The sequence below is a fragment of the Kitasatospora herbaricolor genome (assembly GCF_030813695.1).
GTDB lineage: Bacteria > Actinomycetota > Actinomycetes > Streptomycetales > Streptomycetaceae > Kitasatospora > Kitasatospora herbaricolor.
The window spans coordinates 628,397-854,154 of sequence record NZ_JAUSVA010000002.1 but is presented as its reverse complement, the minus strand read 5'-3'; the positions used below and the strand labels follow the sequence as shown (position 1 = coordinate 854,154).

Annotated in this window: 209 protein-coding genes and 6 pseudogenes (1 of these 215 cut by a window edge); 113 read left to right on the top strand and 102 right to left on the bottom strand. The window is 73.1% G+C overall.

Annotated elements, in window-relative coordinates; all coding sequences use genetic code 11:
• Positions 1–225 precede the first annotated feature (225 nt).
• The gene (locus J2S46_RS04240) at positions 226–1,500 is read left to right on the top strand and encodes a GntR family transcriptional regulator (protein WP_191293564.1); all 1,275 of its coding nucleotides are present in this window, start codon (positions 226–228) and stop codon (positions 1,498–1,500) included.
• A 271-nt stretch (positions 1,501–1,771) separates the two neighbouring features.
• Complete coding sequence (nhaA, locus tag J2S46_RS04235; RefSeq protein WP_191293562.1) at positions 1,772–3,679, top strand: Na+/H+ antiporter NhaA; 1,908 nt, start codon at positions 1,772–1,774, stop codon at positions 3,677–3,679.
• Between the two features lie 99 nt (positions 3,680–3,778).
• Here nhaA and J2S46_RS04230 read toward each other — a convergent pair whose 3' ends face one another.
• Positions 3,779–3,952, bottom strand: coding sequence for a CsbD family protein (locus tag J2S46_RS04230; protein ID WP_191293561.1), 174 nt, complete (start codon positions 3,950–3,952; stop codon positions 3,779–3,781).
• Between the two features lie 165 nt (positions 3,953–4,117).
• Positions 4,118–4,261 (bottom strand): hypothetical protein, encoded by a 144-nt coding sequence (locus J2S46_RS04225; RefSeq protein ID WP_191293559.1) that lies wholly within the window; start codon positions 4,259–4,261, stop codon positions 4,118–4,120.
• Positions 4,262–4,520: 259 nt separating this feature from the next.
• On the opposite strand from J2S46_RS04225, the gene J2S46_RS04220 reads away from it, so the two are divergent.
• Both J2S46_RS04220 and J2S46_RS04215 read left to right on the top strand, forming a co-directional pair.
• Positions 4,521–5,333, top strand: coding sequence for an alpha/beta fold hydrolase (locus tag J2S46_RS04220; RefSeq protein WP_191293558.1), 813 nt, complete (start codon positions 4,521–4,523; stop codon positions 5,331–5,333).
• Positions 5,334–5,511: 178 nt separating this feature from the next.
• A complete protein-coding gene (locus tag J2S46_RS04215) occupies positions 5,512–6,717 on the top strand; it encodes a mechanosensitive ion channel family protein (RefSeq protein ID WP_229913256.1) in 1,206 nt (401 codons plus the stop codon).
• Between the two features lie 57 nt (positions 6,718–6,774).
• Here the strand turns inward: J2S46_RS04215 and J2S46_RS04210 are convergent, their stop codons facing one another.
• Positions 6,775–7,362: a dihydrofolate reductase family protein gene (locus J2S46_RS04210; protein WP_191293556.1), complete on the bottom strand. Its 588-nt coding sequence runs from the start codon at positions 7,360–7,362 to the stop codon at positions 6,775–6,777.
• Positions 7,363–7,432: 70 nt separating this feature from the next.
• Here J2S46_RS04210 and J2S46_RS04205 point away from each other — a divergent pair, with 70 nt between their 5' ends.
• The 3 genes from J2S46_RS04205 (at position 7,433) to J2S46_RS04195 (ending at position 11,040) form a co-directional block, all read left to right on the top strand.
• Positions 7,433–8,008: a TetR/AcrR family transcriptional regulator gene (locus tag J2S46_RS04205; RefSeq protein ID WP_191293555.1), complete on the top strand. Its 576-nt coding sequence runs from the start codon at positions 7,433–7,435 to the stop codon at positions 8,006–8,008.
• Positions 8,009–8,185: 177 nt separating this feature from the next.
• Positions 8,186–8,536, top strand: coding sequence for a DUF6296 family protein (locus tag J2S46_RS04200; RefSeq protein ID WP_307348726.1), 351 nt, complete (start codon positions 8,186–8,188; stop codon positions 8,534–8,536).
• 152 nt (positions 8,537–8,688) lie between these two features.
• The gene (locus J2S46_RS04195) at positions 8,689–11,040 is read left to right on the top strand and encodes a SpoIIE family protein phosphatase (protein WP_307348723.1); all 2,352 of its coding nucleotides are present in this window, start codon (positions 8,689–8,691) and stop codon (positions 11,038–11,040) included.
• A gap of 53 nt (positions 11,041–11,093) precedes the next feature.
• Here J2S46_RS04195 and J2S46_RS04190 read toward each other — a convergent pair whose 3' ends face one another.
• The 4 genes from J2S46_RS04190 to J2S46_RS04175 all read right to left on the bottom strand — a co-directional run bounded on the left by J2S46_RS04190 (position 11,094) and on the right by J2S46_RS04175 (position 14,463).
• On the bottom strand, positions 11,094–12,584 hold the full coding sequence (locus J2S46_RS04190; RefSeq protein WP_191293553.1) for a bifunctional phosphatase PAP2/diacylglycerol kinase family protein: 1,491 nt from the start codon (positions 12,582–12,584) through the stop codon (positions 11,094–11,096).
• Positions 12,585–12,654: 70 nt separating this feature from the next.
• Complete coding sequence (locus tag J2S46_RS04185) at positions 12,655–13,371, bottom strand: LppU/SCO3897 family protein (protein WP_191293551.1); 717 nt, start codon at positions 13,369–13,371, stop codon at positions 12,655–12,657.
• A 228-nt stretch (positions 13,372–13,599) separates the two neighbouring features.
• On the bottom strand, positions 13,600–13,983 hold the full coding sequence (locus tag J2S46_RS04180; protein ID WP_307348718.1) for an MmcQ/YjbR family DNA-binding protein: 384 nt from the start codon (positions 13,981–13,983) through the stop codon (positions 13,600–13,602).
• 48 nt (positions 13,984–14,031) lie between these two features.
• Positions 14,032–14,463 carry a VOC family protein gene (locus J2S46_RS04175; RefSeq protein WP_191293550.1) on the bottom strand — a complete coding sequence of 144 codons (432 nt, stop codon included), beginning with the start codon at positions 14,461–14,463 and terminating at the stop codon, positions 14,032–14,034.
• A 386-nt stretch (positions 14,464–14,849) separates the two neighbouring features.
• Between J2S46_RS04175 and J2S46_RS04170 the strand changes: the two genes are divergently transcribed.
• The 5 genes from J2S46_RS04170 to J2S46_RS04150 all read left to right on the top strand — a co-directional run bounded on the left by J2S46_RS04170 (position 14,850) and on the right by J2S46_RS04150 (position 20,699).
• On the top strand, positions 14,850–15,641 hold the full coding sequence (locus J2S46_RS04170) for a thioesterase II family protein (protein WP_191293548.1): 792 nt from the start codon (positions 14,850–14,852) through the stop codon (positions 15,639–15,641).
• Positions 15,642–15,757: 116 nt separating this feature from the next.
• Positions 15,758–16,306, top strand: a complete 549-nt coding sequence (locus J2S46_RS04165; RefSeq protein WP_191293546.1) for a GNAT family N-acetyltransferase — start codon at positions 15,758–15,760, stop codon at positions 16,304–16,306.
• 15 nt (positions 16,307–16,321) lie between these two features.
• Positions 16,322–17,302 (top strand): ribokinase, encoded by a 981-nt coding sequence (locus J2S46_RS04160; RefSeq protein WP_191293544.1) that lies wholly within the window; start codon positions 16,322–16,324, stop codon positions 17,300–17,302.
• A 112-nt stretch (positions 17,303–17,414) separates the two neighbouring features.
• Positions 17,415–18,155, top strand: a complete 741-nt coding sequence (locus J2S46_RS04155) for an alpha/beta fold hydrolase (protein WP_191293542.1) — start codon at positions 17,415–17,417, stop codon at positions 18,153–18,155.
• A 282-nt stretch (positions 18,156–18,437) separates the two neighbouring features.
• Entirely contained in the window at positions 18,438–20,699 is a 2,262-nt protein-coding gene (locus J2S46_RS04150; RefSeq protein WP_191293540.1) for an MMPL family transporter, read from the top strand.
• A gap of 237 nt (positions 20,700–20,936) precedes the next feature.
• Here the strand turns inward: J2S46_RS04150 and J2S46_RS04145 are convergent, their stop codons facing one another.
• Entirely contained in the window at positions 20,937–22,019 is a 1,083-nt protein-coding gene (locus tag J2S46_RS04145) for an aldose epimerase family protein (RefSeq protein WP_307348710.1), read from the bottom strand.
• A gap of 199 nt (positions 22,020–22,218) precedes the next feature.
• Positions 22,219–23,313, bottom strand: coding sequence for an ABC transporter substrate-binding protein (locus tag J2S46_RS04140; RefSeq protein ID WP_307348705.1), 1,095 nt, complete (start codon positions 23,311–23,313; stop codon positions 22,219–22,221).
• Positions 23,314–23,889: 576 nt separating this feature from the next.
• Here J2S46_RS04140 and J2S46_RS04135 point away from each other — a divergent pair.
• A pseudogene (locus J2S46_RS04135) lies at positions 23,890–26,374 on the top strand (RICIN domain-containing protein).
• A 143-nt stretch (positions 26,375–26,517) separates the two neighbouring features.
• Positions 26,518–28,863, top strand: a complete 2,346-nt coding sequence (locus J2S46_RS04130) for an AbfB domain-containing protein (RefSeq protein ID WP_191293887.1) — start codon at positions 26,518–26,520, stop codon at positions 28,861–28,863.
• Positions 28,864–28,989: 126 nt separating this feature from the next.
• On the opposite strand, the gene J2S46_RS04125 is transcribed toward J2S46_RS04130, so the two are convergent.
• Positions 28,990–31,215 (bottom strand): RICIN domain-containing protein, encoded by a 2,226-nt coding sequence (locus tag J2S46_RS04125; RefSeq protein ID WP_191293886.1) that lies wholly within the window; start codon positions 31,213–31,215, stop codon positions 28,990–28,992.
• Positions 31,216–31,712: 497 nt separating this feature from the next.
• Between J2S46_RS04125 and J2S46_RS04120 the strand changes: the two genes are divergently transcribed.
• Positions 31,713–32,360 (top strand): TetR/AcrR family transcriptional regulator, encoded by a 648-nt coding sequence (locus J2S46_RS04120; RefSeq protein ID WP_191293885.1) that lies wholly within the window; start codon positions 31,713–31,715, stop codon positions 32,358–32,360.
• A gap of 260 nt (positions 32,361–32,620) precedes the next feature.
• Complete coding sequence (locus J2S46_RS04115; RefSeq protein WP_191293884.1) at positions 32,621–34,204, top strand: FAD-dependent monooxygenase; 1,584 nt, start codon at positions 32,621–32,623, stop codon at positions 34,202–34,204.
• A gap of 109 nt (positions 34,205–34,313) precedes the next feature.
• Here J2S46_RS04115 and J2S46_RS04110 read toward each other — a convergent pair whose 3' ends face one another.
• From J2S46_RS04110 to J2S46_RS04075, 8 genes are all read right to left on the bottom strand, one after another.
• On the bottom strand, positions 34,314–35,531 hold the full coding sequence (locus tag J2S46_RS04110) for a chitinase (protein ID WP_191293890.1): 1,218 nt from the start codon (positions 35,529–35,531) through the stop codon (positions 34,314–34,316).
• Positions 35,532–35,955: 424 nt separating this feature from the next.
• Complete coding sequence (locus J2S46_RS04105; protein WP_191293883.1) at positions 35,956–36,768, bottom strand: VOC family protein; 813 nt, start codon at positions 36,766–36,768, stop codon at positions 35,956–35,958.
• Positions 36,769–36,903: 135 nt separating this feature from the next.
• Positions 36,904–37,962 carry a phosphatidylinositol-specific phospholipase C domain-containing protein gene (locus J2S46_RS04100; protein ID WP_191293882.1) on the bottom strand — a complete coding sequence of 353 codons (1,059 nt, stop codon included), beginning with the start codon at positions 37,960–37,962 and terminating at the stop codon, positions 36,904–36,906.
• Between the two features lie 565 nt (positions 37,963–38,527).
• Positions 38,528–40,612, bottom strand: a complete 2,085-nt coding sequence (locus J2S46_RS04095) for a discoidin domain-containing protein (protein WP_191293889.1) — start codon at positions 40,610–40,612, stop codon at positions 38,528–38,530.
• A gap of 392 nt (positions 40,613–41,004) precedes the next feature.
• Positions 41,005–42,453, bottom strand: coding sequence for a glycoside hydrolase family 10 protein (locus J2S46_RS04090; protein WP_191293888.1), 1,449 nt, complete (start codon positions 42,451–42,453; stop codon positions 41,005–41,007).
• 254 nt (positions 42,454–42,707) lie between these two features.
• Positions 42,708–42,914, bottom strand: a complete 207-nt coding sequence (locus tag J2S46_RS04085; protein ID WP_307348699.1) for a cellulose binding domain-containing protein — start codon at positions 42,912–42,914, stop codon at positions 42,708–42,710.
• Between the two features lie 36 nt (positions 42,915–42,950).
• The gene (locus J2S46_RS04080; RefSeq protein ID WP_229913300.1) at positions 42,951–44,774 is read right to left on the bottom strand and encodes a cellulase family glycosylhydrolase; all 1,824 of its coding nucleotides are present in this window, start codon (positions 44,772–44,774) and stop codon (positions 42,951–42,953) included.
• Between the two features lie 432 nt (positions 44,775–45,206).
• On the bottom strand, positions 45,207–46,973 hold the full coding sequence (locus J2S46_RS04075; RefSeq protein WP_191293880.1) for an ABC transporter ATP-binding protein: 1,767 nt from the start codon (positions 46,971–46,973) through the stop codon (positions 45,207–45,209).
• A gap of 298 nt (positions 46,974–47,271) precedes the next feature.
• Here J2S46_RS04075 and J2S46_RS04070 point away from each other — a divergent pair, with 298 nt between their 5' ends.
• Positions 47,272–47,793: a histidine kinase gene (locus J2S46_RS04070; RefSeq protein ID WP_191293879.1), complete on the top strand. Its 522-nt coding sequence runs from the start codon at positions 47,272–47,274 to the stop codon at positions 47,791–47,793.
• A gap of 32 nt (positions 47,794–47,825) precedes the next feature.
• On the opposite strand, the gene J2S46_RS04065 is transcribed toward J2S46_RS04070, so the two are convergent.
• Positions 47,826–48,323, bottom strand: a complete 498-nt coding sequence (locus tag J2S46_RS04065) for a hypothetical protein (RefSeq protein ID WP_191293878.1) — start codon at positions 48,321–48,323, stop codon at positions 47,826–47,828.
• Positions 48,324–48,570: 247 nt separating this feature from the next.
• Between J2S46_RS04065 and J2S46_RS04060 the strand changes: the two genes are divergently transcribed.
• Positions 48,571–48,723 (top strand): hypothetical protein, encoded by a 153-nt coding sequence (locus J2S46_RS04060; RefSeq protein ID WP_191293877.1) that lies wholly within the window; start codon positions 48,571–48,573, stop codon positions 48,721–48,723.
• Positions 48,724–49,070: 347 nt separating this feature from the next.
• Positions 49,071–49,493: a hypothetical protein gene (locus J2S46_RS04055; protein ID WP_191293876.1), complete on the top strand. Its 423-nt coding sequence runs from the start codon at positions 49,071–49,073 to the stop codon at positions 49,491–49,493.
• Between the two features lie 77 nt (positions 49,494–49,570).
• Here the strand turns inward: J2S46_RS04055 and J2S46_RS04050 are convergent, their stop codons facing one another.
• Positions 49,571–50,512, bottom strand: a complete 942-nt coding sequence (locus J2S46_RS04050; RefSeq protein ID WP_191293875.1) for an NADP-dependent oxidoreductase — start codon at positions 50,510–50,512, stop codon at positions 49,571–49,573.
• Positions 50,513–50,701: 189 nt separating this feature from the next.
• The gene (locus J2S46_RS04045; protein ID WP_191293874.1) at positions 50,702–51,622 is read right to left on the bottom strand and encodes a phosphatidylinositol-specific phospholipase C; all 921 of its coding nucleotides are present in this window, start codon (positions 51,620–51,622) and stop codon (positions 50,702–50,704) included.
• Positions 51,623–51,999: 377 nt separating this feature from the next.
• Between J2S46_RS04045 and J2S46_RS04040 the strand changes: the two genes are divergently transcribed.
• Positions 52,000–53,499 (top strand): DUF2252 domain-containing protein, encoded by a 1,500-nt coding sequence (locus J2S46_RS04040; protein WP_191293873.1) that lies wholly within the window; start codon positions 52,000–52,002, stop codon positions 53,497–53,499.
• Positions 53,500–53,541: 42 nt separating this feature from the next.
• Here the strand turns inward: J2S46_RS04040 and J2S46_RS04035 are convergent, their stop codons facing one another.
• From J2S46_RS04035 to J2S46_RS04015, 5 genes are all read right to left on the bottom strand, one after another.
• Positions 53,542–55,302 (bottom strand): ABC transporter ATP-binding protein, encoded by a 1,761-nt coding sequence (locus J2S46_RS04035; RefSeq protein ID WP_191293872.1) that lies wholly within the window; start codon positions 55,300–55,302, stop codon positions 53,542–53,544.
• A gap of 207 nt (positions 55,303–55,509) precedes the next feature.
• The gene (locus J2S46_RS04030; RefSeq protein WP_107452462.1) at positions 55,510–55,647 is read right to left on the bottom strand and encodes a SapB/AmfS family lanthipeptide; all 138 of its coding nucleotides are present in this window, start codon (positions 55,645–55,647) and stop codon (positions 55,510–55,512) included.
• A gap of 99 nt (positions 55,648–55,746) precedes the next feature.
• Complete coding sequence (lanKC, locus tag J2S46_RS04025) at positions 55,747–58,416, bottom strand: class III lanthionine synthetase LanKC (RefSeq protein ID WP_191293871.1); 2,670 nt, start codon at positions 58,414–58,416, stop codon at positions 55,747–55,749.
• Between the two features lie 735 nt (positions 58,417–59,151).
• Entirely contained in the window at positions 59,152–60,336 is a 1,185-nt protein-coding gene (locus tag J2S46_RS04020) for an alginate lyase family protein (RefSeq protein WP_191293870.1), read from the bottom strand.
• 32 nt (positions 60,337–60,368) lie between these two features.
• Complete coding sequence (locus tag J2S46_RS04015; RefSeq protein WP_307348690.1) at positions 60,369–61,781, bottom strand: ricin-type beta-trefoil lectin domain protein; 1,413 nt, start codon at positions 61,779–61,781, stop codon at positions 60,369–60,371.
• 458 nt (positions 61,782–62,239) lie between these two features.
• On the opposite strand from J2S46_RS04015, the gene J2S46_RS04010 reads away from it, so the two are divergent.
• Both J2S46_RS04010 and J2S46_RS04005 read left to right on the top strand, forming a co-directional pair.
• On the top strand, positions 62,240–64,135 hold the full coding sequence (locus tag J2S46_RS04010; protein WP_191293868.1) for an RICIN domain-containing protein: 1,896 nt from the start codon (positions 62,240–62,242) through the stop codon (positions 64,133–64,135).
• 110 nt (positions 64,136–64,245) lie between these two features.
• On the top strand, positions 64,246–64,761 hold the full coding sequence (locus tag J2S46_RS04005; RefSeq protein ID WP_191293867.1) for a hemerythrin domain-containing protein: 516 nt from the start codon (positions 64,246–64,248) through the stop codon (positions 64,759–64,761).
• 57 nt (positions 64,762–64,818) lie between these two features.
• On the opposite strand, the gene J2S46_RS04000 is transcribed toward J2S46_RS04005, so the two are convergent.
• Entirely contained in the window at positions 64,819–65,904 is a 1,086-nt protein-coding gene (locus tag J2S46_RS04000; protein ID WP_229913299.1) for an AI-2E family transporter, read from the bottom strand.
• Positions 65,905–66,274: 370 nt separating this feature from the next.
• Entirely contained in the window at positions 66,275–67,174 is a 900-nt protein-coding gene (locus J2S46_RS03995) for a UbiA family prenyltransferase (RefSeq protein WP_191293865.1), read from the bottom strand.
• Positions 67,175–67,250: 76 nt separating this feature from the next.
• Here J2S46_RS03995 and J2S46_RS03990 point away from each other — a divergent pair, with 76 nt between their 5' ends.
• The 5 genes from J2S46_RS03990 to J2S46_RS03970 all read left to right on the top strand — a co-directional run bounded on the left by J2S46_RS03990 (position 67,251) and on the right by J2S46_RS03970 (position 71,851).
• Positions 67,251–68,312: a type III polyketide synthase gene (locus J2S46_RS03990; RefSeq protein ID WP_191293864.1), complete on the top strand. Its 1,062-nt coding sequence runs from the start codon at positions 67,251–67,253 to the stop codon at positions 68,310–68,312.
• A gap of 7 nt (positions 68,313–68,319) precedes the next feature.
• Positions 68,320–68,856, top strand: coding sequence for an isoprenylcysteine carboxyl methyltransferase family protein (locus J2S46_RS03985; RefSeq protein ID WP_191293863.1), 537 nt, complete (start codon positions 68,320–68,322; stop codon positions 68,854–68,856).
• A gap of 11 nt (positions 68,857–68,867) precedes the next feature.
• A complete protein-coding gene (locus tag J2S46_RS03980; RefSeq protein ID WP_191293862.1) occupies positions 68,868–69,887 on the top strand; it encodes an NAD(P)/FAD-dependent oxidoreductase in 1,020 nt (339 codons plus the stop codon).
• A gap of 583 nt (positions 69,888–70,470) precedes the next feature.
• The gene (locus tag J2S46_RS03975) at positions 70,471–71,019 is read left to right on the top strand and encodes an alpha/beta hydrolase (RefSeq protein WP_307352717.1); all 549 of its coding nucleotides are present in this window, start codon (positions 70,471–70,473) and stop codon (positions 71,017–71,019) included.
• Positions 71,020–71,062: 43 nt separating this feature from the next.
• A complete protein-coding gene (locus J2S46_RS03970) occupies positions 71,063–71,851 on the top strand; it encodes an SDR family NAD(P)-dependent oxidoreductase (protein WP_191293861.1) in 789 nt (262 codons plus the stop codon).
• 166 nt (positions 71,852–72,017) lie between these two features.
• Here J2S46_RS03970 and J2S46_RS03965 read toward each other — a convergent pair whose 3' ends face one another.
• From J2S46_RS03965 to J2S46_RS03950, 4 genes are all read right to left on the bottom strand, one after another.
• A complete protein-coding gene (locus J2S46_RS03965; RefSeq protein WP_191293860.1) occupies positions 72,018–72,680 on the bottom strand; it encodes an NADPH-dependent F420 reductase in 663 nt (220 codons plus the stop codon).
• Positions 72,681–72,853: 173 nt separating this feature from the next.
• Positions 72,854–73,045: a hypothetical protein gene (locus J2S46_RS03960; RefSeq protein WP_191293859.1), complete on the bottom strand. Its 192-nt coding sequence runs from the start codon at positions 73,043–73,045 to the stop codon at positions 72,854–72,856.
• 272 nt (positions 73,046–73,317) lie between these two features.
• Positions 73,318–74,154 (bottom strand): alpha/beta fold hydrolase, encoded by an 837-nt coding sequence (locus J2S46_RS03955; RefSeq protein ID WP_191293858.1) that lies wholly within the window; start codon positions 74,152–74,154, stop codon positions 73,318–73,320.
• A 222-nt stretch (positions 74,155–74,376) separates the two neighbouring features.
• The gene (locus J2S46_RS03950; protein ID WP_191293857.1) at positions 74,377–75,225 is read right to left on the bottom strand and encodes an alpha/beta fold hydrolase; all 849 of its coding nucleotides are present in this window, start codon (positions 75,223–75,225) and stop codon (positions 74,377–74,379) included.
• A 669-nt stretch (positions 75,226–75,894) separates the two neighbouring features.
• Between J2S46_RS03950 and J2S46_RS03945 the strand changes: the two genes are divergently transcribed.
• Both J2S46_RS03945 and J2S46_RS03940 read left to right on the top strand, forming a co-directional pair.
• Positions 75,895–76,764, top strand: coding sequence for a Bax inhibitor-1/YccA family protein (locus J2S46_RS03945; RefSeq protein ID WP_191293856.1), 870 nt, complete (start codon positions 75,895–75,897; stop codon positions 76,762–76,764).
• 574 nt (positions 76,765–77,338) lie between these two features.
• Positions 77,339–77,767 (top strand): SRPBCC family protein, encoded by a 429-nt coding sequence (locus J2S46_RS03940; protein WP_191293854.1) that lies wholly within the window; start codon positions 77,339–77,341, stop codon positions 77,765–77,767.
• 250 nt (positions 77,768–78,017) lie between these two features.
• On the opposite strand, the gene J2S46_RS03935 is transcribed toward J2S46_RS03940, so the two are convergent.
• Positions 78,018–78,578: a hypothetical protein gene (locus tag J2S46_RS03935; protein WP_191293853.1), complete on the bottom strand. Its 561-nt coding sequence runs from the start codon at positions 78,576–78,578 to the stop codon at positions 78,018–78,020.
• 363 nt (positions 78,579–78,941) lie between these two features.
• On the opposite strand from J2S46_RS03935, the gene J2S46_RS03930 reads away from it, so the two are divergent.
• Positions 78,942–79,112, top strand: coding sequence for a hypothetical protein (locus tag J2S46_RS03930; protein WP_191293852.1), 171 nt, complete (start codon positions 78,942–78,944; stop codon positions 79,110–79,112).
• Between the two features lie 368 nt (positions 79,113–79,480).
• A complete protein-coding gene (locus tag J2S46_RS03925; protein ID WP_307348669.1) occupies positions 79,481–81,091 on the top strand; it encodes a DUF6351 family protein in 1,611 nt (536 codons plus the stop codon).
• 315 nt (positions 81,092–81,406) lie between these two features.
• Here the strand turns inward: J2S46_RS03925 and J2S46_RS03920 are convergent, their stop codons facing one another.
• Positions 81,407–81,871, bottom strand: coding sequence for an SsgA family sporulation/cell division regulator (locus J2S46_RS03920; RefSeq protein ID WP_191293759.1), 465 nt, complete (start codon positions 81,869–81,871; stop codon positions 81,407–81,409).
• Positions 81,872–82,200: 329 nt separating this feature from the next.
• Here J2S46_RS03920 and J2S46_RS03915 point away from each other — a divergent pair, with 329 nt between their 5' ends.
• The gene (locus J2S46_RS03915) at positions 82,201–82,995 is read left to right on the top strand and encodes an alpha/beta hydrolase (RefSeq protein WP_191293758.1); all 795 of its coding nucleotides are present in this window, start codon (positions 82,201–82,203) and stop codon (positions 82,993–82,995) included.
• Between the two features lie 63 nt (positions 82,996–83,058).
• On the opposite strand, the gene J2S46_RS03910 is transcribed toward J2S46_RS03915, so the two are convergent.
• From J2S46_RS03910 to J2S46_RS03900, 3 genes are all read right to left on the bottom strand, one after another.
• On the bottom strand, positions 83,059–83,466 hold the full coding sequence (locus J2S46_RS03910) for a hypothetical protein (RefSeq protein WP_191293757.1): 408 nt from the start codon (positions 83,464–83,466) through the stop codon (positions 83,059–83,061).
• Positions 83,467–83,670: 204 nt separating this feature from the next.
• Positions 83,671–84,159 carry a TetR family transcriptional regulator gene (locus J2S46_RS03905; protein WP_191293770.1) on the bottom strand — a complete coding sequence of 163 codons (489 nt, stop codon included), beginning with the start codon at positions 84,157–84,159 and terminating at the stop codon, positions 83,671–83,673.
• A 345-nt stretch (positions 84,160–84,504) separates the two neighbouring features.
• A complete protein-coding gene (locus tag J2S46_RS03900; protein WP_191293756.1) occupies positions 84,505–85,566 on the bottom strand; it encodes an alpha/beta fold hydrolase in 1,062 nt (353 codons plus the stop codon).
• A gap of 441 nt (positions 85,567–86,007) precedes the next feature.
• On the opposite strand from J2S46_RS03900, the gene J2S46_RS03895 reads away from it, so the two are divergent.
• Positions 86,008–86,487: an SsgA family sporulation/cell division regulator gene (locus J2S46_RS03895; protein WP_191293755.1), complete on the top strand. Its 480-nt coding sequence runs from the start codon at positions 86,008–86,010 to the stop codon at positions 86,485–86,487.
• Positions 86,488–86,777: 290 nt separating this feature from the next.
• Here the strand turns inward: J2S46_RS03895 and J2S46_RS03890 are convergent, their stop codons facing one another.
• A complete protein-coding gene (locus J2S46_RS03890) occupies positions 86,778–87,044 on the bottom strand; it encodes an RNA polymerase sigma factor (protein WP_191293754.1) in 267 nt (88 codons plus the stop codon).
• Positions 87,045–87,290: 246 nt separating this feature from the next.
• On the opposite strand from J2S46_RS03890, the gene J2S46_RS03885 reads away from it, so the two are divergent.
• Positions 87,291–88,733 carry an aldehyde dehydrogenase gene (locus J2S46_RS03885; protein WP_191293753.1) on the top strand — a complete coding sequence of 481 codons (1,443 nt, stop codon included), beginning with the start codon at positions 87,291–87,293 and terminating at the stop codon, positions 88,731–88,733.
• Between the two features lie 125 nt (positions 88,734–88,858).
• Complete coding sequence (locus J2S46_RS03880; RefSeq protein ID WP_229913285.1) at positions 88,859–90,400, top strand: MDR family MFS transporter; 1,542 nt, start codon at positions 88,859–88,861, stop codon at positions 90,398–90,400.
• A 710-nt stretch (positions 90,401–91,110) separates the two neighbouring features.
• Here the strand turns inward: J2S46_RS03880 and J2S46_RS03875 are convergent.
• From J2S46_RS03875 to J2S46_RS03855, 5 genes are all read right to left on the bottom strand, one after another.
• Complete coding sequence (locus J2S46_RS03875) at positions 91,111–91,359, bottom strand: WhiB family transcriptional regulator (RefSeq protein WP_307348661.1); 249 nt, start codon at positions 91,357–91,359, stop codon at positions 91,111–91,113.
• A gap of 407 nt (positions 91,360–91,766) precedes the next feature.
• Complete coding sequence (locus J2S46_RS03870; protein WP_191293752.1) at positions 91,767–92,573, bottom strand: tyrosine-protein phosphatase; 807 nt, start codon at positions 92,571–92,573, stop codon at positions 91,767–91,769.
• Between the two features lie 190 nt (positions 92,574–92,763).
• The gene (locus J2S46_RS03865) at positions 92,764–93,048 is read right to left on the bottom strand and encodes a hypothetical protein (protein ID WP_229913283.1); all 285 of its coding nucleotides are present in this window, start codon (positions 93,046–93,048) and stop codon (positions 92,764–92,766) included.
• Positions 93,049–93,273: 225 nt separating this feature from the next.
• Positions 93,274–93,576: a DUF3040 domain-containing protein gene (locus J2S46_RS03860; protein WP_191293751.1), complete on the bottom strand. Its 303-nt coding sequence runs from the start codon at positions 93,574–93,576 to the stop codon at positions 93,274–93,276.
• Between the two features lie 145 nt (positions 93,577–93,721).
• A complete protein-coding gene (locus tag J2S46_RS03855; RefSeq protein ID WP_191293750.1) occupies positions 93,722–95,077 on the bottom strand; it encodes a glycosyltransferase in 1,356 nt (451 codons plus the stop codon).
• 212 nt (positions 95,078–95,289) lie between these two features.
• Here J2S46_RS03855 and J2S46_RS03850 point away from each other — a divergent pair, with 212 nt between their 5' ends.
• Positions 95,290–97,374: a glycosyltransferase gene (locus J2S46_RS03850; protein ID WP_191293749.1), complete on the top strand. Its 2,085-nt coding sequence runs from the start codon at positions 95,290–95,292 to the stop codon at positions 97,372–97,374.
• A 57-nt stretch (positions 97,375–97,431) separates the two neighbouring features.
• On the opposite strand, the gene J2S46_RS03845 is transcribed toward J2S46_RS03850, so the two are convergent.
• Both J2S46_RS03845 and J2S46_RS03840 read right to left on the bottom strand, forming a co-directional pair.
• Positions 97,432–98,946 carry a cryptochrome/photolyase family protein gene (locus J2S46_RS03845; protein ID WP_191293748.1) on the bottom strand — a complete coding sequence of 505 codons (1,515 nt, stop codon included), beginning with the start codon at positions 98,944–98,946 and terminating at the stop codon, positions 97,432–97,434.
• Positions 98,943–99,494 carry a DUF4383 domain-containing protein gene (locus tag J2S46_RS03840; protein WP_191293747.1) on the bottom strand — a complete coding sequence of 184 codons (552 nt, stop codon included), beginning with the start codon at positions 99,492–99,494 and terminating at the stop codon, positions 98,943–98,945. The genes J2S46_RS03845 and J2S46_RS03840 overlap by 4 nt, the downstream gene beginning before the upstream one ends.
• A 299-nt stretch (positions 99,495–99,793) precedes the next feature.
• On the opposite strand from J2S46_RS03840, the gene J2S46_RS03835 reads away from it, so the two are divergent.
• The 5 genes from J2S46_RS03835 to J2S46_RS03815 all read left to right on the top strand — a co-directional run bounded on the left by J2S46_RS03835 (position 99,794) and on the right by J2S46_RS03815 (position 105,126).
• A complete protein-coding gene (locus tag J2S46_RS03835; protein WP_191293746.1) occupies positions 99,794–100,279 on the top strand; it encodes a DUF427 domain-containing protein in 486 nt (161 codons plus the stop codon).
• 272 nt (positions 100,280–100,551) lie between these two features.
• Positions 100,552–100,770 carry a hypothetical protein gene (locus J2S46_RS03830; protein WP_191293745.1) on the top strand — a complete coding sequence of 73 codons (219 nt, stop codon included), beginning with the start codon at positions 100,552–100,554 and terminating at the stop codon, positions 100,768–100,770.
• On the top strand, positions 100,764–101,816 hold the full coding sequence (locus tag J2S46_RS03825) for a MerR family transcriptional regulator (RefSeq protein WP_191293744.1): 1,053 nt from the start codon (positions 100,764–100,766) through the stop codon (positions 101,814–101,816). Before J2S46_RS03830 ends, J2S46_RS03825 begins: the two co-directional genes overlap by 7 nt.
• Before the next feature lie 816 nt (positions 101,817–102,632).
• Positions 102,633–103,427, top strand: coding sequence for an SGNH/GDSL hydrolase family protein (locus J2S46_RS03820; protein WP_191293743.1), 795 nt, complete (start codon positions 102,633–102,635; stop codon positions 103,425–103,427).
• 319 nt (positions 103,428–103,746) lie between these two features.
• Positions 103,747–105,126 (top strand): alpha-amylase, encoded by a 1,380-nt coding sequence (locus tag J2S46_RS03815; protein ID WP_191293768.1) that lies wholly within the window; start codon positions 103,747–103,749, stop codon positions 105,124–105,126.
• Between the two features lie 109 nt (positions 105,127–105,235).
• Here J2S46_RS03815 and J2S46_RS03810 read toward each other — a convergent pair whose 3' ends face one another.
• Positions 105,236–105,883 carry a TetR/AcrR family transcriptional regulator gene (locus J2S46_RS03810; RefSeq protein WP_229913282.1) on the bottom strand — a complete coding sequence of 216 codons (648 nt, stop codon included), beginning with the start codon at positions 105,881–105,883 and terminating at the stop codon, positions 105,236–105,238.
• Between the two features lie 106 nt (positions 105,884–105,989).
• On the opposite strand from J2S46_RS03810, the gene J2S46_RS03805 reads away from it, so the two are divergent.
• Entirely contained in the window at positions 105,990–107,693 is a 1,704-nt protein-coding gene (locus J2S46_RS03805; protein WP_191293741.1) for an MFS transporter, read from the top strand.
• Positions 107,694–107,807: 114 nt separating this feature from the next.
• Here the strand turns inward: J2S46_RS03805 and J2S46_RS03800 are convergent, their stop codons facing one another.
• Both J2S46_RS03800 and J2S46_RS03795 read right to left on the bottom strand, forming a co-directional pair.
• The gene (locus J2S46_RS03800) at positions 107,808–108,635 is read right to left on the bottom strand and encodes an LURP-one-related family protein (RefSeq protein WP_370882298.1); all 828 of its coding nucleotides are present in this window, start codon (positions 108,633–108,635) and stop codon (positions 107,808–107,810) included.
• 254 nt (positions 108,636–108,889) lie between these two features.
• Entirely contained in the window at positions 108,890–110,176 is a 1,287-nt protein-coding gene (locus J2S46_RS03795) for a cyanophycinase (protein WP_191293739.1), read from the bottom strand.
• Between the two features lie 339 nt (positions 110,177–110,515).
• Here J2S46_RS03795 and J2S46_RS03790 point away from each other — a divergent pair, with 339 nt between their 5' ends.
• The 7 genes from J2S46_RS03790 to J2S46_RS03760 all read left to right on the top strand — a co-directional run bounded on the left by J2S46_RS03790 (position 110,516) and on the right by J2S46_RS03760 (position 117,704).
• The gene (locus J2S46_RS03790; RefSeq protein ID WP_229913281.1) at positions 110,516–111,478 is read left to right on the top strand and encodes an ABC transporter substrate-binding protein; all 963 of its coding nucleotides are present in this window, start codon (positions 110,516–110,518) and stop codon (positions 111,476–111,478) included.
• 1 nt (position 111,479) lies between these two features.
• Positions 111,480–112,439: an amino acid ABC transporter permease gene (locus tag J2S46_RS03785; protein ID WP_191293738.1), complete on the top strand. Its 960-nt coding sequence runs from the start codon at positions 111,480–111,482 to the stop codon at positions 112,437–112,439.
• 16 nt (positions 112,440–112,455) lie between these two features.
• The gene (locus J2S46_RS03780) at positions 112,456–113,208 is read left to right on the top strand and encodes an amino acid ABC transporter ATP-binding protein (protein WP_191293766.1); all 753 of its coding nucleotides are present in this window, start codon (positions 112,456–112,458) and stop codon (positions 113,206–113,208) included.
• Positions 113,205–114,413, top strand: coding sequence for a M20/M25/M40 family metallo-hydrolase (locus J2S46_RS03775; RefSeq protein ID WP_191293737.1), 1,209 nt, complete (start codon positions 113,205–113,207; stop codon positions 114,411–114,413). The genes J2S46_RS03780 and J2S46_RS03775 overlap by 4 nt, the downstream gene beginning before the upstream one ends.
• Positions 114,414–114,610: 197 nt before the next feature.
• On the top strand, positions 114,611–115,894 hold the full coding sequence (locus tag J2S46_RS03770) for a cyanophycinase (protein ID WP_191293736.1): 1,284 nt from the start codon (positions 114,611–114,613) through the stop codon (positions 115,892–115,894).
• A 115-nt stretch (positions 115,895–116,009) separates the two neighbouring features.
• Positions 116,010–116,897 carry a MurR/RpiR family transcriptional regulator gene (locus J2S46_RS03765; RefSeq protein ID WP_191293735.1) on the top strand — a complete coding sequence of 296 codons (888 nt, stop codon included), beginning with the start codon at positions 116,010–116,012 and terminating at the stop codon, positions 116,895–116,897.
• 222 nt (positions 116,898–117,119) lie between these two features.
• A complete protein-coding gene (locus tag J2S46_RS03760) occupies positions 117,120–117,704 on the top strand; it encodes a hypothetical protein (RefSeq protein WP_191293734.1) in 585 nt (194 codons plus the stop codon).
• 160 nt (positions 117,705–117,864) lie between these two features.
• On the opposite strand, the gene J2S46_RS03755 is transcribed toward J2S46_RS03760, so the two are convergent.
• Entirely contained in the window at positions 117,865–118,332 is a 468-nt protein-coding gene (locus J2S46_RS03755) for a GNAT family N-acetyltransferase (protein WP_191293733.1), read from the bottom strand.
• A gap of 320 nt (positions 118,333–118,652) precedes the next feature.
• Between J2S46_RS03755 and J2S46_RS03750 the strand changes: the two genes are divergently transcribed.
• Both J2S46_RS03750 and J2S46_RS03745 read left to right on the top strand, forming a co-directional pair.
• Positions 118,653–120,290, top strand: a complete 1,638-nt coding sequence (locus J2S46_RS03750; protein ID WP_191293732.1) for an alpha/beta hydrolase — start codon at positions 118,653–118,655, stop codon at positions 120,288–120,290.
• Between the two features lie 219 nt (positions 120,291–120,509).
• Positions 120,510–120,848: an RNA polymerase-binding protein RbpA gene (locus J2S46_RS03745; RefSeq protein WP_268255735.1), complete on the top strand. Its 339-nt coding sequence runs from the start codon at positions 120,510–120,512 to the stop codon at positions 120,846–120,848.
• A gap of 119 nt (positions 120,849–120,967) precedes the next feature.
• Here the strand turns inward: J2S46_RS03745 and J2S46_RS03740 are convergent, their stop codons facing one another.
• Entirely contained in the window at positions 120,968–121,891 is a 924-nt protein-coding gene (locus tag J2S46_RS03740; RefSeq protein WP_191293731.1) for a LysR family transcriptional regulator, read from the bottom strand.
• A 129-nt stretch (positions 121,892–122,020) separates the two neighbouring features.
• Between J2S46_RS03740 and J2S46_RS03735 the strand changes: the two genes are divergently transcribed.
• Complete coding sequence (locus J2S46_RS03735) at positions 122,021–122,929, top strand: DMT family transporter (RefSeq protein ID WP_191293764.1); 909 nt, start codon at positions 122,021–122,023, stop codon at positions 122,927–122,929.
• Positions 122,930–123,101: 172 nt separating this feature from the next.
• On the opposite strand, the gene J2S46_RS03730 is transcribed toward J2S46_RS03735, so the two are convergent.
• The gene (locus J2S46_RS03730) at positions 123,102–123,932 is read right to left on the bottom strand and encodes a hypothetical protein (protein WP_191293730.1); all 831 of its coding nucleotides are present in this window, start codon (positions 123,930–123,932) and stop codon (positions 123,102–123,104) included.
• A 135-nt stretch (positions 123,933–124,067) separates the two neighbouring features.
• Between J2S46_RS03730 and J2S46_RS03725 the strand changes: the two genes are divergently transcribed.
• The 3 genes from J2S46_RS03725 to J2S46_RS03715 all read left to right on the top strand — a co-directional run bounded on the left by J2S46_RS03725 (position 124,068) and on the right by J2S46_RS03715 (position 127,148).
• Positions 124,068–124,934: a hypothetical protein gene (locus J2S46_RS03725; protein WP_191293729.1), complete on the top strand. Its 867-nt coding sequence runs from the start codon at positions 124,068–124,070 to the stop codon at positions 124,932–124,934.
• Between the two features lie 388 nt (positions 124,935–125,322).
• Positions 125,323–126,588: a ThuA domain-containing protein gene (locus tag J2S46_RS03720; protein ID WP_191293728.1), complete on the top strand. Its 1,266-nt coding sequence runs from the start codon at positions 125,323–125,325 to the stop codon at positions 126,586–126,588.
• Positions 126,589–126,746: 158 nt separating this feature from the next.
• Positions 126,747–127,148: a hypothetical protein gene (locus J2S46_RS03715; RefSeq protein WP_191293727.1), complete on the top strand. Its 402-nt coding sequence runs from the start codon at positions 126,747–126,749 to the stop codon at positions 127,146–127,148.
• Between the two features lie 67 nt (positions 127,149–127,215).
• On the opposite strand, the gene J2S46_RS03710 is transcribed toward J2S46_RS03715, so the two are convergent.
• Both J2S46_RS03710 and J2S46_RS03705 read right to left on the bottom strand, forming a co-directional pair.
• A complete protein-coding gene (locus tag J2S46_RS03710) occupies positions 127,216–128,619 on the bottom strand; it encodes a nucleobase:cation symporter-2 family protein (protein ID WP_191293726.1) in 1,404 nt (467 codons plus the stop codon).
• Positions 128,620–129,153: 534 nt separating this feature from the next.
• Positions 129,154–129,609, bottom strand: a complete 456-nt coding sequence (locus tag J2S46_RS03705; RefSeq protein ID WP_191293725.1) for a MarR family winged helix-turn-helix transcriptional regulator — start codon at positions 129,607–129,609, stop codon at positions 129,154–129,156.
• Positions 129,610–129,693: 84 nt separating this feature from the next.
• Here J2S46_RS03705 and J2S46_RS03700 point away from each other — a divergent pair, with 84 nt between their 5' ends.
• Both J2S46_RS03700 and J2S46_RS03695 read left to right on the top strand, forming a co-directional pair.
• Positions 129,694–130,623, top strand: coding sequence for a quinone oxidoreductase family protein (locus J2S46_RS03700; protein ID WP_191293724.1), 930 nt, complete (start codon positions 129,694–129,696; stop codon positions 130,621–130,623).
• Positions 130,624–131,382: 759 nt separating this feature from the next.
• The gene (locus J2S46_RS03695) at positions 131,383–132,636 is read left to right on the top strand and encodes a phospholipase D-like domain-containing protein (protein ID WP_191293763.1); all 1,254 of its coding nucleotides are present in this window, start codon (positions 131,383–131,385) and stop codon (positions 132,634–132,636) included.
• Between the two features lie 257 nt (positions 132,637–132,893).
• Here the strand turns inward: J2S46_RS03695 and J2S46_RS03690 are convergent, their stop codons facing one another.
• Positions 132,894–134,051: an AI-2E family transporter gene (locus J2S46_RS03690; protein ID WP_307348637.1), complete on the bottom strand. Its 1,158-nt coding sequence runs from the start codon at positions 134,049–134,051 to the stop codon at positions 132,894–132,896.
• Between the two features lie 221 nt (positions 134,052–134,272).
• Positions 134,273–134,443: a hydrophobic protein gene (locus J2S46_RS03685; RefSeq protein WP_191293723.1), complete on the bottom strand. Its 171-nt coding sequence runs from the start codon at positions 134,441–134,443 to the stop codon at positions 134,273–134,275.
• Between the two features lie 134 nt (positions 134,444–134,577).
• Here J2S46_RS03685 and J2S46_RS03680 point away from each other — a divergent pair, with 134 nt between their 5' ends.
• Positions 134,578–134,751: a CsbD family protein gene (locus tag J2S46_RS03680; RefSeq protein WP_191293722.1), complete on the top strand. Its 174-nt coding sequence runs from the start codon at positions 134,578–134,580 to the stop codon at positions 134,749–134,751.
• A gap of 538 nt (positions 134,752–135,289) precedes the next feature.
• A complete protein-coding gene (locus J2S46_RS03675) occupies positions 135,290–137,371 on the top strand; it encodes a HelD family protein (RefSeq protein ID WP_503129179.1) in 2,082 nt (693 codons plus the stop codon).
• 352 nt (positions 137,372–137,723) lie between these two features.
• Here the strand turns inward: J2S46_RS03675 and J2S46_RS03670 are convergent, their stop codons facing one another.
• Both J2S46_RS03670 and J2S46_RS03665 read right to left on the bottom strand, forming a co-directional pair.
• On the bottom strand, positions 137,724–137,879 hold the full coding sequence (locus J2S46_RS03670; protein ID WP_191293720.1) for a DUF6131 family protein: 156 nt from the start codon (positions 137,877–137,879) through the stop codon (positions 137,724–137,726).
• A 144-nt stretch (positions 137,880–138,023) separates the two neighbouring features.
• Positions 138,024–138,755, bottom strand: coding sequence for a TetR/AcrR family transcriptional regulator C-terminal domain-containing protein (locus J2S46_RS03665; protein WP_191293719.1), 732 nt, complete (start codon positions 138,753–138,755; stop codon positions 138,024–138,026).
• A gap of 126 nt (positions 138,756–138,881) precedes the next feature.
• Here J2S46_RS03665 and J2S46_RS03660 point away from each other — a divergent pair, with 126 nt between their 5' ends.
• From J2S46_RS03660 to J2S46_RS03645, 5 genes are all read left to right on the top strand, one after another.
• Entirely contained in the window at positions 138,882–139,055 is a 174-nt protein-coding gene (locus J2S46_RS03660) for a hypothetical protein (protein WP_191293718.1), read from the top strand.
• Positions 139,056–139,220: 165 nt separating this feature from the next.
• Positions 139,221–139,319 (top strand): hypothetical protein, encoded by a 99-nt coding sequence (locus J2S46_RS40780; protein ID WP_370882162.1) that lies wholly within the window; start codon positions 139,221–139,223, stop codon positions 139,317–139,319.
• A gap of 82 nt (positions 139,320–139,401) precedes the next feature.
• Complete coding sequence (locus tag J2S46_RS03655) at positions 139,402–139,545, top strand: hypothetical protein (protein ID WP_229913279.1); 144 nt, start codon at positions 139,402–139,404, stop codon at positions 139,543–139,545.
• A complete protein-coding gene (locus tag J2S46_RS03650; protein WP_191293717.1) occupies positions 139,542–140,015 on the top strand; it encodes a hypothetical protein in 474 nt (157 codons plus the stop codon). Before J2S46_RS03655 ends, J2S46_RS03650 begins: the two co-directional genes overlap by 4 nt.
• On the top strand, positions 140,012–140,278 hold the full coding sequence (locus J2S46_RS03645) for a DUF4235 domain-containing protein (protein ID WP_191293716.1): 267 nt from the start codon (positions 140,012–140,014) through the stop codon (positions 140,276–140,278). Before J2S46_RS03650 ends, J2S46_RS03645 begins: the two co-directional genes overlap by 4 nt.
• 422 nt (positions 140,279–140,700) lie before the next feature.
• Here J2S46_RS03645 and J2S46_RS03640 read toward each other — a convergent pair whose 3' ends face one another.
• Entirely contained in the window at positions 140,701–140,874 is a 174-nt protein-coding gene (locus tag J2S46_RS03640; RefSeq protein ID WP_191293761.1) for a CsbD family protein, read from the bottom strand.
• A 144-nt stretch (positions 140,875–141,018) separates the two neighbouring features.
• Here J2S46_RS03640 and J2S46_RS03635 point away from each other — a divergent pair, with 144 nt between their 5' ends.
• Positions 141,019–141,189, top strand: coding sequence for a hydrophobic protein (locus J2S46_RS03635; RefSeq protein ID WP_191293715.1), 171 nt, complete (start codon positions 141,019–141,021; stop codon positions 141,187–141,189).
• A 73-nt stretch (positions 141,190–141,262) separates the two neighbouring features.
• Here the strand turns inward: J2S46_RS03635 and J2S46_RS41090 are convergent, their stop codons facing one another.
• Together J2S46_RS41090 and J2S46_RS03630 are read right to left on the bottom strand one after the other, a co-directional pair.
• On the bottom strand, positions 141,263–141,760 hold the full coding sequence (locus J2S46_RS41090; RefSeq protein ID WP_503129178.1) for a hypothetical protein: 498 nt from the start codon (positions 141,758–141,760) through the stop codon (positions 141,263–141,265).
• Between the two features lie 235 nt (positions 141,761–141,995).
• Positions 141,996–142,367, bottom strand: a complete 372-nt coding sequence (locus J2S46_RS03630) for a winged helix-turn-helix transcriptional regulator (RefSeq protein WP_191293713.1) — start codon at positions 142,365–142,367, stop codon at positions 141,996–141,998.
• Between the two features lie 93 nt (positions 142,368–142,460).
• On the opposite strand from J2S46_RS03630, the gene J2S46_RS03625 reads away from it, so the two are divergent.
• The gene (locus tag J2S46_RS03625; RefSeq protein ID WP_191293712.1) at positions 142,461–143,300 is read left to right on the top strand and encodes an SDR family oxidoreductase; all 840 of its coding nucleotides are present in this window, start codon (positions 142,461–142,463) and stop codon (positions 143,298–143,300) included.
• A gap of 479 nt (positions 143,301–143,779) precedes the next feature.
• Positions 143,780–144,160 carry an STAS domain-containing protein gene (locus J2S46_RS03620; protein WP_307348627.1) on the top strand — a complete coding sequence of 127 codons (381 nt, stop codon included), beginning with the start codon at positions 143,780–143,782 and terminating at the stop codon, positions 144,158–144,160.
• A gap of 244 nt (positions 144,161–144,404) precedes the next feature.
• Here J2S46_RS03620 and J2S46_RS03615 read toward each other — a convergent pair whose 3' ends face one another.
• Both J2S46_RS03615 and J2S46_RS03610 read right to left on the bottom strand, forming a co-directional pair.
• Entirely contained in the window at positions 144,405–144,689 is a 285-nt protein-coding gene (locus J2S46_RS03615) for a hypothetical protein (RefSeq protein ID WP_307348625.1), read from the bottom strand.
• Positions 144,664–145,347: a type III effector protein gene (locus J2S46_RS03610; RefSeq protein WP_307348623.1), complete on the bottom strand. Its 684-nt coding sequence runs from the start codon at positions 145,345–145,347 to the stop codon at positions 144,664–144,666. Before J2S46_RS03610 ends, J2S46_RS03615 begins: the two co-directional genes overlap by 26 nt.
• A gap of 114 nt (positions 145,348–145,461) precedes the next feature.
• Between J2S46_RS03610 and J2S46_RS03605 the strand changes: the two genes are divergently transcribed.
• The 4 genes and pseudogenes from J2S46_RS03605 to J2S46_RS03595 all read left to right on the top strand — a co-directional run bounded on the left by J2S46_RS03605 (position 145,462) and on the right by J2S46_RS03595 (position 147,289).
• The gene (locus tag J2S46_RS03605; RefSeq protein ID WP_190215551.1) at positions 145,462–145,896 is read left to right on the top strand and encodes an Hsp20/alpha crystallin family protein; all 435 of its coding nucleotides are present in this window, start codon (positions 145,462–145,464) and stop codon (positions 145,894–145,896) included.
• A pseudogene (locus J2S46_RS40775) lies at positions 145,868–146,209 on the top strand (STAS domain-containing protein); the annotation flags it as partial. The gene J2S46_RS03605 and the pseudogene J2S46_RS40775, both read left to right, overlap by 29 nt.
• Before the next feature lie 226 nt (positions 146,210–146,435).
• Positions 146,436–146,822 (top strand): annotated as a pseudogene (locus tag J2S46_RS03600) (DUF2267 domain-containing protein); the annotation flags it as partial.
• A gap of 71 nt (positions 146,823–146,893) precedes the next feature.
• Positions 146,894–147,289, top strand: coding sequence for a DUF2267 domain-containing protein (locus J2S46_RS03595; RefSeq protein ID WP_191294951.1), 396 nt, complete (start codon positions 146,894–146,896; stop codon positions 147,287–147,289).
• Between the two features lie 983 nt (positions 147,290–148,272).
• Here the strand turns inward: J2S46_RS03595 and J2S46_RS03590 are convergent.
• On the bottom strand, positions 148,273–148,950 hold the full coding sequence (locus J2S46_RS03590; protein WP_191294804.1) for an RNA polymerase sigma factor: 678 nt from the start codon (positions 148,948–148,950) through the stop codon (positions 148,273–148,275).
• 158 nt (positions 148,951–149,108) lie between these two features.
• Here J2S46_RS03590 and J2S46_RS03585 point away from each other — a divergent pair, with 158 nt between their 5' ends.
• From J2S46_RS03585 to J2S46_RS03555, 7 genes are all read left to right on the top strand, one after another.
• Positions 149,109–149,579 carry an Asp23/Gls24 family envelope stress response protein gene (locus J2S46_RS03585; RefSeq protein ID WP_191294803.1) on the top strand — a complete coding sequence of 157 codons (471 nt, stop codon included), beginning with the start codon at positions 149,109–149,111 and terminating at the stop codon, positions 149,577–149,579.
• Positions 149,580–149,666: 87 nt separating this feature from the next.
• Positions 149,667–149,855 (top strand): hypothetical protein, encoded by a 189-nt coding sequence (locus J2S46_RS03580; protein ID WP_190208866.1) that lies wholly within the window; start codon positions 149,667–149,669, stop codon positions 149,853–149,855.
• Complete coding sequence (locus tag J2S46_RS03575; RefSeq protein WP_191294802.1) at positions 149,852–150,202, top strand: Asp23/Gls24 family envelope stress response protein; 351 nt, start codon at positions 149,852–149,854, stop codon at positions 150,200–150,202. The genes J2S46_RS03580 and J2S46_RS03575 overlap by 4 nt, the downstream gene beginning before the upstream one ends.
• Positions 150,203–150,316: 114 nt before the next feature.
• Positions 150,317–150,988 carry a DUF6286 domain-containing protein gene (locus J2S46_RS03570; RefSeq protein ID WP_191294801.1) on the top strand — a complete coding sequence of 224 codons (672 nt, stop codon included), beginning with the start codon at positions 150,317–150,319 and terminating at the stop codon, positions 150,986–150,988.
• A gap of 54 nt (positions 150,989–151,042) precedes the next feature.
• Complete coding sequence (locus J2S46_RS03565) at positions 151,043–151,642, top strand: alkaline shock response membrane anchor protein AmaP (protein ID WP_191294800.1); 600 nt, start codon at positions 151,043–151,045, stop codon at positions 151,640–151,642.
• 467 nt (positions 151,643–152,109) lie between these two features.
• On the top strand, positions 152,110–152,469 hold the full coding sequence (locus tag J2S46_RS03560; RefSeq protein ID WP_191294805.1) for a hypothetical protein: 360 nt from the start codon (positions 152,110–152,112) through the stop codon (positions 152,467–152,469).
• Between the two features lie 425 nt (positions 152,470–152,894).
• On the top strand, positions 152,895–153,581 hold the full coding sequence (locus J2S46_RS03555) for a histone protein (protein WP_191294799.1): 687 nt from the start codon (positions 152,895–152,897) through the stop codon (positions 153,579–153,581).
• 41 nt (positions 153,582–153,622) lie between these two features.
• On the opposite strand, the pseudogene J2S46_RS03550 reads toward J2S46_RS03555, so the two are convergent.
• Positions 153,623–153,802 (bottom strand): annotated as a pseudogene (locus J2S46_RS03550) (transposase); the annotation flags it as partial.
• Between the two features lie 243 nt (positions 153,803–154,045).
• Here J2S46_RS03550 and J2S46_RS03545 point away from each other — a divergent pair.
• Positions 154,046–154,921: a SigB/SigF/SigG family RNA polymerase sigma factor gene (locus J2S46_RS03545; RefSeq protein ID WP_307348613.1), complete on the top strand. Its 876-nt coding sequence runs from the start codon at positions 154,046–154,048 to the stop codon at positions 154,919–154,921.
• Positions 154,922–154,940: 19 nt separating this feature from the next.
• On the opposite strand, the gene J2S46_RS03540 is transcribed toward J2S46_RS03545, so the two are convergent.
• The 5 genes from J2S46_RS03540 to J2S46_RS03520 form a co-directional block, all read right to left on the bottom strand.
• The gene (locus J2S46_RS03540) at positions 154,941–155,351 is read right to left on the bottom strand and encodes an ATP-binding protein (protein WP_229913422.1); all 411 of its coding nucleotides are present in this window, start codon (positions 155,349–155,351) and stop codon (positions 154,941–154,943) included.
• 361 nt (positions 155,352–155,712) lie between these two features.
• Positions 155,713–156,087 (bottom strand): STAS domain-containing protein, encoded by a 375-nt coding sequence (locus J2S46_RS03535; RefSeq protein WP_191294621.1) that lies wholly within the window; start codon positions 156,085–156,087, stop codon positions 155,713–155,715.
• The gene (locus J2S46_RS03530; RefSeq protein ID WP_191294620.1) at positions 156,084–157,172 is read right to left on the bottom strand and encodes a cobalamin B12-binding domain-containing protein; all 1,089 of its coding nucleotides are present in this window, start codon (positions 157,170–157,172) and stop codon (positions 156,084–156,086) included. Before J2S46_RS03530 ends, J2S46_RS03535 begins: the two co-directional genes overlap by 4 nt.
• Positions 157,169–158,734 carry a PP2C family protein-serine/threonine phosphatase gene (locus tag J2S46_RS03525; RefSeq protein ID WP_229913423.1) on the bottom strand — a complete coding sequence of 522 codons (1,566 nt, stop codon included), beginning with the start codon at positions 158,732–158,734 and terminating at the stop codon, positions 157,169–157,171. Before J2S46_RS03525 ends, J2S46_RS03530 begins: the two co-directional genes overlap by 4 nt.
• Before the next feature lie 606 nt (positions 158,735–159,340).
• Positions 159,341–159,820, bottom strand: coding sequence for a MarR family winged helix-turn-helix transcriptional regulator (locus J2S46_RS03520; protein WP_191294618.1), 480 nt, complete (start codon positions 159,818–159,820; stop codon positions 159,341–159,343).
• An 85-nt stretch (positions 159,821–159,905) separates the two neighbouring features.
• Between J2S46_RS03520 and J2S46_RS03515 the strand changes: the two genes are divergently transcribed.
• Positions 159,906–161,096 carry a PP2C family protein-serine/threonine phosphatase gene (locus tag J2S46_RS03515; RefSeq protein WP_229913421.1) on the top strand — a complete coding sequence of 397 codons (1,191 nt, stop codon included), beginning with the start codon at positions 159,906–159,908 and terminating at the stop codon, positions 161,094–161,096.
• 90 nt (positions 161,097–161,186) lie between these two features.
• Here the strand turns inward: J2S46_RS03515 and J2S46_RS03510 are convergent, their stop codons facing one another.
• Complete coding sequence (locus J2S46_RS03510; RefSeq protein WP_191294616.1) at positions 161,187–162,134, bottom strand: helix-turn-helix transcriptional regulator; 948 nt, start codon at positions 162,132–162,134, stop codon at positions 161,187–161,189.
• 62 nt (positions 162,135–162,196) lie between these two features.
• Here J2S46_RS03510 and J2S46_RS03505 point away from each other — a divergent pair, with 62 nt between their 5' ends.
• Positions 162,197–163,153, top strand: coding sequence for an alpha/beta fold hydrolase (locus J2S46_RS03505; RefSeq protein ID WP_191294615.1), 957 nt, complete (start codon positions 162,197–162,199; stop codon positions 163,151–163,153).
• Positions 163,154–163,259: 106 nt separating this feature from the next.
• Entirely contained in the window at positions 163,260–164,141 is an 882-nt protein-coding gene (locus tag J2S46_RS03500) for an IS5 family transposase (RefSeq protein ID WP_191294614.1), read from the top strand.
• Here the strand turns inward: J2S46_RS03500 and J2S46_RS03495 are convergent, their stop codons facing one another.
• Both J2S46_RS03495 and J2S46_RS03490 read right to left on the bottom strand, forming a co-directional pair.
• On the bottom strand, positions 164,142–164,486 hold the full coding sequence (locus J2S46_RS03495; protein ID WP_191294613.1) for a hypothetical protein: 345 nt from the start codon (positions 164,484–164,486) through the stop codon (positions 164,142–164,144).
• Positions 164,487–164,920: 434 nt separating this feature from the next.
• The gene (locus tag J2S46_RS03490) at positions 164,921–165,535 is read right to left on the bottom strand and encodes a DUF6328 family protein (protein ID WP_307348605.1); all 615 of its coding nucleotides are present in this window, start codon (positions 165,533–165,535) and stop codon (positions 164,921–164,923) included.
• A gap of 838 nt (positions 165,536–166,373) precedes the next feature.
• On the opposite strand from J2S46_RS03490, the gene J2S46_RS03485 reads away from it, so the two are divergent.
• Positions 166,374–166,958: an SRPBCC family protein gene (locus tag J2S46_RS03485; protein ID WP_191294612.1), complete on the top strand. Its 585-nt coding sequence runs from the start codon at positions 166,374–166,376 to the stop codon at positions 166,956–166,958.
• 98 nt (positions 166,959–167,056) lie between these two features.
• Here J2S46_RS03485 and J2S46_RS03480 read toward each other — a convergent pair whose 3' ends face one another.
• Entirely contained in the window at positions 167,057–167,740 is a 684-nt protein-coding gene (locus tag J2S46_RS03480) for an HAD family hydrolase (RefSeq protein ID WP_191294611.1), read from the bottom strand.
• Between the two features lie 486 nt (positions 167,741–168,226).
• On the opposite strand from J2S46_RS03480, the gene J2S46_RS03475 reads away from it, so the two are divergent.
• Positions 168,227–168,628 carry a hypothetical protein gene (locus tag J2S46_RS03475; protein ID WP_191294610.1) on the top strand — a complete coding sequence of 134 codons (402 nt, stop codon included), beginning with the start codon at positions 168,227–168,229 and terminating at the stop codon, positions 168,626–168,628.
• 291 nt (positions 168,629–168,919) lie between these two features.
• Here the strand turns inward: J2S46_RS03475 and J2S46_RS03470 are convergent, their stop codons facing one another.
• From J2S46_RS03470 to J2S46_RS03460, 3 genes are all read right to left on the bottom strand, one after another.
• A complete protein-coding gene (locus tag J2S46_RS03470) occupies positions 168,920–169,267 on the bottom strand; it encodes a hypothetical protein (RefSeq protein ID WP_191294609.1) in 348 nt (115 codons plus the stop codon).
• A gap of 2,086 nt (positions 169,268–171,353) precedes the next feature.
• Positions 171,354–173,816 carry a SpoIIE family protein phosphatase gene (locus tag J2S46_RS03465; RefSeq protein ID WP_191294608.1) on the bottom strand — a complete coding sequence of 821 codons (2,463 nt, stop codon included), beginning with the start codon at positions 173,814–173,816 and terminating at the stop codon, positions 171,354–171,356.
• A gap of 46 nt (positions 173,817–173,862) precedes the next feature.
• A complete protein-coding gene (locus J2S46_RS03460) occupies positions 173,863–178,506 on the bottom strand; it encodes a HAMP domain-containing protein (protein ID WP_442358316.1) in 4,644 nt (1,547 codons plus the stop codon).
• Positions 178,507–178,845: 339 nt separating this feature from the next.
• Between J2S46_RS03460 and J2S46_RS03455 the strand changes: the two genes are divergently transcribed.
• The 3 genes from J2S46_RS03455 to J2S46_RS03445 all read left to right on the top strand — a co-directional run bounded on the left by J2S46_RS03455 (position 178,846) and on the right by J2S46_RS03445 (position 181,449).
• On the top strand, positions 178,846–179,865 hold the full coding sequence (locus J2S46_RS03455) for an acyl-CoA desaturase (protein ID WP_191294792.1): 1,020 nt from the start codon (positions 178,846–178,848) through the stop codon (positions 179,863–179,865).
• Between the two features lie 145 nt (positions 179,866–180,010).
• Positions 180,011–180,712: a GAF and ANTAR domain-containing protein gene (locus J2S46_RS03450; protein ID WP_191294793.1), complete on the top strand. Its 702-nt coding sequence runs from the start codon at positions 180,011–180,013 to the stop codon at positions 180,710–180,712.
• Between the two features lie 23 nt (positions 180,713–180,735).
• Positions 180,736–181,449 carry a GAF domain-containing protein gene (locus tag J2S46_RS03445; protein WP_229913449.1) on the top strand — a complete coding sequence of 238 codons (714 nt, stop codon included), beginning with the start codon at positions 180,736–180,738 and terminating at the stop codon, positions 181,447–181,449.
• A 175-nt stretch (positions 181,450–181,624) separates the two neighbouring features.
• On the opposite strand, the gene J2S46_RS03440 is transcribed toward J2S46_RS03445, so the two are convergent.
• The 3 genes from J2S46_RS03440 to J2S46_RS03430 form a co-directional block, all read right to left on the bottom strand.
• Positions 181,625–182,530 (bottom strand): iron-containing redox enzyme family protein, encoded by a 906-nt coding sequence (locus tag J2S46_RS03440; protein ID WP_307348596.1) that lies wholly within the window; start codon positions 182,528–182,530, stop codon positions 181,625–181,627.
• Between the two features lie 149 nt (positions 182,531–182,679).
• Positions 182,680–182,916 carry a CDGSH iron-sulfur domain-containing protein gene (locus J2S46_RS03435; protein WP_191294795.1) on the bottom strand — a complete coding sequence of 79 codons (237 nt, stop codon included), beginning with the start codon at positions 182,914–182,916 and terminating at the stop codon, positions 182,680–182,682.
• 25 nt (positions 182,917–182,941) lie between these two features.
• Positions 182,942–183,595 (bottom strand): HemK2/MTQ2 family protein methyltransferase, encoded by a 654-nt coding sequence (locus J2S46_RS03430; RefSeq protein WP_191294796.1) that lies wholly within the window; start codon positions 183,593–183,595, stop codon positions 182,942–182,944.
• A gap of 437 nt (positions 183,596–184,032) precedes the next feature.
• Between J2S46_RS03430 and J2S46_RS03425 the strand changes: the two genes are divergently transcribed.
• Positions 184,033–185,283 (top strand): serine/threonine-protein kinase, encoded by a 1,251-nt coding sequence (locus J2S46_RS03425; RefSeq protein WP_229913450.1) that lies wholly within the window; start codon positions 184,033–184,035, stop codon positions 185,281–185,283.
• A 305-nt stretch (positions 185,284–185,588) separates the two neighbouring features.
• On the opposite strand, the gene J2S46_RS03420 is transcribed toward J2S46_RS03425, so the two are convergent.
• From J2S46_RS03420 to J2S46_RS03400, 5 genes are all read right to left on the bottom strand, one after another.
• Positions 185,589–185,852 carry a GlsB/YeaQ/YmgE family stress response membrane protein gene (locus J2S46_RS03420; RefSeq protein WP_190214600.1) on the bottom strand — a complete coding sequence of 88 codons (264 nt, stop codon included), beginning with the start codon at positions 185,850–185,852 and terminating at the stop codon, positions 185,589–185,591.
• Between the two features lie 198 nt (positions 185,853–186,050).
• Positions 186,051–186,551 (bottom strand): hemerythrin domain-containing protein, encoded by a 501-nt coding sequence (locus J2S46_RS03415; RefSeq protein WP_191294749.1) that lies wholly within the window; start codon positions 186,549–186,551, stop codon positions 186,051–186,053.
• Between the two features lie 149 nt (positions 186,552–186,700).
• Positions 186,701–186,874: a CsbD family protein gene (locus J2S46_RS03410; protein WP_191294748.1), complete on the bottom strand. Its 174-nt coding sequence runs from the start codon at positions 186,872–186,874 to the stop codon at positions 186,701–186,703.
• Between the two features lie 190 nt (positions 186,875–187,064).
• Complete coding sequence (locus J2S46_RS03405) at positions 187,065–188,129, bottom strand: SRPBCC family protein (RefSeq protein ID WP_191294747.1); 1,065 nt, start codon at positions 188,127–188,129, stop codon at positions 187,065–187,067.
• Between the two features lie 3 nt (positions 188,130–188,132).
• Positions 188,133–189,020, bottom strand: a complete 888-nt coding sequence (locus J2S46_RS03400) for a histone protein (protein WP_191294746.1) — start codon at positions 189,018–189,020, stop codon at positions 188,133–188,135.
• Positions 189,021–189,530: 510 nt separating this feature from the next.
• Here J2S46_RS03400 and J2S46_RS03395 point away from each other — a divergent pair.
• The 8 genes from J2S46_RS03395 (at position 189,531) to J2S46_RS03360 (ending at position 193,334) form a co-directional block, all read left to right on the top strand.
• Positions 189,531–189,920 (top strand): gas vesicle protein GvpO, encoded by a 390-nt coding sequence (locus J2S46_RS03395; protein WP_191294745.1) that lies wholly within the window; start codon positions 189,531–189,533, stop codon positions 189,918–189,920.
• Positions 189,921–189,992: 72 nt separating this feature from the next.
• Positions 189,993–190,442, top strand: coding sequence for a gas vesicle structural protein GvpA (locus tag J2S46_RS03390; RefSeq protein ID WP_191294744.1), 450 nt, complete (start codon positions 189,993–189,995; stop codon positions 190,440–190,442).
• A gap of 1 nt (position 190,443) precedes the next feature.
• The gene (locus J2S46_RS03385) at positions 190,444–191,157 is read left to right on the top strand and encodes a GvpL/GvpF family gas vesicle protein (RefSeq protein ID WP_191294743.1); all 714 of its coding nucleotides are present in this window, start codon (positions 190,444–190,446) and stop codon (positions 191,155–191,157) included.
• Positions 191,158–191,170: 13 nt separating this feature from the next.
• Positions 191,171–191,419: a gas vesicle protein GvpG gene (locus J2S46_RS03380; protein WP_191294742.1), complete on the top strand. Its 249-nt coding sequence runs from the start codon at positions 191,171–191,173 to the stop codon at positions 191,417–191,419.
• 31 nt (positions 191,420–191,450) lie between these two features.
• On the top strand, positions 191,451–191,885 hold the full coding sequence (locus tag J2S46_RS03375; RefSeq protein ID WP_191294741.1) for a gas vesicle protein: 435 nt from the start codon (positions 191,451–191,453) through the stop codon (positions 191,883–191,885).
• The gene (locus J2S46_RS03370) at positions 191,882–192,688 is read left to right on the top strand and encodes a GvpL/GvpF family gas vesicle protein (protein ID WP_191294740.1); all 807 of its coding nucleotides are present in this window, start codon (positions 191,882–191,884) and stop codon (positions 192,686–192,688) included. Before J2S46_RS03375 ends, J2S46_RS03370 begins: the two co-directional genes overlap by 4 nt.
• A complete protein-coding gene (locus tag J2S46_RS03365; protein WP_191294739.1) occupies positions 192,685–192,930 on the top strand; it encodes a gas vesicle protein in 246 nt (81 codons plus the stop codon). The genes J2S46_RS03370 and J2S46_RS03365 overlap by 4 nt, the downstream gene beginning before the upstream one ends.
• Positions 192,927–193,334 carry a gas vesicle protein K gene (locus J2S46_RS03360; RefSeq protein WP_191294738.1) on the top strand — a complete coding sequence of 136 codons (408 nt, stop codon included), beginning with the start codon at positions 192,927–192,929 and terminating at the stop codon, positions 193,332–193,334. The genes J2S46_RS03365 and J2S46_RS03360 overlap by 4 nt, the downstream gene beginning before the upstream one ends.
• Before the next feature lie 185 nt (positions 193,335–193,519).
• On the opposite strand, the gene J2S46_RS03355 is transcribed toward J2S46_RS03360, so the two are convergent.
• A complete protein-coding gene (locus tag J2S46_RS03355) occupies positions 193,520–193,906 on the bottom strand; it encodes a helix-turn-helix transcriptional regulator (protein ID WP_191294737.1) in 387 nt (128 codons plus the stop codon).
• Positions 193,907–194,035: 129 nt separating this feature from the next.
• Here J2S46_RS03355 and J2S46_RS03350 point away from each other — a divergent pair, with 129 nt between their 5' ends.
• From J2S46_RS03350 to J2S46_RS03335, 4 genes and pseudogenes are all read left to right on the top strand, one after another.
• Positions 194,036–194,482: an STAS domain-containing protein gene (locus tag J2S46_RS03350; protein WP_191294736.1), complete on the top strand. Its 447-nt coding sequence runs from the start codon at positions 194,036–194,038 to the stop codon at positions 194,480–194,482.
• A 213-nt stretch (positions 194,483–194,695) separates the two neighbouring features.
• On the top strand, positions 194,696–194,932 hold the full coding sequence (locus tag J2S46_RS03345; RefSeq protein WP_194506035.1) for a DUF6296 family protein: 237 nt from the start codon (positions 194,696–194,698) through the stop codon (positions 194,930–194,932).
• A gap of 721 nt (positions 194,933–195,653) precedes the next feature.
• Positions 195,654–196,619 carry an LLM class F420-dependent oxidoreductase gene (locus J2S46_RS03340; RefSeq protein ID WP_191294734.1) on the top strand — a complete coding sequence of 322 codons (966 nt, stop codon included), beginning with the start codon at positions 195,654–195,656 and terminating at the stop codon, positions 196,617–196,619.
• A 12-nt stretch (positions 196,620–196,631) separates the two neighbouring features.
• Positions 196,632–197,032 (top strand): annotated as a pseudogene (locus J2S46_RS03335) (SDR family oxidoreductase); the annotation flags it as partial.
• Between the two features lie 215 nt (positions 197,033–197,247).
• Here J2S46_RS03335 and J2S46_RS03330 read toward each other — a convergent pair.
• The gene (locus J2S46_RS03330) at positions 197,248–197,886 is read right to left on the bottom strand and encodes an endonuclease (protein ID WP_191294733.1); all 639 of its coding nucleotides are present in this window, start codon (positions 197,884–197,886) and stop codon (positions 197,248–197,250) included.
• A 464-nt stretch (positions 197,887–198,350) separates the two neighbouring features.
• On the opposite strand from J2S46_RS03330, the gene J2S46_RS03325 reads away from it, so the two are divergent.
• From J2S46_RS03325 to J2S46_RS03315, 3 genes are read left to right on the top strand one after another with little or no spacing between them, the layout of a single operon-like run.
• On the top strand, positions 198,351–199,232 hold the full coding sequence (locus tag J2S46_RS03325; RefSeq protein WP_307348580.1) for a SigB/SigF/SigG family RNA polymerase sigma factor: 882 nt from the start codon (positions 198,351–198,353) through the stop codon (positions 199,230–199,232).
• Complete coding sequence (locus J2S46_RS03320) at positions 199,229–199,462, top strand: hypothetical protein (RefSeq protein WP_191291335.1); 234 nt, start codon at positions 199,229–199,231, stop codon at positions 199,460–199,462. Before J2S46_RS03325 ends, J2S46_RS03320 begins: the two co-directional genes overlap by 4 nt.
• Positions 199,462–199,893, top strand: coding sequence for an ATP-binding protein (locus J2S46_RS03315; RefSeq protein ID WP_191291336.1), 432 nt, complete (start codon positions 199,462–199,464; stop codon positions 199,891–199,893). Before J2S46_RS03320 ends, J2S46_RS03315 begins: the two co-directional genes overlap by 1 nt.
• Before the next feature lie 108 nt (positions 199,894–200,001).
• Here the strand turns inward: J2S46_RS03315 and J2S46_RS03310 are convergent, their stop codons facing one another.
• Positions 200,002–200,235, bottom strand: a complete 234-nt coding sequence (locus tag J2S46_RS03310; RefSeq protein ID WP_191291337.1) for a DUF6213 family protein — start codon at positions 200,233–200,235, stop codon at positions 200,002–200,004.
• Positions 200,236–200,561: 326 nt separating this feature from the next.
• Between J2S46_RS03310 and J2S46_RS03305 the strand changes: the two genes are divergently transcribed.
• Genes J2S46_RS03305 through J2S46_RS03290 form a run of 4 tightly spaced genes read left to right on the top strand, consistent with a single transcriptional unit; the run spans position 200,562 to position 204,841 of the window.
• Complete coding sequence (locus tag J2S46_RS03305) at positions 200,562–201,839, top strand: ABC transporter substrate-binding protein (protein ID WP_191291338.1); 1,278 nt, start codon at positions 200,562–200,564, stop codon at positions 201,837–201,839.
• Positions 201,836–202,789: a carbohydrate ABC transporter permease gene (locus J2S46_RS03300; protein WP_370882160.1), complete on the top strand. Its 954-nt coding sequence runs from the start codon at positions 201,836–201,838 to the stop codon at positions 202,787–202,789. Before J2S46_RS03305 ends, J2S46_RS03300 begins: the two co-directional genes overlap by 4 nt.
• Positions 202,786–203,619, top strand: coding sequence for a carbohydrate ABC transporter permease (locus J2S46_RS03295; protein ID WP_073922408.1), 834 nt, complete (start codon positions 202,786–202,788; stop codon positions 203,617–203,619). Before J2S46_RS03300 ends, J2S46_RS03295 begins: the two co-directional genes overlap by 4 nt.
• Before the next feature lie 34 nt (positions 203,620–203,653).
• On the top strand, positions 203,654–204,841 hold the full coding sequence (locus J2S46_RS03290) for an ABC transporter ATP-binding protein (RefSeq protein WP_191291339.1): 1,188 nt from the start codon (positions 203,654–203,656) through the stop codon (positions 204,839–204,841).
• A gap of 109 nt (positions 204,842–204,950) precedes the next feature.
• Here the strand turns inward: J2S46_RS03290 and J2S46_RS03285 are convergent, their stop codons facing one another.
• Positions 204,951–205,211 (bottom strand): hypothetical protein, encoded by a 261-nt coding sequence (locus J2S46_RS03285; protein ID WP_191291340.1) that lies wholly within the window; start codon positions 205,209–205,211, stop codon positions 204,951–204,953.
• Between the two features lie 412 nt (positions 205,212–205,623).
• On the opposite strand from J2S46_RS03285, the gene J2S46_RS03280 reads away from it, so the two are divergent.
• Positions 205,624–206,742, top strand: coding sequence for a carboxylate-amine ligase (locus J2S46_RS03280; protein WP_191291341.1), 1,119 nt, complete (start codon positions 205,624–205,626; stop codon positions 206,740–206,742).
• A 146-nt stretch (positions 206,743–206,888) separates the two neighbouring features.
• Here J2S46_RS03280 and J2S46_RS03275 read toward each other — a convergent pair whose 3' ends face one another.
• From J2S46_RS03275 to J2S46_RS03255, 5 genes are all read right to left on the bottom strand, one after another.
• Positions 206,889–207,962: a YihY/virulence factor BrkB family protein gene (locus J2S46_RS03275; RefSeq protein ID WP_191291342.1), complete on the bottom strand. Its 1,074-nt coding sequence runs from the start codon at positions 207,960–207,962 to the stop codon at positions 206,889–206,891.
• A gap of 449 nt (positions 207,963–208,411) precedes the next feature.
• The gene (locus J2S46_RS03270) at positions 208,412–209,062 is read right to left on the bottom strand and encodes a DUF4232 domain-containing protein (protein ID WP_191291343.1); all 651 of its coding nucleotides are present in this window, start codon (positions 209,060–209,062) and stop codon (positions 208,412–208,414) included.
• 354 nt (positions 209,063–209,416) lie between these two features.
• Entirely contained in the window at positions 209,417–210,109 is a 693-nt protein-coding gene (locus J2S46_RS03265; RefSeq protein WP_191291344.1) for a response regulator, read from the bottom strand.
• 4 nt (positions 210,110–210,113) lie between these two features.
• On the bottom strand, positions 210,114–211,334 hold the full coding sequence (locus tag J2S46_RS03260; RefSeq protein WP_191291345.1) for a sensor histidine kinase: 1,221 nt from the start codon (positions 211,332–211,334) through the stop codon (positions 210,114–210,116).
• Positions 211,335–211,359: 25 nt separating this feature from the next.
• Positions 211,360–212,247 (bottom strand): CPBP family intramembrane glutamic endopeptidase, encoded by an 888-nt coding sequence (locus tag J2S46_RS03255; RefSeq protein WP_191291346.1) that lies wholly within the window; start codon positions 212,245–212,247, stop codon positions 211,360–211,362.
• Between the two features lie 512 nt (positions 212,248–212,759).
• Here J2S46_RS03255 and J2S46_RS03250 point away from each other — a divergent pair.
• The 3 genes from J2S46_RS03250 to J2S46_RS03240 are packed head-to-tail and all read left to right on the top strand — an operon-like array spanning position 212,760 to position 215,271.
• Positions 212,760–213,569 carry an alpha/beta fold hydrolase gene (locus tag J2S46_RS03250; protein ID WP_191291347.1) on the top strand — a complete coding sequence of 270 codons (810 nt, stop codon included), beginning with the start codon at positions 212,760–212,762 and terminating at the stop codon, positions 213,567–213,569.
• Positions 213,569–214,915 (top strand): SpoIIE family protein phosphatase, encoded by a 1,347-nt coding sequence (locus J2S46_RS03245; protein ID WP_191291348.1) that lies wholly within the window; start codon positions 213,569–213,571, stop codon positions 214,913–214,915. Before J2S46_RS03250 ends, J2S46_RS03245 begins: the two co-directional genes overlap by 1 nt.
• On the top strand, positions 214,912–215,271 hold the full coding sequence (locus J2S46_RS03240) for an STAS domain-containing protein (protein ID WP_191291349.1): 360 nt from the start codon (positions 214,912–214,914) through the stop codon (positions 215,269–215,271). The genes J2S46_RS03245 and J2S46_RS03240 overlap by 4 nt, the downstream gene beginning before the upstream one ends.
• A 191-nt stretch (positions 215,272–215,462) precedes the next feature.
• Here the strand turns inward: J2S46_RS03240 and J2S46_RS03235 are convergent, their stop codons facing one another.
• Together J2S46_RS03235 and J2S46_RS03230 are read right to left on the bottom strand one after the other, a co-directional pair.
• Positions 215,463–216,596, bottom strand: a complete 1,134-nt coding sequence (locus J2S46_RS03235) for a protein kinase domain-containing protein (protein WP_191291350.1) — start codon at positions 216,594–216,596, stop codon at positions 215,463–215,465.
• 373 nt (positions 216,597–216,969) lie between these two features.
• Entirely contained in the window at positions 216,970–217,230 is a 261-nt protein-coding gene (locus J2S46_RS03230) for a hypothetical protein (protein ID WP_191291351.1), read from the bottom strand.
• A 57-nt stretch (positions 217,231–217,287) separates the two neighbouring features.
• Here J2S46_RS03230 and J2S46_RS03225 point away from each other — a divergent pair, with 57 nt between their 5' ends.
• On the top strand, positions 217,288–217,671 hold the full coding sequence (locus tag J2S46_RS03225) for a hypothetical protein (RefSeq protein ID WP_307348567.1): 384 nt from the start codon (positions 217,288–217,290) through the stop codon (positions 217,669–217,671).
• A gap of 108 nt (positions 217,672–217,779) precedes the next feature.
• On the opposite strand, the gene J2S46_RS03220 is transcribed toward J2S46_RS03225, so the two are convergent.
• On the bottom strand, positions 217,780–219,270 hold the full coding sequence (locus J2S46_RS03220; protein ID WP_191291353.1) for a glycoside hydrolase family 6 protein: 1,491 nt from the start codon (positions 219,268–219,270) through the stop codon (positions 217,780–217,782).
• Positions 219,271–219,421: 151 nt separating this feature from the next.
• Between J2S46_RS03220 and J2S46_RS03215 the strand changes: the two are divergent.
• Positions 219,422–220,240, top strand: a pseudogene (locus J2S46_RS03215) (NAD(P)H-binding protein); the annotation flags it as partial.
• Positions 220,241–220,524: 284 nt separating this feature from the next.
• Here J2S46_RS03215 and J2S46_RS03210 read toward each other — a convergent pair.
• The 6 genes from J2S46_RS03210 to J2S46_RS03185 all read right to left on the bottom strand — a co-directional run.
• The gene (locus tag J2S46_RS03210; RefSeq protein ID WP_191291477.1) at positions 220,525–221,532 is read right to left on the bottom strand and encodes an NAD-dependent epimerase/dehydratase family protein; all 1,008 of its coding nucleotides are present in this window, start codon (positions 221,530–221,532) and stop codon (positions 220,525–220,527) included.
• Between the two features lie 44 nt (positions 221,533–221,576).
• Positions 221,577–222,539: an ATP-binding cassette domain-containing protein gene (locus J2S46_RS03205; protein ID WP_191291354.1), complete on the bottom strand. Its 963-nt coding sequence runs from the start codon at positions 222,537–222,539 to the stop codon at positions 221,577–221,579.
• 75 nt (positions 222,540–222,614) lie between these two features.
• The gene (locus J2S46_RS03200) at positions 222,615–223,379 is read right to left on the bottom strand and encodes an ABC transporter permease (protein ID WP_191291355.1); all 765 of its coding nucleotides are present in this window, start codon (positions 223,377–223,379) and stop codon (positions 222,615–222,617) included.
• Between the two features lie 114 nt (positions 223,380–223,493).
• Entirely contained in the window at positions 223,494–224,678 is a 1,185-nt protein-coding gene (locus J2S46_RS03195) for a glycosyltransferase (protein ID WP_191291356.1), read from the bottom strand.
• The gene (locus J2S46_RS03190) at positions 224,678–225,013 is read right to left on the bottom strand and encodes a hypothetical protein (RefSeq protein ID WP_191291357.1); all 336 of its coding nucleotides are present in this window, start codon (positions 225,011–225,013) and stop codon (positions 224,678–224,680) included. The genes J2S46_RS03195 and J2S46_RS03190 overlap by 1 nt, the downstream gene beginning before the upstream one ends.
• Positions 225,010–225,758 carry the 3' portion of a methyltransferase domain-containing protein gene (locus tag J2S46_RS03185; protein ID WP_191291358.1) on the bottom strand. The gene runs 166 nt beyond the window's last position, so only the last 749 of its 915 coding nucleotides appear in the window; its start codon lies beyond the right edge, outside the window; the stop codon is at positions 225,010–225,012. Before J2S46_RS03185 ends, J2S46_RS03190 begins: the two co-directional genes overlap by 4 nt.

Here is a 225,758-nt window from a genome sequence, read left to right as displayed (position 1 = left end):
GCTCGGGGCCGTCCGTGTTCGTCCTGTCCCGCACGCTCCGACCGGGGTCGTTTCACGATGCAAAACGCTACAGTTGGCGCGGGCCGGGAGGTCCACTCCCGGCGGGGCAGCGGCATATGACGCTTTGACGGAACATGCAATTGGTCCAGACCAATGCTCTATGCTGACGGAGCGCAGCGAAGTGCTCGCACTGCGTAGAAGCCACCGGTGGGGAGGCGCTCTGCCATGCTCGAAACATCCGAACTCCACGGCACGTCCGGCAAGAACCGTTACCAGGTCATCGCCCAGCACCTGCGGGCCGAGATCCACAGCGGCCGGATCCCGGCCGGCACCCGGCTGCCGGCCGAGCGGACCCTCGCGGCCACCTGGAGCGTCAACCGCCAGACCGTCCGTGCCGCACTGCGCGAACTGCGGGACCAGGGGCTGGTGGAGAGCCATCCCACCGGGACCTACGCCAGGGCCGGCACGGACGACTCGCCGAACCCTCCGGGGATGACCTTCCCCGGCTCGATGGTCGTCCCGCACGAGGACGTGGTGACGGTCTTCCGCACCCACTTCGCCACCCCGGCCGGTGACGTCGCCGCCGTGCTCGGAATCCCGCCGGACGAGCCGGCCCTCGCGCACCAGCAGCGCGTGCACGACGCGGACGGGCTGCTGCTGCAGGACTCCCGCTCCCACTTCGCGCCCGAGCTGATCGCCGAACTGCCGGAGCTCGAACGCGCCGCCGGCACCGGCCAGGAGAGCGACCTGACCGGACTCTACGGCTGGATGATCGGCGCCGGACTGCGGCCGACCCGCTACGACCGGATCAACGTCCTGCCGAGCGACGGCGACGTGCCGCACCTCGCCGTCCGCCGGGTGGTCCACGACCACATCGGGCGCCCGCTGGCGATCACGGACTTCCGGGTGGTGGCGGCGCACGCCGAGTTGGAGTACCGCACCTCGCCGCTGGACGCCCTGCAGGTCCGCCCCCGGTCGGCGGCCCCGGTCCGGGCCGCCGACGCCCTCGCGCCGCTGCGCCTGAGCGGCCAGGAGCGGGCGGCGCTGCTGGCCTGGCTGCAGCCGGGGGCCCGGAGCGAGTCGCTGGCCCAGCGCGCCCGGATCGTGCTGGCCTGCGACGACGCGGCGGCCGGCGGCGCTCCGGTGGCCGCCGCCGTCGTCGCGCGGCGCGCGCAGTGCTCGAAGGCGGCCGTGGAGGAGTGGCACGGACGCTTCCTGGAGAAGCGGGTGGAGGGCCTGCTGCCCAGGCGCGGCCGGGGCCGCCCGCGCAGTGTGACGGACGCGCAGGTCGCCGACGTGCTGGCCAGGACCCTGCACGACACGCCCCCGGACGCCCCGCGCTGGACCAAGCAGCTGATGGCGGCGCAGGCCGGCCTCTCCGCCTCGACGATCAGCCGGATCTGGCGGGCCCACGGGGTCAGCCCCGCCTCGGCCGCGTCCGCCCGGCCCGTACCGGCGGTGGGGGCCACCGCCCGTCGGGTGGGGGCGGCCGCGACCTGAGCGCCGCCGCCCTGGCAGCGGGCGCCCGCCCGTTCGGTGGGCACCCGCTCCCGGAGGTGCGCCGGACCTGCGCGGCAAGTGCACCGGACGGGGTCGGGAGCCGGCAGGGCGCGCGCCCTGCCGCACCGTGCCCAGCCCCCCGGCGCGCGCGACGTCGGACGGTCGGGCGCTTTACCGGCCGCTCTGGGTAGGGTGGCCCGGCTCACGCTCGCCGGACGGGGTACGGGCCCGAACCCGGCGGCCCGCACCGATGCATGGAGAAACACACGGCATGGCACCCACGGACGACCACTCCCTCTCCGGCCAGAGCATCGGCGAGAGCGAGGGCGAAGCACGCACGGCCCGATGGGAGTTCATGCGGACCGAGGCCGGCAGCGCGGCCGTCCTGCTGGTGGCCACGATCGCGGCGCTGATCTGGGCGAACGCCGCTCCCGGGTCCTACCGGGCGTTCTGGGAGACCCATCTGGCGATCGACCTCGGCGGCCACGGCGTCGCGCTGGACCTGCGGGAGTGGGTCAACAGCGGCCTGATGACGCTGTTCTTCTTCGTGGTCGGGCTGGAGGCGCGCCGCGAGTTCGACATGGGCGAACTGCGCGAACGCCGGCACCTCACCCTGCCGCTGCTCGCCGGCCTCAGCGGCATGCTCGCCCCGGTGGCGATCTACCTGGCGGTCAACGCCGGGCAGTCGTCCACCCACGGCTGGGGCGCGGCGATGTCCACCGACACGGCCTTCGCCCTCGGCATGCTCGCCCTGCTGGGCAACCGGCTCCCCGGACGCCTGCGGACCTTCATCCTCACCGTGGCCGTGGTGGACGACTTCGTGGCTCTGGGCGTCATCGCGGTCTTCTACAGCGACCGGATCGTCCTGCCGGCGCTGCTGGTCGCGGCCGGGGTCCTGGTGCTCGTCCTGCTGATGCGGGCCCAGGGCGTGCGCAGCGGCGCCGCCTACGCGGTGCTCGGCGCGGTGGCCTGGGTGGCGCTGCTGAAGTCCGGGGTGGACCCGGTGGTGATCGGCTTGCTGCTGGGGCTGCTGACCCTGGCGTACCCGGCCACCCGGGACGACCTGGAGCGCGCCAGCGGCCTCTTCCGGTCCTTCCGCGAGCAGCCCACCCCCGAGCTGGAGCGCTCCGCCCGCCGGGGGATCGCCTCGGCGATCTCGCCGAACGAGCGGCTGCAGCGCGCCATCCACCCGTGGAGCAGCTATGTGATCGTCCCGCTGTTCGCCCTCGCCAACGCCGGCATCACCCTCGACGCCGACCTGCTGGGGCGGGCCGCCACCTCCCCGATCACCCTCGGCATCCTGCTGGGCTACCTGCTCGGCAAGCCGCTCGGCATCGTCGGGGTCTCCTGGCTGGCCACCCGGATGAGCGGCGGCCGCACCCGCCCGCCGATCGGCTGGGGCTCCGTGGCGGCCGGCGGCACCATCGCCGGCGTCGGCTTCACCGTCTCGCTGCTGATCGCCACCCTGGCCTTCGCGGGCGACCAGCTGGACGAGGCCAAGGCCGGGGTGCTGGCCGCCGTGCTCTGCGCCTTCACCGCGACCTGGCTGATCTCCTGGGTGCTCGGCCGGCTCCCGCAGCCGCTGCGGGCCCGCGCCCTGCTGGGCACCGCCGAGGGCATCGTCGACCTGGCGACACCGGTCGATCCGGCCTACGACCATGTCCGGGGCCCGTTCGACGCCCCGGTCACCGTGGTCGAGTACGGGGACTTCGAGTGCCCCTACTGCGGCCAGGCGGAGCCGGTGGTCCGCGACCTGCTGGCCGACTTCGGCGACGTCCGCTATGTCTGGCGCCACCTGCCGCTCACCGACGTCCACCCGCACGCCCAGCTGGCCGCGGTGGCGGCCGAGGCGGCCGCCGAGCAGGGCGCCTTCTGGGCCGTCCGGGACCTCCTGCTCGAACGGCAGGACGCCCTGAAGCCGCGGGACCTGCTCCGCTACGCCGACGAGCTGGGCCTGGACGTGGAGCGCTTCCGCGAAGCGCTGCGCGCCGACCGCGGGGCCGAGCGGGTCGCCCGGGACGTCGAGTCGGCGGATCTGAGCGGTGTCTCCGGGACGCCCACCTTCTTCATCAACGGGCGGCGCCACCACGGTGCGTACGACATCGCCACGTTGTCCGCCGCCGTCCGTTCGGCCAAGGACCGCACGACGGCGCGCCGGGGGCGTCGCGAGGAGCGCTGACCCGCAGGGCGAGGGCGCGCCCGGCGCGGCACGAGGACGGGCGCCGGCCCGGGGCACCGATCTCGCGGTGGCCGGCCGGCGCCCGTCGGCGCGTCCGGGTCAGTGCTTGCCGGCGTCCTTGATCTTCTCGACCGCCTGCTTGAGGTCGCTCTTGATCTGGGTGCCCTTCCCCTCGGCCTCCAGCCCGCGGTCACCGGTGGCCTTCCCGACGGTCTCCTTGGCCTTGCCGCCGGCCTTCTCGGCGAGGTTGTCGGCCTTGTCCTTCATACCCATGGCGTTCTCCTCTCGACGGGCGGCGGCCGAGGCGGCCCACCTTCCCGGTCAGGCGCCTGCCCGGCTTCCCCGGTTCCATGCGCCGCTGCGCCGGCCGGTTATTCGTGTACGGGTGTTTCCGGTTCTCCGGCTGCCCCTCCCGGCCGCGGGGCCGCTGCGCCCGGGCTACGGGGTGGGCGGCGGCGCCGGGTCGGGGTCGGGCTTCGGCGGGACGGGCGGCGGCAGCGGGTCCGGCAGGTCCGGGCCCGGCGGCGGGCCCGAGGCGGGGCGGGGCCCGGTGACCGGGTCCGAGGGGGCGTGAGCGCTCATCGCGGATCCCTCCTGGTTCCTGCGGCCGCCGGCCGGCCCCGAGACCGGCCCGCGGCTCTCAACAGGGCGCCTACCCGGGCGGCGCGGGCCCCTAACGGATTCGCCGGGCCGTGCGGCGGGCCGGGCCGCCGGGGCACCCGGACCTGGACCGTCCGGCCCGTCCCGGATGCGGATCGGGACCGTCCTGGGTTGACTTCCGACCAGGACCGCGCGGGCTGCCCGGGCGGCGTGGCCGGGTACCGGGACGAAAGGCTGGCGGATGGGCGCGAGGAGCGAGTTCGACGGCTGGGACATCCACCGGTCCGGCCCGGCCGGCGCCGCCCACCGGGTGCTGCTGCTACCGGGCGCCCTCTGCACGACGGTGTTCCTGGAGGACGTGACCTCCCAACCCGTGCTGGCCGAGGCGGGCGTCGCCGTGCTGGCCGTGACCCTGCCCGGATTCGGGCGGACCGCCACCCCCGAGGACCTTTCCGTCGAGAACTACGCACGGCTGGTGGGCGGCCTGGCCGCCGAACTCGGCTGCGACCTGGTGGCCGGCCACAGTCTGGGGGCGACCGTCGCGATGGAGATGGCGATGACCGGCGGGTTCGGCGGTCCCGTGCTGCTGCTGGACCCGAGCTTCTCCCGGGAGGACGAGGCCCAGGACCTGGCGCAGCTCGACCGGATCGGCCGGGTGCCCGGCCTCGGCGCCCTGGCCTGGGCGGCGATGCTCAGGCTGGTGCCCCGGACGATGGAGGACAGCTTCCCGCCCGGGCGCCGCGCGGCCCTCTCCGCGGACCTGCGGAACAACGCCCCCGGGGTCTGCCGCCGCCTGGTCCGGCAGTACTTCGCGTACCTGGACCGCCAGGGCTCGCTGGCGGCCCGGCTGCGCGAGTCCGGGGCCCGGGCCTGGATATCCCGGGGGGACCGTACGGAGATCGGGCTCACCGAGCACGAGCGGCGCGCCCTGGAGGCCGGCCCGAACATCAGGCTGATCACCGTGCCGGACTCCGGCCACATGGTGGTCACCGAGCAGCCCGCCCGGGTCGCGCAGCTGATCCTCGACATGCTCGGCGTGCCCCCGGGGCGCTGACCCCCACCGGACCGGTTCCCGCGGGCCGGCGGCCGCGCCGGCGGAGGTTTACCGATGGGGGCGGGGGCAGACGCGGGGTGTGCGGCCGCGCCACCGAGCAGCGGCCGATCGCCCAGGCCCCGGGTCCCCTCCCCGGGGCCTGGCGGCTGTGACGAGGGGGACCGGAGGAGACTGACCCGTGCAGATCTGGAGTGTCGTGCGCCCGCTGGCCGTGGTGGTCATGGTCCTGGTGGTGGTCCTGGGACTCGACCGGCTGATGGACCGGGCCCTCGGGCGGTTCGCCGTCAGACGCCCGGGCTCCGTCCTGCTGTCGCTGCTGCGCCGCTGCCGGATGCCGTTCCTGGCGGCGGCGGTCGCCGTCCTGCTGCTCACCGGCGAGCCCGCCATGCGGCTGGCGGACGGTCTGCGCCCGGTGGTGCGGCACGCCCTCCTGCTGGCCGTCCTGGTGACCTGCGGATGGCTGACCGCGCGGGTCGTCTCGCTGCTGATCGACACCGGTCTGCGCAGCTACGCCACCGACCGGCGCGACCCGGCCCGGATCCGGCGGGTCCGGACCCAGGCCGGGCTGATGGGCCGGATCTGCGACGCGGGCATCGCGGTGGTCACCCTGGCCGCCGTCCTGATGACCTTCCCCGCCGTCCGGGCGGTCGGCACCAGCCTGCTGGCCTCGGCCGGGCTGGTCGGCCTGGTGGTCGGTGTCGCGGCCCAGAGCACGCTGGCGAACCTCTTCGCGGGGATCCAGCTGGCCTTCGGCGACATGGTCCGGATCGGGGACGTGGTGGTCGTCGCGGGGGAGTGGGGGACGGTCGAGGAGATCACCCTGACCTCGGTGGTGATCGCCACCTGGGACCAGCGGCGGATCGTGATGCCGGTCTCCTACTTCGCCGGCAAGCCCTTCGAGAACTGGTCCCGCGGCGGCTCCGGGATCACCGGGACGGCGGTTCTCCACCTGGACCACAGCACGCCGGTCGCCGAGCTGCGGGCGGAGTTCGCGCGCAGGCTGGCGGGCAACGAGCGGTGGGACGGCGAGGGCTGGGCGCTCCAGGTGGTCGACACCACCGCGACGACCGTGGTGGTCAGGCTGCTGATGACGGCGCGCAACGGCGAGGACGCCTTCGAGCTGCGCTGCTGGGCCCGGGAGGAGCTGATCGGCTACCTGCGCGAGCAGCACCCGTACGCCCTGCCCAAGGTCACGCTGGCCGGCGCCGCCGGCCGGCCGGACGAGCACGGGCAGGAGACCGGCGACGGACCGGACGCGAGGGTGGGGGAGACTCCCCCCGGCGATCACCGGGCTCGCCCGCACGTCGGCCCGCAGGCCGCCGCGCCCGACGGGCCGACGGCCGGGCGGACGCGCTCCCGGGCGGGCCGGGCGGACGGCCGCTGAGGCCGCGTCGCGTCGCGTCGGGCGGCGCCCGCAAGGCCGTGGCCGTCCCCGGCCGGGTCAGCGGCGGGCGAACCATGTCATGGTGACGTGGTTGTCGAAGGAGGTCCGGTCGGTGACCTCGAAGAGCGTGGGGCTGAAGTCCCCGTTGAAGACCGGGATCCCGGATCCGGCGACCACGGGGTAGCTCTTGATGATCAACTCGTCGATCTCGGGCAGCAGCGCCCCGGCGAGCAGGCCGCCGCCGCAGAGCCAGATGTCCTGGCCGTCCTCCCGCTTGAGTTCGCGGACCAGGGCGAGCGGGTCGGCGGCGACCACGGTCACCGCCGGGTCGGTGTCCGGTGCGAGCGTGCTCGACACGACGTACTGGCGCAGGTGGGCGTACGGGCTGGGGAAGCCCGCGTCCAGGCCGGGGCGGTAGCTGCCGAGCCCCATCAGCACGGTGTCGAAGCGCTGGTTCGGGGCGTCCGTCAGGCCGTGGGCGGCGCGCAGGAAGCCGGGCAGCGTCTCGGGGTAGCGGGCGTTGGTCCACCCGGCGTAGTCGGCGGCCTGCTTCTCGTCGCCGAGCGGGAAGAAGTCGTACTCGCCGCCGGGGCCGGCGATGTACCCGTCGAGGGTGACGGCGACGTAGTACACGAGCTTTCGCATTCAGATGACTCCGTCTGTAGTACTCTGTTTGAAGTGGTTCAACCGTAGTACTACGAATGGAGTGGTGTCAATGGCGCGCAGGAACGCCGAGCGGAGGGCCGCCCTCGTCGACGCCGCGATCGAGGTGCTGGCCAAGGAGGGCGCGCGCGGGCTGACCTTCCGGGCGGTGGACACGGAGGCCGCGGTGCCCCCCGGCACCGCCTCCAACTACTTCGCCAACCGGGACGACCTGCTCACCCAGGCCGGGGCCCGGGTCTACGAGCGGCTCCAGCCGGACGAGGCGACCGTCGCGCGGCAGCGGGCCGCCACGCCGGACCGGGAGACCTACGCGCTGCTGATGCGCGAGACGGTCGGCCGGATCAGCGCCTTCCGCACCGGCTACCTGGCGCTCCTGGAGCTCCGCCTCGAAGCCACCCGGCGCCCCGAGCTGCGCGCGGTGCTGACCGAGCGGGTCCGGGCGGACGTCGACGCCAACGTGGCCTACCACGAGGAGTCCGGCCTGCCCGGCGACGCCACCGCCGTCCGGCTGCTGTACCTGGCCTTCAACTGGCTCATCGTCGAGCAGCTCACCCTGCCGGGGGTGTTCTCGGAGGCCGAGCGCGAGCAACTCGTCACGGCCGCGGTCGAACGCGTCGTCGGACCGTGACCCGCCCGGCGCCCGGGGCCCGGCACGGCCGCCCCGGGTGCGCCGGGCGAGGGATTTCCGCCGGTCGGGGGCATGGCCGTCCGGATCGGGGGTAGGCGCGGCCGCGGCAGAGCCCCCCCGCCCGGCGGCGGAGGAGGCGCCCGCCGATCCGTCCGGCCAAGCCCCCAGGGAGAACACTTGAGCAACGACCGGTACGACCACGACCGTTTCGAACTCGTCTTCGCCGCGCCCGCCCCCGGCGGCGCGCCGGATGTGGTGGTGGTCCGCCGCAGCGCCCTCACCGGCCCGGGCGGGCACCCCGTCTACCTGGACGCCACCGGGATCGTCTGCGCCGAGATAAGCGACCGAGGCGAAGCCCGGATGCTGGCCACCGGGGCGCACCAGCGCCTCACCCGCCCCGTCCGGGTCCGCCGGGCCCACCCGCCCCGGGAGCACGAACCGGCCCTCGGCCAGGACGCCGGGCACGGCCGGCGCGGCACCACCGGGTCGGCCCGTCCCGCCGCCCGGGAGGGCGTGCCGACGCGCTGAACACCGGCGCCTCCGGCAGGCGGCCCGTGCGCCCCGCGGGTGCGTGCCCGGCCCCGGCCCCGGCCGGGCACGCACCGTGGCGGGGGACCTCGTCCCGGTCACACCGTGCTGACAGCCGCGAAGCATCGGATGATGGGGGTATCCGGTGCGGAGTGAGGGGTGAACATATGCGCGGCTCGGACGGCTACCAGTCGCCTTTCGCCACCGAAAGCACCGCCGGGATCCTGGTCGACGCGGCGGACGGAACGGTGCTGGGCTGGTCCGCGGAGGCCGAGCGGATGCTCGGGCTCGCCGCTCCCGAGGTCTGCGGCCGGCCCGTCCGCGAGCTGCTGTCCGACCCGGAGCAGTGGCCCGGCGTGCTCGCGCAGCGCGACGACGGTCCGTCCTGGGTCGGGCGGGTGCTGCTGCGGCACGGCACGGACGGCGAACTGGAGGTCGACTTCCGGGCGATGCCGCTGGACGACGGCGCCGGCCCGGCCCGGGACGGCGGGCGGTCCGCCGAGGGCGCCCGCCTGCTGGTCCTCGGCGCGCCGACCGCGCTGGTCTCCAAATGGCGCCAGGACCACGCCTTCACCCAGGAGCTCTTCCTGCAGGACCGGATCGGCCTGGCCGTCTTCGACGAGAACCTGCGCCTGCTGCGCACCAACTCCCACCTGCTGCCCTACACCGGTGTGCCGCAGGACCTGACCGGGTTCCGGATGGAGGACCTCCTCCAGCCCGAGGACGCCCACTCGATCAACACCCACCTGCGGGAGGTGCTGGACACCGGGGTGCCGCGCTTCGGTATGGAGACCCGGGTGCGGACCCTCGACGACTTCGGCGACGGGCGGGTGATGATGTTCACCGCCTTCCGCCTCCAGGAGCCCCAGGGACCGCCGCTCGGCGTCACGATCGCCTTCACCGACATGACCGACTTCGACCGGGCCCGGCGCCGCCTGGAGGTGCTGCACGCCTCGACGGTCGCCCTCGGCGGCTCGCTCTCCGTCACCCGGATCACCGAGGACCTGGTCGGCGTCCTGGTGCCGGCCCTGGCCGACGCCGCCGCGATCGACGTCACCACGGCCGTGCTCACCGGTGACGAACCGGCCGCCGAGCACGAGCGGCCCGCCTCGCTGCGCCGCACCGCCACCGCCGGGACCGACCCCGGCCCGGGCAGCCGGCCGCCGATCAGCGCCCCGATGCGGGCCCGGGGCGGCTACCTCGGCACGGTCACCGTCTGGCGCGGGCCGGACCGCCCCCCGTTCGACGAGGAGAACCAGTCGCTGCTGCAGGAGATCGCCAGCCGCGCGGCCCTGGCCGCCGACAACGCCCGCCGGTACACCCGCGAGCACCGGGCCGCCGTCAGCCTGCAGCGCAGCCTCCTCCCGCCGGCCGCGAGCGACACCGTGGCCGCCCAGACCGACAGCATCTACCTGCCCACCGACGCCGCCGGCGGGGTCGGCGGCGACTGGTTCGACGTCATCCCGCTGTCCTCCGCCCGGGTCGCGCTGGTGGTCGGCGACGTGGTCGGCCACGGCCTCCAGGCCACCGCCACGATGGGACGCCTGCGCACCGCCGTCCGGGCGCTGGCCGATCTCGACGTCGACCCGGAGGAGCTGCTGAGCCACCTCGACGACCTGGTCTCCCAGCTGACCGTCGAGGCGCTCGGCGACCCGGACGAGGAGGACACCCCGCACCGTGAGGAGCTCGGCGCCCCCGACGCGGTCGGCGCGACCTGCCTGTACGCCGTCTACGACCCCGTCTCCAGCACCTGCGTGCTGGCCAGCGCCGGTCATCCGCCGCCCGCCGTGGTCCGCCCGGACGGCAGCTTCGAGTACGTCGAGCTGAACCCCGGCCCGCCGCTGGGGGTCGGCGGCCTGCCCTTCGAGCCGGTGGAGTTCGAGGTGGAGCGCGGCAGCGTGCTGGCGCTCTTCACCGACGGCCTGGTCGAGTGCGGTGACGGCGACCTGGACGAGGGCATGGCCGACCTGCGGGAGCGCCTGCTCAAGGCCGACGTGCTGCGCCGCCCGCTCAAGGACGTCGGCCGGGACGTGACGGCCGGGCTGACGCCGGGCCGGCTGCCGGACGACGTCACCCTGCTGCTGGCCCGGACCCGCACGGTGGAGCCGGCCGACACCGCGACCTGGCAGCTGGCGGCCGACCCGCAGGAGGTCTCCCGGGCCCGGCAGCTGGTCGCGGGGCAGCTCGCGGTCTGGGGCCTGGACGAGCTGGTGTTCCCGACCGAGCTGGTGGTCAGCGAACTGGTGACCAACGCCGTCCGCTACGCGGGCGGTCCGGTCGGCCTGCGGCTGATCCGGGCGGGCGCGTTGATCTGCGAGGTGTCCGACCCGAGCAGCACCCAGCCCCGGATGCGCCGGGCGCTCGCCACCGAGGAGGGCGGCCGCGGCTTGTTCCTGGTCGCCCAGGTGTCCAGCCGCTGGGGCAGCCGCTACACCCGGTCGGGCAAGACCATCTGGTCGGAGCAGCCCTTCCCCGAGCTCCCGCCGGAGGACGCGGCGGCCTGACGCCGGGTGCGCCGCCGGTGCCTCCGGCCGCCCGTGCGCCGTCAGGCCCTGGCTCAGGCCGGGTCCGGCTCCGCCGGCCGGTACACCGTCAGCCCGGCCCGGGCCTTGGACAGGTGCAGGTGCCCGTGGGCCGGCACCGACTCGCCGTCCACCGAGATCCGCCGCGCCGACCCGAGCGAGGTCACCTCCAGAGCGGAGAGCCGGGCCGCCCGGTAGACCCGGGAGCGCCCCATCGTCCCGGACAGGAAGGCGCCGGCGAGCCTGGTCCGGGCGAACGGGCTGCTCCCGTCCACCGTCCGGACGTCCAGCAGTCCGTCGGCCAGGCCGGCGCGGCGGGTGGGGGCGAAGCCCGGCGGGTCGTAGGAGCCGTTGCCCGCGAACAGCAGCCAGAGCCGGCGCGGGACACCCGACACCTCGACCTCGACCGGTTCGGCCGTCGCGAGCACCCGGAGCACCGAGACCGCCAGGGCCGGCCACTTGCCGATCCGGTCCTCCAGCTTCTCCCGCAGGCGGACGAGTTCGGGGTAGACGCCCAGGCTGAAGGTGTTCACGAAGACGCGTTGCCGGTCGTCGTCGGCGGCCAGCCCGAGGTCGACCGCGCAGGCGTGGCCGCCCTCCACCGCCTCGGCGGTGGCGCGCAGCGAGTTGATGCCCAGGTCCACCGCGAAGTGGTTCAGCGTGCCGCCGGGGAAGACCGCGAGCGGCAGGCCGCGGGCGGCGGCGACCGAGGCGGCCAGGTTGACCGTCCCGTCGCCGCCGCACACGCCGAGCGCGCCGCCCCGGCCCGCCGCGTCGTCGGCGGCCGACTCCAGCAGCTTCGCCAGGTCGTCGTCGGGGCCGAACAGCCGGACGTCCGCCCCGGGCAGCAGCGAGCTCAGCTCGGTGGCCGTCGGGTCGGGCCCGTCGCCGTTGCCGTTGCCGCCGCCCGACCCGGTGTTGACGACCACGCAGAGCCCCGTGCCGCCGGGCAGCGCCGGAACGGCCACCCGCGGTGGCGCCGCCGGGACGGTCGCGGCCACGTGCCGGGGCCACCAGCGCAGGGTGAGCGCGGCCGCGCCGGCGCCGAGCGCCACCCCGGCCAGCACGTCCCCGGGGTAGTGCGCGCCGACGTACACCCGGGAGAGCGCCACCGCGCCCGCCACCGGCGCCACCACCGCCCCCAGCAGCGGGGATTCCAGCGCGACCCCGACCGCGAAGGCCGCCGCCGAGGCGGAATGGCCGGACGGGAAGGAGGTGGTGAACGGCTGCCGGACGAGCTGGCGCGCCAGCGGCACGTGCTCCAGCACCGGCCGCGGACGCCTGGTCAGGTGCTTGGCCGCGACGTTGGCCGCGACCGACGCAAGCGCCAGCGATCCGATCCCGCGCAGCGCGGCCCGCCGTCCGGTCCGGCCGCCCAGGGTGGCGAGCGCCGCCGCCGAGGCCTGCCAGAGCACACCGTGGTCGGCGGCCCGGCTCAGCCGGGGCAGCCAGGGGTGCAGCCCGGTGAGCCGGGCCCGCGCCACCCGCTCGAACAGTGCTCGGTCCATCGTGTCCAGGGTCGCCATGGCCGGAGGCTACCCCGGATCTCCGCAGGCAGGCCTGTGCGACATCGCCCGGCGCGGTGGGCCGTACGGGCTACTTCAGGAAGTGCAGGCAGAGGGTGAACTTCCGCGAGTCCTCCTCCTGGGTGTACCAGCCGTCGGCGTCGGCGTACGCCTCGCAGGCACTGTCCCCGTTCGCCGTGTCGGACACCTTGCCGACGATCCGGGCGTCCGCGTCCGGGTCCGAGCAGGAGAGCACCACCACGTCGGGGTGGGTGTCGCTGACGCCCGCGGTCATCACGTTCTTGTTGTGCACGCAGTCGCCGACCTCGGCGTAGGACGGGTCCCGTCCGGCCTGGAAGGCGATCAGGCCGACCGCGATCACGGGGATCAGCAGGCCGAGGATCGCCGGGCGCCGGTACAGCGGCTTGCCCGGGTCCGCGGGCTGTCCGGGAGCGCCCGGGACGGGCGCGCCGAGCTTGTTGATCTTCGCGCGCTGGGGCAGGTTGACCAGCATGGTGACCGGGTTGATCACCGCGGAGGCGATGCCCCACCAGCCCTGCCACAGGCTGTCCGCGGTCATCCTGCGGTGCACCGCCACGCCGCAGGGGCGGCAGAACGGGCCCTTGAGCTTGAGGAACTTCATGATCACCAGGAGCCCCTGGTGGCCGCGGATGGTGGCCTCCACGGCGGGGACCGAGCCGCAGAAACGGCAGAAGGGGCCGGGGGCGGCCCAGGGCGCCCCGCCTCCCACGGGTGCGGTGTGGTGCTGCTCGGCGCCGGGGAAGGCCTGGGTGGGCGGAGTGGACAACGTGATCCTTCGGACTGGTCCGGCGGGGCCGGGAAGCGGTGAAGGCCGCAACCTATCGGTCCCGGGACTGCTCCGGAAGAGTGATCCAGTTCCGGCGGCGGAAGGTCACCCAACCGTGACCGCGGCCCCAGCGGGCAGTCGGCGGACGGCCCGTCAGCCCGCGAACGGACGGCGCGCCCCGGCGAGGCGACGGTGGGTCCGCTCGCGGCGCCGGGGCGCGCCGTCCGGTCAGTCGTCCTCGTCCAGGGCGGCCCGCTGCCGGGCCTGGGCGGTGAGCCGGTAGGCCTCCAGCAGCAGGTCGGCCAGGTGCGGCCAGTCCACCGGCCGGTCCAGGTACACCCCCACCCAGCCCCGCCCGCCGACGTACGGCGGGCGGAAGAACCGTTCGGGATCGGCGGCCACCAGGTGCTCCTGGACGCCGGCCGGCGCGGCCGTCCAGCAGGCGGTGCGGTCGTCGTGGTGGTGGTCGGCGAAGGTGGCGAACATCCGCCGGCCGCCGGCGAACCAGCTGGGCTCGCCGTGGCTCACCCGCTCCTCGCACCCGGGAAGCGCCAGGCACAGCGCGCGCAGCCGCTCCAGCGCGGCCGGCGGTCCGGGCGCGGCCCCGGCCACCGGCCCGTCCGACGGCCCGTCCGGCCGTCCGGTCGCCGGCACGGCCGGTCAGCCCGCCGCCGGCGGCGGCGACTTGCGCGGCTCGCCGCGGTAGGTGCCGAAGGACCAGTGGTTGCCCTCCGGGTCGCGGACCGCGAAGTCCCGGGAGCCGTAGTCGGTCTCGTGCAGCCCGTCGACCACCTCGGCGCCGGCCGCCACGGCGCGGGCGTGCACCGCGTCGGGGTCGGAGGTCACCACGTACGCGCCGAAGTGGCCGGGCCGCAGCGGCCACTTGTCGGCCTCGTCGGTCGGCCGGGCGGAGCCGAGCATCACGCCGCCGCCCTCCGGCCAGCAGAGCTGGGCGTGGTCGACGCGGTCGCCCTCGCCGTACACGGCCGTCTCCTCGAAGCCGAAGGCCTCGACCAGGAAGCGGATCAGGGCGCGGGCGTCGTTCGCCCGCAGTGAGGGCCACACCTGCGGTGCGGGCGTCAGGTCGGTCATGGTCGTGCGCCTCCGGTCCGGGTGGGCTCCGCGCGGCCGGCCCGGTCCTCGGCCGACGGCGGCTGTCCGGCCAGTCTCCCGCCCCGGCCGCCCGGGGGCCGGTACCGGCGGCCCGCCGCCGGGGCGCCCGTCACCCGGCCGGCCGTGCCGTAGGGGTCGGCCACGCCGTAGGGGTGCCCCGGCGGTAGGGGCTGCCGGGCGGCGGAACAGGGGTCGACCGGCCGGCCGGCGCCGATATCCTCGGAACGGTCCCGCGGGAACGCCGCCGGTCACGGCCGGGCCCGGGCGGCGCGGCCGGCACCCGGCACCCGGCAGCACGCGGGACGCGGCGGACCGCCGGCCCGCAGGCGGCCGGAGGAGTGACGACGAGGGGCGGACGGCACCGGATGAGCACCACGGGCGGAACCGAGGACGGCGATCGGTGGATCAGGCGCTTCCACCCCTCGCCGGCGAGCCGGGTGAAACTGGTCTGCCTCGCGCACGCGGGCGGCTCGGCCAACTTCTACCTGCCATTGTCGGCGCTGCTCGCTCCCGAGGTCGAGGTGCTCGCGATCCAGTACCCGGGACGGCAGGACCGTTGGCACGAACCGGTGGTGGCCGACATCGGGACGCTGGCCGACCGGATCACCGCCGCGCTGCGCCCCTGGACGGGCGAACCACTGGCACTGTTCGGACACAGCATGGGCGCGGTGCTGGGCTTCGAGATCGCCAGGCGGCTGGAGGCCGGCCCGGGCCGGCCTCCGCTCGCCCTCTTCGCCTCCGGCCGCCGGGCCCCGTCCCGGACCAGGGACGAGCGGGTCCACCTGCTGGACGACGACGACCTGGTGGCGGAGATCGAGGCCCTGCAGGGCACCGCCCCCGGCGCGCTCGCCGACCCGGAGCTGCGCGCGCTCGTCCTGCCGGGCGTCCGGGCCGACTACCGGGCGATCGAGACCTACCGCTGCCCGCCGGGCGCCACCGTGGCCACCCCGGTCACGGTCCTGATCGGGGACCGCGACCCGCGGGTCGACGTCGCCGAGGCCGAGGCCTGGTTCGAGCACACCACGGCCGCCACCGGCCTGCGGGTCTTCCCCGGCGGCGGGCACTTCTACCTGGCCGATGCCTGGGAGGAGATCGCCGGGCGGATCCGGCAGGACCTGGCGCTGCGCCCGGCCGCCGCCCCGGGGCGCCCGGGCTGACCGGTCCGGCCGGACTCCTCCCTCCGTCGGGCCGGCTCCGTTCGTCCGGCGGGTCCGTCGGCCCGGGGCGCGAAATTCCGTGGCAAGATCATCCGCCGCCGGGGACAATGTCCGGTATGACCCTCAGTACCGCCACCGCCACCACCGCCGCACCGGCCTGGGCCGTCGCCCCGGCCGCCGTCACCTCGCCGGAGGCGGTCGCGCTGCTCCGCGACTACCTGATCGACGTCAGCGACCGGTACTACCTCCGCCACCAGGGTCGGGTCTCCACCTCCGAGGAGATCGAGGAGGGGCTGGCCGCCTTCCCGAGCGACGACCTGGCGCCACCCACCGGGCTGTTCCTGCTCGGCAGGCTCGGCGGCCGGCCGCAGGCGTGCGCCGGGCTGCGGGTGCTGGACCCCGGCACGGTCGAGCTGACCCGGGTGTTCGTCCGTTCCGAGGCCCGCGGCTCCGGCGGCGGCGCCCGGCTGCTGGCCGCCGTGGACGAGGCGGCCCGGGCGCTCGGTGCCCGCCGGATCGTGCTGGACACCAGGCTCGACCTGGTCGAGGCCCGCGCGCTCTACACCCGGCACGGCTACGCCGAGATCCCGGCCTACAGCAACGGCCCCTACGCGGAGGTCTGGTACGGCAAGGACCTCACCGCCGCCGTACCGGCCGGCGCCTGAGCGGCGGCGCCCGGCATGGACGCCGCGAAGACGGGCCCCGAACTGGTCGTGGTCGGCTCGGCCAACGCCGACCTGGTCCTGCGGGTGGAGCGGCTGCCCGGGCCGGGTGAGACCGTGCCCGGGTCACCGGTGCGGACCCACGCCGGCGGCAAGGGGGCCAACCAGGCGGCGGCCGCCGCCCGGCTCGGCGCCCGGGTCGCCCTGCTGGCCCGGGTGGGCGCGGACGCGCACGGCGACCTGCTGCTGGCGGCGCAGCGCGCCGCCGGTGTCGACACCGGCCCGGTGCTGACCGGCGGCGCGCCGACCGGGCTGGCGCTGATCACGGTCGGGCCGGACGGCGAGAACACCATCGTGGTCTCGGCCGGCGCCAACGCCCTGCTGTCGGCGGCCGACGTGCGGGCCGCCGCCGGCCTGCTGCGGGCGGCGCCCGTGGTCTCCCTCCAGCTGGAGATCCCGCTGGAGAGCGTGGTCGAGGTGGTCCGCACGGTCGGCCCCGGTACCCGGATGGTGCTCAACGCCTCCCCGCCCGTGCCGCTGCCGGCCGAGGTCCTGACGGCCTGTGACCCCCTGGTGGTCAACGAGCACGAGGCCCGGCTGCTGCTCGGCGGCCGCGGGAGCGGCGGCCGGAGCGAGGGGGACGGTGACGGGGAACGCGACGGGGCGGGCGACGGGAAGGGCGCCGGTGCCGGAACGCCGGAGGCCTGGGCGGCTGCCCTGCTCGCGCGGGGCGCGCGGTCGGTGGTGGTGACCCTGGGCCGGGCCGGCGCCCTGGTGGCGGACGCCGGCGGAACGTCCCGGCTGCCGAGCCCGGTGGTCGAGGCGGTCGACACCACGGGCGCCGGCGACGCCTTCACCGGCGCTCTGGCCTGGCGACTGGGAGCGGGCGACAACCTGGCCGCCGCCGCGGGCCTCGCCGTCCGGGTGGGCGCCGCCACGGTGACCCGGCAGGGGGCGCAGAGTTCCTTCCCCACGCCGGAGGAACTGCCGGAGCGCTGACCGCAGCCGCGCCGCGCCGGCGCGGGCCGCCGGAGTGACACTGCGTCGGGCGCCGCGCCGCGCGCGGGCGCGTGGTGTTCCGGCGCCCGCCCCGCGCAGGTACGTTTCGGGCATGACCGATGACTGCGAGACCCTGCTCGGTGGAATCCGGCTGGCCCACCGGGTGTCGGGCGATCCCGGGAACCGTCCGCTGGTGCTGCTGCACGCGCTCGGCGAAGGCGCGGCGGACTGGGACGGCGTGCGCGACGCCTTCGCGCTGCACCGGCGGGTCCACGCGCCGGACCTGCGCGGCCACGGGCGCAGCGACCGCCCGGGCGCGTACTCCTTCGAGCTGATGCGTGACGACGTGCTGGCCCTGCTGGCGACCCTCGGGCCCGAGCCGGTGGACCTGGTGGGGCATTCGATGGGCGGTGTGGTGGCGTACCTGGTCGCCGCGGCCGCGCCGGAGCGGGTGCGGCGGCTGGTGCTGGAGGACGTCCCGGCGCCGCTCCCCAGGAAGCCGGCCGAACTGACCAGGCCGGACGGGCCGCTGTCGTACGACTGGGCGGTGGTTCCGGCGATCAAGGGCCAGGTGGACGAGCCGGACCCGGCCTGGCTCGCGGCGCTGGGGCTGATCACCGCGCCGACCCTGGTGGTGGCCGGCGGGTCGCGCAGCCATGTGCCGCAGGACGGCATCGCCGAGCTGGCCCGGCTCGTCCCGGACTGCCGGATCGTCACCATCCCGGTCGGGCACCTGGTGCACGCGGCCCGGCCGGAGGAGTTCGCGGTGGTGGTGACGGACTTCCTCACCGCCCCGGACCGCCCCGCCGGCCGGGCCACCGGGCCGCGCCCGACGGGGGCCCGAGGAGGCTGAACGGCGGCCGGACCGCCCGAGCCGGCCGGTGGCCCGCCCGAGCCGGCCGGCGTCCGGCCCGCCGCGCTGCGTGGCCCGACCGCCGAACGCCGACCGCCGACCGACCGTACGGCCGATCGGCGCCGCGCGGTCAGCCATTAGCGTGCTCGGTCCGGCGAATCCCCCGCGCCCCGGATGTCGGCTGCTCCGCCGACACCTACGCTCGGCCCGGGAGCCGTCCGCCGCCCGTTCCGGTGCCGGCCGCTGCTCCGGCCGTTGCCACGAGCGAGCCCGGGAGTCCGCATGTCAGCACCAGAGAGCCGGGCCGGGCGCACCCCCGGGGCCGCCGCCCCGCCCAAGGGGCTGCGGGCGCTCGGTGAGTGGTGCGCGCGGCACTTCGTTATCGTGATGGTCCTGTGGCTGGTCGGCCTGGGCGGCCTGCACGCCCTGCAGAACACCGTCGGCGGCACCTACTCCGACGACTTCACCCTGCCCGGCACGCAGTCCGACACCGGGCTGAACGTCCTGAAGATGTACCAGCCGTCGGCCGGCGGCTTCAGCTCGCCGATCGTCCTGCACGACGACACGCCGTTGACCGCGTTCCAGAGCCAGATCGGCCAGACGGTCAGCGCCCTGGAACAGCTGCCGGACGTGCTGTCCGCGGTGGACCCGATCCCCGCCACCCCGCCGGCCCCGGGCGCCCAGCCGCCGCCCAACGCGCCGTTGTCCGCGGACGGCACGACGGCCTACATCACGGTGCGGTTCGCGGTCAGCCCGTCCTCGCTCGGGCAGGAATACCTCGACGGCGTCGACGCCGCGGTCGCACCGCTGCGGGCGGCCGGCATCCAGGTCGAGTACGGCGGTTCGCTGGGGGAGCTGGCCCGGCCGGAGACGACCGACCTGCTGAGCGAGGCGATCGGCTTCGCGGTCGCCGTCATCGTGCTGATCATCGGCTTCGGCAGCGTCATCGCCGCCGGGATGCCGCTGGTCACGGCTTTGATCGGGGTGATCGTCGGCCTCAGCTGTCTCAGCCTGCTCGCGAACGCGCTCACCTTCGCGACCGTCTCACCCACCCTGGCCACCATGATCGGCCTTGGCGTCGGCATCGACTACTCGCTGTTCCTGATCACCCGCCACCGGCAACGGCTGATCGACGGCGAGGATCCGGCCACCGCCGCCGGCCACGCGGTGTCGACCAGCGGACGGGCCGTCCTGGTCTCCGGCTGCACCGTCATCGTCGCCCTGGCCGGCCTCTACGTCTCCCGGGTGAGCTTCATCGGCAACCTGGGCATCGCCGCGGCGGTCACGGTGATCACCGCGGTGCTCGGGGCACTGACCCTCACCCCGGCGTTCCTGGGCCTGGCCGGGCGCAACATCGACCGCTTCCACCTGCGCAAACCGATCGCGGAGACCGAGACCGGGCCCGACGAGCAGGTCACCGGCCCGTGGCACCGGTACGCCCAGAAGGTGGAGCGCAGGCCCTGGTGGTTCATGGCGGTCGGGGTGGTGGTGATCGGCGTGCTGGCGATCCCGCTGTTCTCCATCCAGCTCGGGCACATCGACGACGGCGCCGATCCGACCAGCTTCACCGACCGGCGCGCCTTCGACCTGATCAGCGACGCCTTCGGCCCGGGCACCAACGGTCCGCTGACCGTGGTGATCGACCAGAACGCGGTGCCCTCGGGCGACCGCGCGGCGCTGGCCACCAGCGTGCAGAACGCCCTGGCCGCGGTGCCCGGCACCGCGACCGTCACCCCGCTCCAGCCCACCAGCGACGGCAACGCGCTGGTCTCCACGGTCATCCCGGTGAACGCCCCGCAGGACCGGTCCACCACCGACCTGGTGAACACCCTCAAGGACGACACCCTTCCGCAGGCGGTGGCCGGCACCGCGGCCTCGGGCTACGTCACCGGCACCACCGCCGCCCAGGTGGACTTCCTCGACATCGTGTCCGAGCGCCTGCCGCTGATCATCGCCACCGTGGTCGGACTGGCGTTCATCATCATCCTGATCGTGTTCCGCGGGGTGCTGATCGCGGTCAAGGCCGCCGTCCTCAACCTGCTCTCGATCGCCGCCTCGTACGGCGTGGTGGTGGCGGTCTTCCAGTGGGGCTGGGGCGGTCCCGCACTCGGTGTCAACGGCAAGGTGCCGATCGAGAGTTACGTGCCGATGATGATGTTCGCCATCGTCTTCGGCCTGAGCATGGACTACGAGGTCTTCCTGCTCGCCCGGGTGCGCGAGGCCTGGCTGCGCACCGGGGACAGCAAGGGCGCCGTCGCGCACGCCCTGGAGATCACCGCCCGGGTGATCTCCTGCGCGGCCCTGATCATGGTCAGCGTCTTCGCGGCCTTCCTGCTCAGCAACAACATCGTGGTGAAGATGCTGGGCCTCGGCCTCGCGGTCAGCGTGCTGATCGACGCCACCATCGTGCGACTGCTGCTCGTCCCCGCCGTGCTGACGCTGCTGGGCAAGCACGCCTGGTGGATCCCGCACTGGCTCGACCGGATTCTGCCGCACCTGGACACCGAGGGCGAGGAGGAGCCGGCCGCCCCGGGCCCGGCCTGAACCGGTCGCCGGCCCGGCGGTGGGCGGGGCAGACGCAGGGGTGGGTGCGGTCGTCCTGGGAGTCGGCGTGCGCGGCGCTCGCACCGGTGGAGGGTGGTGGCCAGGGCGATGGCCGCCACGGCGGCGCTGCTGTCAGCGGCGGCCTGTCGGCGGTGACGGATCAGTGGTGGTCGGTGGTCGGCGGTCGGTGGTCGGTGGTCGGTGGTCGGCGGTTGGTTCAGGCCTGGGTGGCCGGGTTCAGGCCGGGGTGGGCGGCAGGTGCGGGAAGCGGAACTCGGTGCGGCTGGTGAAGCGTTCGCCGGGGCGTAGGACGGTGCTCGGGTACTCGGGCCGGTTGGGCGAGTCGGGCAGGTGCTGGGTCTCCAGGCAGATGCCGCCGTGCCGGGGGTGGTGGTGGCCGTCGGCGTCCGCCAGCGTGCCGTCCAACCGGTTGGCGGTGTAGACCTGCAGGCCCGGTTCGGTGGTCCACACCTCCAGCGCCCGCCCGCTCGCCGGGTCGGCCAGCCGGGCCGCCCGGCGCAGGGCATCGGGCCCGGCCGCCGGGCGTAGTAGCCAGCAGTGGTCGAAGCCGCCGGCGTTCTTCAGCTGCTGGTCCTCGACCGCCAGGGCCCGGCCGACGGGCCGGGGCCCTGTCAGGTCGAACGGGGTGCCGGCCACCGCCCGCGCCGGACCGTACGGGATGGCGTCCGGCGCGACCGGCAGGAACTCGTCGCCGTCCACCTCCAGCAGGTGCCCGAGCACGTCGCCGGAGCCGGCGCCGCCCAGGTTGAAGTAGGCGTGGTTGGTCAGGTTCACCACGGTCGGGCGGTCGCAGAACGCCTCGAAGGCCACCGACAGCGTCCCCGCCTCGTCGAGCGCGTACCGGGCGCGCACCGACAGCGCCCCGGGGAAGCCCATGTCACCGTCCGGGCTGACCAGCGAGAACTCCACCGCGGCCCGCCCGCCGGCCGGTTCGGCCTGCCAGAGCCGGCTGTGGAAGCCCTCCGGCCCGCCGTGCAGCGCGTGGCCGTGGTCGTTCACCGGCACCCGGTAGGAGCGCCCCTCGATGCTGAACCGCCCGCCCGCGATCCGGTTGGCGTAACGCCCCACCAGGGCACCGAAGTACGGGCTGCGCGCCGCGTACGCCGGCACGTCCGGCAGGGACAGCACGACCGAGCGGCTGCGCCCGGCGGTGTCCGGCACCGACAGGCGGTGCAGGACACCGCCGTAGGTGAGGATCTCGGCACTCACGCCGGAGGCGGACTCCAGTCTCCAGAGGTCCACCGGACGTCCGTCGGGGGCGCGGCCGAACGGTTCACGGTGGGGCGCCGGGTGGGGCATCGAGGGCCTCTCTGGTCCGGTGGGTGCGGGTGCGGGTGCGGGTGCGGGTGCGGGTGCGGTGCTCGCGGGCCGGGCGCCGTCGGCTGCGTCGGGCCCTCCACTCCCGGACCGCGAGCAGCCGGGCCGTGCCCGCGGCGTGGGCGGGCACGGCCCGGTTGCTCGTCGACCGTCCGGACGGTGGTCGTGCGGTGGGTTCCCGTCAGTAGGCGCCGTCGAGGGAGGTTTTGGCGTTGTCGGGGTCGTAGGCGCGGTCGGTGATGATGACGTTGTCGGGGATGCCTGTGCCGTCGAAGAACTTCTGTGCGGTGGCGAAGGCGAGGGGGCCGAAGCGGGGGTTGGATTCGACGACGCCGTTGTATTCGCCGCCGGCGAGGGCCTGGACGGCGTTGCGGGTGCCGTCGACGGAGACGATCTTGATGTCGGTGCCGGGCTTCTTGCCGGCGCTCTTGATCGCGGTGACGGCGCCGAGGCCCATCTCGTCGTTCTCGGCGTAGATCGCGGTGATGTCGGGGTGGGACTGGAGGAGTTGTTCGGTGACCTGCTGGCCCTTGTCGCGGGCGAATTCGCCGGTCTGCTGGGCGACGATCTGCAGGCCGGGGGCGGTGGCGGCGATCTGGTCGACGAAGCCCTTGGTGCGGTCGGTGGTGACGCCGTTGCCGGAGGTGCCGAGCAGGACGGCGACCTTGCCGGTGCCGCCGGTGGCCTTGACGAGGGCGTCGGCGGCGCGCTTGCCCTGGTCGACGAAGTTGGAGCCGATGAAGGTGAGGTAGTCCTTGCAGGGGGTGGCGTTGAGTTTGCGGTCGATGGTGATGACGGGGACGTGCTTGGCGGCGGCGGCCTGCAGGGCGGGCTCGAGGCCGTCGGAGTTGAGGGGGGCGACGATGAGGAGTTGGGCGCCCTGGTTGAGCATGTCCTGGATGTCGCTGATCTGCTTGGGGAGTTGGGACTGGGCGTTGGTGGTGAGGAGCTTCTTGACGCCGAGTTCGGCGGCTTCGTCCTTGATGGACTGGGTTTCGGCGATGCGGAACGGGTTGGCTTCCTTCTCGGACTGGGAGAAGCCGACGACGGTGTCCTTGAGGTCGAGCTTGGTGGCGCCGTAGGTCTTGAGGTCGCAGCCGCCGGTGGCGTCGCCCGCGGCGGCGGTGGGTGAGGCGACGACCTGGGCGCCGGCGCTGGAGTTGCCGGAGGCGGCGGTGGAGGATCCCTCCTGCTTGGCGCAGCCGGAGGCGGCCAGGGTGGCGGCCACGGTGAGCAGGCAGGCGGCGGTGAGGGTACGGGATCCTCTGATGGTCATGCTCACGACACTCCTTTGGTGCGGCGGTGGTGGTCGCCGGGCGGTTCATGGGTCCTGGGGTGGCCGGAAGGGCGGCCGGCCACGGGTGGGTGGCCCGACCGGACGGCACGGAAGGGCGGTCGGCGTCCGGGTGGTGGTCCGTCGGCCTTCGGCGGGCCACCGTCGTCGGTGTTTACAACGTTATACACATCCCGCCGAGGGCCGACAAGAGAGCGTTCTCCGGGATTTTCCCTCCCTTCGCCGGAGGCTCGACGGGAACGGGTCCAAGTCGGTCAGGACTCTGGACATGGCAACTGACGCATGCTCTGATGCCGTTGGCGAAGCTGTTTCCAACGTTGGAAGAGCGGCCGTCTTCCGCACGCCGGACACCGCACGCCGTAAGCCCGCACCGGTTCGTCGCAGCCCCCGCACCCAGCCCCCGCACCCCGTGCCCCGGATCCTGCCGGTGCGCACGCCGCAGCTGCGGCCCACGCCCGCCAGTACCCGCCCGGACGGCGCCCGCCCGTCCGGACCTCGGCGTGGGCCGGCCCGCCCCACCCGTACGGACTCCGGCTCCCCCACCCGAGGAGTACCGCCATGCCCCTGAACCGCCGACAGTTCGTCAACGGCACCGTCGCCGCCGGTGCAACGGCGCTTGCCTTGCACGGCGCGGACCTCGCGTCCTCCGCACCCGCGGCCCTCGCGCCACCCGCCGGCCCCGGATCCTCCACCGCCGCCGGACCGTCCGCCGTCGCCCCCGCCCGGGGCGGCCTGTACACCCCCAACGCCGCGCCGCTCCAGCCCACCGCCTTCCTGCGCCTGCCGCCCGGCAGCATCACGGCCCGCGGCTGGCTGGACGGCCAACTCCGTCTCCAACTGGCCGGACTGTGCGGACGGTACGAGGAGATCTCGCACTTCCTCGACATGAACAGCAGCGGCTGGGTGCGCCCCGACCGGACCGGCTGGGAGGAACTGCCCTACTGGCTACGTGGTTACGTGGACCTCGCCGTCGCCACGGGGGACGCCACCGCCCTGGCCGGCGCCCGCCGCTGGATCGACGCGATCGTCGCGACCCGGCAGCCCGACGGCTTCTTCGGCCCGGCCGCCCTGCGCACCTCGCTGAACGGCGGCCTCGACGCGTGGCCCTTCCTGCCGCTCACCTGGGCACTGCGCAGCTGGCAGGAGTACTCCGGCGACACCCGGATCATCCCGTTGCTCAGCGGCTTCTTCCGCTATCTGGACGGCCAGGGCCCCGGCGCCTTCAACAGCAGCTGGGTGTCGCAGCGTTGGGGTGACGCCCTGGACAGCCTCTTCTGGCTGTTCAACCGGACGGGCGAGAGTTTCCTGCTGGGCCTGGCCGACCGGATGCACAGCGGCGGCGCCAACTGGGTCGACAACCTGCCCAGCCCGCACAACGTCAACATCGCCCAGGGCTACCGCGAGCCCGCCCAGTACGCGCTGCGCTCCGGATCGGCCGCGCACACCGCCGCCGCTTACCACAACTACGAAGCGGTGATGGCAGGTCACGGGCAGTTCCCGGGCGGCGGGTTCGCCGGTGACGAGAACGTCCGGGCCGGCTTCGGCGACCCGCGGCAGGGCTTCGAGACCTGCGGGATCGTCGAGTTCATGGCCAGCCACCAGCTGATGAACCGCCTCACCGGTGATCCGGTCTGGGCCGACCGCTGCGAGGACCTCGCCTTCAACTCGCTTCCCGCGTCGCTGGATCCGTCCGGCCGGGCGGTGCACTACATCACCAGCGCCAACAGCGTCGACCTCGACGACGCCGCGAAGACCCAGGGCCAGTTCCAGAACGGCTTCGCCATGCAGGCCTACCAGGCCGGCGTCGACCAGTACCGCTGCTGCCCGCACAACTACGGCATGGGCTGGCCGTACTTCCTGGAGGAGCTCTGGCTGGCCACCCCCGACCACGGTCTGGCGGCCGCGATGTACGCCGCGAGCACCGTCACCGCGAAGGTCGCCGACGGCACCACCGTGACGCTCACCGAGACCACCGACTACCCCTTCACGGAGACGGTCGCGCTGCGTCTGTCGACGCCGCGCGCGGTGGCCTTCCCGCTGTACCTGCGGGTGCCCGGCTGGTGCCAGGCCCCCGTCCTCACCGTGAACGGCGCGGCGGTGGCGGCCCCGGCCGGACCGGCCTACACCGTGGTCACCCGTACCTGGAAGGACGGCGACACCGTCACCCTGCGGCTGCCGCAGCGCACCACCGTCCGGACCTGGGGCGCCAACCACGGCGCGGTCTCGGTGGACCATGGGCCGCTCACCTACTCGCTGCGGATCGGCGAGCAGTTCACCCGGTACGGGGGCAGCGCCGTCTTCCCCTCGTACGCCGTGCACGCCACCAGCCCCTGGAACTACGGGCTGGCCCTGGACGCCGGGGCGCCCGTGCTCGCCGCCACCGGCGGGCCGCTCGCCGCCAACCCCGTTCACCCAGGCCGGAAGCCCGTTGCGGATCACCGTGCCGGCCCGGCGGATCGCCGAGTGGCAGGCCGACAGCCAGCACGTGGTGACGCCGCTGCAGGACGGTCCGGCCCGCAGCACGGCCGTGGTCGAGACCGTGACGCTGATCCCGATGGGCGCCGCCCGGCTGCGGGTCACCGCCTTCCCCACCACCTCGCCCACCGGCCGGCCGTGGACCCCGCCCGCCCCCTGGGTCCGGATCCGCAACCAGAACTCGGGCAAGGTGCTGGGGGTGGACGTGATGTCGACGGCGGACAGTGCCCGGGTGGTGCAGTTCGCGGACAACGGGACGGCCGACCACCTGTGGCAGCTGGTGGACAGCGGCGGCGGTTGGTACCGGATCCGCAACCAGAACTCGGGCAAGGTGCTGGGCGTCGACCTGATGTCGACCGCGGACAGCGCCCGGGTGGTGCAGTTCGCGGACAACGGGACGGCCGACCACCTGTGGCAGCTGGTGGACAGCGGCGGCGGTTGGTACCGGATCCGCAACCAGAACTCGGGCAAGGTGCTGGGCGTCGACCTGATGTCGACCGCGGACAGCGCCCAGGTCGTCCAGTTCGCCGACAACGGCACCGTCGACCACCTGTGGCAGCTGATCTGACCGCTGCCCGGCCCCCGAGCACCCGCTGACGGCCACACCTTCGTGCGGCCGGCCGGGCGCCGTGCCCCCGCGCGCCCCCGCCGGGCGCCGAACCCCGCGCACCCATTCCTCTCCCGTCACCCCACCCCACCGGAGGAGAACAGATGCACAGCTCAGCCCTGCCCGGGCCGTCACCGGCCGGCCGCCGGCCGATCGCCCTGCTCGCCGTACTCGCTCTGGCCGCCGCCGTCCTGCTGGCCGTCCAGACGCCCGCCCGGGCCGCCACCTGGACACCCGAATCAGCGCCCATGACCACCCCCTGGACCAGCCAGGTGCCGGTCGACAACCCGCTGCCCGAGTACCCCAGGCCGCAGCTGACCCGCCCCGACTGGGCCAACCTCAACGGCATCTGGGACTTCGCGGTGACCGCGGCCGGGGCCGGCCAGCCGGCCTCCTTCAACGAGCAGATCCGGGTGCCCTTCGTCGCCGAGTCCGCGCTCTCCGGCATCCAGCGGCAGGTCTCGCAGAACGACAAGCTCTGGTACAAGCGGACCTTCACCGTCCCGGCCGGCTGGAACGGGCGGCGGGTGCTGCTCAACTTCGGCGCCAGCGACTGGCAGACCACCGTCCGGGTGAACGGGCAGCAGGCCGGCGCCGCGCACAGCGGCGGCTACGACTCCTTCGGCTACGACATCACCCCGTACCTGACCGCCGGCACCAACACGGTGGTGGTCTCGGTCTACGACCCGACCCAGACCGGCGGCGGCGCCGTCGGCAAGCAGCGCAACAACAACGGCGTCACCCCGCACTCCGGCGGCGGCATCTTCTACACCGCGGCCTCGGGCATCTGGCAGACGGTCTGGCTGGAGCCCGTCGCCCCGGCCCACGTCAGCCGGCTCGACCTGGTGCCCGACCTGACGGACAACACCCTCCGGGCGACCGTGCTCGCCGACGGCGCCAACGGACAGAGCGTCCGGGTCACCGTCTCCACCGGCGGCACGGTGGTCGGCACCGCCACCGGCGCGGTGGGCGGTCAGATCGCGGTGCCCGTGCCCAACCCGCACGTGTGGTCGCCGGAGGACCCGTTCCTCTACGACGTCCGCGCCGACCTGGTCTCCGGCAGCAGCACGGTCGACTCCGTCGGCAGCTACGCCGGCATGCGCACGATCGCGGTGGCCAAGGTCAACAACGTCCTGCGGCCTGTGCTGAACGGCAAGTTCGTCTTCCAGACCGGCACCCTGGACCAGGGCTACTGGCCGGACGGCATCTACACCGCGCCGACCGACGCGGCCCTGCGCTCCGACCTCCAGGCGCACAAGGACCTCGGCTTCAACATGGTGCGCAAGCACATCAAGGTGGAGCCGCAGCGCTGGTTCTACTGGGCGGACAGGCTGGGCCTGCTGGTCTGGCAGGACATGCCGGCGATGGACACCCGGACGCCCGACACCGCCGCCCGCACCCAGTGGGAGGCCGAGTACCACCGCATCATCGACCAGCACCGCAGCTCGCCCGCGCTGATCCAGTGGGTCGACGAGAACGAGGGCTGGGGCCAGTACGACCAGGCCCGGATCGCCAACGACGTCAAGGCCTACGATCCGTCCCGGCTGGTCGACAACATGAGCGGCGTCAACTGCTGCGGCGCGGTGGACGGCGGCAACGGCGACGTGGTCGACAACCACGTCTACGTCGGCCCCGGCAGCACCCTGCCCACCGCGACCCGGGCCGCCGTGCTCGGCGAGTACGGCGGGCTGGGCTTCCGGATCCCGGGCCACGAGTGGTACCCGGGCGGCGGGTTCAGCTACGAGGACCAGCCCAGCCAGGCGGCGCTCACCGACCGCTTCGTCGGCCTGATCGACAGCCTGCGCGACAACCAGATGCCCGCCGGGCTGTCGGCGTCCGTCTACACCGAGATCACCGACGTGGAGAACGAGGTCAACGGCCTGCTCACGTACGACCGCCAGGTGGTCAAGGTGGACGCCGCGCGGGTGAAGGCCGCCAACCTGGCGCTGATCAACGCCTCCCGCAATCCCCCGGCCCCGGTCACCCTGCCGACCGGGCAGTACAAGTCGCTGCGGGTCACCACGCCCGGCTACACCAACCGGTACCTGCGGCACTACACCGGGCTGGCCAACACCGAGGTGGTGGACGCCAACAGCGGCGCGGTGCTGAAGAGCGACGCCACCTGGAAGATCGTCCCCGGTCTGGCCGACGGCTCCTGCTACTCCTTCGAGTCGCGGAACTACCCCGGCGAGTACCTGCGCCACCGGGACAGCAGGGTCTACCGGGAGGCCGGCAGCGGGGCGCTGTACAACTCCGACGCCACCTTCTGCGCGCACCCGGGGAACGGCGGGGTCCGGCTGACGGCGCTCGCCTACCCGGACCGCTACCTGCGGCACATCAACTCCGAGGTGTGGATCGCCACCCAGGGCGGCAACAACCCGTGGGACGGCAACCCGGGCAGCTTCCTCGCCGACACCACCTGGTCGGTGGACGCGCCCTGGGCGCCCTGACCCCGAGCCGCGGGCAGCGGGGCCGGGCCACCACGGCCCGGCCCCCGTCCGGCGGCGCCGGGATGCGGTGAAGGCCGTGGTGCGGGGCGGCGCCCCGCCCCGCACCACGGCCGGTCCGCCGGCGGGTCAGGGGTAGCTGACCAGATTCGCCACGTTGCTGCCGGAGTTGGCGGCCGCGCCACTGTTGTTGATGACGTGGCTGATCGTCCCGGTCCCGCCGAGCGAGACCGTCACCATGTCGTGGAAGCGGACGCCCGCGGTGTTCGGCACCTCGAAGGAGTGCGCCTCGACGACCGCCGGGTTGACGTTGAAGTAGGCGTAACTGCCCAGCCCCCAGGCCTCGTGGCTGGTCACCGCGGGGGCTACCTTGTACGCGGCCCAGCCCTGGGTGGAGCCGTTCATCCAGGCGGCCTGGTTCGGCGGGTCGTAGGGCAGTTCGTTCTGGTAGAAGTACGTCCGCCCGCCGTTGCCGTTCCAGATGGTCTGGTACTGCTGGTAGTGCTCGACGAACAGGCCGTACATGGTGACGTCGTCGCCGTTCACCACCAGCCCGTTGGCGGCGGTGTTGGAGGTCCAGCCCACTCCGCTGCCGTGGTCGGCCCGCCACAGCCAGAGGTGGTCGCCGATGACGTTGTTGCTGTTGACCACCAGGCTCTGCGCGGCCTTGCCGACGCCCGCGCCGCCGATCCGGAAGAACACGTCGCTGAGCGTGGTCGGGTTGGCGGCGTGGTTCGCGGTGGACCCGGCCGGGCCGACCTGCACCAGCACGGAGGAGCTGGTGGTGCCCGCGTCGACCAGCAGGCCGGCCAGCTTGACGCCGTCGACGTCCGCGACCGAGAGGGCGGTGACGCCGTTGTCCGGGACGAGGGTGGCCAGGCCCAGGCCCAGCACCACGGTGTCCGGGCGGGTCACCCGGATGGTGTCCGAGAGGTGGAAGACCCCGGGCGTGAGGAGCAGGTTCTTCCCGGCGGCCAGGGCCGCGTTGATGGTGGCGGCCGAGTCGCCGGGCTTGGCGATGTAGAACTGCGAGATCGGCAGCGAGGACCCGGCGGTGCTGCCGCCCGCCCAGCTGGTGCCCGCGGTGTTGGTCCGCAGCGCGGGGACGAAGACCTGGTAGCCGCCGGCCTGGTCGACGTAGAGGAAGGGCTTCTCCCGGACGGCCGGGGCCTGGCCGACGTTGGTGATGGGCGGGCTGGGGAAGGTGGTGGCGGGTGCGCCGTTGACGCCGACGAAGACCATGTTCCAGTTGGAGCCGGACCAGCTGCCGAACTGGTCGCTGCGGGACAGCCACTGCTGCTGGGAGCCGGAGCGGACCTGCCCGTCGATCTTCGAGTCGGACAGGAAGCCGCCGCTGGACCAGCCGCCGTCGTCCAGCTGCAGGTCGCCGCGGATGTGGACCCGGCGCATCGGCGCCGCCTGCGAGACCGCCCAGCGGTCGGTGCCGCCCGAGGGGTTGACCGAGAAGTTCTCGGCGTCCCGCCAGAAGTTCTGGGTGGCGTTGCCCTGGAACCAGTCCGCCTCGGCGTGCACGGCGCCGTTGATGGTGACGTCGTCGGGGGAGAGGCCGAGGCCCGCCACCTGGGTGTAGAAGCCCACGTTGGCATCGACGTTGTAGGTGCCGGGCTTGAACAGCAGGGCGTACCTGGCGCTGCCGAACTGGTTGCTCTCCTGCTGGGAGAAGACCGAGTTCAGGGTGGACTGGATGGTCGCGGCCGGCATCGACGGGTCGAAGATCTTCACGTTCGGCCCGAAGTCCGGGGTGCCCGCCGGGGGCGTCGGGGTGCCGAAGGAGAAGGACTGCGCGCCGGTGCCGTTGCAGGTGTACTGGCCCAGCTGGACGCTGTCGGCGGCCGAGGCGGCCGGCACGTCCAGGCACTTGCCGCTGTTGCGGTTGACGAAGTGGTAGTAGCCGCCGCCTTCGGCGACCGGCTGCCACTGCTGGTTGAGGCCTCCGGAGTAGGACCAGAGCTGGACGAGGGCGTTGTCGGCGGCCGAGACGCCGGTGACGTCCCAGGCGCGGCTCGCGTCGATCCGGCTGTTGACCCGGACGTTGCCGGCGTCGGTGCCCTGGAGCTGCCACTGCTGGGCGGTGGTGCCGTTGCAGGCGTACTGCTGGACGGCGGTGCCGTCGGTGGCGGCCGCCGCGCGGGCGTCCACGCACTTGCCGTTGGCCTTGCTGACGACGGTGGTCCAGCCGGTGGGCAGGGTGTCGGCGGCCTGGGCGTGCGGTGCGGCCCCGAGGGTGAGCCCGACGGTGGCCAGCAGGGCGCCGGTCACCGTGAGCGCCAGGCCGCGGTGACCCGCCGCGGGCGGTTTCGGCCGCGCGGGCGGCTGGAGTTCGGCTGTGGTCATGAAGGTCCTCCATCTTCGGCGCCGATGGGGCGGCGCCGGCGTAGGGGCCCGCCGGCCGGTGGTCCGCTCATCGGCGGGCGGTCGGCCGTCGGGGGTGGGGCCTGGTGTCGCGTGAGCTCGTGCTGCCTCGCGCGGGGCATGCCGAGCCGGCCGGCGATCGGGGTCGGGGGCCGTCGCGGGTACTGCCCGAACGTCGGCGCGGTGGCGCGAACGGGCTTTGTTCGGCTCTTAGTTCAAGTCGCGATTTAACTGGTCTGGACAGGGCCGCGTCAATACTCCGGGCGGAGTCGGCTCCTGGGTCGGCGGCGGGATCCGCCTGGCGCGGTGGGCGAGTTGACGACCGCGGCGGCACGAACGGCCAGCTCCGCGGGCGGGGCGAGGCCCCGGCGGCCCCGGCTTTAAGGCGGGGTACCCGGCGCCGGGATCGCAGCTGCGGGGAAAAATATTGCGGGCTACGCAATATTGCCTGTCGCGCAGATTCTCCCTAGGGTGGAGCCATGACGAACGACGTGCCGGGGGTCGGCGACTCCCCGGGAGGGCTGCGGGAGCGCAAGAAGCTGGCCACCCGGCAGGCCCTGAGCTGGGCGGCGCTTCGCCTGGCCCAGGAGCGGGGGCTGGAGAACGTGCGGATCGACGACATCGCCGCCGAGGCAGGGGTGTCGCCGCGGACCTTCAACAACTACTTCTCCAGCAAGTACGAGGCCATCGTCTCCCGGAACGCGGACCGCATGCGGCGGGCCGCCGAGGCCCTGCGGGCCCGGCCGACCGACGAGCCGCTCTGGGACGCCCTGGAGCGGGTCGTCCTGGCCAACTTCGAGGAGGCGGACCGCAGTCCGGATCCGGCCTGGACGGCCGGCGTGCGCCTGCTGCTCGCCGAGCCCGCCCTGCAGGCCGAGATGGTGAAGGCCGGTGCGGCGGCCGGGGGCGACTTCGCGGCCGCCGTCGCCGCGCGGACCGGCACCGACGCCGCCGCCGACCTCTACCCGGGCCTGGTCGCCGCCGCCGTGCTGGCGGCCCAGCAGACGGCCACCGACCGGTGGCTCCGGGCCGACCCGCCCGTCCCGCTGCTCCCGCTGGTGCGGGAGGCCCTCGGGCTGCTCGCCGCCGGGCTGCCGGACCCGTCCGAGGGCCGCAAGGCGGGGTAGCGCCCGCCCGGCCGTCCCACGTCCTCGGTGGCGGGCCCTGCCCGCGCCGGGGCGGTCCCGGTCATGTCGTTGTCATGCCCTGTTCACTCGGTGCGGCAGGCCGGGATCAGCCGTGCCCCGATCAGTCACACCGCGATCAGTCACACCGCGATCAGTCACGCCGCGATCAGTCACGCGCTGACCAGCCATGCCGTGACCAGCCATGCCGTACCGAGGGCCGCCCGTAGGGCCCACGGCAGATCCTCCGGAGGAGAAAACCGATGACACTCGACGTCCTGATCGCCGGCGCCGGCCCCAACGGGCTGATGCTGGCCTGCGAACTCAGCCTCGCCGGGGTCCGCCCGGTGGTCCTGGAACTGCTGCCCGAGCGCAGCGCCGAGCCCAAGGCCAACGGACTGGTCGGACAGGCCGTCCGGCTGCTCGACCACCGGGGCCTCCACGAGGCCCTGGGCGGCGGCCCCGGTGCGCCCAGGCCCGTACCGCACTACGTCTTCGGCGCCTTCACGCTCGACCTGACCGGGCTCGACCCCAACCCCGTCACCATCCTGCCCGTCCAGCAGCGCCGCCTGGAGCAGCAGTTGGAGGAGCGCGCGGTGGCTCTGGGCGTGGAGATCCGGCGCGGGCACCGCCTGGTCGCCCTGACCGGGGAGCACGGCGACGGGGATCCGGCCGGGGAAGCCCCGGGCCCGGTGACCGTCGACGTCGAGGGCCCCGGGGGCCGCTACCGCCTCCACGCCGACTACCTGGTCGGATGCGACGGCGGCCGCAGCACCGTCCGCAAACTCGCCGGGATCGCCTTCCCCGGTGTCACCGGCCCCGACCTGGTCTCCAGGACGGGCCACGTCACCCTGCCCGAGGCGCTGCTGGTGCCGGAGAGCGGCGAACTCGACATCCCCGGCTTCGGCCGCCTGCGGCCGTTCACCCACACCCGCACCGAACGCGGGGTGGTCGTCTTCGCGGCGCCGGAGCCCGGGAAGCCGCTGCTCAGCACCTTGGAATGGGGCCCGCCGCCGGCCGGCGAGGACGGACCGATGACACTGGCCGAGCTGCGCGCCAGCGTCGGCCGGGTGCTCGGCGTCGAGCTGCCCGTCGAACCGCCGACCTCACCCGGCCCGCACCTGCTGCGCCGGATCACCGGCGGGAACACCCGGCTCGCCGAACGCTACCGGCGGGGGCGGGTGCTGCTGGCCGGCGACGCCGCGCACGTGCACTCGGCGGTCGGCGGGCCCGGCCTCAACCTCGGGCTGCAGGACGCCGCCAACCTGGGCTGGAAGCTCGCCGCGACCGTCCGGGGCTGGGCGCCGCCCGGCCTGCTGGACACGTACCACGCCGAACGCCACCCGGTGGGCGAGCGGGTGTTCATCCACTCGCAGGCCCAACTCGCCCTGATGGCACCGGGTGAGGGCGTCACCGCGCTGCGCGGACTGTTCGCCGAGCTGCTGGCCGACACGGCCAACGTGCAGCACATCGCCGACACCCTGGCGGGGAGTGACGTCCGTTACGCCACGACCTGCGCGCACCCGCTGGCCGGGCGGTTCGCACCCGACGCCGATCTGGAGACCGCCGCCGGTCCGATCCGGTTGGCCGAACTCATGCGGGGAGGGCGGCCGTTGCTGCTGGACCTGACCGGCGGGGCCGGACTGCCGGCGGCCACCGCGGCGCCCTGGAAGGACCGGGTCGACATGGTCACGGCCGGCTGCGCCGCGCCGCCCGCCGCCGCCCTGCTGATCCGCCCGGACGGCTACGTGGCCTGGGCGGCGGCGGCCGGTGAGCCGGACGGGCAGCTCACCGAGGGGCTCCGTACGGCGCTGGCGGCCTGGTTCGGCGCGCCCGCCGCGGCCTGAGCCGGCCCGGCCGGGCACAGGCGCACCGGTGCCGTCCCCGGCGGTGCGGCAGCACGGCCGGGGACGGCGGTTCGGGCGGGCCCGGCCCGGTCGGGGCCGGGCCCACGGATCAGCAGGCGCCGTCGTCGGCCCAGACGCCCCACTGGCCGCTGGCGGTCGGGACCTCGTTCAGCGTCCACCACTTGGCGTGGTACTTGTGGCCGGCGTACGAGACCTTGTTGCCGTTGGTGTAGGTGGTGCCGGCGTTCCACGGCGGGTCGGTGCAGACCCCGCCGGGGTTGGTCGGGGAGACGGTCGGCGAAGTGGTGGCGGTGGGGCTGGCGCTCGGGGTGCTGGTGGGCGGGACGGCGCCGGCGAACTTCACCGTGTACTTGGTGAAGTCCCAGTCGGCCTGGGCCACGCTGGAGCAGGCCCCGGACAGGCCGGGGTCGACGGTGCCGGGGCACTGCCGGTCGCGGTTGACGGACCAGTAGGTGTAGCGGGCCAGCCCGTGCGAGGTGGCGAAGTCCAGCACGGTCTGGAAGTCGGCCTGCTTGAAGTACTCGGCGGCGTCGGTGCGGCCGTTCATCAGCGAGACGCCCTCGTGGGCGTAGGCGACGGCCTCGCTCCAGCCGAAGGTGGTGCGCAGCAGGCCGTTGAACTTCACCAGCGCGTCGGTCTGGGCGGCGGCGCCGTTGAACCCGCCGTCGAACGGCATGATGGAGAAGTTGTTCGGCGTGAAGCCCTGCGACTTCGCCTCGTTGAGCATCTGCTGCCCGAACCAGCCGGTGCCGGCGTTGGTTCCGGCCGTGGTGATCGAGACGTACAGGCCGGGGTTGTTCTGCTGGAGGATCCGGGCCGCGCCGATCTCGTTGTGGATGGCCGCGGTGTTCTCGTACTCCGGCTCCTCCAGGTCGAAGTCGATGGCCTTCAGCGCGTACTTGGTGATGACCTTCTGGTAACCGGCGGCGGTCGCCTCGGGGGTGCCGCAGCTCTGGCCCAGCTTGTTGCCGCCGTAGCCGCCGATCGAGACCGAGACGTCGCCGCCCTTGTCGCGGATCTTCTGGATCACGGCCGGCATGGTGGTGTCGGTGTCGATCGAGGAGGTGCCGCCCCAGGCGGGCTTGCAGCCGCCGGAGTCGAGGATGAAGGCCAGCTGGAAGGCCTTCTGGCCGGTGGCGTCCATCACCGCCGCGACGTCCGGCGGGCTGTTGTCCTCCGGCATCAGGTACGGCGCGGAGGCGTACCAGTTGCTGCCGAGGGCGGTGGTCGCGTTGGCGGAGGCGAGCGCGTCGCCGCCGGTGGCCAGCGCGGTCAGGCCGCCGGCCAGCAGGCCGAACGCGGCCATGGCCGTCACGGCGCGGCGGCGCCGGCGGTGGCGGCCGGGTACGGGAGGTGCGGATGTCACCGGAGGCCGGCTTCGTTCCATGGTGAACCTCTCAGGGCAGGCTGTGGGGGAGGCCGCCCCGCCCAAGGTGTGGGAGGCCGTGACCGGTACGCCGGAGGGGACTTGGGCGCCGGGCAGCGGGCGGATCGGCTTGCCCCTAAGTTGGACTAGACCAGTTGACAGGTCAAGGCCTGAACGCCCGCGGAGTGCTCACGGTCGATGATTTGACCAACCGTTGACCCTGCGACAAGGTCCGCCGGGCGGCCGGCCCGCGGCCCGGCGCAGCCGGAAGGGGCGCACCACGCAGCCTGTGCGTGGTGCGCCCCTTCCGCGAGGGGGCCGGCCCGGGCGCCCGGGCCCCGGAGCCTGTCGGGCCGGGAGCCCGTCAGCCCTGGGCGGACGGCTCGGAGGGGTTGAGCAGGACGAAGTCCGCGCCGTTCGGGTCGAGGCAGACGGCGAGCCGGCCGACCCCCTCCGCGTTCTCCGGGCCCATCTGGACGCTGCCGCCGTTGCCGCTCACCTTGGCCACCGAGGCGTCGCAGTCCGCGGTGCCGAACACCGGGTGCCAGTAGGCCTTGCCGCCGGTGGCCTGGAGGAACTGCGGCGGAAGCTCCATCAGGCCGCCGTGCATCCGCTCGGGCGGCAGCCCGGCCGGGGTGATCAGGGTGTACACGCCCTCGTCGCCGCCGGGCAGGGGCTGGTCCTGGTACGTCCAGCCGAGGACGCCGCCGTAGAAGGCCTGGGCCGCCTTGGAGTCGGTGGTGTACAGCTCGATCCAGCTCAGGCTGCCGGTGGCGTCCACGCTTTCCAGGGCCGGTCCGCTGCCGCCCGGCTGCCAGACGGCGAACTGCCCGCCCTGCGGGTCGGTGAGCTGGGCGATCCGGCCACCGTCGGGGATGTCGAACGGCTCCGCGCGCACCGCGCCGCCGGCCTCGGTGACGGCCCGGGCGGTGGCGTCGGCGTCCGCGACGCGGAAGTAGACCATCCAGGCCGACCGGGCGCCCTCCTCGGTGAGCTTGCCGATCGCGCCGACCGTGCGGCCGCCGAGCTTGAAGACGCCGTAGCCCTGCGCCTCCTCGCCGTAGGACTCGAATTCCCAGCCGAAGACCGCGCTGTAGAAGCCGGCGGTGGCCTTGACGTCCGGGGCGCCGAGGTCGAGCCAGCACGGGGAGCCGGGAACGAAGTCAGTGGTGATCATGATGATTCCCTTCGGGTGTCCCTTGCCCAGTCAGGGTGGCACCCGCCCCCGGCACCCGCCCGTCACCTGCGGCAGTCGGGGGACGCCCGGGCCCGGATCCGGCGGGCCGCCGACCCGCCGGACCCGGGCGCCGGATCAGCCCCGGGGGAGGACCAGCGACTGGACCTCCGGCAGGTGGCGCCAGTCGCTGGAGACGATGCTCGCGTGCGCGGCGGCCAGCTGGGCGGCCCGCACGCGGGCCTGCTCGGCGGTCGGGTCGGTGGCGCTGATCGCCGGGGCGACGTTCTGGGCGTCGGTCATCACCAGCAGGTAGTGCCGGGCGTCGTACCAGCCGGTGTCGACGCCGGAGACGTAGGCCGCGGCGTCACCGTCGAAGACCACGAACCAGGGGCGGATCGAGGTCTCCGCGTACTGGTCGCGCGGGTCGCCGGAGCGGGCGCCGTGCACGACCGGGAAGACCTGGGCGCGCGAGGCCTGCCCGGACGCGACGAGGTCGCGCAGGTGGCGGGCGTACTCCACGTCGGTGTGCAGGGTGTCGAAGGGGTTCTGCTCCTCGACGGTGCCGGGGATCACGTCCAGCAGGACGCGCCCGGCGAGCGCGCCGCGGCTCGGCCAGTTGCCCGCGCGGGCGGCCTCGTCCAGGGTGGCGTACGAGCCGCCGCCCGGCTTGGCGAGCAGGTCGGCCGGGCGGAACACGGCGCTGCCGAGGTGCGCCGCTATCAGGGCGTCGAGCTGGGCCGGCCCCATCCCGCGGTTGGCCGCGAAGCCGCCCTTCAGCTCCAGCTTGACCACCAGCGGGCCGGCGCCGGGGTGGGCGCCGAGCCAGACCCGGATGTCGTCCAGGCAGGTCTCCAGGTTCTTGTTGGCGCCGCCGCTGTAGAGCTGCGCCGGGGTGGTCGCGGTGACGCAGTTGTTGGCGTTGCCCAGCGGGTTGGAGTGGCTCACCTTCCATTCCTTGGTGACGGTGTCCGTCCACGCGTCGAGCTCGATCATGCCGGTACCCGTGTCCAGGGCCTGGGCGAGGAAGGGGAAGGCGGCCGGGTCGTAGGTGTTGTGCAGTCCGACCGTGGTCGCGGAGCCGAACGGGAGGTCCGCCGGGGCGGTCGCCTCGGCCGCCTCGGCGGGTACGGCGACGGCGACCGCGGAGGCGGCCAGGAACAGGGCGGCGGCGGCGATGATGCGGCGTACGGACACGGTGTCTCCTCGTCAGATGCCGGGACGGCGGCCAAAGCCTGGTCCATCCGAGCGGATTCGAGGTGACATGACAAGGAATTCTCCTGACACCGCGTCGGAAGACCTCCGAACGGCGACCGGAGTGACGGGTGAGGCGGGGCGGACCGAACCGGCGCCCGGTCGGCGGGAGCTGGCGGCACCCGTGGGGCGGGGCGGTGCCGGGCGGGGCGGCCCCCGCTCACCGCCGTCGCGCTGCACAGCAACTCCGCCTCCACCGACAACTCCGCCCGGCCGGACCTGACGGTCCGGCTCAGCCGGGACGACGGCGCGCGAGGTGGTCGCACGAGGTGCTGCTCAAGGCCCGGCACGTCCGGCTACTCCAGCGCGGCCGTGCTGGCCGACGGCACGGCCGGCGACCTCTGCGAGATCGGCGGCACCGGCGGGGTCGTCTACACGGCCTTCACCCTCGGCTGGGTGGAGGGCACCTGAGCCACCGCGCCGCACGGCGGCCGGGCCGCCCCGACACCTTGCGCAGGTGTCGGGGCGGCCCGGCCGGGGTGGCGGTGCGGGACGGGTCAGCGCCGGGTCACTGGTACACCCGGACGTAGTCGACCAGCATCTTCTGCGGGAAGACGGTGGTGGCGTCCGGCGAGCCGGGCCAGTCCCCGCCGACCGCGTTGTTGAGGATGATGTAGAAGGGGTGGTCATAGACCCACGGGCCGCGGGTCTGCTCCAGGGTGCTGCGGTTGACGGTGAAGAAGGCGTTGCCGTCGACCGAGAAGGTCATGTGGCCGGAGTCCCAGTCCAGGGCGTAGGTGTGGAAGGCCGAGGCGAAGTCGGTGCCCGGCAGCGTGTACGGCGAGCCGTAGCCGGCGGCGCCGAAGTAGGCGGGGGCGTGCAGCGTGGAGTAGACGCTGTCCGCGACCTTGCCGACGTGCTCCATGATGTCGATCTCACCGCAGTTGGGCCACGGCGTACCGGTCTTGAAGTCGGAGCCGAGCAGCCAGAACGCCGGCCACAGGCCCTGGGTGCCGGTCACCTTGATCCGCGACTCGACGTGGCCGTAGGTGAAGTTCAGGTGGTCCGAGGTGTTGATCCGGCCCGAGGTGTACTGGCAGACGGTGCTGCCGCTCAGCGGGTCGCGCGGGCAGGCGGAGCCGGGGGTGACCTCCTTGCGCGCCTCGATCACCATGTTGCCGGTGCCGTCCTGGTACGTGTTCTTGTTGCCGGTGGTGTAGTACTCCAGCTCGTTGTTGACGCCCGCGCCGGCGTCGCTGGTCCACTTGGACTGGTCCGGTCCGGTGCCGGCCGAGGCGTTGAACTCGTCGCTCCAGACCAGCTTCTGGGGGTTGCCCGGGTTCGGCGGGGTGGCCGGCGGGGCGGTCGGGTTGCCACCGGTGCCGTACACGTCGAAGCCCCAGAGCGAGTAGCCGTACGCGGTGCCCCGGGCGGTGCCGTACATCCGGACGTAGCGGCCGGTGCCGGAGACGTCCAGGGTCTCCTTGAAACCGGCGCCGGTGGTGGTGGAGTAGATCGTGGTCCAGTTGGCGCCGTCGGCGGAGGTCTGGATCTGGTAGGCCTTGCCGAAGGCCGGGTCCCACTGGAGGACGACCTTGCTGATGGTGGCGGTGGCCCCCAGATCGACCGCGATCCAGGCCGGGTCGCTCCAGCCGGTGGTGGCGTTGGTGGCCCAGCGGGTGGCGGCGTTGGCGTCGAAGGCCTTGGCCGGCGTGCAGCCTGAGCAGTTGCCGTCGTCCTGGAAGGTGGAGGCGGTGGCGGGCTTGGCGTAGGACAGCAGCACCGGGCCGTTGTCGGCCGGCGTGCCGGTGAACACCTGGAACTCCCAGAGCGAGTAGCCGTACTGGGTGGCCCGCTGGGTGCCGTACATCCGGACGTAGCGGCCGGTGCCGGAGAGCGTGATCAGCTCGGTGGCGCCGGGACCGGTGGTGGTGGAGTAGACGGTGGTCCAGGTGGCGCCGTCGTTGGAGATCTGGATCTGGTAGGCCTTCGCGTAGGCGGCCTCCCAGCTCAGCTGGACACCGCAGACCGACTGGACGGAACCGAGGTCGACCTGGACCCACTGCGGGTCGGTGGCCGAACTCGACCAGCGGGTCCCCGCGTTGCCGTCGAAGGCCGCGCTCGCCGGGGTGCCGGCGTTCTCGGCGGTCGACGCACCGGCGGTGTGGTTCAGCGCCGCGTTGTTGCTGCTGCACCCGCCGCCGGTGCCGCCGCCGCCGCTGCCGTAGACCTGGAACTCCCAGAGCGAGTAGCCGTACTGGGTGGCCCGCTGGGTGCCGTTCATCCGGACGTAGCGGCCGCTGCCGGTGACGTTCAGGGTCTCGGTGCCGCCGGCGCCGGTGGTGGTGGCGTTGATCGTGGTCCAGTTGGCGCCGTCGGTGGAGGTCTGGATCTGGTAGGCCTTGGCGTAGGCGGCCTCCCAGACGAGCACGACCTGGCCGATCGTCACGGTCGAGCCGAGGTCGACCTGGATCCACTGCGGGTCACTCGCCGAACTCGACCAGCGGGTACCGGTGTTGCCGTCCACAGCGGCCGAGGCGGGGGTGCCGACGTTCTCCACCGAGGAGGCGGTCACCGGCTTGCCCTGGGACAGCAGGGTGCCGGCGGCCCGCGCGGGGCTCCCGGTCACGGCCAGCACGAGGCCGGCGATCATGGCGACGACCAGCAGCAGGGTGACGGAACGGCGTCGCTGCGCCGGACCGGACCGTGTTCGGAAGTCGAAAGGAAGGGTGAGCACGAAACCTCCTGGGGGAAGCGGTTCCGAATGGGTGGGGGTGACGCTGCGGATCGCTGGAGAGTTCGCACAGCCGGGCGGGCGAGGGTGGGGAGAACGCTCTCCGACAGAGGTGATGATTGCGGCGACGTTTCCGACGTGTCAAGGCATGTGCACGCGGAACCATTCGATATGTCGCTCTTGTACGAGTTCTGACATCAATTCTGAAACACGGGGGACACTTTGCGGGAGCTCGCCGGAAGGCAGGTCGCGGGCATGCCGAAGGGGGTGGCGGCACCGCCGTGCCGCCACCCCCTGGTCCGGCGCTCAGGTCAGCTCAGGGTCACCGTCGGGGCCGGATTACTGCCGCTCCAGGTGCCGTTGAAGCCCAGGGTGACCGAACCGCCGGGGCCGACCGCCCCGTTCCAGGCCGCGTTGGCGCAGCTGACGTGGGCGCCGCTCTGGCTGCAGACACCGCTCCAGGCCTGGGTGAGTTGCTGGCCGGCGGTGAAGTTCCAGTCCAGGTGCCAGCTGCTCAGCGAGGCGCCCGCCGGGCAGCTGACGGTGACGCTGCCGCTGAAGCCGGTGTTCCACTGGTTGGGCACCGCGTAGACGGCCGTGCAGCCGCTGCCGCCGGGCGGCGGCGAACTGGTCGCCGTCGCGGTCACGGTAGCCGTCGGACTCGGGCTCGGTGAGGCCGAGGCCGAGGACGAGGGCGTCGGAGAGGGGGAGTTGGACGGGGTGACCGTGCCGCCCAGGGCGGTGGCCACTGCCCGTACCGCGGGCTTGGGCTGGTAGTTCTGGTCGTACAGGGTCGCCGCGCCGTAGCCGGAGAACACGTCCGGCACCCAGGAGTCCGCGTCCGAGACGTCCCAGCCGGTGATCCCCTTGCAGCGGGCGACCGCCAGGCAGGCCTTCACCACCGTGCCGTAGTCGGTGGCCTGTTGGGCCAGCTTGGCCTCGGTGGCAGGGGTCTGCATCCGGACGTCGAGCTCGGTGACGGCGACGTCCACCCCGAGATCGGCGAAGCGCTGGAGGTTGGCCTGCAGGGTGGACGGGACCTGTCCGAGCACGAAGTGCGCCTGGAACCCGACCCCGTCGATCGGGGCGCCCTGGGCCTTGAGCGAGCGGACCAGGTTGTAGAGGGCGTCGCTCTTGGTCCCCAGCCCCTCGACGTTGTAGTCGTTGATGTACAACTTGGCGGCCGGGTCGGCCTGGTGGGCCCAGGTGAGGGAGTCCGCGACGAATCCGGCGCCCAGCGTGCCGTACCAGGGCGACGAGCGGAAGGTGCCGTCCTCGTTGAACAGCTCGTTGAGGACGTCCCAGGCGTAGATCTTGCCCTGGTAGCGCCCGACCTCGGTGGCGATGTGCTGCTGGAGGATGCCGCGCAGCTCGGTCGCGCCGAAGCCGCCGTTGGTCAGCCAGCTCGGGTTCTGGCTGTGCCAGACCAGTGTGTGGCCGCGGACCTGCTGGTTGTGGGCCTGCGCGAAGGCCACGATCTGGTCGGCCTCCGCCCAGGTGAAGCTGCCCCTGGTGGCCTCGACGGAGCCCCACTTCATGGCGTTCTCGGGGGTCAGCGAGTTGAACTGGCCGCCGGCCAGGGCCGCGTACTGGGCGTTGCCGCTGAGCTTGCCGCCGGCCACCGCGTTGCCGATGTACACGCCCTTGGCGGCGGCCAGGTCGCGCAGCGGCGGGTCGGCGGCCTGGGCGGCCCCGGGGAGCAGGACGGCGCCCAGCGCGGTGCACACCAGGGCCGTCAAGGCGAGGGCGGCACGCCGCAGCAGGCCGCCGGCCCGGGCGGGCGGCTCGGTACGGGCGGGGGCGGGGGTGCGGGCGTCGGTCCGGGCTGGCGGCTCGGCGCCGGGGGTCGGGTGTCGCACGGGTTTCCTTTCGGGTGGGGGAGTGCCGTACCTGGGGCACGCCGTGGACCGACGGACGGCGCCGGGCCCGCACCGGGGCAGGCCGGTGGGGGTCGGGCCGCCGCGCGGTCAGGCGCAGACCGCGCCGTTCCGGGTGAACGGCGCGGGGGCGTTGTTCACGCCGGGCTGGTCGGCCTGGAAGCCGAAGCTCGCGGTGGCGCCGGTGCGACGGCGCCGTTCCGTCCGAGGTCCTCGGCGGTGACGCCGGCCCCGCTCTGGGTCACGACGGCGTTCCAGGCGTTGGCGATCTTCTGGTCGGCGGGGAACGACCGGCCCGGTGACCAGCCCTGGAGGGCGGTGGGACCGGTGTTCTTCAGGGTCACGGTGGCGGGTGGTGCCCCGCCCCCGGAGTGCGACGGTCAGGAGGCGGTGCAGCCGAGCGTCGGCGCGGTGTTGCCGCCCGTCCAGGTGCCCTGCAGCCCGAAGCTGGTCGAACCACTGACCGGGAGCGTCCCGTTGTACGCCAGGCTGGTCGCAGTGACCGTGGCGCCCGACTGCTGCACGGTGGCGTTCCAGGAGCCGGTCAGCTGCTGGCCGGACGGCCAGGTCCAGCCCACCTGCCAGGACTTGGTGGCCGTGGTCGCGGTCACCGTCACGGTCGCCGTGAAGCCGGTGCTCCACTGGTTGTCGATGTGCCAGCCGGCCGTGCACCCGGCGCCGCCGGTGCCGCCGCCGGACGTGGTGGCGCTGACCGCGGCGGAGGCCGCCGAGACGTTCCCAGCGGCGTCCCGGGCCCGGACGGTGTACGAGTACGCGGTGGCGGCGGTCAGGCCGGTGTCGGTGTACGAGGTGCCGGCGGTGGTGCCCACCAGGGCGCCGCCGCGGTAGACGTCGTAGCCGGTGACGGCGACGTTGTCGGTGGCGGCCGTCCAGGCCAGCGAGACCGTGGCGGCGGTGGTGCCGGTCGCGGCCAGGCCGGCCGGGGTGCTGGGCGCCTGGGTGTCCCCGCCGCCCCCGCCCGCCGCGCCGAAGCCCGGCGCCTTCACATCGGCCAGGTAGGCGTCCTTGGTGGTGTTGACGGTCGTCCAGTCGTCGTTCAGGATCCCGCCGGTGTCACCGGAGTTGGGGTTCCAGGACCAGAACGTCCAGCTGATGCTGTCGGCCCCGTACTGCGCCGTCGGCCGCAGGTACTGCACCAGGGCCTTCAGCCACTTCTGGTCCACGGTGGCCTGCAGGGTGGTGCCGAACTCGCCGACCCAGACGGGGGCGATGTTCTGGTTGAACAGGTAGCCCCAGTTCTTGTCCCACACGCCCGGCATGTTGGCGGGGAAGGACGGGTCGGAGAACCAGGTCTGCTGGGCCACGCTGGTCGCGTAGTCGTGCACCGAGTAGACCAGCCGGTTCGGCACGTTCAGCCGGACGGGGTACTGCCCGGCGCCCTGGAGGTTGCCGCCCCACCAGTACGAGCTGCCGTTGAAGGACTGGTTGCCCTCGACGAAGACCAGCAGCTTGGGGTTGGCCGCCAGCACCGCGTTGCCGGCGCGTTCGGCGGCCAGCCGCCAGTCGATCGTGGTGTCGCCGCAGCCCCAGCAGGCCGGGTCGTGCGGCTCGTTGTGCAGGTCGATGCCGATCATGGCGGGCTTGCCCGCGTACCGGGTGGCCAGGGCGGTGAGGTCGTTGATCCAGGTGGTCTCGGGGACGGCGGCGGTGTACCAGAGCGCGGACTGGCCGGCCGAGTCGGGCCGGTGGCGGTCCAGGATGACCTTGAGGCCGGTGGTCCCGGCGTAGTCGACGATCTTGTCCATGACTTGGAGTGAGTTCAGGCCCTGAAGGTCCGCGTTCATGCCACCCGAGGTGTTGACGCTGACCGGTGAGGTGCCCTTGAAGATGTCGTCGCTGTAGGGCAGCCGGATGGTGTTGTAGCCGAGCGTCTTCATCTGGTCGATCATGCTCTTGTAGTCGCGGGACCAGAGTCCGTGCGGGACGTAGTTCGCGGTCTCGAAGCCGAACCAGTTGATGCCGGCGATGCGGACCGGTCGGTTGCCCTCGTCGAGCAGTTGGCGGCCGCTGGTGTGCCAGTAGCCGGAGCCGGCCGCGGTGGCGTCGGCCGTGGTCGCGGCCGTCGCGGCGGTCGGGGTCGCGGCGCCGGCGGCCTGGGCGGCCGGGACGGTGGCGATGAGCGCGGTTGACGCGAGGGCGACGGCCAGCAGGGCCTCGCGCAGGCGGCGTACGGGGTGGAGCACGTCGCTGTCCTCTCTGGGACGGTCCGGCAGGAGCTGTGACGGGCGCGCGGCGAACTTGGGCGGGACTGGGTGGGAGCGCTCCCATATGTGGCGTCGGAGGACGCCTTCGGTTCCTGCCGGAGGTGGGGGGATGGAGCCCGGTGGCGAACGCGGGCACGCCGAGTTGGCGGGGTCCAGTGAATCCATGGACAGTCGGGGCGTCAATAGCGAGTTCAGTATTCAATGCTTGAACGCAGTCGCCGGCCGCGACGCCGGGCCCGAGATCGGCAACCCGCCCACCCCGTGCACCGGTTGACGGACCGTGGGCCGGGCCGCGCGTCGGCGGTGTGATCTGGGCCGCCCGGCGGCCCCGGACGCGCGGGACGGGGGCGGCCCCGCCACGGACCGCCCCCGCCTTCACCGCTGTCGCCGGACCGGCCGGCCCGGCCCGGATCAGGCCAGCTGGGCCGCCTGCAGCCCCGCGTACGCCCCACCGCTGCGCAGCAGTTCGGCGTGCGAGCCGATCTCGGCGATCCGGCCCTCGTCCAGCACCACGATCCGGTCGGCGCCCTTGACGGTCGACAGCCGGTGCGCGACCACGAACACCGTCCGCCCCTGCACCAGCCGGCCCAGGGCCTGCTGCACCAGCGCCTCCGAGCGCGAGTCCAGCGCCGAGGTGGCCTCGTCCAGCACCAGCACCCGGGGGTCGCGGATCAGCGCACGGGCGATCGCCAGCCGCTGCTTCTGCCCGCCGGAGAGCCGCGCGCCGCGCTCGCCCACGACGGTGTCCAGGCCCTGCGGCAGCCGGTCGATGAACTCCAGTGCGTTGGCGTCCCGCAGCGCCGTACGGACGGTCTCCTCGGTCACGGCGGGCATCCCGTAGGTCACGTTCTCCCGGACGGTGCCCTCGAAGAGGATCGACTCCTGCGGCACCACCGACAGGAACTTGCGGTAGCTGCGCAGGTCCAGCGACTCCATGTCCTGACCGTCCAGCAGGATCCGGCCCTCGGTGGGGCGCAGGAAGCCGATCACCAGGTTGAGCACCGTCGACTTGCCGGCGCCCGAGCCGCCGACCAGGGCGATGGTCTCGCCGGGGCGCACGGTCAGGTCGAACCCGCTGACGGAGGGCCGGTCCGTTCCCTCGTACCGGTAGCCGACCCCGCGGAAGTCCACCCGGCCGCGGACCTGCCCGACCTCGGCCTTGCCGGAGTTGACCTCGAGGTCCGGGGCCTGCAGCACCTCGCCCGCCGAGCGGACGGAGGCCAGCCCCTTGCCGATCACCGGCGTCAGGCTCATCAGACTGGTCACCGAGCCGGTCAGGGTGGAGAAGTAGGCGCTGAGCATGACCACCTGGCCCGCGCTGACGTTCATCCAGCCGTAGTACGCCACCAGCGCGGAGCCGGCCAGGCAGCTCACCCCGATCGCGTTCAGCAGGATCCAGGTGAGCGCGCCGAACCGGCCGTTCAGCAGGTCCAGCCGCAGACCGGCGCTGAGCACCGTGCCGAGCGTCCGGTCGACCCGGCGCAGCGCCGTGCGCTCCAGCCCGTGGGCCCGGGTTATCGGGATCAGCGTCGTCATCTCGTTGATCCGGGACGAGAGCTGCTCGACCTGGACCCGGAACGACTCGTTGTCGGAGCGCAGCCGCTCGCGCAGTCGGACCACCAGCAGCGCCGAGGCCGGCACGATGACCAGGAACACCGGCAGGAACACCGGCGCCTGCACGGCGAGCACCAGCACGCCGCCGGTCAGCGTGGCGATGGCGCCCAGCCCCATGTCGGCGGTCTGCTGGGTGGCGTTCTCGATGCCCTCGACGTCCCGGACCACCTTGGCCTGCAGCACCCCCGCGCTCACCCGCGAGTGGTAGCCGATGGAGAGCTGCTGCATCCGGTGGCAGAGCGCCGAACGCAGCCGGGTGCCGGTGCGGCGGATGCTGCCGTGCATCCAGCGGACGTAGAGCAGGTGCAGCGGCAGGTTGAGCAGCAGGATCGCCAGCAGGACGGCGGCGTTCCACCAGAGCACCGAGATCGGCTGGTGCTGGACCACCACGTCGATGATGTTCGCGGTGATCAGCGGCAGCAGCCAGACCGGGGTGTGCTTGGCGAAGTAGGCGAGGACGGCGAGCAGCACCCGTCGCCGGTCGGGGTGGAACAGGTAGAGCAGGGTGCGGACGGGGTGTTCGCCGCGGTAGCGGTGGCTGAGCGGGCCTTCCGGCAACGCCATGTACGTCTCCTGGGGGCGGAGGTCGGTGCGGGGAGGGACGTGAGGGAGGCACCATCCTCGCAGCGCGGGCGCACGCCGCGACACTGCTTTTGGTGCCCACGTCCGCGGCCCCGGGCGGGCCGCCCGGGGCCCCTGCGCCGGCCTCCGGCCCTCGCGTCCGGCCCCGTGCCCAGGGTGCCGCGCCCGCGCCCGGGCGTCGGGACACCGGGCCCGCCCGGTACCGCCGCTCCCACCGCGCGCCCGTTCGGCGGTCTAACGTGCAGCCTGTACCCGCCGGACACGACGAGAGGTCCTTTTGATGCCCGAATCGCACAGCATGCTGTTCGTCACCTTCGACGACCCGGCGGCCGTCCGCGCCGCGTACGAGGAGGTCAGGGAACTGCACGGGGTGCGCCAGGCCGCGGTGCTGGAGCGCTCGGCCGAGGGCATCCTCGACGTGCCCGAGAGCTGGGTGCACGGCGCCGGGACGCCGACCGTGGTGAGCGGACTGCTGGGCGGCCTGGTCGGACTGCTGGGCGGCCCCGTCGGGTTCTTCCTCGGCTGGACGGCCGGCACCGTGCTCGGCGGGGCGACCGAGTTCAAGCGCTTCCAGGACGCCGCCGAGGGGCTCACGGTCTTCAGCAGCGGCCTGGCCGAGGGCGGGTCGATGCTGATCGTGGACCTGCGGGAGGAGTCGCCGGACCCGGTCGACGCGATCGCCGGGCGCCACGGCGGGCACCTGGTCCGCCGCCCGGCCGAGGAGGTCGAGGCCGAGGTGAGGGCCGCCCAGCGGACCGCGGAGGACGAGGTGCGCAAGGAGCAGGAGGACGCCGAGGGCTGACGCCCGCCGGTCGCCCCTCGTCCCCGGCGGGGTCAGCCGGCCGGGGACGCCTCTTCCTCGAACAGCCACCGCCCGCCCGGGCGGGCCGGCCGGGCGGAGACCACCCGCAGGACGGTCCGCTCCTCGTCCGGCTCGACCAGTACCACCCCGCGGGCGTGCAGTTCGTGGAGGCCGGCCCGGACGTCCTCGGCCGGGCCGCCGGGCGCCCCGAGCAGGCCGGCCAACTCCGCCACCGGCAATGTCACCGTGTCGCCGGCCCGGCGCAGCCGCAGTTCTCCCTCGTCCACCGCGAGGTCCAGCCAGAGCGCCTGCACCGGCACCTGCGGCCCGTAGAGCGGACGGAGCCTGGCCAGGCGCCGCATCATGCCGACGGCCCCCGGGGTGATCAGCGGGTCGGCGGCGGCCTTGTCCGGGCTCATCCCGGGCGCGACCGTGATCCACTCCTCGTAGCCGGGCGGCCGGAGCTCCCGCAGCGAGTACTCGACCGCGGCCCGCTCGCGGCGCGGCTTGCCGCTCTTCTTGCGTCCCATCCCGGGGTGTCCTCTCCGCTCGTGCCCTGACGGGCCTGCCCATTGAACACCCTCCGGATCCGGCTGCTCCCCCAGGGTCACGAACGGGGGCGCCAGGGGCCCCGGTGCGCGCCGGTGGGCCGACCGTAGGTGTACGACTCAGCCCTGCGGGTGATCATGAGGGCCGAACGGCCCTGAACGGGATTTCCGCAGGTCGCGCCTGGACACGCTGGTTGCCATCCGGCTCCCGCCCACGAAAGGCACCCCGATGGTCACCCTGTTCCTGCTCACCGCCCCGCTGCTGCTCGCCGTCGTCCTGGCCGGGTCCGGCCGCGGCCATCGGCGGGCCCGCCCGCCGGTGCACCGCCGACATAGCCGTGGCGCGGCCCGGCACGCGGCCCGGCGCCGGATCCCGGCCTGACCCGGGCGGATCCCCGTCCGGGTGAGGTCGTGGCCGGCCTCTCCTGAAGAAAGTTTCGGCCGGCCGGGTTTGCTCCCGGGAATCCGGGTCAGACGTCAGGTCGGGACGGCTCGTACACTCCCCCCGGGCGGGCCGCCCGCAGCGCAGCCCCGGACCTACCCCCCAGGTCCGGGGCTGCTGCACGTCCTCCGGCGGCCCGGCCCGGTGATCCGCCGCCCCGGTCCCCTCCGGTGATCGGCCGCGATGCCGACGGCCCATTCCCGGAAGGGAATTGTCCGGCCGCCCGGCGGCGGGCGAGAGTCATGGGGACCGCAGTCAGGGGCTCCACCGCACGCCAGGGGACAACGATGCCGAAGACCGACCCGCAGGTGCTCGCCGACCGCTACGCCGCGCTCTGGAACGAGCCGGACGCCGAACTGCGCCGCACCGGCGTCAGGCGGATGTGGCGGGCGGACGGTGTGCACGTGCTGCAGCCGCCGCAGGAGATGCGCAGGTCGGCCGTCGAGCTGGGCTTCGCCGACCCGGTGCTGGAGGCCCGGGGGTACCGGGAGCTGGAGGCGAGGGTCCGCACGGCGTACGAGGAGTTCGTGGCGCCCGGCGGCCTGCTGTTCCGGGCCCGTGCCGATGCCGAGCAACTGCACGACGTGGTCAAGTTCCACTGGGAGGCGGTGGACACCGGCACGGGCGAGGTGGGCGGGGTCGGCCTGGAGTTCCTGGTGCTGGACGAGGACGGCCGGATCCGGAGCGACTTCCAGTTCATCGAGAACTGACCGGCCGCGCGGCCGGGGGCGGTCCGGCGGCGCGCCCCCGGCGTCCCCCGTGGGGGCCGGTCACGATCGGTCGACGCTCATGATCCGTCGACGGTGATGACGATCTTGCCGCGGGTGTGCTTGCCGGCGAAGTCGGCCACCGCGTCGACGGCCCGGTCGAACGGGTAGCGGGCGCCCAGCTCGACCCGCAGCCGGCCGTCCGCCGCGCGGTGGGCGAGGTCCTCCAGGTCGCCGGGCGCCGGGTCGAAGGAGCCGATGTAGACCGGCGTCACCTCGCGCTCCAGCTCGGCCGGGCCGAACAGCGGGGAGACCAGCCGCCCGCCGGGCCGGGCGGCCCGCGCGGTGTCGGCCAGGCCCTCGCCCCGGTTGATCAGGTCCAGCACCACGTCGACGCCGCCGGGCACCAGCCGCAGGGTCTGCTCCACCACGTCCCCGGCGCGGTGGTCGACCGTGTCGGTGGCACCGAGCTCCCGGACGTACCCGGCGTCGTCGGCCGCGGCGGTGGCGATCACCCGGGCCCCGAGGGCGGTGGCGAGCTGGACGGCGTACAGGCCGATGCCGCCGGTGGCGCCGATCACCAGCAGGCTCTCGTCGGCGCCCAGGCCGACGGCGCGGAGCAGGCAGACGGCCGTCATGCCGGACTCCGGGATCGCCGCGCCGTGCTCGGCGTCCAGGCCGGCGGGCCGCCGGGCCAGCCTGGGGCCGACCGTCGCCACGGTGTACTCGGCCACCGTGCCGCCGGAGGGGACGAAGGCGAGCACCTGGTCGCCGGGCGCGTAGCCGGCGGCGTCGGGGCCGACCTCGGTCACCGTGCCGGCCACGTCCATGCCCACCACCAGGGGGTGGTCGACCGGGTAGAAGTCCTTCATCGCGCCGGTGATCAGGGCGAGGTCGAGCGGGTTCAGCGCCGCCGCGGAGACCTTGACCAGGACCTGGCCGGGGCCGGCGGCGGGCTTCGGCCGCTCGGCGAGGGAGATCCGGTCGAGCGGCTGGTACTCGGTCGAGACGAGGGCCTTCATGGCTGGCTCCTGACGGGGTGCGGGGGGAAGGGCCGGGCGGCCGCCACCGGCCTGTTGCCCGTACCTTTCTATGCCGCCTGCCGGGCCGGGACCCGGCGGGGAGCGGGGCGCGCCGCCGAATGGGGCACGGCGCCGCGTCCCGGCCGCCGCCGAGGGGCCGCGCCCCGGCCCCGCGGTCGGAGGCCGGGCTCAGCCGGCGAAGTTCAGCGCGTACAGCCTCCGGACGTCCGGCTCGGTCACGAAGTCCATCGGGACGGTGCCGAGCACCGCCGGGCCACCGCTGCGGCCGGCGGCGGAGGCGTAGCCGGCCACCCGGGGGTTGATCACGTCGGCGGCCGTGTGCGGCCAGAGCCCCCAGCCCGAACTCGACGTGAAGGTGAGGAAGAGCCGCTGCGGGTCGACGGCGGCCCGGGCGGCGTCCAGGTGGGCGGAGACCTCCGGCCACTTGCGGGAGTCGAGTTCGAAGACGGTGCCGATCTGGTAGTCGTCCTCGATGTCCGTCAGCGGGCCGCCCCAGCGGATACCCGGCAGGGCAGGGTGGTCGGCCAGCACCACCACCCGGCCGCGTACCTCGTCGAGCCGGGGGACGCCGTCCTCCGTCCGCAGGAGCCCGGGCCAGCGGTCCCGGTAGCCGGCGAAGACCGCCCCGAACTCGGCGTCGGAGGCGGTCGAGTACTCCTGCCGGACGCGCATCAGCAGGGTCTCGCGCGGGTGCGCGGCGAGGAAGGCCTGGCAGGCGTTGAGCACGTCGCCGAAGAAGACCTGCTGGAACACCGGGCCGTGGTGGATCGCCAGGACGCCGTTGATCAGCCGGCAGCGGATGTCCAGGAACCGCACGCCTGCGACGAGCTGGGCGGCCAGCGGGAGCGTCTGGGTCTCGGTGAGGGCGCCGCCGTGGAGGGAGCAGGTGTCGTGCGTGCCGGGGACGGTCAGCCGCGCCAGCGGGGTCTGTCCGCCGAGGGCGCCCATCCAGTCCGCGCCGCCGGGCAGCGTGCCGGGGGCGGCCGCGGCGGGGCCCGGGCCGAGGCCCGCCAGCAGCCCCGCCGTCCCGGTGGCGAGCGCTCCGCGTGTGAAGACGCGCCTGGTCATCGTGCGTTCGGTCGGACTCACGGGCCACTACCTCCGAAGACGGCGGATCATGACATGGACATTATCGATGGATGGGCCGTCCGGATAGACCCGTGCAGGAGGACGGGCCCGGGCGAATCCGGCGGACGCTGCGCGCCGCCCCGGCCGGGGCGAACCGCCCGCCCCGGCTGCGCGCTACCCACGGGTAGGCCGGGTCGGGGCGGTACGTCCGCCCGGCGTGGCGCGGCGGCAGATGATGCCGGGGCCGCCGTGACCGGCGATGATCGGAGCAGCCGCCGGGTCGGACAGGCGGACCGGACGCGCCGTGCACCAGCCGGCCGCTCCGGGACCTGGACGCGGCGACGGGCCTGGGGCAGCCGCCCCCTCCCGCCGTTCGCGCCGCGTGAGGAGGACCTCTCATGACAGTTGCACGGGCCAAGGCCCCGGCCGGCAAGAAGGCGGCCCCCGGGAAGAAGGCAGCACCCGGCTCGAAGGCGGCCCCCGCGGGGCTCACCTTCGATCGGAGCCACACCCCCCAGGAGCGGGCCGCCCGGGGCAAGGCCGCCCGGACGACGTCGCCCAGGTCGGGCCACGGCTGGTTCGAGCCTCCGGCGGGCCGCGCGGACCCGGTGGACCTCCTGGAGCAGCAGTCGGCCGAGCGGCTGGCCGAGCTCATCCCGATCCGCTACGGCCGGATGACCGAATCCCCGTTCCGCTTCTACCGGGGCGCCGCCGCGATCATGGCGGCCGACCTGGCCGGGAGCCCGGACTCCGGCCTGCGCACCCAGCTGTGCGGTGACGCGCACCTGTTGAACTTCCGGCTGATGGCCTCGCCGGAACGCCATCTGCTCTTCGACATCAACGACTTCGACGAGACCCTGCCGGGACCCTGGGAGTGGGACGTCAAGCGGCTGTCGACCAGCCTGGTGATCGCCGGCCGGGCCAACGGCTTCACCGACGACGAGCGGGCGGGCATCGTGCGCGCCGCCGTCGGCTCGTACCGTCAGCGGATGCGCGAGTTCGGCGGGATGCGTCGGATCGACGTCTGGTACGCCCAGGCGGACGTGGAGCGCCTGCGCGAGGTGGCCGCGGGGCGGCTGGAGAAGGCCGGGCGCAAGAACCTGGAGAAGGCCGTGGAGAAGGCCCACTCCCGGGACAGCCTGCAGGCCTACGACCGCCTCACCGAACTGGTCGACGGCCGGCGCCGGATCGCGGCCGACCCGCCGCTGCTGGTACCGCTGCGCGACATCATGCCGGACTCGGAGCACACCGCGCTGGAGGAGCGGTTCGGCCTGTTGGTGGAGAGCTACGCGCGCAGTCTGCCCTCCGACCGCCGGTACCTGCTCAGCCAGTACCAGGTGGTCAGCGTCGCCCGCAAGGTGGTCGGGGTCGGCAGTGTCGGCACCCGCTGCTGGATCATCCTGCTGCTCGGCCGGGACGACGAGGACCCGCTGTTCCTGCAGGCCAAGGAGGCCGGCCCGTCCGTCCTCGCCTCCCACGTGGGCGCCAGCGAGTACGACAACCAGGGCGAGCGGGTGGTCGCCGGCCAGCGGTTGATGCAGGCCACCAGCGACATCTTCCTCGGCTGGGAGCGGACGACGGGCATCGACGGTCGCCGGCGCGACTTCTACATCCGCCAGCTGCGCGACTGGAAGGGCATCGCGAAGCCCGAGCTCATGTCACCGCGGGGGCTGGGAGCCTTCGGCGAGCTGTGCGGCGCGACCCTGGCCCGGGCGCACGCCCGCTCGGGGGACCCGATCGCGATCGGCGCCTACCTCGGCGGGGGCGACTCCTTCGACCGCGCGCTGGTGGGCTTCGCCGAGGCGTACGCCGACCAGAACGAGCGCGACTACCGGGCCCTGGTCGAAGCGGTGGCCTCCGGCCGGGTGGTCGCGGAGCGGGAGCCCGCGCAGGACTGACGGGCCGCCCGAGGCGGCCCCCGCCGCCGGGCGGGGGCCGCCTCAGTGCGCGGGCACCCGCTGGCTGGCCACCAGCTCCCGGTAGGGCGTGCAGCGCTCCAGCAGGGTGGGATGGTCGCCCGCGTCGACCACGGCGCCCCCGGTCAGCATGATCACGTGGTGGGCGTGCTGGACGGTGGAGAGCCGGTGGGCGACCACGATCACCGCCCGGGTGGCCGCCAGGTCCTGCACGACGGCCCGGAACCGCTGCTCGTTCAGCCCGTCCAACTGGCTGGTGGGCTCGTCCAGCAGGACGATCTCGGCGTCCGAGAGCAGGGCGCGGGCCAGGGCCATCCGCTGGCGCTGGCCGCCGGAGAGGTCCGACTCGCGGCCCAGCGGCGTGTCCAGGCCCTGCGGCAGCCGGGCGATGTCCTCGGTCAGGCCGACGGCGTCCAGCGCGGCGGCCAGTTCGCCGTCACTGGCCTCGGTGGTGCGGCCGAGCTGAAGGTTCTCCCGGGCGGTGGCCTCCAGCAGGGTGAAGGCCTGGTCCACGTAGGCGATCCGGGACCGCAGCGCGTCCAGCGGCCACTGCCGGGCGTCGTGGCCGAGCACGCTGATCGAGCCGGAGGACGGCCGGATGAACCGGTCGATGAGCGAGAGCGTGGTGCTCTTGCCCGCACCCGAGGGGCCGACCACGGCGGTCAGGCCGGTACGGGCGGTGCTGAAGGAGATACCGCGCAGCGCGGCGTCGCCGGCCCCGGCGTGGGTGTAGGACACGGAGCTGAACACCACCGCGGGGGCGCCCGGCAGCGGGGTCGGGGCGGTCCGCCCGGCGTCCTCGGGGTCGCTCTCCGGGGCCAGGGCGAGCAGTTCGTTGCAGCGGTCCCGGGCGGCCAGGCCGGACTGCAGCCGGCCGAAACCGGTGGCCAGCGTGCTGACCGAGGGCACGGTCTGCAGGAGGTACAGCAGGAACGCGGCGAAGGCCGCCACCCCCAGGTCGCCGGCGGCCAGCCGGGCGCCGCCGGTCAGGATCACCGCGATCATCGCGAGCTGGTTGCCCAGCGTCAGCGCCGCCGGGATCAGCGCGCCGAGGCGGGCCCCCCGCAGCGAGACCGCCCGCAGCCGCTCGGCGTCGGCCGCCAGCGCGCGGGCGGCCACCGGCTCGGCCCGGTAGGCCTTGATGGTGGTGAGGGCCTCCAGGTTGGCGGTGAAGCGCTGCGCGATCTGCCCCACCGCGTTCTGCTGGCCGGTGACGTTGTCCTTCAGCCGACGCAGGATCAGCACCACCAGCACCGTCAGCACGGCCAGCGACACGACGGTGACCAGGGTGAGGACCCAGTCGATCCAGACCATCACCAGCAGCGTGCAGGTGACGGTCAGCGCGGCCAGCGGCAGCTGGGTGGCGATCTCCACCACCTGGCGCAGCAGCAGGGCGTCCGAGGTGATCCGGGCGGCGAGGTCGCCGGTGCCCTGCGCGCGGACGACGGCCAGTGGCAGTCGCAGCGCGTGGTCCATGATGCGGACCCGCAGCCGGTAGGTCATCCGCTCGCCGATCCTGGCCAGCAGGAACCCGGACACCGCCGTGGTCAGGGCGCCGCCGACGGCCGCGACGCACATCATCGCGATGTCGGGGCCCAGCGACCGGTGGGCGGAGAAGTCATTGATGATCTTCTGGACCAGCAGCGGCAGCGCGAGGGCCGCCACGGTGGCGCCGAGCGCGAGCAGCAGGGCGCAGGTGAGCCGGCCGGGATCGGTGGTGAGTTCGCGGCGCAGCCGCACCTTGTCCGGCGCGCGGTCGGCGGTGCGAGGGGGCTGGTCGGCCACGGCAACCTCTCTGACGGTGCGGTGCGGGGCTGTCCTGTGTTCTGCAGTGCGTTGCGGCGCGGCCGGGTGCGGTGCTGCCGGACGGCGCCGGACGGCGGACCGGGCCGGAGCGGCGGTGTGCCGCGCCGGCCCGGTGGCCGGCCGGGCCCGTGACGACGGCCCGGCCGGCTCCGCCGTGTCACCCGCCCTTGCGGGCGAGGGCACGGCTCAGAGGCAGATCAGCGTGCTGACGGTGCTGGTGCCACAGTTGAGGACGCTCAGCGAACTGGTGCTGGCGAGGGTGTCGTCGATCGGGGCCGCCTCGGTCTCGGGCAGCTCCATGGTCTGGAGGTCGAGGATCGCCATGACTGTCTCCTTCATCAAGAGGGTGGATCGCCCGGCCGGCGGCCGGGAGTCGGTGGGGGCGCGCCGGGCGCGCCCTGGGCGGTCGGGCCGGTGGGCCCGTCAGCCGGGGATGCCGGCGGTCGGCGCGGGCGCGCCGGACGGGCCGGTCCAGGGAAGGAAGGGCGTGCCGGCAAGGGCTGTGCCCAGTGCCAGCAGCACGCCGGCGGAGCCGGTGGCCAAGTCCGCCGAGAGCCGCAGCAGGTGGTCCCCGGGGAAGGCGAGTTCGCCCTGGTAGGAGATCTGGTGCAGGGTCAGCAGGGCTCGCTGCCGGGCCAGCAGGGCCGCACCGGACACCGTCACCGCGGTCGGGGCCCCGGCCGCCGTCGAGGTCCCGTCCGGGACCCCGTCCGCCGCCCCGGTGCCGGCCCGGGCGTCCGCCCGCCGCTGGGTCAGCGCCAGGTAGCCGAGCAGGCCGGCCCGTCCGTTGAAGAGCCCGGGCTGGATGATGAACTCGGGCTCGGCCGCCCGGCGGATCGCGGGTTCGTGCTCGGCCGAGGGGCTGTCGGGGCGGTGGGCCAGCAGGGCGTCCAGGGCGAGGCCGATGCCGGCGCTGCCGGTCTCCAGGTAGGGCAGCACCCGGCGTCCGTCGACCACCTGGAAGGTACCGTCGGCGACGCTCGCGCACCGGTCGAGGTCCAGTTCCAGCAGGTGCTCGGCCTGGTCCAGCAGCGCGTGTTCGCCGGTGTGCTCGTACAGCCGGATCAGCGCCAGGGCGGTGCCGGCGGCCCCGGCCAGCAGGCCGGCCCGTCGCCGCGGGTCCCCGCGGCCCGACTTCTCCAGCGCGTCGGCGGCGGACCGGGCGAGTGACAGCGCCTCGTCCAGCAGCCCTGGCTCGCCGGTTGCGGCGGCGAAGTGCAGCAGCGCCAGGGCCGTACCGGGGGCGCCGGTGCCGAGGCCCGGCCCGGGATCCTCGTCCGCCGCCGTGCCGAGGCGCCGCAGCAGTCCGAGCGCCTCCTCGCGCTCGCCCAGCAGGTCGAGCACGTAGGCCACGCCGTGCCCGCCGAAGTACAGCCCGGCCGTGGCAGGGCGGTTGCGGGCGGCGCGGACCAGCCAGCGGACGTGCGCGGGGTCGACGCCGGCGCCGCTGGCGTGCAGGGCGTACAGGACGCCGGCCGCGCCGTGCGCGAGGCCGAGGCCGCCGCGGGTGAACTGGGCGACGTCGCCGGGGAAGAGCCGGTCGGGGCGCTCGGGGGTGGCCATCGCCGCGATGCCGGCGGCGAGCGAGTCCCTGATCCGCGGCCAGTCGGGTGCCGGGGCGGCCAGCAGGGCGTTGGCCTCCGCACGGCGCCGCCCGAGCTCGGGGCGTGCGGCCCGGCCGTCGGCGGGGGAGGAGCCGAGCAGGCGGCGGATCTCCTCGGTGTAGCCGGGCGGCACCGGGAAGCGGCGCTCCAGGGCGTCCGCCAGTTCGCCGGCCTTGCCCGGGTCCAGCGCGGTGAGCTGGGCGAGCGGCAGGAACAGCCACAGCCGGATCGCGGCCAGCCCGTACCGGTCGATCTGCGTACCGGTGTAGCCCTTGGGCGCGGTGAAGCCGGCGGCGCCCAGCGCCGGGCGGACGAAGTCCTCGGCGGTGCTGGCGAGTTCGAAGTCGATGAAGCAGATGTCGCCGTCCGGCCGGATGATCAGGTTGCGCGGGTGGAGGTCTCCGAAGACCACCCCGCGGGCGTGGATCGCGGCCAGCGCCCGCTCCACCCGGTCCACGATGTCCAGCGCCTCGCGGGTGTACTGCGCCACCGTGCTCTCGTCGGCGTCCGGGTGGATCAGCGGGTAGTTGGCGGTCAGCCACTCGCTGAGCGAGCGGCCCTCGACGTACTCCTGGACCAGGAACTCGTGCTCCCAGGCGGTCAGCAGCCCGTGCTGCGCCGGTACCCCGGGCACCCCGGCCAGCCGGGCCAGGATGTCGTGCTCGTTGCGCAGACGGGCCACCGCGTCGACGCCGCGCTGGTCCAGCCCGGCGTACGGCCGGGCCTCCTTCAGCACCACCTGCGGTCCGTCGGCCCCGTCCCGGGCCAGGTACACGCCGCCGGCGTTGGAGAAGTGCAGGACCCGCTCCACGGTGTACGGCAGTCCGGAGTCCTTCTGCACCGCGCGCTCGGCCACCGCCGCGGCGATGACCGCCGGCACCGGTGCCCAGTCGGGGACGGAGAAACCGGCGCCGCGGACGTCCGGGACGAGGCGCCCGTCCGGTCCTTCGAGGGCGAGCACCCGCTCCCCGGCCTCGTTGCGGCAGTGACGTTCGGCGAACCCCCCGTACCGCAGGTAGAGCGGGCCCTCGGCCCAGCGCAGGTCGCTCAGGATGTAGGGGCCCCTGCGCCCGGCGAGCAGCCCGCCGAGGCCGTCGAGACATCGCTCCAACTCGGCGTCGTCCACGGGGTAGACGGTGCAGAACTTGCCGCTGGAGCCGCGCGGGGCGTACTTGGAGTTCTGCACCTGGAGGATCGGCAGGCCGCGCAGGAACTTGAAGGTGAGGTTCTCGCGCAGGCAGTAGGCGTAGACCTCCTCCAGCACCGCCTCGGCGTCCTCGGCGCACGAGGAGACGTGGATCTTCCAGCCCTGTGAGGGGAGTCGGACGCCGGTCGGGCGCACCACGGCCCAGATCTCCAGCTCGCCGCGCTCCCAGCCGGCCGGCAGGGGCCGGCCGACGGCCGCGAACTCCTCCTGGGCGCCCCAGCGCCGGGGCGAGTCGTAGAACAGCGGGTCGGCGTAGGCGTAGGCCTCGTACTGGTTGTCCAACGGAACCCTCCTCGGTGCGGGACGTACGCGGGTGGGGCGGCGAAGGCGCCGGCATTCGCGCCCCGCCGGGGAGGCAGGGGCCGCCGGGCGGACCGGCGACGGCGGCCCGGAAATCCCGGGCCGCGATGCGACTATCGAATTGTTGGGTCATCACGAGTTCGTACGCAACAGCGCAGACGAAGGTATTCAGCTGGAATATTCACCCCGGCGCGACCGGTCGCTTCCGGCGCGAGCCGGAGCGTGCCGGCACGCGCCGGTACGTACCGGGGTACGTACCCGAAGGGGTGCGGAGCGTCGGTCGCGGGCTGACCAAGGAGCCGTACCCGGCTCGTCGAACCCGTGTTGAACTGGCATGATGTGACGCCCGGTCGGATTCTCGGCGGGGCGTGGGGGCTGCCGGCGCGGTAGGGGCGGGGCGGCGCACGCGGGGGTGGTTCACCCCGTCGTCGGCCCGTCGTCACCGGAAGGCGTTCGTGAATTCGAGGAAAAGACGCGAACGAATGAAGGAAAGTCGATTCTTTGTGCTAATAACGGTCGAATTTCGGTGCACCGAATTCGAGCGGGCTTGGTCCTGTTTCCGGGCCCGTCCGCCGGGAGTTCCCGGCGGACGGTGGGGGAGCGTGCGGGCCGCTCCGGTCGCCGGGGCCGTCCTCACCGCGGCGGGAGCGCGAAAGGGCCCGGGGTGACGCCGCGTCGGCGCGTCACCCCGGGCCCGTGCCTGCCCGCGGGAGTGGATCAGCCCGGATTGCCCGCGTGGGTCAGGGTCTCCCAGGCGGTGAAGAGGTTGTCCGTCCCGGCCGGGCGGCGCTGCTCGGTCAGCGCCTGGGTGTTGTCCATGCCGTAACCGAGCCGGTTGTGCAGGGCGTTGAAGCCCACCTCGGTCACCGGGCCGAGGCCCTTGTCCAGGCTGCCGTTGCACAGCCAGGACGGCACGGCGGTGCCCAGCTCGTACTTGGCCTGGAAGCCGAGGGCGTGCCGGAGCCGGTCGGCCACCTCCGGGTAGAGGTCCTGGCCCTGGATCCGGCTGGTCTCCGCCACGTGGGCGATCGCCGAGAGGCCGTACCCGGTGTGGGTGAAGTCCCGGCAGGTCTCCTGGGTGAGCCCGTCGACGAAGGTGCTCTGGCCCTGCCAGTAGGAGACGATCTGGTCGCGGGTGTTCAGGCCGCTGCCCGGTGCGGTCCTCGGCAGCGCGCCGTCGGAGGCCAGGTAGATGTACGCGGGCACCCGGCCGCGGAACTTGGCGACCGCCTTGTCGTAGACCGTCCGGTCGTCGAGGAACACGGCGATGCCGATGGTGGCCTCGTTCATGCTCAGTTCCCAGTTGCCGTTGCTGTTGGAGCCGTTGACCACCTCGGGCAGGTAGACGTTGCGCAGCATGGTGCCGAACCGGGTGACCTTGTCGGAGGCCCAGCCGGTGTACGTGTAGCGGATGATCTCGGCGGCGCGCGGCCAGGTGGAGGCCGACCAGGCGCTCTGCAACGGTGCGTTGCTGTTGGTGTGGTCGGTGATGGTGCCGGACCAGGCGTCCATGATCTGGACGGCCTTGGCCGCGTAGCGGCTGTCCTGGGTGATGTACCACTCCAGCGCCAGGGTGTACGCCGCGATGGCGTCCTCGCGCTCGTCGGTGCAGCCGATGTTGGGGTTGGAGTACGAGCCGCACTCCACCACCGACCGCGGCTTCGGGGTCCGGCTGAGCGAGGCGTACCTGCTCGCGTGCATCTGGTCGTAGGCGGCCTTCCACGGCTGCTCGCCGGCCTTCACCTTGGCCCGCACGAAGTCGAGTTGGGCCCGACTGTCGAGCACTCCGGGGTGGGCGAAGGTGGTGGGCGCGGCCTCGGCGGCCGGGGCGGTGCCCAGGCCCGAGGCGAGCAGGGTCAGCAGTCCGGCCAGGGCCGGCAGCTTGCGCAGGTGACGGTGCACGGCGTGGTCCTCTCCTTCGGGCTCGGCCGCGGTCAGGCCGGCAGCAGCCACTGCTGGTTGGCGGCGCCGAAGCAGTCCCAGAGCTGCAGCCGGGTGCCGTTGGCGGAGCTGGGGCCGGTGGCGTCGACGCAGCGGCCGGAGACGGGGTTGACCAGGGTCGAGCCGCTGCCCGGCTGCCACTTCTGGGCGCCGGTGCCGTTGCAGTCCCAGAGCTGGAGCTGGGTGCCGTTCGCGGTGCCGGCGCCGGTGGCGTCCAGGCACTTGCCGAGGGCCTGCAGCGAACCGTCCGCGCCGACCGTCCAGTTCTGGGCGGCCGTGCCGTTGCAGTCGTAGAGCTGGACGGCGGTGCCGTTGGCGCTGGAGGCCGCCGCGACGTCCACGCACTTGCCGCCGTAGCCGCTGATCCGGCCGGTCGGGCGGGGGTTGCCGGTGCCGCCGCCGGTGATCCCGTTGAAGGTGCTCGCGAACTGGTAGGCGCTCTGCGGCGTCCCGCTGCAGCTGTCGGACAGGGTGCCGTTGGTGGCGCAGGCCTTGTCGCGGCCGAGCGCCCAGAAGGCCAGCAGCTGGATGCCGTTGCTGCGGGCGAAGTTGGTGAGGGTGGTGGCGTTGGCGGTGGTGAACACCTCGTTGGTGCTGTCGTTGACCCCGATCATCGGGGTGTTGCCCTCCATCGCCCACAGCTGCTGGGAGGTCTTGGTCGTCCAGATCTGCCCGAGCTGGGTGTGCAGCGCGGTGGCGGCGTCGGTGGCGGCCTTGCCCCTGTCCAGGGTGGGGCCGTAGTCCATGGTCATGATGTTGACCACGCCGACGTTCAGGCCGCGGCTCTTGGCGTTGTTGAGCAGGCTGATCGAGTTGGACTCCAGGCCGGTCGGGTTGACCGGCAGGGTGTAGTGCACGGCCAGGTTGCGCCCGGCGGCGGCGTACTCCTGCTGGAGCTGGGCGAGGGCCTGGTTGCGGCGGTCGTTGGCGGTGGTGTCGCCGAGCGCGCCGCCCTCGATGTCGAGGTCGATCTTGGTGAGGTTGAGGGTGTCGACCACCCGCTTGTACTGGGCCTTCAGGCTGCTCACCGTGGTGCAGGCCTGGCCGAGTTCGGTGCCGGACGCACCGCCGAAGGAGGCGATCACGTCACCGCCGGCGGCCCGCAGGCTGTTGATCGCCGACTGCCAGCCGGCGTCCGTGACGGGGGTGTTGCCGTTGAGTGTGGCGTTGCAGCTGCCGTCGCTGATGACGAAGGCGAGGGTGAAGTACTTGAGGCCGGTCGCGTTGCGGGCGTTGGCGAGAGCGGCGGGGGAGCCCCAGGTCTCGACGTAGGGCGCGGCGTACTGGGCGGGGAAGCCGGGCCCCGGGTTGGCGGCGGCGTTCGCGGCCGGGGCGGCGGCCAGCAGGGTGCCGGCGGCCAGGGCGAGCGGCGCGAGCAGCGCGGTGAGGCGGGAGGGGCGTCGCATGGGTGTCCTCCTGGGACGGCGTGTGGGGGTTCGGCCGTGCGGTGGGGCGGCGTCGGTCCGTGTTCGCGAGCGCGATCGGGGACGCCGGACGGCGGGCCGAGCGGGTGGGGGCCCGGTGTGGAGAGTGCGGTGCGGCTCGGCTCGGCACCGGAGTCAACCGGACCTCGGCGGGCGCCGTCAAGGGTTATTGACTGGAAGGTTTACTAACTGTCGATCCGTCAACTGATGAACGATCATCCCCGTCCGGGCCTGCACTTTGCCTTCACGAGTTGGCGACAATTGGTAGAGACCAAAGGGTTGACGCTCCAACAGTTACAGAGGTTGAATCACTCCGCGACACCGGGCTGCCCGTCCCCAGGCCCCTTCCCCCCGGTGCCGATCCCCCACCCGAGGCGCCCCCGGCCGCACCCGCGGCCGCGTCCCACCGCGCCCTCGGCCCACGGAATCCGGAGCCGACCATGCCCAGGCATCGATCTGCCCACCGTTCAAGGCCCCGCCGCGCCACCGCCACCCTGCTGGCCGGCGCCCTCGCCGCCGCGGGCCTGCTGGCCACCGGCGGCACCGCCCACGCGGCCGGCGAGCCGGTCTCGATCTGGCTGACCAGCACCGACGACGCCGGCGGCCGGCACGTCACCCGAGGACTCCAGCAGCAGGCCGGCATCAGCTTCGGCGCGGGCTCCGGCAGCGGCGGACAGCTGATCACCGTCGACGAGTCCACCCGCTACCAGCAGTTCACGGGTGGCGGCGCCTCGTTCACCGACACCGCCGCCTGGCTGCTGAACAGCAGCGGAGCACTCGGCGCCGCCACCCGCGACGCCACCATGCGGGGGCTCTTCTCGCCCACCGACGGCATCGGACTCTCCTTCGTCCGCAACCCGATGGGCTCCTCCGACCTGGCGCGCTACGGCTACACCTACGACGATCGCCCGGCCGGGCAGACCGACCCCACCCTGGCGAACTTCAGCGTCGCCCACGACCTGGTGGACGTGCTGCCGCTCACCAAGCAGGCCAAGCAGCTCAACCCCGGCCTCAGCGTGATGGCCTCGCCGTGGACCGCCCCCGCCTGGATGAAGGACAGCGGCAGCCTCGACGGCGGCTGGCTGAAGGCGGAGAACTACGGGGCCTACGCCCAGTACTTCGTCAAGTACCTGCAGGCCTACCAGGCCCAGGGCGTGCCGGTGAACTACGTGACCGTGCAGAACGAGCCCACCTGCTGCGCCGGCTACCCGTCGATGAGCTGGAACGGCTCCGGGCTCGCCTACTTCACCAAGACCAACCTGCTGCCCGCCCTGGCCGGCGCCGGCCTGAACACCAAGGTCCTCTCGCTGGACTGGAACTGGGACCAGTACGCCTCCTACGCGGCGCCCACGGTCGACGACCCGGCCGTCCGCAGCCACCCCAACTTCGGTGGCATCGCCTGGCACGGGTACGGCGGGGACGTCGCCACTCAGACCACCGTGCACAACCAGTACCCCGGGGTGGACGCCTTCGACACCGAGCACTCCGGCGGCACCTGGATCGGCAACCAGCAGCAGGAGGACATGCGCAACATCATCGACTACACCCGCAACTGGGGTAAGTCGGTGACCAAGTGGAGCCTGGCGGTGGACCAGAACATGGGCCCGCACTACGGCGGCTGCGGCACCTGCACCGGCCTGGTCACCGTGCACAACGGCGACTCCCGCAGCGGGCAGGTGGACTACACCGTCGAGTACTACACGATGGGCCATCTCACCAAGTTCGTCCGGCCCGGTGCCTACCGGATCGCCTCCACCGCCAACTCGGCCGTCCCCAACGTCGCGTGGGTGAACCCGGACGGCTCGAAGGCGCTGATCGCCTACAACGACAGCGGCGCCGCGCAGAACGTCCGGGTCGCCTGGGGCGGTCAGAACTTCACCTACAACCTGCCGGCCAGAACCTCCGCCACCTTCACCTGGAACGGCAGCGGCGGCGGCCAGGGCGGCGCGAGCGGCCAGGTCACCGGTTTGGGCCGCAAGTGCCTGGACGTGGCCGCGGCCGGCACCGCCAACGGCACCGCCGTCCAGCTCTACGACTGCAACGGCACCACCGCGCAGACCTGGACGCTCGGCACCGACGGCACCGTCCGCGCGCTCGGCAAGTGCCTGGACGTGACCGGCGGGGCCACCGCGGACGGCAGCAAGGTGCAGCTCTGGGACTGCAACGGCTCCGGCGCCCAGCAGTGGACGTACTCGGCCGGCTCGCACGACATCGTCAACCCGGCCGCGAACAAGTGCCTGGACGCCACGGGCAACAGTTCGGCCAACGGCACCCGGGCCCAGATCTGGACCTGCACCGGCGCCGCGAACCAGAAGTGGACCGCGCCGACGCCCTGATCCGCACGCACCCACCCGCCGCACCGGCGGCCGCCGGGCGGGGCTCCTGCCCCGGCGGCCGCTCCTTCCCGCTCCCGCGTCCCGGCCCACCCCCGCTACGATGGCCGGACATGGGTACTGCCACTGGACCGAACGAGCGGCTCGCCGCCTTCGGCGACGAGTTGATCGAGATCCACCACCGGCTGCGCGAGGAACTGGCGGCCCTGCGCGGTGACGTCGACGCCTTCCTGGACGGGCGGGGCGGACGGCCGCGGGAGCTGAAGGAGCATTGCCTCTCCTTCTGCTCCGTCCTGACCAGGCACCACACCGGCGAGGACGACGGCGCGTTCCCGCTGCTGGCCGCGGAGTTCCCGGAACTACGTCCGGTCATCGTGAAGCTGGCGGAGGACCACCAGCTGGTGAGCGGGATCGTGCGCAGCCTGGAGAGCCTGCTGGGCGGGATCGCGGCGGATCCGGACGCGGCCGAGGCCGAGCGGGTCCGGCGGGAGCTGGACGGCCTGACGGCGATCCTCACCTCGCACTTCGCCTTCGAGGAGCGGCGGATCGTCCAGGCGCTCAACTCGCTGACGCCCGGATCGGGAACGACCGCGAGCCTGCTCGGCCTGCCGATGGACGACAAGGGCTGAGCCGTCCCGCCCGCCCGACTCCCGGGCCGGGCGGGCGGGACGGCCCGGGGCGTCCGGTCAGGGCGCCGCCGGGGCCCGCGCCGCCTCCCGGCGCAGGCGCAGTTCGCAGATGACCGCCCAGACCACAGAGACCACCGGGACCGCCACCACCGCGCCGATCACCCCGGCCAGGATGCCACCGGCGATGACCGACAGGGCGACGGCCACCGGGTGCAGCCGGACCGCCCAGCTCATCACCAGCGGATGCAGCAGGTGGCCCTCGATCTGCCCGATCACCACGATCAGCGCCAGAACGATCAGCGCCGTCACCGGGCCCTTGGCGGCCAGTGCCACCACGGCGGCGATCGCCATCGCGACCGGGGAACCGATCAGCGGCACCAGGGTGGCGAAGAACTCCAGCACCGTCAGCGGCAGCGCCAGCGGCACCCCCAGCAGGGCCAGCGCGATGCCGACCAGCGCCGCGTTGCTGGCCGCGACGATCATGATGCCCCGGGTGTAGCCGGCGAAGGTCCGCCAGGCGGCCCGGCCCGCGTGGTCCCAGGTCTCCCGGGCGCCGTGCGGCAGTTGGTGCTTCGCCCAGCGCCACATGCCCTCGCCGGAGTGGATGAAGAAGATCGAGCAGAACAGGGCCAGCGCCGCGCCGGTGACGATCTCCACCACCCGGCTGGCCTCGTTGACCGCCCGGCTGACCAGGGTGGAACGGTGTTCGGTGAGGAAGGAGCTGATCTTCGACTGGAGGTCCGAGACGGTGGCGGGCTTGATGTGGAAGGGTGCGCCCTTCAGCCACAGTTCGATCCGGTCGACGCCGCCGCGGAACTCGTCGCCGAGCTGCTTCCACTCGCCTGCGACGTTCTCGCCGATCAACGCCAGCACGCCGGCGAGCAGCAGGATCGAGCCGAGCACGGTGACCGCGACGGCCACCCCGCGCGGCAGCCAGCGGTTGATCAGGTCGGCGGCCGGCCGCAGCACCGCCGTGATCACCAGGGCGACGAAGACCGCGATCACGGGCAGCACCAGCCGGCCCAGGAGCGCCAGCACCGCGTACACGGTGGCGCCCACCAGGAGCAGCCGCCAGGCGTACCCCGCCGCGTGCTCCAGCCCCGGCGGGACCTGGTGCCCGGAGGGGGCGCCGCCGCGGGTCACCGGCCGGCGGGTGGCCGGGCCGCCGGTCCGCGGGCGCCGGCGGTCCGGCCTGCCGCCCCGCTCCGGGTCCTGACCCGCTGCCGCCCGTGGTGTCATCGCGGTGTGCCTTCCGTGTGTGTCGACCCACCTGCCGGCCCCGCCCCCGACGTTACGTCAGAGCGGATCCGCTCCCGCCGCACCGGCCGCGGTGGCCGTTCGCGTGTCGCCGCGGTGCGTCCCGCCCGGCCGGGGACAGCCGGCCCGTGGACGGCCCGTCCGTGGACGGCCCGTTCGGGAACCGCCCGTCCGGGAACCGCCCGGCCCGGGGACCGCGCCGCCGGGTCGCCGGGGACGCGCCGTCGTATCGCTGCCCGGCCGACCCGCCGAACCGTCATCCGGGCCCCGGCCCCAGGCCGACACCGCGGGTGACCAGCGCGGCCGCCGCCGTCGCCGCCAGTACCAGGGTGGCGAGGAACGGGACCCGGCTCCGCGCGCCACCGGGCAGGGGCAGCACGGTCAGCGGCGCCATCAGGCCGGTGACGCCCAGCGCCGCCCAGCCGGCCGCCCCGGCCGGACCGGGCGGCCCGAGCGTCAGGACCACCGCGGCGGAGCCCAGCACCAGCGCGGCGAGCACCCGGGTGAGCCCGCCGCCCAGCCGCTGCGGCAGGCCCCGGACCCCGGCCGCCAGGTCGGCCTCGATGTCGGGCAGGACGTTGGTGAGATGCGCGCCGGTCCCGAGCAGCGCCCCGCCGAGCACCGCCCAGCCCGGCGGCCAGGGCCGGCCGGGCAGGCCCAGCGCGACGAAGGCGGGCAGCAGGCCGAACCCCAGCGCGTACGGCAGCCAGGACAGCGGCGTCCGCTTCAGGCCCAGGTTGTACGCCCAGGCCGCGCCCACCCCGATCAGGTGGGCGAGACCGGCGAGCAGCCCGACCGCCAGCGAGAGCGGGACGCACAGCGCCAGCGCGGTGCCGGCCGCCAGCTCCAGAGCACGGGGCCGGAGGGCGCCGCCGACCAGTGGTTTCTCCGTCCGCCCGGCGGCCACGTCCCGGCCGTGGTCGACCCGGTCGTTGCACCAGCCGACGGAGAGCTGGCCCGTCAGCACGGCGCCCGCCACCAGGAGGCAGCCGGCGGGGGCGAGGCCGGAGGCCGCCGCCAGGGCGGTGACCAGAACGGTCACCACGGCCGTCGGCTCGGGGTGACACGCCCGGACGAGTCCGCCGACCGGCCCCGGAACACGACCGTCCGGCAGCCGAACTGACGCCTCGACCTGCTGGGTTCCGGTCTCTCGCACCCGACGATGCTAGCCGCCGGGCGCCCGGGATGTCCTGAAACGCAAAGTTGCTGGCGATTCTCCCTAGTATGGGGTGATGACGCGAATCGCGGCCGTCCACGGAGTCCTCCCGCCCCACCGCTACCAGCAGCACGAGATCAGGGACGCCCTCGCGGAGATCTTCCTGGCCGGCGGCGCCGACCGCAGGTCGCTCGACCGGCTGCACGCCACCGCCACCGTCGGCACCCGCCACCTGGCCCTGCCGCTGGAGCGGTACGCCGGGCTCGCCGGATTCGGCGCCGCCAACGACCTCTTCATCGAGAACGCCCTGGAGCTGGGGGAGCGGGCCCTGCGCGGGGCGCTGGACGAGGCCGGCCTGCGCCCCGAGGACGTCGACCTGATCATCTCCACCTCGGTCACCGGCATCGCCGCACCCTCCATCGAGGCCCGGCTCGCCGACCGGATCGGGCTGCGGCCGGACGTCAAACGGCTGCCGCTGTTCGGCCTCGGCTGCGTGGCCGGGGCCGCCGGCGTCGCCCGGCTGCACGACTACCTCCGCGGACACCCCGACCAGACCGCCGTGCTGCTCTCGGTCGAGCTCTGCTCGCTGACCGTCCAGCGCGGCGACGGCTCGCCGGCCAACCTGGTGGCCGGCGCGCTGTTCGGCGACGGCGCGGCCGCCGTGGTCGCCGTCGGCCCCGAGGCCCCGGTGCGCGGCGCGCCCGGGCCCACCGTCCGGGCCACCCGCAGCCACCTCTACCCGGGCACCACCGGCCTGCTCGGCTGGCACATCCGTGACCAGGGGTTCGGCATCATGCTCGGCAGCGACCTGCCGGAGGTCGTCCGGGAGCACCTCGGCGACGAGGTGCGGGCCTTCCTCGCCGACCACGACCTGAAACGGGACGACGTCACCGCCTGGGTCTGCCACCCGGGCGGGCCCAAGGTGCTGGACGCCGTCCGTGAGACGCTCGACCTCCCGGCCCGGGCCCTGGAGCTGAGCCGGCGTTCGCTGGCCGAGGTCGGCAACCTGTCCTCCGCGTCCGTCCTGCACATCCTGCGCGACACCCTCGCCACCCGGCCGCCGCTGCCCGGCACCCCGGGGGTGCTGCTCGCGCTGGGGCCCGGCCTCAGCTCCGAACTCGTCCTCCTCACCTGGTAGGCAACCGATGGCCCCCTACACCCTGCTGGTGCTGCTGGTCGCCCTCGAACGACTGGCCGAACTCGTCACCGCCCGCCGCAACGCCACCTGGAGCCGACGGCAGGGCGCGAGCGAGTACGGCGGCGGCCACTACCCGGTGATGGTCCTGCTGCACACCGGGCTGCTGGCCGGCTGCCTCGCCGAAACCGCCCTGGCCGACCGGCCGTTCGTCCCCGCCCTCGGCTGGCCGATGCTCGCCCTCGCCCTCGCGGCGCAGGGCCTGCGCTGGTGGTGCATCGCCACCCTGGGTCCGCGCTGGAACACCCGGGTGATCGTCGTACCCGGCCTGCCCCGGGTCGACCGCGGCCCCTACCGCCTGCTCGCCCACCCCAACTACCTGGCGGTGGTGGCCGAAGGGATCGCCCTGCCGCTGGTGCACGGGAACTGGCTCACCGCCACCGGCTTCACCCTGCTCAACCTGCCGCTGCTGGCCGTCCGGCTGCGCTGCGAGAACGCCGCCCTCGCCACCCTGCCCGCACCCGCCGCCGCACCGGCCCTCCGGTAGCCGGGCCCGGCGTGATCGACCTGCTCGTCGCCGGCGGCGGCCCGGCCGGACTCGCCACCGCCATCCACGCGGCCCTGGCCGGCCTGGAGGTGGTGGTGGCCGAGCCCCGCGCCACCCCGATCGACAAGGCCTGCGGCGAGGGGCTGATGCCCCCGGCGCTGCGCGGCCTCACCGCCCTCGGCGTCACCCTCCACGGGCATCCCCTGCGCGGGATCCGCTACCTCGACGAGGCCCGCAACATCGCCGAGGCGCCGTTCGGCAGCGGTCCGGGCCTGGGCGTACGCCGCACCGAGCTGCACCGGGCCCTCGCCCGCCGGGCGGCGGAACTCGGCGTCCTGGTCGAGCCGGTCCGGGTCGGCGCCGTCCAGCAGCACGGCGACCACGTCCGCGCCGCCGGGCTGCGCGCACGCTATCTGGCGGCCGCCGACGGACTCCACTCGCCGATCCGCCGCAGCCTCGGACTGGGCCTGCCCGACGACCGTCCGGCCCGCTTCGGGCTGCGCCGGCACTACGCGGTGGCGCCCTGGAGCGACCACGTCGAGGTGCACTGGTCGGCCGGCAGCGAGGCCTACGTCACGCCGCTCGGGCCGCAGTTGGTCGGCGTCGCCGTCCTCACCGGGCACCGCGAACCGTTCGACCGCCAGCTCGCGCGGTTCCCGCAGCTCGCCCGCCGGCTGCCGCCCGCCGCGGCACTCGGCCCCGCCCGGGGAGCCGGCGCGCTGCGCCAGCGGGTTCGGCGTCGGGTCGCCGGGCGCGTCCTGCTGGTGGGGGACGCCGCCGGCTACGTGGACGCGCTCACCGGCGAGGGCATCTCGGTGGCGCTGGCCGGCGCGGCCCGACTGGTCGACTGCGTACGGGCCGGCCGTCCGCACGAGTACGAACGCGCCTGGTGCCGGGCCACCCGCCGCTACCGGCTGCTCACCGAGTCGCTGCTGCGGCTGCGCGGGCGGCCGGCGGTGGCGGCCAGGATCGTCCCGGTGGCGGCCCGCCACCCCGCCGCCTTCGCCGCCGCCGTCCGCTGCCTGGGCTGACGGTGCCTCAGCACCGGGGCGGCGGCCCGTGCCGCGGCCGGGCCGGCAGCGGGTACGGCGCGTGGCCCACCGGCTCACCGGTGCATCGAACCACGCCGGCGGCGCCGTACGCACCGGCGCGGCACCCCAGTGCCCCGCGCGGACCTGGTCGGCGGTGCCACTGGGGTCTTTTCCCGGTGCGAAGCGGCACACGCGGGTGATGTGCTGCAGTCGCCGCAGCCCGCAGCCCGCAGCCCGCAGCCCGCAGCCCGCAGCGCCCGCAACCCACCCGGAAGGCCAGAGCCCATGACACCGGAACCCCACCCCGGCGGTCCCGCGAACCGCCGCGCGTTCCACCGGGCCGCGACCGCCGCGCTCGCGGCCCCCACCGCGGCCGCCCTCGTCGGCGGTGCGCCGTCCGGCGCGGCGCACGCCGCCGGATCCACGGACCTTCCCGACCTCGCCCCCGCCCCGGCCGCCGCGACCGGCCCCGCGCTCAACCAGCAGGGCTACTTCGTCGGACGTGTCAGGGGCAGCCTGTACTCGGTGACCGACGGCTGCTACCAGGCGATGTTCCTGAGCACCCGGGAGGGCGTCGTGCCCGATCCTGATCGGGCACTCCTTCGGCGGCATGATCGCGCAGAAGCTGCTCGGCCGGAACCTGGCCGCCGCCGTCGCGATCGACGCCGCCCAGATCAAGGACGTGCTCCCGCTGCCGCTCTCCGCGTTGCGCGCGACGCTGCCGGTGTTCAGGAACCCCGGCAACAAGCACCGGGCGGTCTCCCTCACGGCCGCGCGGTTCCGCTTCGCGTTCGGCAACGCCCTCCCCGAGGAGGAGTCGGTGGACCTGTTCGAGCGGTGGGCGATCCCCGAGCCAGGCAGCCCGCTCTTCGAGGCCGCCGCCGCCAACTTCAACCCGCATGCGCCGGCCAAGGTCGACACCGACAACGGGGCCCGTGGACCGCTGCTGCTGATGACCGGCGGCAAGGACCACACGGTGCCGGAGGCCGTGGTCCGGGCCACCCTGAAGCAGTACCGGCACTCCGACGCCGTCACCGACTTCCCCGACCGCGGGCACTCGCTGACCATCGACGGCGGCTGGCACGAGGTCGCCGCCACCGCGCTGGACTGGCTGCGACGACACTCCCTCTGAACCACGCACGACCGACAGCACCGAAGCGTCGAAGGGCTCTGGCATGGAACTGCACCTGACCGGCAGGACGGCGGTCGTCACCGGCGCGAGCCGCGGCATCGGACTGGCCGTCACCCGGGCACTCCTCCGCGAGGGGGCCCGGGTGGTGGCCGGTGCCCGGGAGGTCGGCCCCGAGCTGCGGGCCCTGGCCGCCGAGGGCGAGGTCCACCCGGTCGCGGTCGACCTGACCGCACCGGACGGCCCGGCCGAACTGGTCGCCGCCGCGGCCTTCGCCTACGGCGGCCTGGACATCCTGGTGAACAACGTGGGAGCCGTCCGGCCCCGGGTGGAGGGCTTCCTCGCGGTGACCGACGAGGACTGGGCCGCGACCCTGGCCGTCAATCTCCTGGCCCCCGTGCGCGTCACCCGGGCCGCGCTGCCGTACCTGCTGGAGCGGGGCGCCGGGAGCATCGTCACCGTCAGCTCCGTCAACGCCTTCCTGCCCGATCCGCTCGTCATCGACTACAGCGCGGCCAAGGCCGCGCTGTCGAACTTCTCGAAGTCCCTGTCCAAGGAGGTGGGCCCGCGGGGGATCCGGGTCAACACGGTCAGCCCCGGCCCGGTCAGTACCGGCCTGTGGCTGGCCGACGGAGGGGTCGCCGCCACGGTCGCGGCCGCCACCGGCGGCTCGGCCCGCGAGGTGGCCGAACAGGCCGCGGGTGCGGCCGTCACCGGACGGTTCACCCACCCCGAGGAGGTCGCCGACCTCGTCCTCGTCCTGGCCGGCGACCGGGCCGCGAACATCACCGGCGCCGACTTCGTCATCGACGGCGGTCTCGTCAGCACCCTGTAGCCGCCCCTCCCCACTCCTGGAGCGCCCATGCGGCCCCTCGACGACATGCAGCACCTCGACGACCGGGGGGACCCGGCCGGCCCGGGGTGAGGGACCGGGCGGCACCGGGCTCCCCGGGGAGGCCAGGTCCGAGGGGTGCCCGGTGCGTGCGCCCGGGCCCGCAGGGTCAGCCGCGGAACTCGGCCGGGCGCTCCGGGGAGGCCGCCGCCAGTGCGGCGGTCACCTCGGCGGTGCCGGCCGCGAGCCCGTAGACCGGGGTGCCGGGCTGCTGGCGCCAGGAATCGTCGAGGCCGCCCGCGTCGACCACGTCGAAGCCGAGCTCGTCGAGCAGCGACCGGACGGCCTTCTTCGCCCCCTCGTCGTCACCGGCGATCGGCAGCGCGACCCGCTCGGGGTCTCCCGCCGGGCGGGGCTTGTCCAGGATGTGCTGCGCGTAGGTGCCGTTGAACGCCTTCACCACCGGCCGGCCGAGCTGACGCTCCGTCCAGCGGCTCTCGGTGAGGCCTTCGTCCTCGATCGCGGCGATCCACCCGTCGCGCTGCTGCGGGTAGTAGTTGCCGGTCTCGATCAGGGCGAAGCCCTCGGCCGCTCCGTCGAACACCCCGGCGGGCAGGTCGGGCACGTTCTTCAACGGGACGGACACCACGATCACTTCGGCGCCGCGCGCCACCTCCGAGACCGGTACCGCGGTGGCGCCGGTCTCCTCGGTCAGCGCGGACAGCGTCTCGGGGCCGCGCGAATTGGCCACGGAGACGTCGTGCCCGAGCGCCGTCAGGCGGCGGGTGAGGTTGCCGCCGATGTGTCCCGCGCCGATGATGCCGATCTTCATGAGCTCTCCGAGATTTCTGGAATACGTACGCGATCGGATGCCGCAGCGACGACAACCGCCGGGAAGATCGGCGTAATCCCGCCGCGGCGGAGGTTCACCCGTACGGGACCGACCGGCGCTCTCGGGCCGGTGGTGACGGCCGGCTCGTTCCCTGCACCTGCACCCGAATACCCCTACAACCCGAAGTCCAGGGGAAGGCACGAGTAGAAGGTCCACGACCGCTCCGGGTTGTAGGGGTCCGCTTCCCCCCGCTCCGGAACGTCCCTGACTTCGGTCATGTCCTCGAAGCGGATGCGTTCGGGCAGGCTGCTGAACCGCCCACGCCGTGCCGCGGCGGTGACATCGGTGCCCTCGTCGTCGTTCATGGTGCTCCTCCGATCTCCCGTCGTGCCAGCATGCTCCCTGTTGAGTCACCGGTCAAGAAGGTTACTGACGGGAATGGCCGCCATCACTTTGCGTGCCCACCTCGCGTGGTCGGGGAGGACGCGGAATCCCGTCTGCCGCCCGCGGCAGGACGGGGCGCGGCATCACGGTCACGCGGTGCGGCCGGCCCGGGCGGGCTCGCCCGGGCCGCCGGCGGGCGGGGTGCGGGACACCGGGTCCCGCACCCCGCCCGGGGCTCGGTCCCGGTGGCCGTTCAGGCGGCGAGGAAGGCCAGCAGCGCCTGGTTGACCTCCTCGGCGTGCGTCCACAGCAGACCGTGCGGGCCGCCCTCGACCTCGACGTAGGTCGCGGCGGGCAGAGCCCGGTGGAACGGCCGGGCGGTCGCCTCGACGGGCAGGATGCGGTCGGCCGTCCCGTGCAGGATGAGCGCCGGCACGTCGATCTTCGCGATGTCGGCGCGGAAGTCGGTGGGCCAGGTCAGCGGCGCGGCGGCGGCCGCGTGCGCGCCGCCGCTCGCGGCCACCTCCCAGCTGGCGCGCAGGGCCTCCTCGCTGATCCGGGTGCCGAGGTAGTCGTCGAGGTTGTAGAAGTCCCGGAAGAACGAGGTGTAGTAGGCGTACCGGTCGGCGGCCGCCGCCTGCGAGACGCTCCGGAAGAACTCGGCGGGCGCCGCACCGCCGGGGTTCTCGTCCGTCAGCAGCAGCCAGGGCTCCAGCGAGGCCAGGAAGGCCACCCGGGCGACGCGGGCGGTGCCGTGGGTGCCCACGTAGCGGGCGACCTCGCCGGTGCCCATGGAGAAGCCGACGAGCACCGCGTCCTCCAGCTCCAGCGTCTCCAGGACGGTGTGCAGGTCGGCGGCGAAGGTGTCGTAGTCGTAGCCGGTGGTGGGCTGGGACGAGCGGCCGAAGCCGCGGCGGTCGTAGGTGATGACGCGGTGGCCGGCCGCCAGCAGCGCCGCGGCCTGCTTCTCCCACGAGCGGCCGCTGAGCGGATAGCCGTGGATGAGCACGACGGGCCGGCCGGCGCCGTGGTCCTCGTAGTACAGGTCGATGTCGGCGGAGTTCTGCTGGCCGACCGTGATGTACGGCATGGGGTGTGCTCCTGCGGTGGACGGGTCCCGGACGGTTCCGGGCGGTGCTGGGTGTCGGGCCTGCGGCGCGGGCGACGTGGTGGGCCGCGACGGTCCCGAGGGGGCGGCCGGGGAGACGGCCGCCCCCTCGGGGGCTCGATGGGGCCGGCGGCAGGACGGCGGTCCGCGCCGGGCGGGCCTTCCGCGTGCTGCCGCGCGGCCGTCGGGTGTGTGCCGCCCGCGTCAGCGGCCGGCCCTGGCCGCCTCCTCGATGACCTGGGCGACCAGGGCCGGGTGGGAGACCGCGACGGAGTGCGAGGCGGCGACCTCGGTGACGTGGGCGTGCGCGCGGCGGGCCATGTACAGCTGCGCGGCCGCCGGGATGTTGAGGTCCTGGGTGGTGACGATGTCCCAGCTCGGCTTCTCCTGCCAGGCTGCGGCGGTGGCCTTCTCCGCCAGGGCGCTCTGGGCGACGGGCCGTTGGGCGGCGGCCATGACGGCGGCCTGGGCGGCCGGTACATCGGCGGCGAACTGGTGGCGGAACTTGTCCGCCCGGATGTACAGGTCGGTGGTCGCGGTGCCGCCGGCCGGCGTGTAGGTGATCGGGTTCAGGGCGTCCGGGAGCGTGGAGCCGGGGAACTTGTTGGTGAGTTCCAGCGCCGTCTCGCCCGGGGCCGGCAGGAACGCGGCCACGTAGACCAGGGCCTTCACCTCCGGGTCGTTCGCGCCGGCGGCGCTGATGACGGAGCCTCCGTAGGAGTGCCCCACCAGCACCTTGGGCCCCTGGATGCCGTCCAGGACGCTCCGCAGCACCGCGGCGTCGGCGGCCGGCCCGCGAAGCGGGTTGGCGGGGGCGACCACCGGGTAGCCGTCCGCCCGCAGCCGGGTGATGACGCTGCTCCAGCTGGAGCCGTCGGCGAACGCCCCGTGCTCCAGGACGACGGTGGGCCTGGCCCGCTCGGCGGTCACCGTGGGAGTGGTGGCGTTCGCCGGGCCACCGACGACGACGGAGCCCAGCACCGCACCGGCCGCGACCATCGGGACGACGACCGTCGGAAACCACCGCTTGCGCCAGTTGTTGCTACCTGCCATGGGGAGAACCCCTTCCGGGTGAGATCGACATGTGTGGGGAGGAGCCACCCCGGGCCGTGCGCCGCACGGCCCGCCGTTCCGCTGCGGGGCGGCGTCCGAGGGGGCTTGACGGGCTCCACCCTCCTCGCCGGGCCGGGGGCCGGGGATCCGTCACATGACGGTCGGTTGCCGGGCCTCCGCGCCGTGGGCCCTTGCGTCATGCGCACGGTCCCACGTCACGCGAACCGCCCGAGGTCGCCCGTACCGCCCGAAATGACGCGTATCGCCGAGGTCGCGCGGTAGTGCCCGAGCCGTGCGGCGCCGTGGGCTGCGAGCCGGCGGGTGCGCCGGCATCCGGGCATCCGTTGTCGGGCCCGGGGAAGTCCGGTGCGAGGCGGGGCCGCCGCTGCCGAAGCTGCTGCCACCTGGTCGCCCGCGGCCGCGAGGACGCCATCGCGGGCCAGGACTCGGTGCGTCCGCGCCGGTTCCGGTGCTGTCCGACCGTCAACTGACGGATGTGCCGGGACGGTGGGCGGCCGAGGGTAGGTGGCGCCGGGCTCCTGGCCCGCTCCCGTCCCCGCTCCCGTCCCCGTTCCCGCCCCCGCCCCCGCCCCTGCGCCGTCACCGGCCGAGGGTCCGGCCGGCACGAACGGCCCGTGCGACGGCGACGTCCCCAAGAAGGAGAACACCGTGAGAACCAGCAACCCGATCCTGTCCAGGCGGGGCATCAGCCGCATCGACGCCCCGGGTACGGGGGTCGCGGAGCCCCGGCCGGTCGGCCTGTCCGCGGGCTCACCGCTGCCCGGTGACCGCCCCCGAAGCCCCTACGCGGGCTTCGACGCACCGGGACCGGCCGAGGACGTCCCCGCCGGCGGCAGGCCGATGACCCTGGACGACGTGGTGGTCCGAACCGCCGCGACCCTGGGCACGGTGGCGCTGGCGGCGGTGCTCTCCTGGATCCTGCTGCCCGTGGACGAGACCGGTGTCGCCCGCTCGTACGCCGTCGCCGTCGGCTGCGCGCTGGTGGCGGTCGTCCTGTCGCTCCTGCAGACGTTCCGGCGCCGGCCGTCCCCGGTGCTGATCCTCTGCTACGCGGCTTTCGAGGGCGTCTTCGTCGGCGTCCTGTCCGATGTCACCTCGACGTACATCGCCCCCGGGGTCGTCGTCCAGGCGGTGCTCGGCACCCTGACGGTCTCGGCCGGCGTGCTGATCGCCTACCGGATGCGCTGGATCCGGGTCACCGCCAGGTTCTCCGGCTTCGTCCTGGCGGCGGCGACCGGATTCGTCCTGCTGACCGTCGCCGACCTGCTGTTCTCGGCCTTCGGCGGCGGGAACGGGCTCGGCTTCGACAGCGGCGGCATCGGCATCGCGTTCGGCGTCGCCGGGATCGTCCTCGGTGCCTGCTTCCTCGCGCTGGACTTCCGGCAGGTGGAGGACGCCGTGGCGGACGGCGCCCCGCGCGAGGAGGCGTGGCTGGCCGCCTTCGGGCTCACCCTGACGCTGGTGTGGATCTACCTGGAGGCGCTCCGGGTGCTGACGCTGCTCCGGGGCGACGACTGACGGGTCCGCCGTCCGCCGCCCGGGTCCGCCGTCCGCCGTCCGCCGCCCGGGTCCCTCGGGCCGGCGGCACCTCCGGGTCGTGCGCCCCGGCGGCCCCGGTCGGCGAAGCCGGATCTGATGACTCGTCAACAAACATGCTGCGCAGCACGGGTGGCGCCCCGCGAAAGGATTCACACGATGCCCCGGTCGGAGCGGCTGCGCGCCGCCACGAGGATCGCCGCACTGCCGGCCCTGCTGCTGCGGGCGTCGGGGGTGCTCGCGGAATCGCTCGCCCGCGGTTCGGGGTCGTGCGCGCCGGCGGAGTGCGCCGGGGATGCCACCTTGGCCTGGCTCGTCGCGGGCCAGCTGCCGGCATGTCTGCCGCCGGTGTCCTACTGGCCGCGGCCCTTGTCGCCCGGCGGCCACGGCGGGCGCGCAGTCCGGCCATGACCTTTGGTCGGACCGGGCGGTCGCCGGTTCCGATCCGGCGCCTTCGAGGAAAGAGCCTTACGCCGTAACCGTCTTGACAGGTGATGACGATCCTGGAAAGGTCGTCACTAGTCAAAGCGGTTACTCACCTTTAAGGAACTCCCTCATGGCAGTCGTCCGCATCCACCTCGTCTCCGCGCTGAGCCCGTCGGCCGTCCGGGAGGTGCTCACCGACTTCGGCCCCTCCCGCCCGCAGGTCTGGTCCACGATCGACGCCGAGCACTTCACCGTCCACGACCTGGGGGTCGATCGGGCCGAGGTGACCGAGGGAACCGCCGCGGCCTGGGAGCGTGCCCGCTACGAGTGGGCCCCTGACGGCGACACCGTCACCGTCACGACGCTCGACTCGAAGCTCTTCGGCGCCGGTGGCGGCTGGGTCTTCCGGATGACCCCCGAGGGCGACGGCACCCGCGTCGACGTGGAACTGACGCGACGACCTCGCGCGCTCAAGGGAAAGATCCTCGCCGCGCTGCTTCCCGTAGTCGCTCCCGGTGCCCTGCGCAAGTCCCTCGCCGGGCCACTGCAGGCCAGGTGAAGGTGGCCGGCCGCACGATCGGCGGTGCGGTGCGGTGCCGTGCGGCGCGGTGACCGAGCGGCCGCTGCCGGCTGCCCGGTGCGCGGCACGTCCTGGCACACATGTGAGCGGTCCGAGGACCACCCCGTGCCTCGGGGCACACGGACCGTGGGCCGGCCCGCGGGTGACAGGACCGTGGGCCGGAGGGGCGGGGAGATCGCGAGGGAGCGGACCGTTGCGCGACGCCCCCGGCTCTCCCGGCCGCGAGGTGCTATCCGGCCGTACCACCAGCAGCAGCCCCGTGGGCACCGCCGTCCAGGGTGTACATCACCGACCGCTCCTCCTTGTGACGCCGTACCCGGCCCTTCGCGACCAGCGACTCCAGGGTGTTCCGCACGACCTGCGGGGTCGGCTCCCGGGCCGGGTACTTGGCCATGAGTTCGTCGCGCAGGTCCTTCGCGAGCTGCGGCTCGCCGTAGCCGGCGAGCAGCTCCAGCAGGATGTCCCCCAGCAGCGGCTGCTGCGCCTTCCCCTTCCGGCCGGCCCGCGCGGTACCCGTACGGGCCGCGGCCGCGCCGGGGGCGGACTTCGCGCGCCGCCGCGGCCGGACGGGCACCGGTTCGGCCTGAGCCTGCTCCGGCAGGGGGGAGGGCTCCGCGCCGTCCTGGTAGTGCTCGGCCAGCGTCATGATGTCGATCAGGAGCGCCTCCTCCTGCCGCAGCGACTTGAGCTCCTCGGCCAGGTCCTGCTGCCGGCGGCGGTTCTCCTCCAGATCCGACGTGGCCTGTGCGACGTACCGCGATCGGAGCGTGGCGGCTGACTGGCTGGTCACAACCGGTCACTCCTCCGTACTTGGGATGGGCTGGGCATGTCTGCGCGCCGAGGTCCAGGACACCGTGAGCACGTCAGGAAACGTGGCTCGCCACCGGACCGCCCCGAGCACCGCCCACCGGGGAACATGCCCCGGAGCATGTCGGTGAATCGTCAGCGGCGACCATCCTGGCACATCCGCAGGCCGTCCGTGCCGGTGCACGGATGCCGGGGCCGGGGCCGGTCGGCTCCGACCTGGGCGGCCGGCAGGGGACACACATGTCGCACCGCCCGCGAGAGCGGCATACGCATCTCCGATGCGGTGGTGGTCCTGCTTCCGGTGGGTATCTCGGGACACGCCTGCGGGTCCGCGCAGGTCCCCCCTGTGGACGGGCCTGCGCCGCACGGCCTGTCCGCCGGCCGGACGGGTGTGCCCGCGGTGACCCTCGGGCGCCGTGAGGAGCGGCATCACCGGCGCTACTGCACGGCGGTCGTGCGGCTTCTCAGCTCCGGCGACGGGTTCGCCTACCGCAACCACCTGGCCGTGTACCACTGACGCGGCGGGAGGTCCGGCTGCCCCCGCCGCCTCGAACCGGTCCGGAGCGGGCGCGCGGCCACCGTCCCCGGTGGCCGCCGGAGGAGGGCCCGGGCGGCGGGACCGTCGAATGACCTAGGGCACGCCCGGTCAGGTGTTCGCGACGGGTACCCGTCCCGGGCCGTCACCTGACTGATGTGTGCTCCCCCCGTACCCGGCCAGTCTGAATCCCGTCAGCGGCGGACCGCACGGCGCCCACCCCGGTCGAGTGCACCCCGCAACTGCCGCCCACGTCCGGCGCTCCCGCCGGCCGCGGGCCCACCCCCGGACGCACGCCCTGCGGCGTCCCGGAGGACCGGAACGACCCCACTACCTTGGACGGCACATCGATGAAACGACTTCTGACGGTCCTCGCGGCCGGAGTACCGCTGGCCGCGGCCATCTACGCGCCCAGCGCCTCGGCCGCCGCGGGCGGCCCGGCGGCAGCCGCCCACAGCTGCACCGCCCCCGTGCTGGACGCGCCGGCCGGTACCCGGGTGGAGGGCGTCACCGCGGTCGCCCGGGCCGCCGGCACCTTCGAGGTGCCCGCGGTGTTCCCGCTGCCCGCGGCGCACGTCCCCGACGTCCCGGCCTTCTGCGACGTCACGGTGACGCTCACCCACCCCGGCCAGGGCGACCACGCCCACGTCCGGGTCTGGCTGCCGCAGGAGAACTGGAACGGCCGGCTGCAGTCGGTGGGCGGCAGCGCCTACGCGGCCGGCGACTACGGCAGCGACCTGGCCGGGGCGGTCAAGGGCGGCTACGCCGCCGCGACCACCGACGCGGGCGTCGGCTCGTACCTCGACACGAGCTGGGCCCTCGACGCCGGCGGCAAGGTCGACACCGGGCTGCTGGAGAACTTCGCCTCGCGTTCCGAGCACGAGGCGGCGGTCCTTGCCAAGCAGGTCGTCGCCGGCGTCTACGGTCGCGCCGCCTCCTACGCGTACTTCACCGGCTGCTCGACCGGCGGGCGGCAGGGCTACGCGGAGGCCCAGAAGTACCCGGAGGACTACGACGGCATCCTCGCCAACGCCCCGGCCGTCAACTGGGACGAGTTCGAGGTCGCCACGCTGTGGCCGCAGGTGGTGATGAACGAGCAGCAGACCTACCCGACCGGCTGCGAGTTCAAGGCCTTCACCGACGCGGCCGTCCAGGCCTGCGACCCGGACGACGGCGCCGTGGACGGCCTGGTGTCCGACCCCGACCGGTGCGGCTACGACCCGCGCCGGCTGATCGGCAGCACCGTCGAGTGCGACGGCCGGCAGCTCACGATCACCGCGGCCGACGCCGAGGTGGTCCGCCGGATCTGGGACGGGCCGCGCACCCCGTCGGGGCAGAAGCTGTGGGCCGGCGTCCCGGCCGGGGCGGACCTCAGCGGTCTGGCGGGCACGACGACCGGGGCGGACGGCAGGCCCGTGGGCACGCCCTTCCCCGTCCCGGCCGAGTGGGTGTCCGGCTGGCTCAAGAAGCAGCCCGCGTTCGACGTCTCGACCATCACCTACGGGCAGTTCACCCAGCTCTTCAAGCAGTCCCAGAACGAGTACGACAAGATCATCGGAACGGACGACCCCGACCTGTCCGCCTTCCGCAAGGCCGGCGGGAAGCTCCTCACCTACCACGGCACCGCCGACCAGTACATCCCCACCGACGGCACCGTGAAGTACCGTCAGCAGGTCGAGCGGCGGATGGGCGGCGCGAAGAAGACCGACGACTTCTACCGCCTCTTCCTCGCGCCCGGCACCGCCCACTGCGGGCTCAACGGCCAGAACAGCGGCCTGGCGGCCCTGACCGCCTGGGTCGAGCAGGGCAAGGCACCGAAGACGCTGGCCGCCACGCTGACCACGGCCTCCGGCGGGAGCGTCAGCCGGAACCTGTGCGCCTACCCGTCGGTCTCGCGCTACCGGGGCGGTGACATCGCCGACCCGGCCAGCTTCCGCTGCGCCCCGGCCTCCGGTCACTGAGCCGACGCACCGGCGCCGCGGCCCGCACCCCGCCCAGGGGTGCGGGCCGCGGCGCTGCCACGGGCCGCCGGCACGGCCGCGGGGTGACGAGGCCTCGGCGGGCCGGTACGGCGCTCGGGGCGGCACCGCGGCCGGGCCTGCCCGGCACCCGTGCCAGGACGGCCAAGCGGCCGCCCGCGCCCCCGGGGGAGGGGGCGTGGGCGGCCGCACGTCGGCGCTGCCGGGCGGGCGCAGGAGAGGCGGTGGAGAGGCGGGCGAAGGGCGTCCGGCATGCCGCCGCGCGGTCCACCGGCCGTGTCCGGGGCCGGCGGGCGGTCAGTCCGAGCGGACCTCGGGCGACTCGTGCAGAGCGGCGGCCCAGGCGTCCCAGTCCACGTCCCGCAGCTCGGCACCGGCGGGCACCCTTCGGTAGGTGGCCGCCAGCCACCGGACCAGCGGGGGCAGCGGGAGTTCGAACAGGGCCGTCCCGTCGGGGTGGTTGAGCTGCAGGCGCGCGGTCCGCGCCCCTTCCGGGCTGACCGGCCAGATCTGGACGTCCCCCAGCCCGCCGAGCACCGACAGGCCCTGGTCCAGCAGGTCCCGTCCCATCACCCAGGGGATGCGGCCCTCCGGCGCCACGAAGGTCACCGTGACGACCAGCGCGGTGGCCGGATCGAACCGGAACTCCGCCCGCAGCGAGCGCCGCTGTCCGCAGAAGCCCACGAGCTGGTGGATGTCCAGGGACAGCGGGCCCGGGGAGGCCTCCGGGTACCCGCTCGCTCCGGGCTGGTCGTCGTTCATGCCGCATGGTCCTCTCGAATGACGGTGGCTGGCGACACCCACTCTCGACGCCCCCGCCGCGGCACACATCCGTAAGGTGACGGTTAGCATCACGGACCGACCGGTACCGGTGTGGCACACGTCGCTGTCCGGCTCGGAGGCCGCCCGAACCGCCGCGTGCGCCCCGCCGGACCGGCCCGGCGGGCTGCCCGCCGTACGGGCCGCCGGGCCGGGCGCGTCCGCACCCGGTCACTTTCAGTCATTCGACTGATCCCCCACGAAGCACCCTCCAGCAAGCTGGGGTGGTGGCCGCATCGGTGCAGGCCGTCATCAGGCTCGGAGGACCAGTGGTGATCCGTACTCCCGTCGTGTTCATCCATGGCGCGTGGCTGCACGCAAGGTCGTGGGAGTCCTGGGCGGCGCGCTTCGCCGGACACGGCTACGCCACCTGCGCGCCCGGGTGGCCCGGCGAACCGCCCACCGCGCGCGAGGCGCGCGAGCGTCCGCACGCCGTCCCCGACCTCGGACTGGACGACCTGACCGAGCATTTCGCCGAGGTCGTACGCTCCTTCGACGTTCCTCCGGTGATCGTCGGGCACTCGGTCGGTGGACTGGTCGCCCAGCACCTGATCGGGGACCGGCTGGGGCAGGCGGCGGTCGCCATCGCCCCGGCGCCCATCAACGACATCGCGCTGCACACCCGCCCCGGGCCCGTCGCGGAGCCGTCCCGGGCCCCGGTCCTGCTCACCCCCGAGTGCTTCCGCGCCGTGTTCGCCAACGCCGCCGGCCCCGAGGAGTCCGAGCGGCTGTACGAGCGGTACGCGGTGCCCGTCCCGCGCCGCCTGCTCGACGACCTCGGCTGCGACGGCCGGCCGCGCCGGCCGAGCGTCCTCGTGGACACCGGGAACACCGGGCGCGGTCCGCTGCTGCTGGTCTCCGGCCAGGAGGACCTGCTGGTCCCCGACGCCGTGACCCGGACGGTGTACAAGGAGTACGGCGACTCCACGGCCCTGACGGACCTCAAGCAGTTCGCCGACCGGGGCCACTCGCTGGTCGTCGACAGCGGCTGGCCGTTCGTCGCCGACCACGTGCTCGGCTGGCTCGACCGACGGGGCGTGCGGCCCACCGGACCCGGCCACCGGTGACCGGCCACCGCCGACCCGGCCCGCCGGCGCGGACGGGCCGCCGTCGTCCTCCGCCGGAGCGGCCTAACCGTTGCTCCCCTCGGGGGCGTTGCCCAGCGCGTCGCGCAGCGCCGCGGACGAGGGCCGGGTGGCCGTCCGGGAGGCCCGGAGCTCGGCCCGGGCCCGGTTCGCCCATGGGGTCGCACCGAGCCGTTCGAAGGCCTCGGCCGCCCGCGTCCGCGTCTGACGGGCCGCCTTCGGCCCCTGCGCGTGGCGGACGCGGATGCCACGGGCCAGCCGGATGCGGGCCAGCCGGATGCGGGCCAGCTCGAAGGGGAAACCGGCGTTGTCCGCGAGCGACTCGGCCCGTTCGTACGGGGCGGTCGCGTCCTGCTCGCCGTCGGCCGTCGTCGCCGGCGCCCCGTAGGTGATCAGTGCACCGCGCGGAAGTGGCGGCGAGAGCGCACACCTGTGTCGCGCCCAACCAGACACATGTCGAGCGGCAGCGGGCGGCCCACGTCACCACGCCCGGGTCACACCCGGCCGAGTCCGGAGCGGACGGGCCGCCCCGTGACGGTGCGGCGCTTCCCGCAGCGGGCTTCGTCCCGCCGAGCCGGCCACCTCACGGAGCCGGCGCTCCCGGTCGGACAGCCGGGCCGGCCGGGCCGGCCGGGGCGGCCGTACCTCGGCCGGCGGTCAGGGTGCGCCGATCCCCCGCAGCAGGGTGGCGACGACCAGGTCTGCCGCCGGGCCGGCCGCCAGCTCCGGCTCCTGCCGGGCGGCCAGGTGCATGAGTTCCGGCAGCAGGGCGGCGGCCCAGCCCGCCGGCAGCGAGGCGCTGAGCAGGCCTTCGTCGGTGGCGCGACGCAGGAAGGCGTCGACCTCGGCGACGGCGACGTCCCGGCGTTCACGGCTTTCCCGGTCGGCGAGCATCCGGGTGAGGTCCACCGGCCAGGTCCGGTTGACCTCGATGACGTTCTCCACGTAGCGGTGCAGGGCCACGGCGACGGGGGCCTCTCGCAGGCGGGCGTCGGCGATGGCGTGCTCGACGGCCTCCAGGCGGGCCGCGTACACGGCCGCCAGGAGGTCCTCACGCGAGGCGAACCGCCGGTACACGGTGCGCCGGTCCACCCCCGCCTCCGCGGCTATGGCGGAGATGCTGGCTCCCGGGTCGGCGGCCAGCATCCGCGCTCCGGTGGTCAGTACGGCCTGGATGTTCCGCGCGGCATCAGCTCTCACAGCGGGAAGTCTACCCGCCGGTGTGCAGTCTGCGGCCGCGACCACCACGGACCGGCGCCATGGATACGCGCAAACGCGTCAGGACTGTGGCACTAGGCCCGCGGCGACAGCCCACCCGCGCCCGGGGGCCCTGGACCTCCAGGTGTACTGATCCGTCCTTCCTGCGCCCCACCGACCGGGCCGAGCAGAGCAGTCGCCCTCGCCCACCGGGAGGAGGAAGTTCCGGGAATCCGAGAAGAGGGGCGGTCACAGAAAGGGCCCGGCCGTAGCCGGGCCCCTCGGTGGTTCCGGTCAGAAGTGGTCGACGTCCACGACGGCCTGGGCGAACGCCGTCGGTGCCTCCTGGGGGAGGTTGTGGCCGATGCCGGCCAGGGTCCGGTGCTCGTAGGGCCCGGTGAACATGGCGCGGTAGGTGGAACCGTCGCCGGGGGCGGTGAACGGGTCCAGCGCCGGGTCCAGGGTGATGGTCGGCACGCCGATGGTCGGCTTCCGGGCCAGCCGGTCCTCGTAGCGGTCGTAGCGGCGTTCCCCCTCGGCGACGCTGAGCCGCCAGCGGTAGTTGTGGATCACGATCGCCGCGTAGTCGGGGTTCTCGAAGGCGGCCTCGGTGCGCTCGAAGGTGGCGTCGTCGAAGCTCCAGGTGGGGGAGACCAGTTGCCAGACCAGCCGGGTCAGGTCGTGCCGGAGGTTCTTGGTCTGCATGGCCTTCTCGCCGCGCTCGGTGGCGAAGTAGTACTGGTACCACCAGGTGTGCTCGCCGGCCGGGGCGATCGGCTCCAGCTGGGCCGCGCGGTTGGTGATGAGGTAGCCGCTCACCGAGACCAGCGCCTTGACGCGGTCGGGCCAGAGGGCGGCCAGGATGTCACCGGTCCGCGAGCCCCAGTCGAAGCCGGCCACGACCGCCTTGTCGATCCGCAGGGCGTCCATCAGGGCGATGATGTCCAGCGCGATGGCGGACTGCTGGCCGTTGCGGAAGGTCCGGGGCGACAGGAAGCCGGTGGTGCCGTGGCCGCGCAGGTAGGGGACGATCACCCGGTACCCGAGGCCGGCGAGCAGCGGGGCCACGTCGACGAAGCTGTGGATGTCGTAGGGCCAGCCGTGCAGGCAGAGGACCACCGGGCCACGAGCGGGGCCGAGTTCGGCGTAGCCGACGTTCAGCAGCCCGGCCTCGATCTGCTTCAGGGGCGGGAAGGTCGTGTGGGTGCCCGGCGCGACGGTCGGTACGACCGGGGCCTTTCCGGGGCGGCCCGGGAGGGGCGCGGCGTCGGCGACCCCTTGCAGACCGGTCAGCGAGGCGGCGGCCGCGCCGGCGCCCAGTCCCAGAGCCTTGTTGAAGCTACGCCTGTCGATCATGTGATGCCTTTCGTGTGATGCGGAGGTGCCCTCGGTGCCGAGCAGGGGTCTCCGGGGCATTCCCGTCTGCGACGGGCCGCGCCCCACCTGTGCCCCGCCTGGCGTACGGAGTCCCGGGGCGGACCTGGCGGGGGCCGGTCCACCGGGCCGGCGCATCTCACTCTTCCGCCCGTGCGGGCCCGCGACATCAGTCAGTTGACGGTCGGGCGCAGGCACCGTCTCCCCTGGGACACGGGCGGGCAGGGTGGATGCCCGGATGCCGGGAACGCCGGAGCCGCGGCCGGCCGCCCGTGCAGGCGGCGGAAGGCGAGAAGCGGGCACGGAACGGCAGGAGCCCGCCATGACCGGTACGGGCTCGTCGTCAAGTGACTGATGTCGCGCGCCGCGCCCGTAGGCGACAGTCAGGGCTGACGAAATCGCTCTGCAGAAGGGGAACCCGCCATGGACGGCGAACAGTACGGCCTCCGGGAGCGGCGCACGGGGCCCCGGCCCCAGGACGTGCCGGTGCTGACCCTGCTGGTCAAGCGGGTGCTGGACGGCTACGCCTGGCGGCCCGTCCGGGCGGAGCTACGCTTCGAACCGGCCACGCCCATGATCGTGTCCGTGACCCTGGTGCCGACCCGTGGCCCGGGTGTCGTGTGGCGGATAGGCCGGGAACTGCTCCACCAAGGGCTGTTCGAGGAGAGCGGCGAAGGCCAGGTGCAGGTGTGGCCGGCGCCGGGTAGGGAGGGCGAGGCCGCCTTCCTCCTGCTGGCGTCGCGGCGGTCCAGCGCCGTGCTGGAGCTGCCCGTAACGGCCCTGGTGAACTGGCTCGAGGCGACCTACGCGATCGTGTCGGCGCAGGCCGAGGGCGAATCCCTGGACTGGGACGGATTCATCTCGGGGCTGCTCGACGACCGCCACCGGCCGACGGAGGACTGAGGGCCGGCGGCGCCGCCCCTCCCCGTCGGTCGTCCCTCCCCGTCGGCGGGCCCGGTCCGACGTCGTGCGCGGGCCGACAAGGGCCCGCGCCTGCGGCCCCACGACCTTCCGGTCGGCTGCTGAGAGGAACACCCCCGTGCCCAGGAGCCCGTTCGTCACCGCAGGTTCTCCCGGTCCGCCGGGTACGGCCGGACAGAAGGGCCCCGACCCGTACACGTGGTAGCGCTGCGTCAGGCCGTCGAGCAGGATCTCGTGGGCCCCGCGCGACAGCAGGTCGGACGGTTGGTCGGTCATCGGGTTGCCCCATGGGTGTGCCCTGCTGCGAACACCTGCAGGACGCGCAACCACCCGCCGACGGAGTCGGGTTGCCGGTCGGGTTGCCGTAGGTCGCCGATCCGCCGCAGCGCGATCAACGAGGCGTCCTGGACGGCGTCGTCCGCGTCGGGTGCATTGCCCAGGAGACTCACCGCCACGGCGCGGATCCCGGCCCGGTGGCGTTCGAGCAGCGCGCCCAGCGCGGCGACCTCGCCGGTGCGGGTGCCCGGGACGAGGTCCACGTCGGACGGATTCCCACTGGCCCCGGGGTCCGAGCCCCGGGCCCCGGGGGTCACGCGGTCGTCGCCGGAGCCGATGGCACGGGCCCTCCCGTCGCGGCCGTCCCGGGCGGGTCGCGTGGTCACGTGATGCCCTCAGGTACCCCACGGGGATGGCGGAAAGCTGTCTACAGCCGGCAGGCATGTAGCTATAGCCGCATTAAGTGCTACATTGATGTGACAGAAAACGAGAGAGTGCAGGAGAGAGACATGATCATCTACGACCGGCTCTTCATCGCGGGTGCCTGGACCGAGCCGAGCGACGCCGAACCGCTGGACATCCGGTCCCCGCACGACGGGACGGTGATCGGCAGGGCCGCGCAGGCCCGGCCGGCCGACGTGGACCGCGCCGTGGCCGCCGCCCGCGCCGCCTTCGACGAGGGCGCCTGGCGCGAGACCCCGCCGCTGGAACGGGTGGCGGTGCTGCGGCACTTCAACGAACTGCGGGAGAAGAACGCGGAGCGGATCGCCCGGCTGATCGCGGCCGAGAACGGCTCGGCGGGCTGGTTCACCAGGGCCGGCCAGGCGGGCCTGACCCGCCAGGCCAACGCCTACCTGAAGGCCGCCGAGGAGTTCGGGTGGGAGCAGACCCTGACCCCCTCCGACCCGGCCTCGCCGGTGCGGAGCGTGGTGCGCCGCGAGGCGGTGGGCGTGGTGGCCGCGGTGATCCCGTGGAACTCGCCTTTCTCCGCCGCCACCGCCAAGATCATCCCGGCGCTGCTGGCGGGCAACTCGGTGGTCCTGAAGGCCTCCCCGGAGAACTCACTGAGCATGGGCCTGCTCGCCGACCTGCTGGAGCAGGTCGGACTGCCCGGGGGAGTGGTCAGCATCCTGCCGGCCGACCGGGAGACCAGCGAGTACCTGGTCTCGCACCCGGACGTCGACAAGATCGCCTTCACCGGCTCCACCCAGGCCGGCCGGCGGATCGCCTCGATCGCCGGTGAACAGCTCAAGCGCGTCAGCCTGGAGCTGGGCGGCAAGTCGGCCGCCGTCATCCTGCCCGACGCCGACATCCGGCGGGCGGTCCAGGGCCTCAAGTTCTCCTCCCTGCTCAACAACGGCGAATCCTGCATCGCGCAGACCCGCGTCCTGGCCCCGCGCAGCCGCTACGCGGAGGTCGTCGCCGGACTGAAGGAGCTCGTCGAGTCCCTCAAGGTCGGTGATCCCACCGACCCCGACACCTTCATCGGGCCGATGATCCGCCGCGACCAGCAGGAGCGCGTCCGCCAGTACATCGCCCTCGGCATCGAGGAGGGCGCCCGCCTGGTCACCGGCGGCCCGCAGGTTCCCGAAGGGCTGGAGGACGGCTACTACGTCACCCCGACCCTCTTCGCCGACGTCGACAACTCCATGCGCATCGCCCAGGAGGAGATCTTCGGCCCGGTCCTGGTGGTCATCGCCTACGAGGACGAGGACGACGCCGTCCGGATCGCCAACGACTCCGAGTACGGCCTGTCGGGCGGTGTCTGGTCCGCGAGCGAGGAGCACGCGCTGGAGGTCGCCCGCCGCATCCGCACCGGGACGGTGACCGTCAACGGCGCCGCCGTCGGCTTCGACGGCCCGTTCGGCGGCTTCAAGGCCAGCGGCACCGGCCGCGAGTACGGCGCCGTCGGCCTCGGCACCTACACCGAGTACAAGACCATCACCCTCTGACGCACGACCCGTGGTCCGGGCGGCGGCAGCTCGGCCGCCGCCGCCCCCGGGCCCCGTCCCGTCCCCGCCGCCACCGGCCGCGAACCTGCGGCCCGGCGCTTCCTCGACCGACAGGATCACCTGCCATGCCCAGGGAACACCCCGCCCAGGCGCCCAGGACCCGCGGCGTCCCAGCCGCGATGAGCGCCCTCGTCCTCGCGGTGCTGCTCGCGGCCCTCGACCAGACCATCGTCTCCACCGCGCTGCCGCGGATAGCCGCCGACCTCGACGGGTTCGACGACATCGCCTGGGTCAGCGCCGGCTACCTGCTGGCCTCGACCGCCGTCACCCCGCTCTGGGGCAAGCTCGGCGACATGTTCGGCCGCAAGCGGCTCTACCTGGCCGCCACCGCCGTGTTCCTCGCGGCGTCCGTGGCCTGCGGCCTCGCGCAGGACCTGCCCCAGCTGATCGGCGCCCGGGTCCTGCAGGGCGTGGGCGGCGGCGGCATGATCGTCCTGACCTTCGCCCTGGTCGGTGACATCGTCGCGCCCGAACGGCGCGGCCGCTACCAGAGCCTGTTCGGCTCCGTGTACGGCGTCGCCAGCATCATCGGGCCGCTGCTCGGCGGGGTCTTCACCGACCAGCTCTCCTGGCGCTGGGCCTTCCTGGTCAACCTGCCGATCGGCATCGTGGCGCTCGTGGTCGCCGCCCGGGCACTCCCCGCGGCCGTGCGCGGCACCAGGGCTCCCGTCGATTACGCCGGCGCCCTGGTCCTGGCCGCCATCGCCACCGGCCTGGTGCTGGTCACCTCGTTCGCCGGCCGCTGGGGCCGGACCTCGCCCGCGATCCTCGGCCTGACCGCCGCCACCGTCGTGCTCGCCGCCCTGTTCGTCCCCCTCGAACGCCGCGCCGCCGCCCCCGTCCTGCCGGTCACCATGCTCACCTCCCGCACGGTGGTGCTCTCCTCGCTGATCGGCTTCGCGGCCAACGCGGCGATGTTCAGCGTCCTGGTGTACCTGCCCACCTACCTGCAGATCGTCGACGGCGTCTCGGCGGCCCTCTCCGGCGTGCACATGCTGCCGCTGGTCGTCGGCCTCGTGCTCAGCCAGTCCCTCGCCGCGCGCTGGGCGGCGAACGCCGGACGCCTGCGCCTGATCCTGGTCTCCGGACTGGTCGTCAACCTGGCCGGACTGGTCCTGCTGTCCACCGTCGGCGCGGGCACCGGCACCGTCGTCCTGAGCGGCTACTTCCTGATCACCGGTGTCGGCATCGGCATGGTCCCGATGGTCGTGCTCACCGCCGTCCAGAACTCCGTCCCCGTGGCGGACCTCGGCGCCGCGAGCGCCGTGGTCACCTTCGCCCGGTCCGTCGGCGCCGCTTTCGGGGTCGCGGTCTTCGGCGCCCTGCTCACCGCGGACTTCGCCACCCGCACCCACGACCTGCCGCGCACCGGTGGCTTCGACCCCTCACGGCCGGAGTCCCTCGCCCAGCTCCCGGCCCACGCCCAGGACCTCGCGCGGGCCGCGTTCGCCCACGCCACCGGTGGCGCCTTCCTGCGGATCGCCCCGGCCCTGGCGGTGGGCGCCCTACTGGCCCTGCTGCTCCAGCAGCGCCGGGCGGCCACCGCGGGCCAGGCCGTCCCGGACCGCCCGGCGAAGCAGGCGGACGCCCGCTCGCGGGTCGCCTGAGTGACCGGCCGGAGCCCCGCCGACGGGCCCGTGGCCCGGCGGGGCACGGCCGGGGCGGGCCCCGGGCCACGCCCGCCGGGGCACGCCCCGCGTCCTGGGCCGGCCCCTCGCGACGGCGGAGGGACGGACGGGGTGGACGGGGCGCACGGTGGCAGCACGGGCGGCCCGCGCACCCCGGCTCGCCCCCGCCCGCTCCCGGCCGGCGCCCCGCCGGAGCGCTTCGCCGTCTGCAACGCCGCCCTGGTCCTGCTCACGGCGGCCGCCGTCGAGGCCCCGTGCTGCTCGTCGTGGACGATCTGCCGTGGGTGGACCGCGCCGGCGCCGCCGTCCTCGGATTCGTCGCCCGCCGGACGGCCGGCGAACGTCTCCGGTCCGCCGACGCCTGCTCGACACCGTTCAGGGCAACCCCCTGGCGCTGCTCGAACTCCCTCACGCCCCGCGCCAGGACCAGCCGGCGCCCGGGGCATCCCGTCGGCCGTCCTGCCGCTCGGCGGGACGCCTGCGGTCCCTCTTCCTCACCCGCGTCCCTTCCTCACCCGCGTCCGCGACCTGCCCGCCGCCACCCGGAACCTGCTGCTCCTGGCCGTCCTCGACGGCACCGGCCACCTCGCCGTGCTGTCCGCGGCGGTCCGCCTGACGCCCCGTCCGGTCCGCCCCGGCCTCCCCCGGGCGGACCCGGTGCGGCGCCAAGGCCCGCGCCGGCCCGTCCCTCACCGCCGCCGCGGGGCGCGTTCCTTCTCGGTCAGGCCGCCCCACACCCCGTGGCCCTCCCGGGTGCGCAGGGCGAAGTCGGCGCAGGCGTCACGTACCGGGCGTCGCGCGCAGACCCTGCGGGCGGCCTCCTCACGTCCCTGCTTGGCGTCGGTCCGTTCGTCGGGCGCTGCGAAGAAGACGGAGCTGTCCATGCCCCGGCAGGCGGCCGAACTCTGCCAGGCCCACATCTCCGGCGTGGGCGCCACCGGCGGCGCGTCCCCGGCGTTCCGCCGGTCGCCGCCCAGGCGCGGGCCGCTCGGACGGCGGCCCACGGGTGCGGTCCCGGGTGCCCGGTCCGGGGAAGGCGACGATCGAGGGCGCTCGCGTGGGGCGGCCGGTCCGGCCGGGGCCGGGGTGCGGACGAGGCGGTGTCCCGCGCCGGTGCCACCGGCGGTGGCGGTCCTGGGGGCGGGGCGGGTCGGTGCGGTGGTCACGGATCCTCCGGAGGCACTGGTGACGGTGGACGGCCCGGGTGGCCGGGCACCGGGCCCGGGCCCGCCGGAGCCGGCGTACTTCGGCACGACCACCCTCGCGCCGGGTCGGGCGCCCGCGGATCCGTCAGATGACGGTCACCGTGCCGACGACACCAGGAGCCCCCCGGCAGGCTCGCTGATCAGGCCTCAAGGCGCACGTCGGTGAGCAGCAGTTCCCGCAGCCGTCGCCGGCTTTCCCCGGTGAGGCCCAGGCCGTCCCGCAGGTAGGCCTCCGGGTCGGGCCAGTGCTCGCGCACGGCGTCCCAGGCGGCCCGCAGGTACTCGGGGCGGGCCTCGAAGACGGGGCGCAGCAAGGTCCACAGCTCGGAGCCGGGTTCGGGGACGGTGCCGTCGGCCCGCCGGAACCGGTAGGCCTGGGCCGGGCCGTTGCTGGCCAGGTAGTCCGCCAGGATCGCCTCCTCGGGGACGCCCAGGGCAAGCAGGACGACGGCGATCGCCCAGCCCGCGCGGTCCTTGCCGGCCGAGCAGTGGACGAGTGCGGGCAGCCCGTCCGGCTCGGCCAGCGACCGGAGGATCAGTGCGTGCTCCCCCGTGCGGGTCACCACCCGGTTGCGGTAGGCGGCGATCATCCGGGCCTCGCCGCCGCCGTGGCCGAGCTCCGCCCGCAGGGTGGCCAGGTCCCCCTCCCGCAACAGGCCGTGGAACTTGGGGCCGGCGGCCGGGTCGGTGAGGGCGATCGAGCGGTGGGTGCTGCCGGGGACGGGGACGTCCCTCCGCTCAGCCCGGAGGTCGGCCGTCCCGCGCAGGTCGATGACGGAGCGCAGGCCCAGTCCGGCCAGCGCCGCCACGTCCTCGGGGGTCGCGTGCGCGAGGTGCCCGCTGCGGAACAGCAGACCGTGCCGGACGGCCCGCCCGTCGGCTGCCGGCAGCCCGCCGACGTCCCGGAAGTTGCGGACACCGGTCAGGACGGGGGTGTTCCGGTCCACGGCTGCGACGTCCTTCCGTAGGGTGCGGCTGACTTTCGCACCCTACGAGGACGGCGGTCCGCCCCGCAGCCGGACCGGCTCCCGGCCCGGACCGGCTCCCGGCCGTCGCCCGTGGACGGGCAAGGGCCGGCCCCGCAGGCTCGGCTGCGGGGCCGGATCGGCGGGGTGGCCGGGTCAGCCGGTCGGCACGTCACCCGGCCTTCCGGGCCGGGTCCTCGAGCCAGGCGCTGCGTGAGCCCCTGGCCGCGGCCGGCGTCTCCTTCTCGTACCCGGCGAGTGCCAGGCCGAGCCCGAAGAAGGTGGGTGCCCACTCACCCACGAAGATGCCCCACCGGTCGGCCCGCTCGACGCCGGCCTGTTCGGCCTTCATCGACGCGAGCCAGCTGACCAGGGACAGGCCGATGGATCCGAACGCCGCGGCGTAGGCCTGCTCGCTGGTCAGCCCTGCTTCGTGGAGCCGACGGACGATGTTCATGATTCCTCCGAGGGTCAGCGGTGCGGTGATGCGCCGTTCCTCCAGCCTGGGAGCGCTGCCCGGATCGCGTCACTCGCATCGTTGGTGCATCGGCCGGTCACCGGCGCCCGTGCCAGCCGGCGGACGTGCGGCCGTCGGCGTCACGCCACCCCGGCGGGCGAGCGTGATCAAGCCCGGGCGCACTGCCGTGACGTGATTCGCCCGGGCGCACTGCCGTGACCTGGTTCAGCCCGGGCGCACAGCCGTGAGGCGCCGGAAGACGAGCGCCAGCAGGACCGCGCAGACGCCTGCACCGGCCGCCGCCAAGGGGGCTCGCGGGGCACCCGCACCCGCGTACAGGGCGCCGGCGCCGGTCAGCGCCGCCAGCAGTGCGGCCAGGGCTGCCAGGACGCGGGGCCGGTGGGTCATCCGCCGCAGGGGCGCGGGCCGCCGGCGGAGCAACCGGTCGAGTGCCGGGGATTCGCGTCGGAGGTGCAGTTCGATCTCGTCCAGCAGCCGTCGCTCCCGGTCGGTCAGGGATGCGTCCACCGAGCTGCCACCTCCTTCGCCGGTCCCTCCCCAGCCTCCGCCCGTCATGCTGCCCCGCCGGTCGCAGCGTTCGTGCATCGTCCGGGTCCGCGGCGCCGGCCGGTCGGCCGGCCACGTGCGCCGGTGACCTTCTCCGCGTACGGTTTCAGGGGCGGGCGGGCATCCGCCGCAGGAGCCGGGTGGCCGCCCAGGCGGGGCCGAGCGGCCGAAGGCGCGAGCTGAGCGAATTGATGCCGTGGGCCTGTCCGGCGAGCAGGGCGGCGACGGTGGTGCCGGCGGACTCGGGGGTGAGCGTGTTGGGATCCAGGCAGCGGCCCAGGGCCGCGCGTTCGGCGTCGTACCCGATCGCGAACTGGTCGCTGGAGAAGGGCAGCAGCAGGGCGGGCACGCCGGCCCGCAGGCACTCCGTGAACGAGTTGTTGCCGCCGTGGTGGACCATCGCGGCGGTGTGCGGGAGCAGTCCCTGCTGCGGGACGGCCGGAGCGACGTGCAGCCGGCCGGGCGCCGCCGCCCGCAGCAGCGGATGCGCGCCGACCTCGGTGACGCGGTCGCCGGCGGCGACGATGACGGAAGCCTCGGTGTGCCGCAGGATTCCGGCCGCGGCGGTGGCCAGGACGTCGTGGCGGGCGGACAGGAAGGTGCCCAGCGCCACCAGGACCAGCGGCCGCCGGCCGGCGGACAGGCGGGACACCACGCCCTGCCAGTGCTCGTCCAGCGTGGCGGCTCCGGGGTCGGTGGGCGGGACCAGATGGCCGGCGTACAGGGCGACCGGGCCGGCCGGAGCGGGCGGCAGCCACGGCAGGCGCGGGTAGTTGAACACGACGGCGTGCGGCGAGCACAGTGCGAAGGCGCGGGCGGGCTCCGGCCTGCGCGGGGCGTGGCGACGGGTGACGGCCTGGAACGCGCCGGTGAACGCGGTGTCGTTGGCCGCCACCGCGGTGCGCAGCCGGTCGAGGTCCGCCGCGGCCGGGCGGAGGGCTTCGGGCCAGGCGTACGGCAGCCCGAACCAGGCGGTGGGGGTGGCGGGCAGGTAGCTGGGGTGGCCCGGGCAGAAGGTGGCGTAGGGCAGGTCCAGGCAGTGCAGGGCGAGGGTCGCCGCGTAGGACAGCTGGTCGACGAGGTACCAGTCCGGGCGCAGCTCCTCGTCCAGCGCGGCGAGGTCGTGCAGGACGCGCTCGGGATCGGCGAGCATGTCGTCGCCGCGGTGGCGGGCCTGGGTGAGCAGGGTCGCGACCGGTCCGTGGTGGGTGGCGTCGAGGAACTCGCGCAGACGGCGGGCCTCGGCCCGGTCCTGCTCGGTGGCCTCGGCGATGCCGTGGTTGGCGTTGCGGGTCACGGCGAGCTCGGTGAACCCGAGGCCGCTGAGGCCGGCGAGGCCGGCGAAGGCGGGGGTGCAGGCGAGGTGGACGCGGGCGCCCTGCCGGCCCAGTGCCGCGCCGAGGGTGGCGAGCGGCCGGGCGTGGGAGGCGAAGGGCGGGCTGATCACGACGACGCGGGCCATGTCTTCCTCCGTCGGGGCGTCGGTTCGCGTGCGGCTTTCCGATGATGCCAGCATTCCGCGCGGGCCACGGGCCGGGCCCGCCCGCGATCGCGTCCCGGTGGCCCTCCTGGTCGTCCTCGCGGTGTCGCCCGGCCGGGTGCGCCGCTTCCAATCCGTTTCGCCGTCCGTCTCCGAACAGTTCGGGACCGACCGGCGGCATGGGAGGAAGACCGATGACACACCACGTCACGCCTGCCGTGGCACCGCCACGGACCGGCACCGCGGCGGGCGGGGCGCTGGCCGCGTGGCGGAGGTTCCACCGGACCCGGGACGTCCGCGTGGTCGCCGGCGGCGATCTGCTGGGCCGGCTGGCGCGGGCGGAGTACGGGGGCTCCTGGCTCCCTCCCGACGTGGGGCTGTCGGGCTCCGACCGGCGCGCCGCGCGGCTCCGGCGGCTGGCCCGCCGCGAACGGCCGGTGCCGGCCCGGCTGGTTGTCGCCGCGGGGGCCGAGCCCGGTCCGGGGAACCCTGGGCCCGGTCCGGAGGACTGGGAGCGGACGGCCCTCGCGGAGGCCTGGGAGTGCAGCACCCGTCCCGACCACGGGCTGAGCGCGAACGCGGAGATCCGTCGCCGGCTGCTGGCGACACCCGGCCCGGCCGAGACGGCGTTCCTGCTGGACACGGCGGACGCGAACGGGCTGAGGCCCCTGTCGGCCCGGGAGGCGGGCGGGCTCGGGCCCGCCGGTAGGCCGTTGGCGCACGCGCTGTGGCGATACCTGTCGGGAGTACCGGGGGGTGAGCTGGCGCTGCCGGGCCCCGGCCCGGACCGGGACGCCTACGAGCAGCTGCTGATCGCCGCCTGCTGGGAGCGGGCACGGCCCGGGTCGCCCGCCGGCCGACGCTTCAGGGCGGCGTACCAGGCCCTGGACCAGCCCCTCGGGGGCGCCCTGGTGGTCGCGCAGTCGATGCTGCTGGGTCGCCTGGAGGAGCCCGGCAGCGGACTCAGCGGCGGCATGAGCGTGCTGCTGACCGGACTCGGCGAGGCCCTCACGGACCGCGCCGGCGTCGCCCGAGTCCTCACGCTCACCACCGCCCGGCCCGCCGACGCGGAACGCGGCGAGCTGGTACGCCGGTTGGGCCCTGGACACCGGCTGGTGCGCCTGCCCGTGGACCAACCGGGCACGCTCGACCCCGGCAACGCCGCCGCGCACCAGGAGGCCCTCGCCTGGTGGACCGCCCGGATCTTCCAACTGCCGGGAGCCCGACCGCACATCGCGCATGTCAGGTTCGCCGACGACGCCTCGCTCGCGGTCGCCCGGGCCGCCCGCCGCCACGGCGCGAAGCTCGCGTTCACCGTCACCCCCGACCCGCACCGGACGATGGACGAACGGTACGCGGGACTGCCGCCCGAGCAGACCGGCGACGCGGGCCGCGCGCTGCGCCTGGACCTGCACCGGATCTTCGTCGCCGACCGTCTGGTGGCCCGCGCCGACCTGCTGGTGGCCATGCCGGGGCGGCGCGGGATGGCGGAACTGCGCGAGCACTTCCCGCAGTTGCAGGGCCGTGCGGTGCACACCCAGCCGGAGGGCATCGCGCCCTTCCGGCCCGCTCCGGACGACGGCGCCGTCGCGGGGGAGATGCTCGCCCGGCTGTTCGGCGGTGGTGGGGCCCCGGACGGTCTGGACGCCGCCGACCGCGGATTGCCGCTGCTGCTGTGCGTGGGACGGCTCCATCCCGTCAAACAGCAGGAGCAGCTCGTCCGGGCCTGGATGCTCGCGGGCCTGCACCGTCGTACCACCCTGCTGCTGGTCGGCGGCTCGCCCGGCGACGCGACCGCGGTCGAGGCGGCGGTCCGTGGGCGGGTGGCGGAGCTGCTGGCGACGGACCCGGTCGCGCTGAGGCGGGCGGCCTTGTGGCCCGCGCTGTCCAACCGGCACGTACGGGTGCTGGAAAGGGAGTTGGCGTGGGGCCGCCGGCCGGGATCCGCGCTGTACGTCTGCCCCAGTGCGAAGGAGGAGTTCGGCCTTGCGGTGCTGGAGGCGATGGAGGCGGGCCTGCCGGTGGCCGCGCCCCGGCGCGGCGGAGCATCCCACTACCTGCGCGACGGCGCCAACGGGCGACTGCTGGCCACCGAGTCGGTGCAGGGGCTGGCCGACGGCCTGCGCTCCCTCGTCGGCACTCCTGCGGCCGAGCTGGCGGCGATGGCGACTGCCGGGGCGGCCACGGTTCGTGAGCGGTTCGGCATCGACGCGATGGCCGCGTCCCTGGCGGACGCCTACCGGATCACCTGCCGCACGGACCTCCAGGGCCCAGGGTGAGGACGGCGGGTGCGGCGGGTGCGCAGCCGTCCTCCGGTGCCGGCGGTGCACCAGGCGTCAGGGCGGTGACTGCCCGCGGGCGCGTTCGGCGGCCAGCAGTTCGGGGAGCCCGTCCAGCCGGCGCAGGCCGGCGGCGGCCTGCGCGGTGCGGTGGTTGGCGGCGAGCAGCTCGCGGTGCCGGTGCACGAAGGCCCAGTACCCGGTGGTGAACGGGCAGGCCCGCTCGCCGAGTCGTTCGGTGGGCCGGTAGCGGCACGGGCCGCAGTGGTCGCCCATCCGGTGCAGGTAGGCGCCGCCGGCCGCGTAGGGCTTGGTGGTGACGAGCCCGCCGTCGGCGTACTGGGACATGCCGATGACGTTGGCCGCCATCACCCAGTCGTAGCCGTCGACGAAGCTGCGGTGGAACCAGTCGGTGAGCTCGCGCGGGTCCCAGCCGTGCTGCAGCGCCCAGTTGCCGAGCACCATCAACCGGGGGATGTGGTGCACCCATCCGTGGTCGCGGACCTCGGCCAGGACCCCGGCCAGGCAGCGGGCGGTGACGGCCTCGGCGTCGAGGTCACGGAACCACGGCGGGAGCGGCTCGTGATGGCCGAGGCGGTTGGCGTCGCGGTAGTCCTCGCCGAGGTGCCAGTACAGCTGCCAGACGTATTCGCGCCAGCCGGCGACCTGGCGGACGAAGCCCTCGGCGCTGTTGAGCGGCACCCGCCCGGCCCGGTACGCCGTCTCGGCGGCGCGCACGCATTCGCCCGGGTCGAGCAGGCCGAGGTTGAGCGGGACGGACAGCGCGCTGTGGGCCATCCACGGGTCGGCGTGGAGCATGGCGTCCTCGTAGGGGCCGAAGGCGGCGAGGCGGTGGGAGACGAAGTGGGTGAGTGCCCGTTCGGCCTCCGCCCGGGTGGCGGCGAAGCGGCGCGGGCCGGCCCGGCCGGTGAACACGACCTCGCCGGCCCGCTCCCAGCGGTCCAGGTCGGCTCGCACCTGCCGGTCGATCTCGTCCTCCTGCGGCTCGGCGGGCGGCGGCAGCGGGAGGGTGGCGGAACCCTTGGGCGGCGGCTGCCGGTTGTCCCGGTCCAGGTTCCAGCGGCCACCGGTCGGGGTGCCGTCCGGCTCCAGCAGCAGGTGTTCGGCGCGGCGGACACGGTGGTAGAAGTCCTCCAGCAGCAGGCGCCGCTCGCCGGGCGCCCCGGCCCAGCGGCGGAAGTCGGCGAACGGGACGAGGAAGCCGCGCGGGGGCAGCATGGTGACCCTGGGCAGCGTCCGTACCAGCCCGAGGGCGGCCCGTGAGGTGGGGTGGCACACGGTGACCCGGCGTCGGCCGACGGCCTTGGCCAGGCCCTCGCGGTAGGTGTCGGCCTGCACGTAGCGCGCCCGCTCGCCCAGGGTGTCCGCGGCGTGCCGCAGCGCGGACAGCACCAGGTGGGCCTTGGCGCGGTGGAAGCGGCGCCGGCGCAGCACCGAGCGGGCCTCGATGAGTACGATCGGCGCGTCCGGGTCCGGTCCGTCCTCGCCGGGGGCGAGGAAGTGCGGTCCGAGCTGGTCGGCGAACACCCAGTGCGGGCGCGGCCCGGTCAAGCCGGGCCTCCGGGCAGGGCCGTGCTCCCGGGCCGGGCCGCACTCCCGGGCAGGCTCGGGACCGGCGCGGCGGTGGCGCGGTCGGCGGGCCGCGGGTGGCGGTGCCGCCAGTACGGGTTGTCGTACGGCAGTCTGCCGCTCACCCGGCCGTACATGCCGAAGGTCGCGATCACCAGCCCCATCACGAAGCTGAACAGTACGTTCTGGATCCGGAAGGCCAGGATGTTGGCCGAGGAGTCCAGTACCGCCAGGTTGGCGAAGCCGCTGAGCACGAACAGCGTGCCCACGGTGATGTTGACGGTGGACGCGGTGTTGCCGCCGACCACGGTGCCGGCGATCAGCACGGCGGCCACCACGACGGACACCAGGCTGAGCAGGCCGTTGCTGGAGAGTCCCGCGATCGGCTCCCCGTCGGTGCTGAAGAAGGACAGCCCGTCGGCCAGGCCCAGGCAGCCGAAGACCAGCAGGGCCGTGCCGCAGAGCCCGGCTCCGACGCGGTAGACCTGGGACAGACGGTGGTCGACCGGCAGTTCGTCGTGCAGTTTCATGGTCTGCTCCGTTCGCGCGGATCGCTCGGGCGCACGTCCTGCGGCCCTGTCGGCAGAGTCGGCCGTCGTGGCGGTCGTGAACACTCGCAGCGGTGCTGCATCGGTTGGCTCCCGGCACCGGTGGCCGCCGCCCGCCAAAACGCTGCAACAACGGTTCGACTGTCCCCCGGAGGCGGAATCGTTGCAACGTGGCTGCGTGACGCCGCGAACGCGGACGCGTCGAGCGCCACCGCCCGTCCGGAGCGGGCGGCAGCGTCGGACGGGCCTTCCGGGCTCGATCGCCGGGCAGGAGCAGAACGATGACGGAAACAGAGCACGCCCAGGAGTCCGTGTGGGACTACCCGCGTCCGCCGGCGGTCCGTGCCGCACCCGGCCGCCTGGTAGAGGTGTGGTTCGCCGAACGGCTGGTCGCGTCCACCAGGCAGGCGGTCCGGGTGCTGGAGACGAGCCACCCGCCGGTCTACTACCTGCCGGCCGCGGACGTGGCCACCGAACTGCTCACGCCGGGCGGAGCGGTGACCCACTGCGAGTGGAAGGGGCAGGCCCGCTACTGGGACCTGGAGGTCGGCGCCCGCCGCGCGGCGCAGGCGGCGTGGAGCTACCCGGAGCCGCTGCCCGCCTACCGGGAGCTGCGCGGGATGCTGGCGTTCCACCCGGGCCTGGTGGACCGCTGCACCGTCGACGGCGAGACCGTGCGCGCGCAGGAGGGCGGCTTCTACGGCGGGTGGATCACCGCCGGGATCACCGGACCGTACAAGGGCGGCCCCGGCACCTGGGCCTGGTGAGCACGTCGTCGCGGATCCGCGACGGCCGTTCGCGGCGGGCGACGTGCCAACGATGCGGAGCCGCGCGGACCCTTCGCGGCGGGCGATGCGCAAACGCTGCGACTGGGCCGAGGAGGTCGCCGGCGCGACGATGGTCCTGGTCCGACCGGGGAGCCCGATGCCCTCCGAGGGACCGCGGGCCGTCGGCCCTCGCCGCTCCACGCCGGGGCGGTTCCCCTCCCGCCGGGCCGCCTCTCCTGCACATCCGGAACATCCGACCGAGGGAGGACCTGATGACTGTCGACCGACAGCTCCCGGTGAACGAGCGACCGGTGGCGGTGACTCGTCCCGCCGAGACGCCCGAATGCGAGGCGTCGACCTGTGCGGGCATCTCCACCCCGGAGTCCGTCGAGCTGCACACGGCCTGGCCCGGCTGGATCCCCATGCTGGTGATCGCCGTCATGGTGGTGTGCTGCGTCGGCTTCGCGGTGGGGAGGATCGCGGGATGGTGACCTCGTCGGCCGGGTACGACGCCGGACCGCAGGGCGACGGCGTGCCCGGATCGTCGGACCTCATGGAGGAGGTGGGGCTGCCGACCGGCGGTGTGGCTCAGCGCCTGGGCGTCTCACCCACCACGGTCCGCTCGTGGGAACGCCGTTACGGCATCGGCCCGGCCAATCGTGAGGCTGGGCACCACCGCCGCTGGAGCCCGCAGGACGTCGCCGTCCTGGAGGCCATGTGCCGCTTGACGGCCCGTGGGGTTCCGCCGGGTGAGGCCGCCCGGGCCGCACTGGCCGAGCGCACCGCGGCGACCCGCGGCGAGCAACCGCCCGCCGTGCTCCGCGGGCCCCGGACGTCCGGTTCCGGCGACGGCCGGGCCGATCGCGGTCCGGGCGGGAGCCGGGCCCTGCGGGTCGGGTCGGTGCGCCCCGAGTGCCGTGGCCTGGCCCGGGCGGCGGTACGGCTCGACGCGCCGGAGGTCGTCAGAATCCTGCGCGAAGCGGTCGGGGCGCTCGGGGTGGTCGACGCGTGGACGGAGGTCATGATGCCGGCCCTGCGTGCCGCGGGGCGTAAGTGGGCGGCCGACGGCGAGCAGTACGTCGAGGTCGAGCACCTCCTGTCGTGGCACGTGTCGAGCGTCCTGCGCGGGGTGGCGATCGATGCCATGACGGCCCGGCCCGTCCGGCCCGTGCTCCTCGCCGCGACGCCCGCCGAACAGCACACCCTTCCGCTCGAAGCCACGGCCGCGGCGCTGGCCGAGCGCGCCGTCCCCTTCCGGATGCTCGGGGCCGCGGTGCCGCCCCGGGCCCTGCTCGACGCCGTCCACCGGCTCGGCCCGGGAGCCGTGATGCTCTGGTCGCAGGACCGGGCCACGGCGGACCGTGAGCTGGCGGGCCTGGTCAGCGGCAGCGTGTGGGGCCCGCGCGGCTCCCGCAACCGGGCGCTGGTGGTCACCGCCGGCCCGGGCTGGGCCCGCGGCCGGCCCCCGTCGGGCACCACCACTCCCCGCTCGCTGCCGGCCGCCGTCGACCTGCTCGAAGGGGCGGTCACGGGCTGACGCGCGCGCCCGCGCGTTCCCGGGCCGGCGGGGTGCCCGCGTCCCCCATCCGTCCACGGAGGCCGCCCGCCCCGCGCGGCGCCCGCACCGCCCCCGGAGCCCATCGGCTCGCCGGGCGGGAGGCGGCCACCGGCCCGCACGACATCGCACCGACTCCCGCCCCGGCTCACCGACGCCGGTCGGTCCAGCGCGCCGTTGACGGTCGCCTTCGGGATCGCGATGCCGGGTACGGGGCGGGCGGCGAGGATCTTGCCGTAGGTGCCGTCGTCGTCCGCCTGCGACTGCAGCGCGGCCCGGACGGCTTCCTCCAAGCCGGTGGCGCTCCTGGAGACACCGATCCCGTCGGGCGAGGCACTGGTCCCGCCGACGGCCGTCCTGCCGGGGACGGTCTCGAAGACGGAGCCGCCGTCGGCCGTGTCGGCGCCGGGGACGGCCGTCACCTCGTCCAGGAAGTCGGCCACCACCTTGCCGCTGCGCAGGGCGAGTCGGGCCGCCGAGTCGAAGCGGCCTGTCTCCCCGTCGGCTCGACCCCGCACGGGCCCCTTCCGGCCGGAGAGCGCCGCGGACAGGCGGCAACCCGCCTACTTGGTGGGACGGTTGGCGGTCCGGGCCCCTGGCTGGACCAGGGCGGGAGCGACACCAGAAACCGCGCCCGCGAGTACCGTGCGAGCGCCCGATCCTCAATTCCCTTGCAGTGAAGGGGTGGTGAACCCGATTCACAAAACTGCCCCGGTGATGGATCTTTCAGTACGGGGACCGTCCGGCTAAAAAGTTACCGCCGCGTCAATGTGGCGCGCGTAGACCGCTGGAGGACCCATGAGATCGCGCTCCGTCCTGCCATTTTTCGGTACGGTCCTGCTGCTCGCCGGCAGCCTGTTCCTCGCGGCTTCGCCGGCCTCCGCCGCCGGCGGCCGGTACGTGGCGCTCGGGGACTCCTACTCCTCCGGTGAGGGCACGGGCGACTACATCGGCTCGGCCGGATCCTGCGACCGCAGCAACCACGCCTACCCCGCCCTGTGGGCCGCAGCCCACGCGCCGTCCTCGTTCGCGTTCGTCGCCTGCTCCGGCGCCACCACCACGGACGTCATCAACAACCAGCTCTCCGCGCTCAACAGCTCCACCACCCTGGTCAGCATCAGCATCGGCGGAAACGACGCGGGCTTCGCCGGTGCCATGCAGACCTGCGTGCTCAGCGGGACGGATGCCTGCCTGACCGCCGTCAACAACGCCAAGTCCTTCGCCAACTCCAAGCTGCCCGGCCTGCTCGACCAGGTCTACGCGGGCATCCGCAACCGCGCCCCCTCGGCCCGCGTGGTCGTCCTCGACTACCCCCACCTCTACAAGATCGGCGGCAGTTGCTCCTTCGGGATCAGCGACACCAGCCGCAGTGCCATCAACGGCGCAGCCGACACGATCGACTCCGTGATCGCGGGCCGGGCCGCCGCCGCCGGATTCAGCTTCGGCGACGTCCGCCCGAACTTCACCAACCACGAGATCTGCTCCTCCGACCGGTGGCTGAACAGCACCCGCATCCCGGTCCACGAGAGCTACCACCCGAACTCCGCCGGCCACACCAACGGCTACCTGCCGGTCTTCACCGCCCGGGCCTGACCACCCGTCCGCCAGTCGTCCCGACGTCCGTCCGGTCCGCCTTCGCGCCCGCCGTCCCGCTACCGCACGGGACGGCGGCCGAGCCGCTCGGCAGCACCGGTCGGAACCCTTGACGGCCCCACCGGCACGCCGTACGTTCTGCGCTGCCCCGCAATTATTTCCGGCAAGTTTCATGACTCTGCAGGCAACTTGCTGCAGGTTGCATCATGCCGTGCTTGAGGGCTCCCGGCTCCCACCCCCACCAGGAGACATCGTGGACCACCCCACCCCCGTGCCCCGCCGACGGCGCCGGGCCACGCTCACCGCCGCGACCCTGGCCATGGCCACGGCGGCGGCCGGCCTCGCGACCGCCCCCACCGAAGCCGGCGCGGCCACCCCGGGCAGCAAGACCGTCACGGCGACGCTGTTCGAGTGGTCCTACGCCTCGGTGGCGAAGGAGTGCACCAACGTCCTGGGCCCGAAGGGCTACGGGTACGTCGAGGTGTCACCGCCGCAGGAGCACATCCAGGGCGGCCAGTGGTGGACGTCCTACCAGCCGGTCAGCTACCGGATCGCCGGACGGCTGGGCGACGCGACCGCCTTCGGCGCCATGGTCAGCACCTGCCACGCGGTCGGCGTGAAGGTGGTCGCGGACGCCGTCGTCAACCACATGAGCGCGGGCTCCGGCACCGGCACCGGCGGGACGGTCTACACCAAGTACAACTACCCCGGCTACTACCAGGACCGGGACTTCCACTCCTGCCGGACGGACATCTCGAACTACGCGGACCGCGCCAACGTCCAGAACTGCCAGCTGTCCGGCCTCGCCGACCTCGACACCGGCAGCGACTACGTCCGGTCCACCATCGCGGCCTACCTCAACAGCCTCATCGCCAAGGGCGTCGACGGGTTCCGGATCGACGCCGCGAAGCACATCGCCGCCGGTGACCTCGCAGCGATCAAGGCCAAGCTGACCAACCCGGGCGTCTACTGGGCCCAGGAGGTCATCTACGGCGCGGGCGAGGCCGTGCAGCCCGGCGAGTACACGGGCACCGGCGACGTCGACGCCTTCATGGGCGCCTACGACCTCAAGCGGATCTTCGCCAACGAGAAGCTCGCCTACCTGAGCAACTGGAACGACTCCTGGGGCGCCGGCTACCTCCCCAGCGCCAACAGCCGCACCTTCACCGACAACTGGGACACCGAGCGGAACGGCTCCACCCTCAACTACAAGTACGGCAACACCTACACCCTCGCGAACGTGTACCTGCTGGCCTGGCCGTACGGCTCGCCGAACGTCTACTCGGGGTACGAGTTCAGCGACATCGACGCCGGGCCGCCGAACGGCGGTACCGTCAGCGCCTGTTACCAGAACGGCTGGAAGTGCCAGCACGCCTGGCGGCAGATCGCCAACATGGTCGGGTTCCGCAACGCCACCAACGGCACCGCGGTGACCAACTGGTGGTCGAACGGGAACAACGCCATCGCCTTCGGCCGCGGCTCCAAGGGCTACGTGGCCGTCAACCACGAGACCACCGCCGTCACCCGGACCTTCCAGACCTCCCTGCCGGCCGGCAGCTACTGCGACGTCCAGCACGGCGACCCCGGTGCGGGCGGCGGCTGCAGCGGCCCCAAGTACACCGTCGCCTCCAACGGCACCTTCACCGCCACGGTCGGGGCCGGCGACGCCGTCGCCCTCTACGTGGGCGCGGGCGGCTGAGGCGCCCCACCGCGGATTCGACCGGGCCGGACTCCTCGCTCCCGGCGGGCCGTCGGCCTCTCGGCGGCGGGGCGGTCGCCGCCCCGCCCCGGGCACCGGCGACCCGTGCTCAGAGCCCGCGGGCGACGGCGGCCAGCACGGTCTCGATCGCCACCTGGACCTGGTCGGCGGGCAGGTCCCGCAGCGGGCCGTCCACCAGCAGGCCGGCCAGCCCGTGAACGGCCGACCAGGCCGCGTACTCGGCGCCGGGCCGCCGTTCGGCCGGGAGCGCGCCGGCTCGGACGAGTTCGTCGAGGCGGGCGCCGAGCAGGGCGTACGGGTCGGCGCCGGTGTCGTCCGGACGCGGCCCGCCGGCGGTGGTGTCCTTGTGGGTGGCGCCCCGGGGCGTGCCGCCGTGGGGGGTGGCGCCCGAGAAGGCGGTGCGGAACCAGCCGTGCTCGGTGAGCGCGAAGTCGATGTAGGCCCGGCCGACGGCCGCCAGCCTGGCCCAGGCCCGGGGGACGGGCTCGTCGGGGGCGACCCGGGCGGTGCGCTCGATCATCAGCAGGCCGAGCTGCTCCATGCAGCGGGCCGCGACGGCGGCGAGCAGGTCCTGATGGTCGGCGAAGTGCCGGTAGGCGGCGTTGTGCGAGACACCGGCCTCGCGGCTGACGGCGCGCAGCACCACGGCCGAGGGGCCGCCGGTGCGGGCGAGTTGGACACCGGCCTCGACCAGGGCCGCCCGGAGATTTCCGTGGTGGTATGTCCGATTCTCCAAGATTTCACCGCCTTCACGCTGAATGTTGACAGTGTCCATTTTGAGTGGAAATGTGTCAATCACCGCATGTTGTCACTGTCCACATGCTCGGCGGTTGGAGTCACTCATGTCCGCCCTCACCCCTCGCCGGCGTCTGCTCGTCCTGGCCACGGTCTGTCTGGCCGCGTTCGCGATCAACCTCGACACCACGATCGTGAACGTCGCCCTGCCCGAACTGAGCCGGGAACTGGACGCCACCACCCGCGAGCTGCAGTGGGTGGTGGACGGCTACAACCTGGCCTTCGCCGCCCTGGTGCTCACCGCGGGCTCGCTCGGCGACCGGTTCGGCCGCCGGCCCGCTCTGCTCTGGGGGCTCGGCGGCTTCGCGGCCACCAGCGTCCTCGGCAGCGTGGCCGGCTCGCCCGGCTGGTTGGTGGCGGTCCGCTTCGCGATGGGCGCCTGCGCGGCGACCATCTTCCCGACCACCCTCTCGATCATCACCAACACCTTCCCCGACCGCCGCTCCCGTGCCAAGGCGGTCGGCGTGTGGGGCGCCGTGACGGGTCTCGGGGTCGCCGTCGGCCCGGTGGCGGGCGGCCTGCTGCTGGCCCACTTCGGTTGGCCCTCGGTGTTCCTGGCCCTGGTGCCGGTGGCACTCCTGGCCTTCGCCGCGACCCGGGTCTGGGTGCCGGAGTCCAACGACCCCGCCGCGGCCCGCCTGGACCCGCCCGGACTCGCCGCGTCCTCGGCGGCCGTCGGCATCCTGGTCTACACGATCATCGAGGCGCCGGAGCGGGGCTGGGGCGCCCCCGTCACGGTGGCGGGCTTCCTCCTCGCGGTCGTCCTCGGCGCGGTCTTCGTGCGGATCGAGCGCGGCCGGGCCCACCCGATGATCGACATGACGCTCTTCCGCACGCCGGCCTTCTCGGCCGCCAGCGGCTCGGTCACCCTGGCCTTCTTCGCACTCTTCGGCTTCATCTTCCTGGTCACCCAGTACTTCCAGTTCGTCCGCGGCTACGGCGCGCTCTCCACCGGCGTGCGCGTCCTGCCGGTGGCCCTGACCATCGCGGCCGGCTCGCTGGGCGGGGTGGCCCTGGTCGCCCGGCTCGGCACCCGCGCCGTCGTCACCGGCGGTCTCGTCCTGCTCGGCTCCTCCTTCGCCTGGATCGCCGCCTCGCCGACCTTCGTGCCGTACGAGCGGATCGTGGGGCAGATGGTGCTCCTCGGACTCGGCCTCGGGCTCACCACCGCCCCGGCCACCGAATCCATCCTCAGCGTGCTCCCGCCGGCCAAGGCCGGAGTCGGATCGGCGGTCAACGACGCCACCCGCGAGGCCGGCGGCACCCTGGGCGTCGCCGTCCTGGGCTCGGTCTTCACCTCCGTCTTCGCCGGCCGGCTGGCAGACTCGTCGTTCGCCGCCCTGCCGCCCCGGACCGCCGCGGCCGCGGAGGAGTCGGTCGCCTCCGCCCTCGGCACCGCCGCCCGCCTCGAACGCGCCGACCTGCTGACGGCCGTCCAGAGCTCGTTCATGGACGCCTTCCACCTGGCCTGTCTGGTGGCGGCGGGAGTGGCCCTGCTCGGCGCCGTCGGTGCCCGGCTGGCCCTCCCCGGCCGCGCGGCCGATCCGACAGGCGGCCGCGCGGACGCCCGGCCGCTCCCGTCCCCGCCGGGGGCGACGCCGGCCGGCCGCAACCCGGCCGAGGCCACCGAGGACGCCCGTGGCCTCGTGGAACCGGTGGCGGCCGCGGCGCCGGTCGTCGCTCCCGGCGGGGCAACACCGCAGCGCCCGCCGGGAGCTGCCCCCACGTCACTCCGCCACGGCCTGCGCTGACCTGCCTCGGTCGCGGGGTGCCGGCGCGTCCCGGGCGGGCCCGACGCCGCCGGGACACGGCAGGGCCCCGCCTCCCGGTCGGGAGGCAGGGCCCGAGCGCCTTGCGCCGTACGACTATCCGAGGCCGCGGGCGTCCTGCTTCAGCGCGGTGTCCACGGTCAGCGCCGTCGCGACGACCAGACTGAGCAGCGGGTCCGCGAGCGGGCGGTGGAACTGCAGGACGTAGTTGTCGGCCGTGGTGAACATGGTCTTCGCCAGGCCCTCCCAGGTCTTGGTGACGCGGGCGATCTCGGTGTCCGTCTCGTCGACGATGGAGAAGTTCCAGGCCCGCCAGTTCTCGGCCTTGACGGCGCCGATCTTCCGGCCGCCGACCTCCAGGGCGAAGTTGATCTTTCCGATGGCGTTCTGCTGAACGATCTGGCCGACCTCCTGGCCGTCCGGACGCTGCACGATCACCCGCGACTTGATGAACTTCGCCGGGCGGGTCAGCAGCAGCACCGGCGTGCCCCGCGCGTCGCGGATCTCCAGCTTGTGGGTCAGGTACTGGTCGATGGAGAAGAGCAGCCGGATCACCTTGCGCAGCCCGCTCTGGCCGACCTGGACCACCGAGCCCAGCGTGGCGCCCTGCTGGTCGAAGACCGAGTACTCGTTGGTCAGCTCGATCAGCTTGGCCTTCTGGTTCACCACCAGGACCGGCTCGGAGAAGAGGGTGCCACCGCCGCCGGAGACCGGTCCGATGCCCGCCTGCTGCTGCACCTGGCGCTGCACCTTGGCGGATTCACCGGCCGGAGCGTTCTGCTGGGCGGGGATGTCGGGGGTGTTCGTGTTCTGGGACATGGCGGGCAGGCTAGGCCCAATCCCTCGTGGACAGCTAGATCGTTTTGTCCGGTCCCGCCTCCGTCCGCAGCTCGAATTGTGGCTGTGACCAGCGGATTCGGTCAGGGCGAGCGACAGTTGACCCGTGGTCGACGGGGGAGATGTGGCGGAAGTCACGCCAGGGGCCCGCCTGTTGCCCGCCCCCGGGCCCGGCCCGGTGCGAACCGCGCCCCTCCGGACGGCTCCGGGGGGCGCGGTGGTGGTGGCGCGTCAGCCGCCGACATCCGGGCCGGCCCGGACACCTGCCGGGCCGTCGCCCGCGGCGGTGGTCCGGCGGTGGTCCGGTGTCAGGTCGGTGCCGGGCCGCTGCCGGTGGTCGGTCAGTAGACGTAGAGGTGGGTGGTGAGGTTCGCGAAGGAGACCGTGCTGCCGCTCTTCCAGGCCTTGTAGCCGGTGCCCTTGGTGAGGTCGGCCTCGAAGGTCGGGCCGCTCTCGTAGCTGATGCCGTACTGCGTGGTGCTGCGGCCGGCGTTGACGAGCTCGGTGGCCATGGTGACCATCCGGTAGGCGTGGTCGGTCGGAGAGTTCGGGGAGGAGAACACGTCCGTCCACCGGGACCCGACGCTGCCGCCGGACGGCGCGTAGGCGGGCTTGGCGGAGGTGCTCGTCCAGGTGCCCGGGGTGTAGGTGTCCCCGCCGGTCAGGTAGCTCCATCTGACGTTGTCGACGGCCCAGTAGCCGGAAGAGGTGCCGGCGGTGGCGTTGCGCAGGTCGAGGACGGAGACCCCGTGGCTCCCGACGACCTTGTCGCTCTCGTTGGCGGCACCGGGGTTGGTGACCACGAGGGCGGTGTCCTCGTCGATGCCGAAGGCCCGGGTGTGGCCGGTGTCGGCGGCCAGGCGGGTGATGCGTCCCTCCCGCCCGCGGGCGGCGAAGTGGGTGTCGAGCAGGCCGGAGGTGAAGAAGTTGAAGCCGCCCTCCGGCCGGTAGGAGAGGTCGTCCGGGTAGCTGCTGCTGACGCTGGTGGAGGCGCCGTACCGCAGGGCGTCCCAGCTCTCGCCGCCGGTGACCATGTCGCGGCCGTTGGCGATGGCGGTGCCGGCGCTGGTGCCCATGATGACGGCGCCGGTGTTGAACCTGGCCCGGATCGCGGCCAGGGCGGGGGAGTCGGAGTTGTCGCCCTTGAGCAGGGTGGTGACCAGCCGGCTCTGGTCCCCGCCGCCGAAGAAGAAGCCGTTGAGGGAGTTGATCTGGTTGACCACCGAGCTGCTGGCGTTGTTGGAGATGTGGTCCAGGTCGATCGGGATCCACTGGGCGTCGGCCACGTGGTACGTGTTCTTGAGCAGGTCCGCGTAGTAGGTGCCGTTGCAGACCGAGTTGCTGCAGGTCGCGGGGTCGGAGGCGTTCGGGTCGTTGGCGGGGACGTCCGAGGCGGCGGTGATGATGCCGATCCGGGCGTTGGGGGCGCCGCCTGCCAGGTTGACGAAGGCGCCGTAGACCTGCGCGTTGTCGGCGGCGACGGCGCCCCCGGCCAGCACCAGGCTGCCGGTGGGCGTGGCGGCGGCCGCCCCGGTCGCGGGGGCCAGGACGCCTGCGCCGAGGGCCATCGCGGTCAGGGTGCCGATCGCGGCGCGGCGGGCGGCGACGACTGTGGGGGAGAGGGGCATGTGTGCTCCATGGGGGAGGGCCTGACGGTCTGTGGGTGCAGCCGGGCAGGCGGGGAGGGGCCGCTCCGAAGGTGGGGCAACGGAGGGGATGAAACGGAAGATACAGATCGGCACGCCGGCTGTGAAGGTGTAATCAGTGCGCCGATCTCCTGGCTGGTCAAGGCCGAACCTGCCGGACGCGCCTCCGTTACCAACATGAAACAGTCATTACATCTAGCCAAGGAAATGGTGGATGTGTAATTTCTTCTCGACAGGCAGATCCCGCACCCCGGGGTCGCGGTGAGATCCGTCAGGGATCCCGTGAGGCCCCCGGGGTGCCTGTGAGAAGAGGTACCTCCAGTGCTGACCACCCTCCGCATCAGACGCGCCGCCGCCGTCGCCCTCGCCGCCTGCGGCGCGCTGCTGCTCACCGCCTGCTCCGGCGACGCAGGCTCGTCCGGTGGCGACGCGGCAGCCGCCCCCAAGGCGCTGACCGTCGCCGGCGTCGAGATCGAGCAGGACGCCGCCCTGCACGCCGCCCTGCCGGAGGCCGTCAGGAAGGCCGGCAAGGTGCGGGTCGCCACCGACGTCCCGTACCCCCCGTTCGAGATGTACATCGCCGAGGGCAAGACGGAGATGACCGGCCTCGACCACGACCTCGGCCAGGCCCTCGGGGCCAAGCTCGGCGTCAAGTTCGAGTTCACCGCCCAGAAGTTCGACGGCATCGTCCCGGCCATCCAAGCCGGCAAGTACGACGCCGCGATCTCGGCGATCACCGACAACAAGGAGCGCGAGAAGGTGGTCGACTTCGTCGACTACTCCGCCTCCGGCACCGGCATCCTGGTCGAGGCCGGCAACCCGCACGGCATCGTCACCCTGAACGACCTGTGCGGCCGCCCGGTGGCCGTGCAGACCGGCACCAACCAGCAGAAGCTCCTCGACAAGCAGCAGGACGCCTGCAAGGCCGCCGGCAGGCCCGCCGTCGACGTGCAGGCCTTCCCCAAGGACTCCGACGCCCAGCTCGCCCTGCGCTCCGCCAAGGTCGTCGCCGACGTGCTGACCAAGCCCGCGGCCGGCTGGACCGCCAAGACCGCCGACGGCGGCAAGGCCTTCCAGGTGGTGGACGACCCGGCCGCGCCCGGCGGCTACAACGCCTCCCCGAACGGCGTCGCCGTCTCCAAGAACCTCCCCGAACTCACCGACGCCGTGCAGAAGGCCCTGCAGCAGTTGATCGACGACGGCTCGATCGCCAAGATCTACGACAAGTACGGCGTCGCCTCCATCGCCGTCAAGCAGGCCACCAAGAACGGCGCGGTGGACTGACATGGCCGCCTCCCTCCACCCCGTCGCGCAGGTGCGCCTGGCCGACGCCGACGACCACCCCCGACAGCTGCGGGCGGTGCCCGTGCGTCACTGGGGCCGCTGGGTCGCCGCCGCCCTCGCCGCCCTCGCCCTGATCGGCCTGCTGGGCTCCCTCGCCAAGAACCAGAACCTGCACTGGGACGTCGTCGGCCACTACCTCGTCGCCGGCCTCATCTTCGACGGCCTGGTCACCACCCTCTGGCTCACCGTGGCCGCCATGGCCGTCGGACTCGCGCTCGGCACCCTGGTCGCCGTCATGCGGCTGTCCGCCAACCCCGTCCTGGCCGCCCTGTCCTCACTGTTCGTCTGGGCCTTCCGCGGCACCCCGCTGCTGGTCCAGATCATCTTCTGGGCCTACGCCGCCGCGCTGTACAAGCACGTGATGATCGGCATCCCGTTCACCACCGTGACGTTCGTCCGGTTCGACACCAACAGCCTGCTCACCCCGAGCATCGCCGCCCTGCTCGCACTGGGCCTCAACGAGGCCGCCTACGCCTCCGAGATCGTCCGCGCCGGCATCCAGTCCGTCGACCCCGGCCAGCAGGAGGCCGCGCACTCGCTCGGCATGAAGCCCGCCCTGACGATGCGCCGGATCGTCCTCCCGCAGGCCATGAAGGTCATCATCCCGCCGATGGGCAACGAGACCATCAACATGCTCAAGACCACCGCGTACGTCTCGGTCATCGCCGCCCACGACCTGATGTCCAACATCCAGGACGTGTACGCCCAGAACTACCAGGTCATCCCGATGCTGGTGGTCGCCGCCCTCTGGTACCTCGTGCTCACCACCCTGCTGAGCGGACCGCAGGCCTGGCTGGAGCGCCGCTACGGACGCGGCACCGCCCGGGCCGCCCGGGTCTCGCCCCTGCGCCGCCTGGTCACCGGCGTCGCCGGCCGCCTCACCACCGAACGGAAGGGCTGAACCGATGGCCCGGCCCATGGTGCACGCCCAGGGCGTGCGCAAGCACTTCGGCAGGCTCGACGTCCTCAAGGGCATCGACCTGACCGTCGAACGCGGCCAGGTGTGCTGCCTGCTGGGGCCCTCCGGCTCCGGCAAGTCCACCTTCCTGCGCTGCATCAACCACCTGGAGCGGGTCGACGGCGGACTCCTCGCCGTCGACGGCGACCTCGTCGGCTACCGCCGCAGCGGTGACAGGCTGCACGAACTGCGCGAGAGCGAGGTCGCCCAGCGGCGCCGCGAGATCGGCATGGTCTTCCAGCGCTTCAACCTCTTCCCCCACCTCACCGCGCTGCAGAACGTGACCGAGGCCCCGGTCAGGGTCGCGGGCGTCAACCGCGCCGACGCCCGCCGAGAGGCCCTGCGCCTGCTGGACCGCGTCGGCCTCGCCGACCGCGCCGACCACTACCCGTCGCAGTTGTCGGGCGGGCAGCAGCAACGGGTCGCGATCGCCCGCGCGCTGGCGATGAAGCCCAAGCTGATGCTCTTCGACGAGCCCACCTCCGCCCTCGACCCGGAACTCGTCGGGGACGTCCTCGACGTCATGCGCGACCTGGCCGCCGACGGCATGACCATGGTCGTCGTCACCCACGAGATCGGCTTCGCCCGCGAGGTCGGCGACACCGCCGTCTTCATGGACGAAGGCGTCGTGGTCGAAGCCGGCGACCCCCGCCGTGTCCTCGGCGACCCGGAGCAGGAACGCACCAAGGCGTTCCTGTCCAAGGTCCTGTGAGCGCCCCCGCCCGCAGCGCCGTCACCGCCGTCGAGCTGCTCCCGCTCGCCGAAGCCGCACTGCCCCGCTACCTGGCCGACCTCGCCGAACTGGTCGCCGTCGACTCCGGCTCCTACAGCCCGCGCGGCGTCAACCGGGTCGCCGACCTCCTCGCGACCCGCCTGCACGGGCTCGGCTTCACCGTCGAGCGCACCCGGCCCGACCCCGAGCAGGGACCGGTGACGGGCGACGTCCTGGTGGCCCGCCGCACCGGCCGGCTCAGCCACGCGGCCGGCGGCCGGCGGATCCTGCTGGCAGGCCACATGGACACCGTCTTCGAGGACGGCACCGCCGCCGAACGGCCCTTCTCCATGGTCGGCGCCATCGCCCACGGGCCCGGCGTCAGCGACGACAAGGGCGGCCTGCTGGCCGGTGTGACCGCCGTCGAGATCCTGCTGCGGGCCGGCTGGGACGACTGCGCCGAGCTGGTACTGCTCGCCACCCCGGACGAGGAGATCGGCTCACCGGCCAGCCGCCCGGTGACCGAAAGCGTCGCCGCCGGGGCGGACTACGCGCTCGCCCTGGAGTGCGCCCGGGAGAACGGCGACCTGGTGACCGAGCGCAAGGGGGTCGCCGACTTCCAGTTCGTCGTCACCGGGCGGGCCGCCCACGCCGGCATCGAACCGGAACGCGGGGCCAACGCGGCGCTCGCCGCGGCGCACCACGTCGTCGCTCTCCAGGAGCTCAACGGCCGCTGGCCCGGCGTCACCGTCAACGTGGGCGTGCTGCGGGCCGGCACCCGCCCCAACATCGTCTGCCCCGAGGCCGAACTGCGCATCGAGGTCCGGGCCACCACCACCGCGGGCCTGCACCTGGCGGCCGACGCCGTGCGCGCGCTCGCCGCCCGGGAGGTCGTGCCCGGCACCACCACGACCGTCGTCCAGGTCGACCTGTGCCCGCCGATGGAGGACACCCCGGCCGCCCGCGCGATCTACGCCGTCGCCCGCGGCGCTGCCGCCGACCTCGGCGTGACCGTCGGCGCCGCGGCCACCGGGGGAGTGGGCGACGCCAACCTGATCGCCGGGACGGGGGTGCCCACGCTGGACGGTCTCGGACCGGTCGGCGGGGCCGACCACACCCCGCAGGAGTGGCTCGACACCTCCACCGTGCCGACCCGCGTCGCCATCCTGGCCGCCACCGTCGCCAGGCTCGGCCGGGAGTCCTGATCCCCGGGTGTCCTGATCCCCGGCGGCCCTGATCCCCGGGTGTCCTGATCCCCGGCAGCTCCGATCCCGGCAGCTGCGAACCCCGGCGCCGGCCCGGATCCGGCCGCCGGAACCGGGGCCGGGCGCGCCACCGCGAGCCCGGCCCCACCCCCGCGCCCCGTCCCCTTCACCACGTCACCTCTCCTCAGGAGTCCCGCGTGTCCCGCAACAGAACGCTCAGAGCCGCCACCGTCGTCGCTGCGGCCTGCCTGCTCGCCGTCACCGCCGTCCCCGCCGCGTCCGCCACGGCCCCCCGCCACGCCGGCGGAACACTGATCCTGGTCGGCGGCGGGCTCAAGGACGTCCGCATCTACCAGGAGATCGTCGCCAAGGCCGGCGGCGCGGGCCGGGCCCGGATCGGGGTCCTCACCGCCGCCTCGGTCCCGCCCAGCCAGGACCCGGACGCCGCCGACCCGGCGACCTGCTCCAACTCCGCCTGCAACGGCGCCTACTACGCGGACCTGTTCAAGCAGTACGGCGCGGCCGACGCCCAGTGGGTGCCGATCGACATCGAGCACGTCGCCGCTGCCGACTCCGACGCCGTGGTGGCCCAGGTCAACTCGATGACCGGGTTCTTCCTCGGCGGCGGCGACCAGTACCGCTACGTCACCAGCCTGCTGCACGGCGCCGCCCACACCGACTCCAAGGTGCTGGCCGCGATGCGGGCCAAGCTCGCCGCCGGAGCCGTCGTCGCCGGGTCCAGCGCCGGTGCCCAGATCGCCGCCGGCCCGGACATGGTCACCGGCGGCGAGAGCTACCAGGCCCTGCGCGACGGCTCCGCGCCGGGCTACTTCGAGGACGCCACCAGGCTCGGCTACCTGCCCGAGGGAGGGTTCGGCTTCTTCGGCGCCGGGCTGATCGACACCCACACCGGCACGGACGGCCGGGAGGGCCGCGCCCTGCGGCTCGCCGCCGACACCGGCCGCGACCGGGTCTTCGCCCTCGACGAGGACACCGCCGTCGAGGTGGAGCACACCGGCACCCGCCAGGAGACCCTGCGGGTGCTCGGAACCCACGGCGTCTCCGTCCTCGACCTGCGCCGCGCCCGCACCCACGCCGGCCCCGGCGGCTGGTCCGTCGAGCACGTCCGGTACAGCTACCTCACCGACGGCGACCGGTACGACCCCCGCACCTGGCAGGCCCGGCCCGCCGCCGACCGGCGCCCGCTGCGCCCGGCCGGCACCACCCCCGTGCCCGCCGCCAACGACGTCTTCCACTCCGTCGACAACCCCGACGGCGTCCCGTACTCCTTCAGCGGCACCGCCCGCGCCCTCGCCGCGACCCGCGCGCAGCGCAGCGCCACCGCCACCACCTACGAGTCGGCCCCCGCCTTCCGGGTCACCTTCACCAGGACCGGCGACACCCGCGCCTGGACCACCGACGGACGCAGCGCCGCCTCCCTCACCCAGCTCGACATCGCCGTCGCCCCGCTCGCACCCTGAGCGCCGATCCGGTCAGGACGCCCTCCGCGGCCCGGCGCGCCGCTAGGCTGCGGAGATCACGTCCGTCCCCGTCCGACCGGGTGGCAGCCGCCGCCCCGCGAAAGGATCGCGCACCATGGCCTCCCCCACGCTCGCCGAGGACATCCGGCAGAGGCTCGGCGACTGCAGCCCCGCCGAGCGCAAGGTGGGCCGGGTACTCCTGGCGGGCTGGCCGGCGGCCGGGTTCGAGACCATCGCGACCCTCGCCGAACGCGCCGACGTCAGCGCGCCCACCGTCCTGCGGTTCGTCACCCGCCTCGGTTACCGCGGCTTCCCCGACTTCCAGACGGCCCTGCGCGCCGAACTCGACGAACGGCACGCCTCACCGCTGACCCTCTACACCGCCGGCGGCTACGGCGCCGCGGCGGCGGACGGCGCGGCGGGCGCGGACGCCGGCCCCGCGGCGCTGCTGGGACGCGGTCGCGAGGTGTTCACCACCGCCGTGGACCGCACCCTCGCCGAAGTACCGCCGCACGACCTGGAACGCGCCGTCCAGCTGCTGTCCGACCCGAAGCGCCGCATCACCCTCGCGGGCGGGCGCTTCACCCACCTGCTGGCCCAGTACCTCGGCCTGCACCTCATGCAGCTGCGCGACGAAGTCCGCTTCCTGCCCGACCGGCCGGTCGAACGCACCGCGCACCTCGCCTCGACGGGCCGCCGGGACGTCCTGGTCGTGTTCGACTACCGCCGCTACGAGGACGACAAGGTCACCATGGCCGAGCTCGTCCGGGACGCCGGCGGCCGTGTGGTCCTCTTCACCGACACCTGGCTCTCGCCCGTCAGCACCCAGGCCGAGGTCGTCCTCTCCAGCCAGGTCGGCGCACCCTCGCCCTACGACAGCCTGGTGCCGACCCTGGCCGTGGTGGAGACCGTGGTGGCCGGCGTCATCACCGCCCTCGGCGAGAGCGCCCACCAGCACATGCAGCGCGGCGAGGAGACCGCCGAGCGGGCCGGCCTCACCTGACGCCGGGTCCCACCTGACACCGGCCCAGTTCGACACCGGCCTCACCTGGCGTCCACGCCGCCTTCGGGGCACGCCCGGGCTCGCGGCGGGCGCTGCCGGTCGGGGGCCGGTGCCGGAGCAGGGGTCAGGATCCGCGCCGGGAGCCGGGAGCGTGGTCCCAGCGGCACCGGTGGCCGTCCGGCGCGAGAAACCGAACCGGCTCCCGGCCGCGTCAGGCACGGTATGGACTTCCTGCCCGCGCTGCTCGCCGCCCTGCCCGCCCTCGACCGGGGAGAGGAGGTGGCGGGCCCCTGGCGGCTGCGCCGGGCCGGCGCGCTCGACCTCTCCGGTGCCGATGAGTGCTGGCTCGAGGACGCAGAGGGCGGCGACGCGTTCGGCTTCGGCGCCGGCGTCGCCTACCTCGTCCTGGACGCCGAACCCGTCCTGGACGCCGATCCCGTCCCGGGCACGGATCCCGTCCCGGGCGCGGCCCCGCAGCACCCGTCGGTCGTCGCCCTGCTGCTGCAGCACGGCGACACCCCGCCGGTGGCGGCGGGCGAGGACGGGGACCGGATCGACACCGACTCGGGCGTCCTGGTGCTGCACGCCCTCCCGGCGGCCGGCCGGGCCGCCCTGCTCGACCGGGCGACCGCCGCGCGCTCCGCCGGGGGCCCGGCCGGTGCGGAGTTCGCGGACGGCTGGCTGATGCTCCCCGACCGGACGGCGGGCGGTCCCGCGCTGGTGATGCTGGTCGACACCGACGGGTACCGCGTGGTGCCGGTACTGGACGCGGACGGCCGTCCCACCGCCGCCCTGGTGCACCGCTGAACGGCCCGGCCGGGACCTGACCGGGCAACGGCGGACGCCGGGCCGGCACCGGCCGAGCAGCCGGAGGGACGGCGCGGCGGCACCCCGCCGCGCCGCCGTCCGGGGCGGACGCGCCGTCGGACACCGAGGTGCCGGTGGCCGGGGGAGCGGACGAACGCGCTCACCGCACCCACCCTCCCGGGCCGGGCCTCAGTGCCATGAAGCCGCCCACGGGCTCGAAGCCGAGGGCGCGGTAGAGACCGGCGCCGGCCTCGGTGGCGCGGAGTTCGACGGAGCCGCAACCGGCGTCCTTGAGGGCTTCCACGAGGGCGGAGGTGACGGCGCGTCCGTGACCGCGCCGCTGGTGGGCCGGATCGGTGGCCACCGTGTGGATCCGGCCCCACCTGCCGGTGGGGTGGGCCGGACCGCGGTAGCCGCGGTGCACCATCCCGATGGCGCACGCCGCGAGCCCGCCGTCGACGGGCACGACGTACCCGAGCAGGTCGGGGTCGCTGCCGAGGCGGGCGCGCATGTCGTCGCGGAAGACGCCCTGCCAGTGCTCGGTGAGCGGGCCGCCGTCGCGGACGGCGACGCGCAGCCGCAGCAGTTCGTCGGCGTCCGCCGGCACGGCGGGCCGGGCGGTGGTCATCGGCTGGTCTCCTTCGGACGGGGCGGGCCCGGCAGGGCGGGGCGGGGTGGGGCAGTAAGGGCCTGGCAGTGCAGGTCGTGCCACGGCTGTGCGGGGCGGGGCGGATCGGTCGGGGAAGGCCCGGGCAGGGCGGATCGCCCTCACCGTAGTGCTCACCGGCTTCTACCGGGGCAGGGCTCCCGGTTCGTCCGGCGCGCCGGAGCGAGGAGCCGGCCCCGCCCCGGGCGTCCTCCAGCGCCCGGGGGTGGGGCCAGCCCCACCCCCAACCGGCCTGCTGTCTCCAGGGACTGGGCCGCGCCGATCGCGGGATGGTGGGCGGCATGACGACACCACCGCGCGCCCCGCAGGACCGCGATCGGCCCCGCCCACCCCGCCGACTCCGCCGACTCCGCCCGGCGAGGGCGAGCGGATCGCCGTACCGGGTCTGGACGACCCGGACGACCGGCGTCGCCGCCACGGTGGCGCTGATCGCCGGGACCCTGGTGCTGCCCACCGCGGCAGCCGCAACTGCGGACGGCAGTGCCGCGGCCGCCACCGCCGCAGCGGCCGACGAACTCCCGGCCCAGCCCCTGAACTGGACGGCCTGCCCGTTCCCCGGCGCGCCGGGCGGGCTGCAGTGCGCCTCCGTCCAGGTGCCGGTGGACTACGCCCGCCCGCGCGGAGCGAAGACCACGGTCACGGTGAACCGCCTCCGGGCGACCGGCGCGCACCCCGTCGGCAGCCTCTTCTTCGACCCCGGCGGTCCCGGCGGATCCGGCACCGAACTCGTGTACGCGGAGTCCCTGGGGGCCGGCCTGTTCACCGCCGCCACCCGGGAGCACTTCGACCTGATCGGCCTGGACCCGCGCGGCGTCGGACTCAGCAGCCCGGTGCGCTGCGACCCGGAGCTGCTCAACCGCCAGGTCTCCCTCTTCCCGACGGACGAGGCCGGGTTCCGGCGCCTGGTCGAACGGAACCGCGAACTGGGCCTTAGCTGCCGCCGCCTCACCGGGCCCCTGCTGGAGCACCTGGACACCGTCAGTGCCGCCCGGGACCTCGAGGTGCTGCGCCGGGCGCTGGGCCAAGGCGCACTCAACTACCTCGGCCTGTCGTACGGCTCCCAACTCGGCACGGCCTACGCCGAACTCTTCCCCGACCGGATCAGGACGCTGGCACTGGACGGCGCACTCGACCACTCGCTCCCGACGACCACCCTGTTCAAGGACGAGGCGCAGGCCTACGAGGACTCCTTCCGGCGGTTCGCCGACCGGTGTGCGCAGGACACCTCCTGCGCACTCCACGGCACCGACGTGGGGCGGATGTTCGACGACCTGGTGGCGGCCGCCGACCGCACGCCGGTCCCGGCGCCTGCCTGCGTCCGGTCGGGAAACTGCAGGCCGTCCGTGACCGGCGAGGACATCCGGCTCAACCTGCAGGGGATGCTGCTGTTCCCGGCGCGCCAGGGCGAGCTGGCCCTCGCGCTCCAGCAGGCGCGGAACGGCGACGCGTCGGCGTTCTCGCCCCCGCTCGCCACCGGCCCGAGCGACGGCGAGGTGAACGGCAGCGCGATCGCGATCGAGTGCCTCGACTGGCCGACACCGGTCCGCACCCTGGCCGACCTGCAGCGACTGCAACGGCTCGGCCGGACGGTAGCCCCCCGGCTCGGGGGCGCGTCCCAGTCGTGGACCATCCTCACGGGCTGCATCGGCTGGCCGGCACCGGTGGTGAACCCGCCCCGGCCCGCGGCCGTCCGCCACGCGCCACCGATCCTGATCACCAACGCCACCCACGACCCCTCGACGGCCTACCCGTGGGCCGTTCACCTGGCGGCCCAACTGCCGTCCGGCGTGCTGGTGACGCGCGAGGGCGACGGGCACACCAGCTACCTGGCCCGCGGCGCCGCCCGCACCCGGGACGCCATCGACAACTACCTCCTCACCGGCCTGACCCCGCCGCCCGGCACCGTCTACGACGACTGACCGGGCTGGTCTCCGCGATGACGCGGCTGGCGGATCCGCCCCGTCGACCGGCCGACCCGCGGTCCTCCTGAGCACCGGGTGCCTCGTACCAGGGGATCCGGGCCGACGTCCACAGCTGCCACGGGCGGGGCCCGTGGTCGGCTTTTGCCGGGAGTAGCCGTACGCTGAGCGTCCCCATGCACATCCGAGGCGTGGACATCATGGCCGAGGAGAACGATCGTGGCACAGGGACGTGGCGGCATCAGGGGTGCGCGGATCGGTTCGGGGCCGATGGGGGAGTCCGAGCGCGGCGAACTCGCTCCTCGGACGGCGGTGTCGTTCTGGTGCGGCAACGGTCACCGGACCCAGATCACCTTCGCGGTCGAGGCAGCGGTCCCGCCGACCTGGGACTGTCGCAACTGCGGCCTGCCCGCCGGCCCCGACCCCGACGACGTCCCGGTCGCCCAGGGCACCGCCCCCTACCGGACGCACCTGGGCTACGTCCGGCAGCGCCGCAGCCAGGAGGACGGCGAAATCCTGCTCAACGAGGCACTGGCGAAGCTCCGCGGGACCATCTGAGCTCCTGGCACGGCGCCGCGACGCCTGCAGCCTGCCCCGGCCGGCACCGGAGGGCGCCCCTGCACCAACCTCCCCAACAGCCTGACAGCTGCGGCCCTTTTTCCCGGCGTTGCCGTTGATCAGCCCCGGGGCCCGGGCTCGGCGCTCGATGCGTCGGACGGCGCGTTCCGCAGCGCGTCGAGCAGTCGGTGCAGGGCGGGCCGGAGGGGCAGGGGCTCCCGTACCGCCGCGTAGATCACCCGGACCGGCTCCGGGTTGCGGACCTCGCGCACCAGCACGTGGGGATGGCGGTTGCCCAGCCCCAGTTCCGGGATCAGGCTCACGCCGAGCCCGGCAGCGACGAACCCCTGCGCGGTGGCGTAGTCCCCGCTCTCGACCACGAAGTCCGGACTGAAGCCGGCCGAGGCGCAGGCGTCGAGGACGGGGTCCAGGCAGGGGCCCGGCTGGTCGCTGCCCACCCAGGGCTCCTCGGCGAGGTCGGTCAGGTCGAGTACCCGCTTCTCGGCCAGCCGGTGTCCCCGGGGAAGCACGGCGAGATACCGGTCGTCGGCGAGGTGCACGAACCGGATGCCGTCGACGGGCAGCGCGTCCGGTGGCCGGACCAGGAGGGCCACGTCGGCCCGACGCCCCTTCACCTCCAGCAGTCCCTCCTCGCCGTCGCTCAGCCTGAGATCGACCTGAACACCCGGCTGCTCACGGCGGAGCGCCGCCACGGCGGGAGCCACCATGGCCGCCCCCGCCGTGGCGAAGTACCGGACCACCACCCGGCCCGTCCGACCGGCCCGCAGTTCGGCGAGCGCGGTCTCGGCCTCGGCGACGTGCCTGCCGATGGCGGCCGCGTACTCGGTGAGCAGCCGCCCGGCCTCCGTCGGCCGCACACCCCGCCCGGTCCGCTCCAGCAGCCCGATCCCGGCCTCCTTCTCCAGCACCGCCATCTGCTGGCTGACGGCGGAAGGCGTGTACCCGAGGTTCCGCGCCGCCGCGGTGACGGACCCACTGGCCACGACCGCCCTCAACACCTGCATACGCCGCACATCAAGCATGTAGGACAGCTTAACTCTCCATCCAGATCTTTTCGCTTGTCTTACGGCAATCAGCGAGGCACCGTACGGAGGGAAGAACTCACCAGGAGGCGAACAGTGCTCAGCGGCACCCACGGAACCCCGATACGCATGGCCGTCCTCGCCCTCCTCTGGGGATCGAGCTTCCTCTGGATCAAACTCGCCCTGGCCGGCGGCCTGTGCCCGCTCCACATCACCGTCGTCCGCTGCGCGCTGGGAGCCGGTGTCCTGCTGCTCCTGGCCCGCGCCGGCGGCCAGCGTCTCCCGCGCGACCGCCGGACCTGGAGCCACCTCGTGGTGGCCGCCTTCTTCTGCAACGCCCTGCCGTTCCTCCTCTTCGGGATCGGCGAGCAGAGCGTCGACTCCGGTGTGGCCGGCGTCCTGAACGCCACAACTCCTCTGTGGTCCTTGGTCATCGCCGTCACGTCCGGCACGGAGCGCGGCATCCGGCCGGTCCGCCTGGCCGGTCTCCTCCTCGGCTTCGCGGGCACCGTGTTCATCTTCGCCCCGTGGCAGCGCGGTGGCCTGAGCGGCTGGGGAGTACTGGCCCTGCTCGCCGCGGCGGTCAGCTACGCGGTGGCCTTCGCCTACATGGCCCGGCACCTCATCGGCCGCCGGACCGCCCCGCTGGCCCTCTCGGCGGCCCAACTCCTCGCCGCGACGGGCCTGAGCACGGTTGCTCTCCCCTCAGGTCCCATGAGCCTCTCCGGTCCCACCTTCACCGCGGTGGCCGCCGTCGCCGTCCTTGGTGTCTTCGGTACGGGGGTCACGTTCCATCTCAACTCCCGGCTCATCGCGGACGAGGGCCCCACCACCGCCGCGACCGTCGGCTACCTGCTGCCGGTGGTCTCGGTGGCCCTGGGCGCGATCGTCCTCGGCGAACGGGTGGGCCTTCGCGTCATCACGGGCATGGTCCTGGTGCTCGTCGGCGTCGGCCTCGCGCGCAGTCGGAACACCGGCCTCGCCCGCCCCGGCGCCGCCGCAGCACCGCAGCGAAGCTCCGCGTCGAGCACCGGGTGAAGCGGAGCCGGCGTTCACCGGCGCGGCCCGGCCTGTCGGGCACCGCGCGAAAGCAGCGACCTGACACTCCGGACCCGTCCGGCACCCGACCCGACACCCCCGGACGAAGCCGAGGCATGACAGGTCGTCGTCGCCGTCACCGGGGTCGAGCGAGTACTGGAACGACTCCGTCTCAAGGCCGCGCGGCAAGCCACTCGGCCAGGTGCTCCAGGACGTACCAGTGGGTGCGGCCGGTGACGCCCGCGGTGAGCTGGACCACGTTGTCGGCTCGGGAGAGCGCTTCGCGCAGCGCGTCGTCGGTGGTGCCGAGCAGAGGGACGGCCTCCTGGAGCGTCACGATCGGAGGCCGCCCGTCGTCGCGGGCGACGAACTGCGCGAGGGCCGCGGCCTCGTCGGCGTGCAGCCACAGCCTCCTGTCGCGGGAGACCGCCGCCGCGTCGGTGGGGTCAGGCCCTACGATGCCGCGGTACGGCTCGCCCAGCGCCGTGACGACCCTTTCCCGCAGCAGCCAGACGTGTTCGTCCGGCCGGTCGGAGAAGTGCAGCCGGTAGGAACGCAGTTCGATGATGCGGGTGGCGTGGTGGTCCGCCGCGTAGGGCCGTTCGTCGCACACGGACCGGACCACCTCCTCGCTGAAGCCGGTGGCGTCCAGCCAGCGCATCCAGAGCCCTGGGTCGAGTTCGTCCTGCCCGATCAGAGCGTTCGTGAAGTGGTGGACCAGACCGCTCTCCTCCACGGCGGTGAGACGGGTCGGCCTCACGGTCCTGGGCAGGACGTGCCCGAGCAGGATCCTGCCGTCGGACCAGGCGCTCCACCCCATGGCCAGGTTCCCGCCCACGTGCAGGACCGTCGGGCCGCAGTCGACCTCCACCTCCTTCTCCCGCAGGAACGGCAGGCGTTCGAGCTCGGCTTCGGCCGTCGCGGCGTCCAGACAGACGACACAGGAGCCCAGCCTGATGCGCGTCGCATCCGACGAAATGGCAGGAATGTGTTCGGGCGGCATGGACGGGTCCCCTCCCCTGACGAGTTGTCACCCCCAGTGTGACGCCACCGCGCCCACCGGCCCGGCCGGACCGGAGCCGGGAACCAGCGGCCGCGCGGGGACGTTAGCGCCCACACCCGGACTGAAGGAGCGCTTGTGCAACCGGCCGACGAGACCGAAGCACTCCACGTCGACTTCGACCGCCACCAACTGGCGGGCACCGTACGCGGCCGAGCCGTGGTGCGGGTGCGGGTGGACCCCACGGACCGGCAGAGCCGTTCGGTGCTGCGGCTGCGCCGCTTCCTGTCCCGCCTGGTCGAGTTCCACTGGCGGGACCTCGACGCCGCCGGCTCACCGCTGGGCCCGGCGTTCGAGGCGGCGGCCCTGCCGGGGGCGGACCCGCGCCAGTTCGACCACCCGGTGGACCTGCCCGCCGGGGCGGCGTCCCGCGAGTACCACCTGGAGTGGGCGCTCGACCCGGCGGACCATCCGAGGATCGGGGCCGAGAACGACGAAATGGTGCTGTTCCGCGTGCAGCTCGTCGGCATCGAGGCCGACGGTCCGGAGACCTGCGAGCACCAGAAGCTGATCCTCATCTCCTGGTCCGACGCGGACGGCGTACTTCGCGGCACGTGGCAACGGCCCGGCCGCACCCCGGAGCCGCTGGGCCGGGCCCTGACCGAGCTGCTCGGGGCCCCGGAGAGGCATGGGTCCACCTGCGGGGACTGCCACTTGCACCTGGAACTCGATCGACTGCTGCTGGAGGACGCGGTCTGGGCGTGCCAGGACGGGCCGGAGCTGGAGGAGATCCGCAGGTTGCTCGTGCTGCGGGAGCTGCAACCGGATTCCGGCGTCGTCGGCTACGACACCCGTCGGGGTCACCCCGAGCATCGCCCGCACGTCCACCCCGACATCGCCGAGGAACTGGCCGCCGCCCGCGGGCGGCATCATGCACGGCTGCTCGCCTACGCGCCGTCCGAGCAGCCCGGCCAGGCGTCACACACGAACCCTGACGGGCATTGAGCTCGTTCCCTCGTGAAGTCGCAGGGCGAAGGCCGGCGTTCGCGTCGACGCCGCGGGCCCGACCGGTTCGACGCCGCTCTCACCGCACGGCTCGCAGTTGCTCCTCATGAGGATTCAACCTCTGTATGAAAGCCCACGCCAGTGGCGGCGATGTTCCGTTTTTTCCTGTGACTTGTGAAGGTCCAGGTCATGAGCGTCCCGCCGTGCGTAAGAGCTTTGACGGATTTTACTGTCAGGAAGGTTTCCTGTCAGAGCCCTTGACGCGATGTCGTGCACACGCGCAGACTCCGGTCTGCCCGTTGAAGCCGTCGCCCGAACAGGTCGACCCGCGCCACCGAAGACCCTTGCAGCGGGCGGTCACCGTCCGACCCGAGGAAAGGCCACCGCCATGATCAGACGCCGCCCGAGGACACCCAGGCGGGCCGGACGCCGGACGGGCACGCTGCTGCTCCGGCTGCTCGCCCTGAGCGCCGTCGTGCTGGGACTGCAAGCGGCACCGGCGCCCCCTGCCGGAGCAGCCACGACGTTCAAGGTGCTCGCCCTCTACGACGGCACGTACGACGCCGCGCACATCAGCTTCGACCGCGAGGCCAACTCCTGGTTCCCGCAGCAGGGTGCCACTCACGGCTTCACCTACACGGCCACCACCGACTGGAGCCAGCTGAACAGCGCCAACCTGGCCAAGTACCAGGTGGTGATGTTCCTCGACAACTATCCGCAGACCGCCTCCCAGCGCTCGGCGTTCCAGACGTACGTGGAGAACGGCGGCGGCTTCGTGGGTTTCCACGTCTCGGCGTTCAACACCGACACCAGCGACTGGCCCTGGTACCACAACACGTTCCTCGGCACGGGGACCTTCCGGAGCAACACCTGGGGCCCGACGCAGGAGACGCTGCGGATCGACGACAGGACGCACCCGGCCACGGCGGGACTCCCCGGCACCATCACCTCGTCGGTCAGCGAGTGGTACAGCTGGCAGAACGACCTGCGCAACAACCCCGCGATCGACGTCCTGGCCTCGATGGACCCCTCGACGTTCCCGATCGGCACCGACCCCGACCAGACCTGGTACAGCGGCTACTACCCGATCTCCTGGACCAACCGCAACTACCACATGGTGTACAACAACTTCGGCCACAACGCGATGAACTACACGACGAACACCGCCCTGTCGTCGACCTTCGCCGCCGCCCAGCAGAACCAGCTCCTCCTGCAGGAGATCGCGTGGGCCGCCGGCCAGAGCGGGCCCGTCACCCCGCCCCCCGGGGGCGCCACCGGTCGGATCACCGGGTACGGCGGCAAGTGCGTGGACGTGGCGGGTGCGAGTTCGGCCAATGGTGCGGCGGTGCAGTTGTACGACTGCAACGGCACCACTGCCCAGCAGTGGACGGTCGGCACCGACGGCACGGTGAAGGCGCTGGGCAAGTGCATGGACGTGACAGCGGTGGCAACCGCGGACGGCAGCAAGGTGCAGCTGTACGACTGCAACGGGTCCGGTGCTCAGGTGTGGCAGCACCAGTCCGACGGTCAGCTGGTCAATCCCGTGTCCGGCAAGTGCCTGGACGCCACCGGGCCCAGCTCGGCCAACGGCACCCGCCTGCAGATCTGGACCTGCTACGCCGGCGCCAACCAGCAGTGGGCAATCCCCAGCTGACATGCCCGGGCTGCGGCGCACCGGTCGAACGAGCCCTGGGACTTCCGACCGGTGCGCCGCACCGGCGTGGGCTCGAAGGAGGAAGGCGCCGTCGAGAGGCGGTTCACGGTCGACCCACTCGGTTCGGGGCCGACCTGGATCGGCTACTGTCTGCCATCATGCAGAAGATCGGACAGATTGCGGGCACCATCACCCTCGTCGGTGCGTTCGCCCTGGCCACGGGCTGTTCGTCCGCCCCGCCCGTGGCCACCCCCGATGTCGTCCGGTCGGCTTCGCCGACGTCCGCACCGGTTGCGCCGTCGCCGTCCGTGGCCGTCCAGCCGGTGGTGGCGAGTGTGGCCCAGTCCGCTTTGGCCGGCGCGGCCGCCGTGATGAACATCCTGCATCGAGGCGGCCGGCCGTCGGCCGAGACGTGCGCCGTGCAGTGGAACGAGCTGTCGAAGGAGAAGCAGGCGAGTCTGGATCGTGACGGCTTCGACGCGGGCTGCTACGGCAGCTCCACGCCGGACGTCGTCACCTTCGGTCCCGGGAGCGGCCCGAGCCCCTCCGGGACTCCGTGACCGACCGGCCGCGGGCCGGGCGGGCGGGCGGGCCGGGCGGCAGGTACGCCCGGCCCGCCGTGCCGGGTCAGTCCGTGTCGCCCACGCGGCCCAGCGCCGCGACCTGCTCCTTTGGCACGTAGGCGGGCGGGACCTCGCGTCCGCGGCCCAGGTGGTTGAAGAGCAGGTTCAGGATGACCGCCAGGAGGCAGCCCACCGAGATGCCGGAGTTCAGCACGGTCGCGATCTGCTCCGGGAAGGCCTGGTAGAAGTCGGGGAAGGCGATCGGGAAGATGCCGAAGGCGAGGCTGACCGCCACGATGATCGCGTTCGACCCGGCGCTCAGGTCCGCCTTGCCGAGCGTGCGGATGCCGGCGACCGCGACCGACCCGAACAGCACCACGCCGGCGCCGCCGAGGACGGGCTGCGGTACCAGCGAGACCAGCCCGCCGACGACGGGTACCAGGCCCATCACGATGAGGAAGACCCCGGCCAGTGCGACCACGAACCGGCTGCGGATCCTGGTGAGGGCCACCAGCCCGATGTTCTGGGCGAAGGCCGAACAGATGAAGCCGTTGAACACCCCGCCGAACGCGGTCGCGAGGCCGTCCGCCCGCAGGCCGCCGGCGATCGTGCGGTCGTCCGCCGGTCGCTCCACCACCTCACCCAGCGCGATCATGTCCGCGGTGGACTCGGTCATCGAGACGAGCATGACCACCAGCATCGAGACGATCGCGGCTGCCTCGAACCGCGGCGCGCCGAACGCGAACGGGTGCGGCAGCTCGAAGAGCGGCAGGCTGCTCAGCGCAGCGAAGTCCACCTTGCCCAGCGGGACCGCGGCCAGGGTGCCCACCAGCATGCCGAGCAGGATCGAGATCCGCTGCAGGAAGCCGCGCAGGAATCGGTTGAGGAGCAGCACTGTCAGCAGGGTCAGCCCCGCCAGGCCCACGTTGGCGAGCGAGCCGTAGTCCGGTGCGTGGGAGTTGCCGCCCTGCGCCCAGTTGCCGGCGACCGGCAGCAGGGAGATGCCGATGAGGGTGATCACCGTGCCGCTGACGACCGGGGGGAAGAATCTGACGAGCCGACAGAAGGCGGGCGCCAGCAGGAAGCAGAAGAGCCCCGCCACGATGGTGGAGCCGAAGATCAGCGGCAGTGCGGCGTCCTTCTTCGCCGCCACCACCGCGAGGATCGGCGAGACGGTGGCGAAGGAGACACCGTTGACGAAGGGCAGCCGCGAGCCGATCCGCCAGAATCCGAGCGTCTGCAGCAGGGTGGCGATGCCGGCGATGAAGAGGCTGGCGGCCAGCAGGGTGGTGAGCTGGGCGGGGCCGAGTCCGGCCGCCGCGCCGATGATCAGCGGCGGCGCGGCGACTCCGGCGTACATGCTGGCGACGTGCTGGAGTGCGACGGTCGCCATCCGGCCGGGCGGCAGGAGTTCGTCGACGGGGTGCGGTGACGTTCCGGGCTCCAGGAGCGCTGGGTGACGTCGCATGGGCTGTTCCCTCCACATCCAAGGTGGATTCGGGTCCGGGAACGGCGGCCGAAGGCGGGACACGGCGACGTTGGGACGACCCTGGCGGACGGCGGTGCCGTCGCCCACCTGCCGGGCCCGCGACGAACAGGCCCGACCCATGAATGGATCCACGATGCGGAACTTGGATTCCGAGATCGTTTCCACAGAATGTAGAAAGATCGGCCGGGTTGGTCAATAGCTCTCGTTCGACCGCCCCTCGCCACTCCTTGATTTGTCACTTCCTTCAACCCCGACCCCGCACCGGTCCCCGTCGCCGGACCACCACGACCCGGCGCACGCGCCCCCGGCATCGACGCCGGCGGGGTGCGGATGCAGGCATCGCCCGGACCGCGTCCACCCGCACCGCGCGGGTCGGTTCCCGGGCGTTCGGCTCGGTGACGGCCGGCGTCCGGCGCAGGTTCGGCGAGGGGGCCGCGCAGGCCTGGCCGCCCGTCCCGGTCGCAAGTGGAGCACCGGTCGGCGGCCCGCTGCGCGGGCTTGCGCGTGGATCGCTCAGCGCTGGGTGGCGGGGCGCGGTGCGGACGGCAGCGGCGGGGTGAGGACGATCTCCAGCAGTTCGGCGAGCTCGTGGCGTTGCTGTGCTCCGAGCCGACCGGTGGCCGGTGCGAGGGTGTCCCGCATCTGCTCGTAGAGGCGCTGGGTGAGGTCGAGCCCGGCATCGGTGATCTGGACGACGACGGCGCGCTTGTCCTCGGGGCTGGTGGTGCGGGCCAGCAGCCCCCGTCGTTCGGCTCGGTCGACGAGGCCGGAGAGGGTCGACTTGTCCAGGCCGAGGAAGGCGGCCAGGTCGCTCATGCGGGGGCGCCGGTCACGAACGATGCCGAGCACGCGCAGCTGGGTGAGGGACAGGTCGTGCTCGGCGCCGATGCGGGTGAGCACGCCCATGACCTGGAAGGCGCTGCGGACGAGGCCGTCGATCAGGGCCTCTTCGGAGTCGTCGGGAGCCATGGGCACCACCCTACTTGACATTGTTTGCATTACCAATGACTCTGAGTTTAATTGGTAATGCAAACCAACAGTCAGGGAGCCCCCATGCAAGCGGCGATCATCACGGCGTACGACGCACCGCCCGCCTACGGCGAGCACCCCGAACCCGTCGCCCGAGGCGATCACGAGATGGTCGTGGACGTCCTCGCGGCGCCCCTGCACCACCTGGCCCGGGCCAAGGCGAGCGGCGCCCACTACTCCGCCTCCGGCGTCCTCCCGCTGGTTCCCGGCGTCGACGGTGTCGTCCGGGACCCCTCGGGGCGCCTGCGGTACGCCGTCCTGGACGACACGGCCCTCGGCACCTTCGCCGAGCGCACCGTCATCGACGCACGTCGAAGCGTGGTCCTGCCCGACCACGTGGACCCGGTCCGGATCGCCGCCGCGATGAACCCGGGCATGTCCTCCTGGGTGGCCCTGCGCCGCCGGATCACCTTCCCCGCGGGTCAGCGCGTCCTCGTCCTGGGTGCCACCGGAAGCGCCGGACGGATGGCCGTCCAGATCGCCAGGCGGTTCGGCGCCGCCCAGGTCGTCGCCGCCGGCCGCGACACCGCCCGCCTCAAGGAACTGCCCGCCCTCGGCGCCGACCGGACGCTCACCTTCGACGAGATCGCCGAGGCGGCCGACGTCGATGTCGTCCTCGACTTCGTGTGGGGCGAACCCGCCGCAGGCGCCATGCTCCCGCTCCTCACCGCGCGCGCGGACCGGTCCGTGCCGCTCACCTGGGTCCAGATCGGCTCCATCGCGGGCGCGTCCGCCGCGGTCCCGTCGGTGGCGCTGCGCTCGGCCCGGTTGCAGATCGTGGGCAGCGGCATCGGATCCCTCTCACCCCGTGACTTCATCGCCGAACTGCCCGAGTTGGCCGCCGCGGTGGCCGAAGGCGGCATCGACGTCCAGGCGCGGGCCGTGCCGCTGGCCCGGATAGCGCAGGAGTGGAACGACCACCGGGTCCGCGAGCGTCTCGTCTTCGTCCCGTAGGGGCCGGTCCCACCTCGGCGCCTCGGCCCCTTCCCGCGTCGACCTCGTCGGCTGCCCGCCGCCCGTGCCCGGCGGCGGGCAGCCGGGGCACCGTCCGGCCCGGCCCGGCCCTTGTCCGCGGAGCACCACGCCAGGGGAGGGGAAGCCTGACGTGGTCGTGGGATCACTTGGCGCCGCGCCACCTGACTTCGTCGCGCACCTTGCGAACAGAGCGAATTGCCGTGATCAACTTCTGGGACGGTGCCGGCACCTGGTGGAAGAGGCGCCCTGACGTAGCTGCGGCGTCCTGGGGGACGACCCAAGAGCGCCTGCCGATCTGCTCCGCCGAGGTCACCGACGACGGGAGCCGTCCGCCCCGCGCGCGCAGCTGCCGGCCTTGCCGATCGGGGTCCGGTCTCCCCAGTGCCGTTCGGGCCCTACGGTGCCTCCGGAGCCTTCGCCGGCGCACCGTGCACCGGACGAACCAGCTTCTGGAGCCCGTGCCGCAGGACATCGACTTCGACCTGCCCTTCACGCTGAGCATGAACCGCCCCGCCGATCAATCGGTTCGGACCGCCCGGCCGGCCCGGCGGACCCGGCCCGGTCGCCGTCGGGCCGACGGTGACCACCGCTCGCGGTGAACTCTCCGCGAGCGGGTAGCAGAGCGCAGTCACCGTCTTCGTCCGGCCCGCACCCAGGGCCGGACCCGACCGCCCCGGAGGGGACCCCGTGCTGTCCGAGCCCACCGCCCGCATCGAACCGACCCCCGCGAAGGCCACCATCCGCGCCCTCGCGCCCAGGTCCGGGCCCGGCCGCGGCACCGAGCCCGGCCGAACCGCCGATCCCGCCCGTACGGGCGAGCCCGGCCAGGATGTCGCAGCCCGCAAGCAAGCGCTGCGCCGGCGCCTGGAACGGCTGATCGGCATCGCCGCGACCGAGGGCAACGCCCTGCTGCCGCTGCGCAACGGGGACGAGATATTCCCGGCGATGCTGCGAGCCGTCGAGGCGGCCCGCCACACGGTGGACATGACCACCTTCGTCTACTGGCGCGGGGACATCGCCCACCGGTTCGCCCACGCGCTGGCGGACAAGGCCCGCGAAGGCGTCCGGGTGCGCCTGCTCCTCGACGGCTTCGGCAGCCGGCTGATCGAGCGGGAACTGCTGGACCTGATGGAGTCCGCCGGCGTCCAGGTCGCCTGGTTCCGCCGGCCGGTCAGGCTCTCACCGCTGAAGCAGAACCACCGCTGCCACCGCAAGGTGCTGGTCGTCGACGCCCGGACGGCGTTCACCGGCGGCGTCGGTATCGCGCAGGAGTGGTGCGGCGACGCCCGTAACCCGGACGAATGGCGCGACACCCACGTCCAGGTGCGGGGCCCGGCCGTCGACGGAATCGCCGCGGCCTTCGCCCAGAACTGGGCCGAGTGCCGCGAGGACGCGCTCTACGACACGGCGGACCGTTTCGAGGACCACCCCCAGCCCGGCTCGTCCGTCGTCCAGGTGGTCCGCGGGTCCGCCACCGTCGGATGGCAGGACCTGCAGACGCTGATGCGGGTGGTCATCTCCTCCGCCGAGCGGCGGCTGCGCCTGGCCACCGCCTACTTCGCGCCCGACCGCTACTTCGTGGACCTGTTGTGCGCCGCGGCTCGGCGGGGCGTGGAGGTGGAACTCCTGCTGCCGGGCCCGCACACCGACAAGCGGGTCTGCCAGCTCGCGGGGGCCCGCTTCTTCGAGGAGCTCACCGCCGCCGGGGTGGTGGTCTGGCAGTTCCAGCCGACCATGATGCACGCCAAGGTGCTGACCGTGGACGGCATCGCCACCCTGATCGGGTCGAGCAACTTCAACCGCCGCTCCCTCGACCACGACGAGGAGGTGATGCTCGCCGTGATCGACGAGGACTTCACCGCCCGGCTGGACCAGCACTTCGACGAGGACGTCACGCGCAGCGAACGGATCGACCCCGCGCGCTGGCGCACCCGGGGTATCCGCTCGCGGGCCCTGGAGGCGGCGACCGCCCCCATCCGGCACTTCCTCTGACCCTCGTGCCCCGTCAGGGACGGCCCCCGGCGGGGCCGTCCCTCCGCCGTGCTCGGCCGCCCGGACGCGGCCGCCCGCCTCTGCCGTTCCGTCGGGGACGGGTGACCAGGTTCGACCGCCGGGAGCCCGCCGAGCCCGCCGAGCCCGCCGAGCCCGCCGAACCCGGCGGAGCCGGCGGAGCCGGGGCGCCGGAGCGACACCCCGACCCCCTGCGCGATCGGGCGGACCCGTGCCGCCGCGCCCCTTCGGCGGGGACCCTAGCGGCCGTCCAGCCGGGGGAAGACGAACTCGTCCAGGATCAGGCCGAGGGCGACCGCGGCGGGAACGGCGACCAGCGCGCCGACGATGCCCATCAGCGCGCCGCCGGCCAGGACGGCCACCACGGTGACGAAGGGGTGCACGTCGACCGCGAACTGCATGGTCCGCGGCATGATCAGGTAGTCCTCCAGCAGCCGGAAGCCGACGTAGAAGCCGGCCGTGGCGAGCGCGACCGGCCAGGAGACGGCGAGCGCGACCAGGCTGACGACCACGCCGCCGACGGTCGAGCCGACGATCGGCACCAGGTCCATCAGCGCCACGAACACCCCCAGCGCGGCCGCGTACGGCACCCCGACCGCCGCGCACCACACGGCGGTGGCGATCCCGGCGATCGCCGAGGTCACCACGTTGCCCAGCATGTAGCGCCCGGTCCGCGACAGGATCTCCTCCGTCAGCTCGCGGGCCCGATCCCGACGGCGGCCGGCGACGAAGCGGTAGCAGAACTCCTTGATGGCAGGCAGCCCCGCCATGAAGTACAGCGTCACGGTGACCACGACGACCAGCGACGTCACCGTGTCGAGCAGCAGCCGGCCCGCACCGAGGACGCCACCCAGCACGCCCGGCCCGCCGTCCCCGCCCAGGGCCTGCTTCGCCCGCGCCACCAGGTGGTAGCGGTCCTCGATCCGGCCCAGCGCGGAGTGATGGTCGTGCAACTGCTGCAACCAGCCCGGAACGCTGCGCATCAGGACGCCGGCCTCCCGACTCACCGGCGGCACGACCAGCACCAGGAACCACGCGGCGAACAGCAGGAACACGCTCAGGACGGTGGCCACCGCCCACCCGCGCCGCAGCCGCCGCCGGCACAGCGCGGCCACCACCGGCTCCAGGCTGACTGCGATGAACGCCGACAGCACCAGCAGCGTCAGCAGTGCTTCGAGCCGCAGCAGTTGCTCGAACAGGAACCAGCCGACCAGCGCACCCAGCGCCAACCGCAGGCCCGCCGAGAACCAGGGCACCGACGCGAGCACCCCGCCCGCGTCCCGCGGTGCCACCGCGGCCGGCTCCCCGGCCGGCGGTGCCGCCGGCGCCGATGCCGGGGCGGCCCCCTCCGGCACGAACAGCCGGCGTCGGACCTCCCCCGACGCCATGGTCGTCATCACCCGCAACCTCGGCGGCACCTTCATGCCCGGAATCCGTTCTCCCACGGGCCACGCCCGCCGCGGCCCACCGCCCGTGTTCCCCGTTCCGCCCCGAACACGCCACGGGAACCCGCTCCCGCCCTGCTGGGGGCGGCCGGCCGGCGGACGGGGCGGGCACGCGCAGGCGGGGTGCCGCGTCGCCGCGAACACCCCGCCCAAGGTCTGGTTCCGGACTCTCCCTACCAGCGGTACCAGCGGTGGCGGCGGCCGGAGGAGTGGGTGCCGCGGGCCACGAAGCCCACCAGCCAGAGCACCAGTACGACGACGGCCACCCACCAGAGGATCTTCACCGCGAAGCCGGCGCCGAACAGGAGCAGGGCGAGCAGCAGGACGAGCAGAAGGGGAACCATCGTGACCTCCAGAGTCGGTTGACGCAGAACCGACTGCCCCCGTCCCGGGCGCATATTCCTAGGAATCTTCCCCGCCGGGGCGGGCAGGCGGTCCGTCGTCAGGACGACGGCGTTGCGAGGGTGAGGAGAGCGTGATGAGCACGGACGACAAGATCGGGAACACCGGCGACAAGCTCAAGGGCAAGGCCAAGGAGACCGCCGGCAAGGCGGTCGGCAACGAGCGCCTTGAGGCCGAGGGCAGGGCCGACCAGGCCAAGGCCGACCTCAAGCAGGCCGGCGAGCACGTCAAGGACGCCTTCAAGCGCTGAACCCACCTGGACGTGCGGGCCCGGCCGAAACGGCCGGGCCCGCACGTCTTTCGGTGTCGCGACCCTCCTGTGTCGCGATCCTTCCGAGCCGCCGCACTCCCTCGCCGGGGCCGGGCCCGACGACATCCCGGCCGTCGCCCGGTTCGAGGATGATTTCGCGAGGGCGAAGGGAGTTGTATCGCACCGTGTTCGATCCCTCCGTCGATGTCGAGGGTGAGAATTCGACCGTCTTTCGCTTTGCACGACTCTGGTTGACCTGTCGGCGGCCACGGGCACATCGCCGGTTCTTCCCCATTTTTCGGGCGCAGAAATACATCGCCGGAAAACCCCAAGGGATTTCTCGCCGGAAAGGCAGGCGGGCGGGCAGCTGGAGTGCGATCAGTAATGGACGGAACGGCGGAATGCGCGACATGCCGGACGGCCGGCCGTCGTCGATCCGGCCGTGAGGCCACAGATTCGTCAGGCAAGTCAAGACTTAACTTCAGGGAGCTTTGGTCGTACGGTGTGGCTCGAATCGAAGGAGCCCCTGTTGTCCCTGTTGTCGAAAACGAATGATCCCGCTGTGCGTGCGGTTGCATCGGAGCGGGATTATGTGTCCTCCTTGTACGAGTTGCTCGCCGAGCGGATTTCCGAGGCGCGAGTACAGCGAGCGAATGTGCTGGAGGCCCCGGCGGACAGTGCGGGGGAGGCGTACGAGCGGGAAACGGCCGCCGAGCGGCTGGCCAAGGAGATCGGCCGGCTGGAGAGCGCCGAAAAGGGGCTGGTCTTCGGGCGCATCGACCGGACGGACGGCACGGCCCTGCGCATCGGGCGGATCGGACTCCACGGGGAGGGGGACGACCTGCCTCGGCTCGTGGACTGGCGCGCGAACGCGGCTCGGCCCTTCTACGAGGCGACACCGGTCCACCCGATGGACCTGCGGCGGCGCCGGCACCTGCGTCTCCAGGAGCGCACGGTCGTCTCGGTGAGCGACGAACTGCTGGACGGGAGCGCCCCGACCGACGAGGACGTCGTGGGGGACGGCCCGTTGGCCGAGGCTCTGTCTGTCCGTCGTACGGGCAGGATGCACGCGGCCGTCGCGACGCTGCAGGCCGAACAGGACGAGATCGTCCGATCCGCCCACCGCGGTGTGACCGTGGTGCAGGGCGGGCCCGGCACCGGAAAGACGGTGGTCGCCCTGCACCGGGCGGCCTATGTCCTGTACGCGTTCCCGCGCGCCGCGGAGCAGGGCGTCCTGGTGGTCGGCCCGAACGCCCGGTTCCTCGACTACATCTCCCAGGTCCTCCCCTCGCTGGGGGAGAACGACGTCGTGCTGGCGACCTGCCGGGAGCTGGTCGGAGTGTCCACGGACGCGGTGGACCCGTTGGGTACGGCGCGCATCAAGGGCAGCTCCGACCTCGCCGACGCCCTGGCCGGCCTGCTGCGAGCCCACCAGGCCCCCGCCGGTGACTTCACCCTGCGGGTCGGGCAGGAAACGGTCCACCTGTCCGGCGAGGACGTCGCCACCGCACGCGACGCCGCCCTGGCGGCCGCACCGGGCCACAACCCCGCGCGCCGGCTGTTCATGGAGCTCCTGGTGGACGCCGTCACCGACGCGATGCAGCGGGACATGGGCGACCTGCTGGAGCAGATCGACGCCGATGCCGCCACGATGACGGGCCTGGACCTCGACCGGTTCACGGGGGTAGCCGAGCGCCGTGCCGAAGGTGCGCCCGACCCGGCGCCGGTGCACGAGCTGGACCTGGCCGCCGTCCGGGCCGATCTCCTCGACGACGCCGGCGTCGACCGGGCCGTCGAGGAGTTGTGGCCGCGGCTGGTACCCGGTGACCTGGTGAGGGCGCTCCTGACGAACGCCGGCGCGCTCGCCGAGCACCTGCCCCGCCTGACCTCGCAGGAGCGCTCCCTCCTGCTGCGCGGTCCGGACGACCCCTGGACCGATGCCGACGTGCCGTTGCTGGACGAGGCGGCGAGCCTGGTCGACGGTCCCCCCGAGCGGACGTACGGGCACGTCGTCGTCGACGAGGCGCAGGAACTGACCGCCATGCAGTGGCGGATGATCGTCCGCCGCTGCCCGGCAAGGGGGATGACGCTGGTGGGTGACTTCGCCCAGGCAGGCCCGGTCGCGACAGCACGCGACTGGAAGGAAGCACTGAGCCCCCACGTCGGACCGCGGTTCAAGCTGCACAACCTGACCGTCAGCTACCGCACCACGCAGGAGATCCTGGCCGGTGTCCGGGGCCTGCTCACCCGGATCGCCCCGGACCAGAAGCCGACGCGGTCACTGCGAAGCGGTGAGAGCCCTCGCGCCGTGACCACGCCTCCGGGCGGGCTGGTCAACGCCGTCGTCCAGGAACTCCGCGCCCAGGGCGCCGCGCACCCGGGCGAGCTTCTGGGAGTGATCTGCGCGGACGCCAGGGTGAGCGAGCTGACGGCCGGGGGCATCGCCCACCACGCACGCATCGTGCCGGCGTCCGAAGCACGTGGCCTGGAATTCGACGGGGTCGTCGTCATGAACCCCGAGGAAATCGTCACGGGCCGCCCCGGCGGGGAGAGGGACCTGTACGTGGCGCTCACCCGGGCCACCAAGCGCCTCTGCACGGTCACCGTCCTGCCCGCCTGACGACTCCGCGCCCGCGTCGCCGCCACCAGGCGGGGCGGCGTGGTCAGGGCCGAGTGCCTTGCACCCGCGGCCGCACCAGGTCGTCGCCCCATGTGAGGAGCCCATGGGCCTTGACGCGTCGACGGCGTCAGCAGGCCGATGACCAGGCCCTGTTGTCGGCACACCTGGTGCGCGTCGCACCCTCTGCGAGCGCTGTTCCGGCCGGGACATGTCTCTGCGGGCCGGCGTCGACGCCGGGCGTCGGAGCGCCCGACCCCGTCGAGGGTCGGGCGCTGGAACCACCGGGGCCACGGCTCCGATGAGGAGGGTCGTGAAGACATGATGCCGGAGGCCTGGAACGGTCCGGGTCGGTTCAGTAGTAGTGGCGGCGTCCGCCGACCTCGTGACCGACCGCGCCCATGACCCACAGGATCAGGCCGATGACGACCAGGGCGATGCCGATGGTCCAGAGGAAGGAAAGGCTGGTGAGGAATCCGATGGCGAGGAGGATGATTCCGAGGATGATCACGATGGTCTCCGGTGCTGGCCCCCCGTCGGTGCGGAATCTCCGTCGGTGCGGAGGTGATGCTTCGCTTCCTGTTTTCGTGCCGGTTGTGCGGGACGGTTGCCGGGCTGTTTCGCCGTTGCCCGTGGCGCTCCTGCGCGGGGGTCGCTATGGGTGCGGGGTGAGGGTGGCGGTGAGGCCGCTGAGGAGGATGTCGAGGCCGCGTTCGAGTTCGGCGGCGCCGTCGTAGGTGGCCAGGGTGGTGGCGAGGCCGCGTAGGAGGGGGAATTCGCCGATGGGCAGTCGGTGGAGTCCCAGGCGCAGCAGGTCGTCGGTCTCGTCGGGGTTGTCGACGAGTTCCTGGAGTTCGTTGAGGACGTGGCCGTGCAGGAGCCCGAACAGGGCTCGGTAGATGTGCAGGGCGTCGGGGCCGCTGAAGCCGGCGCGGGTGAGCAGGGTGAGGATGGCCTCGAGAGGGCGCAGGGTGCCGCGGGGGCGTAGGGCCAGCGGGGTTGCGAGAGGGCGGGTGACCAGGAGCGGCACGGCGTTGGGGTGGGTGAGTGCGAGTTCGCGGAAGCGGTGGGCGACGGCGCGTAGTTGGGCGTTCCAGTCGGGGTCGGTGGGGTCGACGGTGAGCCGGTCGAGGATGATCTCGGCGATGCCGTCGAGGAGGGCGGCCTTGTTGGTCGCGTAGCGGTAGAGGCTCATCGGGTCGTGGTCGAGGGCGCGGGCCAGGCGGCGCATGGAGAGTTTGTCGACGCCCTCGTGGTCGATGATCTCCAGGGCGCAGGCGAGCATCCGTGCGCGGCTCAGTTTCCCGTCGGCCTGTGGCCCGGGGTCCTGGACGGTCCGGTGGGCCGCGGGATTGACCGCGGTCCGGTCGGCCGGGGGCTGAGCCATGGTGGTCCTTCCTGTTGCTCGGGGTCACCGAGGGCGAACTCAAAGTTCGTAGACCTACGGTGTAGTAATTATCCTACTCCGGGAGTTAGCTGTAGGCATACGACGTAGAGCCTTTTGGAGCACGTCATGATCCTTGTTCTTCTCGGACTTCTCATCCTGGCGGTCGCGGCGGTTGTCGCGGTCGCCGGAATCTTCGCCAATGCCGGTGGCGCGCACGAACTCACCAACTCGTTCTCGGTGTTCGGGCACCAGGTTGGGTATCGGCAAGAAGGCCGCCCGCAAGGCCGAAGAGCTCAATGAGTGGCCCGAGTGACCGCACCCGGTGTGGATGACCTGCATCAGGCGGGGTAGCCGAGCCCCGACGTCGATCCGAAGGTGGGCGATGAGGCCGGTGAGTGGGCGACGGACTTGGGCAGCGGGGGTGAGGACTCCGGGGGTGAGCTCGTCGCTCGGGCGTCGGACCAGATGTCCCGACCGGTACGGGACGAAGGTCAACTCGCCCGCGCCGAGATGGCGGAGAAGGGGAGGCAACTCGCTGCCGGCAGGGCCTGGTTGGAGTACTGACTGCGCAGGCTCCGGTGACAGGTGTGATTGCCGCTCTGAGCCTGCTTCCTCCCCTCAGGGCGTCCGCCCTGCCCTTCTCGTCGTGGGCCTCGTCGCCGCGACGGCCGGTGTCCTGGCGGCGGCCGGCAAGCGGCGTGTCACCCAGGGGCTGCCCCCGGTGCCGGGGGAGGCCGTGGAGAGTTTGAAAGCCGACATCAGCGTGATCAAGGAGAGGACGAGCCGATGACCGACGAACAGAGGACCGGCGAGGAACTGCGCGCGCAGGTAACCGGAACGCGCGAGGAGCCGGGGCGTACTTCGGAGTCCTCGGCGGACAAGGCCGACCTCGCGGGCCGCGGCCGCAAGCAGCTCGAAATCGCGAAGGAGCAGGTCGGGGTGGTGAAGGATCAGGTGCAGGACAAAGTCGTGAGCGGAGCGGAGCTGGCCCGCGACAAGGTGGTCCACGCCGTCGACGTCGTCAAGGACCACACGCCCGATCAGGTTCTGGAGCAGGGGAGTCAGGTGGCGGCTCAGGCCCGGGAGACGGTGGAGCAGTTCGGGCACCGGGCCGTGGACAGCACGCCGCCGCAGGTCAGGGAACAGGTGGCAGCGGTCGTCGACTCGGCGAAGGTCAACCGTAAGCCTCTCCTCGTGGCAGCTGTGACGGCTGTGCTGACCGCCGTCCTGCTCCGTCGCGTGTTCGGTCGGCGCCGGTGAGGATCTCCAAGATCGCCTACAAGCCGGTCGGACTCCTGCTGGGTGTGGGCGCCGGTCTGGTGGCCGGTGCCTTGTTCAAACAGACCTGGAAGATCGTCGGCCACGATGAGGACGCGCCCGACGCCACGGACGAGGACCGGACGTGGCCCGAGATCCTTCTCGCGGCCGGACTGCAGGGCGCGATCTTCGGACTGGTGAAGGCCTCCGTCGACCGGGGCGGTGCCGTCACCACCAGGCGCCTCACCGGCGTCTGGCCAGGCTGACCTCTTCCCGACAGCAGCGAATCGCCGCTGGCCCGTTCGCCTTGGCCCGCTCCGTCGGCCAGGGCGGGCGGGGGCCCGGTGCGGGTGGCGGCCAGGTGGGCGGGCGCGGGGCAGTTCGGTTGCTTCAACGGCGGACACGGCGCTTGAGCGCACGGTGGCGCTCGGCTGCGGCAACGCGGGCTGTGGGCCCGTCGGCGCCTGCCTGAGCGGTCGCGACATCGACGATCCTAGAACGGCAGTCCGTGTCCGGTGCCCCGGATGCGCTTTCAGGCCCGAGTGCCGTGTCCGGTGCGGGCGCGGACGCTTCGGTGCCCGCCGGGGACGGCGGGCGGGGCTGCGCGAACGGCGGGTGCGGCGTCGGAACAGACACGCGGGCCCCGACCGTGGGATTCGGTCGGGGCCCGCGTGGTGCTCGGGGGTGGTCAGTGCTTGAGGGCGTCCTTGGCGTGCTCGCCGGCCTGCTTGACGTCGGCCTTGGCCTGGTCGGCCTTGCCCTCGGCCGTCAGACGCTCGTTGCCGAGGGCCTTGCCAGCCGTCTCCTTGGCGTTGCCCTTGAGCTTCTCGCCGGTGTTCCCGATCTTGTCGCCGGTGCTCATCATGCTCTCCTCGCGGTCGGCCTGCCGTCGTGCTGACACCAGGGCGCCTGCCCCCTCGACCGGGGATGATTCCTACGAATACGCGCGCCTTGCCGGGGCAGTCGGCTCTTCGACACGACACTGACACACCCCCTGGAGGACTCGATGGTTCCCCTTCTTCTCGTTCTGCTCCTGGCCCTGCTCCTGTTCGGCGCGGGCTTCGCACTCAAGGCTCTGTGGTTGGTGGCGATCATCGTGCTGGCGGTGTGGCTGCTGGGCTTCGTGGCGCGCGGCACGCACTCCTCGGGTCGGCGTCACCGCTGGTACCGCTGGTAGGAGTCCAGGCACAGGAATCCAGCGGGGCGGGGTGCGCAGGCAGCGCACCCCGCCGCCGTACGTCCAGCTCCCGTCAGCAGCCGGAGGGCCGCACGAGGTTGAGCTCGACACCAGCGTGCTGGGTGGGCCTTGGGCGGCCGGGTCGGGCGAGGCCGCGTTCGGCCGGGACGCTGCCGGCCGACCCCGCCGTGCCTGTGGCGCCGGACCGGCCGGGGCTCAGGTCCGGGCCGGTCGCGGCAGCACACCTGGGGAGCTCCGAGCGGGACGGCTTCGGCCACGGGGCGTGGGTGGGGAAGGCAGCCGGCGAAGGTAACCGCAGTGTCGGCGTCCCTGGGGATGCCCGTATGGACGTGGAGCTGAAGCTCTGGTTGCTGCCGTCCGGCCACACGTAGCGGTAGTCCTTCAGGAGGTGGGCGGCCACGGAGTCGGCGAAGCCCTCGGTGCAGGAGCAGCTGCCGGAGCTCGCCTGGTCGATGAAGTGCGGGTTGCAGCCGGCGACCGCCGGGAACTGCCCGTTGCCCTCGTGGGTGGACCAGCAGTCGCTGACGGGGTTGTTGCGCGCCCACCACAGGAGGTTGAGGGTGTCGAACGCGTGTCAGGCCCGGGCGGCGGACGCCTTGAGGGTACCCAGGTCGGCGCTGGCCGTGAGGTCCGTGAGGTCCCCGCCCCAGACGTTGCGGCCGGCTCTCGCCGATGGAGTGGTTGCGGGAGGTGGCCGGCCCGGGTCGGTGGGCACGGCGTGTTTCACTCCTCGGATCGGGGGGCGGTCACGCTGGACACACCTTTCGTGGCCTACCAACAGCCCGCTAACCCGCGCTGCGCCCCGGAAGCCGCTGTGTGATCCGGTCGAACAGCGCCGTGAGCGGTTCGCCGACGTCCTGACCGAAGTCGGTCAGCCCGTAGGTGACCTGGGGAGGCGACGTCGGCTCGACCTTCCGCCAGACCAGGCCGTCCTCGACCAGCGCGCGCAGGGTCTGGGCGAGCATCTTCTCGCTGATGCCCTGGATGCTCTCGCGCAGCTCGTGGAACCGGAGGTCGTTGTTCCGCAAGGAGATCAACACCCAGACGCCCCACCTGCTGGTCACGTGGTCGACCACCTGACGCGCGGGGCAGTCGGTGTGAAACACCTCATACCGCTGCCCTGACTCACCCTGCATCAGCTGCGAACCTTCCACCATGTGAGGAGCTTACCTCTGGGTATGTCCTTACCAATAGTTAGTTCTGGCTCCTAACGTGAAGGCCACGGAGAACATCTGACGAAGGAGTTGGACATGATCGTGGTGACCGGGGCTACCGGCAATGTGGGCCGACCGCTGACGCGGGCACTGGCTGAGGCGGGCCACCAGGTGACGGCCGTGTCGCGGCATGCGGCAGCGGTGCCGGACGGCGTCCGCCACCTGGCGGCCGACCTGGCCGAGCCGAGCAGCCTTGAGCCTGCGCTGACCGGGGCGGATGCGCTGTTCCTGCTGCTGTCCGGCGACCTGCACGTCGCCGGAACCAGCCCGGCCGCCATCATCGGCCACGCCGCGACCAGCGGGGTCCGCCGGGTCGTCCTGCTCTCCACGCAGGGCGTAGCGACCAGGCCCTTCGGCGCAACGCGGATCGCGATGCGCGCGGTCGAGGACGTGCTGCGGGAGTCCGGCCTGGAGTGGGCCGTTCTGCGGCCGGGCGGCTTCGCCTCCAACGCCCTGTGGTGGGCGGAGTCGATCCGCGCACGGCGGGTCGTCGCCGCGCCCTTCGGTGACGTCGGGGTGCCGATCATCGACCCGGCGGACATCGCCGAGGTCGCGGCGGCCTGCCTGCTGGAGGGCCGGCACACCGGCGGCGTGTACGAGCTGACCGGCCCGGAGGTGATCACGCCGCGCCGACAGGCGGAGGCCATCTCGGCCGCGCTGGGCTCACCGGTGCGGTTCCACGACCTCACCCGCGACGAGGCGAAGGCCGCCATGACCCGGAGCATGCCGGCGGAGCTCGCGGAGGACACCCTGACCATCCTCGGTTCCCCGAACCCGGCCGAGCTGCGTGTCAGCCCGGACGTCCGGCGAGTACTCGGTCGCGCCCCGCGCCCGTTCGCCGGCTGGGTCGGGCGCAATGTCGCCGCGTTCCGCTGAACCTGGTCGGCGCTGCCGGGATTGCCCGGCGTGCTCGGCGATCGAGCGCTGCGGCCGAGGGCCCGGTACGGAGTCGGCGAACGGCGGGGCGCCGGGTCGGGTGCGGTCGTCGCCGACTGGCCCCACACGTCCTCGATGAACCAGCGCGGAGTTCGGCCCGCACCGTCGATCAGTGGCACCGTCCGCTCCCGATCGGATCCGTGGAGGATGTCGAGACTCTCGGCAGCACCGCGGACTTCCTGCCCCAGGTCGTCGCCCGCTACTTCCAGTCTCGGCGGGCCACCGGCCCGGTGCCGCCCTCAGTTCGTCGACCCCCTCGTGAGTCCTGCCCGCGCCCCGGCGACGGCGCTGTGATGGTCTCCTGGCACGGAGCAGACGCTACGGTGGGAGTCAGCCCCCGGCCGGCGGGCCGTCAGGTCAGTTGCCCGCTTCGCGGGCGCACCCCCGACCGCCAAACCCGGGGACGCAAGGAACACCCAGTGGCCGCTTCGACAGAGCTCGACCCGCCCGTCCTCGACGTCCACCTCCGGCCGGGAGGGGACGACCTCGTGCTCGACGTGGCCGGCGACCTCGTGCAGGGCACCGGCCCGCTGCTGCACGCCGCCGTCTCGGGCGCCCTCGACGCACACCCCTCCCCGAGGGAGCTGGTGATGGACCTGTCCGAACTCAGGTTCTGCGACTCCGGGGGCCTCAACGCCCTCGTCCGCGCCCACCACCACGCCCGCGCGGCGGGCACCGAACTGCACCTGCTGAACCCGACCACGCCCGTCGCGTTCCTGCTGCACCTCACCGGCGTGGCCCAGGTGCTGCGCGTGAGTCCGAACCCCGCCGCCGCCCGGGCACCGGAGGACGCACCGTAAGGGGGTGGGGCCCTGTCCTGGACGGCTTCGGCCGGCCCCGCTCGGACGGTTTCGACCAAGCCCCACCCCCGAAAGGTCGCGCGACGACTGCCCGCCCGCTACGGGCCCGGTCCTGCCGGCCGTCTGTAGGAAAGCCGGGCAGGCGGCGCACTGTCGGCGTACCCGTCCATGTCAGCGGCGGGCTCAGAAAGGTACGCCTACGCCGACACACCTGCGAACGGCTGGTGGAGCCCACTCTCATCGTTCAGGCGCTGGGCTCCGCAGCAGACACAGGCCCGGTGGTGGCTGTGGCCCGGTGCCGTGGCGGGACGGCCGGGGAGTTGGTGGGTGGGGGGAGCGCCTGCGACGTCCAGGGGTGGCGTGCGAGGTCCTCGCGGAGCGTGTCGAGTCTGGTGAGGCAGGTGTCGATGGCGGCGATGGCGTCGCCGGCCTCGGCGAGGGTGCGGGTGCGGATGCGGGTGAGCTGGTCCTGGATGTGCTGCCAGGGTTGTTCGGCGGTGGTGTCAGGCGCGTCGTCGGTTGCTCTCATGGCGCAGTCGGTCGGTGTGCTGGGTGAGGGTGTCGAGGCGGGTGGCGAGGTCGTGGTGGCCGGCGCCGAGGTGGGGGCGGATTCCGGTGAGGGGGGCGACGAGGTCGGCGGGGTCCGCGGCGGCGAGGGCGGTGTGCAGGGCGGCCTGGGCGGGGCGGGCATCGGGTTCCAGGTCGGGCAGGGCGGTGATCTGGGCGGCGAGGACGCGCAGGTCGGCGGCGTTGGTGCGGGCCCAGGTGGTGACGTTGCGCTCTGCGGCGCGGCGGTCGCGGACGGCCTTGACGCGCTCCGCTCCGGTGTCGCCCGGGCCGGGGTCGGTGGTGGGGCGCAGGCGCAGGTAGCGGTTCTCGGCGGCCTGGCGGCTGGCGACGCCCATCGGACGGGCGAGGTCGGCCCAGGTGGCGCCGGCGGCGCGGGCGCTCTCCACCAGGCCGGCCTCCCAGCCGGCGAGTTCGGTACGCAGTTCGCGCAGCAGCAGCAGGGCGGCGAGGGCCTGGCCGGGGTCAGCCTGTGCCTGGGGTTCCTGCCGGGTGGTGGAGGTCCGGGCGGTGCGGACGGCCTCGTCCATGGCGGCCAGCGCCGCGGCCGCGGCCAGGAAGGACGCCGGTTCGGCGGCCGGGCCGCCACCGCCGTTCGGCGTGGTGGGCTTGTCTCGCATCTATGTCACTCTCCAGGCGACTCGGCCAGTTGTCATCGGATGGATGACATGTTAGAACAGTTTCAGGTGAAGCGCACTGGCTCCTACAGCCCGAACCACCTGGAGGTGTTTTTCATGCTGATGCGCACCGACCCCTTCCGTGAGCTGGACCGGCTGACCCAGCAGTTCCTGAGCACGACCGGCACCTGGTCGCGTCCGACCCCGATGCCGCTGGACGCCTACCGCACCGGCGACGAGTACGTGATCTGCTTCGACCTGCCGGGGGTGGACCCCGAGGCGATCGACATCGACGTCGAGCGGAACATGCTGACCGTCAAGGCCGAGCGCCGCCCCCGCCGCGAGGGCGAGGGTGTGACATGGGAGATGTCCGAGCGTCCGCTCGGCGTGTTCTCCCGCCAGGTCATGCTCTCCGACACCCTCGACCCCGAGGGGATCAGCGCCGACTACGACGCCGGTGTCCTGACCCTGCGGATCCCGGTCGCCGAGAAGGCCAAACCGCGCAAGATCGCCATCACTCACAGTGGCGACCGCAAGCAGATCAAGGCCTGACCCGGTCCTCGCCGTCCCGCACGGTCGCCCCCCGGGGGGCCGTGCGGGACACGCTCCAGATCCCGCCCCGGGTCCCCGGGGGCCGTGCGGGACACAGCCGCCAGGACTGCGCGGGCACGGCAGGACAGCGAGTCATGCCACGGACAACGAGCGTTCGACGGCCGTCGTGGTGCGGGCCCGCGGCGACATCGACCCCGAGGGCGCCCCCGCACCGCACCGCCGCCTGGAGGCCGCCCCGCGCGAGCACCGTGACCTGGTGCTCGACCGGTCGCAGGTGACGCTCATGGACTGCGCGGGCCTGGGCACCATCCTGGACGCCCGGGGCAGGCCGACGTCCACGGCGGCCGCCTGGTCCTTCGCGCAGTCGGACCGGACGTGCTGCCGCTGCTCAGGCTCACAGGCCTCGAAGGGCGACTCACAGTCACCCCCGATCACCACCCGGCCGATCACCACCCGCCCGATCACCACCCGCCCGATGGCGCGCGCCCGCAGGCGCAGCGCGCCGGGACGACACGCTTCGCGATGGAGGGAGAAGCGCCGTGACGATGCGATGGGAAGCCTTCCTGGACGAGGTCCGCGAACGCGGGGCCTACGACGACCCCCGCGATGCCGAAAGGGCCGGCCGGGTGGTCCTGGCCCTGCTCGGCGCGCACCTGGTCGGCGAGGTGCGCGCCCACCTCGCCGCCCGCCTGCCGGAGACCCTCGCCCTGGTCCTGCTCAACCCCCTGCAGGCCGCCGAACCGCTCAGCCCGGACCGGTTCGTACGAGCCACCGCCGCCTGGATCGAGGGCGCCACCGAACAGAGCGCCCTGTGGGACATCGGCGCCGTCCTCAGTACCACCGCCGACGCCGCCGGCGACGACCTCACCCGCCAGATCCTGCTGCAACTGCCGCCCGGCTACGACCTCCTCTTCGGCCACCCACGCGCCGGCCGCACCGCAGAACCCGCCTCCGCCGCCACCACCGACCCGGCGGCCCGCACCGAAAGTCCGCTGCGATGACCTGGCAACACCTCCTCCAGCAGGTCCGCGACGCCGGCCACTACACCACCGACCAGCAGGCCGAACGCGTCCTGGCCACCGTCCTGGCCGCCCTCGGCCGACAACTCACCGGCGACGAGCGCCGCGACCTCCAGGCGGCCCTGCCGGACCGGGCCCGCGCCCTGTTCTCCTCCCAGACCCCTCTGGCCCGGCCGGTCCCCGCACCCGCCCTCGTCGAGACCGTCGCCACCACCCTCGACACCACCCCCCTCCACGCCCGCTGGGACGTCACCTCCGTCCTGTCCGCCCTCACCCACCTCACCGGCGAAGCACTGACCAGCCGCATCCTCGCCCAACTGCCCCGCGGCTACGCACTCCTCTACGGCCGCGCCGACCTCACCACCGCCGCCTGAACACCCGGCGGGCCGCCGATGGCGCCGTCGCGGGCCGGGGGAGCGCCTGCGTGCCACGGCCCCGCCGGGGCTCGTGCCTGGCGTCCTGCACCGGTGCGCCGACTTGGCGCCCGCTCGGACGACCCCTTGACAGGGTGAGCCGTAGACCCGGCGGGAGCCTTCCACAGTCATCCGGCCGGGCAGATGCCGAGGGGGTCCGCGCGGGACGTCTCAGGCACTCCCGCGGGCCGGGGGGCGGGCTCCGAGAAGGAGGACACCCGGAGCCTGGCGGAGATCCAGGCGAACACGCCCTCGGCCGACAGGGGCACACCTCATGGGCACCGTCCCCGTGCCGTTCGACCCCGCCTCCACCCCCGCACCGCCGGGCGGGCCGCCCGAGCCGCCGGGCACGCCACGGCCCGCAGAGCCTCCCGGCCCGCCGGACCCGGCCGAACCTCCGGTGCCCCCGGACCCTCCGGCGCCGCCCGGCTCTCCCGTCCCACCGGCCGAGCCGCCCCGGCCGGCCGGGCCTGGACCGGTGCCTGCCGAGCCGGAGCCCGGACAGCCCTCTGCGGAGCCGCCCGACTGAACCCGCGACACCCGGGTGTCCTTCACCCGGGAGTCCTTGCGGCTGTCCGGCCCGCCGGCGGCGCTGCCTGGGCGGCCAGCCGTGGTGGCGCCAGGTTGTTGTCCGTGGCCCGTGCCCGTGACCTGCAGACGCTCATCGACACGGTGGAGCCGGTCGCCCTCGGGGCGCAGCATGCGGGGGAGGAGCGGGTGCCGCTGCGGCGGGTGCACGATCGGGCGGGTGCGGGCCTGGGGGAGCGGGATTTCGCCTTGGGGGCGGTGCGGGCGCTGGCCTGGATCCTCGGCTGCACCGGAAGCGTGGTCACTGTTCGTGTCCGGGGTGGGCTGTCCGGTTGCCGGGGCGGGATGCGGGGGCGGAATCGCTACCACCCGACACAAGGGTCGGTGGCGGGTGGGCCGCGCGGGCGGGTGGTTTTCTAGCGCCATGGTTCCATCGCCCTCGCCAGGGAGCGGCGGGTGCGGAACAGCCTGCCGCGCACCGTCTGTTCGCTGATGCTGAGGGTTCGTGCGATCTCTTCGTAGTGCATGCCGTGCAGTTCGCGCAGAATCCAGCAGGCCTGCTGGCCCGGGTCGAGGCCGGCCAGCGCGTGGACGACTGCGCGCGTCGCGGCATGGGACTCGGCGATCTGCTCCGGTGCTCCGAGCGCGGGGAGGGTTGCGGGTTCGGGCCGGATGTCCAGGGCGACGGGGGGCACGGGACGGCTGCGCAGGAAGCTCAGGCAGCGGTTGGTGACGATGCGGTAGAGCCAGGTGCGGAACGCGGCATCGCCGCGGAAGTCCGGCAGCCGCCTCCACGCGCTGAGAAGGGACTCCTGGACCATGTCCTCGGCGTCCTGCCGGTTGCCGGTCAGCCGGCGGGCGAGGGTGAGGAGGGCAGCGCTGTGGCGGCCTACCAGGACGGCGAAGGCGCGGTCGTCGCCTCCCGCCGCGCGGACCGCGAGGAGCCGGTCGCTGACCGGGCCGGTGCGGTCCGGGCCGGTCGGGGTGGGCGGTGACGGGAAGCGCCCGGGTGCGGCCGGGCGGTCGCGTCGGGCCTGGGGCCGGGGAGGGCCCTCACGGAAGCCGGAGATGGTCCGGGTCGGTGCTGTACTCATCCTGCGGTCCGGTCGCCGATTCTCTGTGCCCCTCCTTGTCGCGTCTGTCCGTGATCCGGACAGATATGCGATCAGTGTGAGGATTTCGGGCGGGCGGCGTCCAAGTACTCGGCGGCCCCGCGACGGGTCCGCACCGGGCGAGGTCGAGGAGGCCTGCCATGACCGACACGTCCAGCAGTTTCCCGCGGCGCGACGGGCCCCCTGCGAACGGTCCGGAAAGCGACGCCGGCGCGGACCGCCCGCCCGAGGAGCGGGGGAGGACGACCATCGCGGACGGCGTCGTGGAGAAGCTCGCGGGCACCGCCGCACGGGACGTTCCAGGGGTCCACGCTCTGGGAGCCGGGATGTCCCGGACCCTGGGCGCGGTACGTGAGCGCGTGCCGGGCGGGGGACGGGCGAGCGTCAGGGGCGGGGTGAAGGTGGAGGTGGGCGAGCGCCAGGCCGCCGTCGACCTCGTCGTGGTCGTCGAGTACGGCGTCCCCATCACCGAGATGGCGGGCGACGTGCGCGTCAGTGTCATCTCCGCGGTCGAGCGCCTGACCGGCCTGGAGGTCGTGGAGGTGAACATCGCCGTCGACGACGTCCACCTCCCCGAGGACGAGGACGACACGGAGAGCCGTGTCACCTGACCAGCGGCCGCCCGACCCAGCACCGTCGCCGGGACGCTGCCGCGTGATGCGGGCGACCCGGGTGGCACCGAAGAAGGAGCATGTGAGATGAGCACAGCCGCACTCGGTCTGCTCGCGGGAATGGCGCTGGGATTCGCCGGATACTTCGGCGGGTTCTGGGCCTTCCTCCTGGTCCTCGTCCTCGGCGTGGTCGGCCTCGTCGTCGGGCGCCTCCTGGAGGGCGACGTCGATGTCAGGGACTGGCGCCGGACCCGGTCCGAGGACCGGCACCGATGACCCCGCGGCCCGTCACGCCGCGCGAGCGCGGTGCCACCGTCATCCCGGACCGCGTGGTGGCCAGGATCGCCGCGCGGGCCGGCCGGGAGGCCCTCTCGGCGCGGCCGAACCGCCCGGCCCGGCCCGCACCGCCGGACCCCGGCGCCTCGGCCCACGTCCATGGCAGCACGGCCCGCATCAGGCTGGCCGTCGAGCTGCCCTATCCGACCGACCTTGCCGCAGCCGCCCGCGAGCTTCAGCGCCAAGTGACACAGCGCGTGGGCCGCCTGACCGGACTTGAGATCACCGAGGTCACCCTCGCGATCCGCCGACTCCTGCCGGAGGGCAGCAACGGCCGCGTCGGCTGACCCGCACCCCACGCGATCGCCCCACGCGATCCCCGTCATCGAGCCCCTCCCGGCGACCACCGCCGGGACGAGTCACCCCCGCCGCCCCGCCACCAGATCCCAGGGAGAGCCGGCATGACACACCAGACCCCGGCCGTCTCCGACCCGGACCCGGAAGCTCCCACGCCAGGTTACCCGCCCGTCAACGCGCCGTCGGGCAGGACCACGGCCGGGCCCGACCACGGCCGGGCGCGAAGCGGCCGCGCAGCCCCGCGCTGGTGGTCCGAACGGAGGGTTCCCGCCGCGGCGGCAGCCCTCGTCGTCCTGGTGGCCGGCGCGCTACTGCTGTTCGACGTCGCCCGCGTACGGACCGGCCACACCGCCGCCGCCTGGCGCAAAACCCTCGCCGACGAACTCGCCACCCGACCGATCGACGACCCCTGGGTGATCACCGGGGCGGCCGTGGCAGCCGCCCTAGGCCTGTTGCTGCTCGTCCTGGCACTCACTCCCGGCCGTCGGCACCTCCTACCCATGGCAGCCGCCGACGACCCCGACGCCCCGCGGGCCGCACTCGACCGCGACGGCGCCGCGCGACTGCTGCGCGACGCCGCCCTACGGGTGCCGGGCGTCTCCCACGCCGGCATCAGGGTGCGCCGGCGCCGGATCGACGCCCGCGCGCAGGTCGCCTTCCGCGACCTGGACACGGTGCGCACCGAGGTCACCGAAGCGCTGACAGCGCAGCTTGACGCCCTCGCCCTCGCACGGATACCCCGGCTCACGGTCCGGGCCCGCCGTCACGGGCCCTGACCGCGCTCCCGCAGCGACACGGACCCCGGGCCCACCGCCACAGGAGACGACCTGATGAACTCCCACTCCGTCCTCAACCGGACCCTGCTGACCGTGGCCGGCCTCGTCCTGCTCGGCGGCGGCCTGCTCGCGCTCACCGGCGCCCTGGACCTCTACCGGAAATGGAACCTCGATCCACCCGCCGACTGGCCCCTGACCAGCCCGCACGACACCCTCGTCCCCGTCCAGGACCGCAGCCGCTGGACGGACGAGGGCTGGTGGTGGCCCACCGTCATCGCCGCCCTGACCATCCTCACGGCCCTGGCCCTGTGGTGGCTCCTGGCACAACTGCGCCACCGGCGTCCAGGGCCTCTCCCGGTCGGCAACCCGCCCTGCGACGGAGTCGAACTGCACGACAGCGCCCTCGCCGACGCCCTCGCCGCCGACACGGCCCGGCTCCCCGGCGTCCACGAAGCGCACGCGAACCTGATCGGTCACGCCCACCACCTCCACGCCACCGTGGACCTCACCCTCGAAGCGGACGCCCGCCCCCGCGACGTACTCCAGGCCCTGGAAATCACCCTGCACCGCGCCCTACAGAGCACCGGATGGGAGCAACTCCCCACCCGGGCCACGCTGCGCGTCTCCCCGCACCGTCCCCACCGCGCCGAGTGACCCGCTCCCGGCGGGGTGGCAGCCACCCGAGCGGCGGGGGACGCGAGATGTCCGACCACGGTCGGTGCGATGGCAAGGACGTCGCGGGCGAGGTCGACCAGGCGTCCGGTACAGCCGCCGCCCGCCCACGACCCACCGGCGGGAGACACTGCGCTCCTGAGGCGTGCGGGCGGGACGTTGCCGGTGGCCTGCTGGCCCTGTTCGGCGGGTGGTGGGTGCTGTTGTGTGCGGCGCAAGATGGAAGGCGCGGCTCACCGCGGGCCGGGCGCCGGCCGCCCGGTCACGAAGGCGGGGCGCCCTGTTTCGTCGTCGCGGTCCGGTCCGACTGGACCGCTTGGCTGCCCGCAGCGGTTTGCGACGGGCGTGGGTGGGAACACGGCGGGACGGTGCGCTGGACCGCGAGATGCGGAAGGAGCGACCTGGTGACCGAGGACGAGAACTCCCCACGGCACACCCGTCCGGCCGGGATGGACGACGCGACGGTGGAGGCGTTGAGCCTGCTGTCGCAGGCGCTGGAGACGACGCAGCGGGCGCGGGGGCGCTTGTACGACTTCCACCAGCTGACGGGCGGCGCGGACAGGCTGGTGGGTGAGGCGGTCCGGGCGCTGCGGGCGGCCGGGCACGCCAGGCAGGCCGACCTGGTGGAGCGCGGCCTGCAGGGCGCCGACGTGCTGCCGGGGATGTGGACGTTCCAGGTGGTGGAGGCCTACGACGAGGGATACCACCGCCGGTTCACCGAGGTGGAACGCTCGGTGCGCCAGGCTCTGGCTGACGGGCGGGACCACATCGCCGAGGCCGAGATGAAGCAGCGCCGCGAGACCCACTGACCACCGGAGGCCGGATCGGCCCCAGGGACCGTGCTCGCCCGGCGCTGCGGGCGATCGCGGCGCACCGGACGTCTGCGGACTTGCGGGCGCGACGGCGCAGTCAGGCTCTCCGTGCCCCGGGTGCGTTCACCGGGGCTACTGGCCAGACTGGAATTTACGGCGTGCGGCACCACCGATCGCCGATGCTGCCTGCTTGTGCGGACTGCTCCGTGGCCGATCGGGTGCGGGTGGTGACGGGACAGCATGACGTGCTACGCCGAGGTGGAGGGGCCTGGGCCGGCGCGTTCGCCTGCTGCCCGCGGGGAGCCTCGGTTTCGGGGCGGGAGTGGTGTCCGGGCGTCCCCTCCGAGCGTGACCCCGCGCCATATGTGCCCCTCCGACGAGGTGCCTGGCCCGGCAGGGGGACGGGGAGAAGGGATGACGTCATGAACAACACCACCAAGGTTGCTCTGGTGGCTGCGACCGTCGGCGGATACGTACTCGGACGCCTGAAGAGGGGGCGGCTCGCCTTCGCCGTCGCGACCTACATCGCCGGGCGGCGGTTTGGGCTCGACCCGCGGCAGCTCGCCACAGAGGGGCTCCGAAAGCTGGGTGACGTGCCCCAGGTTGCGGAGCTCAGCGAGCAGGTCAAGGGGGACTTCCTGGAGACGGGCAAAACGGCTTTGGCCGCTGTGGCCAACCGTCGAGTCGGTGAGCTCGCGGACTCCCTGCACGAGCGCACTCTGAACATCGGCAAGCCGAAGGACGAGGAGGTGCCCGAAGAGGAGGAGCCCGAAGAGGAGGAGCCGACGGACGAGGAGCCCGCGGAGGAGGGGCCGGGGGCCGAAGAAGAGGAGCCGGAGTCCGAGGAGGAGCCTGACGACGAGGAGCGGTGGGAGGAGGTGGGCAGGTCCACGAAGAGGGGGGCCGCCAGGAAGTCGACCGTGGTGGCCAAGAAGGCGCCGGGGCAGAGCACCTCTCCCGCGAAGCGGGCACCGGCCCGGAAGACGTCGACGTCGACCCCGAGGGCGGCCGCCGCGGAGAAGGCCCCGGTCAAGAAGAGCTCGGCGAAGAAGAGTGTCGCGAAGAAGACCGCCAGCGGCACGTCCTCCACCCGTACCCGCAGGAGGTAGGTCATGGCCACGACCGACCGTGGGTCGACCGGGACATCGGGTTTCGACAAGCGATGGGAGGAGGCTCCGGTCCGGGCCACGTGAAGGATCGCATCCACGATCCGTCCCCGCGGGTGCTTCTCCCGCCGCCCGCCCTTCGGGCCCACCCTGGCCGGTGGCACCAAGGACTCCACCAGCGCCCACCGGTCGTCGGTTCGTCGGTCAGGCCGACGGATACCCATCCCCAGAATCACGCACGCAGGGCTCGACGCCCCCTCCCGCTCCAGGGCGCGGCAGCTCTCGAACGCGGTCCGACACCCCCTTCCCGCCGACCCGCCGATGTGAAGTGGACAGGTCCCAACGAGGCACGAAATCAGCCGGTCGGTCGCCTGTCATCCTGCACGCATACTTTCGGCCGGCCGGGGGAGCAGAGCGGCGCGCCCCACCGTGTTCCCCATCTCAGCACAGCGAGGAGAGTGACCCTCATGACCGTTCAGGACGTGGCACCGAGCACCGCCCCCGCCGATCGCATCACCGGGGAAGCTCCCGTTGCCCTGCCGCCGGTCCCGCCGAGGGCCGAAAATCTTCGCGAGGTCGCGCCTGCCGACGCCCGGGCCCTGTCCAGGGACCTCTTCCTGCGGCTGCGGGACCTGGAGGAGGGCACCCGGCAGTACTCCTACGTCCGCGGCACCCTCATCGAACTCAACCTGGCCCTGGTGAAGTTCGCCGCCCGCCGCTTCAGCCACCGCAGCGAACCGATGGACGACATCATCCAGGTCGGCACCGTCGGCCTGATCAAGGCCATCGACCGCTTCGACCCCACCCTGGACTACGAGTTCTCCACCTTCGCCCTGCCCACCATCACCGGTGAGATCAAGCGCTACTTCCGCGACACTTCCTGGATGGTCCACGTGCCGCGCCGTATGCAGGAGTTGCGAGTCACCCTGGCCAAGGCTCGTGACGACCTCCAGCAGACCCTCGACCGCACCCCTACGCCCCGGCAGATCGCGCAGCACCTGTCGATGGACGAGCAGGACGTCATCGAGGGCCTGAAGGCCGCCGAGGCGTACAGCACGCACTCGCTGGACATGGCCGGTGGCGAGGAGGATGCCGAGGGCAGCATCGCCGCCCGGTTCGCCGTGGAGGAGAAGGGCTTCGAGGCGGTCCTGGACCTGGAGAGCCTCAAGCCGCTCGTCGCTGCCCTCCCCGAGCGCGAGCGCTCGATCCTCGCCATGCGCTTCGGTGCCGAGATGACCCAGTCCCAGATCGGGGAGCGCCTCGGGGTGTCCCAGATGCACGTCTCGCGCATCCTCAACCGCACCCTGAGCCGGCTGCGGGCAGCCCTGCTCACCGAGCAGTAGGCCAGCGGAGCGGGGTTCGCTACCAGGGCAGTACGGCGTGAATCTCTTTACCACCGGGGTACGGAACGACGCGAATGTCTGTGGCGAGGCGTTGGATGATCGTGGTCCAGCCGAAGCCACCAGTGCCGCCCACGAGGTCGGGGGTGCGCGGTGCGGGCCGGGCGGTGCTGGTGTCGCGCACCGTGATGCGCACGATGCCGGTTCCGGCGTTCAAGGCGAGTACGACCGGACCGGGAGCGTGGCGTACCGCGTTGGTCACCAGCTCGGAGACGACCAGCAGCACCTCGCCGACCGCCTCGTCCCGGCGAGCGGGGGCGAGGGTGGCGAGAAAGGCGGCAGCGTTCTCGCGGGCATGGACACAGGTGCCTGACCCGCCGTCGAACGCCACGCACAGCAGCGCCTGTACGCCGCTGCCGGCACTGCTCTCCACGCGCTCCTCCTTCACCTCCGACCTTCCCGCAAATCCTCTGCGGCCGGCGCCACCCCGAGCGGACATCCTCCCATCCGCCTCGCATCCCACGTCACCCGGGAGCGAGAAGCCGTGGACCGGCGGAAATCGCCGGGGAACAGGCAGTTTCTGTCGGATGACGATCACGCCGTTCGCTGGGGACTGCGGCAGGCGCCGGCGGGTGGACCGACCGTTCGTGCCAAGATGCCGCGGCACATCGTCGTACCCGGGAGGTCGGCGACGGCGTGTCCTGCGGATTCGTTTCCGAGCGGCCACGGCCCCTTGACCTCCGTACCGCCCGCCGGACCCGCCTTGCCACCCTGGCGGGCCAGGCAGTGGACGGCTACAGGCCTGTGGCGGTCTCCGGGACGGCTTCCGCGTCGAGGTCCTGCGCGGCCGGACCGGTGAGGTGTTCGAGGGTCTGGGTGAGGTTGAGCACGCGTTCCAGCACATCGGGGCGGTTGTCCAGGTGCAGGGCGGAACCAGCCGCTGTGGTGTGGCGGTGGACCATCAGCAGTGTCGACAGACCCGTCGAGTCGATCCACGTGAGACCGGCGAAGTCCAGCCGGACCTCGGGCGGTGGCGGCCGGCGGACGAGGTGCGTCGCGACGGCGTCCAGGAGTTCCGGACCGGTGTCGTAGTCCAGCTCGCCGGTGATGCGGACGACGAGCGCCCCGGCCTGGGGGTCGATGTCGATGAACGGTGTGGGCGAAGTCATGCGTGTGAACCTGGTTCGGGGGCGGAAGGGGTCGCGGGGCCGGTGAGACGGGCGCTCGCCCCGCGGAGCAGGGCGGTGGCGCGGGGGAAGTCGCGCAACTGCTCGGCGAGGACGGCCAGGCCCGTCGTCAGTGAGTGGGCGGGCACGGCTCGTGCGCGGAGGATGTCCGCCGTCCACGTCACGAAGGTCGTGAACAGGTCGGGGTCGTCGACGTACAGGGCGGTGGTGAGGAAGTCGACGATGTGGGCGAGGTCCTCCGCGGTGCGTTCGCGCTGTTCGTCGCTGTAGGAGCGCATCGCGGGGAAACGGTCCTCCAGATCGACGAGAGTCTGTTTCACCAGTTGAGCGCGGGAGCGGCCGACCATGGTGTATTCCTGGTCGGACAGGTGGGGCAGATCGTCCACCGCGTGTCGGGCGGCGGTCGGATCGGGCCTGGGCAGTCCGGCGTCGAGCGCGGATGCGGCGTCTCGAGCGTTGGCCGCCCATCGGGTCGCTCCGAAGGCGCGGGCGTAGCGCCCGTCCGCGCCGAACGCCCGCCCGCCCACCAGGACGGGTATCCCCACGGCCTGGCAGGCGGCGATCGCGGCGTGCGCGGTGGGCAGGTGCGTGGGCAGGGAACTGGACAGCAGCACCGCGTGCGGGTTGGTCGCGTGCAGGTGGGCGATCAGGTGCGAGGTCGGGGTCTGGGCACCCAGGTAATCGACCTGCCAGCCGCGCAGTCGCAGGACTTCGGCGACCAGACGGGCGGGCAGAGCGTGCCACTCGCCGTCCACGCAGCTGACGGTGATCCGACCGCGGCCGCTGTCCGCGGTCACCCGGTGGCGATGGACGGTGGCCGCGATCGCCCGCTCGTTGATGGCGGTCGCGGCGTGCTCCTGGGCCACGGACATCCGGTTCGCGGCCCACGCGGCGCCCACCCTCTCCTGGACGGCCCCGATCACCTCCAGCAACATCGTCTCCCTGTCATGGCCCGCGACGAGGGCGTCCTCGATCACGTCCACGGCAGCGTGCTCGTCACCGCCCGACACGGCCACCCACAACCTGTCAGCCAACTCGGCGACCCGAGCGCTGCCACTGCTGCTCATGTGGTCCTCCCGCCGCGCCCGTCCACGATCCTCAGCGGTCCGCCCCGCGGTGCGCCGATGGCGAGAGTCGCCATGTCGTCGTGCCGCCCTCGGCCCAGCCACTGGGAAGCCAGCATCTGCACCCGCTCCGTGATCGCCTGCGCGGGCATTCCCGCGCACTCCTCCAGGGCCCGCTTCAGGCGTCGCTCACCGAAGAACTCGCCACCGGTCGGTCCACCGCGAGCCTCGGTGATGCCGTCGGTGTAGAGCAGGCACGTCTCGCCGGGAGCCAGGACGGTCGTGACCGTGCGGGAGGTCACCTTCGGCAGTGCCCCGACCAACTGGCCGGATGTGGCGGCTTCCTCCACCTGGCCGCTGTTGCGGACGATCAGCGGACGCATGTGGCCGGCGCTTGTCAGCCTCAGGTCCACCTGCCCGGCCCGTCGCCGGGCGGACACGAGAATCAGCGTCGCGAACCGGGCATGGTGGGAGGTGAGCAGGGCGCCGTTCAGCAGGCCGAGCACCTGCTGGTGGTCGCCCGACAGGGGGAGCAGGGCGTGCAGGACGCTGCGGATCTTGCCGGTGAGTGCGGCAGCCTCCAGTCCTTTGCCCGCGACGTCGCCGAGGACCGCGAACGTCTCCTGGTCGGGCTCCGCGCCGGGGTGGACGTCGTAGAAGTCTCCGCCCACGCGTTCGTGGTCGTTGGCGGCCCGGTAGCTGCCGGCGTATTCGACGCCGTGCACGCGCTCCAGCGTGGGCGGCAGGAGGTCGCGCATCAGCACGGTGGTGAGGGCGGCCTGCTCGCTGTAGAGGCGGGCCGCGGACAGGGCGGCGCCCGCGCGGGCGGCGAACAGCCGGGCGAAGACCTCCTCGCGGTCGGTGAAGGCGCGGTGAGCATCGGCCCGGAGCAGGACGAGCACGCCGGCGGGGACGCCGTGACCGGGCAGGGGGGTGACGATCACCGATCCGATGGGACCGGTGAAGCCGGGCGGGATCGCCCAGTCGGGGATCTCGTCGGGGCTGATCCAGCGGGTGGGCACCGGTGGGTAACCCTGAAGGGCCTCCGCCAGGCCGGGCACGGTGGCCGGGTCGATCCGGGCCATGCTCTGCGTGACCGGGCCGCTGCCCTGTGCGTAGGTCAGGGGGTAGCGGTACCCGTGGGCGGGGCCGACGATGACGGCCGCATCCGCGAGGTGGTCGGCAGCCATCCGGGCGGTCACCTCCGTGCAGCGTTCGACATTCAGTGAGGACAGCAGCGCGCTGGAAATCTGCGCCAGCAGACCGGTACGGTCCCGCTCAGTTCTCAGCGCCTCCTCCGCCACGCGCAGATCGGTGATCTCCATCAGCCACCACAACACCTGTGCCCCTCGGTCACGGGTGGGGTGCGCCTCGAAGGTGCGGTGGTGCACCGCACCCGAAGGTGCGGGAAGTGCGGGGGAACCGCCGGCGGCTCCCCCCTGACGACGATGCGCCTGGACGAGCCAGTCGGGCACGGCAAGATCCGCCAGCACGTCGCCCACCGCGTGGTTGAACAGCGCGCGGGCCGACTCGTTCGCCTCCAGCACGACGCCCGCGGCGTCCATCACCAGTGCCGGGTAGGGCGCGTGCCGCCACGCCCTCGTGACAAGGTCGGCGTTCGCTCGCTCAGGGGCGGCAGGGCCATGGGAAAGACTCATAGGCGCGGGAGCGCAACGAGCGCCCCCCACTCCTCTTCTACAGCTCGAAAATGTTGCATCACGGCAACCGTCTCGCATCATCCACGACAAACGCAACCTGGGCCCCGATCCCCGCACAACCCCAGCACATGTCCGAGGCGGCGATGCAGCGTACACACACTGCTACCGTGCGGCCACGGGTAGTAGCCGCCGCTGCCTGCCGACCCCTCGCCCGCTCCCCGCCCGCACCCGGTCCCGGACCGATCGACCGGGAATCTCCGCGTCAGGTCCTTGCCTTGAGGAGCCGACCGAAACCGCCGGCCCCGCCGGCCGGCGCGAGCTCCGGGGTGGAGAACGGGCGGCCGCTCCGCGGCGGACGTGCTCCCGCTCATCGGTCACCTGGTGGAGCGCCGCACGGAGAATCGGCGACCGGGCCGCTGTACCTGTGCACCTGTTGTCCGGCTGGACCTTGCGTCGCCGACGGCAGCAGATCGTCCCCGTGGGCCCCGCGGCAGGGCGCAGACAGCAGGTCGCTCAGGCCGACCGTGCGGCCGAAGTCTCACCCGCCGGCGGGGTCGCAGCCCGACGGAAGGCCGTCAGGCCGGTCATCAGCGCACGGCGGTCGGCCGCGGGCATGGCATCGAGGACCTCGGCGAGCGCCTGTTCCCGAGCCGAGCGCAGCTGGGCCAGAAAGTCCCGCCCGGCAGGTGTCAGGTGCAACTGGAGCTCGCGCCGACTGGTCGTACTGGCGGAGCGCCGGACGAGTCCGATCGCCTCCAGGCGGTCACACAGCCGGCTGACCGACGAAGGGAGCGATGCGAGGGTGTCGGTGAGCGAACGGAGGTTGATGCCCTCGTTGTCCGCCAGAACATAGAGCAACCGTAGCTGGGACACCGACACCGGGGCCGTGGCCAGGTCCCGGCCCCGACCCCAGAGGACCTCCAAAAGCTCCACCACGGACGACGCGGTGGCCGCATGTTCGGCACGGCCCGGGAACGGGGAGACGGGGTCCATAAGGTCCATGCTGGCATCCCGGTCCCCTCACTGGACAACCGGTCCGCCGAATCGGCCCTCTTTCGCAGGGAAAAGGAGAACAACGGTGACAGCCGACCTGTACGCGGTCGAGCGCGCGCTGCGCACCGCCGCCCCGTACGCGCTGCTGGACACGGCACGCGACATCCTCGGACGCCGCTACGGCGTGCGCGCGGTCGAGCTGCTGCTGGCCGACTACAGCCTGACCGTGCTGCAACGGGTGACCGACCTGCCGCACACGGCCGAGCCGCTGCCCGCGCACGCCGGGGCACCCGGCAGGGCCTTCGGCTCCCAGCAGGCGTTCACCGAGCCCGGCCCTGAGGGCGGTGCGGTGGTGCACCTGCCGGTCACCGTCCGGGGCGACCGGCTCGGTGTGCTGAGCATCGAAGTGGATCGCGCCGACCTCACACCGCAGCGGCAGGCGGAACTGGGCGAGGTCGCCGAGATGCTCGGCCACCAGATCGTCGTCGCGGACCGCGACACCGACCTCTATCTCCGGGCCCGCCGCAAGGACCGCCTCACGCTGGCCGCCGAGATGCAGTGGCAACTGCTGCCGGCCCGTGCCTGCACCCGGGAGGAGTACGCCATCGGCGCCCAACTGGAGCCCGCCTACGCCATCCACGGCGACAACTTCGACTGGTCGGCCACCGAGGACCGCCTCACCCTGACCATCACCAACGGTATGGGTGAGGGCATTGACGCCTCGCTCCTCACCAATCTCGCGATCAACGCGTTGCGCAACGCGCGGCGAGCGGGCGTCGACATCGCGGACCAGGCGGCGCTGGCCGATCAGGCCGTCTACGGCCAGCACAGGGGCGAGGCCCACGTCTCCGTCCTTCTGCTTGAGTTCCACCTGGACACCGGCCTGGTGGAGATCGTCGACGCGGGCTCCCCGCAGTTGCTGCGGCTGCGGGACGGTGCCGTCCGGCACATCCCGTTCGAGGCGCAGCTGCCGCTCGGCCTTGCCGACGACACCCCCTACGAGCCCCAGCAGACCCGGGTGCAGCGTGGCGACCGGCTGATCTTCGTCAGCGACGGTGTGTACGCCGTCGCCTCGAAAGCGGGCGAGACCTACGGCACCGCGGCGCTGGCCCGCGCTGTCCTGGCGACCCGGCTGCTGCCGGCGGCCGAGGTGCCCCGCGCGATCCTGACCGAACTCGCCGCCCACCGCGACGAGGACCCCCAGGACGACGCGCTCGTCGTGTGCCTGGATTGGTTCGGCCGCCACCCGGCTCCGGCCGACGCCACGCCCTCCTGATCCCGCGGCGGCCTGTCATCCACCCCGGCCCCGGCGCAGGCCCTTCCGGAGGCTCGGCTCCGCACGGTCGACGCGTCGGCGGATGCGGACTCAGCGGTAGCGCTGGACGAGCGCGTTGCCGATCGAGGCCAGGTGGGCTCGCACGTTCGGAGGGCCGGTCACCTCCAGCCATTCCACGAGCCCGGCGAGCTCACCGGCGAGGGTGTACTCGTCGCGGCCGCGGATGACGACCTCGATGCGGCCGTCGGTCCTGGTGCCGCCCACTTCGAGGCGATCGCCGAGCCCGATCCGGAGTATGCCGATGCCGTGGGGTGTGCAGAGCGCCTGGATCTCCAGGGGCGTTCGCCTGCGTTCGACCTCGTCGGCGATCTCGCGCCAGCTCCCGGCGAGGTCGAAGTCCTCGGGCCGGTTCACCGGATCGTCGGTCGGGTCGGCGGACGACACGCGGTCGATCCGGAAGGTCCGCCGACCGGCCCCGGTACGGGTGACGAGGTACCACGACGGGCCTTTGGCGACGATGCCCAGCGGGTGGACGGTTCTCGTCGTTTCGGTGCCTTTGCCGTCGATGTAGCCGAGCCGCACCTGGACGCCGCGGATCACCGCGTCCTGGAGTTCGTCGAGGAAGCGGGGCGGTCGGGGCTCGGCCCGGTTCGCCCCCCATTGTCGCGGGTCCGTCACCAGTGACGACGCCGCCGCCTCGGCCTGCAGGCGGAACGGCTCCGGCAGGGCATGGACGAGCTTGCGCAGAGCCGCTTTCACGGCTGGTGTCGCGGCCGAGGCCGGGCCGGCGACCAGGAACAGGGCGCGGGCCTCACCCGCGGTCAGCCCCGAAAGGTCGGTGCGGGCACCGCCCACCAGGCGCCAGCCGCCGCCTCGGCCTTGCGTGGAGTACACGGGCACCCCGGCCATGGCCAGGGCGTCGAGGTCGCGGCGGGCGGTGCGCTCGGAGACCTCCAGCTCCCGGGCGACCTCCGCCGCCGTCACCTGCTCGCGCCGTTGCAGCAACAGGAGGATGGCCACCAGCCGGTCGGTTCGCACGCCGAAAAACTCTCACACAAACCGGTCATGAGGTGACCGGTTTCGGGCGGCAGGATGGCGACATGACCTCAACCGATTTCCCCGAGCCCACTCTCGTTCCGGTCAACGGTGTGGAACTCGAAGTCTTCGAAGCGGGACGGGAGAACGCGGGAAAGCCCATCGTGCTCTGCCACGGCTGGCCGGAGCACGCCTTCTCCTGGCGTCACCAGATGCCCGCCCTCGCCGCGGCCGGCTACCACGTCATCGCCCCGAACCAGCGGGGTTACGGCCGCTCGTCCCGCCCGGCCGAAGTGACGGACTACGACATCGCACACCTGTCGGGCGACCTGGTCGCGCTCCTCGACCACTACGGCTACGAAGACGCCACCTTCGTCGGCCATGACTGGGGCGCCTTCGTCGTCTGGGGCCTGACACTGCTGCACCCCCACCGGGTGAACAAGGTGATCAACCTGAGCCTGCCCTACCAGGAGCGCGGAGAGAAACCCTGGATCGAGGTCATGGAAGCCGTGCTCGGCGGCGACTTCTACTTCGTCCACTTCAATCGGCAGCCGGGCGTCGCGGACGCCGTCCTCGACGACAACACCTTCCAGTTCCTCCGCAACCTGTACCGGAAGAACGAGCCCCCCGCGGAGCCCCAGCCGGGCATGGCGCTGATCAATCTCGCCAGAGCGGAATCACCACGCGGAGAGCCCGTCATGAGCGACAGCGAACTGGCCGTCCTCGTCTCCGCCTTCGAAACGTCCGGGTTCACCGGCACCATCAACTGGTACAGGAACCTCGACCGCAACTGGCACCTGCTGGCGGACGCGGACCCGGTCGTCCACCAGCCCACCCTCATGATCTACGGCGACCGGGACCTGGTCGCGAGGTCCGAGAACCTGGCCGAGTTCGTACCCGACGTGCAAGTGGTCAGCCTGGACTGCGGCCACTGGATCCAGCAGGAGGAACCCGAGGAAACGAACCGAGTGATCACGAAATGGCTGGCACATCAGGACCGGTCGAGCGGGCGGACAGGCTGACTCGGTCCTCTCCGCACAGGCCGCTCCGGTTGGCCTCACCCAGGCCTGCGACTAGGTTCTGTCCGGCGGATCATGTGATCGCCTCGCGTGGACCATTGTGTTGGTCGTGGGGCGGGGCGATTTTATGAACGATGAGTGGGCGCAACTGGCACCGCATCTGCCGAAGGCCGGTCGCCGCGGCGGACGTTGGACTGATCACCGGACGGTGATCAACGGGATCCTGTTCCGGATCCGCACGGGTGTCCCGTGGCGGGACCTGCCGGAGCGGTTCGGGAGCTGGAAGACCGTGTACGAGCGCCACCGCAGGTGGTCGGCGGACGGCACCTGGGAAAGGATCCTCCAGGCCGTCCAGGCCGAGGCCGACTCTCAGGGGCGCATCGACTGGAGCATGGTGAGTGTGGACTCCACCTCGTGCCGGGCCCACCAGCACGCTGCCGGTGCACCGCGCAGAACACCCCGGATCCCGAAGCGGAGATCAACGCCCCGGCAGCACCGCCCCGACGAGGGAATCGGCCGGTCCCGTGGCGGCCTGACCTCCAAGATCCACCTCGCCGGGGAAGGCGGCCGCCGTCCACTGGCCATGCTGATCACGCCCGGTCAGTGGGGCGACAGCCCTCAGTTGATCCCGGTCCTGGAGCGCATCAGGGTCAGGCGCCACGGCGGCGGGCATCCGCGCACCCGCCCCGACCACCTCGGCGGCGACAAGGCCTACAGCTCCCGCCGAAATCGCCGCTACCTGCGCAGACGCCAGATCAAGCACACCATCCCGGAGCCGAAGGACCAGCGGGCCAACCGCCGGCGGCGCGGCAGCCGAGGAGGCCGGCCCGCGGGCTTCGACAAGGAGATGTACAAGCGCCGGAACGAGGTCGAGCGGACGATCAACCGACTCAAGCACTTCAGGGCCGTCGCGACGCGGTATGACAAGCGCGCCTACGTCTTTCACGGCACCGTCACCGTCGCGTCGATACGCCTCTGGCTCAGACCGTGATCAGCCCGCCTCCAGAGCGTCGGCCCGATTCTTGAGGTCCTCTGCGATGTCGTCCCAGTCCGGGCCGTGCATCGACAGGTTCAGAGCCGCCTCCCGTATCAGCACCGGCTCGTTCGGCCGCTGCAGGAGCAGCAGCCGGTAGGCAAGGTTGCGTACCCAGACCGGCAGATGGCCGTCGACCACCTGCGGACACAGCTCTCGCATCATGGCCAGAATCGCATCCGCATCAGCGAACGTCAGCTCCTCGACAAAGTAGAACTCGCGGTGCTCCAGAACACACTCCGGTCTGGGACGGTACTCGTCGCCGTAAAGACATCGGGCGTGCTCCGTCAGGGTGCTGTGCATGACCTGGAGCCTACGACGCCATGATCCGCCGGACAGAACCTAGGGCGAGCAGCACGAACACCGTGCACAGGTCGTAGCTGGACGGGACGACGTCGGCCGGGACGTGGGTCGGCCGCACCTGCTCGCCGGGTCCCGGTCCCAGGCCAGGTCCGGATCCCGTCTGCCGTGGTGGCTGCGACGTCGACCCTCGCACGGGACTCGCGCAAGTGCCGTACCGGTACGAGCAACTCGTCCTGCTCGACCCCGTGGTCGGTGACGACGGCCGGCACGCGGCGGCCGGTCTTCGCAGTGCCGTTCACCATGTCTTCCTTTGCCGTGTCCGTACCGAGGGGGCGTGGGTCGGGAATCGGTACGCCATATCGACATCCCGGTAGCCCCTCGCGGCCGCACCGCACCCGGACCTCCGTCGCGGCGGCAGTGGACTTCGAGGCCGGTCACCGTCCGGACCGCCGTCCGGCGGCGGTCCGATCCCGGCGCGCGGCCTCCGCGCCCCCGGGCCCAGTGCCGCGCTGGCGTGCGGCAGCGCGGCGCAGAACGAGCTGCGGCAGCAGGAGCCAGGTGGTGGTGAACCAGAGCAGAACGCACCCGCTGAGTCCCCACGCGACGGCCGGGTCGCCTGTGGCGGTCCGCAGGAGCAGCAGGAGGGCGGCCGTGATCGTCAGCGGCAGGGTGACCAGGCCGACGGAGATGAGCCGGCCTGCGACGTGGATGAGTTCGGGTTTCATGTCGCGGCCGGCGAGAAACCGGTGGAAGGCGACGGGCGCGACGAGCGAGCCGGTGGCGATCGCGCCCAGGACGACCGTGGCCACGTACAGGTTCCTGTCGAAGGTGGCCAACGCGGCGAAGCGGGGCGTGAAAGCGACGCTGATGAGGAAACCGAAGAGGATCTGCGCACCGGTCTGGGACACCCGAACTTCCTGGAGCATCTCGATCCACACGCGGTCGGCGCGTTCCTGGGGCGTCTCGTCACGCCCGTCCGTGCTCCCCGAACGGTCGGAGTCATCGGCCACGGGGCGGCTCGCGCCCCGCACACTCGCGTCCGACGTCATGCGGGATTGCCGGGCTCGAAGTCCGTGACGTCGCGCACGGTGAGATTGGTCAAACTGTCCAACGAGCTGTCCATGGTGTCTCCGGAAAGGGGGAGCGGGGCGAGGCCGTCGGGCGGAACAGTCGCAGCCGGACAGGCCGGCGGCCGCAAGGCCGCACCTCCAGTGGCCTTGGCTCCTGGGGGCGTAGGTCCTGGCCGCCGTCCGAGGGCACCTCACCCGTCGCTGGGGGACGTTGCGCCCCCGTCCCGATCGGCCTGCTCGTGACCGGCTTTCTGGTCGGCGACAGCAGCACCGGCCCGGACGGACCTGACGCCGCGCGGCGACTCCGCCGTGTGCGGTCGGTCGTCCGTGGCGCTGTCGCTCGGCGGGGGCACACCTTCGGATCCCCCTTGCGCAATGTCGTCCATAACTCCTCCTCCTGACACGGTCTCGTCTGCCCGGGGCAGCTGAGGGCAAACGAGCACGGACACCGGGCGGGAACAGGGGCGGCGGCACTGCGGCGGCTGCCGTCCTGCGGGCCGACGCGGTCGTGCCGGGCCTGGTCGACCACTACTGACCCGAACGGGCTCAACGGCTTCCCCGAACCCCGCCGCCTGCGGGTGCGTGTGCCGAACCCTCGGCCTGCGTCCCCTGCGTCCCCTGCGTCCCCTGCGTCCCCTGCGTCCCCTGCGTCCCCTGCGTCCCCCGCGTCCCCTGCGTTGGCCCCGAGCGCTCCGCGCCGTCCCCTGGCGGACGCGGCCGAAGGCCCGTTGGGAAATCCTGATTGCCCGCCCGCCCGCGGGGCAGGCGCGTGGACAGTACGGAATGTCCGAGCTTGTCGACTTCGAAGGAGACCGTTGTGAGCAAGGTGAAGGAGTTCATCGACGTGGACGCCCCCCTGCACGGCGTCTACAACCAGTGGACGCAGTTCGAGGAGTTCCCGCGCTTCATGGACGGCGTGGAGGAGGTCCGGCAGACGGACGACCGGCACTGCCACTGGACCACGAAGGTCGCCGGCGCACGCCGTGAGTTCGACACGGAGATCGTCGATCAGCTCCCCGACCAGCGGATCTCCTGGCGGACGGTGGGAGGCGACGTGCGGCAGATGGGCGTGGTGACGTTCCAGCGCCTCGACGACTCCCGCACCCGGGTGAGCCTGGCCATGGAGTTCGAGCCGCACGGCATGGTGGAGAAGGCCGGCGACATGCTCGGCGTCCTGGACCGGCAGGTCAAGGGCGACCTGAGCCGCTTCAAGGGCTTCATCGAGGAGCAGGGCCGCGCGACCGGAGGCTGGGGCGGTCGCCTGACACCGGAGGGTGCCGGAGCCCCGGTCAGCCCGGCCGGACGGGACGACGCGCCGCCGCGTGAGCAGCCCCAGGCCCGGATGACCGGGGAGGGCGCGCCGCCCCGACCCGTGGGCCCGGACGACATGCGGCGCGGCTGACCAGTGCGTCCCGGCCGGTCACCCGGCCTGACCGCTGACCGGACGTCGGGGCGTGCGACAAGCCTCCCGGCGTCCGGTCGCCGTGTCCCGGCCCTGGGCTAGTCTCCCGCCTCGCGAGCGTGCGGGTGCCCGAGCACGCTGTCGGACAGTCCGGCCAGCAGGGCGGCGGCGTTCTCGTGCACCTCCAGCGCCCCCGCAGCCCGCAGGTCGTGTTCGCTCCATCCGCCCGAGAGGACGGCGATGCACGGCACCCCGGCGGCCGAGGCCGACCGGATGTCCCACAAGGTGTCCCCGACGAAGACGGCTTCAGCCGCTCGGGCACCTGCTTTGTCCAGGGCGGCACGGACCAGATCCGGTGCCGGCTTGCTGGCCTCGACGTCGTCCGCGCTGGTGGCGGCGGTGACCACGTCCTCCGCGTCCAGGGCGCGACGCATCACCCGCAGATCCCGGCCGGAGGCCGAACTCGCCAGGACGACCGTCCAGCCACGTGCGGACACCGCGCGCAGCAAGTCTCCGGCGCCTTCGAAGGCGCGCAGAGACGGCCAGAAGCGGGCGTACAGCGCGCCCTGGGCGGAGCTGATCCCACCGTCCTGCCCACGATCACGTGCCTCACCGAGAACGTTGTCGAGGAGCTGGTCCCCGCCCATCCCGATGGAGGCGTGGATGCGCGCCATCGGCGGCGTGTGACCGTACTGGGCCAAGGCCTCCGCCCAGGCGAGCGTGTGCAGGTAGTTGGTGTCGAGGAGCGTCCCGTCGACATCGAACAAGGCCGTCGGTGCCATGCGGCCGCCTCCCGTCGGGTTTGCTGATCCGGTCCACGACGCTACGGCGCAGCCGCTTGCGGCGCGACCGCGCCCTCAGCCGTCCGGCGCACCGTGCCCAGGTCCAGGTGGCGACGGGTTGTCCTGCCGCAGAGGGGTAGACGCCGGTCGAACCGGCCCGCACCCCGGCGCCCCGCCCAGAACGGGAGTGACCGGACGCCCAGGGCCTGTCGCAGCCGAACAGGAGCAGCACGCCGATGCCCTCGGCCGCTGAGGGCGTCCGGGTGCGTTCCGTAGCCCCGGGCGCGTCCTCTGCGTGCCGGGCCCCGTAGACCACTGAAGGCAAGGCCGACCCCGGAGAGGACAGCCGATGTCTCCTCAGAAACCGGCTCAACCCCTGAGCAGCTACTTGAACGACCACCTCACCGAGCCTTCGCCGGCGCCGCGCCGGCCCGCCGGATGGCCGGTGCCCACGGCGACCCCCGGCGCGCGGCCGAGCTGCGCTCCTTGGCACGGGAAGTGGAGGAGGACCGCGATGCCCTCGTACGGACGATGAACCGGCTGGGCGTGCGCGTCCGCCACTACCGCACCTGGCTGGGCGTTGCCGGGGAGCGGATCGGCCGGCTCAAGCCCAACGGCACCCTGCTCCACCGGGCCCCGCTCTCGGACCTGATCGAACTGGAAGCCATGCGCAGCGGCGTCGAGGGCAAGGCCGCCCTGTGGCAGGCGCTGCGTGCCGTCGCCGTCCGCGACCCGCGGCTGGACCCGGCCGAACTGGACCGACTCGCCCGGCGTGCGATCGACCAGGCTCGCACCCTCAAGGAGTGGTATGGAACGGTCAGTACCGAGGTCCTCGGTACGGACAGCGCGCCGGTAGGCAGGAGTGCGGGCCGCGGGAGCCGGCTGTGACGTCCGCGCCCCGGCATCGCAGTGGCTGACCCCCGTCACGCCACCGGGCTGAGCCGCTCGGCACGGTGGGATGCCCGGCCCGTGCCTGCGACGCTGACCAGCAGCGCCGCAACGGTGCCGGCACTTTCACGCCGGCGGCCAACGGTGGCCTGAAGCGGCGCGGCCCGGCGTCCGTCGTATGCGGTTCCTTGGTAGGCGTCCACCCGGTGGGCGCGGGTCGGCGAGCAGCGGCGTGCCGGCGCCTTCATGGGCCGCCACCGTCCGGGCTACCGGGGGCGGAACCGCGAGGGACTACGGTCGCCAGACCACGGCCAGGTGGGACGCGTACATGGCGCCGCCGTGGAGCAGTTGGACCCCGGCGACGAGACCGGCGTCGTTGACGAACAGGGCGGCCGCGTACTGCTCGCCCCCGGCGAGCGGCAGCACGGTGGGCGTACCGTCGGGGCTCCAGCGCACCGCCTGCTGGTACTCGCGGGCGGGAATACCGCTCCAGGTGTATCCGACGACGGTGGCGGCGGTGTTGATGCCGCTGGGAACGGTGCCCGCTGCGCCGGCGGGCGCCCCGAGCGTCCTGCGCACACCGTCGGGGCGCCAGAGGGCCGCGTCCTGCCGGGCGGTGTCCGGGTCGGCGGGCGGCACGGTGCCCGCGATGTGGCCGAGGCGTTGAGCACCGTGGCACTGGTGCCCGCGCCGAGATCCCGGCGGCTGTGGCCGGCGCCCCAGACCAGGGCGTGCCCGGCGCCGGAGTCGGGATCCGCCGTCCCGCCACCGATCACGGTGCCCACGTCGTTGATGCCGGTGGCGGACGTGTAGCGGTAGGCCGGCGGTGCGCCGAGGGCGGTGACGGCCCCGCCGGGGCTCCAGAGCACCGCGTGCCGGGGGTCGAGGGAACCGGCCCCCGCGGAGTAACCGACCACCGTGCCCGAGCTGTTGACCGTGGTGGCGACGGTGCGGACATCGCCGGCGAGGGCGGCGAGTGCGACCACTGTGCCGTCCGGGCGCCACGCCACGGCGTGCTCCTGTCCCGCGTCGTTCCAGGAGAACCCGACCGCGGTTCCGCCGCGGTTGACCGCGGTGGGCCGGCTGTACAGGTCGCCGGGCAGCGCCGCCAGGGCGGCGGGGGCGGCGCCGGGGGCCCAGCGCACGGCGTGTACGCCGCCCGGCAGGCCGGACTGCCAGGAGAACCCGACCACGGTGCCCGCGTCGTTGAGCGCGACGGTCCTGCCGTAGTGGTCGCCGGGGAGCGGGTCGAGGACGGCGACGGTGTGGTCGTTGTCCCAGCGCACCGCGCGGGGACCGTCACCGGGGCTGCCGGAGGACACGCTCCCGATGACGACGCCGAGCCTGTTGACCCCGGTGGGGTCGCCGTAGGGGGTGCCGGGCGGGGTGGGCAGCACGACGGCCACGGAAGGTGCCGTGCCAGGGCCGGCGGCTGCCGCGCTGGGTACGGCCGGCGCCGCGAGGGCGACGGCGGCCGTGGCGGTGGCCACCGCGACGGCGGCCCGTAACGCGCCGGCGGTGCGGAAGGTCGCTCGGGTGGCTGCGGGTGTGCTCATGACGTTCGGTTCCTGTCTCGTCGACTGTGCGGATCGGCTGGACGGTGACTGGACGGGTCGGCTGGCGCCGGCCCTCATGAACTGCGCACGCTGTGAGGGCCGTTGACGCGACGTACGGCACCGGCCGGCCCTGACCGACGCCCGGTGCGGGCTTCAGTCTCCGCCACTTCGGGGTGCACCCGCAGGCCGATCGGCAAGCTGCTGCCGGGACGCGGGACACGGTGCGGGTGCGATGCCGGGCCGGCCCTGGCATGGATGGCTGGTCGGGGGTGTCACGCACTGTTGGTGATCAAAGGATCCTTTCGTGTCACCGGGGCCGCCCTCGGTCGTCCGGCGGCGCGCGGGCGTGCCGACGCGATCGCCGTCGGTCGGGAGCACCCTGCCGTGGGCGCGGTACTCGACCGGCCGGGCGCCGGGACGGTGCCGCGCATCGTGCTGCTGGTGGTGGCACTCGGGGCCGTCGCCGTCGCCGTCGCCGGCGAGCTGGTGGCCGCAACCTGCCGCACGCGATGCCGCGTCCCGCCGAACCTCCGCACCCCGCCGGGTCCTGGTGTCCCGCCGCGCCCTCGGGGCGCGCCGGGGCCGGTCCGCGACGCCCCCGCTCCCTGCTGCCGGTGGACGGCAGCTCGGCCTCGTCCGTCCGCGCGCGGCCCGCGGAACCGTCACTGTCCGCCTGGATCGCCCCGCTGGCGCCGAGCGCCGTCCTGATCAGCGCCGCTCTGCGGGGTTACGCCGTCGAAGCCGTGGTGGCCCTGGCGTGTCTGGCGCTCGTTCTCGCGGTTCCTCGCCCCTGGCCGTCGCCGGCCGTTCGGACGATCATTCCTGCCACTGCTGCCCCCGTGGATGCGCCCGGTCAGCCGTCCGACCTGCTGCTCGAACTGCTGCTGATCCAGGTCCGCTACGGCATCGGTCGTGCTGGGCACGGCCAACCACTGGCTGCTCGACGGTGTGGCGGGGTCGGTCCTGCTCGCCGCCGGGTGCCTGGTCCAGTACGTCCTGACCGGCCGCCGGCTGGTGGACCCCGTTCCCGCCCGGCCGGCCCCGCTCGGGGTCGCGGCCCCTGTCGGACTGCCGACCGACCACGGCCGAGGAAGACGGTTCACAGCCCGCCGCGCAGTCCAAGGAACGGCGCCGCCGGCTCCGACGGGTCGGACCCGACGCAGCGGGCTTCAGCCGACCTTGATCCCGATCACGCAGGTGTCGTCGTCGGTGTCCGCCCTGCTGTAGGTCAGAAGGTGGTCGAGGCGGTGTTCCAGCTCGGCCAGGTCGTCCGAGGGCTCGGGTGTCTGGGCGGTGGCCAGCAGGTCGTCAAGAGACGCCTGCAGGGAGCGGTCCTTCCGCTCGATCAGACCGTCCGTGTACATCATGAGCGTGTCCCCGGACTTCAGCTCGATCCGGCCCTCCTCGTATTCGGCCTGATGGATGGCGCCGAGCAGGATGCCCCCGACCAACGGCAACTCCCGCGCCAGTCCGTCACGGAGCAGGACGGGTGGAAGATGCCCGGCCCTGGCCCACCGCAGGACGTGGGTCTTGGGCTCGTACAGGGCGCAGACCGCGGTCGCGGTGACGTTGTCGGTCAGATGGTGCGTCACGCTGTTGAGCCAGGACAGGAGCTGCGCCGGGCCGGCGCCGGTGGCGGCCAGACCGCGCAGGGCGTTGCGGAGAGCGACCATGCCGGTGGCGGCATCGATGCCGTGCCCGGCAACGTCACCGACACACAGCAGGATCTGGCCCGAAGGCAGGTCCACGGTGTCGTACCAGTCGCCGCCGACCAGATGTTCCTTCTCGGCCGGGCGGTAGCGGACGGCGACCCGTAGGCCGTGCAGGTCCAGCGGTCCGCGGCTGGGCGGCATGATGGCGTGCTGCAACTGCAGGGCGAGCCGGCTGCGTTCGGCGGACTGCTGTTGGGTGTGGGCCAGCTGGTCACGGGTCGCGGCGAGCGCGACTTCCGTCCAGTGCTGGGCGGAGACGTCCTGGTAGGCGCCACGGACGGCGATCAGGCGGGTGTCCGCGCCGACGATGGGCTCCGCGACCACCCGGATGTGGCGGGCGATCCCGTCGGCCCGCTTCAGGCGGAAGGCGGTCGACGCCGGCCGCCGGTGGTGCAGGAGAGTGCGCAGGAACCGGCCGATGGTGTGCTCGTCGTCCGCGTGGGCGTGGGCCGCCAGTTGCTCGATCGAGATGGGGTCGGCGGTGTGCGCCAGCCCGTACAGGTCGAACAAGGTGTCGTTCCAGGCGATCTCGCCGCTGCGGAGGTTCTCCTCGAACCCTCCGATGCGTCCGAGCCGCTGGGCATGCTGGAGAAGGCTCGCGACCCGGGCGGTCCCGTCCTCGGTGCGCCAGTGGACCACGACCTGGGATCCGTGGCGGCTGATGTTCACCGCGGCTTCGGTGGCCAGCGGAACTCCGTCGACGAGGGCCGACAGCGTCATGGCCGGCGAACGGAACGACTCCCCGGTGGCCAGGACGTGTTCGACCTTCTCGACCAGGCCGCCCGGCCCGGCGGCCAGCGGGTAGGCCTCCATCAGCCGGGCGCCCAGAATGGCGTTGCGGGGCCGGCCCGCGAAGTCGACGAAGCCGGGGTTGATGTGCTTGATCAGGTAGTCGGTCGGCAGATCGGTCGCGTCGAAGAGCGGCTGCAGGACCATGCAAGGGTCCGGCAGTCCGTGGATCAGCTCCAGGAGTTCGGCCGTCTGCGGAGCGGTGGACGGGTCGATGTGGCCTGCCGGGTGGGATTCGAGCGCGGTTGCACAGAGTTCGGCCAGTGCCTGGAACTGCCTCTCCAGCGACTGCGACTGCGGGGGGAGCGCCTCGGGCCAGCAGATCTCGAGAACGCCGGTGATCCGGCCGCCCAGTCCGGCCGGGACGGCGAGTCGGCCGCCGGTGATCTCGCGCTGCCCGATGGAGGGGAGCCCTGCCGCGGACAGCGATTCGTACGTGGTGGTCGTTCGTTCGGCCAGTGCCTGGCGGGCCGGGGTCGGCACCCCGGGGGGAACGTGACGCCAGCGGGCCGATTCGCGCTCGTCGAAGCCGGCGCTGCCCGCCAGCGTCAGCGACTGGTCCGTGTTGGCCGACCAGATGGCCACTGCCTGCGCCCCGAGCGGCCGCAGCGCGTGCTCCAGGGCCGATTGCGCGACGGCCTGGACATCGTCGGCGTCCAGCATGCCGGTCTCCACGCTGCGCAGCCGCACCGCCACCGACGGCTCGCCGGCGGCCGCGACGAATCCGCGGGCGATCTCGGCTATCCGGTCGTGGGAGGCCTGGTTGACCAGGTCCGCAGCCAGCTCCAGGACGGAGACGTTCGACTGTGCCGCAAGGTTCTCCAACTGGCGGAAGGCGTCCGCGGGGCCGTACCCGAGGCGCTCCACGAGAATGCCCTTGGCGAGTTCGACAAGGGCCCGGCCGTCGGCCTCGGCGCGCGCCCGGGTGAGTTCGCGGCTCAGGCGCTCGACCGTCGAGGTGAGGCGGCCCACTGCACCCCGGCCGGCCGGGTCCGCGGACTGGTCGGTCCGCGACCGCGGGGCGCCGCCGGCCGGCTGGGGTGATGTGGCGGGCACTCCGGTCGGTGTCCGCGGGTTCAGCTCGGTGCGGGGGCGGTCGTCGGCGTCCCGAGGCGGTTGGTGGTCGCGCATCGGTCTCTCCTCGGGTAGCGGCGGGCGGCTGGCTGTGCCGGATCGTCTATGGGCGCAGCCAACGCTCGATGCAGGCGATGAGGTCGTAGGCGTCGACGGGCTTGGTGACGTAGTCGCTGGCCCCGGAGGCGAGGCTCTTCTCCCGGTCGCCGATCATTGCCTTCGCCGTGACGGCGATGATCGGCAGGTCCGCGTGTTGCGGCATCGCGCGGATCGCGGCGGTGGCGGCGTACCCGTCCATCTCCGGCATCATGACGTCCATCAGGATCAGGTCGATGCCGGCGTTCCGGTGGAGGGTGTCGATCCCGGCCCGGCCGTTCTCCGCCTGCAGGACCTGCATGCCGTGCAGCTCCAGGATGCCGGTGATGGCGTACAGGTTGCGGGCGTCGTCGTCGACGACGAGCACGGTGCGGCCCGTGAGCGAGCCGTCGACGTTCTGCGCGAACGACGCTTCCCGGTCCTCGGTGCGCACCAGCGGGAGTACGTCGCCGGGCTGTTCGGCGCTCAGGTGCAGTGCGATGCGTTCGCGCAGCTCGTCGAGGCTGGACAGCAGTTCCAGTGGCTGCCCGGCGGCGCGATCCTGCAGGAGCCGCTCCTGGTCGGCGCCCAGGCGCCGGTTGTTGTGGGCCAGGACCGGCACGCTGTGCAACGCGGTGTCACGCGCCATGTCGTCCAGGAAATTCAGTGCCCCGCCGTTCGGCAGGTCGAGTTCCAGGACCACGCAGTGGCACGGGCCCGCGGCCAGAGTCTCCGCCGCCTCCCGGGCACCCATGGTGGTGATGACCTCGAACGCCCCGCGGGGGTCGGCGGGGTCCGCGTGTCCCGCCAGGTCGGCGACGGCGCTCTCGGCCACGAGGGACAGCAGGCCACGAGGGCGTTCCTCGATGACCAGCAGCCGCCTGGGCTGGCTCGGCTCGGGCGCCGGGAGGTATCCCGTCGGCGCCCCCTGACCGGGCGGCGTCACCTCGGCCGGCCCGGCTTCCAGGGCCACCCGGGGACTGTCCGCGCTCAGCGCGAGGAATTCGGGGCGGGAGGCAGGAAGGTACAGGGTGAACACACTGCCGTGCCCCGGAGTGCTCCGGGCGGTGATGGCGCCGCCGAGGAGGTAGGCGATCTCCCGGCTGATGGAGAGCCCGAGGCCGGTGCCGCCGTACTTGCGGCTGGTGGTGCCGTCGGCCTGCTGGAAGGCGCCGAACACGCTCTCCAGGTGCTGAGGCTCGATCCCGATACCGGTGTCGATCACGTGGAAGGCGATGACGGGTTCCTCGTCGCGGCGGGCGGCCTCCGGCACGCTCGCCGCGTCTGCGACCTCGATCCGCAGCTCGACGCTGCCCCTCTCCGTGAACTTCACGGCGTTGGACAGCAGGTTGCGCAGCACCTGGCGCAGCCGGTAGTCGTCGGTGAGGAGTTGGGCCGGTACACCGGCGGCCGTGTTGATTTCGAAGGTCAGGCTCTTCTGGGTCGTCAGGGGGCGGAACGTCGCTTCGACGTAGTCGAGCAGCTTGTTCAGCGGGATGTGTTCAGGCGTGACGTCCATCTTGCCCGCCTCGACCTTGGAGAGGTCGAGGATGTCGTTGATCAGCTGCAGCAGGTCGGAGCCGGCCGAGTGGATGATGCCGGCGTACTCGACCTGCTTGGCGGTCAGGTTGCGGGTCGGGTTCTGGGCCAGCAGCTGGGCCAGGATGAGCAGGCTGTTCAGCGGGGTGCGCAGCTCGTGGCTCATGTTGGCCAGGAACTCGGACTTGTACGTGGAGGCGAGGGAAAGCTGGTGGGCGCGGTCCTCCAGCTCCTGGCGGGCCTGCTCGATCTCCAGGTTCTTGGTCTCGATGTCCCGGTTCTGCGCGGCCAGCAGTGCGGCCTTGTCCTCCAGTTCGGCGTTGGAGGACTGCAACTCCTCCTGACGGGACTGAAGTTCGGCGGACCGCACCTGGAGTTCGGAGGTCAGCCGCTGGGACTCGTCGAGGAGTTCGTCGGTGCGGGCGTTGGCCACGATGGTGTTGACGTTGACGCCGATGGTTTCCATGAGCTGTTCGAGGAACGCGCGGTGCACCGGGGTGAAGTCGTGCACGGTGGCGAGTTCGATGACGCCCAGGACCTGACCCTCGACCACGATCGGCAGGACGATCAGGGTCTTCGGCTCGGCGCGGCCGAGGCCGGAGGAGACGCTCACGTAGCCGGCCGGCAGGGAGTCGACGGCGATGGTGCGCCGGCTGCGGGCGGCCTGGCCGACGAAGGACTCGCCGAGCCTGAAGCGGGCCGGGGTCTCGCCGGGCGGGAAGGCGTAGGAGCCGATCAGGTTGAGGAACGTGGTGTCGGCGGTCTCTTCGGCGAGGTAGAAGGCCCCGTACTGGGCGCCGACCAGCGGGGTGAGTTCGTCCATGATCAGTTCGGCGACGACGGCCAGGTCGCGGCGGCCCTGCATCAGGGCGGAGATCCGGGCCAGGTTGGACTTGAGCCAGTCCTGGTCCTCGTTGGCGCGGGTCGTCTCGCGCAGGGACTCCACCATGAAGTTGATGTTGTCCTTGAGGTCCGCGACCTCGCCGGAGGCATCGACGGTGATGGATCGGGTCAGGTCGCCCTCGGCGACCGCGCTGGTCACCTCGGCGATGGCGCGGACCTGGCGGGTCAGGTTCCCGGCCAGCTCGTTGACGTTCTCGGTCAGCCGCTTCCAGGTGCCGGAGACGCCCTCCACCTCGGCCTGGCCGCCGAGCCGGCCTTCGCTGCCGACCTCGCGGGCCACCCGGGTCACCTCGGCGGCGAACGAGGAGAGCTGGTCGACCATGGTGTTGATGGTGGTCTTGAGCTCGAGGATCTCGCCGCGCGCGTCGACGTCGATCTTGCGGGTCAGGTCGCCGCGGGCCACCGCCGTGGTGACCTGGGCGATGTTGCGGACCTGGCCGGTGAGGTTGTTGGCCATCGAGTTGACGTTGTCGGTGAGGTCCTTCCAGGTGCCGGCCACGTTCGGCACCCGGGCCTGGCCGCCGAGCGTTCCCTCGGTGCCGACCTCGCGGGCCACCCGGGTCACCTCGTCGGCGAACGCCGACAGGGTGTCGACCATGGTGTTGATCACCCCGGCCAGCGCCGCCACCTCGCCCTTGGCCTCCACGGTGATCTTCTGCGAGAGGTCGCCGCGGGCCACCGCCGTCGCCACCTGGGCGATCGAGCGGACCTGACCGGTCAGGTTGGAGGCCATCACGTTGACGTTGTCGGTGAGGTCCTTCCAGGTGCCGGAGACACCGCGGACGGTCGCCTGCCCGCCGAGGTTGCCCTCGGTGCCGACCTCGCGGGCGACCCGGGTGACCTCGTCGGCGAAGGCGGAGAGCTGGTCGACCATCGTGTTGATGGTCTCCTTGAGTTCGAGGATCTCGCCGCGGGCGTCCACCCGGATCTTCTGCGAGAGGTCACCCTGTGCGACAGCGGTCGTGACCTCGGCGATCGAGCGGACCTGCGCGGTCAGGTTGTCCGCCATCACGTTCACCGACTCGGTGAGGTCGCGCCAGGTACCCGATACGTCCCGGACGTCGGCCTGCCCGCCCAGCCGACCCTCGGTGCCGACCTCGCGGGCCACCCGGGTCACCTCCCCGGCGAAGGCGGAAAGCTGGTCGACCATCGTGTTGATGGTCTCCTTGAGTTCGAGGATCTCGCCGCGGGCGTCCACCCGGATCTTCTGCGAGAGGTCGCCGCCCGCCACCGCCGTCGCCACCTGGGCGATCGAGCGGACCTGCGCGGTCAGGTTGCCGGCCATCGAGTTCACCGAGTCGGTGAGGTCACGCCAGGTACCGGAGACACCCTTCACGTCGGCCTGCCCGCCCAGCCGGCCCTCGGTGCCGACCTCGCGGGCAACGCGGGTCACCTCCCCGGCGAACGAGGACAACTGGTCGACCATGGTGTTGACGGTGTTCTTGAGTTCGAGGATCTCGCCGCGGGCGTCCACGGTGATCTTCTGCGACAGGTCGCCCTTGGCGACCGCGGTCGTGACCTGGGCGATGTTGCGAACCTGGTCGGTGAGGTTGCCGGCCATGAAGTTGACCGAGTCGGTCAGATCACGCCAGGTGCCCGCCACGCCGGGCACCTGGGCCTGGCCGCCGAGCCGGCCCTCGCTGCCGACCTCGCGGGCCACGCGGGTCACCTCCGCGGCGAACGAGGAGAGCTGGTCGACCATGGTGTTGACGGTGTTCTTCAGCTCAAGGATCTCGCCGCGCGCAGCGACGTCGATCTTCTGCGAGAGGTCGCCCTTGGCGACCGCGGTGGCCACCTGGGCGATGTCCCGGACCTGGGTCGTCAGGTTGCCGGCCATCGCGTTGACGGAGTCGGTGAGGTCCTTCCAGGTGCCGGAGACCCCGGGGACCTCGGCCTGGCCGCCGAGCCGGCCCTCGGTGCCGACCTCGCGCGCCACGCGGGTCACCTCGGAGGTGAACAGCGAGAGCTGGTCGACCATGCCGTTGAAGACGGTGGCGATCTCGCCGAGCAGCCCGTCGGCGTCGTCCGGCAGTCGAGTGCCGAAGTCGCCGTCGCGGACGGCGGTCAGCCCGGCCAACAGCCGCCGCAGATCAGGTTCCCCCACCTGCGCAGCACCGTCGCCCTCGCCTCGATGAGCGGACTGGGGCTTCGTCGAGCCGGTCATCGGCCGCCGCCTTCCTCGTTGAGTACAGGGCCGCAGGCCCAGGTCAGGCCGTGCCGGGCCCGGCATCCGCCCTGGCCCCTGGGCCGTGGGCGCAAGTCGCGTCGGACGTCAAACATACCTTCGGGACGCTACCGTACGTTTTCCGTCGACGGCCAGTTCCCGTGCCTGTGCCCGAAACCCCGCCCTCGCCCGATGCGCATGCCCCTCGGCCGGTGCTCCTGATCGTGCCGTCGGCGATCCCTTCCGCGGCCGATCGGCAGGACGGCGGCTCCGCGGGCGTATGGTGGAAGCGAAGTCGGGGACGAGCGTGCTTCCCCCGTTGCCTCAGGACTCCGGACGCACGCGGATCCCGAACCTGCTGCCCCTGACCCTGGCCGCGCCGCACCCCACGGCTAGGGAGCCGGGATGGCCATCGCAGAAGAGTCCTCAGCGTCACTCACAGGCACCGCCGCCGTGCGCGCGGCCGGGCAGCGCGTCGCGCCGCCGCCCTACGACGGCACCTCGCCCTTCCCGAGGGACGAATCCACCGGTCAGCAACGGGTGCCGACCTGGCAGCTGGCCTTCACGGCACTGATCGTGGCGTTTCCCTTCCTGGCCTTGGCGCTCGCGGCGTGGCTGCTGTGGGGCAGCATCATCGGCCCGGCCGATGTCGTTCTGGGCGTCCTGCTGTACTGCGTCACGGGGCTGGGCGTCACGGTGGGATTCCACCGCGGTCTCACCCACGGCAGTTTCACCCCCAACCGCCCCGTCAAGATCGCGATGGCGGTCGCCGGGTCCATGAGCTTCCAGGGGGACGTGATCGGCTGGGTGGCCGTCCACCGCCGTCACCACGCGTTCACCGACCGCCCCGGCGACCCGCACTCACCGTTCCGGTTCGGCACCAGCCTCACCGGCGAACTCCGGGGCCTGGCCCACGCCCACATCGGCTGGATGTTCACAGCCGACACCACCCCGGCTGCCCATTACGCTCCGGACCTCCTGGCGGACCGGGACCTGCGGGCGGTTTCCCGGGCGTTCCCGGTGCTGTGCGTGCTCTCCCTGGCGCTGCCGTTCGGGGCCGGTTGGCTGATCGGCGGTTCCGCGCACGCGGCGCTCACCGCACTCCTGTGGGCCGGCCTCGTCCGGGTCGCCCTGCTGCAGCACGTGACATGGAGCGTCAACTCGCTGTGCCACATGATCGGACAGCGCCCCTTCCGCACCCGCCGCCACGACCGGGCCACCAACCTCTGGCCGCTCGCTCTGCTCTCCTTCGGCGAGAGCTGGCACAACCTGCACCATGCCGACCCCACCTGCGCCCGCCATGGTGTCGACCGCGGACAGATCGACATCACCGCCGCCGTGATCCGCGTGCTGGAACGGTGCGGATGGGTCAGGAACGTCCGCTGGCCGGCAGCCGGCCGACTGGACACCCGCCGGCGAGCCTGAGCCCAGGAGCCGTGCCATGCTGCCCGTCGAACCGCACCCCCGTCCCGCGGTCCGCCGCGCCCCGGCCCCGCCCACGCCCGTGTCCGGCCGCGGGCTGCGCCGGGTGGCCGGGGCCGAGCCGTGACGCGTCATGATCAGCGCTCTGATGGCGCGCACACTGCCGCTGCTGCGATCATCCGACGGCACGCCGGACCTCACCGTCCTCCGGGGAGCAGGAGAGCGGGCACTCGGGGTGGACTGCCTGGCGGTCTCCGTCCTGGACAGTGTCGGTCAACGCGAACTCCTCTGGTGCTCCGGAGATTTGGCCCGCACGTTCGATGACCTTGAGTTCACCCTGGGGGAAGGTCCCGGCTACGACGCCATCACGAGCGGCATGTCCGTCCTGGTTCCGGACGTGGCCCGGATCTCCGCGGATCGCTGGCCCGGGCTGACCGTGGAGCTGGGGCCGCTTCCGGTCCGGGCGATCTTCTGCTTCCCCCTCGCGGTGGGGGCCATCCAGGTGGGCTCACTCACCACCCTGCGCCGCACCCGCGGTCCCCTCACCGGGGCCCAGGCCGACGACGCCTTCGTCCTCGCCTCGGCGCTCACCTCGCTCTTCCTGGACGGCCCGGACGACGACACGAAGGCGCCGACGGGCCCGGCACTCCTGCGTGCGGTGGTCCACCAGGCGACCGGAATGGTCAGCGTCCAGCTCGAAGTCCCCCTGCCCGTCGCCCTGGTGCGTCTTCGGGCCTACGCCTATGCGTCCGGCCGGCCGATCGCCGACGTGTCCCGGGACATCCTCGACCGGGTCGTGCGCCTGGGTGACAATGGCAGAGAACTGCCCACGGGCGGGGAGAAGGACTGATCGCGATGGCACGGGTGCGAAGAGTGACCGAGGTTTTCGTGGAGGTCGCCAACTCGCTGACCGAGGACTTCGGAGTGATCGAATTCCTGCAGCAGTTGTGCGAGCGCTGCGAGGAACTCCTCGACGTCGCGGCCGCGGGCATCCTCCTCGCCGATGAGCACGACACGCTCATGACGATCGCGGCCTCGGACGAACGTACCCACATGCTCGAACTCTTCGCCCTCCAGCACGACCAAGGCCCCTGCGTCGACTGCTATCGCACCGGCACCGCTCGTACGGCCATCGACCTGACGGACCTGGGGGTGGTGGGCGACTGGCAGGCGTTCGCCGCCCAGGCCCGCCAGATCGGATTCACGACCGCGAACGCGATTCCCATGCGTCTGCGCGGGCGGGTGATCGGGACCCTGGGCCTCTTCCAGACCAGACCCGGGCCCCTCGGCCCGGACGACCTCATGCTCGCCCAGGCCCTGGCGGACGTCGCCACGGTCGCGATCCTCCAGCAGCGCAGCCTCGACCGCAGTGAGACCGAACGCGGCCAGTTGCAATACGCGCTGACGAGCCGCATCGTCATCGAGCAGGCCAAAGGAGTCCTCGCCGAGCGCTGGGGCGTTCGGCTCGACGACGCGTTCGCCGCGTTCCGTTCCTACGCGCGCGCCCGGCACATGCACCTGGCAGAACTCGCCGGAAGGATCGCGCGCGGGGAATTCGACACCAACCTGATCCCCCACGGCGATTGAGCCGAGTCCGGCCCGGCCGGGACCACGGGTACCTCAGCAACTACGACCGGCCCGGGCAGAGACGAGGGAGAAGGGCCGACAACTGGAGTCAGGGCTCGGGGTGCCGAGTGCGCGCAGTGGGGGCGCCGGCCAAGAAGCCGACCGCGGAGCCGACTTCCGTCACGGGCGTGGGCGCTCAGGGAGCCGGGAGCGGGGCGAGGAGTGCGGTGCTGCCGCGCGTCCATCGGGTGAGGGCGTGCTCGGCGAGGCGTTCGTCGAGCAGGACGCTCGCGGCGAGGCCGAACGCGATGTCGTCCTCCAGGCCGGGTTCGTCCCTCAGCAGCGCGTCGATGACACCGTGGCGCATGAGCTGTTCGTGGACGGCGTCGGCCTCGACGTGCTCCTGGTAGAACCGGGTGCCCGCGGGCCCGGCGCCGAGGCGCTCCAGGGCTGCGGCCAGCCGGGCGGATCCGGGCGAGGACGTGATCTCCACGCCGGCGAACTGCCCGATCAGGGCGCCGCGGTGCGCGCGGTGCAGGGCGAACAGCGACATCAGGTTGACCACGGCCAGCGCCGGGGCGGGCACGAGATCCAGGTAGCGTCCGTAGGATCCGTCCAGGCCCAGGTCCGCCATCATTTCGGCGTACAGCCGGGAGTGGGTCCGCTCGGGGCGCCCCGCCCCGTATTCGTCGTACTGGACCGCGACGAGCGCCGCCTGGGCCGCGCCGTGGAGGCGGGGGATCACCCAGCTCTGCGGGTCGGCCTCCTTCAGGTGGTAGAGGGAGCGGAGCACCAGGTACTCGCGGGCCTGCCACCGCTCGCCTTCGCGCAGCAGGAAGTAGGAAGGACCCTCACCGTCGGCGGGCTCCAGCAGGAGCTCGCCCAGTTGCCCCGCCAGCGGGGCCACCGTCCCCGTCTCCGTGCGCAGGGCGTCCAGGAAGGTGTCCTCCAGAACGCGGCGCAGGCCAAGGACCGCGGGGTGCCATTCCCACCCGGCGTCCACACCGGCGAAGGCGCGGTAGTGCAGTTCGTAGCAGACGTAGAGGGCCAGCTGGTGGTCCTCGCCCCAGGGGTCGGCCGTGCCCGTTTCGGCGAGCGGCACCGCGGCACCCGGCCCGGGCGCGGAGCTCAGCAGCGTGACGAGCGCCTGGGTCAGGGGCCCTCGCGGTCGCGGGAGGGCGGGGCCGGGGCCTGCTGCCGTGACACCCACGGGATGGACCTCCAGGAAGAAGTGAGGGCTGGGAGACGCGACTACTCGTCGGACGGACTTCGACGAACGGGGGCGGGCTTTTCCGCGCCCTCCTGCTGCGCCCGCTCCGTCGGTGGCACCGAGCGGCGGCGGTGGCTGGTGTCGCAGAAGGGGTAGTGCTTGCTGCGTCTGCACACGCACAGGGCGACGGTCGGGCGCTCTTCCGACCGCACGGTGCCGTCCGGCAGGACGATCTCGACGGGCCCCTCCACCAGCAGGGGTCCGCTCTCCGCGGGCATCGTCAGACGTCTCGGACGCTGCGCGTCAGGCCGCCCGGACACCGCGGATCACCGCCAGTTCCTCGTGTCGCACCCCGGTGGCGATCAGTCCCTGCTCCTCGAACCACTCGGCGCGCGCCGACATGACCGGGCCGAAAGGGATCCGCTGCCGGGCGGCCACCTCGGTCCGCAGACCGGCCCGGGAGAGCGCCCGGCAGCTCGCCTCGACCCCGGACAGCGAGGAGTGCACCAGGAGCAGGACACCGCCCGGAGCCAGCACTCGTGGGGCATCGCGGCAGATCCGGTCGATCAGTGCGCGTCCGTCGGGCCCGGCGTCCCAGGCACGCGCCGCGCCGTGGGTCGGCAGGGCGTCGCCCGCCGCCGGCACGTACGGGGGATTGGAGGCGATCAGATCGAAGAGCCGCCCGCGCACGGGCTCCAGCAGGTCCCCGTGCCGTACGTGGATGCGCCGTCCGTTCAGTGCGCCGTTGACCCAGGCCGTGGCCAGGGCGCGGCGCGAGACGTCGATCGCGGTGACGCGGGCCCCGGTGCCGGCGGCGGCGAGGGCCACCGCCCCGGTGCCGGTGCCGATGTCCAGAACCTCGTCCCCTTCCCGGAGGTGTTCGCGGGCCAGGCTCGATATCAGCAGGTCGGTGTCATCCTGCGCTCGGTAGACACCAGGAGGTTTCAACAGCCACATAGTGCACGTTTGCCCCTCTTTGCACCGCTGACACATTCCTGCCCCTCCGAGGACGCAGGCGCACGCCTGGTCCGGAAGCAGCCGTTCGGGTGGGCACCGCGGGGACCGGTAGGAGCCACGCCGAGCGGGGGACCGGAGCCCGGTCGCCGTCCGGGGACCGCCACCGCGGCCGGATTCAAGCTGGTCCAGCGCACCGATCCCTCCCTGGCACCGGCATCGGCGCGATGCGGTGGGCCTGCCGGCGGCCACGAGCTGTGCCGCACCGCGGTGCCCTGTCCAGCACGGGGCACATGCGCCGGCGGGGCGCCGCCGGAGGCCCGCACGACTGCCGGTCCACCGGCCGTACGGACCGTGTCCCTCCGGCATCCCCGGGTAGGCGGCCAGAACGAGCCCGCCCGCGCGGGTGCCCGGGGTGACGTCCAGCATCGGAGACAGGCATGACCATGACGGCGGGGATCAGCCCCAGGACACTCCTGTTCGCGAACCGGTACCGGGTGAGCTCCGTCCTGGGACGTGGGGGCGCCGCCGACGTCCTGCGCGCCGTGGACGAACGCCTCGATCGACCGGTGGCGCTGAAGGTCTTCCGACCCGGTGCGGGCGACGACGACAACGCCCGGCGCTTCTGCACGGAAGCGCGGGTCCTGGCACGGCTGCGCCACCCGGGCCTGATCGAGGTGTACGACTACGGAATCGTCGCCGAGCACCCCTACCTGGCCCTGGAGCTGGTGGAGGGCACCACGCTCGCGGCCTTGCTGCGGTCCACGACACTGCCGGTCGCCGACGTTCGCCGCCTGGGGCAGGAGCTGGCGACGACCCTTGCCTTCGTCCACACCCACGGTGTCGTCCACCGGGACGTCAAACCCTCCAACGTGCTCGTCGACACCACCGGGCGCGTGCGGCTGGCCGACTTCGGTGCCGCCCGGCTGCTCGGCCCGCAGGCCCGACCCGGGGACGAGGCGCTCACCCGCACCGGCCTGATCGTCGGCACACCGGCCTACCTCGCGCCCGAACAGATCCGCGGCCGCGGCGCGCTGGCCTCCGCCGACGTGTACGCCCTGGGCCTGCTGCTCATCGAATGCCTGACCGGCAACCGCGAGTACACCGGAGCCCCCATCGAGGCCGCCGCCGCCCGACTGCACCGCCCGCCCGTCATACCGCCCCACCTGCCTGACGACCTGGCGGCCCTCCTGCTCCGAATGACCAGCATGAACCCGGCCCACCGCCCGTCCGCGGAAAGCTGTGCCCGGTTGCTGGGAACCGCTCGGCCGGATGCGCGGGCGGCCGGGGCCGACCGGCAGCCGGCCGGGAGGGGCTGCGCCGGCGTCGGCCGGGTGCCCCGCGCGAGGGCCGCGATCCGGGCGGCAGCATGTGCTCTGCTGCTCGCGGGCGTCGGGGGCGGCATTGCCCTCGGCGGCGGTTCGCCGGCGGCTCCGAACCCTGCCACGGTGCCGCCGGCCGCACCGCCGATCGGTGTGGTCCAGGCACCGTCGGACGCGACACCGAGCGAGCGGCCGGACCAGCCGCAGGCAGCGGTGGGGGACCCGGCAGCACCCGCCGCCGCCTCGGGTCCCACCGGACACCTTTCGCCGTCGTCCGGGCGCGCGGCCGCCGCCGAGCAGGCCGACGACGCCAAGCAGGAGGGGAAGGCCCGGAAGAACAAGGGCGGTCACGGGAAGGGGCCGAAGTGAGAACCCGAAGGCCGCTCCCGCCGCGCGTCGCGCGGCCGGGCCAGGGGTGGATTCCGCGGCCTCGGGGCCACGTTCGGGCCCGAGGTGTTCGTGGCGGATGGCGACCGACGGGCTGGCGGACCGGTGACGGCCACACAGCGGACCGGTGACGGCCACACAGCTGAGGGCCGCCCTTGCTGCGCCAGGACGCCGGGTGCGCTGGTCAAGCGCGATGGCCCACCCGGATACCTTCTCCGGGTGGGCCGTCGACGTTCCGTGCGGTCCGGCGTGCGCGTGGGTGGTGCGCCGGTGCGTGCCGGGTGGGGTCAGGCGCGTCGGCCGGCGACGGCGCGGTAGACGACCAGGACCAGCAGGGAGCCGATGATCGCGGCGATCCAGGTGGAGAGGTCGAAGAAGCCGTCGATGGAGTCGACGCCGAAGATGACCTTGCCGAGCCAGCCGCCGAGGAGGCCGCCGGCGATGCCGATCAGTATGGTGACGATGAGGCCGCCCGGGTCGCGGCCGGGCATCAGGGCCTTGGCGATGGCACCTGCCAGCAGGCCGATCAGAATCCACGCGATGACGCCCATGAGGTGCCGCCCTTCAGGTAGTGCCGTTGTGTGCTCCCCGTCTACTCGTTCGGATCGGTCCCAAACCCGCTTCTTCGGGCGGTCGGTCTCCGTGGCGTCAACACGTTCGCATCCCGGGCACCACCGCCGGGCGGGTGCACCGAAGCGTCCGGACCGGAGTGTCTGATTTCCCATTTCCTGCGCCCGCGCCCACGGTTCTCAACCGAGGAGTGCGTCGGCCGCCTTCTTGAGCGAGCTGCGATGCTGCGGTCGCCTGGGCGCCGTGGCGCGCACTTCGAGCATGCGAGCGCCGATCTCCTGAAGTTCCTTGCGTCCGAGGGCGGACCGGACCTTGGGGAACCAGTCGCCCTCTTCCTCCTCGATGTGGCGGCCGACGGAGTCGATGAGGACCGCGGTCTTCGCATCGAAGCGTTCGTCGTCGGGATCCATGGCATCGAGCTCGGCGCACAGCACATCGGCGACGTGGTGTTCCTCGTAAGATTCCAGGATGTCGTTCTCAAGGTCGGGGACGAGTTCTCGCACCGTCGGGTACATGACCTCGTTCTCGATGTAGGTGTGGACGGTCAGGGCCTCGACGATTCTGCCGACGAGATCGGCCTTGACCGCCTTCGCGTCGTCGTCCGCGGTCTCGAAGGCCCTGAAGAGCCGACGTACCTCTTTGTGGTCCTCCTTGAGAAGGACGATGGCATCGGTGGACATGGGCGCCTCCTCCGCTGGACCTGTGATGCGGTCTTCGGGGCGGACCGGCCCCGACTCGGCTGGTGCTTCGACGAGGCGGCCTCGGCGGAAGGACTGCCATGAGCCTTGGCGAAGGCACCCTCGCCGCCGAAGCGGCCGCCGGCGGCGTGCTAGGGCTTCAGCGCGTCCTTGACCTTCTGGCCGGCCTGGGACAAGTCGCCCTTGACCTGCTCGGCCTTGCCCTTCGCGGCGAGGCTTTCGTTGCCCACCGCCTTGCCCGTCGCCTGCTTGGCCTTTCCCTTGGCCGTTTCAGCGGTGTGCTTGATCTTCTTTCCCGCGCTCATGCGTTCCTCCTTGACGAAGCCTGCCGCCCCCTGCCGCTCCTGCCCGATTTACGTCGTTATAGACAGATCTTGAGTCATTGCCCCGAGGGCACGGCGTTGCCACCTCGACCAGGACGGGGTACCGGCTCGCGGGTGCCGGTGCCGGCAGGCGGCTCACCTCTTCCGGCCGAAGCACGGGTCAGGTGTGGCTCTACCGGTCGTCCTCGTCGTAGTCCTCCTCCTCCTCCTCGAATTCCTCACTGTCGGGAGCTTCGTCCTCGGTGTCGTATTCGCCCTCGTCGCCCTCGGCGTCGCCCTCCTCGTACTCCTCCTCGGGTTCTTCCTCGGGCTCCTCTTCGCTCTCCTCGTCGTACTCGTCCTCGGGGGCCTCTTCGTCCTCGTACGGGCCCTCCTCGTACTCCTCCTCTTCCTCCTCGGGCTGCTCCTGCTGGGCGGCCTCTTCCTCCTCCATCGCCTCGTCGTGGGTGCGGACGACCTCTCCGTCGCGGATCTCTCCGCGCCAGCCCTCCGCCTCGTCGTTGGTGAGCGAGACATGCCGCTGGAAATTCTTGAAGTCCAGGCGCACGCGCCGGCCCTGGGCACGCCAGATGTTGCCGGTCTTCTCGAAGAAACCGGCGGGGTAGTACTCGACCACGAGGACGATGCGGGTCAGGTTCGGAGTGAGTTCGTGGAAGCTCACCGCGCCGCGGGTGGAGCCCTTCGCCCCCTGCGAGGTCCACACGATGCGTTCGTCCGGCACCTGTTCCTGGACGGTGGCCTTGAAGCTGCGCTTCGACGGCCCGACCTTGACCTTCCAGTCCGTGGTCACCTCGTCGCCCTGGGAGACGCTCTGCACGCCCTTGGCGAAGTCGCCGAAATCCTCGTACTGGGTCCAGTGGTCGTAGGCGGTCCGCACGGGCACGCCGACGTCGAGGGTCTCGACGATGTTCATGACCTTCTTCCCGGCCTTGCGGCCGGGCTTCCCGCCGCCGCCGAAGGCCCCCTTGACCTTGTCGACGACGTTGTCCTTGATGCTCTTCGCCTTCTCGCCGAGGAAGGCCTTGGCCGGTGAGTCGCCCTGCAGCACGCGGGCGCCCACTTTGGGCAGTACGCCGCCGTTCTCGGCGACGTTGCCGAGCTGGCCGGTGAGGTCCGAAACCTTGTCGCCGGCCTTCTCGACCAGGTGCTCCATCTGGGCGCCGAGATACTTGACGGCTTCCTCGCGCAGTCGGTCGACGCCCGACTTGTCTGCGGCTTTCTCGTCCGTGGCGGCCATGGCTCACCTCCGACGGGTGCGTGCGGACGGCTTGGTGGCGGTGTTCTTGCTCGCGGCCGTCTTCCTGCCCGCAGCGGTCTTCTTGGCCGGAGCCGCAGTCTTCTTGCCCGCGGGCTTCGCGGCGGTGGTCTTGGAGGCGGCCGAGCGACCCGTGGACCGCTTGGCCGGCGGAGCGGTTTTGGCCGGCGCCTTCTTCGCTGCCGGCGCCGTCTTCTTGGCCGGAGGTGCGGCCTTCTTGGCGGGCTTGCGAGCGGGGGTCTTGGGCGCGGACTTCCTGGTCGAATCGCGGGAGGGTCGCGGGTGCTCCTCCGAGGCGGGGGTGGTGGGGCGGCGCCGGCGTGCCGGCCGCTTCGGTTCCTCGGCCTCGGCCTCGGCCTCGGGCTCTTCCTCCTCTTCTTCCTCCTCTTCCTCCTCTTCCGGCTCTTCCGGCTCTTCGGCCTCCGCCTCGAAGTCGTCCTCCTCCGGCTCCTCGCCGGTTTCGTCCTCGGCTTCGACGTCCTCCGCTTCCTCCTCGCCCTCCTCCGGCTCGTACTCGTCCTCGTACTGCTCCTCGTCCGCCTGCTCCTCGGACGGCTTCGGTTTGCCGACGTTCAGCGTGCGCTCGCGCAGGGTGTCCGCCAACTCGCCGATGCGGCGGTTGGCCGCTGCGGCGACCGCCTTCTTACCGGCTTCCATCAGCTCGCCGCGGACCTGCTCGTTCAGCTCGGCGACCTGCGGGACCTCGCTCAGCTTCCGCAGGCCCTCGGTGGCGAGCTGTCGGGGGTCCAGCCCGAACCGGCGGCCCGCCAGGTAGGTGGCTGCGGCGAACGCGAGGCGTCCCTTCTTCGCCCGTCCGAGCACGTATCCGCCCGCGACGGCGGCGGCCAGGGCGGCCTTGGTGGTGTCCTTCATGGGGTCATCTCTTTCCGGCACTCGCCCCTTATCCGAGGATCGGCACCAGCGAAGGGGCCCACGTGATGCCGTCGCGGGGCAAGGGCCCGCCCCGCCGTCCGCGCGCCGGGCGCACAGAGGTGAAGCGGCCCTCGCACACAGCGGTGCGTCGGATGCGGCCGCCCACGGCCGTACCCGAGAGCCGAACCGCCCGGCACAGGCCATGCCGAGCCCCTGAGCCGTCGCGCCCTACCCCCCGGGCTCCATGGCCTGCGCCGGCTACGGCTCCCACACATCCAGTGTGGTCAGTACACCGGCGAAGTGCACGTGGAGTACCCGCATCCTGAGCTCGGCCGGCGCGGCGAAGTTCGACGCCGAGCGGTCCGCAGCTCACGCCGACCGGGCCAGGTCCCGTGTCGGCCCGACGAATTGCCCGTGTTCAGGAGCGACGAGCCCGTTAGTATGAGGACATATCTTGTGTGGGCGCATCCGGCGCGGCGCAGTGCGTGGTCTCCGGATCGGAGAAGGAACATGGCCGCAGGCACGGAGGACGGCGCGAGGCCTCGCAGGTCCGCCGGGTCCGCAGGCGGTGCGCACCCGGCGCCCCGGCGGACCGCCGCCAGTCGTCCGGAGGGCGAGACGCGAGCCCGCCCCCGACGCCGCCTCTCCGCGTCACGAGCCATGCGCAACGCCGCCGAACAACTGGCGGAACTCCTCGGCCGGGCCCCGGAGTCGGTATCGGCGCTGAAGCCCACCGAAGACGGCTGGCAGGCCGACGTGGAGGTGGTCGAGCTGGAACGAATCCCCGAGACGACCAGCGTGCTGGGCACCTACCGGGTGACCCTCGACGAGGCGGGCGAACTGCTGTCCTACGAGCGGATCCGCCGCTACACCCGCGGACAGATCGACCGCCGCACCTGACAACCCCGCACCGTGACGACGAGAACGCCTTCGCGCTCCCGCCACGGCAGCGGGCCGGCGAAGGGAGGCACCGTGACCGTGGTGCCACAGGGCTCAGCCGCGGTGTCCCGCGGCGGGAGCACCGGAAGTCTCTACGACATCCTCGAACTGATCCTCGACCGCGGCCTGGTCATCGACGTCTTCATCCGGGTGTCCCTGGTCGGCATCGAGATCCTCAAGATCGATATCCGTATCGTGGTCGCCAGCGTCGACACCTACCTGCGGTTCGCCGAGGCCTGCAACCGCCTCGACCTCGAAGCCGGACGCAAGGCTCCGACCCAACTCACCGACATCGTCGGAGAGGTGACCGAAGGTGGCGCCAAGGGCAAGAGCAAGGGCGCGCTCACCGGCGCCGTGGAAGCCGTCACCGACACCCTCCACCTGGGACGCGACAAGGACGAGGACCAGGACGAGGAGAAGGAGCCCGCGCCGAAGCGCGCACGGCCCGCCACCCGCCGGCCCACCAGGCGACGGGAGGAGTGACATGAGCGTCTACGTCTACTCCATCACCGCCGCCGCCCACCCCCGCGACCTCGACGGCCTCACCGGCGTGGGTCCGGCGCCCACCGCGCTGCGCACCGTGGGCGCCGGACCGCTGTGCGCCACAGTCAGCGACGCCCCGCCGGAGCTACGGCCCAAACGCCGCGACCTCATCGCCCACCAGGCCGTCCAGGAACGTCTCATGGCCGACGGCACCGTCCTGCCCCTGCGCTTCGGCCTCACCGCGCCCGACGACGACGCCGTGCGCGCCGCCCTCGAAGAGCGCCGCGACGAGTACCTCCAGCGCCTGGCCGACCTGGAAGACTGCGCCGAGTACCACCTCAAGGCCGCCATCGCCGAGGACGTCCTGCTGCGGGAGATCCTGCAGGACTCGGCCGAGGCACGCCGGCTCAACGACGACATCAAGGCCGGTAACAGCAGCCCGGACCTGCCGCTGGCACTCGGCGAACTCGTCGCCCAGGAAGTCCTGGCCCGCCACCACGCCCTGGCCTCCGGCATCATCGAGGCGCTGCGCCCCCACGCCCGCCAGGATCGCATCTCCGAGCCGACCGGGGACGACTTCCTGAACGCCTCCTTCCTGGTGGACGAGGCCCACCGGGAACTGTTCCTCACCGCCGAGAAGGGCCTCATCAGCGAACTGGGTACGGAGTTCGACTTCCGACTCCACGGCCCCCTGCCCGCCTACAGCTTCGTCTGAAGGGCGCGAACCCATGGGCCTGCTCACCCAGATCCTGACCTTCCCGCTGGCACCCGTGCGCGGCACCCTCTGGGTGCTGGAACGCGTCGTCGAGACCGCCGAGAACGAGTACTACGACCCCGCGCCGGTCGAACGGGAACTCGCCGACCTGGAGAAGGCCCTCCTGGCCGGACAGATCGACGAAGAGACCTTCGACCGCCGTGAGGACGAACTCCTCGACCGGCTCGACGAGATAGCCCACGCCCGGCAGACCGGCCAGTGACCCGACGACCGCGAACGGAGGGCAGCACACCGTGACAGACCCCATAGCCAACCGCCTCGGCTCCCTCCCCTCCCGATCGGCTTCGCCGTACAACCAACCCTCCTCCGCCAATCTCGCCGACATCCTGGAACGCGTCCTCGACAAGGGCATCGTCATCGCCGGCGACATCCAGATCAACCTCCTCGACATCGAGCTGCTCACCATCAAGCTGCGTCTGCTCATCGCCTCGGTCGACAAGGCCAAGGAGATGGGCATCGACTGGTGGGAACACGACCCTTCCCTCTCCTCCCGGGCCCGTGCGGCCCCCTCGCTGGAGGAGGAGAACCGGCGCCTGCGCGAGCAGATCGCGGCATTGCGTGCCGATGCCGCCCTGCCCCCCGCCGAGGAGCCGGAGGAGGGCGTCGCACCACGTCGCACGGCACGTCCGAAACGTCCGGCGACCCGGCCCGCCCGAGGTGACGCATGACCGCCGGGTCGCTCACCTACGTCTACGCCGTCGCCCGGCACTCCGTCGCCCTGGCGGAGGCGACGCACGCGGTCACCGGAGTCACCGGCTCACCGGTGCACCTCGTGACGCCTGCCCGGCACCGCGCCCTGGTGGCGGTTGCCGGTCTCGTTCCCGAGGACGACTTCCGCGAGGCAGCCCTGCGCCGGCACTTGGAGGACCTCGACTGGCTCGAAGCACTCGCCCGGGCACACGACCGCGTCGTCGAGGCCACCGCGGCACACACCACCGTCCTCCCACTGCGCCTGGCCACGGTCTACCTCGACGACGACCGCGTGCGTGCCGTGCTCGACGACCGGCATGACCTGCTCCTGGACGCACTTGAGCAGTTGGACGGCCATGTGGAACTCGGTGTCAAGATCTACCTCGACGTCGCGTCCGACAGCCCACCCCAGGCGGCGCCCGCACCCGACCCTTCGCTCAGCCCGGGACGTGCCTATCTGCGCCACCGGCGTGCCGAGCAGGACGTCCGAACCGCTGCTCACCTGGCCGCGGAACGGGCGGCGGAACGCGTCGAGGCGATCGCCCGGACCTACGCGGTCCGACGCGCCCGCCACCGAATCCAGGAGGGCGAACTCGCCACGGGCCCCGGGACGAACGTCAGCAACGACGCCTACCTCGTACCCACCGCCCACGCCGACGCGTTCCTCACCGAGGTCACGCAGTCGGCCGACGGCCTCTCCGGGATCCACGTCGACGTCACGGGCCCCTGGGCGCCCTACTCCTTCGCCACCCTCCCCGACCTGGACGAGGACGCACCGTGAACCCTCCGGACGCCGTCCCGGCCCGATCCGGCAACCCCCTGCCCCAGCGGCAGGTCGCCCTCATCGACCTGCTGGACCGCCTGCTCAGCGGTGGAGTCGTCCTCACCGGCGACCTCGTCCTGTCCATCGCCGACATCGACCTCGTCCGGATCTCGCTACGTGCCCTGATCGTGTCGATCAGTGAACAGAATCCCTCTCCCTGGCCCGGCGCCGGGCCAGGCCGGTCGACGGGAACGCCATGACCGCCGAGCCGCCCGGTCGGCCGGACCGCTTCGGGGAGGTCGCCCAGGCCGCCACCCGCGCGTTCCGCCTCCTGCCGGCCACCCCGCGCGACAGTCCGCGGGTGGGCCCCGGTGCGCCGCCACGGATCCCGCGACGGATCACCACCGACCCCGAGACGGTCGAACGGGACCTCATGAAGCTCGTCCTCACCCTCGTCGAACTCCTGCGACAGCTCATGGAACGCCAGGCGCTCCACCGTGTCGAGGCCGGCGATCTCACCGAGGACCAGGAGGAGGACCTGGGCGTCACGCTCATGGCCCTGCACGAGCGGATGTCCGAGCTTTGCGACCGGTACGGCCTGACGATGCAGGATCTCAACCTCGACCTGGGACCGCTGGGACCGCTCCTGCCACCGGCCGAGTAGCCGCTACCCCTTGATGCTGAGCGGGCGTCGCTTCGAGCGTCCCGGCGTCAGGCGCCGGTGCTGCCACGACCGCTGCCGAGGCACCGGCATCACCGCGACCGGAGGACACCGCCCCCGTCAGGGACCGGCGTCGTCGTCCGTGACCGGGACGGCAGGGAACCGCGGGTGTGCCGCTGAGTCCGGGCTCAGGACGCGGCGGGCCGGCCGGGGTGTTCCGGTCCGTGCGGTCGGGTCGTGTCGTCCTCGGTCGCGGGGCCCCGGCCGTCGGTGCGGTGCGTGGGGGCGAGCAGGTCCAGGAGCGCTTCCACGCTCAGTCCGGCCTCGGCCGGGTGGCGCAGCCGGGTGCCGGCAGTGATGCGGTAGTGGTTGCGGCGACCGACGCGGTCGCGGGTGAGGTAGCCGCCCTGTTCGAGATCGGTCACTATCCCTTGGACGGCCCGTTCGGTGAGCTGGGACTCCAGGGCGATGTCCCGCAGCCGGACACCCGGGTTGCGCGCGATGGCGGCGAGCACCCGGGCGTGATTGGTCACGAACGTCCAGCCGCTTCTCGTACCGGCTTCATCGGGTGCCATGTGTCCATCGTAGGAGCATCGATTCGCCCGTCACCACACACGAATTCTGTTTCACGTATCAGTTGACGTGAACGATGGTGCGGGTCATGCTGGAAGAGTCTTCGTCCTCAGCCTTCTCGGGGAGTGACCATGTCCGAGGACCTGCGCACCACCCGCCTTCGCCCCGCTCCGACCACCGGTGACATCGACGCCCAGGCCGTCGGGTCGTCCTGGGACGGTCCTGCGCCCCGGTGCCTGGCCGGTCGACTCACGGTCGGCTTCACCGCCACGGGCGACCGTCTCCGGGCGCGTCTGAAGGGCGAGATCGACATGGACGTCGCCGACCCGCTCCGTCACGTCCTCACGCGGGCCCTGACGCACTGCGGCACCGGCCTGGACATCGACATGTCCGACGTCGAGTTCTGCGACAGCTGCGGCCTCGACACGCTTCTGCGCCTGCGCCTGCAGGCACAGGCCCAGGGGCACGCCGTGACGATCACCGACGCCAGTCCCCAGGTTCGGCACCTGCTGGCCCTCACCGAGACCGCCGGCCTGTTCTCCGCCGTCACCACGGCACACCGCGACGAAACACCTTGATCCGTGACCGTCGCCACCACTCACGACTGCCACGACCCGCGCCACCGTCCGCCGGCACCACTGCCAACGCCTTCCGCGACGGCTGTCCCGTCGCCCGCTCGGCGGCCACAGCACCGGCCGGGTCCCGCAGCCGCCCCACCACCGGGGCGCACGTCCGAGTACCTACCTCCGCGCGTGACCGCCCCGGCCCGCATCCCACCCGGGCAGCACGCCATGGACACTTGCCGCCGTTACGCCGTCGCCCTGCCGGGCACACCGGGCGGTCACGCCACAGCACGGACAGTGATCGTCCACCGCACCGACCGGCTCGGCCCCGCCCACGAGCCGGTCTACGAGGACACCACCGGCAACTACCGATTCCGGATCACCGGCGCCGTCGCGGAGATTCTCACGCTGCCCGCGGAGTACGGCCCCACGCACCCGTGCCTCGAAGCCGTGCCCATGCCCTGACACCGCGAGCGCACGGGGTCAGGGCCATGAAGGCAGCTGAGGCACTCTCCTCGGCGGGAGCCGGCGCGGTCGGTGGCCAGGCCGACGGGGCCGGAAATGTCCCGTGAAGAGGAAGAAGCCGACGCCGCGAGGTCCGGCCGCCACGCGCTGCGCCGACGCCAGTCGCTCAACGCGCCGACCACACCGGACAGCCGGGGGCGTGTCGCGTCCACAGGATCACGCCGCCACTGCTGCGTACCTCGCGACTGCGTACGGCCGCACAACATCTGCCAGGTGCCGCCGCAGTGCTCTCCCCGCCTCCGACGGGACTGCCCGGCCCCGGCCGGGCCACGCGGGGCCGGGCAGGACCTGGCAGCGGCCGCACCAGGCCGCTTCCGGCTTCCGGTGCGGCCCGCTGCTCCACCCACTCGACGGGCAGGCCCAAGGCCCGCAGACGGCTACGACGACGGTTGCGACGCTCTGACACACCGACACCTTGCCTGCTCCCGCGCCCGGAGCGCCCCGCTGCACTGCGACACGCCAACACCCACCCACCCGTTCGGCGGACACTGCTGCCCGCCGCCGGTGCGGGGCCCGCTCCTGACAAGTACGGCTGTCCCACGCAATCGTTCAGCGACGCGCTGAACGATGACCGACGGCGCCCCAGCGCCGGGAGGCCGAGGAGGGGGAATCCACCGTATGGTCCCGTTTCGGCCGGAACGTCCCCGGGCAGGCGCCCGGCATGGTTGACATCGGCTACACGATGATGAGCGAGCACTGCGGCCCGCGACAACTGGTGGAGGACGTGGTGCTGGCCGAACAGGTCGGCTTCGACTTCTCCGTCGCCTCCGACCACTACTCGCCCTGGCTGGAGGAGCAGGGGCACGCGCCCTATGTGTGGAGCGTCCTGGGCGCGGCGGCGCAGGCGACCCGGCGGATCCCCCTGATGACCTACGTCACCTGCCCCACCATGCGCTACCACCCGGCGGTGGTCGCACAGAAGGCCGCGACGGTCCAACTGCTCTCCGAAGGCCGCTTCCGGCTCGGGCTGGGTTCGGGTGAGAACCTGAACGAGCATGTGGTGGGCGGGGGCTGGCAGCCGGCCGACGTCCGGCAGGAGATGCTGGTGGAGGCCGTCAAAATCATCCGGGACCTCTTCGCCGGCGGCTGGGTCAACCACCGGGGAAAGCACTTCGACGTCGAGTCCGCGCGCCTGTGGGACGTTCCCGAGCCGGCCCCGCCGATCGGTATCGCCGTCTCCGGCGAGCAGTCCTGCGCCATCGCCGGCGAACTCGCCGACCTGGTCATCGCGGTGGAGCCGGACCGGGCCCTGCTGGAGTCCTTCGACCGGCACGGCGGCGCCGGAAAGCCCCGGGTCGGCCAGCTCCCCGTCTGCTACGACGCCGACTGCGACACCGCCGTCGCCCGTGCCCACGAGCAGTTCCGCTGGTTCGGCGGCGGCTGGAAGGTCAACGCCGAACTCCCAGGTCCGAGCGCCTTCGCCGCGGCGAGCAAGTTCGTGACGCCCGAGGACGTCGCCGCCTCCATCCCCTGCGGCCCGGACGTCGCCCCCTTCGTAGAGGCGGTGAAGGCCTTCACCGACGCCGGGTTCACCGAGGTCGCCCTGGTGCAGATCGGCGGGGACGCCCAGCGCCCGTTCCTGGAATGGGCCGAGAAGTCCCTGCTCCCGGCCCTCCGGGACCTCTGACACCTCACCGGCGATGTCCGCGAGGAACGGTTCTGCGCGGACCTGGTCACCCGGACCGTCGAGGCCCTCGGTGGCCTGGACATCTGGTCGACAACGCCGCCTACCAGATGTCCCGGCCCGAGGGGCTCGCCGCGATCAGCACCGGCCGGTTCGACCGGGTGGTGAAGACCGACCTGTACGCCCTCTTCTTGCTGTGCAAGGCGGCGCTGCCGCATCTGCGCCCGGGGGCGTCCATCATCGACACGGCGTCCGTGCGGGCGTACCGGCCGAGCCCGCACCTGCTGGACTACGCCACCGCCAAGGGTGCCGTCGTCACCTTCACCCAAGGCCTGGCCCAGCAGCTGGCGCCGGAGGGGATCCGGGTCAACGCCGTCGCGCCGGGACCGGTCTGGACGCCGCTCGTCCCGGCGACCACGGCACGTCACTACCTCCGGTTCTCGGGGAGCGGATCGCCGGTCGTCTGCACCGGTCGAGGCGGCGGCAACCGTCCTGGTCGCGGACGGACCCGTGCACGGCGTTCCGTCCGGTCCACGACTGCGCCTCGCGAAGGGGAGCCGCAGCCGGCCCTGCCGAAGCCCGGCAGCACCGACGCGCTCGCGGATCAGCGACCGCCGATCCGACGCAGCGGTCAGCCGGCCTGCAGCCTCCCGACGGCGTCCTTGGACAGGCGGACGCGGACCAGCGCTGCCGCCAGCCTGGCGTGATCTTCGGCATGAACCAGGGCGCCCAGCCCACGCGGGGTGTGCGGAAGCCCGAGGACCGCCGCGGTCCGGCAGGTCCGGTCGTCGAAGAAGGGGCGGAGCTCCGGCCATACCGACTGGGCCTCCCGGCAGAAGATGTCCGCGCCCACCGGGCCGATCCTCGGGAACTCCCGGAGGAGATCGCGCAGTCGCGTCCGGTCTCCGTCCGCCTGTGCGCGCAGGAGCCGCAGATCGCCCTTCCAGCGGTCCAGCACCATCTCGGCACCGTCACCCAGCGCGGTCGCGGTGCTCTCGTCGTAGCGGACGTAGTGGGCGCGCCCCAGCGCGTCCACCCGCTCCTGCCAGCCGGAGGCCGCCATGGCCCGGGGCGTGCGCAGCCCCGCTCCGAACAGCTCCCGCGCGGCATCGGTGGCGATGTCCGCCCGGATGCGGACCGAACAGAGCACTGTCAGCACCAACAGCTGGTACAAAGGCGCCGGATCGTCACGGAGCGTGATGCGCGCCTCCTCGGCGTACGTCCGGCCGAACTCCCTCAGCAGACGCCTTGCGAGCGTCTCGGTGCTCATCCGGTGCCTCCTCCTGACCCGGGCCGGTCACGCCCGCACGTCTGCCCGGAGCGGCGGGAAGCAACCTTTCGGCGGCCGTGGCGGGCTGCCCGCCGCGCTGTCGGCAATGCCGACCCGGCCCTGGCACAGCACGCCGCGGCTTCCTCGTCGGTCCTCGTCGCCCGCCCCCCGCCGCTGTCGCGGTGGGGTCGGGCAGTCAGCCATCAGGACTTCGGCCGCGCAGTCGTCCGGATCGAGCCCGGAGGATTGGCCCCGACGATGACGGGTATCAAGCCATAACGGAGTGTTCGGGCCATTGCCCCGCTCCAGCCCGGCTCGGTGCCGGGCGCAAGACGTGATCACGCCGGGACGCCGCTGCCTGAAGAAGCCGGGTATGACGGATCCCACCTCCGATCCCCGCCTGGCCGTTCGGCGCCTGACAGCCCGCTGCGGATGCCCTGCGGGGACGACCCAGGGAGACCTCCGTGTCCGCCCTTCTCACCCCTGCGACCTTCGTACCGCCCGCCGTGGCCCCGGAGTCCGTCGAATTCCGCCGGCCGACCCGCCAGGAGATGCGGGCCATGGGCAAGACCGAGGCCCGCGAGCTGAGCGACGCGCTCTTCGAGCGGCTGGCCGGCCTGGAGCGCGGGTCCGCGGCCTACAGCTACGTGCGCGGCACCGTGATCGAGCTCAACATGCCGCTGGTGCGCTTCGTCGCGGCCGGCTTCCGCCACCGCGCCGCCGAGCCGGACGACATCCTGCAGGTCGGCACGGTCGGCCTGATCAAGGCCGTGGACGGCTACGACCACCGGCGCGGGGTGGAGTTCCTGACCTACGCGATCCCCACCATCGCCGGCGAGATCAAGCGGTTCTTCCGGGACACCTCCTGGCCGGTCCGGGTGCCGCGCGGCCTCCAGGAGCTCTACCTGCGGGTGATCCGCTGCTCCGACCGGCTGGAACAGCGGCTCGGCCGGTCGCCGGAGCCCGAGGAGCTCGCCGCCGACCTGGGCCTGGACGTCGCGGACGTGGACGCCGCCCTGCGTGTCGGCCGCGCCTACCGGGCCGGCTCGCTGGACGCCCTGCACGACGACCACGACGACGAGACGGGCAGCACCCTGCTCGACCGGCTCGGCGACGAGGACGGCAACCTCACCCTGGTCGACTTCCGCGAGTCCGTCCGGCCCCTGCTGGCGGACCTCACCCCCCGCGAACGCACCGTCCTGATGCTGCGCTTCTGGGGCGGCTGCACCCAGTCCGAGATCGCCGAGCGGATCGACTGCTCCCAGATGCAGGTCTCCCGGCTGCTCGCCGCCACCCTCGGCTCGCTCCGCGCCCGGCTGGAGGAACCAGCGGCGGACACACCATGACCGGAATCGGCCGGGAAGGCGCCAAGATCGCCGCCGGGGCGGGAGGAACGGAGCCGGTGGAGCCCGTGAGCACCCGGACCTCGCTGACCGCCGACCCGATGCCGATGGTTGCCCGAACGCCGGAGACCACCGAAACCCGGGCGCTCTTCCCCTTCCACCCGTCCGTCGCCGAGGCGTCGGTGGCATTCCACCCGTCCGTCGCCGAGGCGGCGGTGGCACAGGACGGCTGATGTCCACGACCAAGGAAACCCGCCGGCTGGTGCTCACCACCGGCGGCGGATCGGTGGGCCGGTGCCGCGAATTCGCCCGGGACGCGCTGATCCACTGGGGCTGGACGCCGACCGACGAGGGCGAACGCGGCGCGGTGGCCCGGGACGTCCTGCTGGTCGTCAGCGAACTCGTCACCAACGCCGCGCAGCACGCCGACGGCCCCGTCGAACTGAGCCTGACCCGATCCGTCCTCGGCCTGCGGGTGGAGGTGGCGGACTGCAACCCCGAACCCCCGGTGCTGCGGCGCGGCGGCCCCGCGCTGCCCGGCGGCCACGGGCTGCGGGTGGTCGACCTGCTCTCCTGGACCTGGGGCAGCCGACCCCACGCGCACGGCAAGACCGTCTGGTCCGAGATCGCGGCCCCACCAGCCGACCTGCGGCCCCCGGGCTGAGCCCGCCATGTGGCCGGCTCGGGCGCTGCCCGGCGGGTCCCGGCCACCCCGGACGGCAGCGCGGCCGCGGGTACGCAACGGTACGCGGGCACGGACGGGTTCACAGGCTCACAGCGGCTCCACCGACACGAAGTCGATGCACTCCACGTCGATCTGGTCGGCGATCCTGCGGAGGACGGACGCGACGGCCTCGACCGTCGGGGGGTCCAGTTCGGCTTCCGCCGAGTCGCTCCAGTGCCGACTCTCGTCCGCCAGTCCCCGGAGCAGGGCGGTGACCTGCTCGGCAGGGATCACCAGGCCCTCGCCGATGCCACGGATCAGGGGCACGTTCAGCGGCTTCATCGTCCCGCCTCCTCACCGGGGCCCGCGCCGGGGCCGTGCCTGGCGTCTGTCCGGACTCGCGGAACCCAATCTCCCCGCCCGTCGTCCTTCCGGTGCGACGGGCAGGAACCGGGCCACGGCCCTCGCCCCGGCGGATGGCCGGCTCGTCGTTCTTCGCCGACTCCCACGCCGTGAAGTGCAGCAGCGCCGTTGCCCGGGCCCCATGGTCGCTCGGCCGGCATGGGCCGTCCGGCTGACGTTCGGCCGGCGGCGGAGCGTCACCCGTGGTGGCGGTGGCATGGTTCGTACCGTGAGTGCATCCGCTCGCCACCGACAGCAGGAGTGCGATGCCCAGGGGCCTGAATCTCCGCTCGCGGTGGCTGACCGCGGTGGCCGCGCTACCGGTACTCGCCTCCCTCCTCGTCGGCTGCGGGAGCAGCGGGGGCAGCGGCCCGGTGGCTCTGAACTGGTACAACTTCCCGGACGACTCGGGTGCCCTGCAGCAGGCCGCGGACCGCTGCGGCCAGGCCTCGGGCGGCCGGTACGTGATCCACTACAACAAGCTGCCGCGCACCGCGGACGGACAGCGCCAGCAGTTGGTCCGCCGACTGGCCGCGCACGACGCCGGGGTGGACATCATCGGGCTGGACGTCACCTGGCCGGCTGAGTTCGCCGAGGCCGGATGGATCCGCGAATGGACCGGACCGGTGAAGGAGCAGGCGACCGCCGACACCCTTGCGGCCGCGGTGCAGACCGCCACCTGGAAGGACAAGCTGTACGGCGCCCCCTACAACTCCAACACCCAACTGCTCTGGTACCGCGACGATCTGGTGCCCACGCCACCCAAGAGCTGGGCCGAGATGCTGGTCCAGGCCGACGCCTTGGCGAAGGCCGGGAAGCCGCACTACGTGGAGATCCAGGGAGCCCAGTACGAGGGTCTGACGGTCTGGTTCAACACCCTGGTCACCAGCGCCGGGGGCACCATCCTGACGCCGGACGCCCAAGCACCCTCGCTCGGCGCGCCGGCGGTCCTCGCCGCAGGGATCATGCGGGACACCGCCCGCTCCGCCGCGGCCGACCCGTCGCTGTCCAACCAGATGGAGGACCAGAACCGGCTCGCCATGGAGTCCGGCACGGCCGCCTTCGAACTGAACTACCCCTTCGTCTACCCGTCGATGAAGGCCAACCAGCCCGAGCTCTTCCAGCATTTCAAATGGGCGCCCTACCCCGGGGTCACGCCGGACCGGCCGGCCACGGTGACGATCGGCGGCATCGACCTGGCGGTCGGCGCCTACGGCAAGCACCCCGACCTCGCCTTCGAGGCCACCCTCTGCCTGCGGGACCGCGAGAACCAACTGGCAAACGCGCTCAAGGGCGGGCTACCGCCATCGCTGCGCAGCCTCTACCAGGCCGCCGAACTGACCGAGAGCTACCCCTTCGCCGCCGACGTGCTGGCCGCGCTCGACACCGCCAGCATCCGCCCGCAGACACCCGCCTACCAGAACGTGTCGATCGCCATCTCGCACACCCTCTCGCCGCCGGCCGCGATCAAGCCCGAGAGCACGGTCGCCGACCTCCGCGGGCAGATCGAGGACGCGCTCGGCTCCAAGGGGTTGATCCCGTGAGCACCTCCGCCTCCACCCCCGCCGCACCAGGCGCGCCCGCCACGGCCGGCCGGCAGCGCCGGGCCGAGCTGTCCGAGGGCGCCCGGCAGGAACGCCGACTGGGCCTGCTGCTCTGCGCGCCCGCCGTGATCGTGATGGTCGCGGTCACCGCCTATCCGATCGCCTACGCGATCTATCTCTCACTGCAGCGCTACGACCTGCGGTTCCCGGGCCAGGCCCGCTGGGTGGGGTTCAGCAACTACTGGGCCGTGCTGACCTCGCCCTTCTGGTGGCAGGCGCTCTGGGTGACGGTGCTCATCACGGTGGTGTCGGTCGCCGTCGAACTGGTCCTCGGCATGGCGCTGGCGCTGGTGATGCACCGTGCCATCTTCGGCCGGGGCACCGTCCGCACGGCCGTCCTGATCCCGTACGGCATCGTCACCGTCGTCGCGGCGTACTCCTGGCAGTACGCCTGGACACCCGGCACCGGCTACCTGGCCGCACTGCTGCCCGCGGGCAGCGCACCGCTCACCGACCAGTGGCAGGCCATCGGCCTGATCATCCTGGCCGAGGTCTGGAAGACCACTCCGTTCATGGCACTGCTGCTCCTCGCGGGCCTCGCGCTCGTCCCGGGAGAGACGGTGCGCGCGGCCATGGTCGACGGCGCCACCTTCTGGCAGCGGCTGCGGCTGGTGATCCTGCCGCTGATGAAACCCGCGATCCTGGTCGCGCTGCTGTTCCGCACCCTCGACGCGTTCCGGATCTTCGACAACATCTACGTCCTGACCGGCGGTTCCAACGACACGGGCTCGGTGTCCATCCTCGGCTACGACAACCTCTTCACCGCCCTCAACCTGGGCATCGGGTCGGCGATCTCGGTGCTGATCTTCCTGTGCGTGGCGGCCATCGCCTTCGTCTTCATCAAGATCTTCGGCGCGGCTGCGCCGGGCGGCGAACCGGAGCGGCGATGACATCCCACCGCAGCAGGACCCTCACCGAGTGGGGCGTCGTCAACGTCCTCGTCGTGCTCTACGCCCTGTTCCCGGTGTGGTGGATCGTCGCCCTGTCCTTCAAGGACCCGAGCACGCTCAGCGACGGCAACTTCATCCCCCGCAAATGGACCTGGGAGAACTACCACGGCATCTTCCAGACCTCGGAGTTCACCCGCGCCCTGATCAACTCGATCGGCATCGCGGTGATCGCCACCACCATCGCCGTGGTGCTCGGCACGATGGCCGCGTACGCCGTGGCCCGGCTGCGCTTCCCCGGGAAGCGGCTGCTGATCGGCATGTCGCTGCTCATCGCGATGTTCCCGCCCATCTCGCTGGTGTCGCCGCTGTTCAACATCGAGCGCGTGCTGGGGATCTTCGACACCTGGGTGGGTCTGATCATCCCCTACATGACCTTCTCGCTGCCGCTGGCGATCTACACCCTGTCCGCGTTCTTCCGCGAGATCCCGTGGGATCTGGAGAAGGCCGCCAAGGTGGACGGCGCCACCCCCTGGCAGGCGTTCCGGCTGGTGATCGCCCCGCTCGCCGCGCCCGGTGTCTTCACCACCGGGATCCTGGTGTTCATCTTCTGCTGGAACGACTTCCTCTTCGCGATCTCGCTGACCTCCACCACCGCGGCGCGTACCGTTCCGGCGGCGATCGCGTTCTTCACCGGCAGTTCGCAGTTCCAGCAGCCGACCGGCTCGATCGCCGCGGCCGCCGTGGTGATCACAGTGCCGATCGTGATCTTCGTGCTGCTGTTCCAGCGCCGCATCGTCGCCGGCCTCACGGCCGGCGCAGTCAAGGGTTGAGCCCGCCCGTCCGGGCGGACCAGGAAGGCAGACCGTGGCCGAGATCGTCCTAGAGGGCATCACCAAGCGCTACCCGGACGGCGCCCTCGCCGTCCAGGACTTCAACCTCACCATCGCCGACGGCGAGTTCGTCATCCTGGTCGGCCCCTCGGGCTGCGGAAAGTCCACCACCCTCAACATGATCGCCGGGCTGGAGGACATCACCGAGGGCACCCTGCGGATCGACGGTCAGGTGGTCAACGACCGCGCGCCCAAGGACCGCGACATCGCCATGGTGTTCCAGAGCTACGCCCTCTACCCGCACATGAACGTGCGCGAGAACATGGGCTTCGCGCTCAGACTCGCCAAGGCCGACAAGGCCGTCATCAACGCGAAGGTCGAGGAGGCGGCCCGCATCCTCGACCTCACCCAGCACCTCGACCGCAAGCCCGCCAATCTCTCCGGCGGCCAGCGCCAGCGCGTCGCGATGGGCCGGGCCATCGTCCGGGATCCGAAGGCCTTCCTGATGGACGAGCCGCTCTCCAACCTCGACGCCAAACTGCGGGTCCAGATGCGCACCCAGATCGCGGCCCTGCAGCGCCGACTGGGCACCACCACGGTCTACGTGACGCACGACCAGGTCGAGGCGATGACCCTGGGCGACCGCGTGGTCGTGATGCGCGGCGGCGTCGTCCAGCAGGTCGGTACGCCCCAGGAGCTCTACGACGCACCCGTCAATCTCTTCGTCGCCGGGTTCATCGGCTCGCCCGGTATGAACTTCCTGGCCGCGACGCTGGAACAGGGAAGTCTGCGGACCTCCCTCGGCGATCTGCCGCTGGAGGACCGGGTCCGCCGCCGGCTGGAGGGCCAGGACGTGCCGCGCGACCTCATCGTCGGCATCCGGCCCGAGGACTTCGAGGACGCCGCACTCGTGGACGAGCGGCACACCGGTCACACCACCACGGCCACGGTCGACGTCCGGGAGTCGGTCGGTTCGGACGTCTACGTCCATTTCACCGAGGAGGGCGGACCGGCCGGAACGGCCGAGCTGGCCGAGCTGGCAGCGGACTCCGGGCGCGCCGACACCGGCATGCAGGGCCACCGGATCGTCGCCCGGCTCAGCCCCGCCACCCGCGCCGCCGAGGGCAGCCCGCTGGACCTGTGGCTCGACGCGTCCCGCGTCCACGTCTTCGACCCCGCCACGGGCATCAACCTCACCCACCCCGAGCGGCACGAGGGGTAGAGCGCCCGCACCCTCCACGCAGGACCTCGCCCCGTACCCTCCGAAACCCCTCGACCGGAGCCGGCCCGGACCCGGGCCCCGTACCGGGCGGCGGTGCCGCCGACGGACCTCAACCCTGGCCGTACGCCTCGGTGAGCAGCGGGAGCCGTGCCCCGCAGTTCTTGCACCCCACACTGGCGGGTGCCTGGTTGTAGACCGCTCCGGCCACCCCGAGCGAGCCTTCGACCTGCCGGGAGCCGCAGTGCGGGCAGGTCCGCGGCTCGAAGGACCGGTCGCACGGCACGCAGCGGTGCGAGCGCCAGCCCTCGGGCGTCGGCAGTCTCACCGTGTCGCTGCTGCCGCATGCCGGGCAGTCGATGTCGTCCACCATCGAGGGCTCCCTTCCTGTCCACCGGCCCCCGCCGCCTGGGCCTCGCGTCAGGCACCTGCCCTTCGAGGCGGCGATTACACGGCAACGGTCGCGCCCCTGCCGGCCGGCCTCCGACGGAAGGCGGGTGGCTTCGCGGCGGGCGCCCGGACAACCCGCATCGGTCCGCGTGACGCGGACGTGGGGCAGCAGCACCCGGCGAGGCCCGAGCCGGCCGTGGAGCCGGGCCGGAAGGGCGGAGCCGGCATGGAGAGCAGCCCGTCCGGGCAGGTGCCTGACGTACCCGCCGGGCTCTGCCCGCCCGGACCGCTCCGTGGACCACTCGCCGGACCGTTCCCCGGTCGGCGCGGATCCCGTCGGCGCTCCCGGGGCGCCGACCACGGGGCGGGCCGACGACGATCCCGAAGGAGCACCGATGACCAGCAGCGCCTTCGTTTCCCAACGCCCACCGCTGACGCTCGGCATCGAGGAGGAGTTCCTGCTGGCCGATCGCCGCAGCCGGCTGACGGCCCCGCGGGCGGACCAGGTCATCGCGGACGTGGGGGCGGTGCTGGGCCCGCGGGTGCAGAACGAGTTCTTCGCGACCCAGGTCGAGGTGTGCACGGAACCAGTGGCCACGGCGGCGGAACTCCGCCGACAGCTGGTGGACGGCCGGCAGCTGACGGCGGCGGCCGCTCTACGGGCCGACTGCCTGCTGGTGGCCTCGGCGAGTGGGATCCTCGGCCGCCGGCCCCCGCAGATCACCGAGGGCGAGCGGTACCGGAGGATCGCCGACCACGTCGGCCCGCTGGCGACCGGTTCGGGCGAGTTCGGCGGCTGCCACGTCCATCTCGGCAGCCTCGGCAAGGCGGACGCGCTTGCACTGAGCAGTCGGCTGCGGCCGTGGCTGCCCGTGCTCCAGGCACTGATGGTCAACTCCCCCTTCGCCGGCGGCAGGGACCGCAACTGCGCCAGTTGGCGGGCGCTGCGGTACGAGCGGTGGCCCACCGTGGGCCCCGCGCCGGTACTCGACGAGGCGGGATACGAGGTGCTGGCCGACCGGCTCGTCGCCGACGGCACCATCCTGGACCGGCGGATGCTCTACTGGTACGCCCGGCCCTCCGAGCATCTGCCGACCCTGGAGATCCGTGTGGCGGACGTCAACGCGGCGGTGGACGACACCGTCCTGCTCGCGCTCCTGCTCCGCGGGCTGGCCGTCGTGCTGCTCGACGAGGCGGACCGGGGATCCCCGGGACCGGTCGTGACCGACGCGCAGTTGCTGGGTGCCCACCGGCAGGCCGCGCTGCACGGCTTGCGCGGTACGGGGGTCGGGCCGGACGGCGTCCCCAGGCCGATGCTCCAGCTGCTGCACCAGCTGGTGCGCCGCAGCGCCCCCGGGTTGGCCTCGACGGGCGATCTTGCCCAGGTGAGCACGATGCTCGGCGGCCTGCTGACCTTCGGCACGGGGGCCGAGCGCCAGCGGGCGGTCCGGCGCCGCCACGGCTCGCTGGGTGACATCGTGGACGACCTCGCCCGACGAACGGTGGCCGGCTGAAGGCGCACCGGGGCATCGGCCGCCGAGCAGGGGACGGGCCGAGCACAGGACGGTCGGCGTCGGGGCGGCCTGCCGCCCGGCCGCCTTGGCGGTGCCGCTCCAGGTGAGCGGTCGCGATCGGTCGCGATCGGTCGCGATCGGTCGTCTCAGCCTTCGTCGGCCGCGCGCGGCGCCGATGCGGAGGGCCAGGTGCTGGTGTCGCGCGGCTCCACGTACGGCTCCTCGTCGGCGGGGTGGCCGCCTTCGACGGCACGCGCCCGGGAGAGCTCGGCGTCGAACTCCAGCCCGAGCAGGATCGCGAGGTTGGCGAGCCAGAGCCAGACCAGGAAGACGATGACGCCGCCGAGCGTTCCGTAGATCTTGTTGTAGGAGGCGAAGTTCGCGACGTAGGAGGCGAACCCGGCCGATGCCGCCAACCAGAGGAGCACCGACAGCGCACTGCCAGGGGTGATCCACCGAAGGCCACGTCCCCGTACGTTCGGCGCCGCCCAGTAGAGCACCGCGATCATGCAGACGACGAGCAGCAGCAGGACGGGCCACTTGGCGAAGGCCCACAGCGTGAGCGCGGTTCCGCCCAGGCCGAGGGCCCGGCCGGCCCGGTCCGCGAGCGGGCCGGTGAAGACGACGATCACCGCACTCGCGGCGAGCATCACCATCAGTAGAACCGTGAGGCCGAGCCGCAGCGGCGTGACCTTCCAGATCGGGCGCCCCTCGGCGACGTCGTAGACGGCGTTGGCGGCGCGGATGAAGGCCCCGACGTAGCCGGACGCGGCCCACACGGCCGCCAGCAGGCTCAGCACGCCCAGCACCGAGCTGGGGCCGCTGCTGTTCTGCAGTTGGCCGATGGCGTCACGCAGCAGATCCGTGGCCGGCCCAGGTGCGAGGTCCTGCAGGTTGTCCAGGATTCCCTGGGTCGCCGTTCGTCCGATCACCCCGAGGGTCGAGACCAGGACGAGCAGGGAGGGGAAGACGGCCAGCACGCCGTAGTAGGTCAGGGCGGCGGCGCGGTCCGGGAGGTCGTCCGCGAGGAACTCCTTGCCCGTTCGGCGCAGGACCGCCCACCAGGCCCCGCGTGGCAGGCCCGACAACTCGTCGGGGGCCGCGCGCTCCACCCGGCGACTCGGGCCCGGGGATCGCGCCCGACGCTCGCCCGGGCGCGGATCCTCACCGCTCGGTGGGTGTCCGCCGGCCGGTTGGTGGTTGCCGGACTCGGGTGCCATGAAGAGCGCCTTTCCCGCACGGGCCGGATGAACCGCGGAAAGAGGACGCAAAACATCAGGTGCGCACGCGGCCAGGCCGCGGGGCGACTGTCCGGCCCTGGCCCGTACCCCGACTGCGGCACCGCATGACGATCCGGGCCACCGGTGGCCCGACCCTCGCCGACCTCGCCCTGGACGAGGTGCGCCTCACCGCCCCCGGCTCCGGTGGCGACGGCCCGGCGCGGAGGCGGGGACCTCGCCCCGCCCGGCGCTCGAAACGCAGGCCCGAAAACGGGCATCCACCAGCATCGACCGTCAACAGGACCGTCGCGGGAACCGGCCCGGCACCCCGCTTCACGCGCCTGTACGGGCAACCGCGGGACGGCGTTCGGACCCGCGGCCCCTGAAGCTGCAGGACATCCCGATCGCGGGACAGAGGCGCTGACCCTGCAGACCCGGTGGATTCGAGATCAGACGCCGGGGACGGCATCCTTCGCGTCGGTGTGCCAGTTGGTGACGATCGGCTTGTCGACCCTGACGGCGCCGACAGGAACACTCACGGGGTTCGGGTCCGGATGACCGATGCCGATGATGACGTCCTTGAACTCCACGGCTTGATCGTCGTTGGTGGTCTTCGGGTTGATCCCCGCGTAGGCGACGGCGGAGCCGCTGAGCGTGATCGGCCGACCGACGGCCTGCTCGGCGTTGGCGGCCTCGATGCCGCCCGAACCGAAGGCGATGACCGGGTGCTCGCCGGACAGGACGCAGGTGATGCCGGGCTTGGCCTTGGCGGAGATCTGGATGTAGCCGCCGGCCTGGCTCTCCAGCTTGGCGCTGAACGTGAGGTCGTTGGCGCCGCAGGCCTGGCCGTAGCCGCTCTTGTCGCCCGAACCGGAGGCGGAAGCGGTGGGCTTCGCCGATTTCGCGGCTGTCGCCGTCGCCGTCGCTGTCGCCGTCGCCGTCGCCGTCGCCGTGGGCGTCGAAGGAGCGGCCGACGTGGCGGCAGCGGTCGTCGCAGTGGTCCCCTCGGCGGAGGCCGAACCGTTCTCCGGGCCGCAGGCGGTGGCCGTTGCCGCGAGTGCGGTGACCACGAGTGCGACGGCAACGATGTGCGAGCGCATGAATGTCCCAACTTCCTTATGTCGAAGGCCCCCATGGTAGGACCTGCTTGATCACCGGCTCGTGCGGGAAATATCCCGATCATGTCCCAAGGGCGCTGTCACGCTGATGTGAGAAGTGCGACGATCTTCGCGTCGGTCATGGCTGGGAAGGGGCCTGCCCTGGAAAGCGGGTCGCCGCCGGAGAAGCGTCACCGCGGTCGTCCCGCGAGGTCGAGGAACTGATGCTCCAGCGCGCTGGTCATCTCCCGCGGGACCGTGTGCAGCCGGTGTCTGAGGTTCGGTCAGGCCCGGGCCTGCGGGTGGCGCCGCCGTCCGGACGGGCGGCCCGCGACAGGTGGTGATCCGCCGCCGTCGTCACGACGGGCCGGGCACGAGGCCCACCCGGTAGGCGAGGACCACCGCCTGGACGCGGTCGCGCAGGCCGAGCTTCGCCAGGATGCGCGACACATAGGTCTTGACGGTCTCGGGCGTGATGAACATCGCCGCGGCGATCTCGGCGTTCGACAGCCCCTCGGCGATCAGCTGGAGCACTTCCAGCTCACGGGGGGTCAACACCCGTACGACGTCCTCCCTGGCCGTCCGGGAGGTGCCGGCCGGCCGCAGGTGCTGGGCGAAGTGGCCGATGAGGTGGCGGGTGACGGCCGGTGCCAGCAGGGCCTCGCCCCGGGCGACGGTCCGGATGCCGTTGACCAGCTCCACCGCGGGCGCGTCCTTGAGGAGGAAGCCGCTCGCTCCGGCGCGCAACGCGTCGTAGACGTAGGCGTCGACGTTGAACGTCGTGACGACCAGGACCTTCGACGTGACGTCGGCATCGGGACCCGCCAGGTGACGCGTCGCCTGGATGCCGTCGAGCAGGGGCATCCGAATGTCCATCACGACCACGTCCGGGCGCAGCCGCCGCGCGGCCTGAACCGCCTCGTGGCCGTTCTCGGCCTCCCCGACGACCTCCATGTCGGGCTGGGCGTTGAAGATGGTGACGTAGCCGGTCCGCACCAGTGCCTGGTCGTCGCAGACGAGCACGCGGATCGGTGACGGTGCATCACTCACGGGATCACTCCTGAAGGGTCTTGGCCGGAATCGTGGCGCGGACCTCGAACCCGCCCTCGGGCCGGGGGCCGGCCTCCAGTTCACCATCGAGCATCCGCACCCGTGCACGCAGCCCGGCCAGCCCCCGTCCGCCCGCCGGGCCCGGTTTCCGCGCCACCGCTGCGGCGAGGGGTCCGTCCGTGGCCACCTCGATCCCGAGGTGCTCGTCGCCGTACCGGAGCACGACCCGGGTCGGCTCGCCGGCCGCGTGCTTCAGGGCGTTGGTGAGCGTCTCCTGCACCACCCGGTACGCGGCCAGTTCCACGTCCACGCTCTGCGGCCGCCGCTCGCCCTGCTGACTGAACTCGACCGGCTGCCCCGACCTGCGGGCCCGCTCGACCAGGTCCCCCACCCGCCCCAGGGTGGGTGCCCGGTCCGCGTGGGCCGGGTCCGCGGCCGCCGACTCGCCGGTCGCCTCCAGGACGTCGAGCAGGTACCGCAGTTCGGTCAGCGCCCGGCGGCCGGTGTCGCTGACGGCCACCAGTCCCTCCGCGGCGCGTTCCGGTGCGGAGCTGAGCAGGAACTGCGCCGCGTCGGCCTGGACCACCATGGCCGTCACGTGATGGGTGACCACATCGTGCAGCTCGCGGGCGATCCGCGCACGCTCGGCGGTGGTGGCCGCCTCGGCAACCAGCCGCCGCCGCCGCGCCTCCTCCGTTCGCCGCCTGCGCACCGTGACTCCCAGCAGCCAGAACGCGGCCAGGACCAGGGAGAAGGCGAGAAAGTCCGGTACGGACTGCGGCGAACCGAGGTGGTGCAGGACGACGGCCAGCGCGGCGTAACCCGCGCCGGCCACGGCGGCCAGGCCGGGACGGAGGCGGACCTGATGGGCCCCGGCGGAGTACAGGGCCAGATACAGTCCCACGCTCGCGAACGTGGTCGCGAAGCCCAGCGCCTGATGCACGGCGAACGCGCCCGCGACGACGGCCAGACAGGCCGCCGGCCACCTGCGGCGAACTGCCAGCGGCAGGGTGTGGGCCAGAACCAGCCCGAGGCCCAGCGCGTCCGCCGGCCGTACGGGAAGATCGCCGATCTGCGCACCGATGCCGGACAGGGTCGGTACCAAGGCCGCCAGGGTGAGCGCCAGGGCGAGGACGCCGTCCTTGAGGAGGACATCCCGCTCCTGCCACCGGTCGAGCGGCGCCCGGAACAGCGGAAGGTTCCAGGGCGCCTGACGGGACATCATTTCCGATTCCTCCAGTGAGTCCGTCTCAGCGGCCCGCGCGCCGACGGGTCTTCATCCCGCCGTTGCGGTGCGCGAGGACGAGCATCGGGACGGCGAGAGCCAGGGCGATGAGGACGGGGATCATCGACGCCTCCAGACCGAAGCTGCCACCGTTCAGGAGGGCGGACGCGTGGACGCCGACGGTGAACAGGCCCTCCGGGGTGTGTCCGGAGACCGGGATGCCGAGCAGTTGCTCCGCGGTGTTCCAGGTGAAGTGCAGACCCGCGACGAACCAGATGCTACGCCGCCACAGGAACGCGGCCCCGAGCAGCCCCCCCGCCTCCAGGGCGATCGCCAGTGCGCTCCACGCGTTCGCACCCGGGGCGCCCAGGTGGGCGACGCCGAAGAACAGCGAGGTGATCACGAGGGCGGCCCGGCTGCCCCACATGTGCTCCAGGGCCTGCAGGGCAAGGGCACGGAACAGCAGTTCCTCGGTGACCGCGGCACCGATCTGCACCATCACCGCGGTCCGCACGACCGGCAGGACGTCGCTGCCCGCCCAGGAGAACGAGTAGCCCCCGAACAGCGTGATCAGGAGGGCCGAGACGAGGATGAAGGCCAGGCCGATTCCGCCGCCGAGCAGTGCCGCCCGGCCTGCCCCGCGCCGGGCGGTCTCCGGCGTGGAGCGTCGTGCCGCGCGGTGCATGACCAACCGGTACACGGCCACCGCGGCAGCCGCGCCCAGCACCGGCACCGGGCCGGGTCCGGTCGCCGTCAGGCCCGAGACCAGGCCGACGCCCACCGTCCCGGCCAGCATCCAGCCGAGCGGAGAGTGCACGAACCGGCCGAACCGGCCGAACCGACCGCCTTGCCCGTCGCGGTCCTCCTCCAGGCCGGAGCCGGTGTCCTGCGGTGCGGCGGACGTCGTACTCATGGTGCCTCCCCTGTCGTGGCCGACCCTGCGCCGACCTGACGACCACGGTAGGAATCCGCCGGCGTCCGCGAATCACCCGCACCGGGACAGCCCCGGTAGCTCGCACGGGGGATGCGCCGGCCGCGGCGGCGGTGTCCAGGCGCGATCCCGGTGACATCAGAAGCCCATCTCCGGGCGTTGGGTACGCCTCCCGGCAGCCGGGCACAGTCGCCGGCCACGGGCGCGGAACTCCCCCCGGCGCTCCGCGCCCGTCCTGGCGAACCCGCTCGGCCGCTTCGCCGCCGCCGCACGGCTGAGCACCGGGCCGGCCTCAACCGGTGGCCCCGGGGTTCCGTACGCCGAACACGCCCGACCCGGCCCCCGGGACCTCACGTGTGCGACCCGGCCCACCCGACGACCCGGCCCGCACGCCGACCCGGCGACCGCGCGGCGACCCGCGCGGCGCGCCTCCGGGTGGGGGTTCGCCTTCCCCGCGTCGCCGGAAGACCGGGATTCCCTGCGAAGATCGAGGGATGGACGTCATGAAGAGGAACCACATCGTGGTCACGGGCCGTGACGACGGCCCCGTGGTGGTGCTGGCGCACGGCTTCGGCTGCGATCAGAACATGTGGCGCCTGGTGGTGCCCGCGCTCGCCGAGGACTTCAAGGTGGTGCTCTTCGACCACGTCGGGGCCGGACGCTCCGACCTCGGGGCCTGGAGCGAGGAGCGGTACGCGAGCCTGGACGGCTACGCGGACGACGTCCTGCAGCTCCTGCGGGCTCTTGACCTGGGACCGGTCGCGTTCGTCGGGCACTCGGTCAGCTCCATGGTCGGGGTGCTGGCGGCCGTACGGGAGCCGGACCTGTTCACCGGCCTGGTGCTGCTCACCCCCTCCCCGCGTTATGTGGACGACGAGGCGACCGGCTACCGGGGCGGCTTCAGCGAGGAGGACATCGACGAGCTGCTCCAGTCGCTGGACTCCAACTACCTGGGGTGGTCCGGCGCGATGGCTCCGGTGATCATGGGCAACCCCGAGCGCCCCGAGCTCGGCGAGGAGCTGACCAACAGCTTCTGCCGCACCGACCCGGCGATCGCCCGCGCCTTCGCCCACACCACCTTCCGCTCCGACAACCGCGCCGACCTGGCGAAGGTCGGCGTCCCCACCCTGGTCGCGCAGTGCTCGGAAGACGCCATCGCGCCGCCCGAGGTCGGCGCCTTCGGCCACGCCCGGATCCCCGGCAGCAAGCTGGTCACCCTCTCCGCGACCGGCCACTGCCCGCAGCTCAGCGCCCCCGACGCCACAGCCGAGGCGATCATCGGCTTCCTTCGGGACCTCCGTTGATGGTCAGGGCCGGCGGCGGCGACGAACCGGACGGTTGCGGCACGGCCCCCGAGGGCGACGACGCGGCACGCTTCTCCGCGATGCTGGAGGACAGCGCCGTCGACCTCTACGAGAACGCCCCCTGCGGTTACCTCTCCACCCTCATGGACGGGCAGATCGCCAAGGTCAACACCACCCTGCTGACCTGGCTCGGCTACCGCCGCGAGGACCTGGTCGGCCGCAGACGCTTCACCGACCTCCTCACCGTCGGCGGCCGCCTCTACCACGAGACGCACTTCGCCCCGCTGCTCAGCATGCAAGGGGAGATCGGCGGCATCGCCCTCGAACTCAAGGCAGCCGACGGCACCCGGATGCCGGTCCTGGTCACCTCCACCGTCAAGACCAGCGACGACGGACAACCCCTGCTGATCCGCACCACCCTGTTCGACGCCCGCGACCGCCGCGCCTACGAGACCGAACTCCTCCGCGCACGCCAGGAGGCCGAGGAAGCCCGGCGCGAAGCCGACCAGGCCCGCCAGGTGGCCGAGGAGGCGCACCGCGCCGTCGAGGCCGAACGGCAACGCCTGCAACGCCTCGCCACCACCCTGCAGCGCACCCTGCTCCCGCCCTCCCTGACCGCCCCGGCCGGCCTGGAGGTCGCCGCGCACTACCACATCGCCTCCGTCGACGAGGTCGGCGGAGACTTCTACGACCTGTTTCCCCTCTCCCACGGCAGCTGGGGCCTGTTCCTGGGCGATGTGTGCGGCAAGGGTGCCGCTGCCGCCGCCGTCACCTCCCTGGCCCGCTACACGCTGCGCGCCGCCGCCGTCTACGACCCCGACCCCGCCGCAGTCCTCGCCAACCTCAACACCGTCCTCGCCCACGCGTACGAAGGGACCGACCCGCGCTTCTGCACCGTCCTGTTCGGCATCCTCACCCCCGACCGGGGCAAGGCCGGCTTCGAGCTCGCTCTCGCGGCCGGCGGTCACCCCCCGGCGATACTGTTGGGCGCCGACGGCAGCGCCCGCTACCTGCCCACTCCCGGCGGCCAGCTGATCGGCGTCATCCCCGACCCCCACATCGCCACCACCACGGTGCGCCTGGACCCGGGGGACACCGTGCTGCTCTACACCGACGGCCTCACAGAGGCCCACACCGCACCCCTGGGCAGGACCGAGGGTGACGGCGACGGCCGCTACGGGGACGCCGCACTGCTGGACTTCACCGCAGCGCTGGCGCCCACCACCGCGCCCGCCGCCATCGCCGCCCTGCAGGCGCTGCTCGACGCCCTCGGGAGCGGTGTGGACGACGACACCGCCCTGCTGGCGCTCAGCGTCCCCCATCCCACCCCGGAGCCGAAGCAGTGACCGACCTGCGCACCACCGTCCGCACCACACCGACCGGCCCCGTCCTGGAGATCGCCGGGGACCTGGACTTCCACAGCGCTCCCGGCGCCCGGGAGGTGCTGCTGGGGCTCGCCCCGGGCCCCGGCCGGCTCCTCGTCGTCGACCTGACCGCCCTCACCTTCTGCGACTCCACCGGCATCACCCTGCTGCTGGCCGCCCGCAACCACGCCGTCAGCCACCAGGCGCACATCGCGCTTGCCGGGGTGCCGGCGCACGTGTCCCGCATCTTCGACATCACGGGCCTCACCCGGGTCTTCGCCACCTACCCCACCGCCGAGGACGCCGTCGACGGATGGGCGGCCCGGAACGACGGCTGACCAGACCCCTGCGATCCCTCGTAGGGATCCCGGCCCCGAACTCCGTTCGCCCGAGCGGACTTTGCATCGGCAGGCTCGTAACCCCGAAGGACGGCAGGGGTACCGGGAGTTCGCCGACCCGGGGCGGTCGTGGTGGGGGCGGGTCGGGGGCGGGGGATGAGGGGCCGGGCAACCGTCGGGGTGCGAGCGGGTCAGAAGCTGATGTACCGCTCAAGCCGCATCGGGGTGGGGCTGCCCGCCGTGAAGACATCGGCCGTGAGGGTGAACCGGCCCCAGGCCGACATCTCCAGTGCGAAGCCCGTCGACCGGTCGGCGATCACGCGCTCCGGTCGGGGGAAGGTTGGATGCAGGCGGTAGACGACCTTGGTGACCTGGTCGAGGTCGGTGGCAGTCCCGTCGAGGAAGACACGGATGTGGTGGTACGGGTCGCCGTTTGCTGCGGGTGCTCCGTCAAGGCGCGCGGTATGGAGCAACCGGATTCCGAGGGCGGGTTCTGGCCCGGTCTGCAGGGTCCGGAGCCTCTCGTACACCTCCTGCGCGGAGGAGGGGCGCCGCCCGGGGTCGCGGGCCAGGAGCTGCGCGACCAGCGCGGCCAGTTCGGCGGGCGCGTCCGCTCGCGCGGTCTGCAGCCCGGGGGCGTCCTCCTGCTGCTTGCGCGCCATGACCGCCCAGGCGTTGGGTCCGGTGAAGGGCGGACGGCCGGTGAGCATCGTGAACAGAACGCCGCCGAGGCCGTACAGGTCGGAGCGTTCATCGCCTCGTTCGGTGCGGAACTGTTCCGGGGCGCCGTACTCCACCGTTCCCGCCGGAGCCAACGCGGTGGAACGGACCAGTGAGTAGGCAGTGTGGAGGAACCCGGCGATCCCGAAATCGAGGACCTTCACCCGTTCGTCGCTGGTGAGCATGACGTTGCGTGGCGTGATGTCGTAGTGGACGACGCCCGCCCGGTGGGCGGCGGCCAGCGCTGCGGTGATGTCACCGGCGATGGACAGTGCCCGGCGGAAGGCCATCGGGCTCTCCCGGCTGACGACGGTCGTCAGCGTGGGACCGTCGATCTTCTCCATGGCGAGGTAGAGCATGTCCTCGTGCACGCCGCGTTCATAGAGCGTGATGACGTTCGGGTGGTTGATCCGGGCTGCGGCCACCGCTTCACGGGCGAAGCGCGCCGGCAGATCCGTTGCCACGTCCTCGCCGGTCATCAGGAGCTTGAGGGCCACGGTGCGACGGAGGTCCCGGTCGTGACCGGCCCACACCTCGCCCATTCCACCGCGCCCGAGCCGGTCGACCAGCTCGTAACGCCCCGCGATCACATCACCAGGCTTCATTCCCCACCCCGTTGTCCGACGCCCCCGTGCCGCAACACCATACGAGCGAAGGGGCTGCGACGGGGCCGGCTCGGCAGGATTGCCGTTTGCGCCCGGCAGTGGCCGGGGACGCGAATCCGAGGGTCAGGCGCGTGCTCACCGGCTGCGCGGAGCTTCCTCCCGCCGTTCAGCGGCAGCTCGTAGAGGACGCGGACCCGGTGGTACGGGCCGGGATGCTGAGCCCGGAGCTGTGGGGACGGCTCGCGGCGCCGGCACGGGAGCGGCTGCTCGACGATCCTGCTCCGCAGGTGGGCGAGACGATCGCCGAGCTGTCGCGCGTCGAGGAGGAGCCGGCGGCGCTGACGGCCCGGGCGCGGGTGGTGCACGCCGACCCCTACGTCCGGCGGGAGGCTGCCGGTGATCCAGGAGTGCCGCTCGCACTCGCCTGGCGGCTGGCCGACGATCCCGAGGAGGACGTCCGGTTCACGTTGTCGATGCGGGAGGACCTGACCGAGACGCAGCGCGCGTCGATCCCGTACACGGGGCCGAAGACGGTCCGGCCGCCGAGCTGGATCCGGGAGCGGACGACCGAGCCTGCGGTGGCTCGGCGGACCGCGCTGTCGGCCCACGCCGGGCTGCGGCGGGCACTCGCCATGCAGCCGTACCTGCCGGAGGCTTGGTGGCACGGCTGGCGGCGGACGAGGACCCAGGGGTGCGGCGCACCCTGTGCGACCGCTGCCAGGACGCGCCGCACGAGCTGCTGGTGGAGCTGTGCGCCACGGCGCAGGACCGGAACTGGTCCGCGCTGCGGCGTCATCGCCACTTCGCCCGGCCCGGTCTGGCCAGGTTCGCCGGCGATCCCGATCCACGGCTGCGGCACGCCGCCCTCGACGACCCGGAGGCAGGTCCGGAGCTGCCTCTGCGGCTGGCGGACGACCCTGACGTGGTAGGTCGGGCGGTACGTGACCCGAGGCTCCCGGCCGGCGAACTGCTGCGGCGGCTCACCCTTCCGGACAGCGCGGTCGCCGCTGCGGTCAACCCGGCTCTGCCGCAGGCAGTGATGCACCGACTGCTCGACCTCGCGCAGGGCCGGTAGCCCGTCCCGCCGAGCTGTTACGGGGGCGGGGCTGCCCGGGCAGCCCCGGCCGGCCTGCCGATGCCGCCGGCCGGAGGTCTCCGGCCGGCGGCGTTCACCGGTCGTGCGTCAGACGGCGGTGCAGGCCGATCCGTTCAGGGTGAAGGTGGTGGGAGTGGGGTTGGCGGCGCTGAAGGTGCCCTGGAAGCCGAAGCCGGTCGAGGCGCTGGCGGCGAGCGCGCCGTTGTAGCCGAGGTCCGTGGCGGTGACGGCGGCACCCGACTGAGTGATCTTGGTGTTCCAGAAGCCGGTGACCTTCTGGTCGCCGCCGTAGGTCCACTTGAGCGTCCAGCTGCTGATCGGGGCCGTACCGGTGTTCTTGACCGTGATGTCGGCGGTGAAGCCGTTGCTCCAGCTGTTGGTCCGGTACGCGACCGAGCAGGCCGCGGTGCCGGCCGTCTGCGTGGTGGTCGGGGTGGCCGTCGGGGTCGCGGTTGCGGTGGGTGTCGCGGTCGCGGTCGGGGTCACCGTGGCGGTGGGCGTGCTGGTGGGCTGAGGGCTGGGGTCGGAGGCGTTGGCGGCCAGCTGGTAGGCGACGTCCGCCGAGAAGGTGCCCGCGGCGGCGGCGCAGCCGTCGGCCTCACCCGGGGGCTTCACCCAGAGGAAGGCGTCGATCGAGGCGTCACCGGTGGCGGCGGTCGGGTAGTTGCCGATCGCCCGGCCGGCCGGGTCGCACCAGGCGCCGCCGCCCGCCGGGCCGTTGCCGTTGCGGCTGGTGTCGATGACGGCGTGCAGGTTTCCGGGGTTGCCCAGGGCGGACAGCACCGACTTGCTGTAACCGACCTCGCCGGCGGTGGTGTTGAAGTTGGAGACGTTGGTGAAGAAGCCGTTGGCGTTGGCCATGATGCCGGCGCTGCGCAGCCGGTCCGCCTGGGTGGCGGCGCTGTTCCAGGTGGAGTGGCCGCCGTCCAGGTAGACCTTCGCGTTGGGTGCGGCGGCGTGGATGGTGGCGCCGGCCCGGGAGAGGGAGGCGAAGCGGTCGGCCTGCTGCTGCGAGGTCAGGCAGGTGGTCAGGGCGATCGAGTCCGGCTCCAGGACGATCAGCGAGGGGCCACTGCCGAGGCCGGCCGCGAACTTGGCCACCCACGCGTCGTACGAGGCGAGGTCGGGGGCGCCGCCGGCGGAGGCGCCGCCGCAGTCGCGGTTCGGGATCTCGTACACCACCAGCACCGGTACCTGGCCTGCTCCGGCGGCCGCGGTGGTGATCGTCCGTACATCCGAAGTAACGCTGTCAGGGCGGTAGTTGGCGAACCAGATGCCCTGCGGCTGGCTGGCCACCCGCTTGGAGATCACGGGGGTGCGGGAGTCGTTCGGGTTGGCGGCGACCCACTTGACGACCTGGGAGGCCGGGTCCTTGTAGAACTGCGTTCCGCCGGCCAGGCTGCCCTGGACCGCGGCGCCGGCCCCGGTCTGGGTGGCCAGCAGCACGGCTCCGGCGGTCGCACCGGCGGCCAGCGCCAGCAGGGCGGTGCGGCGGCGCCGGGATGGTGCGGGCTGCTGTTCGGTGGCGCGGCCGTCGGGGGAGGGGGCGGCGCGCCGGACGGGCTCGGGGGTGCTCATGGGTGTTCTCCGCGTGCTCTCGGGTGGGAGAGGATCCAGGACGGTCGAGATGAACGTGGGAGCGCTCCCGCGATCGGGGTCGAGCGTAGCCAAGCCACGGCCTCGGCGTAATCCCTGACGCACGAGAAGTTTTCTTCCCTCTTCGGCACCCATGGGCGACGGGTGGTGGGAGCGCTCCCGCGTCGATGGCCCTCCCAGCCCTCCCGGTCACCTCGGCCCTCCCGGTTTATCAGTGGAAACAGCGTCGCGAGTGCCGGTGCCCGGTGATCGCGATGCCGGCATCCCCCGACCGCGACGTCGAACCACATCCCAAGGAGGCTTCCGTGATCGTCATCACCGCTCCCACCGGCCAGATCGGCCGCAGGACCTGGACGCGCTGGTCGGCGGCGGGCAGCCCGTCCGCGTCGTCGCCCGTGACCCCGGCCGGCCCGCACCGAAGGCGTGCGAGCACGCCGAGGTCGTCCAGGGCTCCCACGGCGATCCCGACGTCCTCGCCGAGGCGTTCAAGGGCGCCGACAGCGTCCTGTGGCTCGTCCCGCCGAACCCGGGCGCCGACGACATCGAGGGGCACTACCTCGGTTTCACCCGCGCGGCCTGCGACGCCGTCAAGGCCCAGGGCGTCAAACGCGTCGTCGGCGTCACCAGCCTGGGCCGCGGCTACCCCCGGCACGCCGGACAACTGTCTCCCGCCTTCGCCATGGACGCCGTGATCGAGAGCACCGGCGTCGGCTACCGGGCCCTGGCGATGCCGTATTTCATGGAGAACCTCCTCCATCAGGCCCGGACGATCAGGGACGAGGGCATGTTCGTCATGCCGAACACCGCGGACCGGACGCTGGCGGTCGTCGCCACCCGCGACATCGCCGCCACGGCCGCCCGCCTGCTCGCCCACGACTCCTGGGACGGGCAGGACACCGTCCCGGTCGTCAGCCCCGACTCACTGTCCCCCAGCGGCATGGCACAGGTCATGAGCGAGGCGCTGGGGCACCCCGTCCGCTACCAGCAGGCCGACCACGACGCCTACCGGACGAGCAAGACGCGGTACGGGATGAGCGAGGCCTGGGCACAGGGCCTGGTGGACATGGCCGCTGCCCAGAGCGACGGCATCTACGACCGCGGGCAGCAGGCCCTGGCCTCCCCCGCCAGGAGACCGACCTGGCGGGGCGCGATCACCCCCGCAAGGACGTCAACCGCAGGACGCACGGCCGGGTCCGGGCGTGGGCCTCCGAAAAGGCCGGTCGCCGCCGGGCCCGGTCAAGGACCGGCGGGGGTGAGCCGGGCGAACCAGTCGATGGTCATCGCCAGGCCCTTGTCGAAGTCCACGACCGGCTGCCAGCCGAAGGCCGACCGGGCCAGCCCGATGTCCGGGCGGCGCAGGGTGGGATCGTCACCGGGGCGCTCCACGAACTCGACCGGCGACGTCGAGGAGCACAACTCGCGGATGTGCTCCGCCAGTTCCAGGACGCTGAGCTCGACCGGGTTCCCGATGTTGACCGGCCCCCGGTGCCCGCTGGCGGCCGCCGCCAGGATGCCGCTGACGGTGTCGTCCACGTAGCAGATCGATCGGGTCTGCGCCCCGTCGCCGGCGACCGTGAGCGGCCGCCCGGCCAGCGCCTGCGTGATGAAGGTGGGCACCGCCCGTCCGTCGGTGGGCCGCATCCGCGGGCCGTAGGTGTTGAAGAGCCGGACGATCACGGTGTCCACGCCCAGGGCGGTCCGGTAGGCGGTGGTGAGCGCCTCCGCGAAGCGCTTGGCCTCGTCGTACTGGCTGCGGGGGCCGACGGGGTTGACGTTGCCCCAGTAGGACTCCACCTGGGGGTGGACCAGCGGGTCGCCGTAGACCTCCGAGGTGGAGGCCAGCAGGAACCGGGCGCCCTTGCGGCGGGCCAGCTCCAGGGCGTTCAGGGTGCCGTGGGCACCGGCCCTGAGGGTCTCGATCGGGTGTCTCGCGTAGTCGTGCGGCGAGGCCGGTGACGCGAGGTGGAGCACCAGGTCGACCGGCCCCTCGACGTCGAACTCCTCGGAGACGTCGCTGCGGTCCAGGACGAACCCGGGGTCGTCGGCCCGGGCGGCCAGGTTGTCGACCGATCCGGTGAGGAGATTGTCGACGCAGACGACCGAGGCGCCCTCCTCCCGCAGCCGGTCGCAGAGGTGCGAGCCGACGAAGCCGGCGCCGCCGGTGACCACCGCCCGGCGCACCCTGCGGTCGTCGTCCGGGCCGAACCTGTCCGACCCGCCCGCGTCCCGGCCGCTCCGGTCCATCTGCTTCTCCTTCGTCGTCTCTGTCGCCGTACCGCGCGTCATGGTCAGGACTCCCGCAGCGAGCGGCCGGTCTTGGTGAGGAACACGTCGTCCAGGGTGGGCCGGTGCAGCTCGATGGTGGCCAGCTCGATCCCGGCGTCCGCCAGGGCCCGCATGATCTGCGGCATCGCCGTCTCGCCGGCGTCCACCGACAGGCGCAGCCCGCCGCCCTCGCGCACCTCGGCCGAGCGCACGCACTCCTGCTCGACCAGTACCCCGGACGCCTTCTCCGCGGCCCCGGCGTCGGCCACCCCGACGGTGACCACCTCGCCCGCGATCGAGCGCTTGAGCGCGGTCGGCGTCCCCTCGGCGACGATGCCGCCGCCGTCGATGATGGCGATGCGGTCGCAGAGGGCGTCCGCCTCGTCCAGGTAGTGCGTGGTGAGGAAGACGGTCATGCCCTCGCTGCGCAGCCGGCGGATCTCGTCCCACATGTGCGAGCGGCTCTGCGGGTCCAGACCCGAGGTGGGCTCGTCCAGGAAGAGCACCTTGGGCCGGTGGATCACGCCGAGGGCGATGTCCACCCGCCGGCGCTGGCCCCCGGAGTAGGTACGGCAGTTGCGGTCGGCGTACTCGGTGAGGTCGAAGGCGTCGAGGGCGGCGACCGCCCGGCTCTGCGCCTCGGCCTTGCCGATGCCGTGCATCCGGGCCTGCATCACCAGTTCCTCACGGGCCGTCACATCGTCCCAGGTGCCGCCGCCCTGGGCGATGTAGCCGATGCTGCGGCGGACCTGGGCCTGCTGGGTGCGCAGGTCGGCGCCGGCGATGACGGCGTCGCCGGCGTCCGGGCGCAGCAGGGTGGCGAGCATCCGCAGGGTGGTCGTCTTGCCCGCGCCGTTGGGGCCGAGGAAGCCGAAGATCTCACCTTCGGCCACGGTGAGGTCCAGGCCCGCCACCGCCTCCACGTCGGTGCTCTTCCGGCGCCGTCCGGTCTGGAAGGACTTCCGAAGTCCGCTGGTCTCGATCATCGGGATGTCCTTGTCAGGTGGCGGGGGTCGGTGCGGGGGCGGGGGTGCGTGCCGAGGTGGGGACCGGTACGGCCGTCATCGGACGGAGCGGGCGAAGAGGCGGGCCGACCAGGTGAGCGCCAGCACCGCCAGGGTGGCCATCAGCGCGATGCTCTGCCAGACCGCGGTATCGCCGGCGTGGCCGGCGAAGAGCGAGCGCATGCCGACCACCGCCCAGCTGAAGGGGTTCCAGTCGGAGGCCCGGCGCAGCCAGAGCGGTGCCAGCGCCAGCGGCAGCAGCGTCCCCGACAGCAGCATCAGCGGCTGCGCGAGGTTGTTGACCAGCTGGCCGAGCACGTCCGGGCTGCTCACCTTGAGGGCGATGCCGTAGGAGATCGAGGCGCTGCTCAGGGTGATGAGCGCCAGGAGCACGTAGGCGAGCAGGAGGTCCGGGATCCGGACGAAGAGTCCGAGGGGCATGGACAGCACGATGATGATGCCGGCCTGGATGACCAGGGTGACCACGTCGCGCAGGGCTCGGCCGAGCAGCAGCGCCACCCTGCTGATCGGGGTGACCCGGGCCCGTTCGATGACGCCCGAGCCCAGCTCGGCGAGCAGGCCGAAGCCGACGTAGAGGCCCCCGCCGAGGGCCAGGGCGACCAGCATGCCGGGTACGTAGATCCGGTAGGCGTCGGTCATCGAGCCGGCGCCCATGGAGGCGAGCGCGGGCTTGAGCAGCGGCGCGAACAGGGCCAGGTAGACGACCGGCTGAGCCACGCCCAGGACGATCGAGAGCGGGGACCTCACCATCAGCAGCATGTGCCGCTGGAACACCAGCCAGGTGTCGCGGAGCGTCTTCACGTCTGTGCGCTTCCCGTTCTTTGGATGGTCGAAGTGGCCTGGATGGCCGGGGTGGTGGGAGTGGTGGGGGAGGGGACGGTGGGAGTCGTGGGAGGTGCTCGGGGTGCTCGAAGGTCAGCAGACCGGGCGGTCCGGTCCGCCGCGCCCGCCGGTCCTGCTCAGCAGGGCCTCCAGGTGGTCGGCCGCGGCCGCCGCGCCCCCGGCGGCGGCGAAGGACTCGCCCACCCGCCGCGCCGCGGCCCGGTAGGACGGGTCGTCCAGGACGGCCAGCAGCTCCTCGCGCAGCGGCTCCGGCCGGACGCTCGCGAACCGGACCCGGCGGCCGGCGCCCGCCGCCACCACCTGGGCGGCGTTGATGGGCTGGTCCCCCTTGATCGGGGCCACCACCAGCGGCACTCCGTGGGCGAGCGCCTCGCAGACGGTGTTCAGTCCGCCGTGGCTGACCACCGCGTCCAGCCGGGGCATCAGCTCCAGCACCGGTACCCGGGGGCGGACCAGGACGTGCGCGGGCGGGTCGGTGACCGTGCCGTCCGGCGCGGCCACGATCGCCTGGACGCGGTCACCGAGCGGCCGCAGGGCCTCGACGACCCGGGCGTGGAACTCCCGGGCGAGGTCCAGTGACAGGGTGCCCACGGTGACCAGCACCAGGCGCCGGGACGGGTCCGGCCAGTCCCACGGGAACGCCGGGTCCGGTGCCCGCGGCGCCAGGGCGGGGCCGACCAGGACGGCGTTCCGGGGCCACTCCAGCGGGCCGGTCAGGGCCTCGCCGGTGAAGCCGACCAGCAGGTGCGGCGAGAAGCGCAGGTCGTGCGGCGGCTCGCCGGGGAGGCCGGCGGTGGTCCAGACGGCCGCCATCCGCCGGTGGATCCACTCCTCGACCCGGGGCAGCGCACGGTACGGACGGGTGAGTTCCATGGTGGTCGGTGCCAGCGAGGCCCAGGGCAGTGCGGCCCGGTGGGCGGCGACCGCGCCGGCGACGGCGTGCTGGTCCACGGCCAGGACGTCGGGCCGGAAGGCCGCGACGGCCCGCTCGATGCCCGGCAGCGTGCTCTTCGCGTGCGGCACGATGTAGCCGTGCCAGCGCGACTTCGCGGCCGCCATGCCCCGGTCCGCCTGGCCGCGGTGGGCCCGTAGCGGGATCGGGGCGATCGCGGCGTCGGGGCCGAGCAGCGGCCGCAGGAAGGCCTCGGAGCCGGCCCACAGCACCTCGTGGCCGCGTGCCAGCAGTTCCCCGGAGACGGCGGCCAGCGGATTGACGTGGCCGGTCAGCGGCAGCGAGACGAACAGGTAACGGCCCATCAGGAGCCTGCCGGGGGGCTGGTGCCGGCGCTGCCCGCCTCGACGCACTCGCGTCGTCCGGCTGCCACGAGGTCGGCCACGTCCCCGACGGTCAGCTCGATGATCTGGTCGATGTCGAGGCCGGCCACGTGCTCGACCAGGTCCAGGTGGTCCCCGTGCTCGCGCCGCAGGGCCAGGCTCCAGGCCGCCAACTCGTGGCTCTCCAGGAGTAACTCCCCGTCGAGGCGGGTGTCCGGGCGGACGGCGTCCGCCCAGGCCCGGTCCTCGCCGACGATCTCCCGCAGGAGGTCCGCGATCCGGCGGACCAGCTCCGCCCGGCCCGGGTCCGCGCTCACGGCGCCAGGCCGGAGGACGGCGCCCGCCGGGAGTCCTGCCGGGGCTTGGTGGCCCGCAGCGCGCCGTAGGTGATGACGCCGGTGTCGAAGCCCTTCTTCATCAACGGGCCCGCGTGGAAGAAGCCCAGGACGTCCACGCCGCGCCGGCGGGCCAGGTCGCGCATCACCTTCGGTCCCCGCTCGAACCGCTGGATCTGCGCGAAGCCGGGGTCCCAGGAGTTGGCGACGGCGCCGCTCCAGTCCACCGTGGCGACCTCGGTGAATCCGGCCGCGGTGGCCAGCCGCTCGTGCTCCTCCAGGGACGAGAAGTCGGGCATCACCTGGTGGACCAGGATCTGCCGGACGAGCTCCCGTTCGTCGTCGTCGAGTTCGCCGTCGCGGACCGCCCAGGTGGCGACGGCGAGCGTGCCGCCCGGGGTGAGCAGGCGCATCGCCTCGGCGAAGAAGGCCTCCCGGTCGGCGATGTGCATCAGGCTCTCCAGGGCCCAGACCACGCCGAAGGACTCGTCCGGGTAGCCGTTGGCGAGCGCGTCCCGCTGGTGGAAGCGGGCCCGCCCGGCGACGCCGGCGGCCTGGGCCTTCTCGTTGGCACGGGTCGCCTGCAGGGCGCTGAGGGTGATTCCCTCGACGGTGCAGCCCAGCGGTCCGGCCAGGTGCATCGCCGGGCCGCCGATGCCGCAGCCGACGTCGAGCACCCGCGATCCGGCGGGCACGCCGGTGTAGTCGACCAGTTCGTGGACCAGCC

Coding starts and splice junctions, on each gene's coding strand:
- J2S46_RS03765 (WP_191293735.1), top strand. CDS start 116,010: ATGGCCTCCCCCACGCTCGCCGAGGACATCCGGCAGAGGCTCGGCGAC.
- J2S46_RS04120 (WP_191293885.1), top strand. CDS start 31,713: ATGACGAACGACGTGCCGGGGGTCGGCGACTCCCCGGGAGGGCTGCGG.
- J2S46_RS03400 (WP_191294746.1), bottom strand. CDS start 189,020: ATGAAGGACACCACCAAGGCCGCCCTGGCCGCCGCCGTCGCGGGCGGA.
- J2S46_RS03435 (WP_191294795.1), bottom strand. CDS start 182,916: ATGCCCGCGGAGAGCGGACCCCTGCTGGTGGAGGGGCCCGTCGAGATC.
- J2S46_RS03355 (WP_191294737.1), bottom strand. CDS start 193,906: ATGGCACCCGATGAAGCCGGTACGAGAAGCGGCTGGACGTTCGTGACC.
- J2S46_RS03855 (WP_191293750.1), bottom strand. CDS start 95,077: ATGGCCCGCGTCGTCGTGATCAGCCCGCCCTTCGCCTCCCACGCCCGG.
- J2S46_RS03320 (WP_191291335.1), top strand. CDS start 199,229: ATGACCGGAATCGGCCGGGAAGGCGCCAAGATCGCCGCCGGGGCGGGA.
- J2S46_RS04160 (WP_191293544.1), top strand. CDS start 16,322: ATGGACGCCGCGAAGACGGGCCCCGAACTGGTCGTGGTCGGCTCGGCC.
- J2S46_RS03380 (WP_191294742.1), top strand. CDS start 191,171: ATGGGCCTGCTCACCCAGATCCTGACCTTCCCGCTGGCACCCGTGCGC.
- J2S46_RS03710 (WP_191293726.1), bottom strand. CDS start 128,619: ATGCGACGTCACCCAGCGCTCCTGGAGCCCGGAACGTCACCGCACCCC.
- J2S46_RS03220 (WP_191291353.1), bottom strand. CDS start 219,270: ATGAGCACCCCCGAGCCCGTCCGGCGCGCCGCCCCCTCCCCCGACGGC.
- J2S46_RS03735 (WP_191293764.1), top strand. CDS start 122,021: ATGGCCGTCCTCGCCCTCCTCTGGGGATCGAGCTTCCTCTGGATCAAA.
- J2S46_RS03780 (WP_191293766.1), top strand. CDS start 112,456: ATGGTGCACGCCCAGGGCGTGCGCAAGCACTTCGGCAGGCTCGACGTC.
- J2S46_RS04070 (WP_191293879.1), top strand. CDS start 47,272: ATGCCCGAATCGCACAGCATGCTGTTCGTCACCTTCGACGACCCGGCG.
- J2S46_RS03295 (WP_073922408.1), top strand. CDS start 202,786: ATGACATCCCACCGCAGCAGGACCCTCACCGAGTGGGGCGTCGTCAAC.
- J2S46_RS03605 (WP_190215551.1), top strand. CDS start 145,462: ATGCTGATGCGCACCGACCCCTTCCGTGAGCTGGACCGGCTGACCCAG.
- J2S46_RS03940 (WP_191293854.1), top strand. CDS start 77,339: ATGGCAGTCGTCCGCATCCACCTCGTCTCCGCGCTGAGCCCGTCGGCC.
- J2S46_RS04010 (WP_191293868.1), top strand. CDS start 62,240: ATGCCCAGGCATCGATCTGCCCACCGTTCAAGGCCCCGCCGCGCCACC.
- J2S46_RS03700 (WP_191293724.1), top strand. CDS start 129,694: ATGCAAGCGGCGATCATCACGGCGTACGACGCACCGCCCGCCTACGGC.
- J2S46_RS03630 (WP_191293713.1), bottom strand. CDS start 142,367: ATGGTGGAAGGTTCGCAGCTGATGCAGGGTGAGTCAGGGCAGCGGTAT.
- J2S46_RS03195 (WP_191291356.1), bottom strand. CDS start 224,678: ATGGGCCGTTACCTGTTCGTCTCGCTGCCGCTGACCGGCCACGTCAAT.
- J2S46_RS04165 (WP_191293546.1), top strand. CDS start 15,758: ATGACCCTCAGTACCGCCACCGCCACCACCGCCGCACCGGCCTGGGCC.
- J2S46_RS03315 (WP_191291336.1), top strand. CDS start 199,462: ATGTCCACGACCAAGGAAACCCGCCGGCTGGTGCTCACCACCGGCGGC.
- J2S46_RS03535 (WP_191294621.1), bottom strand. CDS start 156,087: ATGACTTCGCCCACACCGTTCATCGACATCGACCCCCAGGCCGGGGCG.
- J2S46_RS03705 (WP_191293725.1), bottom strand. CDS start 129,609: ATGGCTCCCGACGACTCCGAAGAGGCCCTGATCGACGGCCTCGTCCGC.
- J2S46_RS04210 (WP_191293556.1), bottom strand. CDS start 7,362: ATGCGAAAGCTCGTGTACTACGTCGCCGTCACCCTCGACGGGTACATC.
- J2S46_RS03660 (WP_191293718.1), top strand. CDS start 138,882: ATGATCCTTGTTCTTCTCGGACTTCTCATCCTGGCGGTCGCGGCGGTT.
- J2S46_RS04065 (WP_191293878.1), bottom strand. CDS start 48,323: ATGGGACGCAAGAAGAGCGGCAAGCCGCGCCGCGAGCGGGCCGCGGTC.
- J2S46_RS03635 (WP_191293715.1), top strand. CDS start 141,019: ATGGTTCCCCTTCTTCTCGTTCTGCTCCTGGCCCTGCTCCTGTTCGGC.
- J2S46_RS03555 (WP_191294799.1), top strand. CDS start 152,895: ATGAACAACACCACCAAGGTTGCTCTGGTGGCTGCGACCGTCGGCGGA.
- J2S46_RS03205 (WP_191291354.1), bottom strand. CDS start 222,539: ATGATCGAGACCAGCGGACTTCGGAAGTCCTTCCAGACCGGACGGCGC.
- J2S46_RS04145 (WP_307348710.1), bottom strand. CDS start 22,019: ATGCCCCACCCGGCGCCCCACCGTGAACCGTTCGGCCGCGCCCCCGAC.
- J2S46_RS03895 (WP_191293755.1), top strand. CDS start 86,008: ATGGACGGCGAACAGTACGGCCTCCGGGAGCGGCGCACGGGGCCCCGG.
- J2S46_RS03285 (WP_191291340.1), bottom strand. CDS start 205,211: ATGGTGGACGACATCGACTGCCCGGCATGCGGCAGCAGCGACACGGTG.
- J2S46_RS03580 (WP_190208866.1), top strand. CDS start 149,667: ATGAGCACAGCCGCACTCGGTCTGCTCGCGGGAATGGCGCTGGGATTC.
- J2S46_RS04190 (WP_191293553.1), bottom strand. CDS start 12,584: ATGGCGACCCTGGACACGATGGACCGAGCACTGTTCGAGCGGGTGGCG.
- J2S46_RS03640 (WP_191293761.1), bottom strand. CDS start 140,874: ATGAGCACCGGCGACAAGATCGGGAACACCGGCGAGAAGCTCAAGGGC.
- J2S46_RS03250 (WP_191291347.1), top strand. CDS start 212,760: ATGGACGTCATGAAGAGGAACCACATCGTGGTCACGGGCCGTGACGAC.
- J2S46_RS03530 (WP_191294620.1), bottom strand. CDS start 157,172: ATGAGCAGCAGTGGCAGCGCTCGGGTCGCCGAGTTGGCTGACAGGTTG.
- J2S46_RS03275 (WP_191291342.1), bottom strand. CDS start 207,962: ATGGCACCCGAGTCCGGCAACCACCAACCGGCCGGCGGACACCCACCG.
- J2S46_RS04040 (WP_191293873.1), top strand. CDS start 52,000: ATGACAGTTGCACGGGCCAAGGCCCCGGCCGGCAAGAAGGCGGCCCCC.
- nhaA (WP_191293562.1), top strand. CDS start 1,772: ATGGCACCCACGGACGACCACTCCCTCTCCGGCCAGAGCATCGGCGAG.
- J2S46_RS04015 (WP_307348690.1), bottom strand. CDS start 61,781: ATGCGACGCCCCTCCCGCCTCACCGCGCTGCTCGCGCCGCTCGCCCTG.
- J2S46_RS03270 (WP_191291343.1), bottom strand. CDS start 209,062: ATGCGCTCGCACATCGTTGCCGTCGCACTCGTGGTCACCGCACTCGCG.
- J2S46_RS04005 (WP_191293867.1), top strand. CDS start 64,246: ATGGGTACTGCCACTGGACCGAACGAGCGGCTCGCCGCCTTCGGCGAC.
- J2S46_RS03420 (WP_190214600.1), bottom strand. CDS start 185,852: ATGGGCGTCATCGCGTGGATTCTGATCGGCCTGCTGGCAGGTGCCATC.
- J2S46_RS03570 (WP_191294801.1), top strand. CDS start 150,317: ATGACACACCAGACCCCGGCCGTCTCCGACCCGGACCCGGAAGCTCCC.
- J2S46_RS03685 (WP_191293723.1), bottom strand. CDS start 134,443: ATGGTTCCCCTTCTGCTCGTCCTGCTGCTCGCCCTGCTCCTGTTCGGC.
- J2S46_RS03690 (WP_307348637.1), bottom strand. CDS start 134,051: ATGACGACCATGGCGTCGGGGGAGGTCCGACGCCGGCTGTTCGTGCCG.
- J2S46_RS04230 (WP_191293561.1), bottom strand. CDS start 3,952: ATGGGTATGAAGGACAAGGCCGACAACCTCGCCGAGAAGGCCGGCGGC.
- J2S46_RS03900 (WP_191293756.1), bottom strand. CDS start 85,566: ATGATCGACAGGCGTAGCTTCAACAAGGCTCTGGGACTGGGCGCCGGC.
- J2S46_RS04030 (WP_107452462.1), bottom strand. CDS start 55,647: ATGGCGATCCTCGACCTCCAGACCATGGAGCTGCCCGAGACCGAGGCG.
- J2S46_RS03385 (WP_191294743.1), top strand. CDS start 190,444: ATGAGCGTCTACGTCTACTCCATCACCGCCGCCGCCCACCCCCGCGAC.
- J2S46_RS03865 (WP_229913283.1), bottom strand. CDS start 93,048: ATGAACATCGTCCGTCGGCTCCACGAAGCAGGGCTGACCAGCGAGCAG.
- J2S46_RS03410 (WP_191294748.1), bottom strand. CDS start 186,874: ATGAGCGCGGGAAAGAAGATCAAGCACACCGCTGAAACGGCCAAGGGA.
- J2S46_RS03350 (WP_191294736.1), top strand. CDS start 194,036: ATGTCCGAGGACCTGCGCACCACCCGCCTTCGCCCCGCTCCGACCACC.
- J2S46_RS03505 (WP_191294615.1), top strand. CDS start 162,197: ATGACCTCAACCGATTTCCCCGAGCCCACTCTCGTTCCGGTCAACGGT.
- J2S46_RS03880 (WP_229913285.1), top strand. CDS start 88,859: ATGCCCAGGGAACACCCCGCCCAGGCGCCCAGGACCCGCGGCGTCCCA.
- J2S46_RS03430 (WP_191294796.1), bottom strand. CDS start 183,595: ATGTGGCTGTTGAAACCTCCTGGTGTCTACCGAGCGCAGGATGACACC.
- J2S46_RS03345 (WP_194506035.1), top strand. CDS start 194,696: ATGGACACTTGCCGCCGTTACGCCGTCGCCCTGCCGGGCACACCGGGC.
- J2S46_RS03680 (WP_191293722.1), top strand. CDS start 134,578: ATGAGCACGGACGACAAGATCGGGAACACCGGCGACAAGCTCAAGGGC.
- J2S46_RS03455 (WP_191294792.1), top strand. CDS start 178,846: ATGGCCATCGCAGAAGAGTCCTCAGCGTCACTCACAGGCACCGCCGCC.
- J2S46_RS04175 (WP_191293550.1), bottom strand. CDS start 14,463: ATGACCGACCTGACGCCCGCACCGCAGGTGTGGCCCTCACTGCGGGCG.
- J2S46_RS03610 (WP_307348623.1), bottom strand. CDS start 145,347: ATGCGAGACAAGCCCACCACGCCGAACGGCGGTGGCGGCCCGGCCGCC.
- J2S46_RS03805 (WP_191293741.1), top strand. CDS start 105,990: ATGTCCGCCCTCACCCCTCGCCGGCGTCTGCTCGTCCTGGCCACGGTC.
- J2S46_RS03955 (WP_191293858.1), bottom strand. CDS start 74,154: ATGCCGTACATCACGGTCGGCCAGCAGAACTCCGCCGACATCGACCTG.
- J2S46_RS03990 (WP_191293864.1), top strand. CDS start 67,251: ATGACGCGAATCGCGGCCGTCCACGGAGTCCTCCCGCCCCACCGCTAC.
- J2S46_RS03305 (WP_191291338.1), top strand. CDS start 200,562: ATGCCCAGGGGCCTGAATCTCCGCTCGCGGTGGCTGACCGCGGTGGCC.
- J2S46_RS03950 (WP_191293857.1), bottom strand. CDS start 75,225: ATGGCAGGTAGCAACAACTGGCGCAAGCGGTGGTTTCCGACGGTCGTC.
- J2S46_RS03960 (WP_191293859.1), bottom strand. CDS start 73,045: ATGAACGACGACGAGGGCACCGATGTCACCGCCGCGGCACGGCGTGGG.
- J2S46_RS04075 (WP_191293880.1), bottom strand. CDS start 46,973: ATGGCGTTGCCGGAAGGCCCGCTCAGCCACCGCTACCGCGGCGAACAC.
- J2S46_RS03495 (WP_191294613.1), bottom strand. CDS start 164,486: ATGCACAGCACCCTGACGGAGCACGCCCGATGTCTTTACGGCGACGAG.
- J2S46_RS04125 (WP_191293886.1), bottom strand. CDS start 31,215: ATGACCACAGCCGAACTCCAGCCGCCCGCGCGGCCGAAACCGCCCGCG.
- J2S46_RS04110 (WP_191293890.1), bottom strand. CDS start 35,531: ATGGCCGCGTTCGGCCTGCTGGCCGGCGGCCTGACCGCGCTGGCCACC.
- J2S46_RS03395 (WP_191294745.1), top strand. CDS start 189,531: ATGGCCGCAGGCACGGAGGACGGCGCGAGGCCTCGCAGGTCCGCCGGG.
- J2S46_RS03565 (WP_191294800.1), top strand. CDS start 151,043: ATGAACTCCCACTCCGTCCTCAACCGGACCCTGCTGACCGTGGCCGGC.
- J2S46_RS03665 (WP_191293719.1), bottom strand. CDS start 138,755: ATGGCTCAGCCCCCGGCCGACCGGACCGCGGTCAATCCCGCGGCCCAC.
- J2S46_RS03820 (WP_191293743.1), top strand. CDS start 102,633: ATGAGATCGCGCTCCGTCCTGCCATTTTTCGGTACGGTCCTGCTGCTC.
- J2S46_RS40780 (WP_370882162.1), top strand. CDS start 139,221: ATGTCCCGACCGGTACGGGACGAAGGTCAACTCGCCCGCGCCGAGATG.
- J2S46_RS03415 (WP_191294749.1), bottom strand. CDS start 186,551: ATGTCCACCGATGCCATCGTCCTTCTCAAGGAGGACCACAAAGAGGTA.
- J2S46_RS03795 (WP_191293739.1), bottom strand. CDS start 110,176: ATGCCCCTCTCCCCCACAGTCGTCGCCGCCCGCCGCGCCGCGATCGGC.
- J2S46_RS03280 (WP_191291341.1), top strand. CDS start 205,624: ATGACCAGCAGCGCCTTCGTTTCCCAACGCCCACCGCTGACGCTCGGC.
- J2S46_RS03595 (WP_191294951.1), top strand. CDS start 146,894: ATGACCTGGCAACACCTCCTCCAGCAGGTCCGCGACGCCGGCCACTAC.
- J2S46_RS03985 (WP_191293863.1), top strand. CDS start 68,320: ATGGCCCCCTACACCCTGCTGGTGCTGCTGGTCGCCCTCGAACGACTG.
- J2S46_RS03460 (WP_442358316.1), bottom strand. CDS start 178,506: ATGCCGGGCCCGGCACGGCCTGACCTGGGCCTGCGGCCCTGTACTCAA.
- J2S46_RS03210 (WP_191291477.1), bottom strand. CDS start 221,532: ATGGACCGGAGCGGCCGGGACGCGGGCGGGTCGGACAGGTTCGGCCCG.
- J2S46_RS03425 (WP_229913450.1), top strand. CDS start 184,033: ATGACCATGACGGCGGGGATCAGCCCCAGGACACTCCTGTTCGCGAAC.
- J2S46_RS03815 (WP_191293768.1), top strand. CDS start 103,747: ATGGCCACGGCGGCGGCCGGCCTCGCGACCGCCCCCACCGAAGCCGGC.
- J2S46_RS03360 (WP_191294738.1), top strand. CDS start 192,927: ATGACCGCCGAGCCGCCCGGTCGGCCGGACCGCTTCGGGGAGGTCGCC.
- J2S46_RS03235 (WP_191291350.1), bottom strand. CDS start 216,596: ATGAAGCCTGGTGATGTGATCGCGGGGCGTTACGAGCTGGTCGACCGG.
- J2S46_RS04155 (WP_191293542.1), top strand. CDS start 17,415: ATGACCGATGACTGCGAGACCCTGCTCGGTGGAATCCGGCTGGCCCAC.
- J2S46_RS03370 (WP_191294740.1), top strand. CDS start 191,882: ATGACCGCCGGGTCGCTCACCTACGTCTACGCCGTCGCCCGGCACTCC.
- J2S46_RS04105 (WP_191293883.1), bottom strand. CDS start 36,768: ATGATCACCACTGACTTCGTTCCCGGCTCCCCGTGCTGGCTCGACCTC.
- J2S46_RS03480 (WP_191294611.1), bottom strand. CDS start 167,740: ATGGCACCGACGGCCTTGTTCGATGTCGACGGGACGCTCCTCGACACC.
- J2S46_RS03590 (WP_191294804.1), bottom strand. CDS start 148,950: ATGAGTACAGCACCGACCCGGACCATCTCCGGCTTCCGTGAGGGCCCT.
- J2S46_RS03490 (WP_307348605.1), bottom strand. CDS start 165,535: ATGACGTCGGACGCGAGTGTGCGGGGCGCGAGCCGCCCCGTGGCCGAT.
- J2S46_RS03755 (WP_191293733.1), bottom strand. CDS start 118,332: ATGACCACCGCCCGGCCCGCCGTGCCGGCGGACGCCGACGAACTGCTG.
- J2S46_RS03785 (WP_191293738.1), top strand. CDS start 111,480: ATGGCCGCCTCCCTCCACCCCGTCGCGCAGGTGCGCCTGGCCGACGCC.
- J2S46_RS03450 (WP_191294793.1), top strand. CDS start 180,011: ATGGCGCGCACACTGCCGCTGCTGCGATCATCCGACGGCACGCCGGAC.
- J2S46_RS04055 (WP_191293876.1), top strand. CDS start 49,071: ATGCCGAAGACCGACCCGCAGGTGCTCGCCGACCGCTACGCCGCGCTC.
- J2S46_RS03920 (WP_191293759.1), bottom strand. CDS start 81,871: ATGAACGACGACCAGCCCGGAGCGAGCGGGTACCCGGAGGCCTCCCCG.
- J2S46_RS03340 (WP_191294734.1), top strand. CDS start 195,654: ATGGTTGACATCGGCTACACGATGATGAGCGAGCACTGCGGCCCGCGA.
- J2S46_RS03520 (WP_191294618.1), bottom strand. CDS start 159,820: ATGGACCCCGTCTCCCCGTTCCCGGGCCGTGCCGAACATGCGGCCACC.
- J2S46_RS03310 (WP_191291337.1), bottom strand. CDS start 200,235: ATGAAGCCGCTGAACGTGCCCCTGATCCGTGGCATCGGCGAGGGCCTG.
- J2S46_RS03905 (WP_191293770.1), bottom strand. CDS start 84,159: ATGCTGGCCGCCGACCCGGGAGCCAGCATCTCCGCCATAGCCGCGGAG.
- J2S46_RS03925 (WP_307348669.1), top strand. CDS start 79,481: ATGAAACGACTTCTGACGGTCCTCGCGGCCGGAGTACCGCTGGCCGCG.
- J2S46_RS03650 (WP_191293717.1), top strand. CDS start 139,542: ATGACCGACGAACAGAGGACCGGCGAGGAACTGCGCGCGCAGGTAACC.
- J2S46_RS04225 (WP_191293559.1), bottom strand. CDS start 4,261: ATGAGCGCTCACGCCCCCTCGGACCCGGTCACCGGGCCCCGCCCCGCC.
- J2S46_RS03750 (WP_191293732.1), top strand. CDS start 118,653: ATGACGACACCACCGCGCGCCCCGCAGGACCGCGATCGGCCCCGCCCA.
- J2S46_RS03835 (WP_191293746.1), top strand. CDS start 99,794: ATGACGGAAACAGAGCACGCCCAGGAGTCCGTGTGGGACTACCCGCGT.
- J2S46_RS04050 (WP_191293875.1), bottom strand. CDS start 50,512: ATGAAGGCCCTCGTCTCGACCGAGTACCAGCCGCTCGACCGGATCTCC.
- J2S46_RS03760 (WP_191293734.1), top strand. CDS start 117,120: ATGGACTTCCTGCCCGCGCTGCTCGCCGCCCTGCCCGCCCTCGACCGG.
- J2S46_RS03615 (WP_307348625.1), bottom strand. CDS start 144,689: ATGAGAGCAACCGACGACGCGCCTGACACCACCGCCGAACAACCCTGG.
- J2S46_RS03740 (WP_191293731.1), bottom strand. CDS start 121,891: ATGCTTGATGTGCGGCGTATGCAGGTGTTGAGGGCGGTCGTGGCCAGT.
- J2S46_RS03730 (WP_191293730.1), bottom strand. CDS start 123,932: ATGCCGCCCGAACACATTCCTGCCATTTCGTCGGATGCGACGCGCATC.
- J2S46_RS03965 (WP_191293860.1), bottom strand. CDS start 72,680: ATGAAGATCGGCATCATCGGCGCGGGACACATCGGCGGCAACCTCACC.
- J2S46_RS03715 (WP_191293727.1), top strand. CDS start 126,747: ATGCAGAAGATCGGACAGATTGCGGGCACCATCACCCTCGTCGGTGCG.
- J2S46_RS03545 (WP_307348613.1), top strand. CDS start 154,046: ATGACCGTTCAGGACGTGGCACCGAGCACCGCCCCCGCCGATCGCATC.
- J2S46_RS04205 (WP_191293555.1), top strand. CDS start 7,433: ATGGCGCGCAGGAACGCCGAGCGGAGGGCCGCCCTCGTCGACGCCGCG.
- J2S46_RS03625 (WP_191293712.1), top strand. CDS start 142,461: ATGATCGTGGTGACCGGGGCTACCGGCAATGTGGGCCGACCGCTGACG.
- J2S46_RS03825 (WP_191293744.1), top strand. CDS start 100,764: ATGGTGACCTCGTCGGCCGGGTACGACGCCGGACCGCAGGGCGACGGC.
- J2S46_RS04170 (WP_191293548.1), top strand. CDS start 14,850: ATGAGCACCACGGGCGGAACCGAGGACGGCGATCGGTGGATCAGGCGC.
- J2S46_RS04220 (WP_191293558.1), top strand. CDS start 4,521: ATGGGCGCGAGGAGCGAGTTCGACGGCTGGGACATCCACCGGTCCGGC.
- J2S46_RS03585 (WP_191294803.1), top strand. CDS start 149,109: ATGACCGACACGTCCAGCAGTTTCCCGCGGCGCGACGGGCCCCCTGCG.
- J2S46_RS04240 (WP_191293564.1), top strand. CDS start 226: ATGCTCGAAACATCCGAACTCCACGGCACGTCCGGCAAGAACCGTTAC.
- J2S46_RS03255 (WP_191291346.1), bottom strand. CDS start 212,247: ATGAGTACGACGTCCGCCGCACCGCAGGACACCGGCTCCGGCCTGGAG.
- J2S46_RS03245 (WP_191291348.1), top strand. CDS start 213,569: ATGGTCAGGGCCGGCGGCGGCGACGAACCGGACGGTTGCGGCACGGCC.
- J2S46_RS04130 (WP_191293887.1), top strand. CDS start 26,518: ATGCACAGCTCAGCCCTGCCCGGGCCGTCACCGGCCGGCCGCCGGCCG.
- J2S46_RS04150 (WP_191293540.1), top strand. CDS start 18,438: ATGTCAGCACCAGAGAGCCGGGCCGGGCGCACCCCCGGGGCCGCCGCC.
- J2S46_RS03525 (WP_229913423.1), bottom strand. CDS start 158,734: ATGGACGCCGCGGGCGTCGTGCTGGAGGCGAACGAGTCGGCCCGCGCG.
- J2S46_RS04060 (WP_191293877.1), top strand. CDS start 48,571: ATGGTCACCCTGTTCCTGCTCACCGCCCCGCTGCTGCTCGCCGTCGTC.
- J2S46_RS04140 (WP_307348705.1), bottom strand. CDS start 23,313: ATGACCATCAGAGGATCCCGTACCCTCACCGCCGCCTGCCTGCTCACC.
- J2S46_RS03830 (WP_191293745.1), top strand. CDS start 100,552: ATGACTGTCGACCGACAGCTCCCGGTGAACGAGCGACCGGTGGCGGTG.
- J2S46_RS03840 (WP_191293747.1), bottom strand. CDS start 99,494: ATGAAACTGCACGACGAACTGCCGGTCGACCACCGTCTGTCCCAGGTC.
- J2S46_RS03850 (WP_191293749.1), top strand. CDS start 95,290: ATGACACACCACGTCACGCCTGCCGTGGCACCGCCACGGACCGGCACC.
- J2S46_RS03405 (WP_191294747.1), bottom strand. CDS start 188,129: ATGGCCGCCACGGACGAGAAAGCCGCAGACAAGTCGGGCGTCGACCGA.
- J2S46_RS04095 (WP_191293889.1), bottom strand. CDS start 40,612: ATGATCGCCGGCCTCGTGCTGGCCGTGACCGGGAGCCCCGCGCGGGCC.
- J2S46_RS03575 (WP_191294802.1), top strand. CDS start 149,852: ATGACCCCGCGGCCCGTCACGCCGCGCGAGCGCGGTGCCACCGTCATC.
- J2S46_RS03720 (WP_191293728.1), top strand. CDS start 125,323: ATGATCAGACGCCGCCCGAGGACACCCAGGCGGGCCGGACGCCGGACG.
- J2S46_RS03560 (WP_191294805.1), top strand. CDS start 152,110: ATGGACGACGCGACGGTGGAGGCGTTGAGCCTGCTGTCGCAGGCGCTG.
- J2S46_RS03230 (WP_191291351.1), bottom strand. CDS start 217,230: ATGGCGAGTGCCCGCCGCAGCCCGGCGTGGGCCGACAGCGCGGTCCGC.
- J2S46_RS03260 (WP_191291345.1), bottom strand. CDS start 211,334: ATGATGTCCCGTCAGGCGCCCTGGAACCTTCCGCTGTTCCGGGCGCCG.
- J2S46_RS03330 (WP_191294733.1), bottom strand. CDS start 197,886: ATGAGCACCGAGACGCTCGCAAGGCGTCTGCTGAGGGAGTTCGGCCGG.
- J2S46_RS03885 (WP_191293753.1), top strand. CDS start 87,291: ATGATCATCTACGACCGGCTCTTCATCGCGGGTGCCTGGACCGAGCCG.
- J2S46_RS04115 (WP_191293884.1), top strand. CDS start 32,621: ATGACACTCGACGTCCTGATCGCCGGCGCCGGCCCCAACGGGCTGATG.
- J2S46_RS03465 (WP_191294608.1), bottom strand. CDS start 173,816: ATGCGCGACCACCAACCGCCTCGGGACGCCGACGACCGCCCCCGCACC.
- J2S46_RS03970 (WP_191293861.1), top strand. CDS start 71,063: ATGGAACTGCACCTGACCGGCAGGACGGCGGTCGTCACCGGCGCGAGC.